Source organism: Bordetella holmesii, assembly GCF_020735985.1.
Classification (GTDB): Bacteria; Pseudomonadota; Gammaproteobacteria; order Burkholderiales; family Burkholderiaceae_B; genus Bordetella; species Bordetella holmesii.
On record NZ_CP085973.1, the window covers coordinates 1,877,191 to 2,102,541 of the forward strand.

Consider the following 225,351-nt stretch of genomic DNA (forward strand, 5'->3'; position numbering starts at 1 on the left):
GATTGGGTCGCACGAAAGTTGGACACTCGCGCGGGGCAGTCGCGCACCACGAGACCGGAAGCGTAGACACGGTTGGCCTCGACGTCTTCAACGTTGACGCCCGTATTGCCAATGTGGGGATAGGTCAGGGTCACAATCTGACCGCTGTAGCTCGGATCGGTGAGGATTTCCTGGTAGCCCGTCATGGAGGTGTTGAACACCATCTCGGCTACGGTGTGACCCGGCGCGCCTATCGATACGCCCCGAAAAATGGTACCGTCCGCCAAAGCCAGAATTGCAGGAGGGAAACGGTTGATCCCCTCGGGAAAAAGTTGCGGCAGCACAGTGAACCCCAGTTTTCAGAATCGATAATCAAAATTTCAGATTATACCTCGAACGGGCAATATCCGGCTATTTTCGGTGAAATACCGCGCCAATCGAAGCGAATATCATCATTCCGACTTCTTTGCCTTCCGAGTCACGGTGCGCGGGACCCGGATCGAGACGCACCGCGTCAGACGCCAGTGCTACCCTAGGGCTGACATCAACCTCTCATCTGCGATGCCCATGCCCTCTCAGCTTCAAGCCCTGCGCCGCCACACCACCGTTGTCGCCGACACTGGCGATTTCGAGACCATGCGCGCGCTGCGCCCGACCGACGCCACAACAAACCCGTCACTTATTTTGAAAGCGGTGCAGAAGGATGCGTACCGCCCCTTGCTCGAGCAGGTCGCCCGCGATCACCGCGGCGCGACTCCCGGCGAGATCACCGATCGTCTGCTGGTGGCCTTCGGACGGCAGATTCTGGATATCGTCCCCGGCCGCGTGTCCACCGAAGTGGACGCCCGCCTGTCCTTCGATACGCGCGCCAGCGTCGAACGCGCCCGCGGCATCATCGCTCTTTACGAAGCCGCGGGCGTCTCGCGTGAACGGGTGCTGATCAAGATTGCTTCCACCTGGGAGGGGATACAGGCGGCAAAGCTGCTGCAGGAAGAAGACATCAACTGCAATCTGACCCTGCTCTTTTCGCTGGTGCAGGCAGCCGCCTGCGCTCGAGCCGGCGTACAACTGATTTCTCCTTTTGTGGGCCGCATCTACGATTGGCACAAGAAAGCTGCCGGCGCCCAATGGGATGAGACTGCCCGCAGCGGCGCCAACGACCCGGGCGTGCAGTCAGTGGCGCGGATTTTCGAGTATTACAAGGCGCATGGCATCACGACCGAAGTCATGGGCGCGAGCTTCCGCAACGCCGGTCAGATCCTGGCGCTGGCCGGCTGCGATCTGCTGACCATCAGCCCCGAGTTGCTGGCTCAGCTGGACGCGAGCGAAGGCGAGGTGCCGGTGCAACTCACCCTGCCCGCCGCAGGCAGCCCCGCCCCGGCCGAGGTGCCGTGCGGCGAGATTGCCTTTCGCAGCCTGCTCAACGACGATGCGATGGCCACCGAAAAGCTGGCCGAGGGCATACGGTTTTTCGTGGCGGACGCACGCAAACTGGATCAACTTATCGAACAGGCCTGCGCCTGATCAGGGAGGGAGGCGGGCGGCAATGCCGCCGCCTGCCCCATCCGGGTGCAGACCCGGATAGCTTTAGAGTTTTTCCGTTTCGCCTGAACGCCGCTGCCATTTCATCAGCCGCTTCTCTCCCAGACCGACGATGCCGTCGAGGATGAGTGCGAAGGCGGTCAGCACAACGATGCCGGCAAACACCGTGTTGACATCAAACGTGCCTTCGGCCTGCAGGATGAGATACCCCACGCCGCTGGCCGAACCGAGATATTCCCCCACCACCACCCCGACGAATGCCAGGCCCACCGAGGTGTGCAGACTGGAGAAGACCCAACTCGTGGCCGAGGGCAGATAGACGTGGCGCAGTAACTGACGGCGCCGGGCTCCCAGCATACGAGCGTTATCCAGCAGGGTCGGGCTGACCTCGCGTACGCCCTGGTACACATTGAAGAACACGATGAAAAACACCAGCGTGACCGCCAGCGCGACCTTGGACCAGATTCCCAGCCCAAACCACATGCCGAAGATAGGCGCCAGAATGACGCGAGGCATGGAGTTGGTGGCCTTGATGTAGGGATCGAGAATGGCGCTGGCAACCGGCGACAGGCCCAGCCACAAACCGCTCCCCAAACCGGCGACGGTGCCGATGACAAAGGCCAGCACCGTTTCCGATAGTGTCACCCATAGATGCTTGTAGATATCGGCATCGGTGATGAACCAGGTCCAGATGCGCTCGGCCACCTTCAGGGGCTGCCCAAAAAAGAATGCCACCTTGCTGTCGAGCGAGGCGAAATGCCAGACGAGCAGGATAACGACCAGAAGCAATAACTGCCAGAAACGCAGGCTCGCCGAGCCGGGTTTGATCAACTTAGCCATGGTTCTCAAGCCCGCTTCTGCTGGGCATAGCCTTTGAGGACTTCTTCGCGCAACACGCCCCAGATGGCCGAGTGCAATTCGACGAAGCGCGGATGCATGCGCACCTCCGCCACGTCCCGGGGACGCGGCAGGTCGATGACGAACTCACCGATGGGATGGGTTCCCGGCCCTGCCGAGAGCACCACCACCCGGTCGCTCATCGCGATTGCCTCATCCAGATCGTGGGTGATGAACAGGACCGCCTTGCGCCGGGCCATCCACAACTCGAGCACCTCATTTTCCATGAGCTGCCGGGTCTGAATGTCCAGCGCCGAGAACGGCTCGTCCATCAGAATGATGTCCGGATCGCGGATCAGCGTCTGGGCCAGCATGACGCGTTTGCGCATGCCGCCCGACATCTGATGCGGATACCGATGCTCGAATCCGCCCAAACCCACGCGGCGCATCCACTCCCGCGCCTGCGTCTCGGCCTGCTCGCGGGGCGTGCCCGCGAACTCGAGGCCCGCCATCACGTTGTCCAGTGCATTGCGCCACGGCAGCAGCGCCTCACCCTGGAACATGTAGCCGGCGCGGGCGTTGATACCGGAGAGGACTTGCCCGAACACCTTGACCTGGCCCGACGACGGCGAGAGCAAGCCCGCGCCGACGTTAAGCAAGGTGGACTTGCCGCAGCCTGTCGGACCCACCACGGAGACGAATTCGCCAGGAGCGATCGCCAGCGTGGTGTCGGCCACGGCGGTATAGCGTTGCTTGCTGTCATCACGCGACGCAAAGGTACAGGTGATGCCTTCAAGCGAAAGTGCAGCTTCAACCATTGGGATACTTCTCGTTGGCGCGACGGGTGAACTCATTGGTCCAGACTTTGGACGTATCTATCTTGGCCAGATCGATGTCGCCGGCATAGGCGGCCAGCGCCTTGGCTGCCGTGGCGGCGCCGTCCTCGGGGATGACCCCGTCGGGCGACAGACCTTCCAGGCTGGCTTTGACCGCTGCCTTGTAGACCTCGGGATCGCCCAACAGATAGTTGGTCGGCACCGTCTTGGCGATCTGATCCACACCCGCTTTTTGAATCCACTTGTCGGCGCGCACGATGGCATTGGTCAATGCCTGCACCGTATTGGGATTGGCATCGATGAAGGCCTGTGGCGCATAAAGGCTGCCAGCAGGCATGTTGCCACCGAAGATCTCCAACGTGTCTTTCAGGGTTCGGGTATCGACGATGATTTCCATATCGCCGCCCAGGGTCAACATGGACACCACGGGATCGGTGTTGGACATGGCGTCGACCTGACCACCGCGCAAAGCGGTCACCGCGCCAGCGCCGGCACCCACGCCGATGAAGGAAACATCGCTGGCCTTCAGGCCATGCTTGGCGAGAAAGAAACTCACGACCATGTTGGTCGACGAACCCGGCGCGGTCACGCCGATCTTCTTGCCCTTGAGATCGGCAGCACCCTTGTAGTTGGGCAAGGCCTTCTTCGAGACGCCCACGCCGATCATGGGCGCGCGCCCCTGCAGCACGAACGCACGATAAGCCTGGCCTTTGGACTGCATGGCGATGGTGTGCTCGAACGCCCCCGAGACCACATCGGCGCTGCCGCCCACGACAGCCTGCAAGGCTTTGGAGCCGCCCGCGAAGTCCGCGATACTGACATCCAGCCCTTCGTCCTTGAAGTAGCCGTTGATCTCAGCGATGGTCAGCGGGAGATAGTAGATCAGGGGCTTGCCGCCCACTGCGATCTGCACTTTGGTTTTTTCGAGTTTCTGCGCACGAACGATGGCCGGAGCCATGCTCATGGCGCCGGCTGCGCCGGCGAGCTTGAGCAGATCACGACGAGTGACTGACATCGGTTGTCTCCTGTGTGCCGCCAGAAAGCGGCGAAAAGACAGACGGCCGGCATGACCGTCTGCTTCGGGGCTGGTGCACTTGCCAGCGCCTCAGGTACTGATTGCGCCGGTCTTTGCCAGCTCTTGAATCGCCGCTGCATCATACCCCAGCGACTTCAGCACGGCCTCGGTATGTTCCCCTAAACGCGGTCCCAACCAGCGCGTGCTGCCCGGTGTGAGCGACATCTTGGGCACGACAGCCGGCAGTTTGACGGGGCTACCATCCGGAAACCGATGTTGTTCGATCATTCCGCGGGCGAGAAACTGGGGGTCGCTGAACATATCCGCCACGCTGTAGATTTTGCTCACGGGCACATCCGCACGTCGCAGTTGGCTCAGCGCCTCATCGATGGTCTGTCTATCGCACCAGGCCTGGATGGCGCCATCGATTTCGGCCGCCCTTCGCGCGCGGCCATCGTTGTGCACCAGGTCCGGATCGCGCGCAAGATCCTCGCGTCCGATGGCAAGCATCAGGCGATGAAAGATCGCGTCACCGTTACCGGCAATCACAATATTCTGCCCATCGGCGGTGGTATAGGTGTTCGACGGCACGATGCCTGGCAAGGCCCCGCCTGTACGTTCGCGGATCACGCCGGCCACGTCATACTCCGGGACGAGGCTTTCCATGACGTTGAAGACGGACTCATAGAGGGCCACATCGATCATCTGGCCTTGTCCTGACTGACACTCTTCGCCCGTCTTGCCATTCCAGCGCCCGCCCGTGGCATCACGGTGCCGCAACGCCATCAGGGCGCCTATTACGCCATGCAGCGCAGCCAGGGAGTCACCGATGGAAATCCCCACGCGCAAGGGCGCACGGTCAGGATGGCCGGATACGTAGCGCAGCCCGTCCATGGACTCTCCTATCGCGCCGAAGCCAGGTTGGTCGCGCATCGGCCCCGTTTGCCCATAGCCGGATAAACGCACCATGATGGTCGCCGGGTTGATGGAACACAGATCCTCATAACCCAAGCCCCATTTCTCGAGGACGCCGGGACGATAGTTCTCGATAATGATATCGGCCTCTAAGGCCAATTGACGCGCAATCTCGCGGCCCCGAGCATCTTTCAGGTTCACAGGCTGATCGATTGTTTGTTGCGGGCCTGTACCGTCCACCAGAGCGAGTTGCCCTCGTGCAGATGACGCCAGCTACGTATCGGATCGCCACCTCCCTGCCCGTGCTGGTCTGGCGGCGTTTCGACTTTGATGACGTCGGCGCCGAATTCGCCAAACATGCGCGCGGCAAAAGGGCCTGCAATGAGCGTGCCCAATTCGAGCACCTTCATGCCTTTCAAGGCTGACATTTGTCTCTTCCACCCGACTGTTTATTGCTATGGGCCACGATCGCCCAGCAGGCCAGCGATCACGGTCAGGCAGAACGAAAAACCCGGGCGCAACGCCTCAGGTCGAGCGGCGCTCCATCAGTGCCCAGGCGATGGTACCGGCATCCACGTACTCAAGCTCGCTGCCCGCGGGAACGCCACGCGCCAAGCGGGTGACTCTCAACCCCCGATCGGCCAGCGCCTCGCCCAGAAAATGGGCGGTCGTCTCGCCTTCGGCGGTGAAGTTGGTCGCCAGGATGACCTCCTGGACCGTCCCGTCGGAGGCCCGGTCCAGCACGCGCTGAAAATCCAGCGCCCGCGGCCCCACACCCTCGAGCGGCGCAAGCCGCCCCATTAATACATAGTACAGGCCACGATAGCCATGGCTGGACTCGATGACATTCTGGTCGGCAGGCGTTTCGACGATGCACAACTGTGTCGCATCACGCTTGGGGTTGGCGCAGATAAGACAGATTTCGTCTTCAGTGAAGCTGTTGCAACGCGAGCAATGGCGCAGGTTCTGCACGGCGCCGGCCAGAGCCCGTCCGAGCAGATCCGCCCCCTGCAGATCATGCTGCAGGAGGTGATACGCCATGCGTCGGGCCGAGCGCGCGCCCACACCAGGCAGGCGCCGCAAGGCCTCGATCAACGCCCGTAGCGGCTCGGCTTCCGGAAGCGAATTGTCCATCAGGACGGCTCGCCTCAGAACGGCAGCTTCATGCCCGGAGGCAGGGGCAGGCCAGCGGTCAGGGAGGACATCTTTTCTTGCGAGGTTGCCTCGGCTTTGCGCAACGCGTCGTTCAACGCGGCGGCAACCAAGTCCTCGAGCATGTCTTTGTCATCGGCCAGCAGGCTGGGGTCGATGGCCACGCGTTTGACGTCGTTGCGGCAGGTCATGGTCACCTTGACCAGGCCACCGCCGGCGGCACCTTCGACCAGGATATCGGCCAGGGCTTCCTGGGCCTTTTTCATGTTTTCCTGCATTTGCTGGGCTTGGCGCATGAGGCCGGCCAGTTGTCCTTTCATCATGGTGAGTTTTTCCTTGGGGAATAGGGGAAACGCCGGCCTCAAGCGGCCGGCGGCTCGACGGCGCGCACCGAATTCGGCACGACGTGTCCGCCAAAATCATTAACCAGTGCCTGCACGAAGGGATCGACGGCGACGGCCTCTTCGGCAGCCTGCTGACGCGCCGCGCGCTCGATGCGCGCGACGGCGTGCGCCGTGCCATCGCCCGTGTGGCCGACCTCGATCTCCAGCCGCAAGCCCTGGCCGAAATGTTCGCACAATACCGTTTGCAACCGTACCCGGCTCTCGCTCTCGGCCAGCGTGCGCACGGCAACGCGCAACATCACCGCGTCGCCCTGGACGCCGGCCCATTCGCTCTGGCGCGCCAACTCGGCTGCCAGCCCGGTGACAGGCAAGCGCGCGGCCAGTTCGGGCCAGGTCTGCGGCGACATGTCACTCAGTCGTGAGCGAGGCTGGCGCGGCGTGCGCGCCGGCCTGGCTGCTGCGGCGGCTCGCGCAGCGGCAGCCGGCGCCGGCGCCGGTTCGCTTGCCAGGGTCTCGAAATCGTCATCCGGATCGAGGGTGTAGGCCTGGGCTGGCGCATACCCGCCTTCGGCATCATCCGGGATGGACTCGTCCACCCAGGACGGCGGCCCCTCTTGGTCAAGATCTGGCGCGGCCTCGGGTGATGCTGCAACCTGGGGTTGGTTCTGGCCGGCCACGGCCGTGACGACGGCCGCTTCCTGTGCGGGGTTATCTTCCCAGGGCGGCACCGGCGTTGCCGCAGAGGGCGCGCTGTGCGCCAGCGCCACCGACGACGGCCGGGGCTCGGCGGCAACGGCAGGTTCGGCATCGGGTGCGATGGGGTCAGCAGGGGTAACCGACGATGCGGTTACGGCAGGCACCGCCGCCTGCACGGCTGCAACGGCAGGCGTCTCAACCGGCGCGGCGTCTGCCGCCACCGTAGCAGGCGCCGCCGCAGCCACGTCGTGGGTCAACGCTGGCTGGGGTGCGGTACGTGGTGCTTCGCGCTGCGTCGCCGGCCCCGCCTCGCCATTGAGGGCAAGCATGCGCAGACAGGCCATGACGAACCCGGCGTACTCGTCCGGCGCCAGGCTGAGTTCGCTGCGGCTATGCACGGCAACGGAATAGAAAAGCTGGACCGCATCGGGATGCAGGCTTGCCGCCAGGCGCGCGATATCCTGCCCGAGGGGGTCGTCGGCCGGGGTGACGCCGCTGACACGTTGCTCGATCGCGATGCGCGAGAGCAGCACGGCGAAATCCGCCAGCGCGCCAGCATAGGACAAACCACGGGTAGCAAGCTCATCGGCCACGGCCAGCACGCCGCGGGCGTCCCCCGTGGCCAGGGCATCCAACAGGCGCACCAAATGGCGCTGATCAATGGTGCCCAGCATGCCGCGCACCGCGTCTTCGGTCAGATTGCCTGCGCTGTAGGCAATCGCCTGATCCGTCAGGGACAGGGCGTCGCGCATGGAACCCGAAGCAGCTTGCCCGATCAGGCGCAGGGCGGGCACCTCGAAGCCGATCTGCTCTTGACCGAGCACCGCCTGCAAATGGCCCACGATGGACTCGGGCGGCATCTGCTTGAGATTGAATTGCAGGCAGCGCGACAGTACGGTGACCGGGATTTTCTGTGGATCCGTCGTGGCCAGGATGAACTTGACGTGCGGCGGCGGCTCTTCGAGGGTCTTGAGCATGGCGTTGAACGCATGCCCGGTGAGCATGTGGACTTCGTCGATCATGTAGACCTTGAAACGCCCCGCTCCCGGTGCATACACCGCCTGCTCGAGCAGTTGCGTCATCTCCTCGACGCCTCGGTTGGAAGCCGCGTCAAGTTCGAGGTAGTCGACGAAACGGCCAGCATCGATCTCCGTGCACGCACGGCACACGCCACACGGCTTGGAGGTAATGCCGGTTTCGCAGTTGAGGGATTTGGCGAGGATACGCGACAGCGTGGTCTTGCCCACGCCACGTGTACCGGTAAAAAGCCAGGCGTGGTGCAAACGCTGGGTGTCCAGGGCATGCGTCAATGCGCGCACGACGTGATCCTGGCCAACCAGGGTATCGAAGGATCGCGGACGCCACTTGCGGGCCAGAACCAGATAAGTCATGCGGGGATTGTAGAGCCTGATGAGCCAGCCGGCGTCAGAACACGACGATAACGACCATGGGTCGGAAACAAAAAGGGCGCCGCGCAGAGAACCAGTCCAATGACCGACATTCCGTACGCGGCGCCCCTTTTGGGAAAACCGGGAGGCGAGCCTTACTCCGGCACTGGCCCTAAACGACTATGGCTGCTTCGTTCCCGACCTGACCAGGTTCACCGTCGAACCATGCGAAGGGGCCCGCCAGCCCGCATTCTATCAGAGCCGATGAAAGCCTGCTTTGGGAGGCGCCGGGGTGAGCAAACACCCACTGCGCCGCCTGCCATCGCCTTGCGCGCCCGCCGGACACAGCGACCTTCGCCACGGCGGCTGGGCCCACCCGGGCACGGGTCAGGCTCACAGCTCTATCCAGGCCTGGGCCCGGGGAAAGTAGAGCGCCGCACGGGCGGGCCGCCCATCCAGAGCGGTGACCTGAGCACAATAGCGTTTGAGCTGCTCGGCGTGGCGCAACCGCATGCGTTGGGAAAAATGGGCGGCCGTCTCACCGGCCAAGGCCTGGCCGGTTTTGTAATCCACGATGAGCCAGCCATCCTCGATGCTCAAGGCCAAGTCGATGACGGACACCCGGCCTGCGGCATCGATGAGCGGCCACTCGCGCCGCGCGCGAGACTGGCGCAATAGCCACAGCCCCTTTTCGTGCGTCAATGTAGCTTGCAGGGTCTGCAGTACGGCCTCGGCAGCGCTATCGGCCTGGCTATCGGGGATACCGGCACGGGTCAACTGCCGCCGCATGGCCGGCAGATGCTCGCGCAGGCGCCGCGCATCCCAGAACTCGCCACCCTCCTCTCCCATCCGCGCAAGCCATGCATGCGCCAGCGTCCCGACGGCAGCCTCGTAGCCCGCTTCCAACTGCCAGGCCGGATGCTCCGCATCGGCGGCCAGGCCCGCCACCTGCGCGTTGCGCCGGGGTGTGGCGGCCAGCTCGGCCACACTCGCGTCGTCCAGACGCATCAAGGCCCCCCCCTGCCAGGCCGGTATACCGCCAGCGTCAGGTTGGGGATCGGCCTGTGGTGACGGCGCTTGCCCTGCATCGACGTAGGGCCAAAGCCTTGCAAGCAGGCTGGAGGCGGCCGGCACCCGCAGCCCCTTTTCTTCGTCGATCGCGACGCTGCCGATCAGGTGCAGGCGTTTGCGGGCGCGCGTGGCGGCTACATAAAGCAGACGATCGGTTTCATAGGCGGCGCGGCGCGCTTCGCGCGCGCCCAGGTAGCGCGAGATCGGGTCGGCCTCGATATCGGCGCGCGCCTTGATCGGCCCCATGAGCACCCGCCCATTGTGGTGTTCGAACCGCACGAGCGGCGCCTGATCGCCACGCGGCACCCGATGCAGGCCATAAAGAATGACGCTGTCGAACTGCAGCCCCTTGGACTTGTGCATGGTCATGATCTCGACCGCTCCCTGCTCGCCTTGCACGTCGGGCGCGGCAAAAAGGCGCGCGACAGCGGTATCGAAAGCCGCGGTATCCAAGCCTCCATGAGGGGCGAGCCGCTCGACCAATTGGAACAGGCTTTCGGCATCGGCCGCCGCCCCCACGCCGGTATACAGACCTGCGCCTCCCAGCGCTTGCCAAGTACTCTGCAGCCAGGCAGCCAGCGGCCAGGTGCCGGAATCATTGCCCCGATCGAGCAAGATGGCCGCCACGCGCGACAGCCGCGCATATTCTTCGGGTGCCAGGCAACGCCGAGCCACCGCACTGCCAGACTCTGACGGCGCATCGAACAAGCCGGCCTGAGGGGAGGCGGCCACCGGTTCGGCCAGGGCCTGGCGCAAGACATCCGGCACCGGCGCGCGGTGATCCTGACCAAACAGGCGTTGCAGGCTCTCGAGGGTCAGCCCGCACCAAGGCGCGCGCAGCACGGACAGCCAGGCCATGCGATCCGCCGGATGCGTGAGCGCGCGCAACAATTGCACCAGATCGGCCACCACCGGACGCAGGCGCAAGGGCACGAGTTCAACCGCTCGGCTCGGGATGTCCTCCTGAGCAAGCCGGCGCGACAGACTGCCCAGATGCGAGCGCGCCCGGACCAGAATGGCCACCGGATGCGCACTGCCGGCATGTTCGAGCAGGGCGGCGCGAGCCAATGCCACGGCAATGTCTTCGGCAGCGGCTTCGCCTGACGCCCGATCTGCGGTGCCCCAGGCCGGATGGAAACTCACTGCCGCGCCATCGAGCGGGGGGTGAAACGCGGCCGAAGGGCTGTAACGGATGGCGCCGGCCACCGCGTCGTTGTCACGCGGCAGCAGATCGCCGAATGCCCGGTTGACCCAATCGACGACACCTCCCTGCGAACGGAAGTTATCGGTCAACCGGAGAAATTCCAGCGGCAACTCGCCTACGCCGTGTTCCGTCGCGCCGAGGAAAAGACCCACTTCCGCCTTGCGAAAGCGGTAGATGGACTGCATGGGGTCGCCCACCAGAAACAGCGTATGACCATCGCCCGGCTGCCATCCGGAGGTGAGCGTGGTCAGCAAATCGATCTGCGTCTGACTGGTGTCCTGGAACTCGTCGACCAACAGATGGCTGATGGACGCGTCGAGCTTGAGCAGCAACTCACCGGGATCATCGGCATCGCCCAATGCGCGTTGGGCCCGCTGGGCGATTTCGATGAAATCGACCTCGCCCGCATCAGCGAAGACTTTCTGCAACTGCCCGACCGCCAGAGCCAGCGTCACCAGTTGCGAGCTGAGCACTTCCCATTGCCCGTCACTGAAGTGCGCCTCGGGCATATCGACGACTGAGGCCAGACGCGCGATCCAGGGCTCATCGCCGCTGAACCCCGAGAGCCATTGCACAAACGCGTCCTTGTGCGCGCATTTGGCCGGGAATCCCAAGGTTTTGTTGACGCCTTTGGGACTGCGCAAGGAGCCCGCTCCCGTGAGCAACAGATGGCATAGCGCCCGCCAGCGCGGCAGGGCGTCGGCGTCGGCCGGCAATGGGCCCTGCCAGTCCAGCAAGGGATCCAGGCGCCTGTCCTGGCTTGCCGCGAGTTCGGCGGCGGCCTGCCGCGCCAGGCTGCACAGGTCAGCGTCGAATCCGCGCGGCATGAGGCTGCACACGGTCGCCAACTCGCTGGACAGCGTCTGGGCAAGGTGGGATTGCAGCCGCTCCCGGTCCAGACCATGGGCCAGCAACGGCAGCCATTGATCACGTTGACCCAGCATATCGGCAATAGCCTGCTCGGCGGCTGCGACATCGACGTCCAGATGGGCCAGCAGATTGACGATGGACTCATGCTCGCCGGCCAGCGCCAAGGTCGCGCGGGCGGCGGCTTCGTAAAGGGCACGCGCGTCATCGGCGATTTCAGGCATGCCGCCCAGCCCTGACAGCCAAGGCATGCCCCGCACCAGTCCGGCGCAGAACGAATCAATGGTGCGAATGGCCAGGCGGGCCGGATGCCGCAAGACCTGCCAGTCCATTTCGGCATCGCGCTCAAGGGCGGCACGCGCCAGTTGCCAACTGCGGCGCTCATGTTCGGCCTGCGGCTCGGGGCCTTTGCCTCGGGCGAGTTTTTCCAGGACTCGCGCATGCATCTCGGAGGCGGCTTTGCGCGTGAACGTGATGGCAACGATCTCCTCGGGCTTTCTGACCGTGGACAGCAGGGCCAGAATGCGGTCTGTCAGCAGCTCGGTCTTGCCCGAGCCAGCAGGCGCCTGGACGATGAAGGAGGTTTGCGGGTCCAGCGCGCGCAAACGCGCGGCGTGGTCTTGGGGTTGGCGATCGCTCATGGTTCAGGCCTCATCCACATCCAGATCCAGGCGCAGAAACGGCATGGCATCACAGTATTTAAGATCGTCGCGCCCCCAGGCCACATTGGGCGCGTGGCCACGCGCGTACTCATTGGCCAGGTTCTCGATGGCGGCGCGCCAGCCGGCCAGAATCTCCGCCCAATTGCGCCCGGCAAACGCCTCGCTGTCGGCCGCCAGGTGCACCCCCTCCATACCGAGGTCTTCCTCGGCCAGCCCCTGTGCTCCCACGTTGCGCGCATGAATCTGCCCAAGCAGCAGTCCCACCACGTGCGTATCCGGCGCATCGCCGGCCAGCACCGCGGCATAAAACGGCAACTGCAGATTGATGGGCCGGGCCCGCGCCCAATCCGACTCGGGACGAGCCTGCCCCGATCCCGTCTTGTAGTCGAGAATCACCGCGCGGCCGTCGGCGAGCCTGTCCATGCGGTCCAGGCGTAGCTTGAGCGACAAGGGGCCGTGCCGCCAGCGATGGTCGGCCTCCAGCCCGGCCACGACAAAGGGCAGTCGCCGGGCCTCCAGCGCCATCCAGCGCGCCAGCACTGACTCGGCCCGCGTGCATTCAAGAGCGCGCAAGGCAGGCGCATAAGCAACCAACGTTTCGTCGGCAGCCTGCTCCACGGCCTCGTGCAAAAGTGGCGCCAGACGCGCCTGGCTCATGGCCAGGTGCAAGGCCTCCTGGTCGGGCAGCAGGCGCCAGGCCAGCTCCAACGCCCGATGCAGGAACTGCCCGCGCACATTCTGGGCTGCGGCCTGCGCATAGGGCGCAAGCTCCCGGGCACCCAGACGATGTCGGACAAACGCCCACAGCGGATTGCGCGCCTGCGTATCGAGGACATCGATCCCCCCGGTGCTGTCGCCCGCACTGTCCAACGGCGGCCCCGACTCATCGATCAGGCTCTGCTGGAGCCAGACATGCTCGAGACCGTCGCCGCCCATATCGGCAACGCGCAAGGGCGCCTCGGCGATCAGCGGTGATGGGCGCAGCTCACGCTCGCCTTCATGCTCGGCGCAGCTGACGACCAGTTCAGGTGCGCAAGCGCGTAAGGCTTCGTAGATGTTTTCGGCCCATTCGCGTTCGCGCTCGGGCGTGGCGCGCGGCGCACCGGCCTGGCGCAGCACACTCAATGGCAAGAACGGATTGGGCTTGGGCGAGGCGGGCAGCACCTCATCGGTCAGTCCCAATATCCAGACACCATCCCAACTGCCCCCCTCGGCTTCCAGCAACCCGAGAACGTCAAGCCTGGCGCGTGGATCACGCTGAGGCTGAAAACTGCCTGCACGCGCCGCGCTGATCAACAACCGGACGGCGCCACGGCCGTTGAGCGGACCTGCCGCCGGGGCCAACGCGGCGAAATCGCCCAAAAGCTCGCCCAAGGCACCCAGCACCTGGTAGCCCACACTGTCGACCGCCTGCTCACCCGGAAACCCCAGCGCCTTGAGGGCTTCGCGCATGCGAGGCGCCCACACATCGCAGGAGGCGCGTGTGGGTCCGTCGCGCCAGATTTTCATCGCGGCCTCCCAAGCCTGCGCCAGACGGGGGCTGTACTGCAGGTCGCTGCGCCAGGAGGCTTCGGTCACGTCGATACGGCCGAGGCGGCGCCAACGTGCATCCAGCGCGGCGTGCCGCTCGCCGCGGTCACCCGCGCAGTGCCCGGCCAGCATGGCCGCCCCCAATACGGGCACGGCCACTTTGCCTGCGCTGCCCATTTCCGCTACGGCCTGCAGCCAGGCCAGTGCGGCACGCAAGGCCGGCCACTCGATCAAGGAGCGGCCGACGGCCACGTTAAACGGCAGTTCGGCCTGGCCAGGCTCACCTTGCAAGGCCTGCATCAATACACGACGGGCGAAAGGCGCCTCGCTTTCGAGCTGCGACGAGACGATGGCGTAGCGGCCTGCGGGGTTCTCGCGCAAGCGGCACGCCGCCCAGGCTGCTGCAGCGCGCCATTCGGCGCCGTGATCAGCCACCAGAACGCGCTCGGGATGTGCTCGTTCACGCTGGCCCTCGCGCCAGACGAGCAAGACCGCCCCTCCTTCCTCCAGGGCAGCCAACAGGCGGGCAAAGCGCGGCGAAATCTCACCAAAACCGGCCAGCACGACGCGCTCGGGCGGCATCAGCTCGCCCGCTCGCAGCGCTCGCAGCACCCGCTCGTAGCCCTGATTGGCATCATCGGCATCGAGGTCGGCCAACAGACTGCGGTAGCGCTCACGCCAGCGCGCAAAACCCCGATATTCGTCCGTCATAGCAGACTCGGGCACATCGAGACGCCACTCATTGCACAGCATGTCGGCATCCATGGCCAACCGGGCAGCCTGATCGATGTCGAGCAACTCGCGCTCGGCCTCCTCGCGCTGAATGGCTTCACGCCATACCAGTTGCGCGGCAAAGCCGCCCAGTCGGTAAGCGGGCAGCTCGGCATGCACGGTGAAGGACAACTCATCGGCGGCGCTGGCCAACCAGGCTGACAGCGGCAGAATACGGGGCAGCTCGCTGACCTGACGATCGGCCCGCAGCCGCGCGGCCAGCTCAAGCGTCAGGCGACGCGACAAGCGATTATTGACAGTCAGCACCAGCGTGCCGGTGCAAGGCAGATCACCGAGTTGCGACGTGTCGCAGGCGGGCAATTGGGCGAGAGAGGTCATGCGCGGCGGACCGACGGATTCGATTACCCGAAGGATAGCCTGCCTGCTGCCGCATCAGAAGCCGCACAGCGCCGTGACATTCTCCCAACTCAACCGCATCTGCGGCGAAAGATAACCGGCAAAGCCCAGCGCCAGCACGGCGACCAGGGCCAGGCCGCCCACCCAGCGCGGCCAGCGCGCCTTCATGCCGCAGCACCGATGACGCGTTCGCGTACCGGCAGGCAGAGCACCATGGCCAGAAGCGCCAGCGCCAGCCCCATCCACCAGACGCCGTTATAGCTGCCGGTATGCGCGTACACATAACCGCCCAGCCAGACACCGGTGAAACTGCCGATCTGGTGAAAGAGAAACGCGATACCCGACAACGTCGCGGCGAACCGCAGCCCGTAGATCTCGCCGATGAGGCCCTGCGTCAGCGGCACGGTGCCCAGCCAGAAAAGCCCCATCCATGCCGCGAAGACATAGAGAACCAGCGGGGTGAGCGGCAGCGCCAGCACCAGCACAATGCCTATGGCCCGCAAGCCGTAGAGTGCCGCCAACAACCATTTCTTGCTGTAGCGCCCACCTAACTTGCCGGCATAAAACGAGCCGAAGACATTGAACAGACCGATCAGGGCAAGGGTGGTCGCGCCATAGCTGGCGTTGAGCCCCGCATCGGATACGAAAGCCGGCAGATGCAGCGTGATGAAAGCCGTGTGGAAACCGCAGACGAAATAGCTCCACGACAAAAAGTGAAACGAGGGATGCGTCAGCGCCTGGCGCACGGCAAAACCCAGCGTCTGCGTCCCCGTGTGCGCCTGCGGTTTGCCCCGCAGAAACCAGGCCAGGGGCAGCGCCGCGGCTACCAGCAACGACAGCAGCCACAATGCGCCCGTCCAATTGAGGTGCGTGATGGCGAATTGGCCACCCGGCACCACCAGAAACTGGCCGAGCGAACCACCCGCGCTGGCAATCCCCATGGCAGTGCTGCGGTAGGCGGGCGGGACCGCGCGGGCAATGACGGGCAGAATCACCGGAAATGTCATGCCAGCCTGGCCCAGACCGACCACGACACCACTCATGAAGCACAGGGTGAACGGATCGGCCGCATAGCGGGTGCCCAGCATGCCGCAAAAGTACAGCAGTGCGCCCAGGACCACCGTACGACCGGAACCATAACGGTCCGCCATGATCCCCATGAAAATACAGGACACGCCCCACACCAGGTTCTGCAAGGCGAAGGCGAAGGAAAAGAGCTCCCGCCCCCAGCCATGCGCCAGCCCCATGGGCTGCATGAACAGCCCAAACGTGGCGCGCACGCCCATGGCCAACAGCACCACCACCGTGCCAGCCACGATCGTGCGCACGGATACTGCTTCTGATGTATTCGACATGGCAGTCGGATTGTCTCGAGTAAACACCTGGCGTCGTTGCGCCATGTTATGAAAGTCCGCCATGCCTGGCATCGCGGTAACGCCGCTGTCGGCGCCAGAGACGAATAATAGACCTCGCCTCGTGAAGCGAAAAGCCGCTGCAGCAATGCTAGAATGCCGGTCTTTCCTCTCGTGCCACCATCGAAAACCAAGGCTTTTCAAGCACTTGAGTTTTCTGGCTGGCTGCTCGAGCAAGTACTCGCCGTAGTTAAATGGATATAACCGGCCCCTCCTAAGGGTCAATTGGTGGTTCGATTCCACCCGGCGAGGCCAACTACCGTCCTCGTGCTGCCGAGGCTCCGCGTACCGCCTGCGTCGACTCGCTCCGATTCCCCCACGCTATTGCGCCTGTTGCAGGACAAATTGGTATACGCTCGCGCAACGGGGGCGCCACGCCAATGCGTCCCCGGTTTTTTATGGCAAATAACCGCAATGCCCTCTTGCGCGCAAGTTCAAATTGCTGTTTAAATTTGGCCCGTAAACCCATAATTCACTTGGTTTTTTTCTAGTCTTATCCTAGATGTGACCGGGTTGTACTTTCATACAGACAGATAAGGCCTGTAATCATGGCATTTCCCTGGATACGCGCGCTCGCATCGGCATTCGCCCCCCTGGCGCTGGCCGTCGCGACCCTGCACTCGGCCAACGCCCTGGCGGCCAAGCCGGCGGATCCCTGCAAGACCAACGCCAAGTCCGCCGAGTGCAAGGCGGCCAAGAAAAAAGCGGCCAGCGCCAGCAAAAGCGCCAGCACCAAAAAGACAACCAGCAAGGTCAGTAGCAAGACGGCTTCCAAGACCTCCGCCAAGACGACCTCTCAAGCAAAAAAGAGCAGCGCGGCAAAAACCGCCTCGAGCAAGAAGACGACGACTCGGGCCAAGACCCGCGCCGTCAGCAGTGCAGCGCTGCCGGCAGCGGCAGCCTCCCCGGCCGCGGAAGCGCGCGCCCTGCGTTCGTCCACCGCCTATGTCCAGGATCTCGAGACCTCGACGGTGCTGTTTGCCAAGAACGAAAACGTTGTGCGCCCGATCGCCTCCATCTCCAAACTGATGACCGCGTTGGTGGTAGTGGATGCCAACCAGCCGATGAACGAGATCATCGAGGTCACCGACGAAGACGTCGATACGCTCAAGCACACGACCTCGCGCCTGCGCGTCGGTACCCGCCTGTCGCGAGGCGACATGCTGCATCTGGCCCTCATGTCCTCCGAAAACCGCGCCGCCCACGCACTGGGCCGCAATTATCCGGGCGGGCTGAGCGCCTTTGTGCAGGCCATGAATGCCAAAGCCCGTTCGCTGGGCATGATCAACACGCACTTCATCGAGCCCACGGGTCTGTCGAGCGAGAATGTCTCGTCACCCCATGATCTGGCCCGGCTGCTGCGCGCGGCCGCGCAACGCCCGTTGATCCATCGCTACTCCACCGACACCGAATACGATGTGGAGATCAACAAGCGCACCCAGACCTTCCGCAATACCAACCTGCTGGTGCGCAAGCCCGATTGGGATATCAAGGTGTCCAAAACGGGGTTCATCAACGAAGCGGGCGAGTGCCTGGTCATGCTGGCACGCATCAATGGCCGCGACATGGCCATCGTGCTGCTGGACTCCCAAGGTAAGTTTTCGCGTATCGGTGATGCGGTGCGCATTCGCCGCATCCTGCAAAGCGATGTGGCGATGCTCTGATCCGCATCCCGTCAACGGCCGCCGAAAGCGGCCTTTTTTTGGTTGCGACAGAGTGGACCAAGAGGCGCGCTCCTCAGCCGTGCGCTAAGGCGTCGTCGCTAGGATCAGTGTCCTTTACTCCAAGCCGACGCTGACGGTCTTGGCATCCAGCAATGCGACGAGCACCTGCGGGGCGATACCCACGAGATAGCCGCGCCGCCCGCCGTTGATATAGACCTCGGGATAAGCCAGGATGCTTTCTTCGACATAGACCGGCATCCGCTTGCGCGTGCCGAACGGCGAGGTGCCACCGACCTGATAACCGGAGTGCCGCTGCGCGACGTCGGGCTGACAGGGGCTGACTTTCTTCAAACCGGCCTGACGCGCAAGGTTCTTGGTCGAGACCTCGCGGTCGCCATGCATGATGACCACCAGGGGCCGAGCGGCCTCGTCTTCCATGACGAGGGTTTTGACCACCGCGTGCGGATCCAAACCCAGTTGCCGGGCCGCCTCACCCGCGCCGCCATGATCGACGTAGTCATAGGTATGCTCGGTGAATGCCACGTTGTGCTGCTTGAGCAATTGGGTGGCGGGGGTCTCGGAAACGTGTCGGGATTTGCTCATGAGATAAGGGCGCCTAGGCGCGCGGATGGTGGACGGCGTGCAGCGACTTCAGCCGCTCTCGCGCCACATGGGTATAGATCTGGGTGGTGGAAATATCAGCGTGCCCCAACAGTAACTGCACCACCCGCAGGTCTGCGCCGTGGTTGAGTAAATGGGTAGCAAAGGCATGCCGGAGAGTATGCGGCGACAGCGGCGCCTGCACATCGGCCAGCCGGGCATACTTTTTGACAAGCTGCCAGAACGCCTGGCGCGACATGGCTTCGGCTCTGCTGGTGACAAAAAGCGCATCCGCCACGCGCGCGCCCGCCAGTTCAGCGCGTGCCTGACTCAGATAGCGTTGCAGCCAATGCGCAGCCTCGGCGCCCAGCGGCACCAGCCTGTCCTTGCCGCCCTTACCCTGCACCACGCGCACCACGGCATCGCTCAAACTGACATCCAGAGTCTTCAAGCCGACCAGCTCGGACACGCGCAAGCCCGTGGCATACAGCGTTTCGAGCATGGCGCGATCGCGCAGACCCCGCGCGGTGTCCAGGTCGGGAGCCGCCAACAAGGCTTCGACTTGCGCCTCCGACAGAGTCTGGGGCACGCGCAGCGGCTGTTTGGCGGCCTCCAGTGTCAGGCAGGGGTCGGCGGCCGCGCGCTTCTCGCGCAACGCCCAGGCATAGAAGCGGCGCAACGTCGCCAACCTGCGGTTGGCCGTGGTGGGGCGGCTGTCTTCATGACGCTGCGCAAACCAGGCTTCAATGTCTGCGCCGCCTGCCGCGCACAGATCGCCCCCGGTCGACAGCCCCGATGCGGGCGACTGCAACCACCGAGCAAACGCGCTGAGGTCGCGCCGGTAAGCCGCCAGCGTATTGGCGGCCAGGCCATCTTCGAGCCAGATGGCATCGATGAAAGCGTCGATATCGGGCTGAGCAACGAGAACAGGGGTTTCCGGCATGTCAGGCAAGTGAGGGTGGACGAGAGGCTAAGGGTTACGCGCGGCCTCGTGCGCGGCGGTCGCCTTGAGCCAGACTTCGAAGGCCTTGAGCGCGCCCGACCGTTCGCTGTGCTGAGGGTAGCCGAAGTAATAGCCCTGGCTGACCTGTAAAGCCTGCGGCGCCGGCATGACCAGCGTGCCGGCATCCAGTGCCGGCTGTGCAAGAAAACGCGGCATCAGGCCCACCCCGAGACCCGCCTGGACGGCGGCCATCACCATGGTGAAGAGTTCATACCGCGGCCCATAGACGTGTCCATTGGCGCCATACCACTGGCGCCAGGCATCTGGCCGCGAAGCCAGATGCAGATGCGTCATACCCGCCAACGCCGCGGCATCTTGCTCGCCTACCCCCTCAAGCAGTCCCGGCGCGCATACCGTCACCAGCTCGCGCTCGGGAAACAGCAGCACGCCCTTGGTGCCTGGCCAGACGCCATCGCCATGGTAGAGCGCACCATCGAAGGGGTGGTCCTTGAATTGGAACGGCAGCGTGCGCACCGAGAGACTGACGGAAATATCGGCATGGGCCTGCTGAAAATCCGCCAACCGCGGGATCAACCAGGTGGTGGCCAGGGTGGGCACCACCGCGATGTGGATGCTGCGGCCCATGCCGGTGCGGCTGACCAATCCAAAAGTGTCCTTCTCGATCTGATCCAGGTGATGGCGGATGCGCCCGGCATACTCGGCTCCCTGATCGGTCAGAACGATGCGCCGCCGCACGCGGGTAAACAGTTGCACGCCCAACCGGGACTCCAGGCTGGCGACCTGGCGATAGACCGCGCTGTGCGTCAGGGAAAGCTCCTCGGCTGCCCGTGAGAAGCTGCCCAGACGCGCCGAGGCCTCGAAAGCCTGCAAGGCGCTCAGATTGGGAATGCCGTTTCTCATATTTGCTCATCCATCCTGCATGTCACTTCGGGCAGACCCGGCTAGGCGCGGCACGCGCCGGCCTATAGGCTTACCTCCGGCTCTGGCCTGCCTGGCCGATGTTGCGGCGCAGCAGGGCAAGCTAGTGCCGGCAGCTCACTATCATGTGCAATTTTATCAATTGCCTTGTGCAAGTCTGGAACATTATTCTGGCGCGATATTCCTGCTAAACCCAATTATGAACACCCAATCCTCCGCGTCGTCCTCCGCCTCTGTCAAAGGCTCCCGCATGGGCGGCCACATTCTGGTCGATCAGTTGTTCGCCCACGGTGTCAAGCACGTCTTCTGTGTGCCTGGCGAGAGCTACCTGGCCGTGCTGGACGGACTGCATGATGCCAGCATAGAAGTCACTGTCTGCCGTCAGGAAGGCGGCGCAGCCATGATGGCCGACGCCCACGGCAAGCTCACGGGCGAGCCGGGCATCTGCATGGTTACCCGCGGTCCGGGCGCGGCCAATGCGCTGGCTGGCATCCACATCGCCAAGCAGGACTCCTCCCCGCTGATTCTTTTCGTCGGGCAGATCGAACGCGGCATGCGCGAGCGCGAAGCCTTCCAAGAGATGGATTACCGCGCCGTCTTCGGCACCCAGGCCAAGTGGGTCACGGAGATCGATCAAGTCGAACGCATTCCAGAATTGATCTCGCGCGCTTTCCATGTTGCCACCTCGGGGCGCCCCGGCCCGGTCGTCATCGCCCTGCCCGAAGACATGCTGGTCGAAATGGCGGATGTGCCCGATGCACCGCATTACGAAGTCATCGACGCCGCGCCCGCGTCCGACCAGATGGACACGCTCACGCAGATGCTGGCCAGCGCCCGCAAGCCGGTCGCCATTCTGGGCGGCACCCGGTGGGATGCCCAAGCCGTCGCGCAGTTTGCTGATTTCGCCCGCGCCCACGCTCTGCCGGTGGGCGTGTCCTTCCGGCGCCAGATGCTATTTCCGGCCGACCACCCCTGCTACGTCGGCGACGTGGGGCTGGGCATCAATCCGGCGCTTCTGGCGCGTGTCCGCGAAGCCGACCTGATTCTTCTGGTGGGTGGCCGCATGTCGGAGAACCCCAGCCAGGCTTACACCCTGCTCGACATCCCGGTGCCGCGCCAGAAGTTGGTGCATGTGCATCCGGACAGCGCCGAGCTGGCCCGCGTCTACCGCCCCAATCTGGCCGTCAATGTGTCGCCGACGGCCTTCTGCGCGGCGCTGGCCAGTATCCCCGCGCCCGAGGCTGCCCCGTCCTGGGCGGCGGATACCGAACGCATGCGCCAGAACTACCTGGCCTGGAGCGACCCGTCCCAAATCAAGACTCCCGGCTCGCTGCAAATGGGCGAGGTCATGGCCTACCTGGAAGACGCGTTGCCTCCCGACGCCATCATGACCAACGGCGCCGGCAACTACGCCAGCTGGCTGCATCGTTTCCATCGCCATACCCGTTATGCAACGCAGTTGGCCCCGACCTCCGGCTCCATGGGCTACGGCCTGCCCGCCGCCGTCGGCGCCAAACGCATCTGGCCCGACAAGACCGTGATCTGCTTTGCCGGCGACGGATGCTTTCTCATGCACGGCCAGGAATTCGCCACGGCAGTGCAATACGACCTGCCCATCATCGTGGTGCTGGTGGACAACGGCATGTACGGCACCATCCGCATGCACCAGGAGAAGCACTACCCTGGCCGGGTGTCCGCCACACAACTGAAAAATCCCGATTTCGCCGACTACGCCCGCGCGTTTGGCGGCCATGGCGAACGCGTGGAGACGAGCGCCGAGTTCGGCCCTGCCTTCGAACGCGCGCGAGCCAGCGGCAAACCCGCCATCCTGCATTGCCTGATCGACCCCGAAACCATCTCGCCGTCGACCACCCTGGAAAAGATTCGCGCCGCTGCGCTTGAGGCCAAGGCCTGAGCGTTGCCGCCAATTTATATTTAAACTTAAATCATCCATACACTGGAGTACTGCATGTCCGCTACGCCCTCGTTTAACTGGGAAGATCCGCTGTTGCTGGATCAGCAACTGACCGAAGAAGAGCGCATGGTGCGCGATGCCGCGCAGGCTTACGCGCAGGACAAGCTCGCCACGCGCGTGCTCGAAGCCTTCCGCCATGAGAAAACCGATCCGGCCATCTTTGCCGAAATGGGCGAACTGGGACTGCTGGGCGCGACCATTCCCGCCGAGTACGGTGGTGCTGGCCTGAACTACGTCAGCTACGGCCTGATCGCCCGTGAAGTCGAGCGTGTCGATTCCGGCTATCGCTCGATGATGAGCGTGCAGTCCTCGCTGGTCATGGTGCCGATCAACGAGTTCGGCAGCGAAGAGCAAAAGCGTAAGTACCTGCCCAAACTGTCCGCAGGCGAGTGGATCGGCTGCTTCGGCCTGACCGAGCCCAACCACGGTTCTGACCCTGCAGGCATGGAAACCCGTGCCGTGAAGATCGACGGTGGCTACAAAGTCAGCGGCGCGAAGATGTGGATCACCAACTCGCCCATCGCCGATGTGTTCGTGGTGTGGGCCAAGTGCGTGGGCGGCGAGTTTGACGGCAAGATCCGTGGCTTCATCCTCGAAAAGGGCATGAAGGGCCTGTCGGCACCTGCCATCCATGGCAAGGTCGGCCTGCGCGCCTCGATCACCGGTGAAATCGTCATGGATGAAGTCGAGATCAGCGACGCTCAAATGATGCCCGGCGTCTCCGGCTTGCGTGGCCCCTTCACCTGCCTGAATTCGGCCCGCTTCGGTATCGCCTGGGGCGCGTTGGGCGCGGCCGAGGCCTGCTGGCACACCGCGCGTCAGTACACGATGGATCGCAAGCAATTCGGCCGCCCGTTGGCCGCCAACCAGCTGATCCAGAAAAAACTGGCCGACATGCAGACCGAAATCACGCTGGCCCTGCAAGGCTGCCTGCGTCTGGGCCGCATGAAGGACGAAGGCACTGCCGCCGTCGAAATTACGTCCATCATGAAGCGCAACTCCTGCGGCAAGGCTTTGGATGTCGCCCGTCTGGCGCGCGACATGCTTGGCGGCAACGGCATTTCCGACGAGTTCGGTGTGGCCCGCCATCTGGTAAACCTGGAAGTGGTCAACACCTACGAAGGCACGCACGACGTGCATGCACTCATCCTGGGCCGTGCGCAGACCGGCATTCAGTCTTTCTTCTAAGGCTGTCGGTTACTGGCACGACGCAACCCCAGGCCTGAGTGCCTGGGGTTTTGCATTGGCTTTGGCGCTCGTAAAGCCCGTGTTTCCGCATTATTAATAGCCGCGCCCGTCGTCTCTGTATACCGTGTAGTTTGGTCCCGCAGAGGACTCTACTCGAACAATCGGAGACACTATGCAGCTTTTTCGCCGTCTGGCCGCCCTCGCGGCTTGCTCGGTCGTTGCCAGCATCGCGACGGCCACCGCTCATGCCGCAGACGCCGGCGCCGACTGGCCTCAGCGCCCCGTTACGCTATACCTCGGCTTTCCGCCAGGGACCTCCACCGACATGGTGGCTCGCTTGTTGGGCGAACAATTCAGCAAACGCTGGGGGCAGCCTGTCATCGTCGAAAACAAACCGGGTGTCGGCGGCAGCTTGGGGGCGGCCACGGCGGCGCGCATGCCAGCCGATGGCTACACGCTGTTGCTGAGCGCCTCCGGCCCCATGAGCATCAATCCGCATGTCTACAAGAACGTGGGCTACGACAGCGCCACCAGTTTCGCGCCCATCACCCAGACCACCTGGCTGCCTTATGCGCTGGTCGTGCGCCCGGATTTCCAAGCCAAAAGCCTGCAGGAGCTCATCGCACTGGCTCGCAGCCAGCCTGGCAAGCTCACCTACGCAAGCACGGGCGTGGGCACCAATAGCCATCTCATCATGGCCATGCTTCAGGCCAAGACCGGCATGACATTGACGCACGTCCCGTACAAAGGCAGTTCGCAAAGCCAGGCTGATGTGCTGGGCGGCAACGTGGACATGACCTTTGACACCTTGGCCTCCGAGCTGCCCATGATCCAGAGCAAGCGCTTGATGCCGCTGGCCGTCAGCAAAGGCCAGCGCACCGATCTGGCGCCTGACGTCCCTACCGTGGCCGAGCAGGGTTTCCCCAATTTCGAGGTGGGCGCGTGGCTGGGACTGTTTGCACCGGCCGGCACTCCGGATGCCGTGGTGCGCAAGGTGTTCGACACCACCCAGCAGGTGATGAATGACCCAGCCGTCAGGCAGAAGATGATTACGCTCGGTTCCGAGGTGCGGCTCAGCCAAAGCCCCGAGGCGTTTGCTGCAATGATGCGGGATGACTATGCCATGTGGGGCAAAGTCGTAGAAGAAACAGGAGCAAAATCGCAATGAAACAGATGCAGAACGCCCTGGCGCAACGTGCGCCGGGGATATCCGATGTCGAGTGGAATACGCGCGTGGACCTGGCGGCCTGCTATCGCCTGATCGCTCTGTTTGGCATGAGCGATCTCATCTACAACCACATCACGGCACGGATTCCTGGCACTCGCGATGAGCTGCTGATCAACCCGTACGGTTTGATGTATGAAGAGATCACGGCCTCGAGCCTGGTGCGCATCGATATCGAAGGCAATGTGCTGCACAACGCAGACACGGAACTGGGCATCAACCAGGCCGGTTATGTGATCCATAGCGCCGTGCATGGCGCGCGCCATGACGTGGGCTGCGTCATCCACACCCATACGCGTGCCGGCATGGCGGTGTCGGCCATGCAATGTGGCCTGCTCCCCCTGACACAGACCTCGATGCGTTTTGCCGACATTGCCTACCATGACTATGAGAGCGTAGCGATCGATCTGGACGAACGCGCCCGTCTGGTGGCGGACCTGGGCCAGAAAGAAGCAATGATCCTGCGCAACCACGGTTTGCTGGTGGCAAGCGCCTCGATCGCCCAAGCGTTCAATAGCATGTACTGGCTGGAAATGGCCTGCAAAGCGCAGATCGATGCCATGCACAGTGGCGTGGCCCTGCACACGCCGTCACAAGCCGTGATCGACCGCACCTGCCATCTTTACAAACCGACCACCCGGCGCCCCTTCGGCGAGATGGAGTGGCCGGCCATGCTGCGCCTGCTGGATCGTCGCGATCCGGGTTTTCGCGGTTGATCTGCCGGCAGGCTCAGCCCTGCCCGCTCAGGTCGAACAGGCTGGTGGCTTCGAGTTCCAGCACGATTTCGTCGTGCTGGTTATAGACGAGCCACGTCCAATTGATGATGCCCAGATCCTCCCGCGAGGCTGAGGTGCGGGCACCAAGCACGCGGGCGTGCAGGGTAAGGGTATCGCCCGGACGTACCGGAACCCGCCACCGCACCTCACCGAGCCCGGGTGAGCCGAAAGACTCCGAGTCATGCAACACGGCGTCGACTGCCATGCGCATCGCCAGCGCACACGTATGCCAGCCGCTGGCGATCAACCCACCCCAGCGGCCTTGCTCGGCGCGCGTTTCATCGACGTGAAACCACTGCGGATCAAACTTGCTTGCAAATGCAAGCACCTCTTCGCGCGAGACCTTGACGGGCCCGCCCTTGATCTCCATCCCCTGGCGTAGTTCGGCAAACTTCATGGCTTGTCCTGTAGAAAGCAGGCCTAGAAGCGGCCTGTCCTACAGCATATCGCGCCCTGGCGAGCGGGTGCGAGCCCGGAGTTGCTATCAGATCTGCGCCGCGATGACGAAGGGCCCCTTGTGATTGAGGCCGGCCAGCAACGCCTGCGTGAATCCCTCGATGGTGTCGACGCGTACCGCATCCACGCCCATGCCTCGGGCCAGACTGACCCAGTCCAGGCTCGGGTCGACCAGATCCAGCATGCGCTGCGCATTGCGGCCCGGTTCCTGCACGCCAACGTTACGCATTTCGCCATGCAGCGTCTGATAACTGTTGTTGGCGTAAATGATGGTCAGGCAGTCCAGGCGCTCGCGCGCCTGCGTCCAAAGCGCCTGGAGCGTGTACATACCGCTGCCATCGGCCTGCATCGTGACCACCTTGCGATCCGGGCAGGCGATGGCGGCACCGGTGGCCATGGGCAACCCAATGCCGATGGCACCGCCGGTAAGCTGCAACCAGTCATGCGGTGCCGAATTGACGTTGTGCACGCCGATCTCCCGGCCTTGTGTGATGGACTCATCCACCAGGATGGTGTTGTCCGGCAGATGATGCATGGTGATCAGGTTGATGGCCGCGCTCGTGAGCGCGCCCGAGGCAGGCAACGGTTCATGCCATCCTGGCGCGGCCAGGCGCGGGGCGTCCGGCTTGATACCCAGCTCTTCGGCCAGCCATTCCAGCGCCTGCTCCAGATCCTGCTCTTGGGTGGCCAGTGCCACCACATTGCACTCCGAGGGCGCCAAAAGGCTGGGTTTGCCGGGATAGGCAAAAAAAGCAACCGGCGCGCGCGCCAACCAGCACCAGATTGCGCACATCTTTCAGAAAGGCCAGAGCCATGTCCACCGGGTAGGGCAGGCGCGCGACGGGCACACGCCCCAGGCCGCGTTCGATGCGGCGGTTGGAGGTCTCACTGGCCAGACGCACGCCGGTGGCCTGGGCGATGCGGCCCGCAGCGGCCAGGGCGCGGCCACGCAAGGCCGCCCCGCCCAACATGAGCATCGTCTTCTCGCCCGAACGAATGGCGGCCGCGGCAGCCCGGACAGCGTCTCCGTCCGGACGTAAAGGCGCCTGGATGTCGACCGGTGCAGGCGCCGGTGTACCGTCGGGGAGATCGGTCCATGCGGCATCGGCAGGCAGAAAAAGCGTGGCCACATTGCCCGGGGCCTGTCGCGCCACCTCGATGGCCTCGCTGGTGCGAGCAGCGACCGCTGCCGCGTTGTCGATGCGGCCCACCCAATGCGACATGGGGCGGGCCACGGCCTCGCCATCGCTGGTCAGCGGAGCGTCGCACTGCACGTGGTAGCTGGCATGATCGCCAACGACGTTGACCATGGGCGTGCGCGCGCGACGCGCATTATGCAAATTGGCCAGGCCATTGCCCAGGCCAGGGCCCAGATGCAGCAGCGTTGCCGCGGGCTTGTCCGCCATGCGCGCATAACCGTCGGCGGCCCCCGTCACCACGCCCTCGAACAGTCCCAATACGCAACGCATCCGTGGTTTGCGGTCCAGCGCCGCTACAAAATGCATTTCCGACGTGCCGGGGTTGGCAAAACAGACATCGATGTCATTGGCAAGCAGGGTATCGCAGAGGCTGTCAGCGCCGTTCATGGTGGTGTGATCTCGTAGGAAAGATGGGCGAGCCACGGCCGCGTGCCGCCCTTGCGCTGAACATGATAGGGACAGCGGCCGGATGCGCCTAGGTCCATTTCAGGACCCGGCTATGGAACCACTCGACGGCGCCGCACGAAAAACCGGGATGGCCCCGCAGAAACGCCCGCCCTGCTCGATCTCATGAGGTTTGAGCCCAGCTACTGGGTGCCACGCCCTTGGCCTGGCGGAACATCTTGCTGAAGTGGCTCAGTCTGGAAAAACCGATGGCCAGAGCGGTCTCGGTAACGCTGTGGCCACCGGCCAGCAGGGCCGCTGCAGCGTCGAGCCGGACCTGCAGCAGATAGGCATGCACCGAACGGCCGGCCACTGACCGAAAGCCCGCTTTCAGGCGCTTTTCGCTCAAACCCACGGTCTGCGCCAACCGCCGCACGCTCCAGTCCTCGTCATAGCGCTCTTCGATCAGGCGCCGGGCGCGCGCCAACAGTTGGCGCTCACGCGGATCTGCTGGCAGACTACCCGAGCGATTGACCATGTCGAGCACCACAGCCAGCGCCTCCAACCCTTTGGCGCGCAGATAGAGACGCCGCGTGTGCGGCTCGGCGTAAGGGCAATCCACCACATCGGCAGCCAAATGCAACAACGAAGACGGCGCCCGGAAGCCAGCCATCAGCGAGCCTGCTGCACTGCAATCCTGCAGAAAGTCGCCCTGCAGGGCCACCAATGGCCGGCCGCCGGCGCGCAGCAGGCCGGTCGGCGTATAGCGGATGTCGATCAGGCGCACCCGCTGCCCGCCTGGCATGCGAAAGCGCCCCCGCACGCATTGCTCACCCGTCTGAATGACCGCCATCCCCGGGGTAGCATGCAAGGGCGGGCCGCCATCGATACTCATGTCGGCCTCTCCGTCCAGAAAAACGGCGATACACAGCATCGGCGGGCCTTCGGCCTGCACGTCCAGCGCCTGTACCGGCATGCCATGCCAGGCGGTGATGGTCAGTTCATCATCGAGACCATCGATGCGCGACATGCCTGCCCAATCCGTGGGCAGCCTCACGTCAGGCAGCAGTGGATGCACGTCGTGGCAGGTTGCCGGCAGGGATAAGGACATGGTGACCTCGAAAACGACAACGGCGGCCCCGAAAGTGGTAGCAGCCATCGCAACGAATGACAATAATTCTCATTAATCATTCTAACGAAAATTCCGAGGCTCTCATGAAACACCCGCAAGTCACGCGTCTGGCCGCGCTGGCCTTGGCGGCGCTGCCCGTCCCGGCGGCGCTGGCCGACACGCCAGCCCAGCTCGATGCCGTCACCGTGACGGCATCGAAGCGAGACCAGAAACTCGACAGCATCAATGGTGCGGCTTATGTGCGCTCCTCCGACGCCCTGGCCGCCAACCAGGTCGAAAACACGCTGCAGCTCGGCGGCGTGACTTCCGCCCAGGACTTCTATAACCCCGCGCTCACCATCTACGTCGACGGCGTGCCCCAGTTGCCTGTTGCGGCTTCACAGCAATTGCTCGACGTCGACCAAGTGGAGTTGCTCAAAGGCCCTCAGTCCACGCTGTATGGCAGAAGTGCGTTGGGAGGCGTACTGAACATCGTCACACGCCAGCCGGACAACGAAACCCATGTCCGCGCATCGGCTGGCGTGGCCAGCCGTGACGGCTACCTCTTCAAGGCCGGTGCCAGCGCGGCACTGGTCGAGGATATGTTGTATGGCTCGGTCAGCCTGGCGACGTCCGATGCGCCCGGCAGACTGTCCAACCCCATCACCGGCAGCGATGGCGTGGGAGGCAGCAGCACCAACGCAGGGGCAGCAAAGTTGCGGTTAGCCCCTGCCGGCAGCCCGTGGGAAATCGGCCTCGCGGTCAGCGGCGAATGCACCCGCGCCCGTCAGGACGCGTATGTGCCCTTCGATGATCCAGGCGCAGGCCAGGCCTATGTGATGCCGGGGTTTCCGGCCGGCCAGGCCGATTTCAAGCAGCGTCGCTGCGGCGGAAGTCAGGCCATCAACGCACAGTATGACTTCGAGGGGTGGCGCCTGACTGCACTGGCAGCCTGGCAACGCCTGCATTACCGCCGCGAATACCCCATCGGCCCCTACTTCACGCAACAACCTGAGCATTGGCGCCAGCAAGTCCAGGAGCTCCGCCTGGCATCCACCGGTCAGCGCACCGTCGACAGCGTATTCGGGCTGTACCGGCAGCGGGTGACGCAGTCACGCGACTACATCAACGATCTGGTTGCGCCCGTCGCCATCCGCGCGTTGGATACCCACTCGACCAACACCAGCGAGTCGTTGGCTGCCTACGCCGACCTGACGTGGCATGCCACCGAAGCCCTGGATCTCTCGGCTGGGCTGCACTGGTCGCACGACAAGGCCAGCATCGATTACAGCGGCCAATCGCTCAACTACAGTACCTTCGGTCAGGATCCTTTTGGTGGCCAGGACACCACGCGCGGCAATACCGCGCTGGGGCGCGTGTCGGCGGGCTACCGGCTCGACGACGCTTGGCGGGTATACGCCAACGCCTCGCAAGGCTACAAGCCTGGCGGATTCAACTTGGCACCCTCATCGGCCGCCGATGCCCAGCCCTATGGGAGAGAGAAGGCCGTCAGCTATGAGTTGGGCGCACGCTATCAAGGCGAGTCCCTGCGTGGCGGGGTGGCGCTCTATCGCATCGATGTGCGCGACGCGCAACTGTACGTCAGCAATCAGATCGGCTATCAGCACCTCGAGAACGTGGGTAGAACCCGTTCCAGTGGAGTGGAGTTCGACGCCGCCTGGGATGTCACTGAGCAGTGGACGGTGGGACTGCAGGGTAATTGGACACGGGCGCGCTTCCGCGCTCTGACGCCAGCCGCTAGCGGGGCCTGCGACGACAATCGGGTGCCCTTCTCGCCGGCCTATATGGTGGCGGCCAGCGCCCAGGCGGCTTTCTCGACGTCAGCGGGCATGCTGCGGCCGCGCGTGGAGGTCCGTCGTGTCGGATCGCAGTACTTCGACGTCGGCAATACGCTGCGGCAGGATGCCTATACCCTGATGAACGCCAGCCTCTCCTGGCAGCCGCGCAGCAGCCTGACACTGACCGCCTACATCAACAATTTGACGGACAAGCGCTACCGGACCTATGCCTTCGCAGGAGGCGCCCTAGGTAATTTCGCACTCGTCGATCCGGGCCGCACGGTAGGCGTGAATGTCGCGTACGAGTACTAAGAGCCCGATCTACTTGCCGGGCGCAGCCTGCACGCTGGCGGGCTGCCTATTCATTGCGCGCCTGGTCGCGCGCACCTCACCAGGAGAAGGCGTTTGACGAATCCCCCCCCTTTGGCGGTCATCGCCGGCGCTGGCGTGGCCGGCCTGTCCAATGCGTGGTGGCTGACGCAGGCCGGTTGGCGTGTCGTCGTGGTTGAACGCGCCGCCGACTTGCGCGATGGCGGCTACATGATGGGGCTGTCCGGTCCCGGACTGCACACCGCGCGCAACATGGGCCTGGTGCCTGCGCTGCGTGCCGTCGAGCACGATATCCGCGAGAACATCTATCGCGACCGTCACGGCCGCGAGATCATGCGTATTCGCTACCGAGACTTGCTCGAGCAACTGGACTGGATCACCCTCAGGCGCAGCGACCTCGTACGCGTGCTGCACGAGGCGGTCCGTGACCGCTGCGAACTGCGGCTGCCGTGCACGGTGCAACAGTGGCAAGACAATGGCGAGAAGGTGCAGGTCAGCCTTTCGGATGGCAGCCACTGGCAGGCGGACCTGCTCATCGGCGCAGACGGCGTGCATTCCACCCTTCGCAGCCGCGCGTTCGCGTCGCGTTACGAGGCTCTTGGCTATCGCTATGCGGCCTATGACTTAGCCGATACGCTGGGCCTGGCCCCCGACTTCGTCTCCTATGCAGCAGTCGGGCAGCAAGTGGAGTACCACGGTCTGGGCGAGCAGCGTATGGCGGTTCTGCATGTGTGGCGCAGCGACGCCAGCGGGCTGGTGCCCCCCCCCCCGCAACGTCGCGCGCTGCTGCAGGCGTTGGCAGCCCGTAGCCATCCTCAAGTCGGCCAACTGCTCGATAGTTTGCCGGAGGATGCGCCCATCGTCATGGACGATCTGGCCATGATAGCGATGCCAAGCTGGCATCGAGGCCGACTCTTGCTGGCCGGAGATGCCGCCCACAGCTTGTCGCTCATCTCAGGGCAAGGGGCAGGTATGGCGATGGCCTCGGCCGCCGTACTGGCTCAGGAATTGCAGCGCCAGCCCGTGGCCGACGCCTTGCGGGCGCATGATGCGCGATTGCGGCCCATCATCGAGCAACTGCAGGCCCGAAGCCGCAAGCTGGCGCCGATGTACGTGCCCAGCGCTGGCTGGAGTTTCCGTCTGCGCAACACTGCCATGCGCTATCTTCCCCAGCTGCTGCTCAAGCGCTATTTTCTAAGCGGCCTGAAGTCGGAAGCCGATGCCGCGCGCGCCCTGGCTTGAACCCGCTGGCCAGCGAGCGCATTGCAGAACGGGCGGTGATGTCCGCCATGCGCTCAAGCGCCGTGCAGCCCGGCAGTCTCCAGCATAAAGGCCGCCGCTGCGCGACCGATCCGATCGTTGACGGCATCCCAAGCCGGATCCGCAGGAGGCATCTGCACCCAGATGCGCGCATAGCCTTGCACATCCAGCTCGCGCAACATGGCGTAAAGGGCTTGCGCGTAACGCGTGGGATCGGCAGGCACCATGTGCCACTCCAGGCCGTCACCCGCTTCGCCGCGCCAGCCGTAGGCCACCATGGCGATACGCCCGGCGGGCCGGTCGCCGGCACGCAAACGCGCCCAATTGGCCTCGTCGATGAGCTCCAGCTGGGTGTGGGGTGCGTAATGGGCTTTGAGTGTGCCGGATGCCCGTGGTGCTGCGGCATCGGGACGGCTGACGGGCTCGCCCAGCACCCGGGAAATCTGCAAGGCGCTGATATGTCCGGGGCGCAACAGCACGGGACCCACGCCTTGGTCCAGACGCGACAGATCGATAATGGTGGACTCGATGCCCACTTCGGAAGCACCACCATCGAGCACCGGCATGCCGGCGGCGACTTCACGCGGAAACTCGGCACGAACATGATCGGCCCGCGTGGGCGAGACGTGCCCGAATGTATTGGCCGAGGGAGCCGCTACCCCTGCCTTTCCGCCGGGCTTGAGCGCAGCGAACGCACACAAGAGCTTTTGCGCCACCGGATGCGAGGGACAGCGCAGACCAATACTGTCCTGCCCTCCACTGACGGCCTCGGCCACGCCCGGGCGGCGTTTGAGAATCAGTGTGAGCGGGCCGGGCCAAAAGGCTTCGATCAACCGTTGCGCCTGCGCAGGCACGTCAATCGCCCAGTGCCCCAGATCCGCACCCGGCGCCACGTGCACGATGACCGGATGATTGGCCGGCCGGCCCTTGGCGAGGTAGATTCCCGCGACAGCCTCGGCGCTTTCGGCGTCGGCACCCAGGCCATAGACCGTCTCGGTCGGAAACGCCACCAGGCCACCTTCGGCCAAGCGCTGCGCAGCCGCGGCGATCGCGGCCTCAATCATGACCGACATCCGGCAGGCCCAGCGCCCGCGCTACACGCGACGCATCATGATTGGCCTGTTCGAGCGTCTCGCCCAATATGGTCACGTGACCCATCTTGCGGCCAAAGCGTGCGTCATGCTTGCCATAAAGATGCAGTTTGGCGCTGTCAACGGCAAGTGCCTCGTCCCAGGCAGGTTCGCGCGAGATTGACCCTTCATACCAGATGTCGCCCAACAAATTGAGCATGACAGCGGGCCTGAGCAGCGCGGTGCTGCCCAACGGCAGGCCGGCCATGACCCGCGCCTGTTGCTCGAACTGGCTGGTGATGCAGGCGTCCATGCTGTAGTGGCCGCTGTTGTGCGGCCGCGGGGCGATCTCGTTGACGACCAGATCGCCGTTTTGCAGGACGAAGAATTCCACACACAGCACGCCGTGATAATCCAGGCCCTGGGCAATGGTCTGCGCGGCCTCGCGCGCCTGCTGCTGCACCTCGCCGCTCTCCAGGCCGCCCACGGACGACACCGCCAGGATGCCATCGCGATGGACATTGCGCGCAATGGGAAACACCACACTGGTACCATCGAAGCCGCGCGCGATCACGACCGAAATTTCATGGTCCAACGGCAGCAGGGCCTCGAGCACACAGCTCACACCGCCAAATTCGGCGTAAGCCGACAAGGCTTCGGCGCGGTTCGATACCCTCGCCTGGCCTTTGCCGTCATAACCCAGACGGGCCACCTTGAGAATGCCCGGAAAGAGTGCATCGCTGGCCGAGAGCAGATCATCCTTGCTGCCGATGGCAGCGTGAGGGGCGACCGGAATGCCCTGAGCAGCGATGAATGTTTTTTCGGCAATGCGGTCCTGAACCACCGCCACGGCCTCCCCGGACGGGCTGACGCGGCAGCGCGCCGCCAGCATGCGCAGACTGTCGGCCGGCACGTTTTCGAACTCGGTGGTCACGACGGAGCAACGGTCGGCCAACGCCTTCAGACCCTGGGCGTCGTCATAGGCGGCGCGGATATGCATATCGGCCACCATGCCGGCCGGACATTCGTCGGCAGGATCCAGCACGGCCACGCGATAGCCCAGGCTTTGCGCAGCATGGCAGAACATCCGGCCGAGTTGACCGCCGCCAAGCAGACCCAGCCAGGCACCAGGAGCGAGAAAAGTTTTGGATCGAGATTGCGACATGGTCAGGCCCGCAGCTGGCGGGAAAAACTGGGCGCCAGGCGCCCCGGTCAAATAAACGCCGGCGCCTGAAGGCCACCGGCACGGCATTCAAACTGGCAGGCTCATAGCGCGCGCGGCCTCGGTCTGCGCCGCGCGAAAAGCCACCAACTTGGCGTGCAAGTCATCGTCAGTGGTGGCAATGTTGGCAATGGCATGCAAGGCAGCATTGGCCGCGCCTGCCTCGCCAATGGCGAACGTGGCCACCGGCACGCCCTTGGGCATCTGCACGATGGACAGCAAAGAATCCTCGCCGCGCAAATACTTCGAAGGCACGGGTACACCGAAAACCGGCACCTCGGTCAAGGCCGCCATCATGCCGGGCAGATGGGCCGCACCGCCGGCACCGGCGATAATGGCCCGCAGGCCACACGACCGCGCCACAGCGCCGTACTCGGCCATGTCCTGCGGCATGCGATGCGCGGAAATCACCCGCGCCTCGAATGGCACGCCGAAAGATTCGAGTATCGCCACGGCGTTTTTCATGACTTCCCAATCGCTGGAAGAGCCCATGATGACGCCCACCAAAGGCGCGGCGGTGGAGGTGTTCGTAACCGAGGTTTGTGAAGTCATGACCCGCTCAGCGCGCCACCAGGGCGCAGGAGAATAAAGCCAGGCCGGACACGGCCGGCCGCGAAGCCCGCTATTTTACCTGCCCTGCACGGCATGCATGGCGCGGCCGCCTTTTGACAGCCAGCCAGCCCTGGGCCCGGACCCGGCCAGGCAAAGAAAAACGGCGCTGCCGCGCCGTTTGCAGAAAGGGCCGGATCAGGCAATCAGGCGGTCCAGAGCCTCACGGTATTTGGCCGCGGTCTTGGTCAGCACATCGGCCGGCAGGCGCGGAGCGGGAGGCGTCTTGTCCCAGGTCTGGGTTTCCAGCCAATCGCGCACGAACTGCTTGTCGAACGACGGCGGGCTGATGCCTTCGCGATACCCTTCGGCAGGCCAGAAGCGCGACGAGTCGGGCGTGAGCACCTCGTCCATCAGGTGCAACGTGCCCTGGTCATCCAGGCCGAACTCGAACTTCGTATCGGCGATGATGATGCCCTTGGTGGCCGCGAATTTGGCCGCCTCGTCATACAGACGCAAGGTGATGGTGCGGATACGCTCGGCCATCTCCTGGCCAACTTCCTTTACCACGTGCGCGAAATCGACGTTCTCGTCGTGCATTCCGAACTCGGCCTTGGCCGCCGGCGTAAAGATCGGTTCGGGCAGCTTGCTGGCCTGTTGCAGGCCAGCTGGCAGCTTGATTCCGCAGACCGCACCGCTGGCCTGGTAATCCTTCCAGCCCGAGCCAATCAGGTAGCCGCGCGCCACGGCCTCGACGAGGATGGGCTTGAGGCGCTTGACCACGACCGCGCGGCCTTTGACCTGTTCGATCTCGTCGGCAGCGACCACGTCTTCCGGTTTTACGCCGGTGGAGTGGTTGGGCAGAATGTGCGCCAGCTTGTTGAGCCAGAACTCGGTCAGCTCGGTCAGCACCTGGCCTTTGCCCGGAATCGGGTCGTCCAGAATGACGTCGAAGGCGGAAATGCGGTCGGTCGCCACGATCAGCAACTTGTCGTCGCCGACCGCGTACATATCACGCACCTTGCCACGCCCCAGAAGAGGCAGGGACTTGATGCTGGATTCATGCAAAGCGGAAGTCACGGAAATGGGCCTATGGCAGTAAAGATCCCCGTCGGCGGCTGACGGGAGAGGCCGGCTGTTCAGAGCGCGGCCGGCAGGGGCTATAGATTACTGCAAAAGCCCCCATGACCGCTTCCCTGTGCCGGAAAGCGAGAAAGCCCCGCAAGGGGCTTTCCGGTACCTTCAGACTGCCCGCAAGAGGCAGCCCAAGGCCCTTATTGCACAACCTGAGACAGCTTGCCCGACGCGTAGAGCTGAGCCACATCGGCCAGCGACGTGGGCTTGATCTTGCTGCCGTTGCCGGCCGCGCCAAACTCGGTGTAGCGCGCCACGCAGATCGCCTTGGCCGCGGCGCGAGCCGGTTTGAGGTATTCGCGCGGGTCGAATTTCGCGGGATTTTCTGCGAAGAAGCGACGGATCGCGCCGGTCATGGCCAGGCGGATGTCGGTATCGATATTGATCTTGCGCACGCCATACTTGATGGCTTCCTGGATTTCCTCGACGGGCACGCCGTAGGTTTCCTTCATGTCGCCGCCGAACTCGCGAATCTCGGCCAGCAGTTCCTGCGGCACGCTGGAGCTGCCATGCATCACCAGATGGGTGTTGGGCAGGCGAGCGTGGATTTCCTTGATGCGCTGAATCGACAGGATGTCGCCGGTGGGCTTGCGCGTGAACTTGTAGGCGCCGTGGCTGGTGCCGATGGCGATGGCCAGGGCATCGAGCTGCGTCTTGCGCACGAAGTCGGCGGCCTGCTCCGGGTCGGTCAGCAGTTGGTCCATGGTCAATTTGCCATCGGCGCCATGACCGTCTTCCTTGTCACCTTCCATGGTTTCCAGCGAGCCCAGGCAGCCCAGTTCGCCTTCGACCGTCACGCCCAGCTTGTGGGCCATGTCCACGACCTTGCGCGTGACGTCGACGTTGTAGTCGTAGTCAGCGATGGTCTTGCCGTCTTCCTTGAGCGAGCCGTCCATCATGACGCTGGAAAATCCCAGGTTGATGGCGCCCTGACAGATCGCGGGCGATTGACCGTGATCCTGGTGCATGACTACCGGGATGTGCGGATAGGATTCGACAGCAGCCTGGATCAGGTGCTTGAGAAACGTCTCGCCGGCATACTTGCGGGCGCCAGCCGAAGCCTGCATGATCACAGGGCTGTCGGTTTCCGCGGCGGCTTCCATGATGGCCTGGACCTGCTCCAGATTGTTGACGTTGAACGCGGGGATGCCATAACCATGCTCGGCCGCGTGGTCGAGCAATTGGCGCATGGAAACGAGGGCCATAACAAGGACTCCTGAATTCTCGTATTGGTGGATAGATGAAATCCGGCTGAATCGCATGATTTTAGCCGGGGTTTGACTGCCGGTCTTGTCCGAGGCCGACAAGCGGTAACTTGTTGGCACCAGGCGTGCTTGCCGGCTGGCCTCTGCTAGACGAAACTGACAACTTCCTGTCAGGCATAAACGACTATTATCTGTGCTGTTTTATGTCCACCTGCCGGACGCCCTTCCCCCCGGCCGGCCGCGCGTGGGCGCCCGGCCTTCCTCTGTAGTGATCATGGATACAAAAAAACTGACACGCTATATCGGCATCGCAATGGTGCTCGGTGTCGTGGTGGGTTACGTCTGCAACCGCTATGCGCAGGATGCGCAACATGCCAAGGAGATCGCCTCCTATTTCAGCATGGTGACGGATATTTTCCTGCGCCTGATCAAAATGATCATCGCCCCGCTGGTGTTTGCTACCCTGGTATCGGGTCTTGCCAGCATGAGTGACGGCGCCGCCGTAGGGCGCATCGGTTTTCGTGCCATGGTCTGGTTCGTGGCGGCCTCGGCCGCGTCGTTGCTGCTCGGCCTTCTGCTGGTCAACATCTTTCAGCCCGGTGCCAACCTGAATCTGGCCCTGCCTGATGCCACGGCGACCACCGCGCTCAAGACGGGTGACTTCACCCTCAAGGCGTTCATCACGCACGTCTTTCCGCGCAGCGTGGTCGAAGCCATGGCCAACAACGAGATCCTGCAGATCCTGGTGTTCTCGCTGTTTTTCGGCGCCGCGCTGGTATTCGTTCGACGAGGCGGCCATACGACCATCGTCAACATGATCGACGAGCTGGCCCGGGTGATGTTCCGCGTGACCGACTACGTCATGCGCCTCGCTCCGGTGGGCGTGTTCGCTGCCATGGCAGCGGCCATCACCACCGAGGGGCTCGGTGTGCTGGTGAGCTATGGCAAGCTGATCGGTGAGTTCTATCTCGGCCTGGCACTGCTTTGGGCCCTGCTCTTTGGCGTCGGTTACCTCTTTCTGCGCCGCGACGTCTTGCGCCTGGGCGGGCTGATCAAGGAACCCACGCTGCTGGCTTTCTCGACGGCCAGCAGTGAATCGGCCTACCCCAAAACGATTGAAGCGCTCACCCGCTTCGGTGTGCCGCCGCGTATCTCCGGCTTCGTGCTGCCACTGGGCTACTCCTTCAACCTCGACGGTTCGATGATGTACCAGTCTTTCGCGGTGTTGTTCATCGCGCAGGCCTACGACATCCCCATGACCTTCACGCAGCAACTGATGCTCTTGCTGGTCCTCATGGTGACCAGCAAAGGAATGGCAGGTGTCGCGCGGGCCTCGCTGGTGGTCGTGGCGGCGACCTTGCCGATGTTCAATCTGCCGGAAGCCGGCCTGCTGCTCATCATGGGTATCGACCAGTTCTTCGACATGGGCCGCACCGCCACCAACGTGGTCGGCAACAGCCTGGCTACGGCAGTGATCTCCAAACTGGAGGGGGGCCGGGCCACGACTGAAGAAGTGGCCTCGGCCAGCAACGACGACGCCTGATCAGCGCAGCGCCTGGTCGCCGGCATCCGGGATCAGGCGCTTGCCCAGGCTGATGACGTCATCCGGCGTAAAGCCCAGGGCGTGATAGAAATGCTGTACCGCGGCATTGTCGCTCCGCACCAGAAGATTGATCTTGGGGCAGCCGGCCGCGAGCAAGCGCGCCTGCACCGCCTCCATCAAGGCCCGCCCGTAGCCACGCTTCTGGAACAACGGGTCTACCGCCAGATAGTTGACCCAGCCCCGGTGTCCGTCATAGCCCGCCATGACGGTCGCCACCACGCGCTCCTGCGCCTGCCCCTCCAGAAACCACTCCGGCTGCACCGTCAGCTTGCGTTGCACATCTTTGTGCGGGTCATTCCATGGACGCGTCAGCCCGCAATCGCGCCATAGACCGATGACGGCTTGCTCGTCCTGCGGCGCGAAGGGGCGGATGTTCAACGGTGGAAAACTCATGCTTGCACTCCTTAGGGTTGGCTGAAGATCAACGGACCCGACCTTCCCCGTGCTCGCACAAAAAAATGGGCCACGAGGCAATGTCGTGGCCTGGTTCCATCACGGCGCCGGGCGCATGCCGGCGCGCAAGCGCAGCCACTCAACGTCGTTGAGTGGGTCGTCGCAATGCGGCGAAAAAAGACTGTGCTTGGTGATCCATGAGCGCAAGGCTACCCGGGATGGCAGACGCCGGCAAGCCTGGCAACGCGGCGGCCGCCCCCTGCCCACGCGCTGCCTCGACGATGGAAAAAACGGCGCTCTTTCCGCGACCGAGCAACTGACATATTTCTGAACAAAATTCCCTAAAACCCCTTGTTTCAAGGGGTCATCTGACATGGTCCTGAACATCGAAAAGGGCATGTGGTTTTGGCGCACTAGGTACTTACGCGTAGTTAAACCCTTTCCGATAAACCTGAAAGCGGACTGACAGCCCCTCTCTCTAGTATCGCGCCCAGCACCTCCGGCACCACGTCCGGACGAGGTGTGTCAAACAACGAAAGTAGAGGGAGGCCATCCATCATGGCTGAGAGTAAATGCAGCGTCTTTCTTGCGGGAGAACGCACATCATGAACCTGACCAATCGCAGTTTTGTTCGCGGCCTGTTCATCATGCTGATCGCGCTGGTGTTCGGAGGCGCAGCCTTGCGCTACCCGCTTGGCACGTTTAGCCGTTCAGGCCCCGGCCTGTTCCCGCTGATGATCAGCATCATGTTGTTTCTGGTCGGCCTGGCCACGGTGATCCGCGCGCGTTTCGCCGCCCCCGAGCCGCTTAACTACAACTTCAAGAACATCCTCATCATTCTGGTCGCTCTCTGCGGCTTCGTGGTGGTGTCGCACTTTCTCAGCATGCTGCTGGGCATTGCGTTCCTGGTCTTCGTCTCGACGCTGGCTGGCACCTCCTACTCGGTAGTGCGCAACCTGAAGATCTCGGCAGGCCTGATCGCCGTGGCCTTCGGCTTCAAATACCTCCTCGGTCTGAATCTGCCCCTGCTATGACTGAAATCCTGAACAATCTCGCGTTCGGCTTCGAACATGCGCTGACGCTGCAGAACCTGATGTACTGCGCGATCGGCTGCGTCGTGGGCACCCTGATCGGTCTACTGCCGGGCCTCGGTCCGCTGTCGACCATCAGCCTGCTGCTGCCCCTGACATACTCCATCCCCACCGGCGGAGCGCTGATCATGCTCGCCGGCATTTACTACGGCGCGCAGTATGGCGACAGCGTCAGCGCCATCACGATGAAGATCCCACACGCCAGCAGTATCGTGGCGTGTATCGATGGCTATGCCATGAACCTCAAGGGCAAAACCGGTCTGGCCTTGTTCACCGCAGGGGTGTCGAGCTTCATCGGCGGAACCGTGGCCATCATCGTGCTTGCAACCATGGCCCCTGCTCTGGGTGAAGTTGGCCTGCTTTTCGGCCCGGCCGACTATTGCGCGCTGATGCTGTTGGGCTTTTTCTGCGTGAGTTTCGTCAGCGCAGGCAATCTGCTCAACGGCCTGGCCATGGCCATGATCGGCGTTCTGCTGGGGGTGGTCGGCACCGACGTCAACAGCGGCATGCCGCGCTATACCTTGGACCTGGTCTTCCTGCAGGATGGCATCGGCCTGATCAGTATCGCCCTGGGCTGCTTCGGCATCGCGGAAATCGTCAAAAACCTCGACAACCGCAACACGCTCACGCCCTTTAACGGCAAGATCAAGCTCATGCCGACCTGGCCCGAGTTCAAGCGCATCATCCCCAGCGCCCTGCGTGGCAGCGTGATCGGTTCGATACTGGGCATCCTGCCCGGCGGCGGCCCGACCATCGCCCAGTTCGCTGCCTATGCGGCAGACAAGCGCTTCAGCAAGTACCGCCACGAGATCGGCACCGGCGCCATCGAGGGTGTGGCCGGACAGGCCGCGGCCGACGAATCCGCCGCACGCACCTGACCTGCTCCCCGTGATTAGTACGAAATCGATGTAGAGTCCGTTCCCAAAGGAATGGCAATGAAGAAACGATTTACGGAAGAGCAAATCATCGGCGTGCTCAAGGAAGCCGATGCAGGTGCCAAGCCCGCAGAGTTGTGCCGCAAGCACGGAATCTCCGAGGCAACGTACTACAACTGGAAGGCGAAGTTCGGTGGCATGACGGTGTCGGACGCTCAGAGGCTCAAGGAGCTGGAGCAGGAGAACAACAAGCTCAAGAAGCTGTTGGCCGAGTCGATGCTGGACAAGGCGGCGCTTCAGGATCTGCTAAGCCGAAAGTAGTCAGCCCGCAGGCCAAACGCGAGGCGGTCAGGACATTAATGACCGAGCGCAGCATGGGTGTTACCCGGGCCTGTGGGCTGGTAGGAATTTCGCGGTCGCTGTTTGCCTACGAGAGCACACGCTCAGGCGATGCTGCGCTGACCGAGCGCATGAAAGAGATGGCAGTGGCGAAACGACGCTACGGCTATCGGAGGATCCATGTGCTCTTACGTCGCGAAGGCTGGCAAGCAAATCACAAGCGAATCTGGCGGCTGTACAGTCTGGCAGGGTTAAGCGTGCGAAAACGAAAGCGTAAGCGAATCGCGGCGACCGAGCGCGTGGTTCGCCCAGCGGCAATCGCGCCGAATCAGAGTTGGTCAATGGACTTTGTGGCCGACGGCCTAGCCTATGGCCGCCGATTCCGCTGTTTGACTATCGTCGATGACTACACTCGCGAATGCCTGGCCATCGAGGTCGATACGTCGTTGCCGGGACTGCGTGTTGCCATGGTGCTGCAACGGCTGGCGGAGATGCGTGGCCTGCCGCGATCTATTACCGTGGACAACGGGCCAGAGTTCGCCGGAAGAGCCTTGGACGCCTGGGGGCCTACCAAGCAGGCGTAAAGCTGTCGTTTATTCGGCCGGGTAAGCCGGTGGAGAACGCTTATATCGAAAGTTTCAACGGCAAGTTCCGCGACGAATGCCTTAACGAGCACTGGTTCTTGTCCCTGCGACAGGCTAAAAGCTTGATCGAAAACTGGCGAGTCGAGTACAACACCGATCGGCCTCACAGCGCGCTCGGATATTTAACGCCGGCGCAATTCGTGCAGGCTCATCAGAAAGAAGGTCTTTTACCCCTGGGCTCTATGTCGGTGCCGTACTAAATCTGGGGGCAGGTCACACCAGCTTCATTCCCCTCATGGCCATCGGCATTCCCGAAAACGCCGTGATGGCCCTGATGCTGGCAGCCTTCATCGTCAAGGGAATTCAACCCGGCCCCAACATGATTGCCACCCATCCTGATCTGTTCTGGGGTCTGGTAGCCAGCATGTGGGTGGGCAATTGCTTCCTGCTCCTGCTCAACGTGCCGCTGGTGCGTTACTGGTTGTCGGTATTCAAGATCCCGTACACGGTGCTGTTCCCGTCCATTCTGTTTTTCTGCTGCATCGGCACCTACAGCATCAACAACAGCCTGGACGATATCTTCATCACCGCCTTCTTTGGCGCCATCGGCTACATCTTCATGCGTCTGGGCATGGAGCCTGCGCCGCTGATGCTGGAATTCATTCTGGGCCCCATGCTGGAGGAAAACTTCCGTCGCGCCATGTTGCTCAGCCGCGGCGACTTCGGCATTTTCGTGACCCGCCCCATCAGCGGCACGCTGCTAGGCGTCATCGCGTTGATCATCCTGTTCCAGTTCCGCGGCTTTCTGCGCAAACGAAAACAGACGGAGCCACTGCCGAGTCATGCCGACCAGGCCTGATGGCACCTCGCCTGAAGATTCGCCCGGCCTCATGCGCCGGGCGTTTTTTTGCGCGATCGGAAGGGCCCGGATCTCAACCATCGCGGCCGCGACTCGCTGACGATGATACCCAACACAATCAACGCACCGCCCATCAGCGCCAGTGGCGGCAGCCGCTCGCCTGCCAGCCGGCCAAAGGCCGCGGCCCATATGGGCTCGCCGGCATAAATAATGGCCGCGCGCGAGGGCTCCACGGTCTTCTGCGCCCAATTCATGGTGGCCTGGATGGCGGCACTGGCCAATCCCATGCCGGCCGCCAAACCCAGCAGCGGCCAGGAAAACGGCGGTATGGTGGTTTCACCAGCCACAGGCATGAGCATAAAAGCAAACAGCGCAGCAAATGCCAGTTGTGCCACAGTGACCCGGCGCAGATTCACGCGCGGGGCAAAGTGGCTGATCAACACAATTTCGACGGCAATGGCCAATGCGCCAGCCAGCGTCAGCAATTGGCCATAAGAAAACGACAGGCTGAACCCGGTGCCGGCAAAGCACGACAACCCGGCAAATGCACATACCGCACCCGCCAGGCACATCAGATGCGGGCGGCGCCGCCAGAATACCCATTGCAACAAGGGGACCAGGGGCACGTACAACCCTGTCAACAGGCCGGATTCGGAGCTTGGTATGTGGCGCAGGCCCATGGTCTGCAGCCCATAACCCAGCGCGATCATGGATCCAATGCCCGCGCCGGCGATCAGATCCTGCCGGGTCATCCCCGGCAGAATGCGCCATGACAGCACGCCAACGGCCACTGCCGCCGCGGCAAAACGGCAGCCGACGAAAAACAGCGCTCCGCTGTATTGCATCGCCAACTGCACCAAAAGAAAAGTACCGCCCCAGACCATGGTGATGACCACCATGGCAAATTCAGGCAAACGGGAAGATGGTGAGGGCTGAGGTGTACGCATGATGGAGCGCAGTATAGAGAGACGGCAGCCGGCGGTGGCCAGACGATGGTCGCCTTCAGAAGCCTTCGGCCCCGGGATAATCCACCACGGTTTTACCGCCTTGGCGTTCCTGAACGAAAAACACCATGCTGCCGGCAGGCAACCGCCCCTGCGCATGGCGCCACTCGGGTAGCGCATCGGATCCGGCCTGCTGGTACTGGTTATAACAACCAAGACGAACCCGCTCTCGATCCTGCTCCTTGAGTTCGAGCACAAAATCCCCCGTATTTTTCTTGCCGGCCGACAATACTTCCACGGGCGAATACCGGGTATGCGAAAAATGCTCGCGCACGACATCCTTGAAGTAGCTTCGTACCGCCTTCTCGACACGGGCGCGCACAACCGGCGCGTGCGAGGGGGGGTGCCCAACCAGTCGGCGCACAATGCCCTCGGCCTCGCGGCAGACGCGTTGTACGCGGGTCTCCAGATCCTGGCGCAGCCCTCCCATCAGGTGCTCGCGTCGATATTCACCCAGCGCGAGCGCCCCCACGGACAGCATGAGCACCCCCAGGGCGAGGCGCCAGACCCAACCTGCCGGGGCAGCTCCCATCCGGCTGCCGGCCCAAAGGACCAGCAGGACGTGCAGTGCCGCGGCCAGCAAAGCAAACGCCGCAACCCCGAGCGCGCAGGAAACCGGCGAAGAGTTCAGTTTGAGCATCATGATGCCGGGCACGATACGACGCCTGCATGACAGCCCGTGCATGCCGGACGGGCCCCGAACCGACGAACTGATGCGTTTTGACATCAAACCGGGCCGAAACGACGGGGCGCTCAGACAGGCTTAGGGGTTTGTGCTAGGCACATCGTGGTATCCGCGCTACAATTAAAACAGTCCTATCCACTGGGTCTGGTCGGGTTCATCAATAGAGCGTCTTCGCGTTCTCCCCCAGGCCTCGCGGGTTGCGGTTTACCGCCACCCGCTGCGTCTTCCGGCAAGTCCGACTTGCCGCGACCAAGCCGCGCCTGACCGCGCACATTGCCCTCGCGGCGTGAGTACCCGCCTTATCCAGGCCCTTTCGGGGCCGGCCCGTACCCGTGCCAGTTGCGTTGCCTCTGCACCGCACTGCTCTATTGCGCTGGGCGTTTGGCGTATGCCACCGGCATGCGCGCACTGATAAAGGAGTCTATACATGGCGAAAGAAGAACTCATCGAGCTGCAAGGCATCGTCGACGAAGTGCTGCCCGACAGCCGCTACCGCGTCACCCTGGACAACGGCGTTGAAGTCGGCGCTTACGCCTCTGGCCGTATGCGCAAGCACCGCATCCGCATCCTGGCTGGCGACCGCGTCACCCTGGAAATATCGCCGTATGATCTGACCAAAGGGCGCATCAACTTCCGTCACAAAGACGAACGCCCCTCTTCCAGCCCGTCGCGTCCGATGGTGCGCCGCTGATCGTTCGGCACCCGTTGCGCTGAAACGGGAACAGCGCCGCTTCACGGCCTGTTCTGGCGCAATCGCCGTTGCCGCCGGCGTGGGAAAATCGCGGCATGAGTACCCTCAGCCCCCAACCCGCTGAAACGCTGCGCCAGGCCGCCGATCGCCTGGCCCAGGCTCGCCGCGCGCACGAGCATGGCGAGCGCGGCATCGCGCTGCTGATGCAATCGCGCGAGAACTTCATCAACAGCCTGCGGCACACCGGCCTGGACTACGCGCAGGCCAGGATCAAGTTCGACATCTGCCTCGAGCAGCAGTATGAGCTTCACAAGCGCATCGAACGCGAGCTGGAATACGCGCAACGCGTCTATGAGACCTGCGTCAATGGCGAGCGTGTGGCCAGCAACGCCTAGCGTTTATTGGATAAAAATTGCCGGATCGACGCGCGCATCGTTGAGGCTGACATTCCAGTGCAGATGCGGTCCGGTCGCCCGCCCCGTGGCACCCACCTTGCCCACCAAGGCACCGCGCGCGACCTCCTCACCCAGTTCGACGTCGATGGCCGACAAATGGGCAAACATGCTGATCGGCCCTTGTCCGTGATCGATGAACAGCGTCTTGCCATTGAAAAAATAATCCCCTACCAGCACCACCTTGCCCGCTGCCGGTGCCCTGATGGGCGTGCCGGCCGGCACTGCAAAGTCCAGCCCCGAATGAGGGTTGCGCTCCTGGCCGTTGAAAAACCGCCTCAACCCGAATGGGCTGGACAGACGGCCGCCCCGCACAGGACGATCCAGGATGACATTGCTGGGCGTGACATCGGCACGGAACGCGGCATACGCGGCATTCTGCGCGGCCAACTCCCGCTCGATGCGTTTGAGGTCCTGCGGATCGGGGTTGACCTGACGCCGGTTCTTGAGCGTGATGTGCTGCGCGGCATACTCTTTGCCGCGCACGGCAAAGGCCAGTTCACGCGCGGCGCCGTTTTGGGTGACCGACAGCTTCTGCTGCCCCACGGGCACTTTCAAGCTCAGGCCAACCACGGCCACCCAGCGCGTGTCACTGTCACGCACCACCAGCACCGGGCGAGCCTGAAAGGTAGCCGCCGGGGCCTTGCCCGCGACACCCAGGTCGACGACGGCCACGCCACCCGGCACAGGCTGGTTGAGACTGCGGGCAATATAACCCCGCGTCTGGGCAAGCACGGCAGCCATCGGCCATGCCGAAACGGCCAAGCCTGCAAGCAAGAGCGCGCGCCGTCTCACAGGCAAAGATTGGCCGATTCGACCAAGGGCTGCGAACGCTGCGGCAGACGCGAAGCCAGCTTCACGTCCGTCTTGCCACGATAGGTGCTGGCGCTGAGCACCGCCTCAACACCCAGCGAGCCATCGACCACTAGCTCCAGCCCGTCGCGCAGTGGTTGCTGGGTGAAATTGACCCCCATCCCTTTCCAGGCCGCACTCACACACTCGGTATATTGCTGGGCACTGCGTTGGGTGGAGCCATAGAACAACGGATCGAGCGACCGGATATTCTGGGCGGTCACGCAGGCGGCCAAGGGTGCGGCCAGCGCGACGATGAAGGCGATACGAAGGGTCATTAGCGATTCCAGACAGCGAGAAACTGCGCCCAACTATACCGCAGGGCCCGGATTCAACCTCGGGCGGGTCGCAACGCGGACTTGGGCCGAAACGCTTTGACGATGGCCTCGCGCGTCTCGATATACGGCCCGCCTATGAGGTCTATACAATAAGGCACCGCCGCAAATATGCCCGGCACCCGGGCCGAACCATCGTCGTTGCGCAAGCCTTCCAGTGTCTCGCGGATAGCCTTGGGCTGACCCGGCAGGTTCAGGATCAAGGCCGCATGACCGGCGCTCTCGCGCAACACGCCCACTTGCCTCGACAGAATGGCCGTGGGTACGAACTGCAGGCTGATCTGGCGCATTTGCTCCCCGAAACCGGGCATCTGGCGCGTCGCCACGTCCAGCGTGGCTTCGGGCGTGACATCGCGCCGCGACGGCCCCGTGCCGCCGGTGGTGAGAACCAGGTCGCAACCGGCCTGATCCACCAGCGCAACCAGCGCCGAGGCAATGGCCTCGCGCTCGTCCGGCACCAGTTGCTCGACCGCCTGCCAGGGCGAGACCAGCGCCTGACCCAGCCAGTCGCGCAGCGCGGGCAGACCTTGATCGGCATACACCCCGGCGCTTGCCCGATCGGAGACCGAAACCAGTCCAACAATCAGCTCGTCGGGGTGATTACGGCGAATGGGGGACATAGTTACGGACATCATGGATGGCGGCTCCAACGTAGGCGTGAGGGCTTGGCCCAAAAACAAAATGCTACCGCAAGGCTCACCGGCTCAGGGACGAGTCACAAATCTGCAATAATCTCGGGACTCCACATCGGCTCGCACCCATGCTCGATCTCTTCTCCGGCCTGGACCTCTGGGTAGGTCTCAGCCTAGTCCTGGCCCTCGCTTTCGTTCTCGCTTTCGAATTCATCAACGGTTTTCACGATACGGCCAACGCGGTGGCCACCGTCATCTACACCAAGGCCATGCCGCCGCATCTGGCCGTCGTACTTTCCGGTTCCTTCAACTTTCTGGGCGTGCTGCTCGGTGGCGTAGGGGTGGCGTATGCCATCGTGTACCTATTGCCGGTCGAGCTGCTCATCAACGTCGACACCGGCCGCGGCCTGGTCATGGTGTACGCAATGCTGGCTGCCGCCATCGCCTGGAACCTCGGCACCTGGTATTTCGGCATTCCTGCCTCCAGTTCGCATACCCTGATCGGGTCCATCCTTGGCGTGGGATTGGCCAATGCGCTACTGACCGACCTGCCGCTGAGTGCAGGAGTGAACTGGGGCAAAGCCATCGACATCGGGTTGTCGCTGTTGGTTTCGCCTATCGCCGGCTTTGTCATCGCCGGTGGCGTCCTGTTGCTGCTCAAACGGTTTTTCCCGTTATCGAAAATGCACAAGACGCCGGAACAACGTCGCGCCCTCGACGCCAAGAAACACCCCCCTTTCTGGAACCGGCTGGTGTTGGTGCTTTCGGCCATGGGCGTGAGCTTCGTGCATGGCTCCAATGATGGGCAGAAAGGCATCGGATTGATCATGCTGGTGCTCATCGGCATCGTGCCGGCGAAGTTCGTGCTGGACGTCAACGCCACCACCTACCAGATCGACCGCACCCGCGATGCCGCCTCCCACTTGTCGGCCTTCTATGAGCGCAACGCCCCCACGTTGGGCGACTATCTTGCCTTGTCGCGAGGCGGCAAGGGCAGCGACCTGCCGGCCAACTTCCGCTGTGACCCTCAACTGACCACGGCCACCATAGACGCGCTGCAGACCCGCCTCCAAGGCGTGCACAACTACAACGAACTGGCTCCAGACAGCCGCGTAGCCGTTCGCCGCTATCTGCTCTGTCTGGACGACACCGCCAAGAAAGTGCTTGCGCAGCAAAATCTCGATACGCGCGAACGCACCGATTTGCAGCGCCTACGCGCCGATCTCACCGCCACGACCGAGTACGCCCCATTGTGGGTGATCGTGGCCGTCGCCCTGGCGCTGGGGATAGGCACCATGGTGGGATGGCGGCGTGTGGTGCATACCGTCGGTGAAAAAATCGGCAAGCAAGGTATGACCTACGCTCAGGGGATGTCAGCGCAACTTACCGCGGTGGGTGCCATCGGGCTGGCCAATGTCTTCAGCCTGCCCGTGTCGACCACGCATGTGTTGTCTTCCGACGTGGCCGGGACCATGGTCGCCAACCGCAGCGGCCTGCATGGCAGCACGGTGCGCAACATTCTGTTGGCCTGGGTGTTGACTCTGCCGACCTCGATGCTGCTGGCAGCCGGACTGTATTGGCTGGACCTGAAGATCATCGGCTGACGCGCACGAGCGCCACGGGCCAGCCAACGCGGCTGGGGCCCGCTGCGGCGCCACCGAAAGGCGGTCAGCCGAGCCCCGCCAGCACGCCGCCGTAGACAAGCAGCCCGGCAATAACGGCCACGCCGCTGTTGCCGGCCAGCCGGGCGGTCAAGGCTGTCGCTGCCAGACCCGCCATATAGGGAGCCAGATCGGCGACGCGCTGTTCCCCCCAGAGGTCCGGCACGATCACGGCGGCGGCTATCGCGGCCAATAACGCCGGGCCCAGGGCAGACAATCTTGACCCCTCTTCGGTGAGTTTACGCAGCAGCCGGTTGCGCGCCGACAGCATGAACGGCAGCCCGCGCGTCAAATAGGTGATGACGGCCATCGCCAGCACCGCCACCCAGAATTGCAACCCACCGCTCATGCTTTTTCCTTGCGAAAGCACAGGCAACCGGCCAGTGCGCCAAGCAAAATACCCAGGGTGCCAAAGCCCCCCGCCGTCAAGAGCGCGCTGACGCCGAAACCGGCCAACAGCGGCCGCAGCAGGCCGCGCTTGGCGGTTTGACATACGAGAGCAAGAAAGAGCGCCGGCAGGGCAAAACGCATGACTCGCGACAGCACCGGATAGTGCTGCTCCAGGCCGTCGCCGGCATACACGCCGACGGCCGTACCCGCGATCCATGTCAACCAGGCTGCCAGCCCCAGCGCCGCCATCCAGCGCCCGCGCTGCGCGGGCGAAACCTCTGCGAGCTGATGCAGTGCCGTGGCGAAGACTTCGTCGGTCAACAGAAACGCCAACCGCAGCCGCGTACGCAGTGACGGCGGCAACAGCCGGGCCAGGATGGGACCATAGAGCAAATGCCGTGCGTTGAGCACCGAGCACAGGGCCACCACCCATATCCAGGGCGTGCCCGCCTTGATGGACGCCAGCAGCAGAAACTGGCTTGCGCCGGCATACACCAGCGTCGATATCAGGATGACTTGGTAAGGTGCCAGACCGACCCCGGACGCCGCAATACCAAAGGCCACCGCCACAGGAAAGTAGCCGATCATCACAGGCACGCAGGCTCGCAGACCTGCCTGCGTGCCTGCGGGCACGGCTAAGACATCGCGTTTCATGGGTTCACAGCTTGTGTAAACCCCTTATTGTAAAGAGTGGCCGAACCTGTCGGACCCTTATCGGCTCAGGCCAAGCGCGCGCATTTGCCCTTTGAGACGGCGGATTTCCTGCTCCATGTCCAGAATGAGCGCTGCCGCGTCGAGTCCCGCGCCAAAGTCGCGCTCCAGACGCCGCGCGCCCAGGGCACGGCTCAGATCGGCGCTCTCGAAACGCCAGGCCGCGGGGTGACTGCCGTGCGCGGCAACGATCCCCACTTCGACCAGGCGGACGACCCAATCGATCTCCGCCTGGCAGGCGCGAGCCAACTCCTCGGCGGTCAGCGGATCAGTAGGGCAGATGACGGTGGTGTGCGTGATGGTGACGGATTTCATCTTCAAACCCCCAGATGGCGACGCGGATTGAACGGCAGTTGTTCAGCCAGCGTTTTATAGGCCTGGCGTGCCGCCTCCGTGTCGGCAGGCGGCAGCGCCAGCTCAAGCACCAGATAGAGATCGCCCGGCGGATTGCCTGGGATTCCGCGGCCGCGCAGCCGCAACTTGCGGCCACTTTTCGAACCGGCGGGCACAGACACTTCCAACTGGCCACCCGGCGTAGGGATCTGGATGGAAGCGCCCAGCGCGGCTTCCCAGGGGGTGATAGGCAGCTCCATGTACAGATCGCGACCCTCGGCGCGATACCGATCGTGGGCCCGAAAGCGGATTTCCAGATAAAGATCGCCCGCTTCGCCCCCGCCATAGCCGGGCATGCCCTGCCCGGTCAAGCGTATGAACTGTCCTTCCCGAACCCCGGCAGGGATATTCACGCTGAGCGTGCGGGTATGAATCTGCGGCTGGCCCTGGGCGTCGGCCTGCATGGAACGCAGGCTGATCTCACGCGTGGCGCCGCCCAGCGCATCGTCGATGTCGACCTCGATGGCAGCGTGCTGGTCCTGCCCGCGCGCGCGGAAATTCTCCTGGCGGGCGCGGTTGCGTTGCTGGCCGCCGAACAGTGCCGAGAAGAAGCCGCTGAACCGACCGTCGCCGTCGCCTTCGCCGGGCTGGTAATGAAACTCGAACCCCTGGTCCCAGCCTGGCGGCGGCTCAAACCCGCCATCGGGCGACACGCCTGCGGCCAGGTTGTCGTAGGCTTGTCGCTTCTCCTTGTCGCGCAGAACGTCGTAGGCTTCGTTGACCTCGCGCATGCGGGTCTCGGTGTCCGCTTCTTTGCTGACGTCGGGATGATACTTGCGTGCGAGCTTGCGATAGGCGCGGCGAATGTCGTCTTCGGAGGCGGAGCTCTCCACGCCGAGAATCTTGTAGTAGTCCTTGAACTCCATATTCCGGCTCTCTTCCATGAGTGAGTGCCACAGGGCCATGCCCGGTGGGGATCAACAGCCGGCACCGGCCAGCCGCGCTTGGCGCGGGCGTCGGCACGCAAGCCGTGCAATTTCTACAAGATAGGGGTTATGCCGTGAATTTTCAATCGCCACGGAGGCTGCGGCGGCGCACGGCATAATCACGGATCGTCATCAACACCGAGTCAGAGACTGCCGTGACCGTCATCACCCAAGCCAATTTACAGGACCCCAGCCATGCGCAGGCTGTGCTGGACTTGCTGGATGAATACGCCCGTGACCCCATGGGGGGCTCGCAACCGCTACCTGCGTATACCCGGTCAAACCTCATTGGCGCGTTGGCGCGCCGCCCAGGCACGCACGTGCTCCTGGCCTGGTCACAAGAGCAGCCCGCGGGGCTGGCTATCACCTTCGAAGGCTTTTCGACCTTTGCCTGCCGCCCTCTGCTGAATCTGCACGACTTCATGGTCTCGGCCCGCTTCAGAGGCCAGGGCGTCGGCCGCAAACTACTGTCTGCGCTGGACGACCTGGCGCGCGAGCTGGGGTGCTGCAAGATTACGCTGGAAGTGCTGCAAGGCAACGAACCCGCCCGCGCGCTCTATAGCCAGGCCGGCTACGAAGGCTACACCCTGGACGAAACCACCGGCCAGGCTCAGTTCTGGCAAAAGAAACTGGCCTGAACCCACCGCAGATCTGGAGCTCAATCATGAAGCTGCAAGACATCCCTTTTGGCGTGACCGACTGGAGCGAGGTGCCTGTCACCGAACACCCGGGCGACACTGGCAAGGCGCTTTGGCGCACGTGTCAGTTCGGCGACATCCGGGTCCGCATGGTGGAGTACACGCCCGGTTACCTGGCCGATCACTGGTGTCACAAAGGCCATATCCTGTTCTGCCTCGAGGGCGAGCTGCACACCGAACTGGAAGATGGTCGGCGCTTCATCCTGACTCCCGGCACAAGCTATCAGGTAGCCGACCAGGCCGAAGCCCATCGCTCATCCACCCCAGTCGGGGCCCGCCTTTTCATTGTTGATTGAGGCCACCACGCCACAGGCCCGGTGACCCGGCGTAGCGCTTGCGCTACGCTTGGAGAGCAGACGCACTGCGCTGTCGGAGATCTCTGTTGAACCCTGCACTGACCCTTTACCTCGATTCCAATTTTCTCAGTCCCTATGCCATGTCGGCGCACGTGGGCCTGCAGGAAAAAGGCCTGCCCTTCGAAGTCCGTCTGGTCGACCTGGACGCCCGTGAACAATTCATGGCGCCCTATACCCAACGGGCACCTACCTGCCGCGTCCCGGCCCTGTCGCACGACGGCTTTCATCTGACCGAGTCCAGCGCCATCCTCGAATACCTCGAAGAGTGCTTCCCGGCGCCGGAATATGTGGCGCTCTACCCGGCCGATGTACGCCTGCGCGCCCGCGCGCGGCAGTTGCAGGCCTGGCTGCGCAGCGACCTGATGGCATTGCGGCAAGAGCGCAGCACGATTGCGGTCTTCCACAGCGAAGCCGATGCGTCCCTGAGCGATGCCGCCATGCCCGCCATGGCCAAGCTGCTGCGGGTGGCTGAGTTGCTGCTCAAACCGGGACAGACTAATTTGTTCGACACCTGGTCTATTGCGGACACCGAATTGGCGGTGATGCTCAAGCGCCTGCGGCGAGCTGAACTGCCTGATTGGCTTGCCGCCTACGCCGACCTCCAATGGCAAAGGCCAGCCGTGCAACGCTGGCTGCGGCACAATCAGGAGGCGCGCAGTTAGGCGGCCTTGGGCCAGGCGACAGCCTGTCCGCACTGGCCACCCCGGCCGTGGGGCGCAGCCGGCCGAGGCGGTCAGCCTGATCCGGTTTGCCCGGTATTCGGCGCCAGCCAAACCCCATTGTTGCAGCGCAGCATGAGTTTGGGGTGTAATGGAGTTATCCACCCCCTTTGGGGGAGCCGGCCAAAAGCCGATCAAGCAGGAGACCGCCATGGCAGTTAAGGGCAACGCCCCCCAGTCCCCCCCACCGGCACGCCCGCAGGCCAGGGTGATCCTTACACGGCACTACTTTCTTCCTGGTTCAAGCCGGCCCTGCCAGGCCTGTCTGCCGACACGCTGCAGGCGTTACCCGGCCCGGCCCTGTGGCAAGCCGCCTATGCCTATGGCGTCGATGCCTGGCAACGTAGCGTGCTCTACACGGACGTCATGCGCCAACGGGGCAACCAGTACTTGGTGCACATGGCCAAGCACGAGCCTAATGTGCTGGCCATGGACTCCGAAGTGCTGCTCGATGCACGAGAGTTCCAGCGTCCCGTCAATTACATGCTCTTGCGCATCGTGCCGCCGGCCGAGACGCCCGCTGACCCCGAAAAACGACCCTTCCTGGTGGTCGACCCGCGCGCCGGACACGGCCCCGGCATAGGCGGCTTCAAGCCCGAAAGCGAAATCGGCGTCGCGGTCCGCGCGGGCCACCCCTGCTACTTCGCGTCGTTCTTGCCCCAACCCACCGCGACCCAGACGGTCGAGGACGTCATGCGCGCCGAAGCGCGCTTTCTCGAAGAAATCATCGCCCGACATCCCGACGCCGAGGGCAAGCCGGTAGTCGTGGGCAATTGCCAGGCCGGCTGGCAGATCATGATGACCGCCGCCATGCGGCCTGAGCTGTTCGGACCCATCATCGTCGCCGGTGCCCCGCTTTCCTACTGGGCAGGCTGGCGCCACAAGAATCCCATGCGTTACTCGGGCGGCCTGCTGGGCGGTTCCTGGCTGACCGAGATGACCAGCGATATGGGCAACGGCAAGTTCGATGGCGCCTGGCTGGTGCAGAACTTCGAGAACCTCAACCCGGCCAATACGTTGTGGAGCAAGCAGTACAACCTGTACTCCAAAGTCGATACCGAAGCGCCGCGTTACCTCGAATTCGAAAAATAGTGGGGCGGCCATGTCTTTTTGAATGCCCCTGAAATCCAGTACATCGTCGACAACCTGTTCATCGGCAACCGGTTGGCCACAGCCGGCCTGGTGACCTCCGATGGCATCCGTATCGATCTGCGCAATATCCGATCACCCATCATCGTGTTCTGCTCCAAGGGTGACAACATCACGCCGCCGCCTCAGGCGCTGGGCTGGATTACCGATCTCTATCAGGATGACAAAGAGGTCATCGCCCATGGGCAGACCATCGTGTATGCCGTGCACGAAAGCGTCGGCCATCTGGGCATCTTCGTGTCCGGCAGTGTGGCACGCAAAGAGCATCAGGAGTTCACCAGCAATATCGACATGATCGATGTTCTGCCACCGGGTATTTACCAGACCGAGATCGCCGATAAAACGCCGCAGACTGCCAACGCCGACCTGGCCCAGGGCAACTACGTGCTGTCGTTCGCCCGCCGGAACCTGGATGACGTGCGCGAGATCGTGCAACGGCTGGAGGAAGACGACCGCCGCTTTGCCGCCGTCGCCCGCATCTCGGACATCAATCTGGGGATGTACCGCAGCTTCGTGCAGCCGTGGGTGAAAGCTGCCGTCACGCCGCAAACGGCCGAGTGGGCACAACGCCTGCATCCGCTGCGCCTGCCTTACGAACTGATCTCCGATCGCAATCCTGCCATTGCGCCCATCGCCCAGGTCGCCGAGCAGGTGCGTGAACACCGCGAACCCATCGCTGCCGACAACCCCTTTCTCGTGGCCCAGCAGATGGTCTCACAGGCCATTGTGGCCGGATTGGAGATCTTCACCGAGTTGCGGGATGCGGCCGTCGAACGCAGTTTCATGAATATCTACGGCTCGCTGCCGGCGCAGAATCTGGCCGGTTTGGGCGCACGCCCCGGTGCGCCACGTAAACATCCAGGAGTCTCGCCCGAGCACCTGGACTTCATGCGCACGCGCCACGCAGAGTTGCGTGCGCGCATGAACCAGGGCGGCGCACGCGAAGCCGCCATCCGCATGGTGCTGGCCGTCTCGGGGGCCGGCGGCGGCCTGGATGAACGCAGTTACGCCATGATCCGCCGGCTGCGCGCCGACTCCGAGACCAGCATCTCCTTGCAAGGTTTCAAAGACGCCGTGCGCGACCAGGCGCTGCTCATGCTGATGGACGGGCCGGCTGCGGTGCGAGCCATCCCCAAGCTGCTTGAGAATGTCTCGGCCGATGGTATCCGCCTGATACTGGCCACGATGCGCCACATCGTCGAAGCCACGCAGCCGCTGACACCGCGCGCTCAGGAAGTGCTCCAGGAGATGGAGCGCCTGTTCGAGACAGCCGAGCGGCGGGCACGACGCCGTGAAGGCGGCCAGCCCCAGGACCTCTCGCAACTGCCGTTGATCGACGCGTTCGGGGCCACGGAGGTTGGCCGCGCCGCCTTGCAAGCCTCGGGGCTGGAGCTGCCGGACAAACGCCGCGCCAGCCGCCTGACGGACAAGCCCGCTGCCGGCCGAGCCGCCAAAACGGCCACCAAGACCGCTGCCACCAAGGTCGCGACGAAAACTCCTGGCAAAACGGCAACCCGCAAGGCTGCCCCCAAGAAGTCCACAACCGCCGCCAGGACGGCCGCTGCGAAAACGGCAGACAAGCCGGCGCGCAAGAGCGCCGATGTCATCCCGCTGAAGCAGCCGCGCACTCGCAAACGCGGCTAAGTATTGGAGACTGATCCATGCCAGAATCCCGTGCCCCCCACTACGAACGCCTGATCGAACGCGCGCGCGAGTTGCCTGCCGCCACTTGCGCGATCGCCCACCCTTGCGACGAGGCGTCCCTGAGTTCGGCCATCGAGGCGGCCCGGCTGGGCCTGCTGGTGCCGATTCTCGTCGGTCCGCAACGCAAAATCCGCGAAGTGGCCGAGCAGTGCGGCCTGGACCTGACGTCGGTGGAAATCGTCGATACTCCGCACAGCCATGCTTCGGCGGCTGCCGCGGTCGAACGTGTGCGCTGCGGGCAAGCATCGCTGCTCATGAAAGGCAGTCTGCACACTGACGAACTCATGCATGACGTGGTGGCACGCGACACGGGTCTACGCACCGGGCGGCGGATCAGCCATGTTTTCGTCATGGACGTGCCCAGTTACGTCGAGCCGCTGTTCATCACGGACGCGGCCATCAACATCTTCCCTGATCTGGATACCAAGGCCGACATCATCCGCAATGTGATCGAACTACACCTGGGCTTGGGGCTGGGTGCGCCTCGCGTCGCCATCCTGTCGGCGGTCGAACAGGTCACACGAACCATTCCCAGCACGCTGGAGGCAGCTGCGCTTTGCAAAATGGCCGATCGCGGCCAGATCGTGGGCGGCCTGCTCGACGGTCCATTGGCGCTGGACAATGCCATCAGCCTCGAAGCGGCCAAGGTCAAGGGCATCGTATCGCCCGTAGCTGGCCGCGCCCAGGTCCTGGTCGTCCCCGATCTGGAAGCCGGCAATATGCTGGCCAAGAACCTCACCTTTCTGGCCGGCGCCGATGCTGCCGGCATCGTGCTGGGCGCACGCGTGCCCATCATCCTGACCAGTCGGGCCGACAGCGCACGCTCACGACTGGCCTCGTGCGCAGTAGCCATGATCTACGCCAACCATCTGGCCCGCAACGCTCCGATTCAATGAGGCCGTCGATGAACAGCCAGAACACCATCCTCGTCATCAACGCGGGCAGTTCCAGCATCAAGTTCTATCTGTATGGCATCAGCGAGGCGCGCGAGCTCAGCCCCATCCTGGGCGGACAACTCGAAGGCATAGGCACGCAGCATTCACGCCTGGTGGTGCGCGATGCCCACGGCCAGACCATGACCGATCGACAAATCGCGCCGCGCCACGCCGCGGATGTGCGCGATGCCCAGGAAGTCGTCGGCACCTGGCTCAGTGGCCACCTGAGCGGCTCGCCGCTGGCCGTAGGGCACCGCGTCGTGCATGGTGGTCCCGACTTGCACACTCCGGTGCTGGTCGATGACGCCATCATTGACAAACTCAAAAGCTACACCTCGCTGGCGCCTTTGCATCAACCCAACAATCTGGCTCCCATACAAGTCATCCGCGAGCGGCTGCCCGCGTTGCCTCAAGTGGCCTGCTTCGATACCGCCTTTCATCGCACTCACTCGGCCGTGGCCGATCGATACGCCGTACCCGAGACGATGTATCAGGAAGGTGTGCACCGCTACGGTTTTCATGGCTTGTCATACGAGTACGTGGCGCAGCGTCTCCAGCGCGCCCTGCCCGACCTCAAGGGGGGCAAGATCGTTGCGGCTCATCTCGGGTCGGGCGTCTCGGCCTGCGCCATGCTCGACGGCAAGAGCATGGACAGCACCATGGGCTTTACCGCACTTGAAGGCTTGCCCATGGGCACCCGCCCCGGCCGTCTGGACCCCGGCATCGGGCTCTGGCTCATGGAACGTGGCATGAGCCACGACGAGATCCAGCATTTTCTCTACCACGAGTGCGGGCTCAAGGGCCTGTCCGGCATCGGCAATGACATGCGCGAACTCGAAGCCAGCGATGCGCCGGCCGCACGCCTGGCGCTGGATTATTTTGCCTGGCGGGTGGCCGAGGGCATGGTCGGGTTGGGTTGTGCCATGAACGGCATCGATGCCTTCATTTTCACCGCCGGCATCGGCGAGAACTCCGCGAGCATGCGGGCGCGCATTGCGCGCCACTGGGAATGGTTGGGCGTACACATCGACGACGAGCGCAATAAGGGCCATGGGCCGCGCATCAGCACTGAAGACAGCAAGATAGGCGTGTACGTCGTGCGCACCAATGAAGAACTCATCATTGCGCAGCACACGCTGGATCTGGTTTCGGCACGATGAAAGCGCTTGCTGGAAAACGCGGTCTGATCACCGGTATCGCCAACGGCAACTCCATCGCCTGGGGTTGTGCCAAAGCCTTCCGCGCCATGGGAGCCGAACTGGCCATCACCTATCTGAATGACAAGGCCCTCCCCCATGTCGAGCCGCTGGCCCGCCAACTCGATACGACGCTGCTCATGCCGCTGGACCTGAATCAATCAGGCCAGCTCGAAGCCGTTTTCTAACGTCTCGCCGCCGAATGGGGCGAACTGGACTTCGTGCTGCACGCCATCGCCTATGCACCTCGAGACGACCTCCAGGGCCGCGTGACGGATTGCTCGCGCGCGGGTTTTCTGACCGCCATGGACATCTCCTGCTGGTCCTTCATCCGCATGGCGCATCTGGCCGAGCCGCTCATGCCTCGCGGCGGCACCCTCTTTTGCATGAGCTATTACGGTTCCGAAATGGTCGTCGAGCACTACAACATGATGGGCCCGGTGAAGGCGGCACTGGAGTCCGCCACGTGCTATCTGGCGGCCGAGCTCGGCCCGCAAGGCATACGTGTCCATGCCATTTCACCCGGTCCCTTGAAGACCCGGGCCGCCAGCGGCATCAGCGGTTTTGACGACTTGCTCTATAAAGCCCAGGAAAAGGCGCCGATACGCAGCCTGGTCGACATCGACGACGTAGGCGAAGCCACGGCCTGGCTGGCCACAGACGCCGCACGTCGCATGACGGGCCAGACCATCTACATAGACGGCGGCTATCACATCGTCGATTGATGGCGCCTGCGCCCGCTCGTTCGCCAGTGCCGGCGGCGCAGCCATGTCGACAGCAAGGCGCGCGTCGTTCAGACCGGCACGCTATGCCGCTCGATGGCTGCGACAGCCTGTTCGACGCTGACGAATACGCGCTCCGCGCCCACGGCTTCGATCAGGCCACTGCGCTCCATGGCGGTACGAAACAGGCCGTGGCCTCCGGCAATCATCATGACCGTATCACGCGCCTGCAGCTCCCGCTTGAGCGTGAACAAAGCGTCTACCGCATCCGCATCGGCATGCGTCATGGCTTCAGCGTCAAGAATGAACCATCGGGCATTGCCTGCCAGCGACACCACGTCACGGGCTCGCCGGCGAAAAGCGTCCGCATTGAAGAACCAGATCGACGATTCGAACAACCAGATGACGGTCTCCGGCACCGGCTCGGCCGTGGGATTCAGATGCAGTTTGCACAGCGCGCGATCTCCGGGTAGGCGCCCCAGCAAAGCGTCGCGCGGATTGGCCGTGACATACATGACATACATCAGCGTAGCCGTGACGGCCGTGATGACACCACCCAACACGCCGAAGATCACCACGCCCACCGCAGCCAGCATCGCAAAGCCCAACTCTGCGCGGGAAATGCGTGCCAATTGCACGAACGCTCCCCATTGAAACAGGTGCATGGCAGCAAAGAGCAGAATCACGGCCAGGGTGGCTTGCGGCAACCAGTAGAGCAGCCCCGTGGCCACGCTGAGAACCACCGCCAATGTCAGTGCGGCCACGACACTGGCCAGGGGCGAGCTCGCTCCCGCGGCCAGGCTGACCGCAGTGCGCGAATCCGCGCCTGTTACGACGAACCCCTGGAAAAGTCCGGAAGCCAGATTGGATGCCCCCAGCCCAACCAGTTCGCGGTTGGCTTCGACCTCTTCGCCACTGACCGTGGCAAAACTGCGTGCCGTGACGATACCGCTGGAAAAACTCACTAGCAAAACACCCGCTGCCCCCAACAAAAACCCGGGAACATTGCGGAAATCTTCCGGCAGCGTAAAAGCGGGTAAGCCCGCAGGCACATCGCCCACTACGGCCACGCCCAGTTTGGGAAAGTCCAGCAACCAGGACAGCAGGCAGGTCACGGCGACCAGAATGATGGCGCCTGGCCAGCGCGGCCGCCACACCCGTTGCGCGGCCAGGGCCGTGCAGCAAAGCAGCCCCAGGATCAGCGTGGCGGGTTGCGCTCGGGTGATGAGCCGCGTGACGGCCTCGAACGGCCGCAACAGATCGTCGGGTCGCGGCCCGGCTCCGGTCAGCGTGCCCAATTGGGAGCACGCCAGTGTGATGGCCACGCCTGCCATATACCCCACCAACACGGGTCGCGACAGCAGGTTGGCCAGCACGCCCAGGCGAAACATGCGCGCCAGCAAGCAGCCCAACCCCACCACGACGGCCATGCCGGCTGCCGCTGCCAGACGCGCTTGCGGGTCCACGATGGACAGCCCGGTCAGGGTGGCGGCAATGAGTGTGCAGGTCGCGGTGTCAGGACCGACGACGAGGGTGCGCGACGCGCCGAACACGGCATAACCCAGCATGCCGGCAATGGCGGCCCACAAACCGCTGGCGGCAGGCAGGCCCATCATGCTGGCATAGGCCAGGCCAACCGGCAGCGCCACGGCTGCCACACTCAAACCGGCCATCGCATCCTGACGTGCGGAGCGGGCAGTCATGCCGCGCCACTTTGTGAGGCTGGGTCCGAGCAGGGATTTGACGTTCATCGGCAACTAAAAATGGATTACATGCACAAGCAACCGGGGCCTGGCCACACAAATGGCCAGGACCCGATCTTACGCCTGCCAAGGCCGTCTTATGCGGATCAGACCGCACGCTCCTGCAGTACGGCGACCGCCGGCAGTGACTTACCTTCCAGGAACTCCAGGAAGGCGCCGCCGCCAGTCGAGATATAGCCGACCTTGTCGCCGATGTGGTATTTGGCGATGGCCGCCAGCGTGTCGCCTCCGCCGGCAATCGAAAAGCCCTCGGAGTCGGCAATCGCCTGGGCCACCACTTTGGTCCCATTGGCGAACTGATCGAACTCGAACACGCCGACCGGGCCATTCCAGACGATGGTGCCCGCCTTCTCGAGGATCTCCGCCAGCGTCTGGGCTGTCTGCGGACCGATATCCAGGATCATGTCATCGTCGGCGACATCGCTCGCGGCCTTGGTGCTGGCCTGGGCCTCGGCGCCAAACGATTTGGCGCACACGACGTCGGTGTGAATCGGCACCGCCGCGCCGCGCTCGGCCATGATGTCGATCACGGCGCGCGCCTGGGCGATCTGGTCTGGTTCAGCCAGCGATTTACCAATAGGCAATCCCGCCGCCAACATGAAGGTATTGGCAATGCCACCGCCCACCACCAGTTGATCCACTTTGCCAGCCAAGGCCTGCAGAATGGACAGCTTGGTCGACACTTTGGAGCCGCCGACAATGGCCACCAAGGGGCGTTTGGGGTCATGCAACGCACGGCCCAGCGCATCGAGTTCGGCTTCAAGCAAGGGCCCGGCGCAGGCAATGGGCGCGAAGCGGGCGATGCCATGCGTTGTTGCTTCGGCGCGATGCGCCGTACCAAAGGCATCATTGACATAGACGTCGCATAGCGCGGACATCTTGCGCGACAAATCTTCGTCGTCTTTCTTTTCGCCCACGTTGACGCGGCAATTCTCCAGCAGGACCACTCGGCCGGGCTCGACCTGCACACCGTCGACCCAGTTCTGCTGCAAAGGCACGGGCATGCCCAGCACTTCCGACAGGCGCTGCGCGACACGGGCGAGCGAGTCTGCTTCGGTGAGCACGCCTTCCTTGGGGCGCCCCAGGTGCGATGTCACCATCACCGCCGCACCGGCATCCAGCGCCAGGCGAATGCCAGGCACCGACGCGCGGATGCGGGTGTCTTCGCTGATGCGCCCGGAGTCATCGAACGGCACGTTCAGGTCGGCGCGAATAAAAACGCGCTTGCCGGCCAGCTTGCCTTCCTTGGCCAGGGCGGACAGAGTGTTCACTTTGGACATGTTGTCTTCCTTCTTTTATGAGCGTGCCTGGACGATAAAAAGGCCGGCACCTGGGGTCCGGCCCGTTGTCCATGCCGGAGCCACCCGAAGGAAGCTCCGCACTTATGGCAACTTACTTGGCGTTCATCAGCGCGACAGTGGTGTCGAGCATGCGGTTGGAGAAACCCCACTCGTTGTCGTACCAGGACGACACTTTCACCAGCTTGCCCGAGACCTTGGTCAGGGTGGCATCGAAGTTGCTCGACGCCGGGTTGTGGTTGAAGTCCACCGACACCAGCGGCTCGGTGTTGTAGTTCAGGATACCCTTGAGTTCGCCTTCGGCGGCCGTCTTGAGGATGCTGTTGACTTCTTCGACCGTGGTGTCGCGCTTGGCGATGAAGGTCAGGTCGACGATGGACACGTTGATGGTCGGAACGCGGATGGCGTAACCGTCCAGCTTGCCGTTGAGTTCGGGCAGCACCAGGCCGACTGCCGCAGCAGCGCCGGTCTTGGTCGGGATCATGCTCATGGTGGCCGAACGGGCACGGCGCAGATCTTCGTGGTAGACGTCGGTCAGAACCTGGTCATTGGTATAGGCATGGACCGTGGTCATCAAGCCGGTTTCAACGCCCAGCGTGTCGTTCAACGGCTTGACCAGCGGAGCCAGGCAGTTGGTGGTGCACGATGCATTGGAGATGACGGTGTGCTCGGCACGCAGCACGCCTTGATTCACGCCGAACACGACGGTGGCGTCCACATCCTTGCCGCCGGGCGCGGAGATGATGACTTTCTTGGAGCCGCCCTTGAGGTGCGCGCCAGCTTTTTCCTTGGTGGTGAAAAAGCCCGTGCATTCGAGCACGACGTCAACCTTGAGTTCGCCCCACGGCAACTCGGCCGGATTGCGATTGGCCAGCACGCGGATTTTGTCGCCATTGACGACCATGTACTCGCCTTCGACTTCGACAGTGCCCGGAAACTTGCCGTGAGCCGTGTCAAAGCGCGTCAGGTGCGCGTTGGTCTTGGGGTCGCCAAGGTCATTGATGGCAACGATTTCGATATCGTGCTTCTTGCCGTTTTCGTAGTGGGCACGCAGGATGTTGCGGCCAATGCGGCCGTAGCCGTTGATAGCGACGCGAATGGTCATGACGAAAGCTCCTTTTACAAAACCTGCTTGACAGCCTCGGCCACCTTCTCGGTGGTCAGGCCGAAGAACTTGAACAGGGCACCGGCCGGGGCCGATTCGCCGTAACGGTCGATCCCGACCACGGCGCCATCCAGGCCCACATACTTGTGCCAGAAAGCCGTCACGCCAGCCTCGACGGCCACGCGGGGCATGCCCGCGGGCAGCACGGCGCGCTTCCAGGCGGCATCCTGCCGGTCGAAGACATCGGTGCTGGGCATGGAGACCACGCGCACGGCAATACCTTCCTTGGCCAGTGCTTCCTGGGCTGCCAAGGCGATGGCGACTTCGGAGCCCGTTGCGATGATAGCGGCGCGAGCCTGCGGCGCATCACGCAAGACGTAACCCCCTTTTGCAACCGCCTTCAGGGTGGCTTCGTCGCGCGCCACAAAGGGCAGGTTCTGGCGCGAAAGCAGCAGCGCCGTCGGGCCGCCATCGTGCACGTCCATGCCGATGCTGGCCGGACGCATCACGGCGTAATCCCAAGCCACCGAGGTTTCGACGGTATCGCAAGGACGCCAGACCGACAGATTGGGGATCAGGCGCAAGCTGGAGGCATGCTCGATGGACTGGTGAGTCGGGCCGTCTTCTCCGAGGCCGATCGAGTCGTGCGTGAACACGTGCACCACGCGCTGCTTCATCAACGCCGCCATGCGGATGGCATTGCGCGAGTAATCGGAGAACGTCAGGAAAGTGCCGCCAAAAGGCAGGTAGCCGCCATGCAGGGCAATGCCATTCATGATGGCAGCCATGCCGAATTCGCGCACGCCGTAGTTGATATGGCGGCCAAAATGCACGCCGCCCTGCTCGGCAGCGCGAACCGCACCCACACCCTTCCAGTCGGTGAAATTCGAGCCCGTCAAATCGGCCGAGCCGCCCAGCAATTCGGGCAGCAGACCCGCCAACTCCGTAATCGCAAATTGTGACGCCTTGCGCGTGGCGACCGTCTCTCCCTTGGCTGCGGTGGCGGCGATGAGCGCCTGGCTCTTGGCCGCAAACCCTTCAGGCAGTTCGCCCTTCATGCGACGCGAGAACTCGGCAGCCTCGGTCGGGAACGCCTCGGCGTAGCCCGCAAAAACGGCTTGCCAGGCGTCCTGCGCGGCGGCGCCGGCGGCGCGGCAATCCCAAGCCTGACGGACATCCTGCGGCACGTCGAACGCCGTGGCACTCCAGCCCATGGCGGTGCGCGCGGCGGCGATCTCGTCATTGCCCAGGGGCGCGCCGTGCACATTGTGCGTCCCGGCCATGGTGGGCGCGCCCTTGCCGATGACGGTACGGCAGAGAATGAGCGTGGGCTTTTCGGATTGGGCGCGTGCGGCTTTGATGGCCGCGTCCACGGCGGCCACGTCATGGCCATCCACACCACGGATCACATTCCAGCCATACGCTTCGAAACGCTTGGCCGTATCGTCGCCAAACCAGTGCTCGACGTGGCCGTCGATGGAAATACCGTTGTCGTCGTACAGGCCGATGAGTTTGGACAGCTTGAGCGTGCCAGCCAGCGAGCAGGCTTCGTGCGAGATGCCCTCCATCAGGCAGCCATCACCCATGAACACATAGGTGTGGTGATCGACGATGGTGTGGCCTGGACGATTGAACTCCGCGGCCAGCAGCGCCTCGGCCAGCGCCATGCCCACCGCGTTGGCCAAGCCCTGGCCCAGCGGGCCGGTGGTGGTCTCGACACCGGCGGTAATGCCTACCTCGGGGTGGCCTGGCGTTTTGGAGTGCAGTTGGCGGAAGTTCTTCACCTCATCCAGGCTCAGGGCGTAGCCGGTCAGGTGCAGCAATGCGTAGATCAGCATCGACCCATGGCCGTTGGACAGCACGAAGCGGTCGCGGTTGGCCCAGGCCGGATCGGCCGGATTGTGGCGCAGGTTGCCCAGCCATAGAGCCTGGGCGATTTCCGCCATGCCCATGGGAGCGCCGGGGTGCCCCGAATTTGCTTTCTGGACGGCGTCCATCGCGAGTACGCGGATGGCATCCGCCAAGGCTAGTTTGGGGACAATCGGAGTGCTCATGCGGAAGGCTCTTTGGCATTGGCGCCTCGCATCCAAGGCGCCAGAGATAGGGGGTGGAAAGCACAACATTTTACCACCTGGGGGTAAGCTCATCCGAGGCGCAGGCAAACCGTACCCAAAGCTGGCGTCCGAAGCCGGCTTCGAGCCAAAATACGGCATTCCTTCCTCGTTTTTGCCGTTCGCGCATGAGTCTGCCTCGTTTCTACTGTGACCCCCCCCTGGCCGCCGGCCAGCGCATTTGTCTGCCACTGGCCCTTGCACACCACGCCATCCGGGTACTGCGTCTGCGCGACGGGGACGATATCGTGCTGTTTGACGGCCAAGGCGGCGAATATCCTGCCCGATTGCAGATCGAAGGCAAAGCGGGTCATGCTCAGTTGGGCGAGCATCTGCCGCGCGAAGCCGAACTGCCTGGGCGCATAGTCCTCGCGCAGGGGCTGCCCTCCGGCGACAAAATGGATTGGATCGTGGAAAAAGCCGTGGAACTGGGCGCCGCGGCCGTGCAGCCCATCGCTGCGCAACGCAGCGTCCTGCAACTAAGCGGGCCCAGGCTGGAAAAACGCCTGACTCACTGGGAGCGGGTGGCCCAAGCGGCCGCCGAGCAATGCGGACGCAACCGTCTGACGCAAATTGCCGCACCGCTGACGCTGCGCGAGTGGCTCGCCCAGCCGGCTCAGGGGCCGCGTCTCATGTGCCACCCGCAGGCGGGTGACGATCTGAGCGGCTGGCTGCGCCAGCAGCCTGCCCCCCAGGCGCTGACCCTCATGATCGGCCCCGAAGGCGGATGGTCGGCAGAAGAGATCGCCACCGCCAAGACCGCTGGCGTCGTCTCGGTCAGGTTCGGCCCCAGAGTCTTGCGAACCGAGACAGCCGCCCTTGCGCTCATCGCCTCGATCAGCGCCCTGCTCGGCTGGAGTTGACCGTCCGGGCTCAGACCTCGCCGTAAGGCGCTGCCGCCACCCCTGGCTCGGGATCCGGATGACGGCCTGCATGCTCGACCACGTAGCAGAACACTCGGCCATTTTCGGTGGCAAAATCGGCCGCATCGGCGCACACGGTCTCGATGGCCGTGGCGTCTTCCTCGAGTGCGGGGTCACCGGAGTGCAGACGATATAGCCAGAGCACCACGCCGGTCTTGTGATCCAGCACGGTGTCGCACAAACAATCGTAGAGTGCGTCCAGATTGCTGCCGAAGAACTCCGGAAAGTCCACGGCCTTGACAATGGCGCGCAGGACCGCGGAGCGGCTGCGTGCCCGGTCACAATCGGCCACGAGCAGGGACATGCCCAACTCATGAGTCGCGTTGACCATGGACTCTTTGTCCGTATCGTCGAGCGCGATTGCGCCGCTGCGGCGCAGTTGTCGTAACAGCGTAGTCTGGCCGTTGCGCGTCATGCCTGGGCCTCCTCGAAAAACTTCACCACTTCTTCGCTACGCCGCATCGTATCGGCATAACCCAGTTCTATCAATCGTTCCGTATAAGCGCCTTCGAAGAGCAGGTAGGACATCAGCGATCCGCCGCCCGACCTCCCCGGAACGGAAGATACACCGAGTACGCGAAAAAGGGTGCGCACTTCTGCCGGCATGGCGTCCAGGTGCTCCAGTGCCAACTGGTCCAGCGACTGGCTGGGCGTAATGGCCAGTACGTCAACCGGGCGCATGCCCGGCACCACCCCGGGAGGACTATGCGCCAAAAGCCGGTTGATGCCGCTCAGGCGCTCCAGATCCGTGGAGAGCCCGTCAAGAAAGATACTGGACAAGGCATGCCCGCCCACCTGCGCCAAAGACGGATAGGGCGGCGTCTGGGAGCGTTTTTCCGGGTGGGTCTCGTCCTGAAAATTGGTGCCGATCACCAACACACGGTCAGCGCCCAGGTGGATGGCCGGGCTGATGGGTGCCAACTGGCGCATCGACCCGTCCCCGCACCATTCAGTCTGACCCTGGACATTCACGGCCCGAGCCGGGAAGACGAAAGGAATGGCCGCTGAGGCCATGACGTGATCCACGTCGATGGCCGAGGGAACAGCGCGGCGCAACGAGCGGTGCCAGGGCTCGATAGGACGATCTGACTGATAGAACGTCAGGTGCTCGCCACTGGTGTAACCCGATGCCGTAATGGCCAGCGCCGAAAGATGACCGTGCGCCAGGTTGTAACGCATACGCCGGAAATTCAGCAGGCGCTCGAGCAGATCGGCCAATGGCTGGCTGTCCAGCGGCGACTGGGGCCGCTTGCGCATCACGCCCGCATACATCCAACCCAGCGAAAGCAGCCCAAGCCAACGGACGCCGGTTCGGATCAGGCTGGGAGTATCGGCGCGGTACACCATGCTAGTGTCCAGCGAGGACCATAGCCGGCGCATGCGCCGCAGCGCCAGATGGGGCCGATCCGCACGGCAGGCCAGGGCCGCGGCGTTTACCGCGCCGGCCGAAGTGCCACAGATGATCTGGAAAGGGTTGGGGAACCCGGGGCGGCAATGTGGATCGAGCACCTGCAAAACCGCTGCCAACACCCCGACCTGGTAAGCCGCTCGTGCGCCACCGCCGGTCAGCACCAGGCCGGTGGCGCGTGAGCGGACCGTCGCGTCAACGCGCAACGTTGGCATCTACCACGGTCATGGCCGTCATGTTGACGATACGACGAACGGTCGAGCTGGAGGTCAGGATAGTGACCGGCGCGTTGGCACCCAGCAGGAAGGGGCCGACTGCCACATTGCCGCCGGCAGCCGTCTTGAGCAGGTTGTAGGCGATATTGCCCGAATCCACGATGGGGCAGACCAGCAGATTGGCCTCGCCCTTGAGCGTGGAGGACGGCAGAATCCGCAGGCGCAGAGCCTCGTCCAAGGCGCAATCGCCATGCATCTCGCCATCGACTTCGAGCTCAGGCGACTGGGCATGCAGTATTTCCAACGCCTCACGCATCTTGGCGCCGGACGCCGAGCTGCCGGAGCCGAAGTTGGAGCGCGACAGCAGGGCTGCTTTGGGTGCCAGGTTCAGGCGGCGCATCTCGTCGGCCGCCGCCTGCGTGATCTCGGCAATCTGCTCGGCGCTCGGATTGTCATTGACATGCGTATCGGCCAGGGCCACGGTGCGCTCGTTAAGCAGCAGGATGTTCATGGCCGCGTAGATATTGGCCCCTGGTTTCTTACCGATGACCTCATCGACGAAGCGCAGGTGGTCATGATAGGCGCCCACCGCCCCGCAGATCATGCCGTCGGCGTCGCCCAGGCGCACCATCACCGCCCCAATCAACGTCGAGCGCCGGCGCATTTCCACGCGGGCCATCTCTTTGGTGATGCCGCGGCGGCACATCAGCTCCCAGTAGGTCGTCCAGTACTGATGAAAGCGCTCGTCGTATTCAGGATTGGTCACTTCGACGTCCTGCCCCAGGCGCAGGCGCAGGCCGAATTTTTCGATACGCGCCGACAGCACCGAAGGCCGCCCCACCAGAATGGGTATGGCCAAGCCCTCGTCGACGACCACCTGTACGGCACTCAAGACACGTTCGTCTTCGCCTTCGGTAAAGACGATGCGCGCACGCCCGCCCTCTCGCACGAAGCGTTTGGCCGACGCGAACAGGGGCTTCATGAACGCGCCCGAGTGATAGACGAATTGCTGCAGCTGCTCGACATAGGCGTCGAGGTCGGCGATGGGGCGCGTGGCCACGCCATCTTCCATGGCCGCACGTGCCACGGCCGGTGCGATGCGTACGATCAGGCGCGGGTCGAACGGCTTGGGGATGAGGTAATCCGGGCCGAAGGACAGGTCATAGGTGCCATAGGCGGCAGCCACGACCTCGCTTTGCTCTTCTTGGGCCAGGCCGGCGATGGCATAGACGGCCGCCCGCTCCATGGCGGGCGTGATGGTGGTGGCGCCGACGCCCAACGCGCCGCGAAAAATATACGGAAAGCACAGGACGTTGTTGACCTGGTTGGAGTAGTCCGAGCGGCCGGTGGCCATGACGATGTCATCGCGTACGGCGTGTGCCTCTTCAGGCAGGATTTCGGGCGTCGGATTGGCCAGCGCCAGAATCAGCGGGCGCGCCGCCATGGTGGCCACCATCTCGGGCTTGAGCACGCCCCCGGCCGACAGGCCCAGAAACACGTCGGCGTCGGCGATGACCTCGGCCAGCTTGCGGGCATCGGTCTTTTGCGCAAAACGCGCTTTGTCCGGATCCATCAGCGCGGTGCGGCCTTCGTAGACCACGCCTTCGATATCGGTAACCCAGACGTTTTCGATAGGCAGGCCCAGATCGACCATGAGACTCAGGCAAGCCAGGGCCGCCGCGCCCGCGCCCGAACTGACGACCTTGACCTTGGCGATGTCCTTGCCCACGACCCTCAAGCCGTTGATGAAGGCCGCGCTCACGGTGATCGCCGTGCCATGCTGGTCGTCATGGAAGACGGGGATCTTCATGCGCTCGCGCAGCTTGCGCTCGACGGTGAAACACTCCGGCGCCTTGATGTCCTCGAGATTGATCCCACCAAAGGTGGGCTCCAGGCCCGCAATGATGTCGACCAGTTTGTCCGGGTCGGTCTCGTTGATTTCGATGTCAAACACATCCAGGCCGGCAAACTTCTTAAAGAGCACGGCCTTGCCTTCCATCACGGGCTTGGAGGCCAGCGCACCGATGTTGCCCAGACCCAGCACTGCCGTGCCGTTGGATATCACGCCCACCAGATTGCCGCGAGCGGTATAGCGAAAGGCGTTGACCGGGTCGTCGACGATTTCTTCACAGGCCGCGGCCACGCCAGGCGAGTAGGCCAGCGCCAGATCGCGCTGATTGGTCAGTTGCTTGGTCGGCGTGACCGAGATTTTGCCGGGACGGCCGTGCTCGTGATATTCCAGCGCGGCTTTGCGAAAATTGGCATCCATGGTGGGCGATCGGAAGTAATAAACGTCGTTAATGAAACAGGGTATCGCTGCGGCCCAGGGCCGGCGAAAGTGCTGCTATCTTACTCTCGCCCTCCCGGGTAGCGGATTTCGGGGAAACGCCCATGCGGATCGAACAACGCCTTCATGCGCATCTCCAGCCGCCAACCCGCCAGACTGGACTCGCACGGGCTGGCGCCGGCCTGGCCCGATGTCCAGCAGCTGTCCTGGACCCAGGCCAGCGAACCGCCATGTCCGAGCAGCACCTGCGCCAGATTGGCCGGCTCGAGCATGGCATCGAGCCGGAAACATGCGCTCCAGCCTGCTGCCGTCTGGCAGGCCTGGGCATCGGCACTGCCGGCCAGTTGAAAAAGTGCCGGCACCAGATTCTGCAGGGTGGCAGAGCGCAAGGGCTGGGTGTCGGTCGCGCCGAATCCGCCCACCCGCTCGACGGTGCCGTCGGAAAACATCACGGTCGCCGCACGCAGGCCGCTGTCAGCAGGCGTTGAAAAACCTCTGGCGGTGGCCAGCCAGGCGGCGATTGTCTGCTGCGGATCGGCCTGCGCGAACTGCGCGCAGCCCTGCGCGGCCAGCACACCGACCGCACAACCGGGCTCGGCCACGATCAGCCCCTCCTCGTGGCGCCAGCCGTTCAAGGCGGCGGGGTCCAGCCACAGACAGTTCGCTTCCTCGCGCCACGTGGGCACCCCCCAAAGCGCCAGCGTGATGCCGCAAGCATCGGCAAGCTCGCGCGCGCGCCAGACATCCTGAGCATGCCCGAGCACCAGACGCGGCCGCTCCTGCTGCTGGAGTTCACCCACCGCTGCGGCGGAAATCCGCTCGCAAAACGCATCCCAGGGCGAGCGCGGCGGTCTGCGCCCGGTCAGAAAGGCGCGACGAGACGGTTGCATGGCTAAAATCCCTTTTTCGCTGTGAGATTCATCATGCCGCGCCTTGCCCGCCGTACCAACGATTTTCTGACATTTCAGGTTGTAGAACTTTTCAAAGAAGCCCAGGCCTTGAGCGCTGCCGGCCGGGACATCATCAGTCTGGGCATAGGCGAACCCGACTTCACCGCCCCGCCCCAGGTTATCGAAGCCCTGGAGCGCGCCAGCCGTGCCGGGCTGAGCGGCTACTGCGCGCCGGGGGGGCTGATGCCATTGCGCGAGGCCATCGCCCAGTTCTACGCCGATGAATTCGGCGCGCCGATCCACCCGGAACGTGTCATCGTTACGGCGGGCGCCTCGGGCGCGCTCGCGCTGGCCAGCGCCGCACTGGTCAACCCGGGTGCAGAAGTTCTCATGCCCGACCCCTCCTATCCGGCCAACAGCAATTTCGTCCTGGCCGCAGGCGGCGTGCCGCGACTGGTGCCCAGCAATGCCGCCAAGCGTTTTCAACTCAGCGCCGCAGACGTGCGCGAGAACTGGACCACGGCCACCGAGGGCGTCCTGATCGCCTCGCCCAGTAACCCCACGGGCACCAGCATCGCCTCTGACGAACTCGCCGCGCTGCTGGCCGAAGTGCGCCAACGCGGCGGTTACACCATCATGGACGAAATCTACCTGGGTCTGACCTATGGGCAGACGCCGCGCTCAGCGCTGACGCTGGACGATGACATCATCGTCATCAACAGCTTCTCCAAGTATTTCCATATGACCGGCTGGCGTCTGGGATGGATGATCGTGCCCCAGGCCATGGTCAGCACCATAGAAAAAATGTCTGCCAGCCTGCAGATATGCGCGCCCACCCTGGCTCAGCACGCCGCCCTGGCCTGCTTCAAACCCGATGCCCTGAAAATCTACGCTCAACGACGTGACGCTTTCCGCCAGCGCCGCGACTACCTGTTGCCCGAGTTCGAGCGCCTGGGCATTCCGGTACCGGTCAAACCGGATGGAGCGTTCTATATCTATGCCGACATCCGTCATTTGGGCATGGACAGCATGGCTTTCTCGCAGCGCCTGCTGCACGAAGCCGGCGTGGCGGCCGTGCCGGGCGTGGATTTCGGCCCCGCCCATGGCCTGTCCACGATGCGGTTCTCCTATGCGACTGGGCTGGACCGCCTGCAGGAAGCCATCGGCCGTATCGAACGACTGCTTTGATACCGCTTTGCCCGGCAGGGACTGGTCCGCACCGGGCACCGTCGAGCGCCACGCTCTCGCGGCAGATGATCCGCCGGGATGCAAAAAACCCCTCGCACCTGCCGGCCCGAGGGGTCAGCGCCGGCCAAAAGCTTAGTCGCGCGCCAGCGCGATGCCTGAAGCCAACGCCAGGCGCCGCCGCTCGGCCTGCACCTTGGCGCCATAGCCGCCATCGTCCGGACCGGTAGCGCCGACATAGCAGGCCAACCCGCCATTGACGGATCCACGCCGCTCGATGCAATCCTTCAGGATGGTGGCGCCCACATGGATGTTGGCCACCGGGTCCAGCGCGCCTGCCCTGCCCGGGGCAATGGCATCGAACTTGTCCTGATGAATGCGCGTCATCACCTGCATCAGTCCCTGCGCACCCACAGCGCTTTCGGCGAAAGGGTTGTAGCGGGACTCGATGGCAATGACCGCTAACAGCAGCAAGGGATCGACTTGCTTGTCGCGCCCCACACGATAGACGGTGTTCACGAGTACACCCGTGGCGTCATACGCCACTTTATATTTGCGCGAGATATAGTTGCGCAACGCCTCCACCTGCCCGTTGCTGGTTCCGGCAACCGATTTACGTTGCGGCGGAAGCGGTTCCGAGCGTAGGGGTCCCAAAAAACCGGTAGCATTGCTGGCCGGTGCATTAGGCACGGCCATCACGACAGCGGCGGAACCTTCGGATTCCGGCCCAGCTTCGGGTCCAGCGGACAGAGACGTTGGCGCGAGGGCGGTCAACAGGGCCTTGTGCACCTGCAACGCCTGGTCGCGCAAACCAGGCAAGGCAAACCCCATACTGACGGTCACGATGACCGCGATACCCAGGTAGACCGAGCACAGGCGCAGTCCTTCGGCGAGGTTGTGATGCACTCCCTGGGCCAGCTGTCGAAACACGCCGGCCATTGACGCATCGGGCATAAAGACCTCCTGCGTTGGGAAAGTAAGGGGTGGATGTTAACCTGTAAATGCATCAAAAATGTAACCAACCTGCCGGGATCTGTAGTGAAGTACCGCGACCTCCGAGATTTCCTCAAGCAGCTCGAACTCAAGGGCGAGCTCAAGCGCATCAACGCCGCCGTCTCCACAACGCTGGAAATGACCGAGATCGCCGACCGCGTACTGCGCGCCGGCGGGCCTGCTTTGCTGTTCGAACAACCCATGCACGCAGGCAGGCCGGCCGAGATGCCGGTGCTGGCCAATCTATTCGGCACGCCCGGGCGCGTGGCCTGGGGCATGGGTGCCGAAGACGTGGCTGCCCTGCGCGATGTCGGCGAGTTGCTGGCCTCGTTGCGCGAACCCGAACCGCCGCGTGGCTTTCGTGATGCCTTGGCCAAAGTGTCCATGCTCAAGGCTGCGCTGTGGGACATGAGCCCCAAGACCGTGCGCGGCGCGCCGAGCCAGGAGGTGGTCTGGGAAGGCAATGACGTCGACCTGGCACGCCTGCCCATCCAGACCTGCTGGCCGGGCGACGTTGCACCTCTGCTCACGAGGGGCCTGGTCATCACGCGCGGACCCAATGCCCGCCGGCAAAACCTGGGCATCTACCGGCAACAGGTCATAGGCCGCAACAAACTCATCATGCGCTGGTTATCGCATCGCGGCGGCGCGCTGGACTTCCGCGATCACCGGCTGGCCAACCCTGGCCAGCCCTTCCCCATTGCCGTGGCGCTGGGCGCGGACCCAGCCACCACGCTGGGCGCCGTCACCCCCGTGCCCGACAGCCTGTCCGAATATCAGTTCGCCGGCCTTTTGCGCGGCTCACGCACCGAAGTCACACAGGCACTAGGCAGTACGCTATCGGTGCCCGCGACCGCCGAAATCGTGCTCGAAGGGCACTTGCTGCCGGCCAGCGATCCCCGCGCCCTGGCGCCGCAAGTGCCCGAAGGCGCCCCGGCCCCGCCCGATCTCGGCTACGAAATGGCCCTGGAAGGCCCCTACGGCGATCACACGGGTTATTACAACGAGCAAGATTGGTTTCCGGTTTTCACGGTCGAGCGCATCACCATGCGCAAAAATCCCATTTATCACACGACCTACACCGGCAAGCCGCCAGACGAACCGGCAGTCTTGGGCGTCGCGCTGAATGAGGTGTTCGTCCCCCTGCTGCGCCGGCAATTGCCCGAGATCGTGGATTTCTACCTCCCACCGGAAGGATGCAGCTATCGGCTGGCAGTGGTATCCATCCGCAAGCAGTACGCCGGTCACGCCAAACGGGTGATGTTTGGTGTCTGGAGCATTCTGCGTCAGTTCATGTATACCAAGTTCATCGTCGTGGTGGACGAGGACGTCAATACCCGCGACTGGGCGGAGGTGATCTGGGCCATGACCACCCGGATGGACCCCGTGCGCGATACCCTGCTGGTCGAAAATACGCCCATCGACTATCTGGATTTCGCCTCGCCGGTTTCGGGGCTCGGCGGGAAAATGGGCATGGACGCCACCAACAAATGGCCGGGCGAAACACAGCGCGAATGGGGCGTACCGATCAAGATGGACGATGCGGTCAAGGCTCGCGTGGACGCCATGTGGCAAGAGCTTGGGTTGTAACCACGGCCAGTTAGTCAAAAAAAGGTTCATCGCGGAATAGCGTGGAGCCGTGCTTGATTGCCGTTACGCTTGATCCTTGATTTTTCAAGGATCAAGGCCGGGATCATGCTGGACCGCAAGACGATCGAGAGGTTGGGTGGGTGGGAAGGTTATCGGGTGGAGCGGGTCGTGTGGCCTGAAGGTGAGAGCCGGACGGTCACGATTTACCTGAAGCCTTCAGCGCGAACGATGCACTGCGAGCACTGCGGCAACCGATGTCGGCAGGTGCATGAGACGACCACGCGCCGGGTGCGGGATCTGCCGCTAATGGCGCTGCGAGTGACGCTGGTAGTGCCGCGTCGGCGGGTCTGGTGCGAGCAGTGCGGTGGACCGCATCTGGAGAGGCTGAGCTGGCTGGGCCGTTACCAGCGAGTGACCGACCGGCTGGCCGAGGCGGTCAGCCAGTTGCTTGAGTCCAGCAACATTCTGGCCGTGGCGCGCTTCTTCCAACTGGGTTGGCACACGGTCAAGGCGCTGGACAAGGCCCTGCTGCGACGGGCGATCCAAGAGCCGGACTGGAGCCAGATCCACTACCTAGCGATGGACGAGTTCGCTCTACACAAGGGCCATCGTTATGCCACGGTCGTTGTCGATCCGATCCGCCGTCAGGTGCTATGGATCGGTGATGGCCGCTCGCGCGAGACGGCCAGAGCCTTCTTCGAACAACTGCCAACAGGAGTTGCCCAGCAGATCCGGGCCGTAGCGATCGACATGACGACGGCCTATGAGCTGGAGATCCAGGCCAACTGCCCCAACGCCGAGATCGTCTACGACCTGTTCCACGTCGTGGCCAAGTACGGCCGTGAAGTGATAGACCGGGTGCGTGTAGACCAAGCGAACCAGTTGCGGCACGACAAGCCGGCCCGCCGGGTGATCAAGTCCAGTCGCTGGCTACTGCTGCGCAATCGCAAAAACCTCGATCCGTGCCAATCGGTAAAGTTGGACGAGTTGCTCCAGGCCAACCAGCCCTTGCTCACCGCTTATCTGATGCGCGATGAGCTCAAACAGCTGTGGTTCTACCAACACCCCGGCTACGCCCGCCAGGCATGGGATCACTGGCTGCAACAGGCTCAGGGCAGCGGCATCGCCGCCTTGGCTCACTTCGCGCTCAAGCTAAAAGCCTATCTGCACGGGATTCTGTCTCGCTGTCGCCACCGGCTCAACACCAGCATCGTCGAGGGCATCAACAACACCATCAAAGTCATCAAGCGCCGCGCCTACGGCTACCGCGATCAGGAGTACTTCTTCCTCAAGATCCGGTCTGCATTCCCCGGTATTCCTCGATGAACCAAAAAAAAAGCAGCCCGGAGGCTGCGTTTTTTTTGCTGCAGAGGCATCAGCCGTGATCGCGCTTATCGGACTTGAGCCAAGTGCGCGCGAGCTGCCAGCCCGCCAGACCAATACCCGCCCAGCGCAGCAAACCCAGACGTTTACCGCCTCCCATGAACAGGGCCGAGGCGGCCGAACTGACGATGGGATAGCGGCGCGCCAGGTTATACGCCTGCAACACCCACTGCGAGGTGTTGCCTCTGGTCAGCTTGGGCAGTAACCCGCGCACCAGATTGGCCGGCTCCAGCGCCTGACCGGTCTCGGCAATGCTTTGGGCCAGACTCTCGCGCTCGATGGCCGCGCGGGCACGCAACAGTTCGATGCGCACCTGTCTTTCCACAGCGGGAGATTGACGTTGTGCCATCAGCGCCCTCCACCAGAAGTGTCGGCCTCACGGCGCTCGAGGTCGACCTGAGCATCGCGAACCCGCTCGAGCAGCTCGGCATCACGCCCCAGCTCCTCGAGCGTGGCCGAAAACGGCAACGGACCGTCGACCAGTTCGCGGCGCACCAGCAGCAGCAGCGCCACACCGATGACACCATAGATGGCGGCCAACCATCCCAATGCAACATAGCGGTGTTCGGTTGGCCAGAACGCCACCGCGATGGTGACGGTGAACACCAAGACAGCCAGGGTCAAAAACAGCAGGGCAGCAAACGACATCCCCAGCGTTTTGAGCAGGCGGAGTTTCTCGTGACCTGCTTCCTGGCCCAGGAGTTCGAGACGTGTGCGCAGCAGCCCGACCAGGCTGGCCGCCACACCGAATACCGAGGTACGTAGACTCATGCAGATTGACGGGCCTGCGCCATCAGCGAAGGCCCTGCCCTATCAGCGGCGGCTGATCAGCAAGCCGAGCAGCAGGCCGGTCACGCCTGCGATACCGATGGCTTGCCAAGGATTGTCATGAACGTAGTCGTCGGTAGCACGGGCGGCGCGGCGGCCGCGCTCGAGCATGGCATCCTGGGCGTCATACAGCGCTTCACGGGTGCGCTTGAGCGAGCTGAGCGCACGCTCACGCAGCTCGGAAGCCTTTTCGCCGGACGAGGCAGCCGCCTCGCGCAGCAACGTCTCGGCATCGTTGAGACTGCTTTTGACACTGTCAATCAGTTTGTCTTTGGCGATATCTTCAGATCGTTTCGCGGGCATAGAGCACTCCTTTTGATGTGTCGTTGGTAAATCCATCATACCAGCGCGCCCGCTCAGGGCAAGGGGCTGGCGCGCCGGATACTTTCTGCTACTTGATTTCCGTAATTTCGACTTGCGATTTGCTGCCCGCCATGTCGATCTCTTGCTTCATGACGAGATTGACCGCAGGACAATACCAATCAGTCACCGTCGTGTTCATGCCGGGAATGGGCAAGGTCAAACCTTTGAAGGTCGCCATCGTGGGATCACTGTTGCGTGTGTAAGTGATAGGCCAGTACGACTGTTCACCCAGCGCTGTGGCAATGCTGCGCCTGGCCCCAACGGTTTTTTCGCCGATGCGCACGGTGGTGCTGGGCTGGCCACCCACGGGCGCCTCCTTGCCGATATTGATGCGATAGCTGGAACCGGCGAATTTCTGCCCCTGCCCGGTGACCTTGTCGTAGGCAAACAAACCCAGGATACGCAGATCGAACTGACCATCCCTGGCCGGCGCTTCGCCCGCCTGCTCATAGCGCGCAAAACTGGCCTGTCCGCCTTTGACCGTCATCAGATAGTCCAGCTTGGATTTACCAGATGGCAGGCCGGCATAGGCAAAACTAGCCACCCCCTGCACACGGGCGCGGCAGTTGTCGCCGTTGCTGCGGCTGACGTCGCTGAAAGCCAGGTCGGCGCCAAGGTTGATGTTGCCCGACCCGGAAAATTGCAGTTGTCCGCCGTCGTGCATGAATTTGGCGTCGCAGACGCCAGCGTGGGTGATAGGGGCAATGCTGGCCAGAACCAGCGCAGATATCCAACGAGCCACCGAGTACTCCTGTAGAGTTGCGCCGCTTCCGGCGTCTTGCGCCTGCTACTACACCCTTGCACGAAGGCGGTCCGGCCGCTGGTCACACTGGGTCCCGTCCATGCAGAAAAGGCGTTTCGCGCGACCACCTGCGGTCGCGCGAAACGCCCCTCTTGCTGTGCTTTCCCCTTGAACCATCGCTGAGACGGCATTGAACGTCCGTCGCCGGCCGTCTGCCTTAAACCAAGCAAGCTTCATGCCAGCGTTCTCGCCGCCAGAAAATCACCTGCAACACATTGATTTATATGGACAAGCAAAAACCCTCACGGTCTTTTGCGAATCCATGCTGCGGCATAACGGTGCCTGCAGCACCAAAACCGTGCGAACCCGCCCCGGAACAGAACTTCAAATCACTTCTGGCTATATGGATGGAAGCAATCAAAAGTTGTGGAGATGAGTCCCCCTCCCTATGATCCTCGGACGATTACTGGGTTTGGCACAGAGGTTCATGAAGCTTTTTCCGATTTTTTCCGATCTCCAGGACCGGCATGTTCTGGTCGTGGGCGGCGGCACGGTTGCCACGCGCAAGACGCAGGCACTGCTGCAGGCCGGTGCGCGGGTCACCGTAGGCGCTCCTGCCCTCACACCCGAACTCAGCCGTCTGGCCGACCGGCAAACCATCACGCATATTGCCGGCGAGTTCGAGCCGGCCTGGCTCGACGGGACGTGGCTGGTGATTGCCGCCACGGATGATCGCGCCACCAATGCGCGTGTCTACGAGGTTTCCTGTAGCCAGCAGCGCTTCTGCAATGTCGTCGACGACCCCGGGCTGTCAAGCTTCCAGGTCCCGTCCATCGTGGATCGCTCACCGCTGATCGTGGCGATTTCCTCCTCCGGTGTGGCCCCCGTACTGGCCCGCCGTCTGCGCGAACGGCTGGAATCCCTGTTTGACCACAGCCTGGGCGCACTGGGCGAACTGGCCGCACGCTACCGCTCGCGTATCCGTGCCGCCCGCCAAGACCTCGGGCAGCGCCGTCGCTTCTATGATTGGCTGCTCGATGGCCCGGTCGCGGCCGCCTTGCGGGGGGCCAACCCCCATCAGGCCGAGGCCCTGCTGCAGGAGGCTCTGGCCACAAGCGCTGCGCCCGTGGCGGGACGTGTCGTACTGGTCGGCGCCGGCCCTGGCGACCCCGGGCTGCTGACGCTAAAGGCCCTGCGCGCCTTGAACGAAGCCGATGTCATCCTGCACGACCGGTTGGTCAGCCCCGATGTGCTCGCGCTGGCGCGACGCGACGCCGAGTGCATCCCGGTGGGCAAACGCCTGGGTGAGGATCACAACGCCACGCAATCCCGTATTCATGCCTTGCTGGTCGAGCATGCCCGCGCTGGACGCCGCGTGGTCCGCCTCAAAGGCGGCGACGCGTTCATCTTCGGGCGTGGCGGCGAGGAACTGGAGCATCTGCGTGCGCAAGGCGTGGATTACGAAGTCGTCCCGGGCATTACCGCGGCACTGGCCTGCGCAGCCTATGCCGGCATCCCACTGACGCATCGGGACCACGCTCAGTCGCTGCGGTTGGTTACCGCGCATTGCCGGGGCGACGAAGACTCACTGGACTGGGATGGGTTGGCGCGGGATCACCAGACCCTGGCCTTCTACATGGGCGTGGGACAGTTGGACAACCTGTCGGCGCGCCTGATTGCGCATGGCCGCGCTCCCGATACGCCTTTCGCACTGATCGAAAACGGCAGCCGCCCGCAACAGCGGGTGGTTACCGGTTCGCTTTCTCAACTGGCCCGCATCGCCCGCGAACAGGCCATTGCCGCACCGGCACTGCTTATCGTCGGCGAAGTCGCCGCGTTGGCCGACAAGCTGGCCTGGTTTGGCGCGTCGGCCCGCTAGGCCTACTCGACCTTCTGCTTGGTACCGAAAATGCGGTCACCCGCGTCACCCAGACCCGGCATGATGTAACCGAGCTCATTCAGGCCGTTGTCGATGGATGCGGTATAGATATGCACGTCAGGGTGCTTGTCCATGACAGCCTTGATGCCCTCGGGCGCCGCGACCAGCGTCAGCGCGCGAATCTCGCGAGCACCGGCGCGCTTGAGCATATCGATCGTGGCCACCATGGAACCACCGGTAGCCAGCATGGGATCGACGATCAGGGCCAGACGCTGATCCAACTCTCCGACCAGCCGCTCCAGATAGGTATGTGCCTGCAGGGTTTCCTCGTTGCGGGCCAGGCCCACGACGCTGACCTTGGCACCCGGAATGAGGCTCAATACCCCGTCAAGCATACCGATGCCGGCGCGCAGGATAGGCACCACGGTGACTTTCTTGCCGGCGATCTTCTCGACCTCGACCGTGCCACACCAGCCCTCCACCGTGGCCGGTGCCAGCGCCATGTCCTTGGAGGCCTCGTAAGTCAACAGAGCAGCGACCTCCTGCGATAACTCGCGAAAGCTCTTGGTGCTCAGGTCGACGCGCCGCATGATGCCTAGTTTGTGCCGCACCAGCGGATGACGGATTTCATGCACGGGCATGTCCGGATTCTCCAAAAAAAACTACTCAATACCCGCGCCTGCGGGCGAAAAATTTACTGTTCGGCCAACCAGGCGATGAGCGCATCATCGAACTTGCGCACCGCATCGGCGTTTTCATGGTTGACCATGCTCACGACCACGTAGCGCTTGCCGCTGCTGCCCAGCACATAGCCCGCCAGAGAGCGCACGTCGCGCAGCGAACCGGTTTTCAGGTGAGCCATGCCCAGCGTGCCATTGCCCTTCATGCGCCGACGGACCGTGCCATCCACGCCTGCGATGGCCATCGACGCCAGATACTCTGGCATGACAGGCGAGCGCCAGGCCAAGGTCAACATGGAGGCCAGGCTATCGGCCGATACGCGCGCCAGGCGCGACAGACCTGCACCATTATCGATAACAAGCTCGGGCATGTTCAGCCCCTGGTCAGACAGCAGCGTCTTGGCCACCGCCTCGCTGCTGGCGACCGTGGCCGGACGGCGCCCTCGTTCGGCCCCGAGGGTGAGCAGCAAGGCGCGCGCCATGACGTTGTTGCTGCGCTTGTTGATGACACGGATCGCCTCGCCCAACGTGGGTGACTCGTGGGAGGCCAGCACCACGGCATCGGCCGGAACCATGCCGGGGCGCATCTTACCCTTGAAATTGCCTCCCAGCTCGCGCCAGAGCAATCGGAACACCGCATCGGTGTAATCCTGCTGGGACAAGGCCAACCGGTAGAGGCTGAATTCACCGCAAGCCCCCGGCACGGATCCGGCCAGCCGCAGCGTAATGCCTTGATCGGTCACCACCGGTTGGGTGGTGACGTCCGTTCCGCTTTTGCAGCGGCCATCCGCCCACTGGATAGCCCCTTCCAGCCGCAGACCGGGCAGCGGAGGATCGACAGTGGCCACCCATTTACGCGCGGCCGCGTCGGGTGTGAGCAGAAGACGCAAGGCGCCAAACCCCACCATGAGGGCGTCCGGGCTGGCGTTGTAGGCGCGATCCGGGGCACCATCGAAAGCGCCCGGATCCGTGGCTACCTGCCCGAAAATGCTCCGATCGACCACCAGGTCGCTGATTTCCTTGACGCCGCGCAGGCGCAGTTCGCGCAGCAGCGTCCAGAGGTCCTGCAGGAGAAACTGCGGATCGCCGCCGCCGCGCCAATAGAGCGGACCCGTCAGCACCCCGTGCGCGTCGGGCCGCGCGCCGGGCTCGGTTAGGAAGTCCGTGCGCCAGACATAGTTGGGGCCCAGTTCGGATAAGGCCGTCCAGGTGGTGACCAACTTCATGACGGAGGCCGGGTTGCGCGGCGCCTTGGCATTGATGGCAACCAGGCGCGGCCCGTTGACCTCCTGCACGACCAGCGATAGCGCCTCATCGGGCAACTTGCTTGCCTTCCAGGCCTGAGCCAGCTCTGCCGGCAAGCCCAGCGCCCCTCCCGCGGCACCCTGCGCGCATGCGACCCCGGGCAGCAAGGTCGTCAGCGTCAATCCCAGCGCCGCCAGGGCGCGCCTCACAGCCAGATATCCCATGGCCTGTAACACCATCTTATGCACAAAGATGAAAGCATACATAAGGAGCGCCGGTCGCGGCGGGCGGTTACAGACGAGGGTGGGCAACCACGGGCGTCTACAATAAACGGTTGCGCACCGCGTATCTGCACTGCGCCGATCCTTTTTTTCCGGTCCTGTCAGGCCGGGATGACACCGTGTCCACCTTTACTGTTTCCGACTTTGATTACAACCTGCCTGCCGAACTGATCGCGCAGACGCCCGCCGCCGAACGTGGCGGCAGTCGCCTGCTTCATCTGGATGGCCAGGGGCGGCTGCATGACCGCCAGTTCTGCGACCTGCTCTCGTTGCTGCGCCCCCACGATCTGCTCATTTTCAACGATACCCGCGTCATCAAGGCCCGCTTAGCCGGCCAGAAGGCCACCGGCGGCAAGGTCGAAGTGTTGGTCGAACGCATCACCGAACCGACCCGCGCCCTGGCCCATGTCCGCGCCAGCAAGTCGCCCGGGCCCGGCATGCGCCTGGAGCTGGCTGGCGGCGCCATCACCGCCGACGTCCTGGGCCGCGCCGGCGAGCTGTTCGATCTGCGTTTCGCCGCGCCGGTGCTCGACCTGCTGGAAGCCCATGGCGCCACGCCCCTGCCGCCCTACATCACCCACGCGGCCGAGCAGGAAGACGACGCTCGCTACCAGACCGTCTATGCGCGCGAACCGGGCGCGGTAGCTGCTCCGACAGCAGGCCTGCACTTCGATCAAGCCATGCTGCAGCGGCTGGCCGACCAGGACGTGCAACGCGCCTTCGTCACCCTGCACGTCGGCGCGGGCACGTTTCAGCCCGTGCGTGTCCAGAAGCTGGAAGACCACATCATGCATTCAGAGTGGTACACCGTGCCCGAGGCCACCGTTGCGGCCGTTGCGCGTGCGCGCCAGGCCGGGGGCCGCGTGATCGCGGTGGGCACCACCAGCGTGCGCGCGCTGGAGTCGGCGGCGGCGCAGTCTGCCGACGGCGAACTGCGCGCAGCCCAAGGCGACACGCGTCTTTTCATTACCCCGGGCTCCCGTTTTCGCGTGGTCGACGCCCTGGTCACCAACTTCCACCTGCCCCAGTCGACATTGCTGATGCTGGTCTCGGCCCTGGCCGGGATCGAGCCCATCCGGCGCGCCTATGCCCATGCCGTGGCCGGCCGCTACCGCTTCTTCAGCTATGGCGACGCCATGTTCATCGAATCTGCCCAGCCATGACCGGACTCTCCTTCGAACTGCTCGCCACCGACGGCGGCGCGCGCCGCGGGCGCATGACACTGAACCACGGCGTGGTCGAGACACCGATCTTCATGCCCGTGGGCACTTACGGCAGCGTCAAGGCCATGCTGCCCCACGAACTCAAGGAGATCGGCTCTCAAATTGTCCTGGGCAACACCTTTCATCTCTGGCTGCGCCCGGGCACGGCCATCATGGAAAAGCATGGCGGCCTGCACGGCTTCATGCAGTGGGACAAGCCCATACTGACCGACTCCGGCGGCTTTCAGGTGTTCAGCCTGCAAGGCATGCGGAAAATCACCGAGGAGGGGGTCAAGTTTGCCTCGCCCATCGATGGCTCGCGGCTGTTTTTGACGCCGGAAGAATCCATGCGCATCCAGCGCTCGCTGAACTCAGACATCGTCATGGTGTTCGATGAGTGCACCCCTTACGAAATCGACGGCCGTCCGGCCACCCAGGAAGAGGCGGCGCGCTCGATGCGCATGTCGCTGCGCTGGGCGCGCCGCTCACGAGACGAGTTCGACCGCTTGGAAAACCCCAATGCGCTGTTTGGCATCGTCCAAGGCGGCATGTACGAGAACCTGCGGGACGAATCCTTGGCCGGGCTGACCGACGTCGGGTTTCATGGCTACGCCATCGGCGGCCTGTCGGTCGGCGAACCCAAAGAGGACATGATGCGCATCCTGGGCCATGTGGCCCCGCGCCTGCCGCAACATGCCCCGCGCTACCTGATGGGGGTGGGCACACCCGAAGATCTCGTCGAGGGCGTCTCGCGCGGCGTGGATATGTTCGACTGCGTCATGCCCACCCGCAACGCGCGCAACGGCTGGTTGTTCACGCGGTTCGGCGACGTCAAGATCCGCAACGCCAAATACCGCGACGACACCCGCCCGCTGGATCCGAGCTGCGCCTGCCACACCTGCCAGACGTTCTCGCGTGCCTATCTGCATCATTTGCAGCGCGCCAACGAGATCACCGGCGCGCGCCTGAACACGCTGCACAATCTGCATTTCTACCTGACCATCATGGGCGAAATGCGCGAAGCCATCGCCGCCGGACGCTTTCAGACCTGGCGGGCTCAGTTCGCCGCGGACCGCGCACGCGGGGTCGATTAGGCCGCGTGCGGTGCGCAAAGCCCAGGCGGGCCGCAACATCGCTACAATAGCCGGCTACCTGTCCAAGGCTCGCGCGGGGGACGGGGACACAACAAAGCTTTAGCCGACAGCAAAACGCAAAAACTCAACCAGGAGTACTTTCCATGTCCGTGATTGATACCGCCGGCCTCATCCTGGCCCAGGCCGCCCCCGAGGGCAATATGTTGGGCGGTATTCTGCCCATCGTTCTGATGTTCGTGATCCTCTATTTCCTGATGATCCGCCCGCAGATGAAGCGCCAGAAAGAACACCGCAACCTGATTGCCGCATTGGCCAAGGGCGACGAAGTCGTCACCGCCGGTGGCATCCTGGGCAAGGTCTCCAAGGTGACCGACAGCTACATCAGCATCGAAGTGGCCGATCTGGCCGAAAAACCTGTGGAAGTCACGCTGACCAAGGGTTCCGTGACCTCGGTACTGCCCAAGGGAACCATCAAGGCCCTGTAACAGTCGCATAGGGCCCCGCAAGGGGCCCTTGTCCGTTCCACCCCTTGATACCCCTGCCGGCATGAACCGCTATCCCCTCTGGAAGTACATCACGGTATTGGTTGCGGTCGTCATTGGCCTGCTCTATACCCTGCCCAATTTCTACGGCGAATCCCCCGCCGTACAGATATCCAGCGCCAAGGCCACCATCAAGGTAGAGCCGGCGCTGATGGCGCGCGTCGAACAACTGCTGGCCGACGCAAAATTGCCAGCCACCAGCGTTTACTATGAACAGAACGGCACGCTGGGCACGATTCGTGCGCGCTTCAGTTCCACCGACATCCAGTTGCAGGCCCGCGATCTGCTGGACCGCAGCCTGAACACCGTGGCGGCAGACCCGCACTACACGGTGGCCCTGAACCTGCTGCCGGCATCGCCGCCCTGGATGCGCACGCTGGGCTGGTTCGAGCCGAAACCCATGTATCTGGGCCTTGACCTGCGTGGCGGCGTTCACTTCCTGCTGCAAGTCGATATGCAAGGCGCCCTGACGGCTCGTTACGACTCCCTGGCCACAGACGTGCGCACCATCCTGCGCGACCAGAAGGTCGAAGTCGGAACCGTCGAGCGTGCCGGGCAAGCCATATTGGCCAGTTTCGCCAATGCTGACGCCCGTGACCGCGGCCGCGACGTCCTACGCAGCCGCATGGCTGACCTGCAATTCAACGAGCGCGACGAAGGTGGCCGTTTCCTGCTTGAAGGCGCATTGAGCGCCCAGGCCGTCACCCGTGTCCAGGAAAGCGCACTCAAGCAAAATATCAACACCCTGCACAACCGGATCAACGAACTTGGCGTGGCCGAACCCGTGATCCAACAGCAAGGCACCGACCGCATCATCGTGCAGTTGCCCGGCGTGCAGGATGTGGCCAAAGCCAAGGAATTGCTCGGCCGCACCGCCACGCTCGAGCTGCGTATGGTCGACGACACCCCGGCCTCGCAATCGGCCCTGGCCAATGGCACCGTCCCCTTTGGTCTGGAGCGCTACGCCGACCGCGACGCACGCCCCATTCTGGTTCGCCGCCAGGTGATCCTGACCGGCGAAAACCTTCAAGATGCCCAGCCTGGCCGCGATCATCAAACGCAGCAGCCGTCGGTGAACCTGACGCTGGACTCCAAGGGCGCACGCATCTTCCGCGACGTCACGCGGGACAACGTCGGTAAGCGTATCGCCATCCTGCTGTTTGAAAACGGCAAGGGCGAGGTCGTCACCGCTCCGGTCATCCGCAGCGAAATCGCCGGCGGGCAGGTGCAGATCTCGGGCAGCATGAGCGCCGAGGAAGCCGCCGACACGGCGCTGCTGTTGCGCGCCGGATCGCTCGCCGCACCGATGTCCATCATCGAAGAGCGCACCATCGGCCCGAGCCTTGGCGCCGACAATATCGCCAAGGGTTTTTACTCAACACTCTATGGCTTTATCGCGATCGCGATCTTCATCATCGTTTACTACCATTTGTTCGGTGTGTTCTCGACGATCGGCCTGGTTTTCAACGTGCTCTTGCTGCTGGCGTTGCTGTCCATGCTGCAGGCCACGCTGACCCTGCCAGGTATCGCGGCCATTGCGCTGGCGCTGGGCATGGCCATCGACTCGAACGTGCTGATCAACGAACGTATCCGCGAGGAGCTTCGCGCCGGAGCCACACCGCAACAAGCCATCTATCATGGCTTCGAGCGCGCGTGGGGCACCATCCTGGACTCCAACCTGACCACGCTCATCGTTGGCCTGGCGCTGCTGGCCTTCGGTTCCGGCCCCATCCGAGGTTTCGCGGTCGTGCACTGCCTGGGCATTCTGACCTCGATGTTCTCGTCTGTGGTGGGCGTTCGCGCACTGGCCAACCTCTGGTATGGCCGCCGCAAGAAGCTTGGCAGCATCTCCATCGGCACGGTCTGGAAACCGGGCACCAAGTGATCGCGTCAGGGCGGTGCAGCGCACCGCCCTGCCCCTGAAAAGACTGCAAGGCGAAACATGGAATTTTTCCGGATTCAACGCACCATCCCGTTCATGCGCCACGCGTTGGTACTGAACATCATCAGCCTGCTGACCTTCATCGCGGCGGTGTTTTTCATCATCACGCGCGGCTTTCATCTGTCGATCGAATTCACGGGCGGCACGGTCATGGAAGTCAGCTACGCGCAGACCGCCCAGCTCGACCAGGTTCGCGGGGTGGTCGGCAAACTGGGCTACAGCGACTTCCAGGTGCAGAATTTCGGCACCTCGCGCGACGTCATGATCCGCCTGCCGGTCGCGCACGGCCAGACTTCGGCCACGCAGAGCGAAACCGTCATGGGCGCGCTCAAAGCGGCCGATCCGTCCGTCGAACTACGCCGGGTGGAGTTTGTCGGCCCTCAGGTTGGCCAGGAGCTTCTGCACAACGGGCTGATGGCCCTGCTGGTCGTGGTGCTGGGCATCATGGTCTACCTGGGTTTCCGCTTCGAATGGAAGTTCGCCCTGGCCGGCGTGATCGCCAACTTGCATGACGTGGTGATCATCCTGGGCTTTTTCGCCTTCTTCCAGTGGGAGTTCTCCCTGTCGGTGCTCGCTGGGGTGCTGGCCGTGCTGGGCTACTCGGTCAACGAGTCCGTGGTCATCATGGACCGTATTCGTGAAAACTTCCGCAAGTACCGCAAGGCGGACGTGCAGGAAGTCATCAACAGCGCCATTACGCAGACCATCTCGCGAACCATCATCACCCACGGATCGACCCAGATGATGGTGCTGGCCATGCTGTTTTTCGGCGGCCCCACCCTGCACTACTTCGCATTGGCACTGACCATCGGTATTTGGTTCGGGATCTACTCGTCGGTATTCGTGGCTGCGGCTCTGGCGATGTGGCTGGGCGTCAAGCGCGAAGACCTGGTCAAGCCGGCCAAGAAAGCCGAGGACGGCGTCGAAACACCCTGACGCATCGGCTGCCTGCGCGCCGGATAGCAATCCGGCAGGATGGAACCGCACCCCAGAAGTTGGACACCCATCCGACCTCTGGGGTGTTTTTCATGGCGAAAAATGATCAACCATTGAAGCCCACCGTAGCGCAAAACTACGCAGCGGCCAAGCAAGGCTGAAGACGGCGCAGCTGCCACCAGGCGAGGGCCCGACGAAGCTGGCAATACCGCCCAGCGGCCACGTGTTGCAAATACGCGGCGAGCTCGCACGACACGTGCGCATGAAGATCGGGCGCGCAAAGCAAAAGCCGCAAGGTCGAAGACCCTGCGGCTTTTGGAATTTTTGGCGGAGCGGACGGGGCTCGAACCCGCGACCCCCGGCGTGACAGGCCGGTATTCTAACCAACTGAACTACCGCTCCGCAGCGGTTGACACCTTTCGGTATCGTGCCAGAAAGACTGGCGTCCCCTAGGGGATTCGAACCCCTGTACTCACCGTGAAAGGGTGATGTCCTAGGCCTCTAGACGAAGGGGACTTGGACTAACCGTACTACTGAAAACTTGGTGGAGGTAAGCGGGATCGAACCGCTGACCTCTTGCATGCCATGCAAGCGCTCTCCCAGCTGAGCTATACCCCCATGGTTTTCAGTCCTTCGAAAAAGCCACTTTCGTGCCAACTGCGAAGAAACGAGATTATGCACGAGTTCTTTGCATCGTGCAAGTCAGCGCAAAAAAATTTTGGAAGACAGCATGGTAGAGTGAATCATCACTGGACCGAGAAGGAAAGCACGATGAGTCAGACCTCCTTTGCGACGCGCACACTTGGCACGACGGGCATGGAACTGTCGCGGGTGGGCTTGGGCACCTCTGCCATGGGCGGTGCAGCGTGGGCCTACGGTTGGGGTGAGCAGGATGACAGCGACTCGGTTCGCGCCATCCGTCATGCCGTCGACCGAGGCATCAACTGGATAGACACCGCCGCCAGTTACGGCCAGGGTCATGCCGAAGCCATGGTCGGCCGCGCCCTGGCGCAGATGCCTGCGTCGGCCCGGCCTTATATCTTCACCAAGGGCGGGCTCATCATGCGCGACGGGCAACCGTATGGCATCGCCCAGCCAGACAGCCTGCGACGCGAGCTCGAGTCTTCCCTGCAGCGCCTGGGCGTGGATTGCATCGACCTCTACCAGATGCATTGGCCGGCGGGCGACGGTACCCCTCTGGAAGTCTATTGGCAGACCCTGCTGGACTTTCAGCGCGAAGGCAAAGTCCGCGCTGTCGGCCTGTCCAACCACGGGCTGCCGCAAGTGCAGACGGCCGAAGCCATCGGGCACGTTGACGTCCTGCAACCGCCTTTCTCGCTCATCCGACGCGAGGCCGCCGCTGACCTGCTGCCCTGGTGCGAGTCAACGCGGACCGGGGTCATTGCCTATAGCCCCATGCAGTCCGGTTTGTTGTCCGGAGCTTTCACGGCCTCGCGCCAACTGGCTGCCAATGACTGGCGCTCGCGTGACTCGGAGTTCCGAGTCCCCCGCCTGGAGCGTAATCTGGCGCTGGCCGACGCACTGCGCCCGCTGGCAGAACGCCACGGCACCACGCTGGCCACCATCGCCATTGCCTGGACCTTGGCCTGGCCCGGCGTCACAGGCGCCATCGTAGGTGCGCGCAACCCGGCTCAGATCGATGGCTGGCTGGGCGCGGCCGCACTGGAACTCGATGAAGAAGCGTTGCGCCTGATCGCCGACGCGTTGGCCCTGACGGGCGCAGGCAGTGGTCCCCTGGAGCCCCCTGCTTTCGACAGTCTGCCAACACCGGCTGACTTTCTTCGTTAACGGCGCCTGCGAACCCGGGCCGCGGCGGCGACCAGTACGACACCGACAATGAGCAGCACCAACTTGTCGCCAAACCGTGCGTAAGGCGTCAGGCCAGTCATGCCCTGTACGGTGACCGGCAGGATGCCCGTTTTGTGCGTGGCCAATTCCGCGACCACTCGCCCACGTGCGTCGATAGCCGCCGTAATGCCAGTGTTGGTGGCCGTGACCATGGGACGGGCCGTTTCGATGCTGCGCAGCCGGCCGATCTGCATATGCTGCCGCAAGGCCCAGGTATTGCCGAACCAGCCCAGATTGCTCACGTTGGCCATGATGGTGGCTCCGCCCAGCCCGGAGGCATCGGGATAGAGCGCCGGCAACAGCTCGGGGCCAAAGAGATCCTCATAGCAGATGTTGAAGGCGACGCGTTGGTCGCCCACTACGAACGGCCTCTGGTAGGCTGCTCCACGGTCAAAATCGCCCAGAGGGATCTCCAACATATCCACAAACCAGCGAAATCCCGGGGGAACGAATTCACCCCAGGGCACCAGATGCTGTTTGTCGTACCGCATGGAGGTACGTCCGGCGGTCAGATCTGCCAGAGGTGTCGTGGCATCCAAGCCCAGAACGCTATTGGTGTAGCGGGTGCGGCCATCAGGGTCTGGCAGCCTCAGCGGCACGCCCATCGCTATGGTGGCCGATTGGCGCGCCGCGACGGCTTTCCAGGCCTCCCAGACCTGGGGTGCCAATTGATCCTGAAAAACCGGCAAGACCGTCTCAGGCAGGATGATGAGTTCGGGGCTAGGCGAGCCTGCGGCCGGCGGCATGGCTGCCAACTCCAGATGGCGCCGCAGCCCCTGCTCCATCAGCGCAAGATCGAACTTTTGCGATTGCTCGACGTTACCCTGCACCAGACGCATCGCGAGCGGCTCGCCGTGCGGACGCGACCATGGCAGCAGGCTGAGCACCCAACCGGCCAGCACCAGCACCACGGCGACTGCCGCGGCCAAGGCCTGCCGGGCATTACCGGTCGCCTTCAGGCTGGCCACTGCGGCAGCGGCAAACGCCGTCACGAACGCCATACCGTGCACACCCAGGACCGGCCCCCACCCAGCGATCGGGCTGTCGACCACTCCATAACCGATGTTCAGCCACGGGAAGCCCGTCATCACGGTCGCGCGCAGCCACTCGAAGAGTGTCCAGCTGGCGGCCCAGACCAGCGCCACCCAGCACGCACGCCATGGACTGGCCGGGACGTGGGGCGGGCAGATGCTGCGCGCCAGCCAGCCGGCAGTGGCGGGAAAAATCGCCAGAAAGACTGACAGCGCGACGACGCCGGCCGCGGCAAGCGGCGCGGCCATGGCACCGTAGTCGTGCATGCTGACGTAGAGCCAATAAAGCCCGACCGTGAAACTGACGCTGGCGAATCCCCAGCCCCGCAACCAGGCGCGGCGGCGGGTCGGTGCCTGCAGCACGGCGTGGGCCAGCACGGCCAGCATCAGGATCTGCACCCAGACCAACGACCACGCGGGCAAAGGCCCTGGGGCAAAACTCAGCGCATGCGCAGCGCCCGCTGCGGCCAGCAGGCCCGCGCCACCGAACCCTCGCTTCATGCGTTGGTTTCCGGGCGCAGCGACTGCGGCGCGCGCCTGACGCGCAGCCACAAGGCACGCCGGGGATCGGCCCGGATGACCTCGAACTGCAATCCGGCAAACTCAGCCGTATCTCCGCGGCGCGGGATGCGCCCGAGTTTGCCGCCCAGCCAGCCGCCGACGCTGTCGTACTCGTCATCGGGCATCTGAGTGGAGAAAGTCTCGTTGAAATAGCTGATGTCGGTGGCGGCCAGCATGCGCCACTGGTTATCGCCCTCAGGGAAGATGGACTCTTCCTCGTCCTCGTCAAACTCGTCTTCGATGTCGCCGACGATCTGCTCGAGCACGTCTTCCATGGTGACCAATCCGGAAATGCCGCCATGCTCGTCGATCACGATGGCAATGTGATTGCGCGCAGAGCGGAACTCGCGCAGCAGGACATTCAGCCGCTTGGCCTCGGGGATGAAGATCGCCGGACGGATCAAGGAGCGCAGCTCGATGGAGGGATCCTGCATGTAGCGCAGTAAATCCTTGGCGAGCAATACGCCGAGGATGTTGTCGCGGTCATCTTCGTAGACCGGGAAGCGCGAATGCGCTGTCTCGATGATGGCGGCCAGCAGTTGCGGCACTGGCAACGAGACATCGAGCAGGTCCATGCGCGATCGCGGCACCATGATATCGGCGACGGTACGCTCGGAGACAGCCAGCGCCCCCTTGATCATTGTGTAGGACTCGGCGTCGATCAAGGCCCTGTCGTGGGCGGCATCCACGAAAGCTTTGATGCCTTCTCGATCTTCTGGCTCGCGCCGGACCAGCGACATGACGCGGTCCAGCAGGGATTTGGAGGGTTTGTGCGGGGAGGCCGAAGAATCGGCAGCGGGATAAGGGTCAGACATTGTCCAAATGGACTCGTAATGAAAGAGTCAGCATAACCGATACCCCCCCCCGACAGGCAAGCCGCGCCTGCAATATGGCGACAACATGCCGCCATATCCGGGTTTTTCCTGCCAAATCCAGCAAGTGCGGATCCCGCTCAGGCCAGATAGGGATCCGCAATGCCCATACGTGCCAGTGTGGCGGTCTCCAGGGCCTCCATGCGTTTGGCCTGGCGCGCCTGGATATGGTCGTAACCCAGAGCATGCAGCACGCCATGGATACAGAGATGAGCCGCGTGATCGACGAAGGTCTTTTTTTGCTCGCGCGCCTCACGCACAAGCACGGGCACACAAATCACGATGTCCCCGCGCGCCGTGCCCAGCGGATCGACACCATACTCAAAAGTCAGAACGTTGGTGGCGTAGTCCCGCCCCCGGAACTGCGCATTGAGCTGGCGCCCCTCGGCTTGCCCCACCAGGCGGACATTGAGTTCTGCCGCCGTAAACGCGATCAGTCCGTCGGCCGCGGCCCCGGCCAGCGCATAGCCCGCCCAGCGGCGCAAGCGCCAGCGCGGCAGACGCGCCTCACTCACGGCATACTGCACCGCCAGGGCCAGGTTTGGATCAGGCCGTGCCATTCTGCTCTGCCAGATCGTAGGCGTCGACGATGCGGGCGACCAGGGGATGACGAACCACATCACGGCTGGTAAAGCGCGTCGTGGCGATGCCCTGGACATCCGCAAGCACGTCCACGGCGTGAGCCAGTCCGCTTTGCTGGCCGCGCGGCAGATCGACCTGCGATGGATCGCCGGTGATCACCGCCTTGCTGCCAAAGCCGATACGAGTCAGGAACATCTTCATCTGCTCGGGCGTGGTGTTCTGCGCTTCGTCCAGGATCACGAAAGCATGATTGAGCGTGCGCCCGCGCATGTACGCCAGCGGAGCGATTTCGATGGTCTGTTTCTCGAACAGGCGCTGCACGCGCTCGAACCCCATCAGGTCATACAACGCGTCGTACAGAGGACGCAGGTACGGATCGACCTTCTGGGCCAGATCGCCGGGCAGAAATCCCAGGCGCTCGCCCGCTTCGACCGCCGGGCGCGTGAGCACGAGTCGTTGCACCGTATCGCGCTCCATCGCATCGATGGCGCATGCCACGGCCAGCCAGGTCTTGCCCGTGCCAGCCGGCCCGACGCCGAAGGTGATGTCGTGCTTGAGAATGTTGTTGAGGTATTCGCGCTGCCGCGGCGTACGCGGGCGCAGGTCCGTGCGCCGGGTGCGCAGAGCGATACCGTCGCTTTCGTCATCGACCGCAGGCAACCCGGGATCGCTATCGCGCGGCGCTTCCTCTGCTTCGACGCGGCGGCCGACGCCGATTTCGACCAGACCGAGCTGGATGTCATCGACCGACAAGGCGCGATGCGTGGCCTGCTCGTAGAAGCGACGCAGTGCACGACCGGTCAGTTCGGCCTGCTCGCCTTCGATGGTGACGCGGCTGCCGCGCCGCGCCAGCGTCACGCCCATGCCATCGGCCAACTGCCGGAGGTTCTCGTCGAGCGGACCACAAAGATTGGATAGATGAATATTGTCGCCGTCCAGATTGACGACGACGGGCATGCTGCGGCGTCGGCTGCGCGAAGTGCTCATAGTGTTCCTTGATCGCTATCTTGCGTGCCGGCCACTCGGCCGCGCAGCGAGTTGGTGAAGGCATGGGTGATGATCACATCCACCATGTTGCCGACCAGGCGTGCAGGCCCCGGGAAGTTAACGATGCGGTTGTTTTCCGTTCGGCCCATGAGCTCGTTGGGGTCGCGCCGCGAAGGCCCCTCGACCAGCAGGCGCTGGCGCGTTCCGACCATGCTTTGGGCAATGGCGGCGGCCTGCTCGTTGATCAATGCCTGCAGTTGTTGCAAGCGCTTGAGTTTGACGTCTTGCGGCGTATCGTCGCTCAGATCGGCTGCCGGCGTCCCCGGGCGGCGCGAGTACACAAAGGAAAACGACGTGTCGAAACCCACGTCGGCGATAAGCTTCATCGTCTTCTGGAAGTCTTCCTCGGTTTCGCCGGGAAAGCCCACGATAAAGTCGGAAGACAGGGTCAGATTGGGCCGCGCGGCACGCAGCTTGCGGACCACCGACTTGAACTCCAGCGCCGTGTAGCCGCGCTTCATGGCTGACAACACCCGGTCGCTACCCGCCTGCACGGGCAGATGCAGAAACGACACCAGCTTGGGCAGGCGGGCATAGGCCTCGACCATGCGCTGCGTCATTTCCTTCGGGTGCGAGGTGGTATAGCGGATGCGCTCGATGCCGGGGATTTCGTGCACATACTCGAGCAGCATGGCGAAATCAGCGATTTCATCGCTGCCTTCCATCCGGCCACGGTAGGCGTTGACGTTCTGACCCAGCAGCGTGACTTCGCGCACGCCCTGATCGGCCAGATCGGCAACCTCGGTCAGTACGTCTTCGAAAGGGCGTGACACCTCTTCGCCGCGCGTATACGGCACCACGCAGAAACTGCAGTACTTGCTGCAACCTTCCATGATCGATACGAAAGCCGTGGCGCCTTCAATGCGAGCCGGCGGCATGTTGTCGAATTTCTCGATCTCGGGAAAGCTGATGTCGACCTGCGAAACACCCTCATCGCGACGCCGGCGGATCAGCTCGGGCAGCCGATGCAAGGTCTGTGGCCCGAACACCACGTCAACGTAAGGCGCACGCTTGACGATGGCCTCGCCTTCCTGACTGGCGACGCAGCCACCGACGCCTATCACCAGATGCGGATTGAGTTTCTTCAGGTGCTGTACGCGGCCCAAATCGGAGAAGACTTTTTCCTGCGCCTTCTCGCGCACCGAACAGGTATTAAATAAAATGACGTCGGCTTCCTCGGGGTTGTCGGTCACTTCCAACCCCTGGTCTTCGCGCAAAACATCCACCATTTTGTCCGAGTCATACTCGTTCATCTGGCAGCCGAAGGTCCGAATATAAATTTTTCCGCTTGCCGTGGGGGCGGGCGACGACGCAGCGGGAGCGCCTTCGCGCTTGAGTGTGGTTTCGTGCATGGGCGTACGCCGTGACGGGTGTAGATCCCGGGGGCGCTATCTCAATGGTTAGGGAAGCCGCCGATTTTACCGTTTTAGACCGTAAATCGTCTTTCTTGCGTAAGCCCGGCCCATTACTATGTCCACCGCCGCGGCTTCGAAAGTGAGCCTGCCCCCCTTTTCCCCAAGGTTTTCCCGACAGCAATGACGACAGGTGTTCCGCTCTCCCCCCCCATGCGCCCCCTCTCTGGCAAAACGGCGTTGCTGGCACTGCTGGCCCTGTTGGCGGCGGGCGCCATCTGGGTGGATCGCCCCCTGGCGATCTGGCTCAACGGCAATGTCCCCGAAGACGTCAACATCGCCTTCGACACCATCGGCAATCTGGGCGACGCGGGTATCTATGTCGTGCTGGCACTGGGTTTGTACATCTGGTCGCTCAACGGCATGGCCCGGGGCTGGCACTGCTACTTCAAGGCGGGGTTCGAGAACATCGCTCGCGCGTCTGTTCTGCTGCTCGCGACGATGGCCGTCGGCGGCGGAGTCACCTGGCTGCTCAAGCGTGTGGTTGCGCGCGCCCGACCCGAGGAGCTCTTCGATCATGGCATTTACGGCCTGGGCGGGCTCTTCGCCGGCAAACCTTTCGACTCTTTTCCGTCCAGCCACACCCAGGCCGCGTTCGCCGTGGCCGGTGTCATTGCCATCGTCTCACCGCGTTGGCGCTGGCTTGCACTGACGCTGGCCACAATGGTGGGCGTCAGCCGCGTCATCAATCGCGACCACTTTTTCACGGACGTTGTCGCGGGCGCAGCGGTGGCGCTGAGTTGCGCCGTCCTGTTGGCCCCCGTCATCCTGAGCAAAGATCGACAATGGCCCTTGCGCGCACCGTGGCGCTGGCGCAAGGCCTGATTACCCCTGCGATGCACGTTTCAAAAAAATGGTGCATAATTCGGCCCCGTTCACTGAACGGCGCAACACAGAGGCAACAACCTTCGGGTCTGCCAAGTATTGTGGGCTTGGGGGTATAGCTCAGCTGGGAGAGCGCTTGCATGGCATGCAAGAGGTCAGCGGTTCGATCCCGCTTACCTCCACCAAGTTTTCAGTAGTACGGTTAGTCCAAGTCCCCTTCGTCTAGAGGCCTAGGACATCACCCTTTCACGGTGAGTACAGGGGTTCGAATCCCCTAGGGGACGCCAGTCTTTCTGGCACGATACCGAAAGGTGTCAACCGCTGCGGAGCGGTAGTTCAGTTGGTTAGAATACCGGCCTGTCACGCCGGGGGGCGCGGGTTCGAGCCCCGTCCGCTCCGCCAAAAATTCCAAAAGCCGCAGGGTCTTCGACCTTGCGGCTTTTTCGCTTTCTGCGCTGGCCAAAAATAAAAAAGGCGGCTCGACCCCCGCACGCACCTGAGCCGCCGCACGGCAAGCCTGCCTGAATGGCAGCAGATAATTTACTTTTAGATACAATATTTTTGCGTCGACGGCTGGCTGCAAGATGACGGCAACTTGTCTGCGCCCGACACACATTCACCCGCCAACACCGCGCTAGTGCCGGCTATTTGCGGCGAAAAAGCCTTTTTTTGCCTCCATTGCCAGACGTCGCCGGGCTTTCTACGATCCGCGGTTCGGAATTAGTGGAGTCCCGCATGCAAACCATCAACCTGGCCATCCGCCCTGCCCCCGGGCCTTGGCGCGTCTCCGACGTACTGGCTTTGTACGACCAGCCCTTCCCCGACCTGCTCTACCGGGCGCAAACGGTGCACCGCGAAAACTTCGATCCCCGGGAAATCCAACTCTCCAGCCTGCTGTCGATCAAGACCGGCGGCTGCCCTGAGGACTGCGGCTATTGCTCCCAATCCGCACGTCATGACACCGGGCTGGAAGCCGAAAAACTGATGCCTCTGGATGGGGTACTGAATGCGGCGCGAGCAGCCAAGGCAGCGGGCGCACAACGTTTTTGCATGGGAGCGGCCTGGCGTAGCCCAAAAGACCATCAACTCGAGGCGGTCGCGGAGATGGTGCGTGAGGTCAAGGCGCTGGGCCTGCAGACCTGTGTCACCCTGGGCATGCTCAGGCAGGGCCAGGCCGAACGCCTCAAGCATGCCGGACTCGATTACTACAACCATAATCTCGATACCTCGCCCGAATACTATGGCAGCGTCATCACCACGCGCGGTTATCAGGATCGCCTGGATACGTTGGAACAGGTCCGTGACGCGGGCATCCATGTTTGCTGCGGCGGCATCATAGGTATGGGTGAAACCCGCCGAGACCGAGCCAGCCTCATTGCACAACTGGCCAGCATGGATCCCTATCCAGAGTCCGTGCCCATCAACCACCTGGTGCCCATCGCGGGAACCCCGTTGGCCGACAGCGAGCCGCTCGACGTTTTCGAGTTCATCCGCACCATCGCCGTCGCGCGCATCACGATGCCGCGCGCCAAAGTCCGTCTGTCAGCCGGGCGCCAGTCCATGAATGAAGCAGAACAGGCGCTGTGTTTCATGGCCGGGGCCAACTCGATGTTCTACGGCGATGCGCTCCTGACCACCGGCAATCCGCAAGTACAGGCCGACCGCGCACTGATGGACAAACTGGACATGAGGGCCGAAGCGTGAATCCTGGTCTGCTTTATCTGCCCGCCAGCGTCGTGTGCAGCGTGACGCTGGCTGTCCTGCTCAAACTGGCGCGCCGCCACGGCGTGGACGTGCGCCAGGCCATCCTGACCAATTACGCCGTAGCCTGCGTTCTGTGCCTGACGCTGCTGCGCCCGGACTTGAACCAGCTTCTCCACCTGCCCATGCTGCCGGTACTGGCCGCGCTGGGCCTGTTGCTGCCCAGTATCTTCGTGGCGCTGGCCCAGTCCGTGCGCCACGCCGGGATCGTCAAGACAGACGCCGCCCAACGCCTGTCATTGTTCATTGCCCTGGGCGCGGCTTTCGTGTTGTTCGGCGAGCCCGTCACCGCGCGCAAGGCCGGCGCGATCGCATTGGCGTGCGCGGCGCTGTTCTGCCTGCTGCGCAAGCCGGCGCAACGAGACGACGATGGCGGCGCTACCTGGATCTGGCCCCTAGTGGTCTGGGTTGGCTATGGCGTGATCGACATTCTTTTCAAGATCGTCGCGCGCGCAGGGGCCGCTTTTTCCGCCACGTTGCTGGGCGCTTTTGCTCTGGCCGGCATTCTCATGCTGCTGTGGCTGCTGTGGCGCCGCGCCGCCTGGCGTGGCCGCGACCTGGCTGCAGGGTTGCTGCTGGGGATGGTGAATTTCGGCAATATCTACACCTACATCCGCGCCCATCAAAGTTTGCCGGACCAACCTGCCCTGGTATTCGCATCCATGAATATGGGCGTGATTGCATTAGGAACGGCGGCTGGCGCGTGGCTTTTCTCTGAAAAGCTCTCTGCAACCAATATCACCGGCCTGGTATTGGCGCTCGGCGCCATTGCCGTGATGCTGCCCTGAGCGGCAGTCAACGCCGCGCCCCCGTCAGTTGCTGGCGCGCGACGTCGGGTGCGGGCGGCAAGGGCTCTGCGTCGGGCACCTGCAACACCAGATTGGACTCGGCATAAGCCACGCAGGGCAAGATCCAACCGTCGGCTTGCTCATCACTGGCCACCCCAGGCCACTCGATGCGGTAAGTCACCTGGCCGGATTCCATTTTGCACATACAGGCCCGGCAACTGCCGTTGCGGCAAGAGCTGGGCAAGCGTATCCCGGCCGCTTTAGCGGCCCGCAGCACAGGCGTGTTCGCATCCACGCGGAAGCGCCAACCCGATGGCATCAGAAGAACGTCGTACGTCGTGCTCACGCGTCCTGCCAATCGAGCTTCCAGTCTCCCGAGATCACATTCTGCAGCCAGAGCATGCAGGTTAAGGTCTTGGCATCTGTCACGTCTGCGCGCTGACACGCGGCAAGCAGCGCCGGCAACGTCTCGCTATGCACATCCAGAAACTCGTCCTGGTCCAGGCGACGCTCGCCGGCGACCAGGCCGCGTGCGAAGTAGATATGGATGATCTCCGTCGAATACGCGATGGCCAGATGCAGCGCGCCTGCGCGTGCCCATTGGGAGGCGGTATAACCGGTCTCCTCCAGGAGTTCGCGCTTGGCGCAAGCCAAAGGATCCTCGCCCGGATCCAGCTTGCCAGCAGGAAACTCCGTCATGACGCGCTCGACCGGATATCGGAACTGCCGCTCCAGCAACACGCGCCCATCATCGAGCAAAGGAATGACCACCACCGCACCGGGATGGACAACGTATTCGCGCGAGACGACGTGATCGTTCGGCAGACGCACCATATCGCGGCGCACTTTGAGGAAGCTGCCGTCATAGACCAGCTCGCTGCTTTGCCGGGTTTCGGCCAGGTGTTGCTCTTGAGGATCGATGGACATGGTGTTCACAAGGGCGGCGCGCCGAACCGGAGCGCCCTGCGTCAATTTACCATTGACCCGCGCCTCAGGACTTGAGCAAAAGGTTCACACCGAGCAAAGCCAGCGCAACGAAAAAACCGCGCTTGAAAGCCTTTTCGCTTATGCGCTCGCGCAGTTTCTGCCCTCCCCACATGCCCAGCATCGCTGGCACCAATGCCACGGCCGAGCCCCCCAGCTCGGCAGGGCCTAACGCCCCGGCATAGACCAGCCCGCCTGCCATGGCCAGCGTGGAGACCACGAAAGAAATCCCCATGGCCTGCACCAGCAGGTTGCGACCCATCCCCAGGGCCTGAAGATACGGTACCGCAGGCAATACAAACACGCCGGTGACAGCCGTGATCAGCCCCGTGACCGCGCCGCACAACGCGCCCAACCACCCTTCGTGCCGCGGCGGCACGCGCAACGCCAGCGGGGACAGCCCGACGGCGGCATAGCACAGCAGCGCAGCGCCCAGCAGACTGGACGCGCCGGTCTCGCTGACGTTACGAAACAACCACACGCCCAGCGCCGTGCCCAGACAGATGGTGATCAACAACGGCGCCAACTGCCGCAACAGCACCCGAAAGTGCCCACCCGAGGCCATTTGCCAGACATTGGTGATGACGGCAGGCACCACAAGCAAGGCGGCTGCCTGCGTCGCAGGCATAGTCATGCTGAGCAGCCCGACGGCGACTGTGGGCATGCCCAGCCCGATGCACCCTTTGACGAAGCCCGCCAGCAGAAAAACCGCCAGGACCGCCACGGCGACAGAGCCGCCCATTTGAACGTAGAAGTCAGTGAAGATATGCATGATTGAAGCATCATGCGCCGGCGGGCAGGCTTTGAAAATGCGTAATACACTGACCAAGCCTACGCCGTTGACAGAGCCTGCCATGCACTTCGACCTGACCGACCTGCACTTGTTTCTCAATATCTGCGAAGCAGGCAGCATCACGGCGGGCGCAAAGGCCAGCCACCTTGCCCTGCCCTCCGCGAGCGCCCGGCTGCGAGGCATGGAGGCCTCATTGGGCACCGCCCTGTTTGAACGTCAGCGTCGTGGCGTCTCGGCCACCCCTGCCGGCCAGGCTCTGGCGCACCATGCCCGCGTACTGCTGCAGCAAGTGGCGCATCTGCAGGAGGATCTGGGCGAATACGCGCTGGGATTCAAAGGCCGCGTCCGGCTGCTGTGCAATACGGCGACTCTCTCCGAATTCTTGCCTGATCCACTGGGGAAGTTTCTGAAAGCGCATCCCAATGTCGACGTCGACGTCAGCGAGCAAGCCAGCTACCGGATCGTTCCGGCGTTGCTCCAGGGCACGGCCGATGTGGGCATCGTCTCCGATGCGGTGGATCTCAGCGGACTGGATGCGCTGGCCTTTCGCCGCGACAGACTGGAGCTGATCACGCCTGCCGATCATCCCTTGGCAAGCCGCCGTGCACTGCGCTATGCCGACACGCTGGATTACGACTTTGTCGCCCTGGAGGCTGGCAGCGCGCTGTCGGTGCATCTGGACGATCAGGCTGCCCGCGCCGGCCGGCAGATGCGAGCCCGGGTTCGCATGAGATCTTTTTCCGCCCTGGCCCGAATGGTGCAGCGCGGCGTGGGCGTGGCCATCATCCCTGAGTCGGCCAGCCGGCGTCTGAGGCTGGGTGCCGGCCTTCGTCGGCTGTCGCTGACTGACGAGTGGGCCGATCGCCGGCTGCTCGTTTGCGTGCGGGCGCTCGACAGCGCGCCCGCCTATGTCCAGGCACTGGTGCAGGCGTTGCGCGCCTAGGGCTTTTTCGCGCGCAATGGGTCGAGCAGCGGCCGCAGGCCGTTGTGGTCCAACTCATGCATCACCGCCAGCAAGCGGCCAATCTCGCCTTTCGGAAAGCCGTTGCGCGCGAACCATGTCAAATAATGGCCCGGAAGGTCAGCGATGAGGCGCCCCTGGTATTTGCCAAACGGCATTTCACGGCGGACCAACTCATTGAGCAATTCGGGATCCATGCCCTGACAACCTCGAGAAAACCGCTACGGTCGCGCCATACAGGGCTGGCGTCGTTGACCCGACACGTGGACAGCGGTCCGGCCGCGGCCCACGGCCCACCTCAATGCTGGCGGCGTTCTTGCAAAGCCTTCAGGCAAGCGGCCACACCCGCGGTGCGCTGCTCATTGCTGACTGCAGCACGATCCGAGACGGTGCGGCACCGCTGATACTCGGCCACGCTTTCCGGCGTATCGTGAATAGGCGCGGGGGCCGGCGTGCCGGCGGGCTCCACCGTCATTGTCAGCGTAGCGGGTGGCGACCAGTTGGGCGAGCTCTTGGGTTGAGTGCCCGGAAACTGCATTTCCTGCGTGCCAGATTGCGCGTGAGCAGCGCCGGCCAGGCACAGCGTGGCCAGTAGTGCAAGCCATGTACGGGTAGGCGTCATGAGAACTCCGTAATTAATGCGCCGCGAGTCGGCGCGCTCTGTATGGTAGCCCTCCCCACGCTTGCAAGTGGCAACAATCGCAACAGAGCGATAACCGGGCACCGAAGGCGCAAGCGCGCCAACAAGCATGCGCCGTCCCAGCAGACGATGGCGATGGGCGCCGCGCCGGGCCGCCCCTTTGCCTGCCGTGATTGCCTAGGAATCCGTCTGCCATGGCGGCAGAGCTGCCCCTGTCTGCCCCGGCAGACAGGGGCAGCGTACTGACACATCGTGTTACCGCATGCCGACAAACTCGCCGGCATTTAACCGCTACCTTTTCATTTCAATCGTTGTTGGAGAGAAGTGTCATGTTCAAGTACCTCAGCCCCCTGGCCGTGTCGGTCCTGCTGGCTGCCTGCACCGCCCCCGCAGAAAAACCGCTGACCTCCCCGGATGCTCACACGTCGCGCACGGCCGTGGACTGGCAAGGCAGCTATGCAGGTGTATTGCCATGCGCGGACTGCCCCGGCATCGAAATGAAGCTGACCTTGAACACGGATGGCCGCTATACGCTCAGCCGCCTCTATCAGGACCGGCAATCCAAGCCCGAACTGGTAAGCGGTCGTTTCCATTGGCTGCCGGGCGACGGCGCGATCGCACTCGAAGGCGATGACAGCCGTTGGCAGCTTGGCGAAAACCAATTGTCCATGCTCGACACGGAAGGCAAGGTCATTACCGGCCCCTTGGCCCACCATTACATCCTGCGTCGTACGGCCCACTGAGGGCAGATCAGCCGCCGTTTTCCGGGTGGCGCTGCAGCCAGGCCTTAAGCGCCTCCCGGTAATCGGACATGGCCTCGTCATAGAAGTCATAGACACAGGGAATGCAGCCGCTCTGGCAGCATTCATTGGAGCCCGGCGCCTCGGGCGGCTGCGGGCGCGGGTCATCGAGTTCGGTGGCCTGTGACATCTGCAAATCCTGGTTAATACGACACTATTAATGCATTGTCCTGCAAAAGGTATGCTTTGACATAACGGATCGCCGGACCGCCAGGTCCGCCGTGGGACACTCTATGAGGGCGTTTTCAGGCGATGACTGATTCCAGGCAGAGTCTTCAGGCTCAAGGTGTACGTTTCAAAGTGTTGGCACATGTTTTTCCTGTGCTACGCCACGATGTCATCGGCCCTATTTCCAATGCGGGACTGGCGTTGGCAATGCTGCATCAACCCGGCGAGGGCGAACATGGCGCGCGCCGTGAGCGACTTGCCGACGAAGTGCAAAGTCTGCTTGACGAGGGCGTGACCCAGTTGCGCGGCCTTGATGACTGGCTCATCGATCGCGAGCGGTGCGGTGACGCTGGGGTATTGTTCGAAGATTGCAGCCGCATCGTGTCGGCGCGACTGCTGGTCACCGGCAAGCGAGTCGCCTTGCCGGCCTTCAGTGTCGTGCCTGAATTGAGTCTGTTTTCTTCGCGCTATATCGTCCTGGCCTGGTTGCTGTGCCTGCTCGATACGCTTCCCGAAGGCCAGACACTCGATGTTCAAGGGCCTTCGGCCCATGTATGGACAGCTACGCCTGGCACCCTCTCGGCCCCTGCGCCCTGGCCTGGGCAACCCGAACCCATCACGCGTGAAGATCTGGAAGTTCTGGCCGCCGCCAGCGGCTGGCAAACCAATTGCTCCGACCACCTCTGGACCTTGAGTTGCCCGGCCTTGCCGCGGCTCTGAATGCCTGGCCGTCTGCGGCCAAAACTCGCCGGGAAAAACTGCGCCCGAACGTTTGACGCCCCCACCCCGGCCGCTATACTGGATCCATATCAAGGACACCGGTCGTCTTTCTTAACGCGCTCTTGCGGGTCGCGAGCCGGCATGAGCGTGGCGTCTTCACCACGGAGGTCCCCTCATGTTCCCTGAGTTTCGCGATCAGATTTCCCGTCTCAAAACCGAGAACCCGCACTTTGCCAAGCTGTTCGACAAGCACAACCAGCTTGATCAGCAGATCCAGAACATGGAAGCGGGCAGAGAAACGGCCACACCCTTGGAAATCGAAAAACTAAAAAAAGAAAAGCTGCACATCAAAGATCAGCTCTACGTCTTACTTAAAGACGCCTGAGGGCGCGGCTGCGCCCGTATCGGGCTCATCCCGTCAGGCGGCGTGGCGTCATCCACGACCCGGAAGGGGCCGCGCCCCTTCCCGCGGCCGGGCCCGCCCCTGCACTGACGGCGCACCACTCAGAGCTGTGGTTCCCGGCCCGCATCCAGGGCACGATGCGTCTGGCGCGCCGAGCGCAGCGCCAGGGTCGCGCTCAAGCCCAACGCCACCAGTAGAAATGCCCCCGTGAGTTCTGCTACCCCCGCCCAGCCGGCCAAGGCCCAGCTCTTGCCGCCGACGGACCCGAGTACGCTCGACCCCAGGTAATACACCAGCAGATACAGCGAGGCAGCCTGGGCCTTATAGCCCCGGGCCATCTGTCCCACCCAGCCACTGGCCACGGCGTGAGAGGCAAAAAACCCGAACGTGAAAACGACGATGCCAATCACCAACACGGCCAGATTGTTCGAAAGCGTCAGCAAAAGGCCGCTGAGTGTGAGCACCGTCCCCATCACCAACATGATACCCCGGCCGTGCCTGTCCGCCAGGCGGCCAAAGAAGGTCGACGCAAAGATACCCACCAGATAGACCACAAAAATACTGCCGATGAAAGCCTGGCTGAGGGAAAACGGTGGTTGCAGCAGCCGGAAGCCCACGTAGTTGTAAACAGTCACGAAAGACCCCATCAACAGACCGCCCAGCAAAAACAGGCTGACCAGGGGACCGTTGCGCAAATGGGCAGCCAGACCCCTGCGCGCCTCACGCCAGCCGTTGCCGCGGGTGGCGACAAAGCGCCGCGAAGCGGGCAACAGCCAGGTGAACAACACCGCTGCGAGCAGCGCCAGAAGCCCAAGCGTACCCAGGGCTGCACGCCAGCCAAAGAAGTCCGAAACCAACCCCGTGATGACCCGGCCTGTCAAACCGCCAAAGGCGCTGCCGCTGATGTATAGCCCCATGGCGAAACCCAGCGTCCCAGGCTCGACTTCCTCGGCCAGATAAGCCATGGCTACCGCCGGCACGCCGCCCATGGCGACGCCCTGTAAGGCGCGTAGTACCAAGAGACTGTTCCAGTCCGGTGCGAACGCCGCCAGCGTGCCCAATATCGCCGACGCGATCAGCGAGACCGCCATCAGGCCCAATATCGCCGACGCGATCAGCGAGGCCGCCATCAGGCCTTTGCGCGGCAACGCCTGCGACCACAGCCCCACGGCGAAAATGGCCAACGCCAGCATGCCCGTCGACAAGGACAGTGACAGGCTGCTTTGCACCGGCGAGATCTGAAAATTATGGGTGAACAGCGGCATCAAGGGCTGAACACAATACAGCAGGGAAAAGGTAGCAAAGCCGGCGGCAAACAAGGCCAGCTGGGCCCGATGCAGAGCCGGGGTACCCCGGCACAGATATCCCTGCCCCTCGTCCGCGGCAGGCACGGGCGTCGATGAATCGGGTAAGTGAGGGGCTGACATGGTGACAATCTCTAAACAGCGACCTTATTGGTCTTGTCTTCACAGTAGACTTCCACCCTGCATTTGTCCAATATATGAAACTGACTATCATCATATTTAAAAAATGGAATTGAGACATCTGCGATATTTCGTCGCCGTGGCGGAGGCCCTGCACTTCACCCGGGCGGCCCAGCGGCTAGGCATCGGGCAACCCCCTTTGAGCCTGCAAACTCAGCAGCTCGAGCGCGAGATTGGCACGCCATTGCTGCTGCGTCTGCCGCGCGGCGTGGAACTGACTGAAGCCGGCGCACAATTGCTCGTAGACGCCCGCAGCATCCTGGCCGCGGCCGACCGTGCCATCGACACTGCCCGGCGGCTGGGGCGCGGAGAGCGAGGAGCGGTCAGCGTCGGGTTTACCGCTTCCGCGGTATTCCACCCCTACCTGCCACGAGCGATCCGCGCCTACCGCGACCGCTATCCGGGCGTGCATATATCCCTGTCGGAGAGCACATCGGCCGCACTGCTTCAGGCGTTGCGTCTGGAGGAGGTGGACGTGGCATTCGTACGCCCGCCCTATGCACTGGAGCCGGAGTGCGCCACAGAACGGGTGCTGGACGAACCCATGCTGGTGGCGTTGCCGCCAGGACATCCCTTGGACCGCAAGCGCAGCGTACCCATGACGGACTTGGCCGAAGAAGCATTCGTGCTCTATCCACGGCCCATCGGCGCTGGCCTGTACGACGCCATTCTTTCGGCCTGTCTGCGCGCGGGCTTCACACCTCGCGTGATCCAGGAGGCGCCCCAGATGGCCTCTATCATCAGCCTGGTGGCAGCCGGTGTGGGTATCGCCATCGTGCCGGCGGCCATGCGGCATATGGGTGCCGAAGGCATCGAATACCGCCCCATTCGCGGCGACGCACCGCGCGCCCTGCTGGATATGGCCTACCGTCGGCATGAACGCTCGACGGCCGCGCGCAATGCCATCGCGTTGCTTCGCGAACTCGCCCCAACGCCAGGCTAAAGCCCACGTGGCCCGGCTATCTAGTATCCTTGCCCCGCTTGCCCATTCGTCCTATTGAGATCAGCCATGTCAGTCCTTCACGTTGGAGTCGCCGGGTTCGGCGCCATCGGCCAAGCCGTCGCCCAAGCCCTGGACCAGGGACTGCCCGGCCTGCGGCTTGCTGCCATCGCGGTGCGTAATCCGGCTCGCTATGAAAACCGGCGATGGCAATCGGACAAACCCGCCTTCACCGATCTGCCCGGCCTCGCCGAGCGCTGCGATGTGGTGGTCGAGGCAGCTCCGGCAGCCGTTTTCCGCGAATTGGCCGAACCCGTCCTGCGCGCGGGCAAGAAATTGCTGGTGCTGAGCTCCGGGGCGTTGTTGCGCAATGAGGATATGATCGATCTGGCCCGGCAGCACGGCGGCCAGATCATCATCCCCTCCGGCGCCATTCTCGGGCTGGATGCTCTGACTGCCGCCGCCGAGGGCCAGATCCACTCCGTCACCATGATCACCCGTAAGCCGCCGCTGGGTCTGGCCGGCGCCCCCTATCTGCAGACCCATGGCATCGACCTGAGCGAAATCACCGAACCTACGCTTGTCTTCCGCGGTTCGCCGCGCGAGGCGGCCATCGGCTTTCCTGCCAACCTCAATGTCGCCGTGAGTGTGTCACTGGCCGGCATCGGCGCAGACCGCAGCACACTCGAAATCTGGGCCGACCCGACCGTCACCCGCAATGTACATCGCGTGGAAGTCGACTCCGATTCGGCCAGCTTCTCGATGGAGATCCAGAATATCCCGTCGGAAAATCCAAAAACCGGAAAGATAACCGCGCAAAGCGTGGTGGCTGCGCTACGCAAACTGACGGCGCCTTTGCGCGTCGGCACATGACTTTCATATTGTCGACAATCCAGTAACTGCAAAAATCGGATACGCTTTCGCGCTCGCGGATCCGACACCGGATTCCTGCATTCCGGACGTCTCTTTTTTTCAATATGTCGCACCTGCCTGACCTGCCTCGCGGAGGCTTTTAATGCTTGTCGGAAATTACGACCCCACTCTGGTGCTGATATCGCTTGGGGTCGCCATTCTGGCCTCCTACACAGCGCTAGGCATGGCTAGTTGTGAACTGTCAATAGGTTGTATTCGTCCAGGTTGAGTCTGGAGATGGGTACAGCGCGCCCGATGCCTTGGTGGGGTCGATGCCAGTTGTAGTGGTGTAGCCAGGATTTCATGGCATCGGCTCGGTGTTGGGAGTTCTGGTAGGTGTGAGCGTAAGCCCACTCACGCAAGGCCGACTGGATGAAGCGTTCGGCCTTGCCATTGGTCTGTGGGCGGTAAGGTCGGGTAAAGCGGTGCTTGATGCCCAGCTCATGGCACAGCGCGGCGAAGGCGCGGCTGCGAAAGGCCGAGCCATTGTCGGTGAGCAAGCGCTGGATGGTCACGCCCAGGCGCTGGTAGTAGGCCACTGCGTCCTTGAGGAACTGGACGGCGCTGGGGAAGCGCTCGTCGGGGTGGATGTCGGTGAAGGCCACGCGGGCGTGGTCATCGATGGCCACGAAGACGAAGTCCCAGCCGGCCCCCTCAACGGTATCGCGTCGGTTGCCCGTGACCCGGTGGCCAGGGCGCTGGATACGTCCCAGCTTCTTGATGTCGATGTGCAGCAGATCGCCGGGGGCCTGATGCTCGTAGCGCACCACCGGCTCGGCCGGCTCCAGGTCGGCCAGGTGCGACAGACCGGCGCGGGCCAGGACGCGGCTGACGGTGCTGGCTGACACGCCCAGCGCCTGGGCGATGCGCGCTTGGGTCAGCCGCTTGCGGCGCAGCTCCACGATAGCCAGCGCCTTGGCCGGCGCAATCGCTCGGGGCGAGACCGTCGGGCGCGAGGACGCATCGGCCAAGCCCGCCTGGCCCTGAGCCAGGAAGCGGCCCAGCCATTTGCGCACAGTCGGCGCGGTGACCCCATAGGCGCGGGCCGCTTCAGGCACACAAACTTGATGGGCGATCAATTGCTGGACCATTTCGAGTCGACGTAGGAAGGTCAATCGGGCATGCTTATGGGTGTTCATCCGGCCGGGCTCCTTGAGTGAACTGGGGGGTTGGCGATTTCCAGTTTCTCAAATCCGGTTCGGATGAACCATGCATACAACCTATTGAATCTTCACAGCTAGTCGAGTCAGCTCGACCCAAGGTATTGCCGCGCGTTTCTGGTTGATAGGCGGCGCCTGCGCCATGGGCCTGGGCATATGGTCGATGCACTTCGTCGGGATGTTGGCCTTCAGCCTGCCCATCTCCCTGGGCTATGACCTCGCCCTCACCGGGCTGTCGCTAGTCATTGCCATCTGCAGCTCCGCTTTTGCACTGTGGGTCGTCACGCGCAGTTCGCTGCCACGCCTGCGCCTGGTGGGCGCCGCCTTGCTCATGGGATGCGGTATCGCAGCCATGCACTACGTGGGCATGGAGGCCATGCGCATGTATCCGGCCATCGAATATTCGCCGGGGCTGTTCTTCCTCTCTGTCGTCGTGGCCATCGTGGCTTCGGGCGCCGCCCTCTGGATCACACACAACCTGCGCCTGACCCGACCGGGAGCGCCAGCCTATCGCGTCTTCGCAGCCGTCGTCATGGGCTTGGCCATCGTCGGCATGCACTACACCGGCATGGCGGCAGCGCGGTTTTCAGAGAACAGCATCTGCATGGCCGTGCTGCACGGCATCAGCGCCGGCTGGCTGGCCGCCAGCGTCACGGCCGTCACGCTCAGCGTCCTGGGGATCGCCCTCGTGGTGGCCGTGCTCGACACGCGTCTTGAAGCGCGCACCTCGGCGCTGGCCAGCTCGCTGGCCCTGGCGAACGAGGAGCTGCTGCATCTGGCCTTGCATGACGCCCTGACTCAACTGCCCAACCGTGCCTTGCTCGACGAGCGCCTGATCCAGGCCATCGCCCGCGCGAAGGCCGCCCGAGGACACCTGGCTGTACTTTTTATTGATCTGGATGGATTCAAAGCGGTCAACGACGCCTATGGCCATCAAAGCGGCGACAGCCTGTTGCGTCAATTGGCGCGCCGCATCGAAAATGAAGCCCTGCGTCCCGGCGATCTGGTGGCGCGGCTCGGGGGGGATGAGTTCATCGTCGTCGCCGATATGATCGCCCCTACCGATGCCGCGAACCTGGCCGAAAAGCTGATCGAGACACTCTCGCGCGAAGCGGAGGTCGATGGCAATACGCTCTCGGTAACGGCCAGCGTCGGCATCTCTATCTATCCGGACGATGGCGAAGACGGCCGCACTCTGCTCACGCACGCCGATGCGGCCATGTATCACGCCAAACGGCTGGGCCGTGATCCGCGATACAGCTATTTCGAGCCGGCGATGAACGAAAACGCCCGCGAACAACTTCAGCTGCTGCAGGACCTGCGACAAGCACAAGCACGTGGCGAACTGGTGCTGTATTACCAACCCAAGTTCGTCGCTCCGTCGGGGCCGGTCGTCGGCGCCGAGGCCTTGTTGCGCTGGAACCATCCCAAGCGCGGCTTGATTTCGCCAGGTGAATTCATTCCCATCGCTGAACGTACCGGGCTGATTTTCTCCATTGGCGAATGGGTGCTGGATGAAGCCTGCCGCCAGATGCGCATCTGGCGCGATCTGGGTCACAGCAACTGGACGGTGGCCGTCAACTTGTCGGCGATGCAATTCTCTCAGGCCGGCCTGGTCGAAACCATCCGCGACACGCTTGCACGCCACCTTCTGCCGGCGAGCTGCCTGGCCATCGAAATCACCGAGACCACCGCCATGCACGATGCCGAGGCCAGCCTGGCTGTGCTGCGCGAGCTGGCGGACCTGGGAATTTCGATTTCGATCGACGATTTCGGCACCGGCTATTCCAGCCTGCTCTACCTGAAGCGGCTGCCGGCCAGCGAGTTGAAGATCGACCGGGGTTTTATCAGTCAGCTCGAGCACGACCAGGAAGATGCCGCCATCGTCTCGGCCATCATCGCGCTGGGGCAGCGGCTGAATCTGCGGATCGTCGCCGAAGGCGTGGAGACCCAGGCCCAGCAGCAATTTCTCACCGAGCTGGGTTGCGACTCGCTGCAAGGCTTTCTGCTTGGCAAACCACTGCCGCCTCAGGATTTCCTGAAAGCGGATTTCGCTCGCAGCCAGGATTGAACTCGCAGCGGCTTGCCAGGCAAGCCGCCATCCGCTACAAACAGTGCGCTGGCTCCGGGTCCAACGCCACTTCTTGCTCCCGGCCCTCAGAGACTGAGTCATGCGCCTTCGTCCGAATGTCGATTTTCAACAAGTGCTCTCGCGTAGCCTGCTTGACCTCTTCATCCGGATCAGCCTCATCGGCGGCCTGGTCTATTGGTGCTACCGGGTCGCCGAACCGTTCATCGGGCTGCTGCTGTGGTCCATCATCCTGGCCGTCACCCTGGCGCCCATCCACCATCGCGTCACTCATTGGCTGCGTGGGCGCAAAAAAACGGCGGCCGTGCTGCTGGTCATCGTCACCTTGCTGGCCTTCATTGTGCCTGGGGCGCTGTTGGCCGGCTCGCTGGCCGAGAGTTTGCCCCGGCTTTTCCATCACGAGGAAGGTCAGCCCACGCTGCGCATCCCGGAGCCGCCCGACTTTGTCTCCAACCTTCCCCTCATCGGTCACCGCGTGCACGACGCTTGGTCGCAAGCCACCGACAATGTCGAGTCCGCGCTCAAGCCCCTGCAACCAGCGCTGACCGCGACGGCAAAGTGGCTGCTCAACAGCGTGACGACCGCTGGCATGGAGTTTCTGATTTTTCTGGCGGCCGTGGCGATCGCGGGCCTGGTCCTGATTTACAGCACGCCAAGCAAACGGCTGGCCGATGAAATCGCCGGCCGCATCGCCGGGCCGCAGCGTGGCCATGAGTTGATTCTGCTGACGGCATCCACGATACGTGCCGTGGCGCAGGGCGTGATCGGTGTGGCGCTGATCCAATCCGCCCTGGGTGGCTTGGGGATGCTCGTCGCGGGCGTGCCCGGCGCCGGTATCTGGGCCATCGTGGCCTTGGCCGTCTGCATCGTGCAGTTGCCGATTCTCGTCGTATTGCTGCCTGCCGCTATTTACGTGTTCATGTACAGCAGCACGCCCATGGCCGTCGGATTTGCCATCTGGAGCGTGCTGGTCGGCTTGCTGGACAACGTTCTCAAGCCCTTCATGCTGGCTCGCGGCATCAGCATCCCGCTGCCCATCATTCTGATCGGCGCGCTCGGCGGCGTGGTCGCCGCCGGTATCGTCGGGCTGTTTCTGGGCCCGGTGGGATTCGCGCTGGGTTATGTGCTTTTCATGCAGTGGGTGCGAGAGCCTATCGTCGGTGCCGAACTCACGTCTTCAGACGATAGCCCGTCTTGAAGATCCAGCGTACCGTCAGCACACAAACCGCGAGAAAGAGCAGCGTCATGCCTATGCTCAGTTCCAGGCTGACGTCCGCCGATCCGAAGAAACTCCAGCGAAAACCACTGACGAGATAAACGACGGGATTAAAGAGCGTCACGGTCTGCCAGAAGGGCGGCAGCATTTTGATCGAATAGAACGTGCCGCCCAAGAAGGTCAGCGGCGTGATGATCATCAACGGGATGATCTGCAGTTTCTCAAAGCCATCCGCCCACACCCCGATGATGAAACGAACAAGCTGAAGGTCACGGCCGTGAACACGAGAAACACGACCATCCAGACCGGATGCTCGACCTCGTACGCCACGAATAGCCGCGCCGTGGCCAGCATGATCAACCCCAGCAGAACAGACTTGCTGGCGGCCGCGCCGACATATCCCATCACGATCTCGACATACGAAATAGGCGCAGAGAGGATTTCGTAAATCGTTCCTGAAAAACGCGGCATATAGATGCCAAACGACGCGTTGGCGACACTCTGCGTCAACAGCGACAGCATGATCATGCCAGGCACGATGAACGCGCCATAACTCACGCCGCCTATCTCGACCATATGCGAGCCGATCGCCGAACCGAAAACCACAAAGTACAGAGACGTCGATATGACCGGCGAGGCAACGCTTTGCATGAGCGTGCGCCAGGCGCGCGCCATTTCGAACAGATAGATGGCTCGAACTGCGTACCAATTCATGATTGTGCACTCACCAGACTGACAAAGATTTCCTCCAGCGTGCTTTCGGAGGACTGCAGATCGTTGAATCCGATACTCAGCGCATCGAGTTCCCGCAGCAAAGGCTGCACGGGATTAATTTCACCCTGAGTGTCGTAGGTGTAGGTCAGCACACGGCCGCCCTCGCTCAGGCTCAGGTCATAGCGGGCCAGCGTGGGGGGCACGGCAACCAGCGGCGCGGTCAACGCGAACACCAGTTGTTTCTTCCCCAGCTTGCGCATGAGCGCATGCGTCTGTTCCACGAGGATGATCTCGCCTTTGCGGATCACGCCCACCCGGTCGGCCATCTCCTGGGCCTCCTCGATGTAATGCGTGGTCAGGATGATGGTCACCCCTTGCTCGCGCAGACGCCGCACCATATCCCACATGCCACGCCGTAACTCCACGTCCACGCCGGCGGTCGGCTCGTCGAGAAACAGAATGCGCGGCTCGTGCGACAACGCCTTGGCGATCATCACCCGGCGCTTCATGCCCCCGGACAGCGCCATGATGCGGCTGTCTTTCTTATCCCATAACGACAGATCGCGCAGGATGCGCTCGACCAGTGCCGCATTGGCGGGCTTGCCAAAGAGCCCACGGCTGAAGCTCACCGTGTTCCATACCGTCTCGAAGGCGTCGGTGGTCAACTCCTGCGGCACCAGGCCGATGGCCTGCCGTGCCGCACGATAATCACGGACATTGTCGTGTCCGTCGGCCAGAACGCGGCCGCTGCTGGCATTGACGATGCCGCAGATAATGCTGATGAGGGTGGTTTTACCCGCGCCATTTGGGCCGAGCAGTGCAAAAATTTCGCCCCGCCGGATCTCGAGATTGATATTTTTCAGGGCCTGATGCCCCGAGGCATAAACCTTCGAGAGGTTCTGTACTGCAATCACACTATCGCCAGACACGGCAACCTCGCTTGTTATCCTGGCCATTGACGAGCCACGCACAACGATAACCCACCGGCCGGCACCGCCCCGGATGCACGCCCCCAAAGACTGAAGTCGATTTCATCGGCCAATTGGAGCATCGGCCAGGTACAGGCTGGCACCGGTGGCCAGCCCCTCAGGCCAATGTCAGCGTCACGTCGATGTTGCCGCGAGTGGCGTTGGAATACGGGCACACGATGTGTGCGTTGTCGATCAACTGTCGGGCGGCATCACGATCCATGCCGGGCAGGGAAATCGTCAGTTCGACCTCGATGCCAAAGCCATGAGGCAAAGGACCGATGCTCACGGCCCCTTGCACTGACAGTTCGGCGGGAAGTGACATGCGTTCTCGAGCAGCGACGAACTTCATCGCACCGATAAAGCAGGCCGCGTAACCGGCTGCGAACAACTGCTCAGGATTGCTGCCCTGGCCGCCCGCGCCGCCCAACTCCTTCGGTGTGCTCAGTTGGACATCCAGATGTTTATCGGAGGATACCGCCCGGCCATCGCGGCCGCCGGTGACCTGGGCATGGGCACGGTAGAGAATTTTTTCGAGAGACATGATGCTTTCCTTGCAACAAGAGCGCGCCGCAGCGCGGGTTGATGGATGGCCGCCGTGGCGACTACGTAGCCGAGCACGACAGAGTGCGTGTCTCCCTCGCGATGCAACGTCCTCGTGGCGCTGCATCCGGAGGGCCCATCCTAGGTCAGTTGGGCTCGTAGGCACTCCAGCCGGGTCTTCAAGGCCTGCGCTTGCTCTGCCGAACAGTGAAGAGCCTCGGCAATGCCGGTCGGCACGGCGGCGGCCTTGGCCTTCAATGCCTGGCCCGGCGCGGTCAAGCTGACGATGATCTGCCGCTCGTCTGCGACGCCGCGATCGCGCCGCAGCAAGCCAGCGGCTTCCAGGCGCTTGAGCAGCGGCGTCAACGTGGCGGAATCCAGAAACAATCGCTTGCCAATATCCGACAGCGTAAGGCCGTCCTGTTCCCACAACACCATCATCACCAAATACTGGGAATAGGTCAGCCCCAGCTCGCCCAGCAGCTTGCGATAGATTTTGTTCATCGCCAACGCGGTCGAATGCAGGGCGAAACAGAGCTGGTCATCCAGCAATAAGGAGGGCGCCAACGCGCGGGCCGGGGTTGTCATGAAGACCTGATATTAAATCGTGCGCTATTTAATAGCAAACTATATTTATATGCCTCGACAGTTTCTCCTTCCGTGGTGCCACGCCCTCCACGAGCTGGCGGCCGCTGTCCGACAAAAAAAGAGGGGACCCCTCGGTCCCCTAAACACTCCACCCTACAACAGGTACTGCTTAATGCTGGTCACCGCCTTCAGGCGGCTTGTGCCTCGCCATGCTCGAACTGCGCCTCCTCCGTCGAACCGGTCAGCGCGGTGGTCGAGGAACGGCCGCCTTCGATGGTCTGCGTCACGGCGTCGAAGTACCCCGTACCCACTTCGCGCTGATGCTTTACCGCAGTAAAGCCCAGTTCTGCGGCGGCAAACTCCTTTTGCTGCAGCTCGACAAAGGCGCTCATCTGGCGGCGTGCATAGCCATGCGCCAGCTCGAACATCCCGTAGTTCAGCGAATGGAAGCCGGCCAACGTAATGAACTGGAACTTGTAGCCCATGGCACCCAGCTCACGCTGGAATTTGGCGATCGTGGCATCGTCGATATTTTTCTTCCAGTTAAACGACGGCGAGCAGTTGTACGCCAGCAGCTTGCCCGGATATTTGCGGTGAATGGCCTCGGCAAACTTGCGGGCATATTCAAGATTGGGCGTGGACGTTTCGCACCAGATCAAATCGGCGTAAGCCGCATAGGCCAGGCCACGCGAAATGGCCTGATCAATGCCGGCACGGGTGCGGAAAAAGCCTTCCACCGTGCGTTCGCCCGTGATGAACGGACGATCGTTTTCGTCGACATCGCTGGTGACCAGATCGGCAGCGTCGGCATCCGTGCGGGCCAACAGCAAAGTGGGCGTACCCATCACGTCGGCAGCCAGGCGGGCGGCAACGAGCTTGGCCACGGCCTCGCGGGTCGGCACCAGCACCTTTCCGCCCATGTGGCCGCATTTCTTGACCGAGGCGAGTTGGTCTTCGAAGTGCACGCCGGCTGCGCCGGCTTCGATCATGCCCTTCATCAACTCAAACGCATTGAGCACGCCGCCGAAACCGGCTTCGGCATCGGCGACGATAGGTGCGAAGTAATCCACATACCCTTCGTCACCCGGATTTTTACCTTCCATCCATTGGATCTGATCGCAACGTGCCAGGGAGTTGTTGATCCGGCGCACTACCTGGAGCACAGAATTCGCCGGGTAGAGCGACTGATCGGGGTACATTTCGCCAGCCAGGTTAGCGTCGCCCGCCACCTGCCAGCCGGAAAGATAGATAGCCTTGAGCCCGGCCTTGACCTGCTGCATGGCCTGGTTGCCGGTCAAGGCGCCCAGCGAATTGACGAATGGCTCACTATGCAGCGACTGCCACAGACGGGTGGCACCACGCCGCGCCAGTGTGTGCTCGACCTGCGTCGAGCCGCGCAGGCGGATGACTTCTTCGGCCTTGTAGGCGCGCGCGATGCCCTTCCAGCGCGGATTCTCGGCCCAATCTTGTTCCAGTTTGCGGATATCAGTGTCGCGTTGGCTCATGGTGTCTCTCCGGTAGTGGTTTGCGAAACAGGGGATTCAGGGTCTGTCTGTTTGCCGCGAATCCATGCAACACAGTCTACGGATATGCTGCGCAGCAGCGCAGCATCGGCGCCGTGATTAATCGAACTTTTTTATTATTAAAAATTATCAACTTGCAATTATAATTTTGCAATATGAAATGCCATTGAGCGCCATGAAATCCGGATTCGCTGCTGCGCAGCATGTCCTTTCACATGCCGTGAAACGGTTTTCACCATATAAAATTTACACGGCATCCAGGGCCTACAATGCAGGCATCTTCCGTACCGCTTTGATCTCATGCCGCTTACCGACGCGCCCCTGGGCCACAACGTGGCCTATCCGTCCGAATACGATGCTTCGCTGCTCTTTCCCATCCCACGGTCGGACAACCGTGCCGCGCTTGGATTGGACCGCATGCAGGCTCTACCAGGCAGCGCCCTGCCCTTTCATGGCACCGACATCTGGAACGCCTATGAGCTCTCCTGGCTCGATGCCAAGGGCAAACCGCGCATCGCCATGGCCAGCTTCCGGCTGCCCGCCAACAGCCCGAACATCATTGAGTCGAAGTCTTTCAAGCTCTACCTGAATTCCTTCAACCAGACGCGGCTCAGTAACGCCCAGGCCCTGCGCGAGCGTCTCGAGACTGATCTGTCAGCAGCGGCCGGCAGCCCCATCGAAATGGACTTCATCCTGCCGCAGCGTTTCGATGAGCTACGCATTGCCGAGCTCGGCGGCACCAACCTGGACAAGCAGGACGTCGAGATCGAGCACTATGAGCCGCGCCCCGAGCTGCTGCGCTGCAGCGTGGGCGACGTCGTCCAGGAAACCCTGGTCTCACGCCTGCTAAAGTCCAACTGCCCGGTGACGGGCCAACCGGACTGGGGTTCGGTGCAGATCACTTACCGCGGCAGGCCGATGGATCATGCTGCCCTGCTCAAGTACATCGTCTCGTTTCGCCAGCATGCCGAGTTTCATGAGCATTGCGCCGAACGCATCTTCTGCGACCTGATGCGGGCTTGCGAACCCGAGGAACTAACGGTTTATGCCCGTTACACTCGCCGAGGCGGCCTGGACATCAACCCTTGGCGCAGTAATATCCCCGGTGGCGCACCGGTCGATACCCGCACAGCGCGCCAATGAATAAAGGTCCCGTGGGGCCTTTATTGCAAAAAAACCCTGCCGGTCAGCCGGCCTTGCGCGCCTGGATGGCAATCCACTGCGCCAGAATGGCTCCGATCGCGAACGCCAGCCCTGCCCCTATCCACGGACCTTGCGCCAGTCCCGCATCAAGCAGCAGCCCGAATCCCAGGGGGCCGAGTGCAGAACCCACATCCATGCCCGAATACACCAGGCCGTACACCGAGCCGGTAGCCCCCTTGGGCGTGACGCGGCGAATGAGCATATCGCGCGACGGGGCGGCCACCCCTGCGCAAAAACCGGCCAAGCCCACCACCAGGGCCGCCATCGACGCGGGGACCCAGCCCATGGCCAGCACGACCAGCGTCAACCCGGCCATGAGCAGGGCTGCCGTGACGGTGCGCTCAGTGCGCGGTGGCGCCGAGACCAGAAATCCTCCCGCTGCCATGCCCAGCGCCGAAGCCAGCATGTAGCCGGACAGCGCGGAGCTGGCCGTCACCCGCGACAAGTCATACAACTGCCCCAATAGCGGAATGGTGTAGTTCTGCACCGAAGACAACGCAATGGACGTGAAAGCAAAAAACAGAAACGCCCCCCAGAGCGCAGGCCGCGCCGCCAATGCGGTCAGCGTCTGCCATACGCTGGCTTGCGCAGACGAAGCCGGACCTGCCTCGCGCGCGGGTTCGGGCGCACCCAATAAATCGCGGCCCAGCACCGTGAGCAGCAAGACCAGCGCAATCAGCCCGGCCGCAGAAAAGGCCGCCACACGCCAATTCGACAGCAAGGTAATGGTGGTGATGAACACCGGCGTCAGCGCCCAGCCCAGATTGCCCGTCAGGCCGTGAATCGAAAAAGCATGGCCCAGCCGTGCCGGGCTCACACGATGATTGATGATCGAGTAGTCGGCCGGATGAAAAATCGAATTACCCACCCCGCCTATCGCCGCAGCCAGCATCAGCATGGCGTAACCGTTGGCCGCGCCGATCAGGACAGCCGCGAGCACAAAACAGGACAGCCCAAACCACAGCACCGGGCGCGCGCCCACCCGGTCAACGACAAAACCGGAAGAAGCCTGGCCCAGACCCGAGACGACGTAAAACACCGAAACCAGCAGGCCGAGCCGGGCAAAGTCCAAACCGAACTCATTGCCCAGGGATACATACAGGGATGGAAGAACCAGTTGGAAAAAATGCGAGCTCGAATGCGCCACACCGATCAGCAAAATGATCTGCCAGTCGCGACGGCGCAAGTCTGGGGAATCGGATACTGCGGTAGCGGTATTCATGCGTCAGCAGAGCCCGCGAAGGCCCCTCGAAAAGTCTGCGGTTCGTGGCGGCCGCGCCGCCACGCTCATCGGGCCGCTTGAAGCCGCCTCTGTAATGGAGATGGGCGGCGCGAGCGCGCCACCCATCTCGGCACAACGCGATTCAGCCCGCCTTCTCGCGAATCGCCGGCCAGGCACGTTGCAGGTAATAGAGCATCGACCACACCGTCAGCACGGCAGCGACTACGATCAGCCAGGCGCCCACATAGCGCATGTCCACTCCCCAAAGCGTTTGGTTGTAGAGCAGGCAGGGGATGGCGACCATCTGGGCGGCAGTTTTGAATTTACCCAGGCGGTGCACGGCCACGCTGGCACTTGCCCCGATCTTGGCCATCCACTCACGCAGTGCCGAAATCGTGATTTCACGACCGATGATGATCAGCGATACGAAGGCATCGACACGGCTCAGATCCAACAGCACGATGAGCGCGGCGCACACCATCAACTTATCGGCAACCGGATCCAGAAAGGCCCCGAAAGCCGAGGTCTGATTCCAGCGGCGAGCCAGCCAGCCATCGAACCAATCGGTCAGAGCCGCCACGATGAAGGCGACGGCGGCCAACGTATCGCGCACACTTACCGATATCCAAGTGTCGGGCAAATAGAACAGCCCGACCACCAGCGGAATCATGGCGATGCGCAGCCACGTCAGAAAAATGGGAACGTTTATCGGCATAGTGCCCGTATGCTACATCAGCCGCGCAAGGCACGCCCGTCATCCATGCAAAGCGTCGTAGATACGCTGGGCCAATTCCTCAGAAATCCCCTCCACCGAGGCCAGATCCTCGACGCTGGCCGAGGTCACGCCCGACAATCCGCCAAACCGGGCCAGCAACCGCTGCCGCCGTTTGGCGCCAATCCCTTCGATTTCCTCCAGCCTGGAGATATTGCGCGCCTTGGCTCGTTTGGCGCGCATACCGGTGATGGCAAACCGGTGAGCTTCGTCACGCACCTGAGCGATCAGCATGAGTGCTGCCGACTCTTTACCCAAAGCGATGGGCGCGCGGCTATCGGCGAACACCAGTGTCTCCAGACCGACTTTACGTCCCTCTCCCTTGGCCACCCCCACCAGCGCGGCAATATCCAGCCCCAATTCTGCGAATACCTGGCGCGCCACCTCCACCTGCCCCTTGCCGCCGTCGATCAGCACCAGACCGGGCATGGGGGCCTCGCCATCGGCCACCTTGCCGAAGCGGCGCGTCAACACCTGCCGCATGGCCGCATAGTCATCCCCCGGCGTGATGCCGACGATGTTGTAGCGCCGGTACAGCGAGGGCTGCATATCGTGGTGCAGAAAGACCACACAGGACCCCTGAGTGGCCTCGCCCGCGGTATGGCTGATGTCGAAACACTCAATCCGCAAGGCATCCAAGGCGGCCTCATCGGTGTCCATGTTCAGGGTCTCGGCCAACATCAGCGTACGCGCGGCACGCGCGCCGGATTCGGTCAGCGCCCTGGCCAGGGCCAGTTCGGCGTTTTTCTGCGCTTGCTCCAGCCAGGAGCGGCGCACGCCCTGCGGACGCGTCAAAAGACGACAGCGCGTGCCTGCCTGTTCAGCCAGCAGGCCGATCAGGTCGGGGTCAGGCAAGGCGTGCGAACACACCAGCACTGGCGGCAACGGACGGTCGGCATAATGCTGCGCGACAAAGGCTTCCACGACTTGCGGCCCCGCCTCGCCATCGGCGTGCGTCGGGAAGAACGGTTTGTCGCCCAGATGGCGGCCACCGCGCACCATGGCCAGATTGACGCAGACTTTGCCGCCGGCGGCGGCCACCGCGATCACGTCGGTGTCTTCGCCGCCGACGTTCTCCATGGTCTGCTGATGCAGCACCTTGGACAGCGACCCCATCTGATCGCGCAAAGCGGCAGCCTCCTCAAAGCGCAACTCGGAAGACGCCTGCAACATGCGCGTCTCTATCTCGTCCATGACCTCACGGGCTTCGCCGTTGAGGAAACGGGCCGCGCGCTGCACGTCGCGCGCATAGTCGGCCGCCTCGATGGCCTGCACGCAGGGCGCTGAGCAACGGCCGATCTGATGCAGCAGACAGGGGCGTGAGCGGTTGGCGAAAACGGTGTCTTCGCAGGTACGCAGCCGAAACACCTTCTGCAGGATCTGTATGGTCTCGCGCACCGCCCAGGCATTCGGGTAAGGGCCGAAGTACTGTCCGCGCTTGTTGGTCGCGCCACGATAGTAAGCAATGCGTGGCCAGGCGTGGCCGGTGATGAGCAAGTACGGATAGGACTTGTCGTCCCGGAACAGAATGTTGTAGCGCGGGTGCAGACTCTTGATGAGGTTGTTTTCAAGAATCAGCGCCTCGGCCTCCGAGCGCGTGACCGTCACCTCAACGCGCGCGACTTTGCCCACCATCTGCGCAATACGCGGGCTGGCCAGGTTCTTCTGGAAGTACGACGACACGCGCCTCTTTAAATCGCGCGCCTTACCGACATACAGCACCTCCCCGGCGGCATCCAGATGCCGATAGACGCCAGGCAGGTGCGGCAGATCAGCCAGAAATGATTTGAGATTGAAGTCGTCGGGCATGCTGATAGCGAGAATCGGCCTGCAGGCCATCCCAGTCCGGGCTGGCAAAAGCAGGCATCAGCCGGCGAATGCGCGCCACCGATTCGGCAGCGAGCTGCACGTCCAGGCGGCCCAGCAACTCGTCGGCAAGATCAGGACGGTTGCAGACCAGCACCATGTCGCACCCTGCGCCCAGCGCGGCCTGAGCCCTGGCCAGAATGTCGCCCGCCACGGAAGCCCCCTCCATGGTGAGGTCATCGGAAAACACCACGCCATCGTAGGCCAGCTTGCCGCGCAGGATCTCGGTGACCCACCGGCGGGAAAAACCGGCAGGCTGACTGTCCACCTTGGGATAGATGACGTGGGCTGGCATGACAGACGACAGCACACCATCGCCCAACCAGCCATAAGGTGCGGCATCTTCGCGCAGGATCTCGGTCAGCGAGCGTTTGTCGACCGGGATCTCGTGATGCGAGTCGGCCTCGACGAAACCGTGCCCGGGGAAATGCTTGCCGCATGCGGCCATCCCCGCCAGCGCCAGCCCCTGGATCAAGGCCCGAGCCAGCATGGCCACCACGCGTGGATCGCGGTGCAAGGCGCGATTGCCGATCACTTTGCTCACGCCATAGTCGAGATCCAGCACCGGCGTAAAGCTCATGTCCACGCCGCATGCCCGCAGCTCGGCGGCCAATACATAGCCCGCTTCGGTTGCCAGGCGCATGGCTAGCAAGGGATCACGATCCCATACTTGCCCCAATGCACTCATCGCCGGCAACGCCGTGAAGCCGTCCTCACGAAAGCGCTGTACGCGGCCGCCCTCATGATCGACCGCAATGAGCAGCGGTTCGCCGCGGGCCTCATGAATCTTGCGGGTAAGTGTGGTCAGCTGCGCACGGTTCTCGAAGTTGCGTGCAAATAAGATGACTCCGCCGACCAACGGATGCCGCAGGCGTTGTTTCTCTTGCTTGGTGAGCCGGGTCCCGGACACATCGACCATGACCGGCCCCGGAGCCAATTTCTGGTGCTTCTTGGATTTCGACATCAAACCATCCTCAGGTGTTGCTGGCCCCGAGCCGGGACTCCACGATGACATAGGCCGCCGCCATATCGGACTCATCAGTGATCGAGACATGCGCCGCGCCGAAACGCTGCTCAAACCAGGGCAGCAATGCGGGATCGATGACCAGGACAGGCCTTCCCCCGGGGGCGTTGAGGGTCTGCACACGATTCCACGTCATGGGCATGCGCATGCCCAATCCGATCGCTTTGGAAAACGCCTCTTTGGCCGCGAAGCGCGTGGCCAGAAAACGAATGCCGCACGCAGGATCACGCGTTCGACGTGCACGAAACTTGGCCATTTCCTCGATGCCGAGTATTTTTTCGGCAAAGCGATCACCATGGCGCTCCAGCGCTCGGGAGATACGATCGACGCGGATCAGGTCCATGCCTATGCCGGCGATGGCGCCGCTGGGGGGACTGAGAGAGACCATGACTCAACCGGAAAACGCGGCGCGAAACAGCGCTGCAATAGCGAAATCATACGCGAGCCCGGCCTGCTCGACATTCATGTAAAAACCCCCGGAGGTTGGATCTCCATCCAACTTCCCGGGGGTCTGTCCATCGACCTGCGGCCTCGCCAACGAAAATGGGAATCTATCGGCCCCGCGCCTGAATCATGAGCGCCTTCATATCGCGTATTGCCTTCTCCCAACCGTCGAAGACGGCCTGGGCCACGATGGCATGTCCGATATTGAGTTCGGAAACCCCATCGATGGCCGCGACGGGCTGCACGTTGCCGTAATGCAGGCCGTGGCCCGCGTTGACCCGAAGCCCGTGGCGCAAGCCCTCCTGGACCGCGGCCTGAATACGCAGCAACTCCCGCCCGGCGACCTCGCCCTCGGCCTCGGCATAGGCGCCCGTATGAAGCTCTATCACCGTAGCTTTGGCGCGCGCGGCCGCTTCGATCTGGCCATTGTCCGGATCGATGAACAGCGACACCCGAATACCTGCCTCGGTGAGCAGCGCCACGGCGTCGGCCACGGCGTCGAACTGCCCCACCACGTCCAGGCCACCCTCGGTCGTGAGTTCGGCACGTTTTTCCGGCACCAGGCAGACATCGTCAGGTTTGACCGCGCAGGCGATTTCCAGCATTTCCGGAGTCAATGCGCACTCGAGATTCATGCGGGTGCGCAATCGCGGGCGAATGGCGTAGACATCCGCATCCTGGATGTGCCGCCGATCTTCGCGCAGATGCAAGGTAACCACATCCGCCCCGGCATCCTCGGCGCGCACGGCCGCCTCCACCGGATCGGGGTAGGTAGTGTGGCGCTGCTGACGCAGCGTGGCCACATGATCGATATTGACGCCAAGTTCAATCATTGCTGTTGCGAAGTCCTGGGTTGAGTCTCGGGCATGGCAGTGTTCTCCAACCAGCCACCGCCCAGCGCTTTGTAGAGTTCGACGCGATTGATGAGCGACGCCAGCCCTGTCTGCACCAAGGCCAACTGCGCATCGAAAAGATCCACCTGCGCCGTCTGCACCTGCAGATAACTATCTATGCCGCTGGTATAGCGCATGTTCGACAGCTCGAGCGACCGCGCCGATGAGGCTTGCAGACCGCGCTGCGCATCCAACTGCGCACTGTAGGTGGCCTCACCGGCCAGCGCATCGGCGACCTCGCGGAACGCCTGCTGAATGGTTTGCTCATACTGCGCCACGGCGATATTGTCGCGCGCCTTGGCCAGATTCAGCCCTTCGATGATGCTGCCACCGGCAAACAACGGGGTGGTGATCTGAGGCGAAAAGCTCCAATAGCCCTGACCGCCCTTGAAAAGCGTATCCAGCGAGGGGCTGGCCACGCCGAGCAAGCCGGTCAGCGATATCGTCGGGAAAAAGGCTGCCCGCGCCGCGCCGATATTTGCCTTGGCGGCACGCAGCTGGTTCTCGGCAGCCAGAATATCCGGGCGGCGCTCGAGCATGTCCGACGGCAGGCCGGCCGGTACCGTGGCCAGAATCTGGTCACGCCCGAACTCGGCCGCAGGCGGCAGATCAGCCGGCAGGCTGGGCACCCCGAGCAGCACCATCAGCGCATTGGCCGCCTGGGCATGCGTGCGCGCCAATTGCGCCAGATTCGAAGACGCCGAATCCAGCAAAGAGCGCGACTGGTTCAGGTCGAGTTCGGACGACACACCGCCGTCGAAGCGGGTCTTGACGAGGTTATAGGACTCCTGCCGCGACTGCAGCGTTCTGCGCGTGAGATCGAGTTGCACCTCGGCGGCACGCAGATTGAAATACGCCTCAGCAACCGCACCAATCAACGTAATGTGCACCGAGCGTTGTGCCTGCTCGGTCGACAAATACTGTTGATAGGCGGCTTCCGACAGATTACGCAGGCGCCCGAACAGATCGATCTCGAAGGAGGTCAATCCGAGACCGGCTTGGTACTGGCTGCTGATCGACGACGAATTGGGGCCGGCAGCGCGCATATTCTTCGGCAAATGCTGCCGAGTCCCTTGCGCGCCCGCGCCTATCGCCGGCCATTGCGCGCCGCGCTGCACGCCGTATTGCGCGCGCGCGACCTCGACGTTCTGGACGGCCACACGCAGGTCTCGGTTGTTGGTCAGCGCCAGCTCTATCAAAGCCTGCAGGCACGGATCCTGGAAGAAGCTGCGCCACCCTATGTCGGCCGCTGACGTGCCGGCGGGAGGCGCCACGGCCACGGCCGGCTGCGAACCCAGCTGGGTGGGCCGCTCATAACCGCCGTAACTGACCTTGGGTTGATCCGGCCAATTCGCGCGCACCGGCGCCTCGGGGCGATGGTAGTCGGGCGCCAGCGAGCAACCGGCCAACCCGGCCGCCAACAGCACCACTACGCCACGCTTATACATCAGGGCCGTCATTCTTTATTCTCCTGACCGCCTTGGTTCGAAGTATCCCCGGGCAGCTTGCCGTCCTGCTCCTTCTTGGCGACCTGCTCGGCCTGGAAGGCACGAAGCTCGGCGCCCAGCAGGCGCGGACGGGTTTTCACCAATTTCATGACGACCACGAAGAAAGTGGGCACGAAAATCACGGCAAAAGGCGTGGCGGCAAGCATGCCCCCCAGCACGCCGATACCGACGGCACGCTGGCTGGCCGCGCTGGCTCCCGTTGCCAAGGCCAAAGGAACGACCCCGAGAATGAAGGCCAGCGAGGTCATCAGAATCGGGCGAAAACGCAACCGCGCCGCCTCCACCGCCGACGCATACAGACCATTGCCACGCGCGTACTGGTCTTTGGCAAACTCGATGATCAGAATGGCGTTCTTGGCCGCCAGACCGATCACGGTCACCATCCCGACCTGGAAGTACACGTCGTTAGACATGCCCATCAAGCTGACCAGGCCCACTGCACCCAGCATCCCCAGCGGCACCACCAGCATCACCGACAGCGGGATGGCCCAGCTTTCGTACAGGGCAGCCAGCACCATGAAGACCACCAGCAGTGCCAGGCCCATCAGAATGACCGCCTGATTACCGGCAAGCCGCTCCTGATAGGACAGGCCATTCCACTCGTAGCCAAAGCCCGCGGGCAACTGCCCGACCAGACGCTCCATCTCCGCCATGGCTTCGCCGGTCGAATAACCGGGCGCGGCATCGCCGCCGATGCGCACCGCTTCGTAACTGTTGTAGCGCACCACCTGCGTCGGACCCTGCGACCACTTGGCCGTCACAAAGGCCGACAGCGGCACCATACCGCCATCTTTGTTACGGGCGTTGAGCGCGAGCACCTGATCCATGTGCATACGGTAGTTCTGGTCCGCCTGCACCCAGATGTTCTGCATGCGCCCCAAATTGGGGAACTTGCTCAGATACGCCGAGCCGATGGCCGTCGAGATAAGCGTGGAGGCTTCGGAGAAGTCCACGCCCAGCGCAGCGGCCTTGTCGCGGTCGATGTTCAGCGACAACTGCGCACCTGGTCCCAGACCTGTAATACGCACCTGGGACAACACCGGGCTTTGCATCGCCAGACCCATCAACTGTCCGGTCGCCGCGGCGAGCGCCTCGCTGCCGGAAGCACTGCGGTCCTGCAGGCGGAAATCGAAACCAGCCGCGTTGCCCAAAGAGGAAATGGCCGGCGGCACCACGGTAAATACCATGGCGTCCTTGATGCCCATGAACAAGTGCTGGAACGCCCCACCGGCGATCGCTTGCGCCGAGTCCTGTGCGCTCTTGCGGTCAGCGAAGTCCTTGAGCGTAGTGAACACGAGCGCCGCATTCAAACCGTTGCCGTTAAAGGAAAAGCCCTGCACGGCCACGATGTTCTGTGTCGTGGGCAGCCCTTTGAAATAGTGCTCTACCTGCTCGATCACCTCGATCGTGCGGTTGGCAGAAGCCCCGGCGGGCAACTCGATATTGCTGATCACATAGCCCTGATCTTCTTCAGGCAGGAATGCCGAGGGCAATCGCAGGTAGAGCCAGCCGAGCACCACGACCAGCAAGCCGAAGACCAGCATCATGCGCCCGCCCTTGTGCAGCACGCGCGAGATCCAGTCCTGGTAATGGTGAGTGGTGGCCTCGAATTTGCGATTGAACCAGCCGAAAAAGCCTTTTTTCTCGTTCAGGTGACCCTTGGGAATAGGCTTGAGCAAGGTCGAGCACAAGGCCGGCGTGAAGCTCAACGCCAGGAACGCCGAGAAGAAAATGGACACCGCCATGGCCACGGCAAACTGGCGGTAGATCACACCGACCGAGCCGCCCATGAACGCCAGTGGCAGGAACACGGCAACCAGCACCAGCGTGATACCCACGATGGCGCCGGTGATCTGCGGCATGGCTTTGGCGGTCGCCTCCTTGGGCGGCAGCCCCTCGGTGGCCATGATGCGCTCGACGTTCTCCACCACCACGATCGCGTCATCGACCAGAATGCCGATGGCCAACACCATGGCGAACATGGTCAGCACGTTGATCGACAGCCCCAGCGCCAGCATCACGGCAAACGCACCCATCATGGCAACCGGCACTACCAGCGCCGGGATCAGGGTGTAACGCACATTCTGCAGGAACAGGAACATCACGAGAAACACCAGCACCATGGCTTCGATCAGGGTGTGGATCACTTTCTCGATGGACACCTTCACATAGGGGGCGGTGTCGTAAGGAATTTCATACTTGATGTTGTCGGGAAAATACTGCGACAACGTGGCCATCTGCTTGCGCACGCCCTCGGCGGTCTCCAACGCATTGGCGTCAGGCGACAGCACGATGGCAAATGCCGCCGTAGGCTGGCCGTTGAGGCGGGCGCCGAACTGGTAGTTGTCCGATCCGACCTCGATGCGCGCGACGTCGCGCAACATAACCCGCGAGCCATCCGTATTGGCGCGCAGCACGATCTTGCCAAAGCCTTCGACGGTGCTCAACTGGCCGTTGGCCGTGACCGTGGCGGTCACACGCACGTCCTTGGGATTGGGAGGTGCACCAATCGAGCCGCCCGAAATCAGAACGTTCTGTGCCGCGATGGCCTGATTGACCTCCTGCATGCTCATATTGAAGCCGACCAGCTTCTGCGGGTCGACCCAGATACGCATGGCGCGCGGCGCGGCAAACAATTGAAACTGCCCCACGCCCGGCACACGCGAAATCGGGTTCTTGATGTTGCGGGTGATGTAATCGGCCAGCGCGGCCTGATCCAGGCTACCGTCAGTAGACGACAGAGTCACAAACAGCAGAAAGCCCGCGCTGGTCTGCTCATATTGCAGACCTTGCTGGGTCACCGCCGACGGCAACTGAGCCGTGACGTTGGAAATCCGGTTCTGCACGTCCACCTGCGCCAGATCCGGGTCGGTGCCCGGCCGGAACGTGGCCGTGATCTGCGACTGGCCATTCGAATCGCTGACGGACTCGTAATACAGCAGGCCTTTGGCGCCGTTGAGCTCATCCTCGATGATACTGGTCACCGTCTCGGCCACTTCCTGGGCCGACGCGCCAGGATAGGTCGCGGTGATGGAAATGGATGGCGGCGCTACGTCGGGATACTGCGACACGGGCATATTGGGGATAGCCAATATGCCTGCCATGAGAATGAATAGCGCAACAACCCAGGCGAAGATGGGTCTATCGATGAAAAATTGCGGCATGTGGGCTGACTCTGAAAGCGATGCTCACGAAGGAGGAACGCGGCTCGCGCCGCGCGCCGCTCAGGAGTTGGGTTCCTTTTTGGCCGGAGCCTGCCCGTCTGCGGGCGTGGCACCAGGCTGGCCGGCAGCGCCCGCCGCCTTGCCATTCGGGTTCCAGGGCGAGGTCTGCACAGGTGCACCGGGCCGTATCTTCTGAAAGCCCTCAACGACCACCACATCGCCGGCCGAAAGACCGCTGCTGATGATCCACTGATTGTTCAGGGAAGAACTGGTGCTTACCGCCACCTGCTGAACTTTGCCGTCCTTGACGACCATCAGGCTTTGCAGGCCGTCAGCCGTGCGCTGCAGCGCCTGCTACGGCACCAGCAGGGCCTTGTCGTCCACGCCTTCGTCCAATCGGACGCGCACATACATGCCCGGCAACAGGATTTGATCGGGGTTCGGCACTTCGGCGCGCAAATTCACATTGCCCGTGGAGGGGTCGACAGTGATGCCCGTAAACAGCAACTTGCCCGGCGACTTATAGACCGAGCCGTTCTCCAGAATGATGGACACCCGTGCGGCATTCGGACCCAGCTTTTGCAACTGGCCCGAGGCAAACGCCTCGCGCAAGCGCGCCAGCTCGGAGGTCGATTGGGTAAAGTCCACATACACCGGGTCGAGCTGTTGCACCACAGCCATTTGCGTGGCCGACGTCGCTTCAACCAACGCACCTTCGGTGATCAAGGGCTTGCCGATCCGGCCGGTAATTGGCGAGGTCACCTCCGTGTAGCCGAGATTGATCTTGGCCGAGGTCTGCGCGGCACGGGCAGCTGCCACGACCGCATCGGCCTGGCGAAAGCTCGCAACGGCGTTGTCGTACTCCTGCTTGCTCACGGCATTGGCCTTGACCAGCGGTGCGTAACGGTCAGCCAGCAGCTTGGCGCTATACAGATCAGCCTGAGCCTGCTTGAGTTGCGCGGTCGCCTGATCGTAGGATGCCTGATACGACGCAGGATCGATCTTGAACAGAACCTGGTTTTCTTTGACGTCGCCACCTTGCTCGAACAGGATTTTCTGCACGATGCCCGTGACGCGGGCGCGGATCTGCGCATCGCGCACCGCATCGACACGGCCTGGCAAGTCGGAAACAATCGATGCCTTCTGGGGCTGCACCGTCACAACCGCGACTTGCGGCAAACTTTGGCTTTGCTGCGGCTTGTCGCCGCAACCGACCAACATCCAGCCAAGTGCGACAACGATGCCCAGACCCGAGACACGCTGAGGTGAAAAACGCATGGATCCCTCACGGAGTGAAAACACGCCCCCCACACTTGCGCGCTAACGCTTGTTGTGTTCATAAGGGAGGGGTCGCGGACCCACGTAATGTAGCCTACTTTTTGAGGGCAAACCCTCATTTTTGGCGGAATATGCTGTGCAGAATCGCCGTGTCGGTGTATCGGCGTGCCGCGGGCCCTGCCCGGTCTTCAGCAGGGCTGAACCTGGAGCTGCCCGAGAAACACATAACCCATGCCATGCACCGTGTGCAAAGGCAGTTCGGCGCCGGCCTCGCTGACCTTCTTGCGCAGCCGGCTGATCGCCACATTAAGGGTGCGCAGATTGGACCCTGGCAGGATCTTGCTCAGGACGACACGCGACAGCTCCCTGCCCGGAGACTCGGCAATTGCCTGAAAACACACACGCTCGAGCGCGGTGAGGCTGATGCGTATGCCCCGCGGCGTACCTAGCACCCAGCCGCGATAGAGCAGATACCAAGTCTCACCGGAGTCTGCCGGTATGACCTTGGAAGAGAATGCGACCTCGGTCGACGGGCCAGAAGCATGGGAAGGTTGGGCCATGGCAGTATTAGGAAGGGAGGCAGCAAAGACGCAGATCGCGCAGTAGCTTTCTTAAAGGCACGTCAGGCTACGACAGATTGCATAAGCCTCCGGCTTCCTTCCATATAAAGCAGACCTATCTGAACCGATCCACGACCCGGCCCGGATCAATGGCCAGGGCGGTGTACGTCATGCGCGACGAACGGATCCTGCTCGGATGGACGGTCCAGCACCCCGGGCTGCTCCAGAGTACGGCGAATATCCGCCAGGCCGGACTGCCAGTGTTCCCGCATCGCCTCGGTGCTGAACTCATAATCCTTAGAATGCCGCTCGTAGTGCTTGGCTTCGTAGATGAGGTTCACGATATTGACCACGGGCGTGCAGGCCTCGGCACGCAACTCGGCGAGCTCGGGACTGTTGCGCTCGGTTTCGGGCAAGCGTTCCAGGAGCTGTTGCAACCCGCGACGCAAGCGCAGGACATGAGCGAAGTTATCCGTGACGGTACGGGTACGGCTGGAGTACTGGATGTCTTTCTGGCGCTCGGCCACTTCATCCATCGTGGTGGGCAACGGCCCGCGCGCAGGCCACAGGTCCACCTGAAAGGCCAGCGTATCGCGCAAAGGCGAGTCCGAAAGCACTTTGGCCAGCGGTGTGTTGGATACCATTCCCCCATCCCAGTAGTGCCTGCCATCGACCTCGATGGCAGGAAATCCGGGAGGCAGGGCGCCCGAGGCCATGACATGCTCAGGACCCAGTACGCGGTCGCGACTGTCGAAATAGTTGAAATTACCGCTGCGCACATTGACCGCGCCAAAACTGGCGCGCACGCCGCTGCGGTTGAGCAAGTCGAAATCGACGAAACGGCGCAAGGTGTCGGCCAGGGGCGCTGTGTCGTAAAAACTGGTCGAAGCCTGCCCGGCGTTGCTCAGCAGATAAGGTGAGGGATAACGGGGCGTGAAAAACCCGGGCTGCCCATGCCAGACCGCATTCAGCGCCGCCAGATGGCCATTGACCTGCGGCGAACCAAAACCGAAAGGCAAGCCCTGGAACATCGGCGCCCAGACGTCGCCCCACGGCAGCCCGGAAAACCCCGTTGGACGGCAGATGGCCTCCCAGAATCCCCGCAGCCGTTCGACCCGTTCATCCTCGGGCGAGCCGGCGATGATGGCCGCGTTGATCGATCCGATGGAAATCCCGGAGATCCAGTTCGGCCGGATGCCCGCTTCGTGCAACCCTTCATAAACGCCGGCCTGATAGGCGCCCAGCGCGCCGCCTCCCTGCAGCACCAGGGCCACCGTATCAAACTCCCGCGACGCGCGCCGGCTCTTGGTGTGCGCCGCAGCTTGCGGGGAACGTTGCTTGGCCATGGCCAGATCTCGCCGCCGGGTTATTTGGCGGCCGGCGAAGCCGCACCGGCGATAAAGGGGTACTTCTGAAAGATCAGCGCCACGGCAGCATCGACACGCTGCTGGCTCTCGGCCCAATTCGGCTCCGAGACTTCGCCGGTCACCACGCCCTCCCAAACCAGCTGTTTGCGCCGGCGGTCCACCAGATCCACATTCAATGTGCCCTGCGTGTACTGATAGACGTCGTCGCCCCATCCATATCCGGGCCAACCGCCATAGAACCCACCGCGGTAAGCGTAATACGGCATGGGCGGTGCGGCAGCCTGAACAATCTGCACCTTGTTTTCCAGCTTGGCGCTGAAATTAACCTGCAAATCGGGCTGATTTTCATTGTAAACATAGCCACGGCGCGCCATTTCCTGGCGCACGGCGTCTTTGAGGCGTTCGGTCAACAGGCTGCTATAGCCCGCTTTGTCCGTACCCAGGGGCGACATGAAACCATAGCTGTGATACTGAGCAAAATCGACCTTGTGATCGTAATCGCTGCGCACCACCGGTTGCGACGCGCAGGCAACCAGCGTTGCCACCAAACTCACCACACACAACATCCTGGGAACTGCCTGCATCCTCTTCTCCGTGCCATACGCAAATCGGGCCGAATCGATCTTGCCCGGAATACGAACAACTTGCAATAAACTCCCAGACTACTCCTTTGTCGGAAGTCAACGCATGCCCTCCTCCCCCGACCTGCAACTCGACGGCTCGATCTGGTTGCGTAGCGGCGACCAGACCTGGGGCGGAGCTCAGCGCATCGCGCTACTGGCCCAGATCGGCGCCACCGGATCCATCGCGGCGGCCGCGCGCGCAGTCGGAATGAGCTATAAGGGGGCATGGGACGCCATCGACGCGATGAACAATCTGGCGGGCGTTTCTCTGGTCGAACGCGCAACCGGCGGCAAAGGGGGCGGCAGCAGCCGCCTGACGGAACCGGCGCGGACCCTGATTGCCCGGTTCGAGCAACTGCAGCATGAGCATCAGCGCTTCATGCAGCACCTGGCCAGCCAGGGCTTGGCGGGCGATCTCAACCTCATGAGGCGCTTCATGCTTAAAACCAGTGCGCGCAACCGATTGCTCGGCAACGTTGCCGACGTGCGAGCCGGCGCGGTCAATGACGAAATCCGTGTCGCGCTGCCCGGTGGGCACATTCTGCGCGCGACCATCACCCGGGAAAGCACGGCGGAGCTCGGTTTGCAACCGGGCCGCGAAGTCATCGCCCTGATCAAAGCCTCCGCCGTGCTGGTCGGGCTGCCAGGCACGGGCATGCGTCTGTCGGCAGACAACCAATTGCCCGGGAAGGTGGCTCAGTTGCGCAAAGGTGCCGTCAATGATGAGGTCGTCATCGATCTTGACGGCGGCGGCACGCTGGTGGCCATCATCACTGACGACAGCGCGCAGGCTCTGGCCCTGGCCGAGGGCAACACGGTCCACGCCATTTTCAGCGCGGCCAGTGTCATCCTCGGCGTGATGGACTGATCAGACAGCCGAAGCGGGCCGCTTATGGCCGGCGATGCGGCCGTCGCGTACCTCGAATACGGCATCGCCCAGCGCGTCGATGTCGGCCGGGTCGTGCGTAATAAGCATCATGGGCACGGGCAAGCCATCGAGCAGTTGACGCAGTTCCCACCGCATCTTGCCGCGCAGTTGCGCATCCAGCGCAGAAAATGGCTCATCCAGCAGGATGAGATCCGGCTCGGCCGCCAGTGCCCGCGCCAGCGCCGTACGCTGCTTCTGGCCGCCTGAAATCTGCCCAGGGTAACTGTTGGCGATCGCACCCAGTTCAAAGGCGTCGATCCAACGTTGCGCCTGTTGGGGCACGCCGCGCCGGGGGGGGCTCAGCCAGCCCGCGCGCAAGCCGAAAGCCACGTTTTGCCCTACCGTCAGGTGAGGAAACAAGGCGTAATCCTGGAACAGATAGGCCACGCGCCGCTGCTGCGGCGGCAGGAACACATCCCGTTGGCCATCGTAGAAAACCCGGCCATTGACGGCGATATGGCCGGAGTCCGGACGCAACAGACCGGCTACGGCGCGAAGCGTCAGGCTCTTGCCCGCACCCGACGGCCCGAACAGCACGACCCGCCGTGATTCCGTGCGCAACCGTACATCGAGCTCGAAGCGCCGGTCGTCCGCCTGCATGACCTTGCGCAGGGCGATATCGATCATGCCATCCCCCTGCGGCGAGGCATCAGACGGCTGGCCAGCAATAAGGCCGCCACACAGGTCACCGAGGTAATCAGCACCAGCAAATTGGCCGTGCCGTCATCGCCTGCCTGCACCGCTTCATAGATGGCGATGGAGAGTGTCTGAGTGCGCCCGGGGAGATTGCCGGCCACCATCAGCGTGGCGCCGAACTCGCCCAATGCCCGCGCGAACGCCAGGAGAACTCCTGCCATGATCCCGCGCATGGCCAGTGGCAGGCTCACGCGAAAAAACACCGACGACTCCCGCAGACCCAGCACGCGAGCGGCGGCCTCCAACTGCGGATCCACCTGCTCGAACGCCGTCCGAGCCCCTTTGAGTACCAGAGGAAACGCCACCACGGCAGCCGCAATGACCGCCCCCTGCCAGGTAAACACCAGCTCTATGCCCCACTCCGCCAAGGTCTGACCCAGGACGCCACGGCGTCCGAGCAGCACCAGCAAGTAATAGCCGAGCACGGTGGGCGGCAGCACCATGGGCAAGGTCAACACAGAGTCGACGAGTTCACGCGCCGGCGAGCGCCAACGCGCGAGCCAGAAACCCACGGCCGTGCCAGTTACCGCGCTGATCAAGGTGGCCCAGCCGGCGACCTTGAGCGACAGCAGCAGAGGGACCCATACCGGGTCGGTCATGCCCGAACCTTCAAGGTTTCTTGAAGCCGTAACGCGCCAGGATGGCCTGCCCCTCAGGCGAACGGGCATAATCAATGAACGACTGGGCTGCAGCCGTGTTGGCGTCGCGTGTGGTCAGAGCAATGGGGTAGGTGATCGACTGCGGCGTGGGCACAACCTCGACGACCTTGACCTTGTCGGGCATGACGGCGGCGTCGGTGGCGAACACGAAGCCGGCGTCGACCTCGCCGCGGGCCACATAATCCAGGCTTTGACGCACGTTCTGCGCGGGCACGCCCTTGGCCGAAACGGCATCCCACAAGCCCTGTTTTTCCAGTGCAGCCTGAGTGTAACGGCCAACCGGCACCGAGGCCGGGTTGCCGTAGGCCACGCGTTTGACCTTGTCGGCCTTCAGATCCGCCGTGCTTTTGACGGCAGAATCACCCGTGGCCGGTACGATCAAGACCAGCGCGTTGGCAGCGAAATTGACGCGCGTGTCTGGACGTACGGCCTTGCTCTGGACGGCGCGGTCCATCGCGGTCTGGTCGGCCGACGCAAAGACGTCCGTGGGCGCCCCCTGCTCGATCTGACGCAACAACACGTCCGACGCGGCAAAGTTCATCGCGACCTTGTTGCCCGGATGCTTGGCCTCATAAGCCTGGCCCAGCTCTTTGAAGGCATTGGTCAGGCTGGATGCGGCGGAAACCGTCAGGTCGGCGGCTTGCGCGCTGGCGGCGACAAACACGGCGGCCAACGCCGAGAAAATCAACTGGTTGCGGATCTGCATGGTCTACCCCTGGTAGCGGGCGCGAGAGCGCCGTGGTTGCGAAATATACCGAGCTATATAACGGCAGTCAAAAATAGGGCCGCGCCCACGGCGGCCCCTCTGATTAACCCAGCAGCAAAGCGTCATCGGCGAGCTTTTCGCCACGCACGCGCTCAAACATTGCCAGGAGGTCCGGAACGTCCATGCCTTTGCGGGCATCGCCACTGACATCGAGCACCACCTGCCCCTGGTGCAGCATGACCGTGCGTTGGCCGACATCCAGGGCCTGACGCATGCTGTGGGTCACCATCATGGTCGTCAGGTTATTCTCGGCGACGATGCGTGCGGTCAGCTGGAGTACAAAATCCGCCGTACGCGGGTCGAGCGCCGCGGTATGCTCATCCAGCAACAGGATACGCGATGGCTGCAAGGCGGCCATCAGGAGGCTGACCGCTTGCCGTTGGCCGCCGGACAGCAGGCCAATGCGATCGCCCAAACGATTCTCCAGGCCCAGCCCCAAGGTGGCCAGCCGCTCGCGGAAGTGCTCCCGCATGGATGCCTTGACCGCGCGGCTCAGGCCCCGCCGCTTGCCCCGGCACTGCGCCAGCACCATATTTTCTTCGATGGTGAGGTCTTCACAGGTGCCTGCCATAGGATCCTGAAAGACCCGCGCGACCTGTGTCGCCCGCGCCCACACCGGCTGGCGAGTCACATCGACATCGTTGATCAGGATGTTGCCCGAGTCGATGGGCAGGTCACCCGATACGGCATTCAGAAACGTCGACTTGCCCGCGCCATTGGAACCGATCACGGTGACGAACTGCCCCGTGGGAATGTCCAGCGACATGCCCCGCAAGGCCCTCGTCTCGATAGGCGTGCCGGCGTTGAACGTGATGAAAAGATCTTTTGCGCGCAACATGTCAGCGCCCCTTCTTGCCGAGCAGGCGGCGCTTCAACATGGGAATGACCAATGCAATGGTCACCAGCAATGCCGTGACCAGATTCAGATCCTGCGCCTTCAGACCGATGAAATCACTGTTGAGTGCCAAGGCGATGAAGAAGCGATAGACGATAGCGCCAATGATGACGGCCAGCGTGGCCAGGACCAGGCGGCGCGACGGCAGAATGCTTTCTCCGACGATCACGGTAGCCAGGCCAATCACGATGGTGCCTATGCCCATGGAGATGTCTGCGCCACCCTGGGTTTGGGCAAACAGGGCGCCAGCCAGGCCGACCAGTGCATTGGACAGCGCCATCCCGCCCAGAATCATGCCGCCCGTATTCACCCCCTGAGCGCGCGCCATGCGGCCGTTGGAGCCCGTCGCACGCATAGCCAGACCGCTTTGTGTGGAGAGGTACCAGTCCAGCAACCACTTGACCAGCACCACCACGACCAACAGAAGGAGGGGACGCGCCACATAGTCACTGAGCCAATCCGGTTGCAGCACCGTAAAAACGGTGGCTTCGGTAATCAGCGGCACATTGGGTTTGCCCATGATACGCAGATTGATCGAATACAGCGCGATCATCATCAGAATGCTGGCAAGCAAGTCCATGATGCGCAGGCGCACGTTCAGCCAGCCGGTGATCAGGCCGGCAACGGCGCCTGCTGCGGTGGCCGCCAGCGTGGCCATGAAAGGATCCAGGCCCATGGAAATGAGCGTTGCCGCCACGGCGCCGCCCAACGGAAAGCTTCCATCGACCGTCAGATCGGGAAAGCGCAGCAAACGAAAGGAAATGAACACACCCAGCGCGACCAGGCTGAAGATCAGGCCGATTTCCAGTGCACCGAGTAAAGAGAACAGGGACATGAGACGTTTGGCTGGCGGACCCATGCGGACCGCAGCAGCGTATGAACAGAGGATTCAGGGCCACCCATCAGGGCGGCCCCATAAGCGACGCTTACTTGACGACCTGCGCGGCGGACTTCACCAGCGCCTCGGGCAGGGTCACGCCCTGCTTGGCCGCCGCGCCCGGATTGACGTAGAGCTCCAGCTTATTGCTGGTCTCGGAAGGAATGGCCCCGGGTTTTTCGCCCTTGAGAATACGCACCACAATCTTGCCGGTCTGCAAACCAAGGTTGTGATAATTGATGCCTAATGCCGCGATAGCGCCGCGCTTGACGCTGTCGGTGTCCGACGCGATGAGCGGGATTTTGGCGTCGTTGCCGACCTTGACCAGCGCCTCGTAGGCCGAGACCACGTTGTTGTCGGTGTTCGTGTAGATCACGTCCACTTTGCCAATCAAGCTACGGGCGGCAGAGGCGACATCGACGGTGCGGGGTGCGGCAGCCTCGACGAGAGTCATTCCGGCCTTGGGCAGAAGCTCTTGCAGTTGCTTGACGACCACAACGGAGTTGGCCTCACCCGGGTTGTAGACCATCCCTACCCGCTTGGCATCTGGCACCACTTTCTTGATCAATTCAATCTGTTTATCCAGCGCCAGCAAATCCGACACGCCGGTCACATTGGTGCCCGAAGCCGCCATGCTGGGCACCAATTGCGCGGCTACCGGATCGGTCACCGCCGAGTAGACCACCGGGACTTCCTTGGTGGCAGCGACGACAGCCTGTGCCGACGGCGTGGCAATGGCCACGATGGCATCCGGCTTGTCGCCGACGAACTTACGCGCGATCTGCGCAGCGGTGCCGGTATTGCCCTGAGCGCTCTGGTACTGCCACTTGAGCGTCTTATTGGCGTCATAACCTGCCTGCTTAAGGGCCTCCTTGACGCCATCACGTACCGAATCCAGCGCCGGATGTTCGACGATGGCTGTCACGGCCACCGATTTTTGCTGGGCCATCGCGGAACCGGCCGCCATGGCCAGCGCCAGGGCTCCCACGGTCAGAAAATGTTTTTTCCCGATCAGCATAGGAATGCTCCTTCCACCAGATTGATATGTTTGATTACGGTTGTTTCCCGGTATCGCGCAATGGGCTTCTGACCCTGTTTACAAAACCAGGAAACCCCGTAGTCTAACGTGCGGCCTACCGGTTGTGGCGCCGTGCAGAGCGCGGGATATCCCTGAAGCCGGCCCTTGGCCAGGACGGGACCGATATACTCAAACGCTCCCGCGCCACTCTTGCAAGGAAGCTCCATGCAGACCAGACCCCTGGGCCGCTCCGGCCTCGCCGTTCCTCCCATCGTCTTCGGCGGCAATGTCTTTGGCTGGACCGTCGATGAAGCAGGCACCTTTTCCTTACTCGACACCATGGTCGATGCGGGCCTGAATTTCATCGACACCGCCGATGTGTACTCTCGCTGGGCCAGCGGCAACCAAGGCGGCGAGTCGGAAACCCTCATCGGCAACTGGCTCAAGAAAACAGGCAAGCGCGACAAGATCGTATTGGCCACCAAGGTGGGCATGGAAATGGGGCCCGACCGCAAGGGATTGGCTGCCGCCTATATCCGCCAAGCCGTCGAGGACTCGCTGGCACGGCTGCAGACCGACCACATCGATCTCTATCAGGCACACAGTGATGACCCAGATACCCCGCTGGCCGATACGCTGGAAGCGTTTGCGGACCTCATCCAGGCCGGAAAGATTCGGGTCATCGGGGCGTCGAACTACAGCTGCACGCGGCTGGCCGAAGCCCTGATCACCAGCGAGCGGCTTGGGCTGCCACGCTTTGAAAGCGTACAACCCGAATACAACCTCTACACGCGCCAACCGTTTGAGTCCGGGCTGCAGGCCCTGGTGCAAGCGCAGCAAGTCGGGGTCATCAACTACTATGCGCTGGCCAGCGGGTTCCTGACGGGCAAGTATCGCCAGCCCAGCGATGCCGCCAAAAGCGTGCGCGGCGCCAAGATCGTGGAGTCGTATCTCGATGAGAGGGGCCGGCGTATCCTGCAGGCCTTGGATGAGGTGGCCGACCAGACGGGCGCCACACTGGCGGAAGTGGCGCTGGCCTGGCAAATCGCCCAGCCCGGCATCACCGCGCCGATCGCCAGCGCCACCACCCTGGAGCAACTGAGCGAATTGATCGGGGCGGCGCGCCTGCAGCTAAGCCCCGAGCAACGCGACCGTCTGAGCCAGGCCAGCGCCTGGCAATAATCTTGTAAACAAAGGCCTGCGACGAGGCCTTTGTTTACTTGACGACGCCGCAGATGATGCGCGCGCCCCCACCGCCCAACGGCATGGGGTGATCGCTGTGGTTGTCGCCACCGGCGTGGATCATGAGCGCATGGCCCTTGAACTCGCTGGCCTTCAAGCGTGGCGCCAATACGGGATAGTTGGCTTTGCCGTCAGGCATCACGTAGATGGCAGGCAGGTCGCCCTTATGGCCGCTGTCGTCGTAGGGGCCTTTGTGCGAATTGCTCTTATCCGGATCCCAATGCCCTCCCGCAGCACCCGCCGCAACGGGTTTGCCGTCAGCGGTGGTGGCGTCGCACGACGCCTTGTCGTGCAGGTGAAAGCCGTGCACCCCTGGCGGCAGCCCTTCCAGAACCGGCGTCAGCAAGGCGCCGTATTTAGTCTGCTCGATCTTGATGGTGCCCACTTTTTGTTCCGGCCCTTTGGGCCCGGCGGCATACATATCGACGGTCTGCGCCGCCACGCTGCCTGCTGCAGCCAGCAAAGCGAAGCAGAGGGTTGATTGCACAAGAGATTTCATGGGCTAGCCTCCGGAAAGGAAAGTCATGGCCGTGGCTTACGGCTCAAACCAGTGTATCTGTGAGCCTGCCTGCCGGGCAATGTGCAGACCTTATCCGGACCCATTCGCTTTCCAAACCTAATCCAGAGTTACACCCGAATCCTTGACCACTTTGGCCCAACGCCCGATTTCGCTATCGACATAGGCTCCGAATTGCGCTCCGGTCAAAGTAGGCGTGGCCGAACCATTGGCCAGCCAGATTTCCTTGATCTTGGGCTGGTTCAAGGCTTTGGTCACCTCAGCCGTCATCTTCTCGATCGCTTCCGGGGGCGTGCCAGCCGGCGCCCACAGCGCGTACCAGGTCGATACCTCGTAGTCGGGCACCCCTGCCTGGTTGGCAGTAGGCACTCCCGGAAATGCCGGGGAACGCTCGGTCGAGGCTACAGCCAAGGGCACGATGCTGCCGGCACGAATATGGTTGGCCGAGGATCCCAGGCCGTCGAACGCCATATCCACCTGCCCGCCGATCAGCGCCGAGAGCATCGGACCGGCGCCTTGATAGGGCACATCGACCAATTTCAGACCATTTTGCAGCGCGAACAACTCGCCGGCCAGGTGATGGGTGCTGCCTTTACCGGCGGTGCCGAAATTGATTTCTCCGGGATGTTGCTTGGCGTAGGCGATGAGTTCTCCCAGGGTTTTGACAGGCAGCTTCTCTTTGTTGACGACGACGACCTGAGGCGGCTGGGCCAATAGCGCGACGGGAACGAAATCCTTCTGTATGTTGTAGCTCAGGCTTTTGTACAGCGACGGCGCCAAGGCGTGATGGGCGCCGCCCATGAAAAACGTGTAGCCATCCGGCCGGGCCTTGGCCGCGACGCCCGCGCCAACAGTCCCGCCTGCGCCGCCTTTGTTGTCGATGACCACGCTCTGGCCCATCTGCATGCCCAGTTGTTGGGCCAGCGGCCTGGCAAAGGTGTCGGTGCCGCCCCCGGCGGGAAACGGCACGATGATGGTCACCGGACGTTCGGGCCACTGCGCCTGCGCAGCGGGTGTAGCCACGGCGGCCAGCGCGGCACAAGCCGCGACGATGATGCGATGCTTCATGGGGTCTCCTCCTCGGGATTCGTCTCGCGGCTGACCGCGTCTGTTATGTCCGCTGGCCGATAAGCGCAGCGTCTGTCCACCACCACGAACTGCAATAACACGTTCGGATCTATGCCTCTTGCACCTCTCAGGAAAAACCGGAAAACCGGGAGAAGCCCTCCCGGCCCACACTTCACGGGTTTTGATATGACTCGCGAAGAACGTTCTTCTGCACCTTGCCCATGGTGTTGCGGGGTAACTGCTCGACAAGGTAAATCCGTTTGGGCACCTTGAAGTTGGCAATGCGCGCCTTCAGTTCCTGCTGCATGGCGTCGGCGTCCAGCGTGGCTTGCGGTTTGGGCACGACGACGGCCACGACGGCTTCGCCAAAATCCGGGTGCGGCACGCCGATGACGGCCGACTCGGCCACGCCCGGCATATCATCGATGACGCTTTCGATCTCCTTGGGGTAGACGTTGAAGCCGCCCGATATGATCAGATCCTTGCTGCGCCCGACAATGGACAGGTAATCCGCTGGCACATCGCCCGAGGCGGCCTGACCGCCCCAACGACCGACGTCGCCCGTTCTGAACCAGCCATCGGCAGTGAACTCTTCCCGGGTTTTCTCAGGCATGCGCCAATAACCGGAAAACACATTGGGTCCGCGCACCTGAATATTGCCGATCTCGCCGGCCGGCACTGGCTGGCCATGGTCATCGACCACGCGCACCTGCACCCCCGGCAACGTGCGGCCGACCGTGCCCCCGAGGCGTTCGCCGCTGCCCTGCGCATAGGGGTTGGAGGTCAACATGACGGTTTCGCTCATGCCATAACGCTCCAGGATGGTGTAGCCACTGCGCTGACGAAAGTCGTTGAAGGTCTCGGTCAGCAATGGCGCGGACCCGGAAATGAACACGCGCATGTTGGCGCAGGTGTCGCGCGTGAACCGTGGGTCGCTGAGCAGGCGGACGTAATACGTGGGCACTCCCATCATCATCGTGCTCTGGGGCAGATAGTGCAGCGCCTGCTCCACATCCAGTTTGGGCAGCCATATCATGCGCGCACCCGCGAGCAACGCTCCTCCGTGCGAGGCCACGAACAGACCGTGCACGTGGAAGATCGGCAACATATGAAGCAATACATCATCCTGCCGCCAGCCCCAGTACTCGTTGAGCACCTGCGCGTTATGCGCCAGATTGCCATGCGACAGCATGGCCCCCTTGCTGCGCCCGGTCGTGCCGGATGTGTACAGGATAGCGGCCAGATCATCCGGCTTGCGTGTAACCGTGCGGAATGTGCGGGGCATGCCGGCAGCGGCCGCCAATATCGTGCCGCTACGGTCATCATCGAGCGTAAAAACGTGTTGGGTGCCCGTTGCCAAGGCAACCCGTTCGACCCATTCCAGATTCTTGCTGGCACACACGACGACGGACGGCTCGGCGTTCTCGAGGAAATATTGCACCTCCGCTTCACGGTACGCCGTATTGAGCGGCAGATAAACGTAACCCGCGCGCAGGGTGGCCAGATACAGCAGCAACGCCTCGGGCGATTTTTCGACCTGCACCGCTACGCGCGCGCCCTTGGGCAGGTGCAACGAGGCAAGCAGATTGGCCAGGCAGGCGCTAGCTTGGTCGATATCGTCCCATGTGTATTCCAACTCGGGGGTTTCCAGCGCGATCTTGCTGCGATCCTGGGGAAAGCCCGACGCCAGCACGGCGTACAGATTGGCATTGGTCACCGTTTTCAATCTCCATTGAATATTGGTTGTTCGCCAGCCAGAAAGGCACGCACGCCCTCTCGATGGTCATGGCTGTCGGCATATGAAAAAAAATCGAGATACTCGGCTTCACTCAGCGGTGTGCCCTGCTGCAGGCGACGCACCAGCCTCTTGTTGCGCCTCGCCGCGTCGGGAGCACCAGCCAGGATATGGTCAACCGAAGCTTGCACCGTGCTGTTCAGGCAGCCCGGCGCGGCCACGCGCGTGAGCAGGCCCAAACGCAGCGCTTCGGCCGCATCGAACACGCGGCCTTCAAGCAGCACGGCCAGCGTGTTGGCGGGTCCAAGCAGGGCCAACAGTCCTTTCATTTCGTCGGGCGCCATGGGAAAACCGAGACGATTTATGGGTGCACCAAAGCGCGCATCGCAACAGGCGATGCGTATATCGCACTGCGCGGCAATCTCCAGGCCCCCACCCACGCATACGCCCTCTATCTGGGCCACGACCGGCTGCGGGCATTGCGCGATAGCGGCCAGTGCAGGTGCCAGCATGCCGCGGTGATAGTTCATGACCGATGGAAGATCATTGCGCTGGTGCGCAAACTCCCGGATATCCGCACCTGCGGCGAAGTTGCCGTCTGCCCCGCGCAGAATCACACAATGAATCTGCGGATCCGCAGCGATCTGCACGAAGACGTCACGCAAACCCTGCCACATGGCCACGGTGATCGCGTTGAGCCTGCCCGGATGCGCCAGCTCAACCCTGGCCACCCGCCCCTCACGGCACCACGCGACGGAGCCGCCCATCGTCACGCCACCCGCCCGAAACCACGACTGACGGTGATCTTGCCGTCTTGCAGGCGCGCCAGATTGGCGTCCAGGTCGTCCAATACATAGAGATAGTTGACCATCATCCCGCAAGACTGCTCCAGGCCGTTGTCGGAGACGTCGGCCGCCCAGTTCAGGCGTTCGAGCCGCGCACCGTTGCCCAGATGAAAGCGCGCCACCGGATCTGCGGGCCGATCATTTCTCAACGACTGCAGATAGTGCGAGGCGAGCTTTACGCCAGCCCGGCGCAGGGCTTCCGAAGGCTTTCCGCGCGCCGCACGCCTCAGGCGCGCCACCCACTGCTGCCCATCCGGCGAGCGTTTGCCACCACCCTTTTCACCGCGCACGATCTGCTCGACTTCCGGCCCCTTCAAGCGTGCCAGCCAGGCATTGAAACCTGGCATGGGTGACAGCGTCGCGAAGGACTTGAGTTGGGGCAGTTCCTGCAATAACCGTTCGATGACACGCTTGAGCAGGAAATTGCCGAAGCTGATGCCACGCAATCCTTCCTGCGTATTGGAGATGGAGTAGAAAATCGCCCAGCGTGCGCGAGTCAGATCCTGAGCCGGGGCCTGAGTATCGAGCAGCGACTGCACACTATCGGACATGCTGGCATCGAAAGCAATTTCGACAAAGATGAGCGGAACATCCGGCATCTGGGGATGAAAGTAAGCATAGCAACGGCGGTCTTGGGCCACCCGATGGCGCAGATCATCCCAGGATTGGATGGCGTGAACGGCCTCGTACTGGATCAGCTTTTCCAGGAGCGAAGCAGGGCTGTCCCACGTCAAGGGCCGCAGTTCCAGCAAGCCCACGTCAAACCATGACGACAGCAATTCTTCCAGCACCGGCTCCAACGCCTGCAGACCGGCAACCTGCTTGCGCCAGCGCAGCATATCGGCGCGCAGGCTCACCAGAAAACGCAGCCCTTCGGGCTGGGCATTGAAGCGCTTGAAAAGCCGAGCGGTTTCGGCCTGGGCGGAATCCAGGCGGGCATACGCGCGCGTCAGGCCCGCCAACAGACTGCGGCGGCGTGCCCCATCGCCCTGCATATAGGCGGCGCACCAGCCGGCGGCCAGTTTGTTGGCCCGCACATCAGTGGCGCGCGCCTGGAACAACGCCAGAATTTCGGTGTCGGCGAGCCGCTCACGCTCGAGCAGCCGGCCGAGGCGGGCCATCAGGCCGCCGCCTGCGGCATTGCCCTCAACCTGCTCGCGAGCTGGCACGTCGCGCGCGGGCACGGGTCTGTCCAGAGATGACATGGTCTTGATCCTCCGAATCGGGCAGCCGCTGCGCAGGCGGCTGATGCGCCAGCCGGCGCAGGGCTTCCATTTGCCGCAATAGATGTTTGCGCGTCAGGGCTTCAGCCCCCTCGGGATCGCGCGCCTGCAACGCCGCGTAAATCGCCAGATGTTCAGCGCAGGACTCTTGCAAGCGGCCTGGCAGCGCCAGACTTTTGTGGCGAAACAGGCCGACGACTTTGCGCAATTTATCGACCATATCGGACAGCCAGCGGTTGTCCGCCAGAGACTGCACCTGCACATGGATGCGGTAGTTGGTGTCGTAATACTCGTCCATCTGGCCTGCTGCAGCCTGCTCGCGCAAACGGTCATGCAATGGCCCGAGCGCCAGCAAATCGGCGGCAGTGGCCTTTTGAGCGGCTTCGTAGGCGCAACGCCCCTCCAACATGGCCATGAGCGGAAAGATCTGCTCCAGATCGTCCACAGCAAGCTCGTTGACGAAGCTGCCGCGGCACGGCTCCAGCCGTACCAAGCCCTCGTTGGCCAAGACCTTCAGCGCCTCGCGCAGCGGTGTGCGCGAAATCCCCAACTGCTCTGTCAGGCGCACCTCGTCTATCCCCTGGCCGCAAGCCAGGGCGTGGGCGCGAATCATGTCACGCAGGCGATCTGCGACCTCTAGATACAGCGCCTGGCGGACGATGGGAGCAGCCATGAATTATCCATAATTCATAATTACAGCCATGGTAAACGCGCCCGGCGCTGCTGTCTGCCCCAGGATAAACCCTTAATCAGAGATGCAGAATCCCATCGACGGCATGGCCGGCCAGCGTGCGCGCCCACCGGCGCGCAGGCAGGCCGTATCGAGACTCGACCACCTCGGCGCGGGCCAGTAACTCGGCTGGTGTGACCGCCAACGGCAGCCCGGAGAAGGCCAGAACGATCTGATTGCCCGCATCGATTTCGGGCAGGAGGATGATACGGTCGTCAAACGCTTTGGACAGATTATCGATGTTGCGCCCGAAACTCTCGTGGCGGCCAAACAGGTTGACAGCCAGCACACCGACCTCGCCCAACACGCGGCGGCAATCGCGGTAAAACCCCACACTATCGCGCACCGGCCCCTCGGCCTTGGCGTCGTAAAGATCCACCATGAGCACCTGGCTGCGTCCCACGTTGAGTGGGTCGGCCACCCAGACGGCGGCGTCCTCATGGTGTACGTCCAGCCGGGCCGGCGTGGACAACTTGAAAAACATCTGGCAGACGGCCGTGACCTGAGGATTCCATTCGACCACATCGATGTGGCTGCGGGTGTGCTTGAGGCAGAAACGGGCCAGCGAACCCGCTCCCAGACCCAGCAAACCGATGGACTGCTCGCGCGGCGGCTCCAGAAAGAGCAGCCAGGCCATCATTTGCGACGTGTATTCCAGTACGAGTTCGGCAGGATTCTTGATGCGCATGGTACCCTGGATCCATTCACTGCCGAAATGCAGATAGCGCACGCCATCGGCGTCCGAAAGCGAGGGCTGATCCAGTGCTGAGGGTTGATTGCGTCGTGACATCACGGCATTGTAGCGATAGCCTCGAGGAGACCCACGTGCACGACAACTTTTCAAGCACTCAGATCACTCGCAAGACCGTACTGCAAAGCGCTGACGGCATCGTCGCCTCCCAGCATCGCAAAGCCGCACAGGCTGGCGCGGCAATCCTGGCTGCGGGCGGGGACGCCGTGGATGCCGCCGTGGCAACATCTTTTGCCGCCGGCGTGGTCGAGCCCTGGATGAGCGGACCCATGGGCGGCGGTGCCATGGTCATCTATCGTGCCGACACCCGACGCGCCCAGGTCGTGCATTTCGAGATGCGATCGCCCGCCGCGCTGGATCCCAAGACTTACCCGCTTGCCGGCGACGGCAGCCTATCGGCCGATCTGTTCCCCTGGCCAGCCGTGCTCGACGATCGCAATTGTCGTGGAGCCACCGCCGTGGCTGTCCCCGGAACCGTGGCCGGTATGGCCGCGGCGCACCAGGCCTATGGAAAACTGCCGTGGCGCGACAATCTCCAAGGCGCTATCGCGTTGGCCGAAGAGGGTCCATTACTCGACTGGTACGCTACCCTCATGATCGCCGGTTCGGCCCGCTGGCTGGCCCGCGATCCGGCAGCCGCGGCCATGTTCCTGGACGATGGGCTTTGGCCCAAATCCAGCGGCTGGACAGCCACGGCCGCCAAGCACCTGGACTTCCACCGGGCTGCCCAGACCTTGCGCCAGTTGGCCGAAGAAGGAGCGCAGGCGCTCTACGGCGGCGACATCGGCCGCGCACTGGCGGCTGATGTTCAGGCCCAGGGTGGCAGCCTGGCACTGGCCGATCTGCAAAACTATGAAGCGCAATGGCTGGACGCGCTGGCCATTCCTTATCGGTCAGGCACTGTCTACGCCACCCCGCAGATGACATCGGGTCCCAATCTGGCACGGTGCCTGGGCCGCCTGGAGAGCCTGCTTCACCCCCAGGGCCGTCCGGCATCGGCTGCCTTCGAGTCCTATGCACAGGTGCTGCTCGACGAGTATCAATGGCGCTTCCAGCACATGGGCGACAACGAAGACCCACGCACTCCTGGCTGCACCACCCACTTCAGTGTCGTCGATCGGCAGGGCAATATGTGCGCGGTGACGCAAACGTTGCTGTCCGCCTTTGGCTCGCATGTCGTCGCACTATCGGCTGGCATGCTGCTTAACAACGGCATCATGTGGTTCGATCCCGAGCCGGGCAAGCCTAATTCCCTTGCGCCGAACAAGCGCTGCCTGATGAACATCTGCCCTGTCATCGGCCAGCAAGCCGACCGCGTATTCGCATTAGGCGCCTCCGGGGGCCGCAAAATCTTGCCGGCCGTCCTTCAACTGACGTCCTTCCTGATGGATTACGGCATGTCGCTGGAAGAGGCCTTTCATCATCCACGCATCGATGCCAGCACGGACACGCTTATCATCGACCCCGCATTGGGGGAGCTGACCGTGGCCGCGCTGGGCGGGCGCTTCCCGCACGCGTTGGCGCGCCGTGGCGTCTACCCGTTTGCCTTCGCCTGCCCAAGCGGTGTCCTGCGCGACACGCAAGGCAATGAGGGTTGCACCGAAATCATGGCGCCCTGGGGCGATGCCGCGTTGGCAGAGAACCACGGCCGCCGCCCCTGATCTGACGGCGTGCGCCCATGAAAAACGCCTGAACCGGCAATACCGGTTCAGGCGTTTCTATCTGGCAGCGGCCGACGCGATTCCGCCGGCTGCGCGATGACTTAGGCGTTGTCGCGCGAAGCACGGCGACGCTCGTGCTCTTGCAGGTAACGCTTGCGCAGGCGAATGAACTTGGGTGTGATTTCGACCAGCTCATCATCATCGATGAACTCCACCGCGTATTCCAGCGTGAGCTGGATAGGCGGCACCAGACGCACCGCCTCGTCCGTGCCGGAGGCACGCACGTTGGTCAACTGCTTACCCTTGATCGGGTTGACGACCAGGTCATTGTCACGGCTATGGATGCCGATGATCATGCCTTCATAAAGCGGCTCGCCGGGGCTGACGAACATCCGGCCGCGATCCTGCAGCTTCCAGAGGGCGTAGGCGACAGCGTCACCATTGTCCTGGCTGATGAGCACGCCGTTGCGGCGCTCGCCGATCGACCCTTCGCGCACCGGCGCGTATTCGTGGAACGTATGGCTCATCAAACCGGTGCCACGGGTCAGCGTCAGAAACTCGTTCTGAAAACCGATCAGGCCGCGCGCCGGAATGATGTATTCCAAACGCGTGCGACCGCGACCATCGGGTTGCATATCCTGCAGGTCACCGCGACGACGGCCCAGCTCTTCCATGACACCACCCTGGTGCCCGTCCTCGACGTCCGCCGTCAAGGCTTCATAGGGTTCGCACTTGACACCGTTGACCTCTTTGAACACCACGCGAGGACGCGACACCGCCAACTCGTAGCCTTCGCGGCGCATGGTTTCCAGCAGAATGGTCAGATGCAGTTCACCGCGGCCGGAGACCTCGAAAACCGTATCATCACCCGTGTCGCGCACACGCAAGGCCACATTGGATTTCAGTTCGCGATCGAGACGGTCGCGCAGTTGGCGGCTGGTGACGAACTTGCCTTCACGGCCGGCCAACGGCGAGGTGTTGACCATGAAATTCATGGTCAGCGTAGGCTCGTCGATACGCAATACCGGCAGAGCCTCTGGGGTGGAGGTATCGGTTACCGTCGTGCCGATGTTCAGATCTTCGATCCCGTTGATCAGCACGATGTCGCCGGCTTCCGCTTCCTCGACGACTTCGCGCTCCAGACCGCTGAACTTCAGCACCTGATTGATACGGCCGCGCTGCACCTGGCCTTCGGGACCGAACCGGAACGCCACATCCATGCCGGGACGCATACGGCCACGGTTGACGCGGCCCACGCCGATCTTGCCGACATAGCTGTTGTAATCCAGCGAGATGATCTGCATCTGCAACGGGCCGTTGGGATCATCTTCACGTTGCGGCACGTGCTTCAATACCGCCTCAAACAGCGGACGCATATCGCCGCTGCGTACGTCCTCGGTCAGGCCGGCATAACCGGAGAGCCCGGAAGCGTAAATCACCGGGAAATCGAGCTGCTCTTCTGTAGCGCCGAGCTTATCGAACAATTCGAAGGTAGCGTTGATGACGAAGTCCGGACGCGCGCCGGGACGGTCGATCTTGTTGACCACGACGATGGGCTTGAGGCCCAGAGCCAGTGCCTTGCGGGTCACGAAAATGGTCTGCGGCATCGGGCCTTCAACAGCATCGACCAGCAACAGTACGCCGTCGACCATGGACAGTACGCGCTCGACCTCGCCGCCGAAGTCAGCGTGCCCCGGGGTATCGACGATGTTGATGTGGGTGCCTTCGTATTCAACGGCACAGTTCTTGGCCAGAATCGTAATGCCGCGTTCTTTTTCCAGGTCGTTCGAGTCCATGACCCGTTCAGCAACCGCCTGGTTTTCGCGGAAAGTGCCGGATTGGCGCAGCAATTGGTCGACCAGGGTCGTCTTGCCGTGGTCCACGTGGGCGATGATGGCGACGTTGCGCAATGCGCGGGTCATAGCAGGTCCTTTAAGTTCAGGGGGCGGGCAGCAAACCCGCCGGCAATTCATTGAGCGCAAGCAAGGCCGCCTTGGGGTCGGGCATCGCTTGCAGGGCATCCAGGGTTACTGCGCGGTCCAGGGAGAAAGGCCCAACCTCGGTACGGCGCAAGGCGGCCAGGTGGGCATAACACCCCAACGCGCGCCCGATGTCCTGGGCCAGCGTACGGATGTAAGTCCCTTTACTGCACGCCACATCGATCTGGGCCTGGTGCCCGGTAAACGACAGCAGTTCGATGCGATAAATCGTGACCCGCCGAGGCGGGCGTTCCAACTCGATACCCGCGCGGGCATACTCGTATAACGGTTTGCCGTCGCGCTTGAGTGCCGAATACATTGGCGGAATCTGCTCGATGCTGCCTTGAAATCGTGACAGCACTTCGCGCAGCGCCACCTCATCTGGCACCTCGTGACCCGGATCGGCCCGCGCCACGATGTTGCCAGTCAGATCGCCACTATCGGTTTCTTCACCGAACTGCAACGTCGCGCAGTAAGTCTTGTCTGCGTTGAGCATCGCGCCGGATATCTTGGTCGCGCGGCCCATGCAGCACAGCAACAGGCCTGTGGCAAAAGGGTCCAGCGTGCCGGTGTGTCCGGCCTTGGCCGCGTCCAGCGTCCGTTTGGCGCGCTGCAAAGCGTGATTACTAGACAAGCCTACCGGTTTGTCCAGCAACAACACACCGTCGAGCGGCTGCCCGCGTCGTTTAGCCATCGTCGGAATCCGAAACAGAGAAAAAAAGCGACGACAGCCCGATCAGGACTGGTCTTCAGGCTCGTCGGGGACGCCCGATTGCGGACCGCGGTTGGCGCGGTCGATCAGCATCGACATTTCGATGCCGCGCTCGAGTTGCGGATCATGAAAGAAACGCAGCGTCGGCACCGTGTGGATCTGCAGAAGTTTGTAGAGCTGCGAATGCAGCCAGCCGGCCTTTTCGTTCAGCAAGGCGGCAGCGGTCTCGGGCTCAGCGCCCAGGACCGTGAAAAACACCTTGGCATGCGCGTAATCGGCCGACAGTTCCACCCCGGAGATCGTAATCAGCCCCGCGCGAGTCATATCGATCTCGCGCTGAATGATCCCGGCCAGATCCTTCTGGATCTGTTCGGCCAGTCGCAGATTACGACCGGGGATGGATTTGGACTTGTGTCGGCTCATGTAGCAACAACCCGCGTGGCCCTGTTCTTACAGGGTACGCGCAATTTCCTTGATTTCAAAGACTTCCAGTTGGTCGCCGATTTGCAGGTCGTTGCTGCCGCGCAAGGTCAGGCCGCAATCGAAGCCGGATTTGACTTCCTTGACGTCGTCCTTGAAGCGGCGCAGCGAGTCGAGCTGACCCGTCCACACCACCACGTTGTTGCGCAGCAGGCGAACCTGCGAGTCGCGGCGCACCAGGCCATCGAGCACCATGCAACCGGCAACCGTGCCGATGCGGGAAATCGTATAGACCTCGCGCACTTCGACCTGGCCGATGATCTCTTCTTTCTTCTCGGGCGCCAACATGCCCGACATAGCTGCCTTCACTTCATCTACGGCGTCATAGATGATGTTGTAGTAGCGCAGATCGATGCCGTTGTTCTCGGCGAGCTTCTTGGCGCTCTGGTCGGCACGGACGTTAAAGCCAATGACCACGGCATTCGAGGCGATCGCCAGGTTGACGTCGCTTTCGGAGATGCCGCCCACGGCGGCGTGTACCACCTGCACGCGGACTTCGTCCGTCGACAGCTTGGTCAAGGCATTGACCAGAGCTTCCTGCGAACCTTGGACATCGGTCTTGACGATGAGCGGCAGCGTCTGCTTGCCTTCACCCATGTTGTCGAACATGGATTCCAGCTTGGCAGCTTGCTGACGAGCCAGCTTGACGTCGCGGAACTTGCCTTGCCGGAACAGGGCGATTTCACGCGCCTTGCGCTCATCGCTCAGCGAGATCAGTTCGTCACCGGCAGCAGGCACTTCCGTCAGGCCTTGAATCTCGACCGGAATGGACGGGCCAGCAGCCTGAATCGGCTTGCCGTTCTCGTCGAGCATGGCACGCACGCGGCCGAAGCTCGCGCCAGCCAACACGACATCGCCACGCTTGAGCGTGCCGCTTTGCACCAGGATAGTGGCAACCGGGCCACGGCCCTTGTCCAGACGCGCTTCGATGACCAGACCCTTGGCCGGGGCTTCGACCGGTGCGGTCAGTTCCAGAATTTCGGCTTGCAGCAACACGTTCTCGAGCAACTCGTCGATACCGGCACCGGTCTTGGCCGACACGGATACAAACGGCACGTCGCCGCCGTACTCTTCCGGCACGACCTGTTCGGCAACCAGCTCCTGCTTGACGCGCTCCGGGTTGGCGTCCGGCTTGTCCACCTTGTTGACCGCCACGACCAGGGGCACGCCGGCCGCCTTGGCATGGTGGATGGCTTCACGCGTCTGCGGCATGACGCCGTCATCGGCGGCGACAACCAGAATCACGATGTCGGTGGCCTTGGCGCCACGTGCACGCATGGCCGTAAAGGCTTCGTGGCCCGGGGTGTCGAGGAAGGTCACGCTGCCACGATCGGTCTGGACGTGGTAGGCGCCAATGTGCTGCGTAATACCGCCGGCTTCGCCCGCGGCAACCTTGGCGCGGCGGATGTAGTCCAGCAGCGAGGTCTTGCCGTGGTCGACGTGGCCCATGACGGTAACCACCGGAGCACGCGGAGACACCTCCGCTTCGGTCGCTGCGGGGGTTTCGTCCAGGAAGGCTTCCGGGTCGTCCAGCTTGGCGGCGATCGCCACGTGGCCCAGTTCCTCGACGACGATCATCGCGGTTTCCTGATCCAGCACCTGGTTGATGGTGACCATCTGGCCCAGCTTCATCAGTTGCTTGATGACCTCTGCGGCCTTGACGGACATCTTGTGCGCCAGATCGGCCACCGAAATGGTTTCAGGCACGTGAATTTCACGGGCGATGAATTCCTGGGCAGCGGGCTCATTGCGGCGATCGTTCTGCTGATTGCGGCCATGGTTGCGCGACCCCTTGCCACCACCGCCGCCCTTGCCGCCGGCACGCCAGCCGTCACGGGTAGCGGGGGTGGTAGCGGCCTTGTCAGTCGGCTTCTTGCGCGAAGCATCATCGCTCCAGGTCGAGGAAACCTCGGCCGTCTTGATGGTCTTCTTGCCGCCTGCTCCGGCTGCGGGCTTGTTGGCCCCGCCTTCCTTCTTGGGCGCGGCAGCGGCATCTTTCTTGCCTGCAGGCTTGTGCAATGTGCCAGACAACGCGGGCGTGCTGGGCGCGGCGGGCTCCGGTTCGGGAGCGCGCAGCACCTTGCGCGGGCGATTGAGCATCTCACGCAAGGCGGCGGCTTCTGCCTCCGCCTTACGGCGTGCGTCTTCGCGAGCGCCGGGAGCCGTCGAGGCAGCGGCCGCACGGCGCGCCGCATCAGCGGAGACCTGCGGACGTGCCAGCTCAGCCTTGGACAGCGTCTGGGTGGATTCGGATTTGGCCGCTTGGGCTGGGGATTTGGAGTTTATTTCGTTTTGAGCTTGCACAACGGATTCGGGCCCGGCTTCTTGAGTCGTGGGCGCTGCGACAGATTCTTTCTTGGCTTCGGGCTCGACCGGCTGTGCCGTGGATTGCTCGCGGGAAGCCGCGGGTTGGGCGGACTGGGGCTCTGCTTCAGCCTTGACCGCGGGAGCAGGCGCCGACGTTTCCGTCGGTGCCGGGGTTTCGGTGGCGGCTTCATCCGCCTGGGACTTGATGGGTTCAGCAACTTGCTCAGGCTCAGGCGATGCAGCTACCTGGGCTTGGGGTGCCGGTTCGATAGCGGCGGCTTCGGGCTGGGTGTCAGCCTTCGGTGCATCGTCGGCCGGAGCCGGTTCGGTCTTGGTGTCTTGCGCTTGAACACCGGCGTCGGCCGCGGCCGGTTGCGGCTCCTGGACCTGGGACGCGATCTCGACAGCGTCGAACGCCTCGGCGGAGACATCTGCGGCAGCCTGCTCGGCAGCGGCTTGGGCGTCGGCAGCCGCTTCGGCAGCCAGTTCGGCCGGATCGCGCTTGACGAAGACGCGTTTTTTACGCACCTCGACCTGAATCGTACGCGAACGACCCGTGGCATCCGCTTGGCGGATTTCAGAAGTCTGCCGACGTGTCAGCGTGATCTTCTTGCCGTCGGTCGCGCCATGCGCGCGGCGCAGCGAGTCGAGCAATTTCGCCTTGTCGCTGTCGGTGACGGTATCGTCGACCGATTTGAGGTCAACGCCGGCCGAACGCAGCTGATCCAGCAGCACGTTGGCAGGCATTTTCAGCTCGGTAGCGAACTGGGCGACAGTATTACTCGACATTAGGCTCTCTTCCCTATCTGCAGCTATTTACAATTTTCAACGCGGGGCGGTCCAGCAACGCCAGGCAGCGGCGCGATCATTCCTCGTCGAACCAGTGCGCACGCGCACGCATGATCAAGTCGCTGGCCTGCTGCTCGTCCATGCCGGCGATCTCCGCCAGCTCATCGGTCGCCAGTTCGGCCAGATCGTCACGCGTATGTACGCCACGCTCAGCCAGTTTGGCAGCCAGGTCAGGTGTTATGCCATCGAGTTCGAGCAGATCCTGCGCGGTTTCCAGGCGTTCTTCCTGGGCAATCGCCTCGGTAAGCAAGGCATTGCGGGCGCGGGCACGCAGTTCATTGATGGTGTCTTCATCGAAAGCCTCGATCTCCAGCAGTTCCTGCATGGGGACATAGGCGATCTCTTCCAGACCGGTAAAGCCTTCATCGATCAGGATATCGGCGACTTCTTCGTCCACATCCAGCTTGTCCATGAAAGCGGCGCGCAGCGTGGCACGCTCATTTTCCTGGCGATTGAGGCTTTCCTCCGGCGTCATGATATTGATCTGCCAGCCGGTCAACTCGGAGGCCAGACGCACGTTCTGCCCCCTGGCGCCAATGGCTTTGGGCAGGTTCTCTTCATCGACCACGACATCCATGGCGTGCTTGTCTTCATCGACCACGATGGATTCGACGTTGGCGGGCGCCAGCGCGCCGATGACGAACTGAGCGGGATCTTCCGACCACAGGACGATGTCGACCTGCTCGCCACCCAACTCGTTGCGCACGGCGGTCACGCGCGATCCGCGCATGCCCACGCAAGTGCCGATGGGATCGATACGCTTGTCGTAAGCCACCACGGCAATCTTGGCACGCACACCCGGGTCGCGGGCAGCCGCCTTAATCTCGAGCAGACCCTGCTCGATTTCGGGGACTTCATTTTCAAACAATTGGCGGATGAATTCCGGCGAGGTCCGCGACAGAATCACCTGCTGGCCACGAGCGGCGTGATCGACACGCAGCACAAAGGCGCGGACACGGTCGCCGACACGTAGGTTTTCCTTGGGGATCATTTCAGTGCGCGGCAGGCGGGCTTCGATCTTGCCTGTCTCGACGATGCAATCGCCCTTATCCATGCGCTTGATCGTGCCCGAGATGATGGTCTCGCCACGATCCAGAAAATCATTGAGCACTTGCTCGCGCTCGGCGTCGCGGATCTTCTGCAGGATGGCCTGCTTGGCCGCCTGCGCGCCGATACGCCCGAACTCGACCGGCTCGAGCGGCTCTTCGATGTAATCGCCTTCTTGCAGGTCCGGCGCGATTTCGCGCGCATCGGACAGCATTTCTTGCTTATCTGGTTCTTGCAGGCCCGCCTCGTCCGGCACCACGAGCCAGCGACGGAAGCCCTCATGGTTGCCCGTTTCGCGATCGATAGAGACGCGGATATCGGCGTCTTCCTTGAAACGCTTTTTCATGGCCGAGGCCAGCGCGCTTTCCAGCGCCCCGAATACGACTTCACGCGTCACGTTCTTTTCACGCGCCAGAGCGTCAACCAACAGAAGAATTTCGCGACTCATCGCTTTTTGCCCTTGAAATCCAGAACGGGATCCAGCTTGGCGCGCTCGATGTCATCGAGCGTGAAGCTCAGCACCTGAATATCGTCCTTCTTTGCCTCAAATTCGAGACCGAACACCGTTTTGCCGTCGGCAGAGGGATCCGCCGGCCGCAGGATGCCGGTAAACACTTTGCGCCCATCGACCGCCTCGCGCAGCTTGATCTCGACGCGCTCGTCCGCAAACCGGCGAAACTCCGCTTCGGTACGCAAAGGACGATCAACGCCGGGCGAGCCCACTTCGAGACGCTTGTAATCGATGTTTTCGACCTCAAACACGCGCGACAACTGCCGGGACACCTGCTCGCAATCTTCAATGCGAACGCCGCCCTCGCGGTCTATGGTCACGCGCAACAAGCCCAAGGCAGCACGCTCGACATCGACCAACTCGATGCCCATGCCCGCCAACGCTTCTTCGGTCAATGCGAATAAATCAGCCATACGCTCAAAAAAAATGGGCTGTATGCCCAGCCCATCGTGTTGCCCGACCTGCCGCCCGTGCTTGCATACTTGCAAACACCTGCCGCAACTCGGACGCTCTGCGACTTTTGTCGCCGTTGCCCGCGGCCACTTGCCGCCGACCCAAACGCCCGGCCAAAGCCACACGCAGTCGCGCAGCCCGCCTTCCTCACCCGCAAGAGCTATTACTCAAGCCCCGCAAGCGCCAGCTGCCCCGACCCCGCTCGGCATCCTCAAAGGGCAAGCGGGTTAAGGGCAAACATGGATCAACTGCGAAAAGACGCGCCAGGACACAAATGATTTTACCAGATAACGGACAAATTTTCCTGATTCATCCAGGGTTTACGCGATAAAGGGACGCGACACACCCGGAATGGTGGTTCGCGCCCCACACCCGATCAACGATCGCCGCGTCCACCCCGGCCACCCATTACGCCCAGACGGGACTCGTGCGCCGCCGCGCCTTTGGGCTGCCAATCATCGCCTCGCCCCTCGCCGCTGCGGCGCGGACGGGATTTATTGCCACCCGCCGGTTTGGGCGCTGCACTCTTGGGACGTCCTGCCCCCTTACCGGCAGGCTTGGGACCCGCAGCAGACTTACCCGCCGCAGAACGATTGCCGGCAGGCTTGGCCCCTACGGGCTTGCCGCCAGCCGGCCGGCCTGCGGCCGCGGCGCCGGCCGCCGCATTGGCGCCCGGTTTGCCACGCCCGCCAGCAGGCCTCTTTGCGCCCCGCGAGCCGGCCGGCTTGGCCGCCCCACCTGCTGCCGCGGCAGCAGACGATCCACCCGCTGCTGCGGCCGGCTTGCGGCCGCGCCCCTTGGCCGCACCGGCAGGTTTACCTTTGCCGCCTGCATCATTGCCCAGCGGATGCCCATTGGCATAGCCACCGGTAAACATCAGGCCCGTACCAAACGGATCCGACGGACACGGCGCCGAGGCACCGACCCTGCCGCCCTGCAACTTACCCCGGTGACCAATGCGCGCGCCGTTCATGCCATTGTGTTCCATCGTGCCAAAGCCCGGCGGCAATGCACTGTCATGCGACTGCGGCTGCCGCGACTTGCCGCGCCGCCCGCCCGATTCGTCATCCTCGCGCAACAGACCCAATTGCACCATCAGCGCCGATACCAGCGAAGCGTCCAGCTCTTCCCAACGGCCACGACGCAACGAGCGAGGCAACACCAGGTCGCCGAAACGCGTGCGTATGAGGCGACTGACGGTCACGCCCACAGCCTCGAACATCCGACGAACCTCGCGGTTGCGCCCCTCCTGCAACGTGACGCGGTACCAGCGGTTGCTGCCATCGCCGCCCAGATACTCGAAGGAACCGAACGCAGCCTTGCCATCATCCAGATCGATTCCTTCGACCAGGGAATTGCGCTGCGCCTCATCCATCTCGCCCAGTACGCGCACGGCATACTCACGCTCGGTGCCGTAGCGGGGATGCATGATGCGATTGGCCATATCGCCGGACGTCGTGAAGATCAGCAGACCTTCGGTGTTCAGATCCAGCCGCCCCACCGAGAGCCACTTTCCAGTGCGCAGCTTGGGCAGACGGGCAAATACGTTGGCACGCCCGCCCGGATCGTCATGACTGACGATCTCGCCGGCCGGTTTGTGATACAGAATCACGCGCGGGGGCTTCTTGGCATTGGGCCGGGAAATCGGCTTGCCATTGACGCGCACCTGATCGTTTGCCGCCACGCGCTGACCGATATGAGCGGGCTCGCCGTTGACTGACACACGGCCCGCCACGATGAGCTCCTCCATCTCGCGCCGCGACCCGACCCCAGCGTCGGCCAGCACCTTGTGCAGCTTAGGCATGATGGCTTCGCTGTTGAGGTACTTGCCCAGCCGTTGCTCGCTGCGGGCTGCCTTGTCCAGATACGACAACGCCTCATCCGCCTCGCGCTCGGCCTGGCGGGCATTGTCACCGCCCCGCGGCGCCTCAGCCGGCGCCGATTCGGCCACAGGGGTCGCATCTTTATTCTCTTCACTTGCAGCATCGGCACGGCGACGGCGAAACGGCGTGCGCAACTTGCGGCCGCGGCTGCGGCCGCCGCCCTCACCCTCAGGCGTAGCCGCGGTGGCCTGCTCGGCCGAGGGCGCCTGATCAACGGTGGAATTGTCGTCCTGCATCGTTGTCGTTGTATTGGTTGTCACTGGGACAGCTCCGGATTTCAAACTGGCTCGGGCTTGCCTGGCGCAAGCCCATTGTCATCTTGGTCTTGGGAACGCTGCGGCACTTCCGGCACCTCGGGGGTAGCGGGCTGCGGCGGCGCGATTTCGGGTTCTGGCTGAACCGGCTCCACTTCGGGAACCGACGGCGGGGCCGTCTCATCAGGTTCGGCGGGAGGTTGAATCCGGTCGTGTTCCGGCACGGGGACCTCCACAGGCACCTCAGGTGTCGCGGGGTGCCCGGCGTCCGGATCGGCGAAGGTATCCACCGGCTCCGGCAAAGACGCTTCTGGCGCGGCAAACTCGGCCGCAGACTCGGAAGCGATATGAGATTCTACGCCATCCCGGACAGTTACGTCAGCGTTCATTGTTTCATCCCCTAGTTGTAGCGTGCCAGGCACAGGCCCACTTGTCACTGCGACGATCTCTTCGAGCTGGATTTCCGTACCTCCGAGATCCAGGCCTGCCAACGCTGCGGCCGCTTGGGACGACTCCAGGGGCGGCAGCTCATCCAGGGCGCGCAACCCCAGATCATCCAGAAACTGGCGCGTCGTGCCGAACAGGGCAGGACGCCCGGGAGCATCGCGATGACCGATAACCTCGATCCAACCGCGATCCTCCAACGCCTTGACGATCTGCGACGAGACGGTAACGCCCCGGATATCTTCGATGTCACCACGAGTGACCGGCTGGCGCCAGGCGACGATGGCCAGGGTTTCAAGCACCGCGCGCGAATACTTCGGTGGCCGCTCGGGATTGAGACGCTCGAGGTAACGCTGCATGGAGGGACGGCTCTGAAACCGCCACCCGCTGGCCAGATGGGCCAACTCCATACCCCGCTCCTGCCATTGCTCCTGCAATGTCTCCAACCACCCTCGCAACATGGCGTTGGTCATCTCTGGATCTTCGCCAAAAAGCCTGTGCATCTCGGTCAATTGCATAGGCTGGCTGGCGCACAAAAGCGCCGTTTCCAACACGAGAATTGCCTCGCTATCGTTCATCGATACCCAATGTTAAAAGCCGGCGCGACTTGCGCCGTGATTAATTTCAGTGTAAAGTTCTTCTTCTCAGACGCGGGGTGGAGCAGTCTGGCAGCTCGTCGGGCTCATAACCCGAAGGTCGTAGGTTCAAATCCTGCCCCCGCAACCAAATTCGCAAAGGCCTGGCATCTGCCAGGCCTTTGTCATTGGCGTTCGCACCAAGCCTAAACGCCGCAAAAAAATTACCCGAAAACAAATTACGCGAAAACGTCCCGGCGAAACCGCAACGGGAATTGGCGCTGACCGCCTCGACACCGGCATGGCACGGAGGCGAGCCGCGCATCGCAACAGCCCTGGCGGCCGGGCGCAGCAATACCGATGCCGCCGCAGCACGGCGCGTCCGCTTCCCACCATGGTAATGACGCACGCAGCCGCAGCCCTCCTGGCCTTCTGCCAGCGGGTCAGCGAATGTCGATGCGCTTGCCTGCACGTTCATCATCCTCATTCTGCCCTGAGGGCTGACGGGCTTGACCCGCATGCATGCGTGCGCGCCCTCGCCAGCTCAATGACAATAGAAACCTGAATAGAAACCTGGCAGGCGCGCGTCTCAGGGAGCGCGAGACCGATGCCAGACAGCGTGCCGCCAGTTGCGCACTTGACCACACAACAGGAGCGCGACGCACGCCAATCAAGATGCATGTGAACATCGCCGCCATCGACGCGACAGCGTGATGACACAACCCGGGCGGCACCGCCGCAGACCGAAACCAGTCCACCGGGGAAGCACGCCGGCTGCAGACTACGGCTGCAACGCGCACCTCAATGACAATGTACGGCTATTATAGCCCCTACATTTTCTGGCCGGCCAATAGCGTATCCCACGGCTCATGCCCGAGACGCTCAACCAGAAAATCCAGCATGGTGCGCAGCACCAAAGGCATTTGGCGTCGCGAGGCATAGACCCCGTACACCCCCAGAACCTGGGGCTCACTGTCACCAAGAATGCTGCGAAGGCGGCCAGACACGATTTCGGGCACGGCCAAATAGGTGGGCAACAACGCGATGCCCGCGCCATGCAACGCGGCGCCCATCAACACCTGCGCCTCATTGGCCGTGATGCTGCCGTTGACAGACACGTCGACCGTTTCACCCTCCCGCAAGAACCGCCATAGTCCATGACCATGGTACGAATGGGTCAGGCAATTGTGAAATGCCAGATCCTCCACCCGCGACGGGACCCCTCGATGTTCGAAATAAGTATCACTGCCGCAGACGACCGACCGACAATCCGCCAGACGGCGGGCAATGAGATTCGGATCCACCTCATTCGTGATGCGCACGGCCAGATCCACCCGCTCCTCCACCAAGTCGACCAATCGATCCACCAACAGGAGGTCCACCGCCGTACCGGGATAGCGCCTGACAAAATCGGCCACCACCGGCACCAACTGGCTATTGCCGAACGACGGCGAGGCGCTCATGCGCAGCATGCCCCTGGGCATTGCTTCGGGAGTCGCCACGGCATCCCGCATATCGCCCACCATGTCGAGCATGCGCCGGCAACGCGGCAGCGTCTCCGCCCCAGCAGGGGTCAAGCTCAGACGCCGGGTCGTCCGATGCAATAACCGCACCCCGACCCACTCCTCCAGCTCCGCCAGATAACGCGACACCATGGCGCGCGACATATCCAGCTGGGTTGCCGCTGCCGACAGACTGCCACGATCAGCGACCTCAACAAAGACCTGCATAGCTTTGAGCCTGTCCATGTTTGTCTCGATTTATGCATCAGACAAGACAGTTTTATAACCGATTGTGTCGCCATTCACTTGGAAAGCGGGCGGTGGGCTTGACGTTGACCCAGCGCCTGGCTCGCGAAATCAGCGACCTCATCAGGATCGAGGCCACGCACAATGAACACCAGACGCGAGTTGCGGCATTCGTCAGGCCATTGCGCCAGAGGTTCGAGCGGGTATAACTGGCGGTGTACGCCGTGCACCACGCAAGGCGCGGCCTCGCCCACAAAACAGACCAGACCTTTGATACGCAACAAACCCCGATCGTAACGCGCCTGGATATCGTGCATTGCGGCAGAGAATTGCCCTCTGCTCGGCGGCATCACCAGCTCGAGGACAAACGGGGAAACGCCCGCATGGCGCCCCAAACGGCGATGCGCACCGTAGGCAGACAGCCAGCGCCCCACAGATGCCGCCTCGCTGCGTTCGGCCTGCAGTGCGATATCGGTCAACTCAGCCGGAACCGCCCCCTGCCGCGCCAAGGCAACCGTCCTGACCCCCGGATGCACCGCGGCGACCGCTTCCCGCACGGCCTCGAGTTGCGGCGCGCCCACCAGATCTGCCTTGCTGACGGCCACAACATCGGCCAGCGCCAATTGCGAGGCCGCCTCCGGCTGTGCGGCACTGGGCGCCGCCACTGCCAACTGCTCGAGCAGATGCTGTGCGTCGACCACGGCAATGGCGCCACGGTAAACATAACGGGCAGCCAAAAAAGGTCGTTGCGCAGAGTAAAAAGTATCGGAGCTGGCGAAGCCATGCCGGTCGTTTCGATGACTACGCGTTGAAAGCGTGGGACACGTCTCTGCAACGCGAGCATGAACATTTCGCACAAGGTGTTGACCAGCCCCCCCGCCACCGTGCAGCAGATACAACCGCCTTCGAGCAACACGACTCGATCGTCGACCGAGCGCACCAGCACATGATCGACACCGATCTCACCCAACTCATTGACGATGACCAACGCATCGGCGTAGCCTGGGTCGCTCAAGAGACGGTTCAACAGCGTCGTCTTGCCGCTGCCGAGAAAACCGGTCAGAACGGTCACCCCGATACGAGTGTCTGTCCGGCTAGCGTTTAGCGTTTCCATGTGCGCGCCCAGGTCCCTGCGGCCGGTGCCGCAATCCACTCTCGCGCCGACTGGCGCGTGCCGAATAGTAGTCCAACGATAGAAGCCATATCGGAGATCGACATGTCTTTGCACCATGCTAGCCCTGGCGAGCTGATCAATCTCAAGCCTTTGGGCGCGGCGCTGCGCGACACTGCCTCGCAGGCCTTGGTGCGCTCCAACCAGATTGAAGTGCTCAGGTTGATACTGAAAGCTGGACACAGCCAACCCAGTCATGACATCGCCGCCAGCGCGATCACCCTGCACTGCCTCGAAGGTGAGGTGAGCCTGACAGCCTATGGGGTCAGTCAGCCGCTAAGCGCAGGCACGCTGGTTTTGCTGGCAGCAGGTGTGCCCCATCACTTGACAGCCATTACCGATTGCGCCGTTTTGGTCACGCTTTGCCTCAATCGCGCGCCCCAATAGCAGGATGAGCGCAGCCTGCCGGCAAAAACCAAAAGGGCCATCCACGTAAGTGGATGGCCCTGAATTCTTTGGCTCCCCGAGCTGGGCTCGAACCAGCGACCTGCGGATTAACAGTCCGTCGCTCTACCGACTGAGCTATCGGGGAACTGCTAAGAAACGAGATTATGAAGCATTTTTTTAAAGGACGCAAGCCAACGCGTTTGGCGCCGCGCCAATGCAAAAAGGGCAGCCCGTCGAGAGCTGCCCTTTCAATTTTGGTGCCGGCAAGAGGAGTCGAACCCCCGACCTTCGCATTACGAATGCGCTGCTCTACCAACTGAGCTATGCCGGCAATATTCTTGCAACTCACAGATCTGACTACCTGCAAGCCTTCTTTCCGTTTTAGGCCAAGCGCGAGTCTCTGGACTTACGTTGCCTGGCAGCCCAAAAAAGCTGCCAAAGAAAGAAGACCGCGATAATAGCAGAAAAATTTTTAACTGCGCAAGTGCGCTCGGCTAATCCGCGCTTATTCAGCGTCAGGTTGATTCTCTGGCGCCGCTTTCTGGAAGGCCGGCAACGTATTGCAGGCTTCATCGATGCGCAGAATCGTCGGCATGGCACTCAGATCACAACCAAACCGGCGGGCGTTGAACACTTGAGGGACCAGGCAGATGTCAGCCAGCGTGGGCGTATCGCCATGGCAGAAGCGTCCCGTCTCGGCGGATTGCGACAGCATACTCTCCAAGGCGGTCAAGCCGGTATCCACCCAATGTCGATACCAGGCATTCTTGGCCTCTTCCTCGACCTTCAGATCATGCTTGAGGTATTTCAGCACTCGCAGGTTGTTCAGCGGATGAATGTCGCACGCGATATTCAAAGCAATCGCCCGCACACGCGCCCGCGCCGCTGGCGTGGCCGGCAAAAGGGCCGGCTGGGGATGCGTTTCATCCAGATACTCGATGATGGCCAGCGACTGCCCGATGGCCTGATCGCCGTCGACCAGCGTGGGCACCAGCGCGCTCGGGTTCAGGGCAAGATAATCCTCGGAGAGTTGTTGACCGTCCTCTTTGAGCAGATGCACAGGGGAGTATGCATACGACAGCCCTTTGATATTGAGGGCGATGCGCACGCGATAAGCGGCCGAGCTGCGAAAGTAGCTGTACAACTGCATGATGTCTCCTGCAGGCGGTCCAGCCGCCTGATAGGTTGGTTTTATAAGAATAATCAGTCGAGGTTTTCGACCTGCGCGATTTTTCGGGACAGGCCCTTGGGCAGCGGGAAGGCGACGTTTTCTTCCAGCCCAGGCATGGTGCGCACCGACACGGCGCCCAGCTCGCGGACCCTGTCGATGACCTGCCGCACCAGCACCTCAGGCGCCGAGGCGCCGGCGGTGATGCCCACACGGTGCCGGCCAATCAACCAGGCCGGATCGATGGCGCCAGCACCGTCGACCAGATGCGCCTGAACCCCGATGCGTTCTGCGACTTCACGTAGCCGGTTGGAGTTCGAACTGTTGGGGCTGCCCACCACGAGTACGAGATCGCACTCGGGTGCGAGCACCTTGACGGCATCCTGGCGGTTCTGCGTGGCGTAACAAATGTCGCTTTTCTTGGGCTCGACTATGGTTGGAAAACGGGATTTGAGCGCGCGTGAAACGGCCGTCGCATCGTCCACGGAGAGGGTCGTCTGCGTGACGTAAGCCAGGTTATCCGGATCGGTGACCTGCAGCGCATCAACGTCTTCGACCGTCTCGACCAGATACATGCCGCCCTGGGCCTGACCCAATGTGCCTTCGACTTCGGGATGCCCCTTGTGACCAATCATGATGATTTCGCGGCCGGCCGCGCGCATGCGGGCCACCTCGATATGCACCTTGGTGACCAACGGGCAGGTCGCATCAAACACTCGCAACCCGCGTTCTTCGGCTTCCGCACGCACGGCTTTGGAGACCCCGTGCGCCGAGAAGACCACGATGGCTCCTTCAGGGGCCTGATCGAGTTCATAGATGAAGATGGCACCTTTGGCGCGCAGGTCCTCGACCACGTAGCGGTTATGGACAATTTCGTGGCGCACATAAATGGGCGCGCCGTGCAGCTCGAGGGCACGCTCGACAATTTCGATGGCACGATCGACACCGGCACAGAAACCGCGCGGCTGGGCCAGCAAAACTTCGGCGTCGGCCGCCGTCACGGGCTTGACGAGCTCGCTCATCAGAGAACTCCGAGAATGTGGACATCGACCCGCAGACGAATCCCAGCCAGCGGATGGTTGAAATCGAACATCGCCCAATCGTCGTTGATTTCTTTCAGCACGCCCGAGTAGCGCCCGCCATTGGGAGCGGCAAACTCGACCAGATCGCCCGGGCTGAAACTCGTGTCGGCACCGGCGTGCTCGGCCAGCATGCGGCGCGTGACTTTCTGGATGAGTTCGGGATTGCGGTCGCCATAAGCCTCGGCCGGCTCAAGCGTAAAGCTGAAACGCTCATCCTCCTGGTGGCCCAGCAATCCGGCCTCCATGCCGGGCGCCCACTGGCCGCCGCCCATTTGCAGCGTAGCCGGACGGCCGTCAAAGGTGTCGGTGAACACAGATCCTTCGGCCGGACCCGAGGCCAGGACAACACGATAGTGCAGAGTCAGGTAGGAGTCCGGATGGATGGAAACAGTCATAGTGGGGGGAATTGGACGCAGTAAGGCGCCATCATTTCAGCAACCGAGAATCCGACATTTTAGAGCCTCCCGCATGAACCTGCCTGATTCCCTGCTTCCCTGCCAGCGCCCCCGGGAGCGCCTGCTGCGCCTTGGGACCACTCCATTGAACGACGCCGAGCTTCTGGCGCTGGCCTTGCGCACCGGCCAGCGCGGGTGCAATGCGCTCGAACTGGCGCAAAAACTGCTGGTGCGCCACGGCGGCTTGCGTGGAGTATTTGCCACCACCGCGCAAGAGCTTTGCGATCATCCTGGCCTGGGCTCGGCCAAGGCCTGCGCGCTATCCGTGATTCCGGAGCTGTCACGGCGCGCCATCGAAGAAACGCTGCGCGGCCGCCGGGCCATGAACCACCCCGAAGAGGTCAAACGATACTGCCGCACTGCGCTGAGCCACCGCCCCATCGAGCATTGCATCGCCCTTTATCTGGATCAGCAATTGCAACTGCTGGCCTGCGGCGAATTAGCCCAGGGCACACTGGCGCGAGCATCGGTTTTCCCCCGCGAGGTCGTCAAGGAGGCACTGCGCCACCATGCCGCAGCCCTCATCCTGGCCCACAACCATCCTTCCGTCAGCACACGTCCCAGTAGCTCGGACTGCCTGTTCACACGCCAACTGCGCCAGGCACTGGCCCTGGTCGACATTCAACTCGTCGACCATCTGATCGTGGCTCGCGATCAGGTCTATTCCATGGCCGAGCACGGCCAGCTCTAGGCTGGCGCCGCGCGCTTCGTTAGACTAGACGGCCATTCTTCGTCAGGTTGTCATGAAGCGCATCTGGGACATTTCGCCGCCGATATCGGCCCAGTCTCCCGTTTTCCCGGGTGACACGCCCTATAGCCAGCACTGGAAGTGGCAGATTTCGCCCCAGTGCCCGGTCAATGTGAGCGAAATCGCCATGTCGCCGCACATCGGCGCCCATGCCGATGCACCGTTGCACTATGCCGACGGCGCAGCCGCCATCGGCAGCCTGCCGCTGGAGCCATTTCTGGGCCCCTGCCGCGTCATCCATGCGCTGGACTGCGGGCCGCTCATCCTGCCTGAACACTTGGCCCACGCCGCCGATGACCTGCCAGCCCGGGTGCTAGTGCGCACGGCGCAGCATGCCGCCGTGCATTGGTGGACCGACGATTTTTCGGCCTATGCGCCCCAGACCATCGAATGGCTGGCCGGCCGCGGGGTGACGCTGATCGGCATCGATACGCCCAGCATCGACCCCGCCAGCAGCAAGACCCTGGGTAGCCACCATACCATCCTGCGCCGCGATATCCGCGCGCTGGAGAATCTGGTGCTGGACGCGGTCGCGCCGGGCGATTACGAACTGATCGCTCTGCCGCTCGCGTTGGTCCAGGCTGACGCCAGCCCGGTGCGTGCGATCCTGCGCGAGCTGGGCTGATACGCCGCTTTCGAGTGGCGCTTTACGATCCCGAAGGCGGCAGGCTGCAAAGGCGGCCCGCCGCCCGATCATGAGGCTCGGCCATGAGCAACCCCGAAGATATTGTCCGCACCGAAAACGCCCAGCTCGATTTCCGCACGGACATGACCTATGGCGACTATCTCTGTCTGGACGCGCTCTTGAGCGCCCAGCACCCCCTGTCGCCCGAACACAATGAAATGCTGTTCATCATTCAGCACCAGAGCAGCGAACTCTGGATGAAGTTGATGCTGCATGAACTGCGCGCCGCGCTAGGGCAGATACGCAGCGACAACCTGCCGCCCGCGTTCAAAATGCTGGCGCGCGTGAGCAAAATCATGGAGCAACTCGTCCACGCCTGGGACGTATTGGCCACCATGACGCCACCCGAGTACTCGGCGCTGCGTCCCTGCCTGGCGCGCTCAAGCGGATTTCAGAGTTATCAGTACCGAGAAATCGAGTTCATGCTGGGCAACAAGAACGCGGCCATGCTGCGTCCTCATGCCCATCGCCCGGAGCTGCTGGCGCAGGTGCAGGCGGCCTATGAGGCCCCATCGCTCTACGACGAAAGCCTGCGTTTGCTGGCACGCCACGGGTTGCCGGTGCCACAGGACTATCTGCAACGGGACTGGACGCAGCCCTACCAGGCCAGCCCCGAGGTCGAGGCCGCCTGGTTGACGGTCTACCGCAACCCGCAGCACTACTGGAATCTCTATCAGCTCGGAGAGAAACTGACGGACCTGGAGGACGCCTTCCGACTTTGGCGTTTTCGCCACGTCACAACGGTCGAGCGCGTGATTGGCTTCAAAAAGGGTACCGGCGGCACTTCCGGGGTGGGTTATCTGCGCAAGATGCTTGACGTGGTGCTTTTTCCCGAAATCTGGACGCTCCGCACGGATCTCTAGCCCCACCGGCTGCATCTATCCACACCCTTGTTGGTATGCTAGAATGTGTGGTTACTTTTTGGATACGTGGCAAGAACTTGGGTTTGGGCCTTATGGCTGCGACCGTAATCTTGTTGGCGACCCGCAAACCAGGGAACTCATCATGAAAGAAGGCATTCACCCCGAATACCGCGAAGTGGTGTTCATGGACGTTCAGACGGGCAATAAATTCGTGACCCGTTCGACCATCAACACCCGCGAAACCGTCGAACTCGACGGCAAGACCTACCCGCTCTTTAAATGCGACGTGACTTCCGAGTCGCATCCGTTTTACACCGGCGCCCAGACCCGTATCGTTGAAACTGGCCGTGTGGAGAAGTTCCGCGCCCGTTTTGCCCGTACCGCTGGCACGGTCAAGGCTTCCTGATCGGACGCCTTTTGCGCCACCCCAGGTCGCGCGACAAAAAGCAGCCTGCGGGCTGCTTTTTTTTCCTCTATTCGCAAAGTCGACCAGCCATGCGGCGTCGCTTGCGGTGAATCCTCAGCTTCAGCCCCCGGTATCGCGCCGGTCGGTTACATTACGTCCGTGTCCCCAGTAACGCGCTCCACTCCCGCTCGGCTGACCATCTCAGCCACATCCAAGCTGCCCCGCCTGGTGCTGCTTGGCTTGTCGCTCGCCTATATCGTGGCCGGGCTGTTCATGCGCGACCCCTGGAAAACGGACGACGCCGTCGGCATGGCGACCATGGTCACCGCCTTGCGCGAAGGCGGCATGACCTGGCTGCTGCCGCAGGTGGGCCAGTTGGCCCATGCCGAAGAAGCCCCGATGATCACCTGGGTCGGGGCCATCTGCATCTGGATTTTCGGCCCCCTGTTTGGCGACATCACGGCGGCACGCCTGCCTAATCTGCTCTGGTTTGCCATGGCTGCCATCAGCGTCTGGTACGGCACCTATCTGGTGGGCCGCCGTCCTGAAGCGCAGCCGCTGGCGCTGCCTTTTGGCGGCGAACCGCCGCCGCGCGATTATGGCCGCATGCTGGCCGACGCGGCCCTGCTGTTGCTGGTGGCGACCGTCGGTATTTTGCAACGTGTGCATGAGACCTCCGTCGTGCCTGCCATCCTGGCCTGGCAGGCGTTGACGTTCTACGCTATGGCGCGCACGCTGGATCGCCCCCTGCTGGGCACCAGCACGCTGGGCCTGGCCCTGGCCGGCGCTTTTCTGACGCGCGGCTGGATGGGGGGCGCGCCCATCATGCTGGCCGCGCTGCTTGCCTTCGTTCCCCGCAGCGCGCTGTGGCAAAGGGTGCGCTGGCTGCCCTGGGCCGCACTCTTGGCCGCCGCACTGATTCTGGCGTGGTGGATCCCCGCCTCGCAGGGAAGCGACTACTGGATACGCAACTGGAAGGTCTGGAACATCTCCTCCTTTTCGATGCCGGATCTGCGGCTGTCCGCACGCACGCTGCGTGACCTGCCCTGGTATCTCTGGCCGACCTGGCCGCTGGCCTTGCTGGCGATCTGGCGCTGGCGCAATTGGCTATTCGCACCGCACATCTGGCTGGCCCTGATGCTGCTGGCGACGTCATGCCTGATGCTCTTCTTCCTCGAAGATCCGAACGACGCGGAGTACGTCCTGCTGGCGGTGCCCTGCGCGGTACTGGGCGCGTTCTCGCTTCCCACGCTGCGTCGCGGCGTGGTCAATACCTTGGACTGGTTTGCGGTGATGTGTTTTTCGCTCACCGTGGCCACGGCATGGCTGGGATGGGTGGCGCTGCATTTCGGCTGGCCCGCTCAGATCGCCCGCAATATTGCTCGGCAAACCACGGGCTATGAGCCCGTCATCTCGTGGTTCGCCTTCGGGCTGGCCGTCCTGGTCACGGCAGCCTGGGCCTTACTGGTCATCTGGCGCCTGCGTGTCAAACCTGCCGCTCTTTGGCGCGGCACCGTTTTATCGGCCGGCGGCCTGATCGCAACCTGGCTACTGCTGGTGCTGCTGTGGCAACCCGCTGTGGACTATGCACGCAGCTATCGCACTGTTTCGGGCGAGCTGGCTGCGGCCATCAAGGCCAACAGCCGGCCCGGCGAGTGCGTGCGCGGCCTGAGCCTGGGCAGCGGCCAGCGTGCCTCTTTCCTCATCTTCGACAACCTCACCTTCAGCTACGACTCGCGCTGCACGCTGATGCTGCAGCAAACGTCGGTCAGCAGCCTGCGCGATGGCACCGCAGCGTACAGCGAAGGCGCCGATGAACTCTGGCATGGTGGGCGCCGTGCCGACCGGCATGAGGTCTTCCGCCTGCTGCGCGTGACTCCACCCCGATGACCGCGTTGGCCCCTGCCGGCCTGGGCGCGACGATGCGAAGCATCGTGCGCCAGGCCTGGCCCGTTCTGGTCAGCCAATGGGCTGGCATCGCCTTCGGTGTGCTCGACACGACCATGACCGGCCACGCCAGTCCGCGCGACCTGGCCGCCATGTCGCTGTCGGCGTCCGTATTCATTACAGTTTTCGTCGGTTTGATGGGCGTGATTCACGCCCTGATCCCGATTGCTGCCCAGCAGTATGGCGCGGGACGCCCTCAGGAGGTCGGCCACGTCTGGGGACAAGGTGTCTGGCTGGCGCTGGGGCTGTCGGTCGTGGGCGGTGTGCTCATGTGCTTTCCGGACATGTGGCTGGCTTTTTCCGGTGATGTGGATCCGCAGGTGCGTGAAGGCATTGCCTGGTATTTACGCGCCCTCGTTCTGGCGCTGCCCAGCGCGTTGGTGTTTCGTACTATTTATGCGCTGGGCACGGCAGTGTCGCGGCCCAAAGTGGTGATGGCCATCAACTTGACCGCCATCGCGTTCAAGGCACTGTTTAACTGGCTGCTCATTTACGGCAAGTTTGGCCTGCCTGCGCTAGGCGCGGCCGGGGCGGGCCTGGCCACCGCCCTGGTGTCGTGGCTAAGCCTGGCCGCCGGATGGTGGGTGATCCGCCATGACCCGTATTTTCAACAGTTTCAATTACGCATCGGCCGCCCTGATCCCAAGGTGCTCAAGGAATTGCTGCGCCTGGGTCTACCCATGGGTGGCTCCTATCTGGTCGAAGTGTCGGCATTCACCTTCATGGCCTTGCTGGTGGCCCGCGAAGGCACTCTGGTGTCAGGCGGCCATCAAATCATGTCTAACCTGGCCGCTCTGTGCTACATGATGCCCATGGCACTGGGCGTGGCCAGCGCCGCCATGACGGCGCAAGCGATAGGCGGCGGGCACCATGCACTGGCGCAACGCGTGGGCGCCGCCGGTCTGGTGCTCGGCCTGCTGGGGGCCTTACTGACATCGGCCATCCTGCTGGTGGGCCGCCCGGCCATCATTGCAGCCTACACGGATGACGCCGGCGTGGCGGGGGTGGCGGGTACGCTGCTGGCCATGATCCCGCTCTTCCATCTGTGCGACTCCATGCAGTGCATCAACTCCTATTTGCTACGCGCCTATAAGGTTGCGCTAGTTCCGTTAATCCTACAGACGGTAGCGCTCGGCGGGGTGGGACTGATCGGCGGCTGGTGGCTGGGTTTCGGGCCCGGCCGCGGAAGCCTCGATGCCTTGCGTGAATGGATACTGCCCGGATCTCCACAGGGTGCAGGAACGATGTGGCTGATGGCCATGCTGGGGCTCGGGCTGTCCGCTCTGCTGCTGCACTTCTGGTATCGCCGCATCTTGCGCCGGTACGCGCTCTGAAATAGCAAGGCGCGCCGGGCCGAGATCCGCCGCGCCTTGGTAACTGCCCTGAAAGCAGCTTACTTGGCTGGTGCAGTGCCTGGCATTTCAGCCTTGGCCTTGTGATGCGCCTTGTTTTTGGCGTGCTTCTGGTGTGCGGTCTTGCCGTGACCGCTCTTGGCCGAACCGGATGCCGCGGTGGCGGCAGCCGCGCCGTCAGTGGGCGCCGCAAAGGCTGGGGCGGCGGCCAGACCTAGGCACAGGGCGGAGGTCGACAGGAAGGCTGCGATACGGGTATGGGTCGTCATGTGCGTACTCCTCTGGAGGCAGATGCTCCAATCAAGACTCGGCAAAAGGCCGGAATTCTTGTACCGAGTTGGAGGCATTGCTCGCGCGAAGGTTCATGGCAGCAGCGAATTTTTTCCTGTGTAAAACATCGACATACCGGCGACAGAGCATTGACAGGTCACACCTCGAAAACCAAGAGCGCCACCGTGACCAGCAACATGGCTGCAAACGCTGCACGCAGCCGCTTCTCGGGCAGCCGGTAGGCCAGCCTCACGCCTACCGGCACAAAGAGCAGACTGCCTGCCGCCAGCGGTACACCTACCCACCAATCCGCCTTACCCGCCCAACTATAGGTGATCAGGGCAATGGTGGAGCCGGGGATGACCATGGACAAGGCCAGTGCCTGCGCCGAGGTCTGCGGCAGACGAAACACCGACGTCAGAATGGGCACGGCCAGCACGGCGCCGCCGACGCCGAAAAAACCGCCCAGGGTGCCGCAGACCACGCCCAGCACCACGGCTCGCGTCTGTGTGAAAGCTGGCGGGGCGCTGCGAGCACCATCGGCCGCCGGCCTGGGCTGGCGCAGCGTTTGGTAGAGATAAAAAAGCGCAATCCCAAACAAAAAAACGGCAAAGGTCAGTCGCAGAGTACTCGACGCAATACCCAGCGCCAGGCGTGCCCCCACCCAGGTGAACACGACCGCTCCAGCCGCGCCAGCCACCGCGGTACGCACGTCCAACCTGGCGTGCTGGTTGTACTTGCGCACCGCCATGACGATCGTGGGCAAGACCATGATGAGCGCGGTGCCCTGTGCCAGTTGCTGCGACATGCCCATCAGCAGCACAAGGGCGGGGATGGCGATCAACCCTCCGCCAATTCCCAGCACGCCACCCATGAAACCGATCAACGCTCCGCTGGCCAGACAGGCCACCACCACCAGACCACTCACGACCGCTCTCCCCCGCCCTGTTGTAGATCTTCAACCGCTGGCGCCACCGCCCGCCCGGCCCGCGCGTACGTTAGCGCAATTTGTCCAACGCTTCCTGCAGGCGATCGACGGCCCAGATTTCCAGCCCCTCGACGGGTTGCCGAGGTGCATTGGCTTTGGGGATGAGCGCAATGGAAAAGCCCAGCTTGGCCGCCTCGCGCAGGCGCTCCTGGCCGCGCGGGGCCGGACGAATCTCGCCGGCCAGCCCGATTTCACCAAAGGCGAACAGCCCTTTGGGTAGGGGCCGGTCCCGCAACGATGACATGATGGCCAGCAGAACGGGCAAATCGGCCGCGGGTTCGGTAATGCGCACGCCTCCCACGGCATTGACGAAGACATCCTGGTCATGCGTGGTCACGCCGGCATGGCGGTGCATGACAGCCAGCAACATGGCCAGACGATTGCTTTCCAGCCCCACCGTCAAGCGTTTCGGATTGGGAGCGTGGGAGCTATCGACCAAGGCTTGAATTTCCACCAGCATGGGGCGTGTGCCTTCCTGGGTCGCCATGACGCAGGAGCCCGCCACCTGCTCCTGATGCTGGGACAGAAACAAGGCCGACGGATTCGCCACGCCGCGCAGCCCGCGATCTGTCATGGCAAATACGCCCAATTCGTTGACCGCGCCGAAGCGGTTCTTGAATGCCCGTACCAGCCGGAACGAAGAGTGGGTATCTCCTTCGAAATAGAGCACCGTGTCGACAATGTGCTCCAGCACGCGGGGACCGGCCAAGGCGCCGTCCTTGGTGACATGGCCGATCATGACGATGGCGATACCGGTCTGCTTGGCTAGCAGCGTCAGTTGCGCGGCGCATTCGCGCACCTGAGAAACCGAGCCCGGCGCGGCGGTCAGTTCGCCGCTATAGAGTGTCTGGATAGAGTCGATGACCGCCACGGCGGGCTTTTGTTGAGACACGGCTGCCTGGATCGCCTCGAGCCGTATCTCGGCCAACAAGTTGACCTGCCCTGTCTGCAAGCCCAGGCGACGCGCGCGCAGGGCGACCTGCTCAGCGGACTCTTCGCCCGTGACATACAGCACGGCGACGCTGGCCGATAAGGCGGCCAAGGCCTGCAACAGCAGCGTGGATTTACCGATGCCCGGATCGCCACCGATGAGGACCACCGCGCCCTCGACCAACCCGCCGCCCAGCACCCGATCGAACTCATCGAGGCCGGTCGGCTGGCGCGGCGTCTCACGCGCTTCGATATCGGCCAGACTGCGCACGGGACTGGCCGACGCCAGCGGCGCGTAGCGGTGATTGGCTGCCGGGGTGGCAGACTCGACGGTTTCTTCGAGAGTATTCCAGGCCGAGCAATGCGGACACTTGCCCTGCCATTTGAGCGTGGTGCCGCCGCACTCGGCGCATACATAGACGGTTCGCGTTTTGGCCATGCGGCAAGTGTAGCGGCAACGCGGGCCGGGCCATGAGACGAGCCGGGCCTTCATTTACAATTATTTCAACGGGCAATAAACCCTGGCGCTCAGACAGCCGGGAAGGCTATTCTTTGCAATGATGCGTTGCCGCACGCCTTTCATTGCCCGGCCCGCCAGGAGTCTGTTGCATGTGCCCTCATATGTCGCCTGATGACGACGCCGAAGACCTGGATCTGCGCGCGCACTACCGCAGTCCCCCTCCCCTTTCCCCGCAGTTTGCCGCGGCAGGTGCCGCCGTGCGCCGCCCGCACGGAACCTGGCACCCAGGTTGGGGGATCGCCGGTTCGGTGGTCGTGGTGTTTGGCCTGCTGGTATTTACCGACTACAGCAATCTGGATAACTCGGCCACGATGGACGAGGAAGATGTCGTCGCGCAAAGCGAGGCACCCGACGACAGTCTGAGCCAGCCGCCAGTGCTAGGCAGCCACGCGGCCGCCCCGCCGCCTGCCCTGCCTGCCTCGCTGACCACCCCGCAAAACGGCAGCCCCATACGGCTTCGGGCAGTGCCTCCTCCGGCTGGCCCGGACGGCACCTCCCGCATCGAATACATTCGTAATCTGTTGCGTGGCAACCAGCGCGAAGCGGCACTGGTGCAACTGGCTGCGCTGCACCGCGATGAAGACGATCTGGAACTACCACCCGATTTGCAGGCGCTGCTGGCCGAGGCCGAAACACTACCCGAGCCGGATCATACCGAGGCTGGCGTCACGGCAAGCAAACCCGCCCACTGAGCATTCTGTTCAACGCCCGCCCAGGCTGCCGCCGCCATCCACCCCCAACACTTGGCCGGTAATGTAGGCAGCATCATCCGACAGCAAAAAGGCAATGGCCGCGGCGAAAGAGTTCGGTTTCGATCGGACCCGGCGCAACGGCATTGACCGTGACACCATATTCAGCCAGCTCCAGCGCCCACGTGTTGGTCAGGCCGACCAGCGCGCTCTTGGCCGCCGAGTACGCCGTACGATCGTAGGAGCCGTGAATCGCGCGGCTGGCTACGTTGACGATGCGTCCGGCCCGCCGCGCCTTCATGGACTCGACAAAGGTCTGCGTCACCTGCACGGCAACTCGCACGTTCAGATCCAGCACGCGGTACAGGGTGGCCAGATCAATCTCGCCCAAAGGCTGCGGAGCCACGACGCCCACGTTATTGACCACGGCATCGACCGGAAATTTCTCGCGGATCTCACGCAGCACTTCTTCGGTACGGCCCGCGTCAGCGAGGTCGCAGGCATAGAGATAGCCGGGGAAATCCACGTCCGTGGTATTGCGCGCAATACCGACCACGTGACAGCCCAGGTCGGTCAGACGCTGTGTAAGAGCCCAGCCTATACCCTTGGTGGCGCCCGTCACGAGCACGCATTTGTCCTTCATGGATGTCAACCTCGCAATGTCTATCAGTCTGCCGCAACGGCAACAGGCGTCTTGTAACTTGGTTGGCGCGTCTTGGCTAGACCCGCAGCCGGCCGAAACGTGAACCGCGTTTCAGGAGATTTCGGTCACGGGTACCCGCTGAGCAAGTGCCGTGAGCAATTCGTAGCCTATGGTGCCTCCGGATGTGGCCACCTCGTCTACGCTCGGGCCGCCCTCGCCCCAGAGCACCACGGGACTGCCCACCTGCGCGGCGGCAACCGGCCCCAGATCGACCGCCAGCATGTCCATGGACACGCGGCCCAGCACGCGGGTCGCCACGCCTGCCACCGTGATCGGTGTTCCCGTACCACAATGCCGCGGATAGCCATCCGCATAGCCGCAGGCCACCACTCCGATACGCATAGGCTCTGGCGCCGTAAAGCTGGCACCGTAGCCAACGGTCTGCCCCGCCCGCAGTTGCTGCACGCCGATGATCTCGGATGTCAGTGTCATGGCCGGCAACAAGCCCAGCGCAGCCGCGTTTTCATCGTCAAAGGGCGAGGCGCCGTACAGACAGATCCCTGGCCGGACCCAGTGCGTATCGGATCCAGCGTGGCCGACCGCCAACTGAGGATAGCGCAATGTTCCTGCAGAGTTGCACACGCTGACCGGCCCCGGCAGTCCTTGCGTGGCTGCCTGGAACACCTCCCATTGCCAATACGGACCTTGCGCGCTGTCCGCCGTGGCGAAGTGCGTCATCTTGCCCACGCTGCCCAACACGCCGCGCGCTTGCAATTGGCGCGCTGCCTCATAGGCCTGGCCATAGTTCTGGGGGGCGAAGCCGAGACGGTTCATTCCGCTGTTGAGCTTGACCATGGCGTTGATGCGACGCAGGGGGCGTATGTGCGTCAACATGTCCAATTGTTCCTGGCAGTGTATGGCCGTGCTCAGGTGATAGCGATCGAGCCAGTCCAGGTCGCTGACGTCAAAAAACCCCTCCAGAAGCATGATCGGGCCGCCCCACCCGGCCTCACGGCAGCGGACGGCCTCGTCCAGATCCAGCATCGCCAGGCCCTGCGCCTGCGAGAACGCGCCAACAGCGCGCTCGATGCCGTGCCCGTACGCGTTGGCCTTGATGACGGCCCAGATGGAGGGCGGCACGCCCCCCTCGAGCTCGGCCCGGTGATCCAGATGCCGGCGCACAACGGAAAGGTTATGACGCAAAGCCGAGGGCGAAATCAAGGCGGAGATGGGACGTGGCATGGTAGCTTTCTTCCTGAGTCGGATAGTCTAACGTATCCAGACATGGCGGCCCCACGGGCCGCGGCCGTCGTCCAGCCGCTCTGCGGCACGTCTTTCCCATGTCATCATGGCTGTTGATCACTACGAAAATTTCCCTGTCGCCTCCATTTTGCTGCCGCGTCCCCTGCGCCAGGCCGTGCGCGACATCTATCGCTATGCGCGCGCCGCCGATGACATCGCCGACGAAGGCGATGCCGACGACTCGCAACGCCTTAGCAGCCTGGAGCGCTTTCGCCATGAGCTGCACCGCATCGGCAGCGGCCCGAACCAGCCGGGCCCGCCTGACCTGGCGTCCATCTTCGACCCCCTGGCCTCCACCATCCGGCGTCATCAGTTGCCGATCACACCGTTTTTTGACCTCTTATCCGCCTTCGAGCAGGACGTCGGCACCCGGCGCTACGCGGACTTCGCAAGCCTGCGCGACTACTGTTCGCGCTCGGCCGACCCGGTCGGACGACTGATGCTGCATCTGTACGGCGCCGCTTCGGACGAGAACCTGCGCGACGCGGATGCCATTTGCACCGGCCTGCAATTGACCAACTTCTGGCAGGATGTACGGGTGGACTGGCGCAAAGGCCGCGTCTACCTCCCTCAGGAGGATCTGCAGGCGCATGGCGTGAGCGAGGACGACCTGGCCGCCTGCCGGCTTACTCCCGCCTGGAGCGCGTTGATGGCTTTCGAAATCGAACGCACGCGCGCACTGCTACACTCTGGCGCTGCGCTACCGCGCCGCCTTCCCGGCCGCATCGGTTTCGAATTGAAGCTGGTGGTCCAGGGCGGTTTACGCATCCTGCAACGCATCGAGCAGGCCAACTACGATGTTTTCATGAATCGCCCGCAACTAGGTGCCCGCGACTGGGCGCTCATGGCGTGGCGCGCCCTAATTTGACATGACCCCTGACGAATACTGCCAGGAGAAAGCCGCCAAAAGCGGCTCCAGCTTCTACTACGCCTTTCTGTTTCTGCCTCCTGAGCGGCGGCGCGCCATCACGGCCCTGTACGCCTTCTGCCGAGAGGTGGACGACGTCGTGGATGAAAGCACCGACGCTCAATTGGCCCGCGTGAAGCTGGGCTGGTGGCGCACACAGATTGACGCCATGTTCGCGGGCAACCCCGAGCACCCCGTCACACGTGCGCTGCAACCGCACCTCCAGCCCCATGGCCTGAGCCGGCAACGCCTGCTGGCTGTCATCGACGGTATGGAAATGGACCTGGACCAAACCCGCTATCTCGATTGGCCGGGTCTGCGCAAGTATTGCTGGCATGTGGCTGGCGTGGTGGGCGAGATGTCCGCGGCGATCTTCGGTTATTCCGATGACGCCACGCTGGAGTACGCCGCCAAACTGGGGCTGGCGTTCCAGCTCACCAACATCATCCGTGATGTGGGCGATGATGCCCGTCGTGGGCGCATTTATCTGCCCATCAATGAATTGCAGCAGTTCGAGGTCAAGGCCAGCGATATTCTCAATGGCACTTATTCCGACAATTTCTCGGCCTTGATGGCCTTCGAGACGGCGCGGGCCCGCGAACTCTACCGCGAAGCCATGCAGGCGCTGCCCGCAGCCGACATTCGCGCCCAGCGGCCCGGCCTCATGATGGCCGCCATCTACTACGCACTGCTGGAAGAAATCGAACGCGACAACTGGCAAGTGCTTCATCAGCGTATTTCGCTCACGCCGCTGCGCAAACTGTGGCTGGCCTGGAAGACCTGGGTGGGTGGAGGTCGCGGCGTCGTGCGCAGGTTGGGGCGATGAAGGTCGCTGTCATCGGGGCCGGCTGGGCAGGGCTGGCAGCTGCAGCCGCCTTGCGTGAAGCCGACGCCAAGGTCACGGTCTTTGAAGCCGGCCGCACGCCCGGCGGGCGGGCGCGCCGCGTGGTGCACCCGGCCTTTGGCGCGGATTTGGACAACGGCCAGCACGTCATGCTGGGCGCCTATTCGGAAACACTGGCGCTTATGCGCCGCCTTGGCCGCAACCCCGACGCGCTTCTGATGCGCCGTCCCCTGCGGCTGACCAGCCTGGACCGCCAGTTTCTACTCTCGGCGCCCCCGCTGCCGGCTCCGCTGCACGCGGCAGCCGGCCTATTGCTGGCACGCGGCCTGAGCCTGGGCGAGAAATTCGCCGCGCTACGCTTGGTCCGCGCTTTGCAACACTGCCATTGGCAGCCACCTCGGGACTGGACCGTCGCCAGTCTGCTGGATTATCACGCACAACCCGAAGCGGTCGTGCGCAATGTCTGGGCGCCACTGTGCCTGGCGGCACTGAATACCCCGCTGGTGCAGGCCAGCGCTTCGTTGTTTGCCACGGTGTTGCTCGACACACTCGACGGCCACCGCCGCAACAGCGACGTGCTACTGCCCTGCGTCGATCTGTCGGCACTGTGGCCAGACGTGGTCGCGCTGCAAGTCAAGATGCGTTATGGCGATACCGTCCGACGACTCCAGCCCTCGGCCGGCGCGGTCGATGTCAATGACGAGAGTTTCGATGCTGCCGTGGTGGCGGTGCCACCTGCCATTGCGGCGCGGCTGTTGGGCAATGCCTTGCGGGGCTCGCAATCTCCCGGACTGCTGCGCGCGTTGCAGGCGTTCGAGTATCAACCGATCGCCACGTTGAACCTGCGCCTGGCCGCACCCTGGTCGCTGCCCGAGCCCATGATGATGCTGCGCGAGAACCCGGAGCGGGGTCAGGTGGGGCAATGGCTGTTCGACCGCGCCCGCTTGACCGGCAAGTCCAAGACCGGCGAGCTGGCATTGGTCAGCAGCGCCGCGGCCACTGTCGCCAATATGGAGCGGCAGAACGCCATCGATGCCTTGGTAGGACAAATCCAAGAGCAGGCGGCCAAAGCGGGCCTGCCTCCTCTGCCCGCCGTTGAGGTAGCAGAGCTTTTCATCGAAAAGCGGGCCACCTTCGCGTCGGTGCCAAAACTCACCCGGCCCTTGAACAGCACACCGTGGCCGAATCTGGCGCTGGCGGGCGACTGGACTGACACCGGCTACCCGGGCGTGCTCGAAGGCGCGGTGCGCAGCGGTCTGGCCGCCGCCCGAGTGCTGTTGTCGGCCCGGGCGGACTGAGGCGAAGATCAGCGGCCCAGATAATGGGCCGTCGCCAACCCCAACGCCGTCAGGCAAAGCGAGCCGGCCAAGCTGACGGCGGCGTAACCCGCCGCCGGCCCGATCTGCCCGCGCTCCAGGTATTGCACGACCTCGGCCGAGAAGGTCGAGAATGTCGTCACCCCCCCTAGAAAACCGGTCACGAGAGCCAGCCTCACCCAAGGCGGCCATTCCGGGTGCAGGGCTACCAGACCCAGCACCAAGCCGATCAGGTAACCGCCCCCGAGATTGGCGACCAACGTCCCCCATGGCCAATGGCCATCATTGAATCTCAGACCGAGCAACCACCGCAGCCAGGCGCCAATCGCCGCGCCCACGCCTATGACCAGAAAATGGAAGGGAATCAGCATCGGAGCCGGACCGTTTGAACTAACCGGCGTGCCGCTTCATGCGCACGGCCAGCGCCAGCAGCAGGATGCCGAAGAAGACTGCGTACACGCCGATGACCCACACCAGCGCCAGCGCACCGGCGCCAGGCTGCATCACCAGCATCAGGCCGAAGACGAGCGAAATCAGGCCGGACAGTCCGTGCAGCCATTCATTGCGCATCGCCTTGCGAAAGCGGATGGCCGCGATGATCTGGAACACGCCTGAAACCATGGCCCAGAAAGCAATGACGTAGAGCAGCATCAGGGCCGTGATGCCCGGCCACAGAAAGGTCACGATGCCGGCAGCCAGGCCGGTGATCCCCACCAGAACCAGTGGCCACAGGGGCTTGTGCTGATCGCGGATGCGCCAGCCGGCGATCAACGCGAACACGCCGTCGACCAACACGTAGGCTCCCCAGACCATGACCAAAATCGCCAGTGTCAGTCCGGGCAGAAACATCGCCAGAAAGCCGAACAACACAGCCACCACGCCGCGCAAAGCGACCCAGCTCCATTGTTTTCCTACATTTTGCGCAACGTCGATCACGGTTATCTCCAAGGAAGATCAGCCCAGGGGGGCGGGTTGAGTACATCTTATCGCCCGATCCGTCCCCGCGCCACAACGCCGCCACGAAACACCCTGAAATAACCGCAGAACCAGCCCATTTAAGAGTGATTCTCATTAAATGTTAGAATTCGGCACCCTTGCGGCACTGCACAATGAAAGAGAGACACGCCAGCCAGCGACGCTCCTACTGGCTAAAAACACTACACACTTGGCATTGGATCAGCTCGGCAATCTGCCTGCTGGGCATGCTGCTGTTCGCCTTCACGGGCCTGACCCTCAACAACGCCTCGCACATCGAAAGCAAGGCCCGTGTCGAAACTCGCCACACCCGGCTGCCATACGCGGAGCTCGCGGCGGTCAAAGAGGCCGCCACGCGACGCGCGGCACGGCTGCCGCAGAGTGCTGGCGCGTGGCTGGAACGCGAGTTCGGCATTGACGCTTTGCGGGTCAAACCCGAGTGGTCTTCCGAGGAAGCGTATTTATCGTTGCCGCGAGCGGGCGGCGATGCTTGGCTGTCCATCGACATCCAGAGCGGCGAAGTCGAATACGAGCGCACCGACAGAGGCTGGATTTCCTACCTCAATGACCTGCACAAGGGCCGCCACACCGGCCTGGCCTGGAGCTGGTTTCTGGATCTGTTCGCCCTGGCCTGTCTGGTCTTCTCCCTGACCGGGCTGGTGCTGTTGAAAATGCACGCCGGGCATCGCGCCGCTACCTGGCCCATGGTCGGTCTGGGCGTGGTGATTCCTGTCGTGCTGGCACTGCTTTTCATTCATTGATCGCTCTCGCGGAAATCGTTATGCGCAAACTGTTGCTCTCCCTCGTCCTGGCCGGTGCCATCGCGCGCACGGCCCAAGCGGCGGACCTGAATGTCACCGTGGACATCCCCCGGCTGGATGTCGCCGAGTACCACCGCCCTTATGTCGCCATCTGGATCGAACGCGACGACCAGAGCGTGGCGGGTGATTTGGCCGTCTGGTATGACGTCGCCAAGAAAAACAACGAGGGTACCGAGTGGCTCAAGGACATGCGCCAATGGTGGCGCCGCAGCGGCCGCAATCAGCAATTCCCGGTCGATGGCGTCAGCGCAGCGACACGGCCGGCGGGCCGGCATGAGCTGGCGTTCACGGACAAATCAAAGCCGTTGGCCGATCTCAAACCGGGCCGTTACGCGGTCGTGGTCGAAGCCGCTCGCGAAGTCGGCGGCCGTGAGCTGCTGCGCCTGCCCTTTGTCTGGCCTCCCCAGTCTGCGGCCAGACAGACCGCCAAAGGCGAACACGAGCTGGGCGACATTGCTGTGCAGATCAAACCCTAACCTCACCTCTTTCGGAGTCCTGAATATGACGCTCTTGGCCAAACTGAGTCTTGCCGCCGCCCTCACACTGCCGCTGGCCGCACAGGCACACGACATGTGGTTGCTGCCTTCCTCGACCGTCCTGTCCGGCGCCAACAGCTGGGTGACGATTGACGGCGCGGTCAGCAACGATAAGTTCTACGCCAATCACGCTCCCTTGCGCCTGGACAATCTGGTCATCCTCGCCCCGGACGGCAGCCAGATTCAGGCTGAGAACGAACATCGCGGCAAGCTGCGCAGCACCTTCGATCTGCAACTGGCGCAAACCGGCACCTACCGGCTGGCCGTCGTCAACGACGGCGTGTTCGCGCGGTGGAAAGAGGATGGCAAGCCCAAACGTTATTTCGGCAAGGCCGACAGCCTGGCGCAGGCCGTCCCCGCCAAGGCCCAGGACCTCGAAATCACCCAGTCTCTGGGGCGCGTCGAGACCTTCGTGACCTCGGGCAAGCCGACGGCCCTCAAGCCCATCGGCCGCGGGCTCGAACTGGTCGCCATCAGCCATCCTAATGATCTGTATTCCGATGAGGCAGCAACCTTCCAGATGATGGTCGACGGCAAACCGGCCGCCGGCCTGGAGGTCACCATCGTGCCCGATGGCAGCCGCTACCGCGACCAGGTCGGTGAAATCGCCCTCAAGACGGATGCACAGGGCAAGTTCCAGGTCAAATGGCCGCATCCCGGCATGTACTGGGTCGAAGCCCGGCACGAAGACCACGCGGTGAACGTGCCCCAGGCCACGATGCGCCGCCTCACCTATGCCGGCACCCTGGAAGTGCTGCGTCCGTAAACGCTCATGCAGCACACTATCCTGCCGGTCCGGCACTACGGCGCGGCGCTATACCGTGCCGTTGCGCTGACCGGCGCCACCATGGGTACGACCTGGTCGGCGCGCCTATCGGCCTCGCTCTGTCTGTCAGACGCGCCTATCCGCGCGGCAGTGCAGACGGCGTTGGACGAGGTCGTGTCACAAATGAGCCATTGGGACCCGGACTCGGATCTGGCGCGTTTCAACCGTGCGCCAGCCGGCTGGCATGCGCTGCCACCTGCGTTACTGCACGTGCTGGCCTATGCGCTGGCCTTGGCCGGTGAAACGAGTGGCGCCTGCGATCCTACCCTGGGCGAATGGGTAGACATGTGGGGGTTCGGGCCACGTCGCGATGTCTCCGAACCGCCGTCCGCCGCGCTGCTCGCTCAGGCGGGCGCACGGTGTGGCTGGCAGCGTCTGGCACTGGACCTGCCTCGCGGTCTGGCTTTGCAGCCCGGCGGTCTGCGGCTGGATCTGTCAGCCATCGCCAAAGGCTATGGAGTCGACGCCGCTGCGCGGGCCTTGGATGCACTGGGTCTGCAGCACTATCTGATCGAGGTCGGCGGCGAGTTACGTGCGCGTGGCGTACGCCCCGACGGGCAACCGTGGCGCGTTGCCATCGAGGTGCCTGACGGCAGCGGATCGCACGCCCTGAGCGTGCCCCTGAAAGACCTGGCGATTGCCACCTCGGGCGACTACCGCCGCTACGGTGAGCACGAGGGACGCCGCTACGCGCATACCCTGGATCCGCGTAGCGGTCGGCCCCTGGACAACGACGTGGCCTCGGTCACGGTAGTGCATACCGGTTGCATGCAAGCCGACGCGCTAGCCACGGCCCTGACGGTCATGGGGCAAGCCGACGGAATGGACTATGCCCGGCGCCACGATCTGGCGGCACTGTTCATCGCGCGGGACCGTGACGGCTTGCGGCTGGCACCCACCCCGGCCTTCCTGGCGCTCGACGTAGTCCGCCTATGACAGCCCGTGTGGCAACGGCCCTCGTGCTTGTCATCGCCTGGCTGCTGCTGAGCTGGCGGGCCTGGCGCCGCAGCAGGCCAACGCCTGTGCCCCTTGCACAGGCCGAAGCCTGGCTGGTCGCCCACGCCAGTCAGACCGGACTTGCTCAGGAACTCGCCGAGCGCAGCGCCGAGGCGCTGCGTGCGGCCGGACAGGTCGCGGTGGTCGTGCCGTTGAATCAGGTCGACGCGCCGTGCCTGGCCCGCTGCACGCGCGCTCTCCTTGTGGTGAGTACCTATGGCGAGGGCGACGCGCCAGATGGCGCAGCGCGTTTTGCCCAACAGGTGATGCGCCCTGTCATGCACGGCAGCCTGCCCCAATTGCGTTATGCACTGCTGGCGCTGGGCGACAGCAGCTACGCCCGCTTTTGCGGATTTGGCCGCGAGCTGGACCAGTGGCTGGCTGCCCAAAAGGCACAACGGCTCTTTGACCGCGTCGAGGTAGACCGGGCCGATCCGGCGGCGCTGCGCCATTGGCAACGCGAACTGGCGGCCATCTGCGGCGCGGCCGACCCGCAGGTATGGCAGGCTCCCGACTACCAAACCTGGCGCCTGACAGCGCGCCAGCATCTGAATCCGGGAAGCTCAGCAGGCCCCTGCTATCTGGTGAGCCTGACCTGCCAGACGGAGGTCTTCTGGCAGGCGGGAGATATCGCCGAAGTCGGCCCGCGCACCGCGCCCCAGACTCCACTACAAAACCCGCGCGAGTACTCGATTGCCTCGCTGCCCGCTGACGGCTGCCTGCAATTGCTGGTCAGGCAACAACGCCATGCCGACGGCACCTTGGGCCTGGGAAGCGGTTGGCTGACACAGCGATGCCCTATCGGCGGGGAGGTGGCGCTGCGTGTACGCAGCAACCCGGGCTTTCATCTGCCACCTGGGCCCATGCCCCTCGTGCTCATCGGCAATGGCACCGGGCTGGCAGGTCTACGAGCCTGGCTCAAGGCACGCGTGGCGGCGGGCCACGGTCGCAACTGGCTCGTGTATGGTGAACGGCACCCGGCATACGACGCCCTGCTCGAGGACGAACTGCGGGCGTGGAAGGCAACCGGGATGCTGGCGCAACTCGATCTGGTCTACTCGCGTCAGGGCCAGGGCTATGTGCAGGATAGGTTGCGCGAACGCGCCGACGCCCTTCGAAGTTGGGTCGACAACGGAGCGACGATAGCCATTTGCGGAAGCCTGCACGGCATGGCCCAAGGTGTAGATGACGCGCTGAGCGACATCCTCGGCGTACCGCTTTTACTCGCGTTGCGCGCCGACGGCCGCCTGCGCCGAGACGTCTATTGAGGCGGCTCTGCACATAGCAGCAAATAACATGTTATTGTCATTCAGTGAGGTCCGCTGATCCTTGGCTTGGTTGCAGTACCTATGTATCAGCCCCGCATCGGTAGGGGTCAAGCTGCAGGTCAATGACAACCTCGCAGCGCGCCTTGCGATGAAACAACAGCAAATCCACCCGATACCAATTCTTGTCGATGCGTGGACGGCGTTGCCGCTCAACGATTCAGGCAACGTCCCCCACCGCGGAGTCAAGCCAGTTTCGCGTAGGGGAACATCCTCTGCATCAGACTCCGTTCGACGAGTGGGTACGGCCAGGCAGGCATGGCCGGCGCCTTTCTGGGCATACGGCTCACCCGCGCGAAGGGCGGTGCCGCTGAATCGTATAGAACACGATGCCACCGTTAGACCGGTCCTGCACAGGCGAGAGATACCGCCTGTCGCTTCGAATACCGAACTCGGTCACATCCGTGACGCATCGTTGGTTTGTTCACGGACCGCTGGACTTGCTCATCGTAGTCGCCATGAAAAACACCCCAAGGGCCGGATGGGTGTCCAACTCTTGGGGTGCCGCTCATCGCGCCCGGCCTTAGCCTTGGAGTGCCTTTACTGCAGCGTGCGCGTAAAGACGAACTTGCCGTCGCGATAGTCGACCGGCACGACATCGCGCGGCCCGAACACCCCTTGCAAAATAAGCTTGGCCACAGGGTTTTCGATCTGCTGCTGAATGGCGCGCTTGAGTGGCCGCGCGCCGAACACCGGGTCGAAACCCACGCGGGCGATTTCCGACAACGCCGTGTCGGTGACCTCCAACTGCATCTCCTGCTTCTCCAGGCGCTCGGCCAGACGCCTGATCTGAATGCGCGCGATGGACTCGATGTGTTGCGCGTCCAAGGCGTGGAAAACCACCACTTCGTCGATGCGGTTGAGGAACTCGGGCCGCAACGTCTGCTTGAGTTCTTCCATCACTACGTCCTTGATCACCTCATAGGGCTTGCCCGTCATGCTCTGGATCTGCTGCGAACCCAGATTGGAGGTCATCACGATGACGGTATTGCGAAAGTCCACCGTACGACCCTGCCCATCGGTCAGACGCCCATCATCGAGCACCTGCAGAAGGACGTTGAACACATCCGGATGCGTTTTTTCTACTTCATCGAGCAAGACCACGCTGTAGGGTTTGCGGCGCACGGCTTCCGTGAGATAGCCGCCTTCTTCGTAACCCACATAGCCCGGGGGCGCGCCAATGAGGCGAGCCACCGAGTGCTTCTCCATGAACTCGCTCATGTCGATGCGGATCATGTGCTCTTCGGAGTCGAACAAGAAATCGGCCAGCGCTCGAGTCAGTTCGGTCTTGCCTACGCCGGTCGGCCCCAGAAACAGGAAAGAGCCATACGGTTTGGAGGGGTCGGCCAGCCCTGCCCGCGATCGACGGATGGCGTCGGCCACGAGGCTGCAAGCCTCCTCCTGCCCCACCACGCGCTGATGCAGCGCATCTTCCATGTGCAGCAGCTTGTCGCGCTCGCCTTCCATCATCTTGGACACCGGAATGCCCGTGGCACGCGAGACGACCTCGGCGATCTCTTCCGCACCGACCTGCGTGCGCAGCAGGCGCGGCTTACCGCCGGCGACCTCCGCGCGCTCGACGTCCTCTTCGGCCATATCGGCCGCCTTCAGGCGCGCTTCGAGCTCAGGCAGCTTGCCATACTGCAACTCGGCCAGCTTGTCGAACTGCCCTTTGCGTTGCAGCTCGGCCATGTCGGCGCGTACGCGGTCGATTTCTTCCTTGATGGACTGCGTGCACTGCACCGCAGCCTTCTCGGCCTTCCAGATTTCTTCGTAGTCGTTGTACTCGCGCTGCAGGCGCTCGAGTTCCTCTTCGATGACAGCCAGACGGCGCTTGGACGCATCATCGGTTTCTTTCTTGACGGCCTCGCGCTCGATTTTGAGCTGAATGATGCGACGATCCAGCTTGTCCATCACTTCGGGCTTGGAGTCGATTTCCATGCGGATGCGCGACGCGGCCTCGTCGATCAGATCGATAGCCTTGTCGGGCAGGAAGCGATCCGTGATGTACCGGTGCGACAACTCGGCCGCCGCGACAATGGCCGGATCGGTGATCTCCACGCCGTGGTGGATTTCGTAGCGCTCTTGCAAGCCGCGCAGAATGGCGATGGTCGACTCCACGTCGGGTTCGCCCACGAGCACTTTCTGGAAGCGGCGCTCCAGCGCGGCATCCTTCTCGATGTACTTGCGGTACTCATCCAGCGTGGTCGCGCCGATGCAGTGCAGTTCGCCGCGCGCCAGCGCCGGCTTGAGCATATTGCCCGCGTCCATGGCGCCCTCGGCCTTGCCGGCGCCGACCATGGTGTGCAACTCATCGATAAAGACGATGTTTTGCCCATCGTCCTGTGAAAGCTCTTTGAGGACGGCCTTCAGACGTTCTTCGAATTCGCCGCGGAACTTCGCGCCTGCCAGCAAGGCCGCCAGATCCAACGACAGCACGCGCTTGCCACGCAGCGTCTCGGGCACCTCATCGTTGACGATGCGCTGGGTCAGCCCTTCGACGATGGCGGTCTTGCCTACGCCCGGCTCGCCGATGAGTACGGGATTGTTCTTGGTGCGGCGCTGCAAAATCTGAATGGTGCGCCGAATTTCGTCGTCACGACCAATGACCGGGTCCAGCTTGCCCTCTCGGGCCCGCTCGGTGAGATCCATGGTGTACTTGGACAAGGCCTCGCGGTTGGACTCCCCCTCGGCCTCGGAGATTTTTTCACCGCCCCGCACAGCATCGATGGCGGTCTCCAGCGCTTTTTTCTGCAGGCCGGCTTCACGCAGGATGCGCCCGGCTTCGCCCTTGTCATCGGCCAATGCCAGCAGGAACAACTCGCTGGCGATGAAGGTGTCGCCCCGGCGCGCGGCCTCTTTGTCGGTGCGCGTCAACACGGCCTGAAGGTCGCGACTGATCTGCACGTTGTCGTCACCGGCGACCTGGGGTAGCGCCCGCATGGCGGTTTCCAGTGCGGGCTGCAGCCGGTTGACGGCCACGCCGGCGCGCGCCAGCAGGCTACCCGCACCGCTGTCGGCGTCAGCGAGCAACGCGGCCAGCACATGGACGGGTTCGATATAGGGATTGTCATTGCGGGCCGCGAGGCTTTGCGCGTCCGCCAGGGCTTGCTGGAACTTGGTGGTAACTTTGTCGAATCGCATAGTAGTCGGTTGGCAGTGATGAGAGCCATGCCATAACCCTCAGCCGGCTCGATGACCTAAATGTGCGGCCAAACAGGGGCTTTTCAAGGCCTGCCCGGCGCACGCTGAAAATCGACTTACAGTGACTTACACTACCGCCTACAACCACAGGCGGTTCTGATGAGCATAAACGTTTTTGTCTACGGCACGCTACGCAGCGGCGAAATCAATGATCTGAATCACGTTGCCGCCCGCCACGGCTTGCCCCAGCCTCGCGCGCTGGGACAGGGGCGCGTGCCAGGTTACCTGGTTGATTTTGGTGACTGGCCCGGCCTGGTGCCCGTCGCAGACGGCCGCTGGGTGATGGGTGACATATATCAAATCGATCCGCAATTGCTGCCCCTGCTCGACCATATCGAAGATGTCGGCGCGCCAGGCGGCTCCTGCTTCATGCGCACCGAGATCGCGGTCCAAACCACGCAAGGTCCGATACGCTGTCAATACTACCCCGTGGACCCGGCCCATCTTCAGGACGCCCCGGGCATCACCGATGACGACTGGGTTTCCTATCGCGCTGCACGCCAAGCCGCCGCTGTCGATGCGCTCGAAACACCGGCGTTGCTGCTGGACATCGACCGGCTGCACGCCAACACGGCCATGATGCGCGCGCGCGCCGCCGCGTTGGGTGTGACCCTGCGGCCTCACGTCAAGACGGCCAAATGCATCGAAGTGGCGCTGGCGGCCGGCGACGGACGAACCGGTCCGATCACCGTATCTACACTGAAGGAAGCGGACCAATTTTTTGCGGCAGGTTTTACGGACATTCTGTATGCCGTGGGCATCACCCCCAACAAGCTTGATCATGTTGGCCGCCTGCGCCGCGCCGGCTGCGACCTGAAGATCATCCTCGACAACCGCATCGCGGCCGAGGCCGTGTGCGAGGCGCGCAGCCGCCTCGGCCTTGATCTGCCCTGCCTGCTGGAGATCGATTGCGACGGCCATCGCAGCGGCCTCAAGCCTGACGATCCCGAACTGCTGATCATCGCAGACATCCTGCGCGTGGGCGGCGTAACCCTGGCCGGCGTGCTTACCCACGCGGGGGAATCCTATAACTGCCGCAGCCGCGAAGCCATCGTGGCGCTGGCCGAGCAAGAACGGGCCGCCTGCGTGCACGCGGCACAACGCTTGCGCGCCCAGGGCCATGCCTGCCCCATCGTCAGCGTGGGCTCCACCCCCACGGCCCGGTATGCGCACAAGCTCGATGGCGTCACCGAGCTACGCGCCGGGGTGTATATGTTCTTTGATCTGGTCATGGCCGGGATCGGCGCCTGCACCATCGACGAGATCGCGCTGTCGGTTCTGGTAACGGTGCTGGGCCACCAACCGGACCGGGGCTGGATCATCACCGACGGCGGCTGGATGGCCATGAGCCGCGACCGAGGCACCGCCCGCCAGCCAGTGGACCAGGGCTATGGCCTGGTTTGCGACCGTCTGGGCCGCCCTATCTCCGGGCTGCGCATGAGCGACGCCAATCAAGAGCACGGGGTGCTCAGCATCGAGCAGGGGGCCGTCGCCGACCTCGTCGCCGCCTACCCCGTGGGCACATTGCTGCGCATCCTGTCCAACCATGCGTGCGCCACCGGCGCCCAGCACCCGCGCTATCACCTGGTGCGCCAGGGAGGCGATCGCATCGAGGGTATCTGGGCAAGGTTTGCAGGTTGGTGATGCCTTGCGACTCTTTGGCCGTTAGAGGCATAAATCGGCGAAATTCTGCAAAGAAGACTACAATCTAACGAAAATAAACCGTGCCAGTGCTTCCGCAAGCCGGTGTGTCAAGACGACGAGGTCACGAATGCTCAAGCGGGTTCCTATCACGCCCGACGCCGCACATTGTTCCAGCTGCATGCTCGGCCATGTCTGCATTCCTATCGGCATGGCCGCGGCCGAGGTCGAAAAGCTCGACGATCTGATCAAAGAGCGCGTGCGCATCGAGAAAGGCCACACCCTTTACGAACTGGACGCGGCGCTGGATGCCGTCTATGGCGTGCGCTATGGGTCACTGAAGACTCAGCTCGAAGACGCCAGCGGTCAACTTCAGATCACGGGATTTCATCTGCCTGGCGAAATCGTCGGGCTCGATGGCATGCTGGAGTCGCGCCATGTCTCCAACGCCGTGGCGTTGGAGGACTCGGAAGTCTGCGTCATCCGCCTGTCTGAAATCGATCGCGTCGCCCACCACTTGCCCAGCTTGCAGCAACAGTTTCGCCGCCTCATGAGCCGCGAAATCACCCGCTCGCACCAGATGCTGGCCACTCTCGGATCGATGCGCTCCGAGCAGCGTCTGGCCGCCTTTTTGCTGAACCTGTCGCAACGTTATGCCGCGCTGGGCTATTCCTCGACCCAATTCGTTCTGCGCATGAGCCGCGAAGAAATCGGCAACTACCTGGGCCTGACGCTGGAGACGGTCAGCCGGCTGTTCTCGCGCTTTGCCCGCGAAGGCCTGATCCGCATCAACCAGCGCGAAGTCGAACTCCTCGATCTGCCCGGTCTGCGCCAACTGCTTGGCCACGAGCACTGCTGACGCGCCCCATGACGCCTAGCCAAGGGTGGTCCCGCCTGATTCTGGCCGCGGCCTGCTCGGGCATGCCTGTGGCCGCCGCGCTTGCACAGACCCTGCTGCCCGCCACCGAAGAGCGGGATCCCTACGAGGAACCGGTCGCCGCGCAACAGCAGCCTACGCCGCCTTGGCGCGCACTTGAGCTGGGCCGCCCCGAACAGCGCTACCCCTTCCCGGTCTATGCCAGCAAGAACCTCAAACGCGATGATTTGCGCGGCGTACGGCGGCTGGTCATCGTCGTGCACGGGATCAAGCGGGACGCCACACGCTCCTATGAGGCGGTATCTGCACTCATGGGCAACAATCCGGAGCGTCTGGATGACACGCTGATCATCGCCCCCAAGTTTTCCAGTGCGATAGACACCGGCTTCGGCCATATGCCGGCCTGGCGGCGTGCCAGTTGGGAGGACGGCGAACTCAGTATGCAGGTCAAAGGACGCCCTGCGCCGGTCAGTTCCATGCAGGTGCTCGATGACCTGTTGCACGAACTGGCCAGTGCCGAACGGCTGCCGGCCTTACGCACCGTGGTGCTTCCCGGGCACTCCGCCGGCGCGCAACTCATCCAGCGGTATGCGGTCTTGAACAACGTGGATGACGACCTGCGAAACAAAGGCCTGGACGTCCGCTATGTGGTGGCCAACCCCTCCTCCTATCTGTACCTCACGGCCGAACGCCCGCGTGCCGATGGGCGGGGGTTCGCGCCCTATGAACGTGGCATCTGCCCCACCTACAATCAATACAAGTACGGTCTGGATCAGCTCCCAGGCTACTTGCGCACCGGCGATCCGGCGCGCCTGGCGCCGCGCTATGCCGCTCGCAACGTCACCTATCTGCTGGGCAGCGCCGACAACAATCCCGAACATCAGTTTCTGGACAAAACCTGCGGCGCCGAAGCGCAGGGTGCCACGCGCTGGGCGCGAGGGCTGGGCCACTGGCGCTATGAAGTTGCCATCGCGCAACGTCACGCCGAATGGCCGGCACTGGCGCATCAGGCCCAGGAGGTGGTGGGCACTGGCCACAACGTGGCGGCCATGTTTGGCTCGACCTGCGGCGCGCGCGCGCTGCTGGGCGAAACCAGTGCGCCGCTGACCCAGGGCGCTGCCTGCCTGCCCATCACGCGCTGATCGCCTGCTTCAGCCTCCCGCGGCCTTGGATCCCTCAGACGGCACCGCACCGTCGGCAGGCAGCACCGTGGCGGCCTCGCCAGGTTCGGCCACGACATTGTCGAAGGCGGCAGTACCCGCCGGTGGCTCGGCAGCAGGCGCAGGCGGCTGCACGACGTCAGCCTCAGGCGTAAGCATTTCCATCGCAGGGTCCACCTCGACATCCACACGGGGATCGAGTGTGACCATGGCCGGCGACGACTGCAGCGTATCGGGCATCGGCACGAAATGCACCGGCGCCTCGTCGACCTGATGCAAGCCCGTGACGGCGCTCGGGCGTACCCGCCAGACCAGAATGAGGGCGCACACTGGCACGAACACGTAGTACATGGCGTGCCCCCCCAACGACATCAGAACGCCCGCCACCAGGGGTCCCAGGCAAGCCCCTACCCCATAGACCATCAACAGCACGGCGCTCAGGCTCACGCGGCGCTCGGCTTCGACGTGGTCGTTGGCCAGCGCCGCGCCCAGCGGGTAAAGCGTGAACTGCAGCACGCCCAACAGCGCCGACAAGCAAAGCAGCAGCCAGAAGGGTAAATCCAGCCAACCCCACATGAAAACCGGCACCAGCACCAGAACCGCGGCGTTGAACCGGATCAAGCCAGCGCGATTGATCCGGTCAGACAGCCATCCTATGGGCCACTGCGACAGCAGCCCGGCTGTTACCGAGACAGCCACGAACAACGCAACCTGGGAGGTGGCCAGGCCGTGCTTGGCCGCGTACACCGGTGCCAGGCCATAGAATGCGCCACTCAAGTTGCCGGCCACGAACAGCACGGTCATGGCCAGCGGCACCCGCTTGACGAAGAAAAAGAAATCCAGTGGCGCAGGCCGTGGGGTCGGGGGGTGGGAGCGCGCGGTAACGGCAATCGGTACCAGGCACAGGACCAGGCACATCGCCACGAGTACGAGCGGCCCGTCATCCAGCACGGCATAAAACGTGAGCGCCAACTGCCCCAGCACCGTCCCCAGGCCGGAGACCACCATATAGACCGAAAACACGCGGCCACGCTGGTGGTTCTCCGTCTGTTCATTGAGCCAGCTTTCGATGACCATGAACTCGGTGACCATCATGACGCCCGAGATCAGACGCAGCAGCAGCCACACCGGCAGGCTGTCTATCTGGGCCTGCAGCAGAATCATGCTGGTGGCCACCGCCGCACACGCCACGAAAGCACGAATATGCCCGACGCGAATGATGAGCTTATGCCCCAGCCGTGCGCCGCAGACCAGACCCAGGTAATACCCCGCGATCATGGAGCCGATCCAGACTTCGTTGACGGATCGTGCCGTCAATGTCAGTCCCATATAGGTATTGAACAGACCTGTGCCGACCAGCATCAGCAGGGTGGCGACGTAAAGCGAGGAAAACGAGGATATGGTCGATAGCATGGGCAGGCGGGCAGCAGAGGATACGCAGGGGCTGCACGGGAGACCGGACCGCCGGCCCCCTGAAAACCGTTAAATCTGGGACAGCAAGGTGTCGGCATCGCTGACCTCGAACTTGCCCGGGCCTTCGATATTCAGTTTCGTGACCACGCCGTCTTCGATCAGGGCCGAGTAACGCTGCGAGCGCACACCCATGCCACGGGCAATGAGATCCAGCTCCAGGCCAAGCTCACGCGTCCACAAGGCCGACCCATCCGCCAGCATGCGCACCTTGCCCGTGGCCTGCTGCTCACGGCCCCAGGCGCCCATGACGAAAGCGTCATTGACGGCCACGCACCAGATTTCGTCCACGCCCTTGTCGGCAAAAGCCTTGGCCTGGGCGATATAACCCGGCAGATGCTTGGCCGAGCAAGTCGGGGTGAACGCCCCCGGCAGCGCGAACAACGCGATCTTCTTGCCACGCGTCAGATCGGCGACCTGGAAGGGGTTGGGGCCGAGCTGGCAGCCCGCCGTTTCGGTTTCGATGAACTCGGTGAGCGTGCCGTCCGGTACGCGGTCGCCAACGGAAATAGTCATGAATTTCTCCAACAGGAACGATTATCTATTTGATTGGAAGCGTGCCGCTGTCGCGGCTCGACCTCCATCATAGATCGTGTCCGCGTGGGCGGGGATGACAGCGCTCGGGAAAAGCCTGTGCACATACTGAAACGTCTGCAAACCGGGCTGCAACCCCTGATCTGCCCACGGATGGTCATAATGAAACGTTGCGAACACGCGACGGAGGATCCCAACATGCGAGCCCTATGGATTGCAGTGGCCGCCCTGACGTCATCGGCCCAGGCGCAAACCCTGGCTGCTCCTGACGGACAGACAACCTTCGAACAAGTCGTCGCGGCCGCCGGGGCCACCAATGGCGCGGCCCGCCTGTGTGGCGCGTCCCAACCCGATCTGCTGCAGCACGAATCCAACTGGCAAGTGAACCTGAAACGCTACGCCCAGGAATACCGTTACGACACTGCGGCCTTGAAGGCGCGATTTACCCAGGGCCAGGAAACGGGTCGGCAGATGATGGAACAGATGCGCCAGGCCAGCGTGGATGGCTGCGCCGGCGTGCTGGGCAGCTTCCAGCGCGAGCGGGCCATCGGTTATGGCGAAATGAAGCAGGCCATCGCTGAAGTCACCGATGGCCTGCCGCAGGCGCCGGCACGCTGAGCTCAGAGCCCGTTCTGCTTGAACCAGTCCAGCATGCGTCGCCAAGCCTGCTCGGCCTCGGCTTTGCGAAAGCTGGGCCGATAATCCGCATGAAACGCGTGCGGGGCATCGGGATAAACATCGATGCGCGACTTCTGAGCGGCTGGGGGGCCCTTGGCTAGCGCGACCTTCATTTTGTCCACATCGGCCAGCGCAATACCTGCGTCCTTGCCACCGTAGGCGCCCAGCACGGGAGCCTGGAGCGCGGGTACAACGTCCAGTGCCGCCCGCGGCTTCAGCCCGGTGCTTGCGCCACCCAACTGACCATACCAGGCCGCCCCTGCCAACAAGCCTGGGCGGTGCGCGGCATAGAGCCAGACAATGCGCCCGCCCCAGCAGAACCCCAGGATGCCCAGCCTGGAGGCGTTTGCGCCATGTGCGGCAGCCCAGGTGGCCGTGGCATCCAGATCGGCCATCACCTGTGCGTCAGCCACCTTGTCGATGATCTCGGCGCGCAAAGACGCCATATCGGCATGCTTGGACGGATCGCCTTGACGGGCAAAGAGCTTCGGCGCGATCGCCAGATATCCCTGGTGCGCCAGGCGGCGGCAGACGTCCTGGATGTATTCGTGTACGCCGAAAATCTCCGAGACCACCAATAGCGTGGGAAGATCGCTCTTGCCTTGCGGCGCAGCGCGATAGGCAGGCATTGTGCCGTCGGTCGTGGGGATGTCGACCGGCCCGGCCACCAAGCCCTTGCTGTCGGTAGTAATGGCCGTCTGAGCCACGGCCGGCCCGGCGGCCAACGAAAAGCCGGCGGCCAGGCCGGTGGCGAGAAAGCCGCGCCGGCCAAGCCTCAGGGGCGGCAAAAGACTGTCGAACTCTGCGTCCTTCAAAACCATGAAACAACCTCCCGATGGAACCACTTCCGTGAGAAATCGACCCGTGGAGGTTTGCCATCCCAGATGCCCTCAGCATCCCGCACGAGTGCGACGTTGACTATCCGGCCATCCCGACCTTGGCTGCACCGGTTTTCGAACGCAACCTGCCCCTGTGCGCGCCCGTTGGCGCGGAACATCCTGTGAAACACAGGCGCCACCGCCAAGTTTGCCGGGGATTATCGCGTCCTAGACTGGGCTCGTCTATCATAAGGCTGCGCGCCAGCCGGCGCGGCTTCGAGCCATCCCTTATTCTGATCTTCCGTTTTTGAGATGCCTGACACCTTACCCACTCTGAGCCACCTGGACGAAAGCGGCCAGGTTCGCATGGTCGATGTCGGCGACAAGACCGAATCCGATCGTGTCGCCATCGCGCAAGGCGCGGTGCGCATGAGTCCCCAGGCCTACGGGCTGCTGACCCAACCTGGCCAGGGCAAAGGTGAGGTGCTCAACACCGCCCGTGTGGCCGCGGTGCTGGCGGCCAAACGCTGCGCCGAATTGATCCCCTTGTGTCATAGCTTGCCGCTGTCCTTCGTGGGCATCGAGTTCTCGCTGGACGACCAGGCGCACCGGATCGACATCCGGGCCACCTGCCGCACCCGTTACAAGACCGGCGTCGAAATGGAGGCCATGACGGCCTGCAGCGTCGCCGCGCTTACCATCTACGACATGTGCAAGGCGGCAGACAAGGGCATCGTGATCGAACAGGTTCGCCTGGCGTACAAGGCGGGAGGAAAAAGCGGTGAATGGCGCAACGATTGATATGTTGTACTTCGCTCGCGTGGCGGAGCTGCTGGGCAAGCGCGCCGAGCGCCTGCCTCTGCCGCAGCCGGCGAATACCGTCCAGTTGGTCGAAGATCTGGCTGTGCGCTATCCGCAGTTGTCCGAAGCGAACCGCTTAAGGCTCGCTGTCAATCAGACGCATGTCAAAGGGCCGGTGGCGCTGGCCGCAGACGACGAGGTGGCGGTCTTCGAACCCGTCACTGGAGGCTGAGACTATGATCCTCGTCCAGGAGGCCGATTTCGACACGGCCGCCCTTACCGCCGGTCTACGTGCCAAAGCCGGCTCCCAGGCAGGCGCACTGGTGACCTTCACGGGTTATGTGCGCGATTACGCCCCCGGACAGGCCACGGAAACGCTCTACCTCGAACACTATCCCGGAATGTGCGAGCGCGAGCTCGAAGCGATTGCCCGCCGCGCGCGCGAGCGCTGGCAGCTGGCCGGCACCGTCATCGCCCATCGGATCGGCGCCCTGCCCCGCGAAGACCAGATTGTTTTCGTCGCGGCAGCCAGCGCCCACCGGGGAGATGCCTTCCAGGCCTGCGAGTTCATGATCGATGCGCTCAAGACGCGCGCCCCTTTCTGGAAACGCGAAACGCTGGCCGATGGCAATCGGTTCTGGGTCCAGCAGCGCGTCGAGGACGACACCCGCACCCACGCCTGGGAAGAGAACAAGGACAAACCATGACTACCGAAAACACTGTTTCGCTGGCTTGCGCCGTGCTCACCGTCAGTGACACGCGCAGCGCCGGAGACGACACCTCAGGCAATCTTCTGGCCCACAATCTCGCCCACGCCGGCCACATGTGCGTGCGCCGCGAAATCGTGCGTGACGATGTCTACCTGATCCGCCGCGTCATGAGCGACTGGATCGCCGATCCGCAGGTACAGGTGATTCTGACCACGGGCGGCACCGGGTTTTCGCACCGAGATTCCGTGCCCGAGGCCGTGCGTCCGTTGTTCGACAAAGAGATCGACGGCTTTGGCGAGCTGTTTCGCCAGGTGTCCTATGAAGAGATCGGCTCGTCGACCATCCAGTCGCGAGCGCTGGCCGGATACGCCAACAATACCGTGATCTTCTGCATGCCAGGCTCCAACGGTGCCTGCCAGACGGCCTGGAGCCGCATCATCGCCGAACAACTGGACAGCCGACACAAACCTTGCAACTTTGCCACGCACCTCGCGCGCAGGGAAGCATCATGATGGAGTTCGACGAGGCCCAGGCACAATTGGCCAAGGCCGCCGACGCCATCACACGGCGCGAAATCCTGCCCCTGGCCAGTCTCGCTGGCCGGGTGCTGGCACAAGACATTCAGGCTGGCCTGGACCTGCCCCCGGCCGACAACAGCGCCATGGACGGCTACGCACTGCGTTACGCCGACTACGAAGCCGGCCGCGCATTGCCCGTGAGCCAGCGTATCTTCGCCGGTGATATGCCCGCCGTCCTGCCGCCGGGCCAGGCCGCACGGCTGTTTACGGGCAGCCTCATGCCGCCGGGCGCCGACACCGTCGTCATGCAAGAGGACACGCGCGAAACCGACGGAAAGGTCGAGATCCTGCAGCCTCCCAGAGCCGGACAGCATGTACGTAAACGTGGCGAAGACACGACCGCCGGGCAGGCGTTGCTGGCTGCCGGCACAGTGCTGCAGGCCTCGCATATCGCGTTGCTGGCGTCGCAAGGGCTGGCGCAAGCCGAGGTTTACGGGCGCTTGCGGGTAGGCATCCTCACCACCGGCGATGAGCTGGTCTTTCCAGGTTCGCCCCGGCAGGACCAGCAAATCTACAACTCCAATGGCGCCATGCTGGCGGCATTGGCAGAAGGCATGGGCGCTGAAGCCACCCATGTCCTGCACGCCCGCGATGAGCAGGCCAGTCTGAATGCCGCCTTTGCTCGCCTGCTGCAGGACTGCGACCTCGTCCTCAGTGTGGGTGGGGTATCGGTTGGCGAGCGCGATCTGGTCAAACCGGTACTGGAGGCCATGGGCGCGACGCTGGTGCTCTGGAAAGTCCGTATGAAACCTGGCAAACCGGTCGCATTGGCTCATATCCAGGGCAAGCCCCTGGTTTGCCTGCCTGGCAATCCGGTATCGGCCTATGCCGTCTTTACGGTATTGGTCTCGCCGCTGGTGCGCCGCATGCAGGGCCGCAGCACCACCCATCCGCGCGTGGACTGGATACCCCTGCGCACCGAGCACACGCGCCGCGATGGCCGCGAAGAGTTTCTACGAGTGCAGTACGACGCCGGCCAGGCCCCGCAACTGCATCCGTACGCCAAGCAGGGATCAGGGGTGATGAGTTCGCTACCCTGGGCCAGCGGCCTGGCACGCCTGCCTTACGATACCGACATCAGCGACGGCACCGCGGTCCGGTATTACGACTTTCGCTACTGGCAATCCTAGCCCTGCGCGAAAGCGAAATCCTCGGCAGTATTCAGGTTGAGAAAGGCGGCGGGCGCATCATCGAAGGCGACTTCGACGGCGCCCGCCCTGTCCTGCCACCATGCCACCTTGCGATCGCCACCGGCCAAATAGGCGCGCAGATCCGGCAATAGGGCCGGCCGCAACGCCATGCACACGGCATGGCGCCGCCCCTGGCAACTTGCCACGGCCAAAGGGGCCTGGGCCGCAATGGCCGCGCCGGTCAGGCGTGCCGCCAGGTCGTGGGGGATCAACGGTGTATCGCAAGGCACGCAGACCAGCCATGGGTGGCGGCACACGGCCAGCCCCGCCGCCAGCCCGGCCAGCGGCCCTTGCCATGCACCAAACTGCTTATCATCGCTGACCACCTGGCCGAATGCGGCATAGGTCGCGATATGGCGATTGGCGCTGACGATGAGCTGGCTGACCTGCGGAGCCAGGCGCTGGGCCACATGCGCCACCAGTGGCTTGCCCCGCCATAGCAGCAAGCCTTTATCGGCCTCGTTGACACGTCGGCCCTGCCCTCCGGCCAGAATCAGACCCGCGATCGAGTTATCAGCCACCGATATAGCTCATTTCGATTTTTTCGCGTTGCGTAGTGGCCAGACCACGCCGTTCCGAATAGTTATCGTCCCGCACCGACCAGACCCCGGCCAGAGCGGCGGCGACGTCCTCATCGCGGGTAAGGCCGCGCAACAGGCCACGCACGTCATGACCGCGCGAGGCAAACAGGCAAAGAAACAACTGCCCCTCCGGCGACAGACGCGCTCGCGTACAGCCGCCGCAAAAAGCATGGGTCACGCTGGAGATGACGCCAATCTCTCCGGCGCCATCGGCATAGCGCCAGCGCTCGGCCACTCTGCCCATGGGCGCATCATCGATGGGCTGCAACTCGAACTGCTCGCCCAGCCTGGCCAGCAGTTCGTCGCTGGGCAACACCTCGGCGACGTTCCAGCCATTGCTGTTGCCCACATCCATGTATTCGATAAAGCGCAACACGTGGCCGCTATGACGAAAGCGCCGTGCCATCGGCAGGATTTCGTCGTCATTGAGGCCGCGGCGCACCACCATATTGACCTTGACCGGCAACCCCGCACGAGCCGCGGCATCAATACCGTGCAACACGTCATCGGGGGTGTAGGTGGAGTCGGCAAGGCGCGCAAACCGAGCCGGGTCCAGAGCGTCCAGACTGACCGTGACGCGCGACAGCCCGGCGGCCTTGAGCGCCTCGGCCTTGCGCGCCAACAGGCTGGCGTTGGTGGTCAGTGTCAGATCCAGAGGCTGCCCCTGCGGCGTGCGCAACTGCGCCAGCATGGCGATCAGTTTATCGACGTCCTTGCGCAGCAAGGGCTCGCCGCCGGTGAGGCGGATTTTTTCCACGCCCAAGCGCACGAAAATCCGAGCGGCGCGGGTGATTTCTTCGAACGACAGCAATGCCGAATGCGGCATAAAGCGATAGTTCGCATCAAAGATCTCGCGCGGCATGCAATAGGTGCAGCGAAAGTTGCAGCGATCCGTGACCGAGATACGCAAATCGCGCAATGGGCGCGCACGGCGGTCGCGCACCGGCTCACCCTCACGCGGCGGCGTAATGGCGGCGGGTCGCTCATCGGCAAGATAGATCACGGAAGCCATTAGAAGATCATAGCCCTTGCGGCGCGGTCAGGGAAACGCCTCGGCCAGCGTCAGAAGCCGGCCGCAGTCCGCGGCGTCGTAGCCGGGCAAAGCGCCGATGTCGTTCAGATAGGCGGGACTACGCAAGGCCGTCACGAAATCCTGCATCGCGGGCTGCTCCAGATCCGCCCGCCGTAAAGCGAAGAAATACCGCTCCTGCACCAGCGGGATGAAATCCAGGCCGAAGCGGCGTGCCGCCGTTTCGACCCCCATGCCGACATCGGCCATCCCGCTGGCGATATGCGCGGCGATCGCCATGTGCGTGAACTCATTGGTCTGAAAGCCCTGCACGCGGGCAATGTCGATCCCGTGACGTTGCAACAGCAGGTGGGCGAGGTAACGGGTACTCGACCCCATCTGACGATTGACGAAACGCACGTCGGCGCGCGCCAGGTCCTCCACCCCACCGATACCCTTGGGATTGCCGGCCATGACGAAAAAACCCGTGTTGCGCACGGCCAGGATGTTTAATATGTTTATATTTGCATATTAAGCGGATGACTGCCAGCAAGCAAACGGTTCTAGCGTCGGCACGGTGCCGCAACGCTGTCAGGAGACTCCATGTCCACGGCCTGTACCCCCGCGCAGACTTCTGCGCCCGATGTCATCGCCCTCGTTCGCGATCTGGCGGCCAGCCATGCCGATCAACCCGGCGCGTTGCTGCCTCTGTTGCATGCCGTGCAGCATGCGCTGGGCTACATCCCGCCCCAGGCCGTCGCCACCCTGGCCGAGGCGCTGTCCCTGTCGCGCGCCGAGGTCCATGGCGTGATCACCTTTTATCCGGACTTCCGCAGCGAACCGGGCGGCCGCCACCGGCTGCAGATCTGCCGCGCCGAAGCCTGCCAGGCCATGGGCGGCGAGGCCCTGGCCGCCCATGCCCGCTCCCGCCTGGGCTGTGATTTCCACGGCAAAAGCGCCGATGGCGCCTACAGCCTGGACCCCGCCTATTGTCTGGGCCTGTGTGCGCAATCGCCGGCCCTGATGCTCGATGGCCGTCCCTATGCGCGCATGAGCGTCGACGGGTTGGACCGACTGATCGATGCGTCGAGGCAAGCATGACGGGCCCTGTAAGGATTTATGTTCCCCGGGATGCGGCCGCGCTGGCGGTAGGCGCTGACGCCGTGGCCCAGGCCATCATGGCCGAAGCGGCCCGCCTGGAGCAGTCCGTTGAGCTGGTGCGCAATGGCTCACGTGGTTTGTTGTGGCTGGAGCCTTTGGTCGAAATCCAGACGCCGCAAGGTCGCGTGGCTTACGGCCCGGTAACGACCGGCGAGGTCAGTGCGTTATTTGCCGCGGGCTGGCTCGGCGGTCAGACCGCGCATCCGCTGTGCCAGGGATTCACCGAAGACATCCCCTATCTGCGCCGCCAGGAAAGGCTGACGTTCGCGCGGGTAGGCATCACGGACCCGTTATCCATCCTGGACTACGCGGCACATGGCGGCCTGGCCGGGCTGGAGCGCGCCCTCACGATGACGGCCGCGCAGATCGTCGAGGCCGTCACGGCGTCCGGCCTGCGCGGGCGCGGCGGCGCGGCCTTTCCCACCGGCGTGAAGTGGAACACGGTACTGAACGCATCCTCGCCCACCAAATACATCGTTTGCAATGCCGACGAGGGCGATTCCGGCACGTTTGCGGACCGTCTGCTCATGGAAGGCGATCCGTACGCGCTCATAGAGGGCATGACCATTGCCGGACTGGCTGTGGGCGCCGAATATGGCTACATCTATGTGCGCTCCGAGTACCCTCATGCGATCGCCACATTGCGCACGGCGATACAGCGCGCACGCGAGGTGGGATGGTTGGGCGACGACATCCATGGCAGCGGTCGGCGCTTCGATCTCGACGTCCGCCAGGGGGCAGGCGCGTATATCTGCGGCGAAGAGACTTCCCTGCTCGAAAGCCTGGAGGGCAAGCGTGGTGTGGTGCGCGCCAAACCGCCGCTGCCCGCGATACGCGGGCTGTTCGGTCAGCCCACTGTCATCAACAACGTGATTTCGCTGGCAACCGTGCCCACCATCCTGGCGCGCGGCGCGGCCTACTACCGCGACTATGGCGTCGGGCGGTCACATGGCACCCTACCCTTCCAACTGGCCGGCAACATCCGGCACGGCGGCCTGGTCGAAAAGGCGTTTGGCCTGAGTCTGCGCGAACTTCTCTACGACTTCGGGGGTGGCAGCGCCAGCGGCCGGCCATTGCGCGCTGCCCAGGTAGGGGGCCCTTTGGGCGCTTACCTGCCGCAAGACCAATGGGATGTGCCATTGGGCTACGAGGCCTATGCCGCCATCTCGGCCATGGTGGGCCACGGCGGCGTGGTCGCCTTCGACGACAGCGTGGATATGGCACGCATGGCGCGCTACGCCATGGAATTCTGCGCCGCCGAGTCATGCGGCAAATGTACGCCTTGCCGCATCGGCTCGACGCGTGGCGTCGAGACGCTGGACCGCATCATCGCGGGCGGCCCGGCACGCCAGGCGCAAGTCCATCTCTTGCGCGACCTCTGCGACACCATGCTCGGTGGCTCATTGTGCGCGCTGGGCGGCATGGCCCCATACCCCGTGCTGTCGGCCCTGAATCACTTCCCCGAAGACTTCGGGCACACCCCTCTGGCCGCGTGAAGGAGCCGTCATGCTGGAAACCGTCCTCAAACGCGACCGTGATCTGGGCACCCCTGCCCGCACGGCCCAACGCCTGGTCAGCCTGACCATAGACGGCCAGGCGATCTCGGTGCCTGAAGGCACGTCGGTCATGCGCGCTGCCGCTGAAGCGGGCATCAACATCCCCAAGCTGTGCGCCACCGACAGCCTGGAAGCGTTCGGCTCCTGCCGGCTCTGCCTGGTGCAGATCGAGGGCCGGCGCGGCTATCCCGCGTCGTGCACGACCCCCGTCGAAGACGGCATGGTGGTCGTGACCGAAACGGCCAAACTCCATGAACTGCGCCGAGGCGTGATGGAGCTCTACATCTCCGACCATCCTCTGGACTGCCTGACCTGTGCGGCCAATGGCGACTGCGAGCTGCAGGATATGGCTGGTGTGGTGGGCCTGCGCAACGTGCGCTACGGCCATGATGGCGCCAATCACCTGCAGTCTGCCAAGGATGAATCCAATCCGTATTTCAGCTATGACCCGTCCAAGTGCATCGTGTGCAGCCGTTGCGTGCGCGCCTGCGAGGAAACGCAGGGCACCTTTGCCCTGACCCTATCTGGAAAGGGATTCGAGGCGCGCGTGTCGGCAGGACAGGATCAACCCTTCATGGACAGCGAGTGCGTGTCCTGCGGAGCCTGTGTGCAGGCATGCCCGACCGCCACCCTGCAGGAGAAGACCGTCATCATGATGGGCCAAGCCGAGCACGCCGTCATTACCACCTGTGCGTATTGTGGCGTCGGCTGCGGCTTCAAAGCGGAAATGAAGGGCCAGGAAGTGGTGCGCATGGTGCCTTGGAAGGACGGCCAAGCCAACCGCGGGCACTCTTGCGTCAAAGGCCGCTTTGCCTGGGGCTACACCACACACCGCGAGCGCGTGCTCAAGCCCATGATCCGGGAACGCATCAGCGATCCCTGGCAGGAGATCTCGTGGGACGAAGCCATTCAATACGCCGCGGCGCAGTTCCGCCGCATCCAGGCCGAGCATGGACGTGACGCCGTGGGCGGCATCACGTCGTCGCGCTGCACCAATGAAGAAACCTGGCTGGTGTAAAAGCTGATCCGCGCCGCCTTCAATACCAATAACGTCGACACGTGCGCGCGGGTATGTCACTCGCCCACCGGATATGGGCTCAAGCAGACGTTGGGGGGAATCTGCCGGCACGCAGACGTTCGACTCGGTCATGCACAGCGACGTGGTGATTGTGATGGGTGCCAACCCAAGCAGCGGCCATCCTGTGTTTGCGTCACGCCTGAAAAAGCGGCTGCGCCAGGGTGCCAAGCTCATCGTCATCGACCCGCGTCGCATTGAACTGGTCGACTCGCCGCACATCAAGGCCGACTACCACCTGCAAGTTCGACCCGGAACCAATGTCGCGCTGCTGACTGCCCTGGCCCATGTCATCGTCACCGAAGGGCTGGTCGCCGAGTCGTTCGTGGCCGAGCGCTGCGAGACGGCTGCGTTCGAACAATGGAAAACCTTCGTCAGTCGCCCCGAGCATGCGCCAGAAGCCACCCAAGAGATCACCGGTGTACCGGCCCAGATCGTGCGCGGCGCGGCGAGGCTGTACGCCAGGGGCGGCAACGCCGCCATCTACTACGGGTTGGGCGTGACCGAACACAGCCAGGGCTCGACCACGGTGATGGCCATCGCCAACCTGGCCATGGCCACCGGCAACATCGGGCGCGACGGGGTGGGCGTCAATCCGCTGCGCGGGCAGAACAATGTGCAGGGCTCTTGCGACATGGGGTCTTTTCCGCATGAGCTTCCCGGCTACCGCCATATCTCGGATGAGGACGCCCGACAGCTCTTCGAGAACGATTGGGGCGTGACGCTGCAACCCGAACCGGGTCTGCGTATCCCCAATATGTTCGAGGCTGCGCTCGCGGGCAGTTTTTTGGGCCTGTACTGCCAGGGCGAAGATATCGTCCAGTCCGACCCGAATACTCAACACGTGGCTGCCGCGCTGTCGGCCATGGAGTGTATCGTCGTGCAGGATCTATTCCTGAACGAAACGGCCAAATACGCCCATGTCTTTCTGCCAGGCTCGTCCTTCCTGGAAAAGGACGGCACCTTCACCAATGCAGAGCGTCGTATCTCGCGCGTGCGCAAAGTCATGGAGCCGCGCAACGGTCTGGCCGATTGGGAAATCACCATGGCACTATCCAACGCCTTGGGCTACCCCATGCATTACGGTCACCCCCGCGAGATCATGGCTGAAATCGCACGTCTGACGCCATCCTTTGCCGGGGTGAGCTACGAAAAACTCGATCAGGCAGGCAGCTTGCAATGGCCCTGCAACGCGGACAGCCCGCTCGGCACCCCCATCATGCACGTCGATGTTTTTGTGCGGGGCAAGGGCCGTTTCATGATCACGCGCTATGTCGCCACGGACGAGCGCAGCACACGCCGCTTTCCGTTGCTGCTCACGACGGGCCGGATCCTGTCGCAATACAACGTGGGCGCGCAAACCCGCCGCACGGAGAATGTGCGCTGGCATGCGCAAGACCTGCTGGAAATCCATCCGCAGGACGCGGAAGACCGCGGAGTGCGCGAAGGCGACTGGGTGGGAATACAAAGTCGCGCAGGCGAGACCGTGCTGCGCGCCACGCTGACAGACCGCGTCCAACCCGGCGTGGTATATACGACCTTCCACTTCCCGGAATCCGGCGCCAACGTGGTGACCACCGACAACTCGGACTGGGCCACCAACTTCCCCGAGTACAAAGTGACAGCAGTGCAGGTCACCCGAGTCTCGCAGCCGTCGGAATGGCAACGGCAATGGACGCGATTTACCGAGACGCAACAACGCCTGCTGAGCGATCGCGACACCGCCGTTCTGGCCGGGAAATAACGGCACGGAGATATCCCGACATGACCGCCCCCGAGACCATCATCTGGCCCGACCATCGCGAGGTAGCGGTGTTGCGCGTGCGCGATGAACGCAGGCAACCACATTGCGAAACGGACAGACTGGCCGAGGAAACGCCGGTGGCACTGGAATTCAATGGCATCAGCCATGCCACGATGCTGGCCACACCAACCGATCTGGAAGACTTCGCATTGGGTTTTGCCTTGAGCGAAGGCATCGTCGATGTCGCCAGTGACGTGCGCGGCATCGATCTGGATGCTCGCTGCGACGGAATCGTGGTGCAGCTGGAAATCGCCACGGCATGCGAAGTCCGGCTCAAGCAACGGCGCCGCGCCATGGCCGGACGTACCGGTTGCGGCCTGTGCGGCGTCGAAACCCTGCCCGAAGTACTGCGACAGGTCACTCCCTTGCCTGCGATGCCTGCGCTACCGTTGGCCGGGTTGCTGGCGGCCATGCGCGCCCTGCGCGCCCGACAAGTGCTGCACGAAGCCACTGGCGCGACTCATGCCGCCGGCTGGGCCGACGCCACGGGTGTGCTGCACGTGGTGCGGGAGGACGTGGGACGCCACAATGCCCTGGACAAACTCGTCGGCGCCCTCGCGCGCGCTGGCCTGCCAGGCGCGCAGGGCATGGTTGTCGTCTCCAGCCGCGCCAGCTTCGAAATGGTGCAAAAGACCGCCAGCGCCGGCATCGGTGTGCTAGCCGCCGTGTCCGCCCCCACGGCGCTGGCCCAACGGTTGGCGGAGCAGACGGGGCTGACCCTGGTGGGTTTCGTCCGCGGTGAAAACGCCACGCTCTACTCCCATCCTGGCCGACTTGTCTAAACCCCGGCCGCACTGAACCGAATCCTCATGGACGCCAATAACCTCATTCGCATGGCCAACCGTATCGGCGATTTCTTCGAGGCCTACCCCGATCCGGACGAAGCGCTCGAAGGCATCGCCAATCACATCGAAAAGTTCTGGGAGCCCCGCATGCGTTGGCAGTTGCTGGACTTTCTGGTGGCTCACCCCGATGGCCTAGCGCCCGGCGTCAGCCTGCACCCCCTGCTGCGCCAGTCGGTCATCCGGAATACGGCCCGCTTGACGCCACGCCAGCCTCGCCGCCGCTGAGCGGGCCCCGGCCCCGGCAAGGCTGAAAACCGGCTACATTGCCAGCCTATGTCTTCCCTCCCCACCCCCTTGGTCCGTTGGACCGACGCCGATGGCGCCGAGCGCCAGGCGCGCTGGCAATCGGAAAGCGGGGCTGCCGTGCTCACGCGCATCGACGTCATCGACGACCGCCTCCCCGCGGACGTGGCTTACCGCAAGGCCTGCGAAGGCACGGCGCTGCTGTGGCGCGGCGACTTTCAGAATGCCCGACAGTTACTGCAAGCCATGACCCGACGCATGGACAAACGGCCGCCCAAACTGGCCGAAACGCCGCGCGAACGTTTCAATCAGCACCGCATGTGGCAGGGGCAACGGGCACGCACACTCGGTAAACTGCTGATCGAAATCGGCACCGGCCACACACTGGATTTGCGGCGCGCGCCGCAGATCGCACCGGCCTGCGAAGCGGCCGGCGTCCACGCCCCCTGCCTGATGTCATTGCGTGAGCTGCAAGGCCTGCTCGGCGCGCACGAATGGCATAAAAAGGGAGTGCCCGTGGCCGCGCTTGGAGGCCAAACCATCCATCCTTGCTATGGGGTCTACTCGCCGGTACGCGGCGAATATATCGATCTGGTGGCACAGGCCCCTCTGCCGCAAGGGCCCATCTTCGACATCGGCACCGGTACAGGCGTGTTGGCGGCCGTACTGGCGCGCCGAAGCCCGCACCCGGTCGTCGCCACGGATGTGGATCCCCGCGCCCTGAAGTGCGCGCGCGACAACCTGCAACGGCTGGGCTTGACCGGGCGGGTACGCCTGGAGCAAACCGACCTGTTCCCCTCTGACCGCGCGGCGCTTGTCGTATGCAACCCGCCCTGACTTCCCGCCAAACCCAGCTCGCCCATCGAGCACGCCGTCTACGACCCAGACAGCCGCATGCTGCGCGCATTTCTGCAGGGGCTGCCTGCTCATTTGCTGCCTGGCGGCGAAGGCTGGCTCATCCTCTCCGATCTGGCCGAACATCTTGGCTTGCGCGGGCCGGACGATCTGCAGAACTGGATTGCGCAGGCGGGTCTGCGCGTGCTGCAGCGCCATACTGCACGGCCCGCCCATCCGCGCGCCTTGGACGCCAGCGACCCCTTGCACATGGCTCGCTCGCGCGAATTGACCTCACTCTGGCGCCTGGGCTGCGCCTGAAACCCGACGGCGGCCTCAACCGCCCAGCAGCAGACCTGTCAACGCCCCTGCTGCCAACAGCCACAAGGGATGCACGCGAGTAAGCGTGGCCGACAGCGCCGCGCCCGCCGCGATGGCCGCCGTGACCCAATCATGTACCGAAGCGTAGGTGATCAGGGCCGCGCTAGCAGCCATCAGGCCTGCGGTCATGGGGAATATCCCCGCCTGCACCACGGCCCGCCAGGGCTTTTCTTTGAAGCGCTCCCACAGGCCCAGCGCCAGCACCACGATCACCGAAGACGGCCCGAACTTGGCTATCGTCGTGACCAGCACCCCCATCCAGCCCGCCACATGCCACCCCACCAGGGTGACGACCATGAGATTGGGGCCCGGCGCGGCTTGCCCCAGCGCAAACAGCGCGCCGAAGTCGGCAGCCGACATCCAATGATGCACGTCGACCACCTGACGCTGCATCTCAGGCAGGATGGTATTGCCGCCACCGAAAGCCAGCAGCGATAACTGAGTAAAAATGAGGGCCAGCGATATCAGTACCGACATCATCGCCGCCTCCGCCAAGTCAGGAAAATACTCAATGGAGTAAGCAGCATCATGGAGGGCAGCAGGGGCAATCGCAGAACCGCGATCGCGGCAAAGCAGGCCAGCGCGATCGCGATTCCCGGCCAGTTGCCCCGCAAAGGCCGGGCTATCTTGACGGCCATGGATATCAGCAGCCCTGCGGCGGCGGCAGCCAGGCCGGCGAACATATGCTGAATATGAGGGTCGCCCTCATAGCGCTGATAGACGCTTCCCAGCATGATCACGATGATCGACGGAGCCAGTATCAAACCCATCAGCGCCGCCAACGCGCCGCGCGGACCATGAAAGCGGGCGCCCACCGCAACCGACAGATTGATGATGTTGCCGCCGGGCAGAAACTGGCACAGCCCCAGAAGGTCTGTGAACTCGTTTTCCGTAAGCCAGCGCTCTTTTTTCACCAGCATGCGCCGTGCCAGCGGCAACGCGCCGCCAAATGCGGAAATGCCCAGGCGGAAAAACCCATAGAAAAGCTGACCGCAGGTCGGCCGCTGGCGGCCGCTATCGACCTCGGAAGTCATGGCTGTCATGGGTGGCGCGCGGGTCTCGAGCAAGGGGATTCAAGTGGGGCGGCTAGCCTACTCCTGGCTCGCGTCAGGAGCAAATCCTGCACCATGAGCACGGCAGGCGCGCTTTGCCATTGTGATTTACAGTGTAAGCAGATGCGCCTGTCTGGCGCCTGTCACGGAGGAAAATCATGAAACCGGTCGTCGTCCCTGTCGATGGTTCGGACCATGCTTTGCGGGCCCTGGCCGCGGCACTGGATTCCAGGCTCTACCCCCATTTAGGCGAGGTGCACCTGGTCACCGTTCAGCCGCCCTTATTGCGCCAGGGGCTGCATCTGGGCCTGCGCCAGGAAGACATCGACGCCTATCAGGCCGAAGAAAGCGCCACCGCCCTGAAAGCCGCCCGGGACATGCTGGACAAGGCTGGCATGCCTTATTCCGTACATAACGAAATCGGAGCGGTCGCGGAGTGCATCGTCAACGTGGCACAGGGCTGCCAGGCCAGCGAGATCGTCATGGGTACCCGTGGCCTGGGCTCGATTGCAAGTGTGCTGCTGGGATCCGTGGCAACAAAGGTGGTCCGCCTGGCTGATCGCCCGGTCACGCTGGTGCAATGAGCGGCCCGCCCGCCTGAGAGAGAGGTGCCGTAGAATCGCGGGCTGATCACGACTGTCACTCCATGACCCGCTCTCCGCTTTACCCCGTCGTTCTACTGCTCATCGCCATGGCCTCGCTGCAAGGCGGCGCTGCCCTGGCCAAGACGCTGTTTCCCGCCGTCGGTGCCCAGGGTACGGCCGCATTGCGCCTGTTTTTCTCGGCGCTGATGCTGCTGCCCGTGCTCCGACCCTGGCGCCTGAAGCTAGACGCCAAAGGATGGCGAGATGTCGTCCTCTACGGTCTGACGCTGGGCGGCATGAACCTGATGTTCTACATGTCACTGCGCACTGTGCCGCTGGGCGTGGCCGTGGCACTGGAGTTCACCGGCCCTTTCGCCGTAGCGGTGTTGACATCGCGCCGCCTGCGCGACTTTGCCTGGATCGCACTGGCCGCCGCGGGCCTGCTGGCGCTCATGCCCCACGGTGACGACCTGAGCAGCCTGGATCCGGAGGGCGTGGGCTACGCGTTGGGTGCAGGGCTGTGCTGGGCGCTTTACATCGTGTTCGGTCAGCGGGCGGGACTGCGTTATGGTTCGCGCACCGTGGCCCTGGCTGCCGGCATCGCCGCGCTCGGGGTAATGCCATTCGGGCTGGCCCACGCCGGTGCGGCAGCCCTGTTCGCCCCCGACCTGCTGCCCTGGGCCATCGCCGTTGCGCTGCTCTCGAGCGCCCTGCCCTATGCACTGGAAATGCAAGTCCTGCAACGCTTGCCCGCGCGCACCTTTGGCACCTTGCTCAGCCTCGAGCCGGTGTTTGGCGCCATCTCCGGCCTGTTTTTCCTTGGCGAGACCCTGAGCATGACCCAATGGCTGGTGGTGGCGGCCATTGTCATCGCGTCGGGCGGAATCACCGCCAGCAGCCGCCGCGGCTGATCTCGCCGTCGCGGCAGCGTTTGCACAGGGCGCGCGCCCCTGATCAAATAGGGCACCCAGTTTTCGCACATACGGAGCAACCATGAGCCAGCAGAAAGTCGCCATTCTCACCGCCGCCGGCAGCGGCATGGGTGCGGCAGCCGCCCGCAAACTCGCTGCGGACGGCTTTCAAGTCGCCATTCTGTCGTCGTCCGGCAAGGGCGAGGCACTGGCCAAGGAGTTGGGAGGGTTGGGCATGACGGGCTCGAACCTGTCGCCGGACGACATCGCCCGCCTCGTCGAGGCCACCATGCAACGCTGGGGCCGCATCGACGCCGTGGTAAACAGTGCCGGCCATGGCCCAAAGGGCAAATTGCTGGAGATCAGCGATGCCGACTGGACCCGGGGCATGGAGTTCTATCTGCTCAACGTCGTGCGCATTACCCGTCTGGTCACCCCCATCATGCAGGCCCAGCGCAGCGGCTCGATCGTCAATATCTCGACTTACGCTACCTTTGAGCCTGAGGCGGCGTTTCCAACCTCGGGGGTATTCCGTGCCGGCCTGGCCGCCTTCACCAAGCTATTTACCGATGAGTACTCGGCGTCCAACGTGCGTATGAACAACGTGCTGCCAGGCTTTATCGACAGCCTGCCGGAAAAAGAAGACCGGCGCGACCGCATCCCCATGGGCCGCTATGGCCGGGCCGAAGAAGTGGCCGATCTCATCGCTTTTCTGGCATCCGAACAATCCAGCTACATCACCGGACAGAACATCCGTATCGATGGCGGCATCACCCGTTCGGTATAGACGGCGCCTTCAGGCCGTTGGCGCCCGCCTCAGCCGGGCCGGGCGCCAGTTGCCGATAGACCTCGTGCGCCAGCCGCTGCAGCTCTTCGCGCGAGACTGCGCCCGACAGGGCATAACCGAGGCTGCCCTCAACCCAATAGAAAACACGTACAGGCCCGTCCTGCATGTAGCGAAAGGCCGCCGTTTCACCCCGGGCCTCATGGGTGACATAAAGCGTCAGCCTCTGACCTGCCTGGGAGCTGTACATAAGCTGAGCCACCGCGCCACGCCCTCCGGGTAACACACGCCCGCCCACCAGCTCATAGCCGGCCTGCGCCAGTAAAGGAGCATGGACCTGGGCTCCCAGCCTGCGCGTGAGCCAAGTCACCATGGCCTGTTCCTGATCCGCGCCCACCTCGACCGGCCGCCGCATGTCGGCCGCGAACACGGCATGTGCGACTGCCGCACGCTGGGCAAAGCCGCCGCTGTCGGCAGCCTGCGCCAGTTGGCTGCGCTGCGCGTGGGCGTCCATGCCCCCACGAATCATCCAGGCCGCGCTACCGCTGACTGCAGCGATCAATACCCCCGCGGCCAGCGCCCAGCCCCAGTTGCGGGCAGGTGCGGCTCGCAGCGGCAGGCGCAAGGGCAAGGGCTCGTCCATGACCCCATCGAGGTGCTTATGCAACAGAGCCTTCTGTCGCGACCAGCCTTCGACTTGGCGCTGGGCAGCCTCGTTGCCCGCCAGGTAGGCCAGCACCTGCTGCCTTCTGGCAGGAGTCAACTGTCCATCGACCAGGGCATGAAGGTCGGCCTCGGCAATCGGAGCGCCACCGGCAAGAGAATCGTCTTTCATGGTTTGATGCGGTGCAAAGTGGCCGCAACCCGCGTGGGCGGTGCCTCGGCCAGCAAAGCGGCAAGCCGCTCACGGGCTCGCGACAGGCGCGACATGACGGTGCCTATCGGCACGTCCAGAACACGGGCCGCTTCCTCATAGCTGAACTCCTCCACCGAGATCAGCAAAATAATGGCGCGTTGGTCGGCCGACAGTCGGGCCAAAGAGCGGTCGAGATCGCGCACGGCCAGACCGTCATCCTGCGTGGGGCGCGCAGGCAAGTCCTGCAGAGCCGTCTCGCCGGCGAGCTCGGGCTGGCGCTTTTGCGCGCGCAGCCCGTCGATGAAATGGTTGTGCATGATGCCGAACATCCAGGCCCGCAGCTCGCCACGGCGCTGCCAGCGCGAATAGCGGCGCCAGGCCCGCTCCAGCGTGTCCTGCACCAGATCATCGGCCCGATCACGATCGCCCGTCAGCCCCCGCGCATAGCGCCGCAGGCTGGGAATGCAGGCCACGATCAGGGCTTCGATATCGCCGGACATGAGAATCCCTTATCAGGGCTTCACAATGTGCCACACGTCCTTGACGTTGTCGCCCGCTTTCTCGCCGGCCTTGCTGTCTTTGGCAAAGAGGTACAGCGGTTTGCCTTTATAGGCCCACTGTTTGCTGCCATCGTCGCGTGTGACGATGCTCCAGTCTCCCTGTGCGTTGGCGCCGGCCGGCGCGACCAATGGCGGCCACGCCTTGGCGCACGCATCGTTGCATACGCTCTTGCCGCTACCGGCACTGTCCTTGTCAAAGGTGTATAGCGTCATGCCCTTGGCATCGACCAGCATGCCGGCTTCGGCCTTGGCCGGCGCCTGCGCTTGAGCACCGCCGGCGATCAGGCTCAGGCCCACCAGGGCCAGGTAAGCGTAATGTCGTTTCATCGTCTCGCTCCTAGAGTGGAAGTCAGGTGTTGCGAAACCATAGACGTCGGCTCGGGGGCCGATATTCCCTGACACCCCGAAAAAATCTCTGTGCCCGCCGCACGACCTCACCCAGGATCGCGATAGGCATCGTCTCGACCATGATGCTGCGCCTCTGAGTCAGCGCTGAGCGTCGGCGACAAAAGCGCGCCACCCCCCATAAGCGGTGATGTCGCGCGCGCCCTGCAGTCCGTAAGGCTCGCAGATAAAGCCTTTGACCTGGCGGCCGTCGGCCAGCTCCAGCGTGCCTATGCCCAACGGCGCGGAGATCAACGCCACGAATGACCCGAAATGCACACTGGGCACGTCCCAAAGCTCCACGTCGATACTCGCCCCCTCGTGCTCCCCGCGCACCAGGCCCGGCTTTGGCGGCGTCGTATTGGCCAGCGCATAAAGGCGATAGCGGGCGGCCGTTCGCGTCTGCTCCGCCAACGTCGCCTGCCGTGAGATCAACTGATGATTGAGCGGCATGCCACTCAGATGCGCACCGACCACGGCTACGCGGACGGTATCGACCGAGATCGGCAGCACGTCGGCAGGCGGCAATGGCCTGCCAGTAGCACCCATGGGTAGATCCAACGCACGCTGCCAGCGTTGACCAAACGCGGCCAATCCGTGGTCCTGCCAGGTCAGACCAATAAACGTGATACCCGCAGGCAAGCCGTCGTCGCGCATGCCCGCTGGTACGGCTAGCGCCGACAGGTCGGCCAAGTTGGCAAAGTTGGTGTAGAAACCCAACCGTGAATTGAGCGTCACCGGATCGGCCTGCAACTGCTCTATGCGATAAATGGAAGGCGATGTCGGCACGACCAGCGCATCGAAGCCTGCCAGTGTGTCCTGAATTCGTCGGGCCAGCGCGGCGCGGCGATACTCGGCAACGAAGGCATCGGTGGCGCTGAAGTTTTGGGCCTGCTCCACAATGCCGCGCACCACCGGATCCATCGCCTCGGGCTGGTCACGCCAGACCGACTGGACGGCGGCAAAGCGCTCGGCGACCCAGGGACCCTGATACAGCAACGTGGCCAATTCTTCGAAAGGCGTGAAGTCGATCGCCTCGATATGCACGCCCATCTGACGCAAGCGCTCCAGGGCTTCCTCATGCACGCGGCGAGCCGCCTCATCGCCAAAAAATTCGCATTGCGCCGGCACCGCCACGCGCGCTGGCGCCTGCCAGGAGATGCGCGCGCCCAATGGCTCGGCGCGCGAGTAAGGGTCCGCACCGTCGAAGCCACCCGCAATGTCCGCCACCGCGAGGGCGTCCTCGACGGTCAGCGCAAAAACCGAGACGCAATCCAGCGTCCGGCAGGCCGGCACGACGCCTGCCGTGCTGAGCCACCCTCGGGTAGGCTTTAAGCCCACAATGTTGTTGAACCCGGCGGGTACGCGCCCGGAGCCGGCGGTATCCGTGCCCAACGAGAACGGCACCAAACCGCGCGCGACCACCGAGGCCGAGCCCGAGCTCGAGCCGCCGCTGATGTAGTCTGCATCGAACGTATTGCGCACGGGTCCATGTGGAGAGCGCGTACCCACCAGACCGGTAGCAAACTGATCAAGGTTGGTCTTGCCCACCAGGATGGCACCGGCCGAGCGCAATCTGCTCACCACGGTGGCATCCGTATCCGGCACATAAGAAAACGTCGGGCAGGCCGCCGTCGTGGGCCAGCCCTGCGCGTCGATATTATCCTTGACCGCAAAGGGCACGCCATATAGCGGCAAACGCTCCCTATCTCCGCCGGCGCGATGCAGCAGCCGTGCCAGACCTGACAATTGATCCGCCAGCCCGGCCGCGCTCAGGCCGGCAATCCAGGCGTTGTCATGACCGCTGTCCGCCGTAAAAGCAGCGAGTAGCGCTTCGGGCGTAGCACCCTCACGGTACGCCTGGCGCCATTGCGCCAAGGTCCATCCCAGGATTGGTGCGGCGTATGTATTCATGCTGGAATCCTTTCTTGTGTACAAGTCTGGATACGCAAGCAAGCGCCATGCCACCTCTGCATGCCACTGCCAAACAGGCGTGTTCGCCGAAGCGATTTTTCCAATGGCCCCCCCGGCCTAGGCCGGCGGCTGAGGCCACGCGGCCCCACCTGGCCCGGCCTGTGCCGTGCACCTGGCCAGGCACGGCAGGCGGGCGGATCGCGCACTGTTGTTGTGCTGCACGCACCATACCGGCCCTGCCGCCATCGCCCAGGGGCTCCTGCGATGCGGGCGGCCGGGCCGTGCGGCAGGCCCGATCAGCCAGCCGCGCCATCCAGCTGCTATCTAGTCGCGAAAGTTGTCGAACTGCAGCGGCAGGTCGACATCCGTCTTGCGCAGCAACTGCATGACGGCTTGCAGATCGTCGCGCTTCTTGCCCGTGATGCGCAGCTTGTCGCCGTTGATCTGGCTTTCGACTTTGACTTTGCTCGCCTTGATGGCGGCGACCAGCTTCTTGGCCGTGGCCTGCTCGATGCCCTGCTTGACGGTGACCTTCTGGCGCGCTCCCCCCAGGTTCTCGAGCGGGGCATCCTCCTCCAGGCAACGCACGTCAATATTGCGAGCCGACAGGCGGCCGCGCAAGATATCGAGCATCTGCTTGAGTTGAAAGGTGCTGGAGGCTATCTGATTGACGACATAGCCCTCCAGCTCAAACTTGGCATTGGCGCCCTTGAAATCGAAACGGGTGGACAACTCCCGGTTGGCCTGGTCCACCGCATTGGTCAGCTCGTGCTTGTCGACCTCGGAAACCACGTCAAAACTCGACATGAAACAAATCCTGAAGAAAGCTCTGAAACGGCCGGGCAGCCTGCCCGGCCTCCTGAACGCCAGTTTAAGACGAATTCATGAGCCTTGCCCCCCGCGCCAGTATGATGAAGACTTTCGTCTCTTCCAAGGCAAGGCCATGGTCTACAACGTGGTGAAACTGCTGCATGTGCTGGCCGTCATTTTCTGGCTCGGCGGCATGGCCTATACCTTGTTTTTCGTGCGGCCGGCGCTGGCCTGTCTGCCGCCGCCCCTACGGCTGCAGACGTTGCGCGGCCTGCTGGCGCGGTTTCTGGGCGCGGTACTGGCAGCCATCCTGATTGCCCTGGCAAGCGGGGCGTGGATGCTGGCGGATGTCGCCTCTCAGGTACGAGCCACCGGCGGCAGTCTGAACATCCCGCCTGCCTGGCACCTCATGGCCGGGCTGGGCGTGGTCATGGCCGCGATCTATTTTTATGTCCGCTACGCCCTCTTTGCACGGTTGAATGCCGCCGTCGAGCGTGCCGACTGGCCCGCCGGCGCTCAGGTTGCCGCGACGCTGCGGACCTGGGTGGGCGTCAATCTGGTGCTGGGCGTGCTCATCGTCGCCGCCGTGCTGCTTTGAGCGTCAGCGTGTGGGCAGCACGCCAGTCGGGTCGACGGGCTTGCCATCGCGCCGCAGTTCAAAGTAGAGCTGATTCGAACTGGCGTCGCTATTGCCCATCTCGGCTATTTGCTGGCCCTGCTTGACGCTTTGCCCCTGCTTGACCAGCAATTTGCGGTTATGGGCGTAGATGGTGATGAAGGTCGACCCGTGACGCACAATGACCAGATTGCCATACCCTCGCAAACCGTTGCTGGCGTAGGCCACCGTGCCAGCGGCGGCGGCTTTCACCGGCGAGCCGGACACATTGGCGATGACCAGCCCATTGGAAGAGGATCCGTTATAGCCGCGGGTAAGCTTGCCCTCGGCCGGCCAGATCAAGCTTATGCCCCGCACGGGAGCGCCCCGCGGCGCGGCCTTGGCCGCCGCGGCTCGGGGGGAAGAAGCGCCCGACGACGCCTTGGCGCTGCCGCCGGGCGCGACGACGCGCAACACCTGCCCCTTATCGATCTGGTTCGCGCTGGAGAGCTTGTTCCAGCGCACCAGATCCGCCACGCTCTGGTCATAACGCCGCGCAATGCTCGTGAGCGTCTCGCCCGCCTCGACCCGGTGAAAACCCGCACCGGCGGCCCCGCCTCCGGATGAGGATGCACACGCAGCAAGCACGGCAATCAGGCTCAACGCCAGAATCAGGCGCAAGCGGGGGAGCAGGGACAGCGGGTTTCTGGACAAAACGTTATCAGCGGCGAAGTGGTTAGCCTGGCTAGCGTACCAAGAAATACGCCGGGCCACCTGCCTCGCCGCCGCTCAGAACCCTGTTTTACCGGATATTGAGCGGCGTTTGGCCAATTTTAGGCCTCAGTGAGTGACCAACGCGGGCCGTGCGGCATCGATGCGCAACGCGCGAGGTTCCGTCAGCGCCAGCCTGGCCACAGGCGCCTGCCGCCCGCCGGCGCTGGCCTGTGTCAGATCCTCCGTCACGTCTCCCAGCCTGCCAGATTGCTCCAGGGACTCCTGCACCACCTCTGCCATGATTTCCGTCACGCGGCGCGAGGACGCTACGATGTCGGTCATGGTGCTGCCCGCCGATTGGACCAGACTTGCGCCACGTTCGATCTGCTGGACCGAACTGCGAATGAGGTCTTTGATTTCCTTGGCTGCCGCGGCGCTGTTTTGCGCCAGGCTGCGAACCTCGGCGGCCACGACGGCAAAGCCCTTTCCGTGGTTGCCTGCTCGCGCGGCCTCTACGGCAGCGTTGAGCGCCAGAATATTGGTCTGAAACGCAATGCCACCCATCACGCCTATGATCTCGGAGATCTTGCGCGAACTGGCCGTGATGGCATTCATGGTGCTGATGACGTTATGAACGGTCTGGCCGCCCTGCTCGGCCACGAGGCAAGCCTCCTGCGCCAGGTCATTGGCCTGCGATGCTCGTTCGGCATTCTCGCTCAGGCTCTGCACCGCCACGCGCAGGGTCTGCGCCGCAGTGAAGCGCCGCGTGATGTCCGTGGCGTACTTCACCACTTTGAAAGGACGGCCGTCGGCATCGAAGATGGGGTTGTAACTGGCTTCGATCCACACATTGCGGCCACCCTTGCCGATACGCAGAAACTGGCCGGTCTGATGCTCTCCCGAACTGAGGCGTCGCCAGAAGTCCCCATAGGCGGCGCTGCGACGCTCCTCGGACTGGACAAACATGCTGTGGTGCTGGTCCACGACCTCATCCAGGCGATAACCCAGGGCACCGAGAAATAAATCATTGGCATGCAGGATATAGCCCTGCAAATCAAACTCGATAACAGCCTGGACTTTGCCGATGGCTTCGAGCTGCCCCTCGGCATCGGCGCGCCGCAGTTGCTCCGCAGTTATGTCGGTTGCGTACTTGACGACTTTGACGGGATGACCCTGCGCATCGCAAATCGGGTTATAGCTGGCTTGCAGCCAGATATCGCGGCCGTCCTTGGCCACCCGACGGTAACGCCCCGAATCGGGCATACCCAACGCAAGCTTTTCCCAGAAGCGCTGATAAGCGCCCGTATCTCTTTCCTCAGCATCGATGAATATGCGGTGATGCTGACCCAGAATCTCCGGCAAGGTATAGCCGAAGGTTTCCAGGAAAATATCATTGGCCGCCAGCACCTGCCCATCCAGGTCGAACTCGATCACCGCCTGCACTTTATCCAATGCCGCCAGCCTGGCGCCCTGCTCGGCTGCGTGCCGTCCGAGCCATCTTCCCCATGAGAAGTGCTGCATCCCCACCTCCGGCCAATTTCAGTAATAACAAGACCCGGGAAACGGACCCGCACCCGGCTGATTATTCGTAACAGGCAAAAACACTTCTTGAAACAGTCTTTCGTGGCACGAGCGGTCTTCGTCTATCGGGCAAAAACCGTCGCAGATCTTTGAATTTCAACGTGTTAAAACAAATCTACACCAGAAAATTGGCCCATATCACAGAGTAAACACCAATGAAACATACAAAACATTTATTCATTTCTTGAAATTACCAGGAAACGAAATATTGGATTTATTCTCTAACCGCAAAAAAATTACATTTATTTCATACTAAAAACAGAGGGGCGGCTGCGCACCTGCGCATGCGCAAATCAGGCATTCGCCCCTATGGCGCTCGCGGCACGGAAAGTAAGTTGTGTACTTTTTCCGTTCGAGCCCATTCATGACCCGCGACCTCCGAAACCTCAGCCATGGCCAACACCGTTCGCGCACGGATCTCGAAGCCCGTCTGGCCGAGCTGGGCGACCTTCCCGGCTGGCCCGTCAGCCGGCAGGTCGCTCTGCTGCGCGACGTGGCAAATTGCCAGCTCGGTGAGTTTCTGCTGACTCACGGCGGGCTGGACGCTCACTGGACCGACGTGGTGGTTGGCCGCCAGCCCGGCACCGGGGAGGCTACCGAACGCATGCTCCTGCAACGCCTGCCCGCGGCCGCCGCCACACGTGCGCGTTTCGAAATTTTCACGCGACAACTTCAGCACGCATTGCGCCCAGGCATGGCACTGGTCAGTCTGCCCTGCGGCACGTTGACCGACCTCTTGAGCCTGGACTTCAGTCAAGCGCGCCCAGCTCGTCTGATCGGCATCGACATCGATGACGCCGCGTTGGCCACGGCGGCGCGACGCGCCGCCGAACTGGGCATGGACGTCGAGTTGCGGCAAGAGGATGCCTGGAGATGTCGCCTGGATGTGGCCGCCGATATTGTCGTCAGTCACGGCTTGTCCATCTATGAGCCCGACGACGACCGGGTGCGAGAGCTCTACCGGCGTTGCGCCGCCATGCTCAAACCAACGGGGCTTCTGGTGACCAGCTTCATGACGCCACCGCCCAGCCTAAGCCCCGATTCGCCCTGGCGGATGGACATCCTGAATCCGGACGACCTGATGTTGCAGCAGGTGCTGTTCACCCGGCTGCTGCAACCAGCCTGGACGGGGCTGCGCAGCCACGCCAGGACCCGTGCATTGCTGCAGGATGCAGGGCTGGACGAGATCGTTTTTCACGACGATCCCGCCGCCCTCTTTCCGACCGTTACCGCGCGACGCTGCGGATGAAGCGTCCGCTCTCGAAGTCCTGAAACGCCTGCACGATTTCCTCGCGGCTGTTCATGACGAAAGGGCCATGCCCGACGATGGGTTCGTCGATGGGCTCACCGCTGAGGATGAGCACGAGCGCGTCATTATTGGCCTCGAGGTCCACGATCTCGCCGTATGCTGCCAGTACGGCCAACTGCGCATCGCGCAGCACTTCGTCCTCATTGAGCAGCACCGTGCCTCGCAGCACGACGACGATTGCCTGATGACCGTCGGGCACGCCAAGACTCAGCGAGCCGCCAGGCGAAAGACGCAGGTCCCACACATTCATCGGTGTGTGCGTGCGCGCCGGCCCGCGGGTGCCCCCGAACTCACCCGCGATGACGCGTAGCGTGGCCAGGGGCAGATCCACCTGTGGGATCTGTTGCGCACCGATGGCCTGATAGCCCGGCTCGGCCATCTTGTGCGCCGCGGGTAGATTGACCCACAACTGGACCATCTCCAGCTCGCCGCCTTTGGCACTGAAGTCCGGCGAATGAAACTCCTCGTGCAAGATGCCGCCTGCGGCGGTCATCCATTGCACGTCGCCGGGTCCGATCACCCCTCCCTGCCCGGTCGAATCCCGATGACCTGCCCCCAGATTTAGTACGGCACCGACATAGAGCCCAGGGGTAAAAGACCTTCTTTCTGATGAGCCTGCACGAATTGCGCCGGCGTTAAATATCCGAGCGCGCTGTGAGGCCGATCGGTGTTGTACTCGACTCGCCAGTTTTCGATCAAGCTTTTAGCCTGTCGCAGGGACAAGAACCAGTGCTCGTTAAGGCATTCGTCGCGGAACTTGCCGTTGAAACTTTCGATATAAGCGTTCTCCACCGGCTTACCCGGCCGAATAAACGACAGCTTTACGCCTGCTTGGTAGGCCCCCAGGCGTCCAAGGCTCTTCCGGCGAACTCTGGCCCGTTGTCCACGGTAATAGATCGCGGCAGGCCACGCATCTCCGCCAGCCGTTGCAGCACCATGGCAACACGCAGTCCCGGCAACGACGTATCGACCTCGATGGCCAGGCATTCGCGAGTGTAGTCATCGACGATAGTCAAACAGCGGAATCGGCGGCCATAGGCTAGGCCGTCGGCCACAAAGTCCATTGACCAACTCTGATTCGGCGCGATTGCCGCTGGGCGAACCACGCGCTCGGTCGCCGCGATTCGCTTACGCTTTCGTTTTCGCACGCTTAACCCTGCCAGACTGTACAGCCGCCAGATTCGCTTGTGATTTGCTTGCCAGCCTTCGCGACGTAAGAGCACATGGATCCTCCGATAGCCGTAGCGTCGTTTCGCCACTGCCATCTCTTTCATGCGCTCGGTCAGCGCAGCATCGCCTGAGCGTGTGCTCTCGTAGGCAAACAGCGACCGCGAAATTCCTACCAGCCCACAGGCCCGGGTAACACCCATGCTGCGCTCGGTCATTAATGTCCTGACCGCCTCGCGTTTGGCCTGCGGGCTGACTACTTTCGGCTTAGCAGATCCTGAAGCGCCGCCTTGTCCAGCATCGACTCGGCCAACAGCTTCTTGAGCTTGTTGTTCTCCTGCTCCAGCTCCTTGAGCCTCTGAGCGTCCGACACCGTCATGCCACCGAACTTCGCCTTCCAGTTGTAGTACGTTGCCTCGGAGATTCCGTGCTTGCGGCACAACTCTGCGGGCTTGGCACCTGCATCGGCTTCCTTGAGCACGCCGATGATTTGCTCTTCCGTAAATCGTTTCTTCATTGCCATTCCTTTGGGAACGGACTCTACATCGATTTCGTACTAATCACGGGGAGCAGGTCACCGATGCGCCACCTCGCCTGCGTAGACAATAGTCACTGTCTCGAAGCCGCGATGCGGATGTTCGCCCACCCCGCGCCTGACACCGTCGCCCGCAAAGGTCGCCGGCCCGGCGTAGTCCAGCAGCAAAAACGGGCTGAGCCGGCGACCGAGCGAGGGATAGGAAAACAACGAGCGCACCGGGAATCCGTTGCCCACCCAGTGCGGCGAAGGCGCCGAGAGGCGCTCGAGCACAGCCTTGCGATTCATTGATCGACTCCTGTTGGTCCGAGACAGATAGCGTTCGGACGCGATGCCCAAGCATAGATCCACCAACTGCCGCCGCATAGGCGCGGCAAGTAGCCGCAGTGTCCTGCCAGCGGAACAATCTGACGGCGATCCCATGCAAAACGGCGCCCTCACCGGGCGCCGTTTTGCATGCTGCTCAAGCCCAGAAGGCTCAGGGCATGGGGTGCAACATGTTGGCGTTCATGTTGTGCAGCACCCAGATCGATCCCCCCACGATGATGGCAATCACCATGACCGTGAAGATGAAGGCGGCCAGATTGTCACGCTGGCTCTTGGATGCGCCCATGTGCATGAAGAAGACCAGCTGAACCAGCAACTGGGCCACGCACAGTACCAGCACGCCGATCAAGATGAGCTGGCGCGAGAAACCGCCGTTCATGACCAGCCAGAAAGCGAGCAGGGTCAGAACGATGGAGAGAATAAAACCGATGATGTAGGACTTCAGGCTGCCGTGATCGGCATGGTCGGCGTGGGCGACGTCGTGATGAGCGGACATCAGATGGCTCCCATGAGGTAGACAAAGGTGAAGACGCAGATCCAGACGATGTCCAGGAAGTGCCAGAACAGGCTCAGGCACGACAGACGACGCTTGTTGACGCTATCCAGGCCGTGGCGACGCACCATGTCGATCATGATGATGATCCACAGCAAACCGGCGGTGACGTGCAGACCGTGGGTGCCGACCAGGAAGAAAAAGGCCGACATGTAGGCACTGCGGTCCGGGCCCGCGCCTTCATGGATGAGGTGCTGGAACTCATAGAGCTCCATGGCGATAAAGCCGGCGCCCAGCAAGAAGGTGATGACCAGCCAGGCGATCACCTTGTTGGCCTTGCCCGCATGCAGATTGAGCATGGCCACGCCAAAGGTGAAGCTGGAGATCAGCAGCAGCATCGTTTCGACCAGAACGAAGTTCAGGTCGAACAATTCGCTGCCGTGCGGGCCGCCCGCCGTCGCATTCGACAGCACGGCAAAGGTCGCAAACAGCACCGAGAAAATGAGCAAGTCGCTCATCAGATAGACCCAGAAACCGAAAACGGTCTTGGATCCATCGTCGTGGTGCTCATGCCCGTGATGGGCATCGTGAGAGGGGTTGGCTACAGCGTGAGTCATAGTGGATCAGGCCGCCTTTTGCAAATTGGCGTAGTGTTCGTTCTCGATGCGCTCGACTTCGGCAGCGGGGACGTAGTAATCCACGTCGCGGTCGTAGACCCGGGCAATGAAGCATCCGATCATGCCGACCAGGCCGACGGCCGCCAGCCACCAGATGTGCCAGATCAGGGCAAAACCCATCACCAGACCAAACGCGCTGATGTAGATACCGGCACCGGTGTTACGCGGCATGTGGATATCTTCGTACTTCTTGGGCTGCACGTAAGCAATGCCGCGCTCTTTGTCTTCCCAGTGCTGGTCGAGGGCATCGACGTGGGGCACGTGGGCAAAGTTGTAGAACGGCGGAGGCGACGACGTGGCCCATTCCAGGGTGCGGCCATTCCAGGGATCACCGGTCAGGTCCAGATTCTGCTTGCGGTCACGGATCGAGACCACGACTTGCTGCAGCAGGAACCAGATACCCAGCGCGATGAAGAAGGCGCCGACCAGGGCAACGATGAGATAAGGCTGCCACTCCGGATTGTCGTAGTGGTTCAGACGGCGCGTCATGCCCTTGAAGCCCAGAATGTACAGGGGCATGAAGGCCAGGTAGAAACCGATGAACCAGCACCAGAAGGAGTAGCGACCCAGGCGTTCGTTCAGCTTGAAGCCGAAGGCCTTGGGGAACCAGTAGGTCATTGCCGCGATACAACCGAACACCACGCCGCCGATGATGACGTTATGGAAGTGGGCGATCAGGAACAGGCTGTTGTGCAGCACGAAGGACACCGCCGGGATGGCCATCAGCACGCCGGTCATGCCGCCGATCACGAAGGTGACCATGAAGCCGATGGTCCAGAGCACCGGAGTGGTCATCTGCACGCGGCCCTTGTACATCGTGAACAGCCAATTGAACACCTTCGCCCCTGTCGGGATGGAGATGATCATTGTCGCGATGCCGAAGAAGGCGTTGACGTTGGCCCCCGCCCCCATGGTGAAGAAGTGATGCAGCCAGACCAGGAAGGACAGCACGCCGATGGCCGCCGTCGCGTAGACCATGGAGTTGTAGCCGAACAGGGGCTTGCGCGAGTAGGTCGCGATGATTTCAGAGAACGCACCAAAGCACGGCAAGATCAGGATGTAGACCTCAGGATGGCCCCAGATCCAGATCAGGTTGACGTACATCATGACGTTGCCGCCACCGTCATTGGTAAAGAAGTGCGTACCGAGATAACGATCGGCCGTCAACAGCGCCAGCGTGGCCGTCAGCACAGGGAAGGCCGCCACGATCAGGATGTT

Annotated in this window: 203 protein-coding genes, 10 tRNA genes, 1 other RNA gene and 18 pseudogenes (2 of these 232 cut by a window edge); 92 read left to right on the forward strand and 140 right to left on the reverse strand. The window is 63.0% G+C overall.

The features are described from left to right. Positions 1–323, reverse strand: the 5' end (the start) of a protein-coding gene (carA, locus tag LK440_RS08965) for a glutamine-hydrolyzing carbamoyl-phosphate synthase small subunit (RefSeq protein ID WP_005013512.1). The gene continues 832 nt to the left of window position 1, outside the view; the window shows 323 of its 1,155 coding nt (coding positions 1–323); its start codon is at positions 321–323; its stop codon lies off the left edge, out of view. A gap of 223 nt (positions 324–546) precedes the next feature. Between carA and tal the strand changes: the two genes are divergently transcribed. Next, positions 547–1,503, forward strand: coding sequence for a transaldolase (gene tal, locus LK440_RS08970; protein ID WP_005013511.1), 957 nt, complete (start codon positions 547–549; stop codon positions 1,501–1,503). 63 nt (positions 1,504–1,566) lie between these two features. Here the strand turns inward: tal and LK440_RS08975 are convergent, their stop codons facing one another. The 12 genes and pseudogenes from LK440_RS08975 to LK440_RS09025 form a co-directional block, all read right to left on the reverse strand. Next, complete coding sequence (locus tag LK440_RS08975; protein WP_005013510.1) at positions 1,567–2,361, reverse strand: ABC transporter permease; 795 nt, start codon at positions 2,359–2,361, stop codon at positions 1,567–1,569. A 5-nt stretch (positions 2,362–2,366) separates the two neighbouring features. Next, complete coding sequence (locus LK440_RS08980; protein WP_005013506.1) at positions 2,367–3,176, reverse strand: ABC transporter ATP-binding protein; 810 nt, start codon at positions 3,174–3,176, stop codon at positions 2,367–2,369. Beyond that, complete coding sequence (locus LK440_RS08985; RefSeq protein ID WP_005013503.1) at positions 3,169–4,209, reverse strand: ABC transporter substrate-binding protein; 1,041 nt, start codon at positions 4,207–4,209, stop codon at positions 3,169–3,171. Before LK440_RS08985 ends, LK440_RS08980 begins: the two co-directional genes overlap by 8 nt. Positions 4,210–4,299: 90 nt before the next feature. Next, positions 4,300–5,552, reverse strand: a pseudogene (locus LK440_RS08990) (CaiB/BaiF CoA transferase family protein). Between the two features lie 97 nt (positions 5,553–5,649). After that, positions 5,650–6,258 (reverse strand): recombination mediator RecR, encoded by a 609-nt coding sequence (recR, locus tag LK440_RS08995; protein ID WP_005013501.1) that lies wholly within the window; start codon positions 6,256–6,258, stop codon positions 5,650–5,652. Positions 6,259–6,272: 14 nt separating this feature from the next. Then, complete coding sequence (locus LK440_RS09000; protein WP_005013498.1) at positions 6,273–6,599, reverse strand: YbaB/EbfC family nucleoid-associated protein; 327 nt, start codon at positions 6,597–6,599, stop codon at positions 6,273–6,275. Between the two features lie 38 nt (positions 6,600–6,637). Then, the gene (locus LK440_RS09005; RefSeq protein ID WP_005013497.1) at positions 6,638–8,707 is read right to left on the reverse strand and encodes a DNA polymerase III subunit gamma/tau; all 2,070 of its coding nucleotides are present in this window, start codon (positions 8,705–8,707) and stop codon (positions 6,638–6,640) included. 141 nt (positions 8,708–8,848) lie between these two features. Further along, an RNA gene (ffs, locus tag LK440_RS09010) (signal recognition particle sRNA small type) lies at positions 8,849–8,946 on the reverse strand. Positions 8,947–9,097: 151 nt separating this feature from the next. After that, positions 9,098–12,487 (reverse strand): UvrD-helicase domain-containing protein, encoded by a 3,390-nt coding sequence (locus LK440_RS09015; RefSeq protein WP_005013496.1) that lies wholly within the window; start codon positions 12,485–12,487, stop codon positions 9,098–9,100. 3 nt (positions 12,488–12,490) lie between these two features. Then, a complete protein-coding gene (locus LK440_RS09020; protein ID WP_005013495.1) occupies positions 12,491–15,148 on the reverse strand; it encodes a PD-(D/E)XK nuclease family protein in 2,658 nt (885 codons plus the stop codon). A gap of 54 nt (positions 15,149–15,202) precedes the next feature. Beyond that, positions 15,203–15,334 (reverse strand): hypothetical protein, encoded by a 132-nt coding sequence (locus LK440_RS17880; protein WP_005013494.1) that lies wholly within the window; start codon positions 15,332–15,334, stop codon positions 15,203–15,205. Then, positions 15,331–16,521: an MFS transporter gene (locus LK440_RS09025; protein ID WP_025341417.1), complete on the reverse strand. Its 1,191-nt coding sequence runs from the start codon at positions 16,519–16,521 to the stop codon at positions 15,331–15,333. Before LK440_RS09025 ends, LK440_RS17880 begins: the two co-directional genes overlap by 4 nt. Positions 16,522–16,758: 237 nt before the next feature. On the opposite strand from LK440_RS09025, the gene LK440_RS09030 reads away from it, so the two are divergent. Next, positions 16,759–16,833, forward strand: a tRNA-Arg gene (locus LK440_RS09030). A 293-nt stretch (positions 16,834–17,126) separates the two neighbouring features. Then, positions 17,127–18,242, forward strand: a complete 1,116-nt coding sequence (gene pbpG, locus LK440_RS09035; protein ID WP_005013490.1) for a D-alanyl-D-alanine endopeptidase — start codon at positions 17,127–17,129, stop codon at positions 18,240–18,242. Positions 18,243–18,356: 114 nt separating this feature from the next. On the opposite strand, the gene ybaK is transcribed toward pbpG, so the two are convergent. The 3 genes from ybaK to LK440_RS09050 are packed head-to-tail and all read right to left on the reverse strand — an operon-like array spanning position 18,357 to position 20,706. Further along, positions 18,357–18,845, reverse strand: coding sequence for a Cys-tRNA(Pro) deacylase (ybaK, locus tag LK440_RS09040; RefSeq protein ID WP_005013488.1), 489 nt, complete (start codon positions 18,843–18,845; stop codon positions 18,357–18,359). Positions 18,846–18,858: 13 nt separating this feature from the next. Further along, positions 18,859–19,785: a site-specific tyrosine recombinase XerD gene (xerD, locus tag LK440_RS09045; protein ID WP_005013486.1), complete on the reverse strand. Its 927-nt coding sequence runs from the start codon at positions 19,783–19,785 to the stop codon at positions 18,859–18,861. 27 nt (positions 19,786–19,812) lie between these two features. Next, on the reverse strand, positions 19,813–20,706 hold the full coding sequence (locus LK440_RS09050) for a LysR substrate-binding domain-containing protein (RefSeq protein ID WP_005013483.1): 894 nt from the start codon (positions 20,704–20,706) through the stop codon (positions 19,813–19,815). A gap of 217 nt (positions 20,707–20,923) precedes the next feature. On the opposite strand from LK440_RS09050, the gene LK440_RS09055 reads away from it, so the two are divergent. From LK440_RS09055 to LK440_RS09070, 4 genes are all read left to right on the forward strand, one after another. Next, positions 20,924–22,639 (forward strand): thiamine pyrophosphate-binding protein, encoded by a 1,716-nt coding sequence (locus LK440_RS09055; protein WP_026087862.1) that lies wholly within the window; start codon positions 20,924–20,926, stop codon positions 22,637–22,639. Between the two features lie 54 nt (positions 22,640–22,693). Beyond that, positions 22,694–23,887 (forward strand): acyl-CoA dehydrogenase, encoded by a 1,194-nt coding sequence (locus LK440_RS09060; protein WP_005013477.1) that lies wholly within the window; start codon positions 22,694–22,696, stop codon positions 23,885–23,887. Between the two features lie 172 nt (positions 23,888–24,059). After that, positions 24,060–25,055: a Bug family tripartite tricarboxylate transporter substrate binding protein gene (locus LK440_RS09065; RefSeq protein WP_005019293.1), complete on the forward strand. Its 996-nt coding sequence runs from the start codon at positions 24,060–24,062 to the stop codon at positions 25,053–25,055. Next, entirely contained in the window at positions 25,052–25,828 is a 777-nt protein-coding gene (locus LK440_RS09070; RefSeq protein WP_005013473.1) for a class II aldolase/adducin family protein, read from the forward strand. Before LK440_RS09065 ends, LK440_RS09070 begins: the two co-directional genes overlap by 4 nt. Positions 25,829–25,841: 13 nt before the next feature. Here the strand turns inward: LK440_RS09070 and LK440_RS09075 are convergent, their stop codons facing one another. The 3 genes and pseudogenes from LK440_RS09075 to LK440_RS09085 all read right to left on the reverse strand — a co-directional run bounded on the left by LK440_RS09075 (position 25,842) and on the right by LK440_RS09085 (position 29,038). Continuing rightward, positions 25,842–26,285 (reverse strand): MaoC family dehydratase, encoded by a 444-nt coding sequence (locus LK440_RS09075; protein ID WP_005013472.1) that lies wholly within the window; start codon positions 26,283–26,285, stop codon positions 25,842–25,844. An 87-nt stretch (positions 26,286–26,372) separates the two neighbouring features. After that, positions 26,373–27,930, reverse strand: a pseudogene (locus LK440_RS09080) (acetolactate synthase large subunit). 181 nt (positions 27,931–28,111) lie between these two features. Continuing rightward, positions 28,112–29,038, reverse strand: a complete 927-nt coding sequence (locus LK440_RS09085; RefSeq protein ID WP_227944722.1) for a helix-turn-helix transcriptional regulator — start codon at positions 29,036–29,038, stop codon at positions 28,112–28,114. A gap of 104 nt (positions 29,039–29,142) precedes the next feature. Between LK440_RS09085 and LK440_RS09090 the strand changes: the two genes are divergently transcribed. Further along, the gene (locus LK440_RS09090) at positions 29,143–31,149 is read left to right on the forward strand and encodes a TonB-dependent receptor (protein WP_005013466.1); all 2,007 of its coding nucleotides are present in this window, start codon (positions 29,143–29,145) and stop codon (positions 31,147–31,149) included. Between the two features lie 93 nt (positions 31,150–31,242). Next, complete coding sequence (locus tag LK440_RS09095; protein ID WP_032826426.1) at positions 31,243–32,409, forward strand: FAD-dependent oxidoreductase; 1,167 nt, start codon at positions 31,243–31,245, stop codon at positions 32,407–32,409. A gap of 53 nt (positions 32,410–32,462) precedes the next feature. Here LK440_RS09095 and LK440_RS09100 read toward each other — a convergent pair whose 3' ends face one another. The 5 genes from LK440_RS09100 to fba all read right to left on the reverse strand — a co-directional run bounded on the left by LK440_RS09100 (position 32,463) and on the right by fba (position 37,607). After that, positions 32,463–33,491, reverse strand: coding sequence for an L-threonylcarbamoyladenylate synthase (locus tag LK440_RS09100; RefSeq protein ID WP_005013463.1), 1,029 nt, complete (start codon positions 33,489–33,491; stop codon positions 32,463–32,465). Then, on the reverse strand, positions 33,484–34,662 hold the full coding sequence (locus LK440_RS09105; RefSeq protein ID WP_025341415.1) for a 5-(carboxyamino)imidazole ribonucleotide synthase: 1,179 nt from the start codon (positions 34,660–34,662) through the stop codon (positions 33,484–33,486). Before LK440_RS09105 ends, LK440_RS09100 begins: the two co-directional genes overlap by 8 nt. Positions 34,663–34,749: 87 nt before the next feature. Next, positions 34,750–35,271, reverse strand: a complete 522-nt coding sequence (gene purE / locus LK440_RS09110) for a 5-(carboxyamino)imidazole ribonucleotide mutase (protein ID WP_005013461.1) — start codon at positions 35,269–35,271, stop codon at positions 34,750–34,752. 195 nt (positions 35,272–35,466) lie between these two features. Continuing rightward, entirely contained in the window at positions 35,467–36,348 is an 882-nt protein-coding gene (locus tag LK440_RS09115) for a phosphoribosylaminoimidazolesuccinocarboxamide synthase (RefSeq protein WP_005013460.1), read from the reverse strand. A 194-nt stretch (positions 36,349–36,542) separates the two neighbouring features. Beyond that, positions 36,543–37,607, reverse strand: a complete 1,065-nt coding sequence (fba, locus tag LK440_RS09120; protein ID WP_005013459.1) for a class II fructose-bisphosphate aldolase — start codon at positions 37,605–37,607, stop codon at positions 36,543–36,545. A gap of 274 nt (positions 37,608–37,881) precedes the next feature. Here fba and LK440_RS09125 point away from each other — a divergent pair, with 274 nt between their 5' ends. Further along, positions 37,882–39,150 (forward strand): dicarboxylate/amino acid:cation symporter, encoded by a 1,269-nt coding sequence (locus LK440_RS09125; RefSeq protein ID WP_005013455.1) that lies wholly within the window; start codon positions 37,882–37,884, stop codon positions 39,148–39,150. Here the strand turns inward: LK440_RS09125 and LK440_RS09130 are convergent, their stop codons facing one another. Further along, complete coding sequence (locus tag LK440_RS09130) at positions 39,151–39,603, reverse strand: GNAT family acetyltransferase (RefSeq protein ID WP_005013453.1); 453 nt, start codon at positions 39,601–39,603, stop codon at positions 39,151–39,153. It lies immediately after the preceding gene. A gap of 605 nt (positions 39,604–40,208) precedes the next feature. Between LK440_RS09130 and LK440_RS09135 the strand changes: the two genes are divergently transcribed. The 4 genes and pseudogenes from LK440_RS09135 to LK440_RS09150 form a co-directional block, all read left to right on the forward strand. Then, a complete protein-coding gene (locus tag LK440_RS09135; protein WP_005013452.1) occupies positions 40,209–40,637 on the forward strand; it encodes a tripartite tricarboxylate transporter TctB family protein in 429 nt (142 codons plus the stop codon). Then, positions 40,634–41,569: pseudogene (locus LK440_RS09140) on the forward strand (tripartite tricarboxylate transporter permease); the annotation flags it as partial. The gene LK440_RS09135 and the pseudogene LK440_RS09140, both read left to right, overlap by 4 nt. A gap of 60 nt (positions 41,570–41,629) precedes the next feature. Next, positions 41,630–42,752: pseudogene (locus LK440_RS09145) on the forward strand (IS3 family transposase). Positions 42,753–42,760: 8 nt separating this feature from the next. Beyond that, a pseudogene (locus tag LK440_RS09150) lies at positions 42,761–43,351 on the forward strand (tripartite tricarboxylate transporter permease); the annotation flags it as partial. Positions 43,352–43,380: 29 nt separating this feature from the next. On the opposite strand, the gene LK440_RS09155 reads toward LK440_RS09150, so the two are convergent. Further along, positions 43,381–44,250 (reverse strand): DMT family transporter, encoded by an 870-nt coding sequence (locus tag LK440_RS09155; protein ID WP_005013445.1) that lies wholly within the window; start codon positions 44,248–44,250, stop codon positions 43,381–43,383. 103 nt (positions 44,251–44,353) lie between these two features. Continuing rightward, positions 44,354–45,082: a hypothetical protein gene (locus LK440_RS09160; protein ID WP_131285597.1), complete on the reverse strand. Its 729-nt coding sequence runs from the start codon at positions 45,080–45,082 to the stop codon at positions 44,354–44,356. Positions 45,083–45,467: 385 nt separating this feature from the next. Here LK440_RS09160 and infA point away from each other — a divergent pair, with 385 nt between their 5' ends. Together infA and LK440_RS09170 are read left to right on the forward strand one after the other, a co-directional pair. Next, a complete protein-coding gene (gene infA / locus LK440_RS09165; protein WP_005013441.1) occupies positions 45,468–45,731 on the forward strand; it encodes a translation initiation factor IF-1 in 264 nt (87 codons plus the stop codon). 95 nt (positions 45,732–45,826) lie between these two features. Next, complete coding sequence (locus LK440_RS09170) at positions 45,827–46,126, forward strand: hypothetical protein (protein ID WP_005013440.1); 300 nt, start codon at positions 45,827–45,829, stop codon at positions 46,124–46,126. Between the two features lie 3 nt (positions 46,127–46,129). On the opposite strand, the gene LK440_RS09175 is transcribed toward LK440_RS09170, so the two are convergent. Genes LK440_RS09175 through mog form a run of 3 tightly spaced genes read right to left on the reverse strand, consistent with a single transcriptional unit; the run spans position 46,130 to position 48,005 of the window. Next, positions 46,130–46,978 carry a peptidoglycan DD-metalloendopeptidase family protein gene (locus LK440_RS09175; RefSeq protein WP_025341408.1) on the reverse strand — a complete coding sequence of 283 codons (849 nt, stop codon included), beginning with the start codon at positions 46,976–46,978 and terminating at the stop codon, positions 46,130–46,132. Further along, entirely contained in the window at positions 46,975–47,313 is a 339-nt protein-coding gene (locus tag LK440_RS09180; protein WP_005013435.1) for a hypothetical protein, read from the reverse strand. Before LK440_RS09180 ends, LK440_RS09175 begins: the two co-directional genes overlap by 4 nt. Positions 47,314–47,366: 53 nt before the next feature. Then, positions 47,367–48,005: a molybdopterin adenylyltransferase gene (gene mog / locus LK440_RS09185; RefSeq protein WP_370510752.1), complete on the reverse strand. Its 639-nt coding sequence runs from the start codon at positions 48,003–48,005 to the stop codon at positions 47,367–47,369. Between the two features lie 125 nt (positions 48,006–48,130). On the opposite strand from mog, the gene LK440_RS09190 reads away from it, so the two are divergent. After that, positions 48,131–49,606 (forward strand): inorganic phosphate transporter, encoded by a 1,476-nt coding sequence (locus tag LK440_RS09190; RefSeq protein WP_005013431.1) that lies wholly within the window; start codon positions 48,131–48,133, stop codon positions 49,604–49,606. Positions 49,607–49,670: 64 nt separating this feature from the next. Here the strand turns inward: LK440_RS09190 and LK440_RS09195 are convergent, their stop codons facing one another. From LK440_RS09195 to LK440_RS09210, 4 genes are read right to left on the reverse strand one after another with little or no spacing between them, the layout of a single operon-like run. Continuing rightward, entirely contained in the window at positions 49,671–50,012 is a 342-nt protein-coding gene (locus LK440_RS09195) for an AzlD domain-containing protein (protein WP_005013429.1), read from the reverse strand. Continuing rightward, positions 50,009–50,707: an AzlC family ABC transporter permease gene (locus LK440_RS09200; RefSeq protein ID WP_005013426.1), complete on the reverse strand. Its 699-nt coding sequence runs from the start codon at positions 50,705–50,707 to the stop codon at positions 50,009–50,011. The genes LK440_RS09195 and LK440_RS09200 overlap by 4 nt, the downstream gene beginning before the upstream one ends. A gap of 57 nt (positions 50,708–50,764) precedes the next feature. Beyond that, entirely contained in the window at positions 50,765–51,079 is a 315-nt protein-coding gene (locus LK440_RS09205; protein WP_005013425.1) for a chaperone modulator CbpM, read from the reverse strand. 2 nt (positions 51,080–51,081) lie between these two features. Next, entirely contained in the window at positions 51,082–52,023 is a 942-nt protein-coding gene (locus LK440_RS09210) for a DnaJ C-terminal domain-containing protein (protein WP_005013423.1), read from the reverse strand. A 215-nt stretch (positions 52,024–52,238) separates the two neighbouring features. Here LK440_RS09210 and LK440_RS09215 point away from each other — a divergent pair, with 215 nt between their 5' ends. The 7 genes and pseudogenes from LK440_RS09215 (at position 52,239) to fabI (ending at position 59,565) form a co-directional block, all read left to right on the forward strand. After that, the gene (locus tag LK440_RS09215; protein ID WP_005013421.1) at positions 52,239–52,721 is read left to right on the forward strand and encodes a GNAT family N-acetyltransferase; all 483 of its coding nucleotides are present in this window, start codon (positions 52,239–52,241) and stop codon (positions 52,719–52,721) included. Between the two features lie 26 nt (positions 52,722–52,747). Continuing rightward, positions 52,748–53,077 carry a DHCW motif cupin fold protein gene (locus LK440_RS09220; protein WP_005013420.1) on the forward strand — a complete coding sequence of 110 codons (330 nt, stop codon included), beginning with the start codon at positions 52,748–52,750 and terminating at the stop codon, positions 53,075–53,077. An 86-nt stretch (positions 53,078–53,163) separates the two neighbouring features. Then, positions 53,164–53,799 carry a glutathione transferase gene (gene yfcF / locus LK440_RS09225; RefSeq protein ID WP_005013412.1) on the forward strand — a complete coding sequence of 212 codons (636 nt, stop codon included), beginning with the start codon at positions 53,164–53,166 and terminating at the stop codon, positions 53,797–53,799. Between the two features lie 309 nt (positions 53,800–54,108). Beyond that, positions 54,109–56,663 (forward strand): annotated as a pseudogene (locus LK440_RS09230) (DUF3141 domain-containing protein). A 3-nt stretch (positions 56,664–56,666) separates the two neighbouring features. Next, positions 56,667–57,605, forward strand: a complete 939-nt coding sequence (locus LK440_RS09235; protein WP_005013409.1) for a phosphate acetyltransferase — start codon at positions 56,667–56,669, stop codon at positions 57,603–57,605. 8 nt (positions 57,606–57,613) lie between these two features. Continuing rightward, positions 57,614–58,804, forward strand: a complete 1,191-nt coding sequence (locus tag LK440_RS09240) for an acetate/propionate family kinase (RefSeq protein ID WP_005013406.1) — start codon at positions 57,614–57,616, stop codon at positions 58,802–58,804. Continuing rightward, positions 58,801–59,565 (forward strand): annotated as a pseudogene (gene fabI / locus LK440_RS09245) (enoyl-ACP reductase FabI). Before LK440_RS09240 ends, fabI begins: the two are co-directional and overlap by 4 nt. 68 nt (positions 59,566–59,633) lie before the next feature. Here the strand turns inward: fabI and LK440_RS09250 are convergent. The 4 genes from LK440_RS09250 to tkt all read right to left on the reverse strand — a co-directional run bounded on the left by LK440_RS09250 (position 59,634) and on the right by tkt (position 65,782). Next, a complete protein-coding gene (locus LK440_RS09250; RefSeq protein WP_370510751.1) occupies positions 59,634–61,265 on the reverse strand; it encodes a SulP family inorganic anion transporter in 1,632 nt (543 codons plus the stop codon). A gap of 146 nt (positions 61,266–61,411) precedes the next feature. Further along, positions 61,412–62,605 carry a phosphoglycerate kinase gene (locus tag LK440_RS09255; protein ID WP_005013399.1) on the reverse strand — a complete coding sequence of 398 codons (1,194 nt, stop codon included), beginning with the start codon at positions 62,603–62,605 and terminating at the stop codon, positions 61,412–61,414. 112 nt (positions 62,606–62,717) lie between these two features. Further along, the gene (gene gap / locus LK440_RS09260) at positions 62,718–63,728 is read right to left on the reverse strand and encodes a type I glyceraldehyde-3-phosphate dehydrogenase (protein ID WP_005013398.1); all 1,011 of its coding nucleotides are present in this window, start codon (positions 63,726–63,728) and stop codon (positions 62,718–62,720) included. Positions 63,729–63,742: 14 nt separating this feature from the next. Next, the gene (tkt, locus tag LK440_RS09265; RefSeq protein ID WP_005013397.1) at positions 63,743–65,782 is read right to left on the reverse strand and encodes a transketolase; all 2,040 of its coding nucleotides are present in this window, start codon (positions 65,780–65,782) and stop codon (positions 63,743–63,745) included. Between the two features lie 185 nt (positions 65,783–65,967). On the opposite strand from tkt, the gene LK440_RS09270 reads away from it, so the two are divergent. Beyond that, a complete protein-coding gene (locus LK440_RS09270; RefSeq protein WP_005019277.1) occupies positions 65,968–66,702 on the forward strand; it encodes a 16S rRNA (uracil(1498)-N(3))-methyltransferase in 735 nt (244 codons plus the stop codon). 10 nt (positions 66,703–66,712) lie between these two features. Here LK440_RS09270 and LK440_RS09275 read toward each other — a convergent pair whose 3' ends face one another. From LK440_RS09275 to LK440_RS09290, 4 genes are all read right to left on the reverse strand, one after another. Beyond that, a complete protein-coding gene (locus LK440_RS09275; RefSeq protein ID WP_005013393.1) occupies positions 66,713–67,177 on the reverse strand; it encodes a barstar family protein in 465 nt (154 codons plus the stop codon). Then, a complete protein-coding gene (locus LK440_RS09280; protein ID WP_005013392.1) occupies positions 67,174–68,385 on the reverse strand; it encodes a patatin-like phospholipase family protein in 1,212 nt (403 codons plus the stop codon). The genes LK440_RS09275 and LK440_RS09280 overlap by 4 nt, the downstream gene beginning before the upstream one ends. Continuing rightward, a complete protein-coding gene (locus LK440_RS09285; RefSeq protein ID WP_005013390.1) occupies positions 68,366–70,654 on the reverse strand; it encodes an NADP-dependent malic enzyme in 2,289 nt (762 codons plus the stop codon). Before LK440_RS09285 ends, LK440_RS09280 begins: the two co-directional genes overlap by 20 nt. An 80-nt stretch (positions 70,655–70,734) precedes the next feature. Next, positions 70,735–71,562, reverse strand: coding sequence for a hypothetical protein (locus LK440_RS09290; protein ID WP_005013388.1), 828 nt, complete (start codon positions 71,560–71,562; stop codon positions 70,735–70,737). Positions 71,563–71,595: 33 nt separating this feature from the next. On the opposite strand from LK440_RS09290, the gene LK440_RS09295 reads away from it, so the two are divergent. Next, positions 71,596–72,750, forward strand: a complete 1,155-nt coding sequence (locus tag LK440_RS09295) for a pyridoxal phosphate-dependent aminotransferase (protein ID WP_005013387.1) — start codon at positions 71,596–71,598, stop codon at positions 72,748–72,750. A 132-nt stretch (positions 72,751–72,882) separates the two neighbouring features. Here LK440_RS09295 and LK440_RS09300 read toward each other — a convergent pair whose 3' ends face one another. Then, on the reverse strand, positions 72,883–73,701 hold the full coding sequence (locus LK440_RS09300; protein ID WP_005013386.1) for a lytic transglycosylase domain-containing protein: 819 nt from the start codon (positions 73,699–73,701) through the stop codon (positions 72,883–72,885). 84 nt (positions 73,702–73,785) lie between these two features. Between LK440_RS09300 and LK440_RS09305 the strand changes: the two genes are divergently transcribed. Next, positions 73,786–75,330, forward strand: a complete 1,545-nt coding sequence (locus tag LK440_RS09305; protein WP_005013385.1) for a UbiD family decarboxylase — start codon at positions 73,786–73,788, stop codon at positions 75,328–75,330. Between the two features lie 105 nt (positions 75,331–75,435). Beyond that, positions 75,436–76,656, forward strand: a complete 1,221-nt coding sequence (locus LK440_RS09310; protein ID WP_005011985.1) for an ISL3 family transposase — start codon at positions 75,436–75,438, stop codon at positions 76,654–76,656. Positions 76,657–76,705: 49 nt separating this feature from the next. On the opposite strand, the gene LK440_RS09315 is transcribed toward LK440_RS09310, so the two are convergent. The 4 genes from LK440_RS09315 to LK440_RS09330 form a co-directional block, all read right to left on the reverse strand. Further along, on the reverse strand, positions 76,706–77,062 hold the full coding sequence (locus LK440_RS09315) for a hypothetical protein (RefSeq protein ID WP_005013384.1): 357 nt from the start codon (positions 77,060–77,062) through the stop codon (positions 76,706–76,708). After that, positions 77,062–77,484 carry a phage holin family protein gene (locus LK440_RS09320; RefSeq protein WP_005013383.1) on the reverse strand — a complete coding sequence of 141 codons (423 nt, stop codon included), beginning with the start codon at positions 77,482–77,484 and terminating at the stop codon, positions 77,062–77,064. Before LK440_RS09320 ends, LK440_RS09315 begins: the two co-directional genes overlap by 1 nt. Before the next feature lie 42 nt (positions 77,485–77,526). Next, entirely contained in the window at positions 77,527–77,844 is a 318-nt protein-coding gene (locus tag LK440_RS09325; RefSeq protein ID WP_005013382.1) for a DUF883 family protein, read from the reverse strand. 88 nt (positions 77,845–77,932) lie between these two features. Continuing rightward, positions 77,933–78,646, reverse strand: a complete 714-nt coding sequence (locus LK440_RS09330; protein WP_005013381.1) for a hypothetical protein — start codon at positions 78,644–78,646, stop codon at positions 77,933–77,935. 487 nt (positions 78,647–79,133) lie between these two features. Between LK440_RS09330 and cysG the strand changes: the two genes are divergently transcribed. Then, positions 79,134–80,525 (forward strand): siroheme synthase CysG, encoded by a 1,392-nt coding sequence (gene cysG, locus LK440_RS09335; protein WP_005019257.1) that lies wholly within the window; start codon positions 79,134–79,136, stop codon positions 80,523–80,525. A 2-nt stretch (positions 80,526–80,527) separates the two neighbouring features. On the opposite strand, the gene upp is transcribed toward cysG, so the two are convergent. Next, positions 80,528–81,166 carry a uracil phosphoribosyltransferase gene (gene upp / locus LK440_RS09340; RefSeq protein ID WP_005013379.1) on the reverse strand — a complete coding sequence of 213 codons (639 nt, stop codon included), beginning with the start codon at positions 81,164–81,166 and terminating at the stop codon, positions 80,528–80,530. A 53-nt stretch (positions 81,167–81,219) separates the two neighbouring features. Next, on the reverse strand, positions 81,220–82,674 hold the full coding sequence (dacB, locus tag LK440_RS09345; protein ID WP_025341404.1) for a D-alanyl-D-alanine carboxypeptidase/D-alanyl-D-alanine endopeptidase: 1,455 nt from the start codon (positions 82,672–82,674) through the stop codon (positions 81,220–81,222). Between the two features lie 155 nt (positions 82,675–82,829). Between dacB and queA the strand changes: the two genes are divergently transcribed. The 5 genes from queA (at position 82,830) to secF (ending at position 88,447) form a co-directional block, all read left to right on the forward strand. Further along, the gene (gene queA / locus LK440_RS09350; protein ID WP_026087926.1) at positions 82,830–83,894 is read left to right on the forward strand and encodes a tRNA preQ1(34) S-adenosylmethionine ribosyltransferase-isomerase QueA; all 1,065 of its coding nucleotides are present in this window, start codon (positions 82,830–82,832) and stop codon (positions 83,892–83,894) included. After that, positions 83,891–85,027, forward strand: coding sequence for a tRNA guanosine(34) transglycosylase Tgt (tgt, locus tag LK440_RS09355; protein WP_005013374.1), 1,137 nt, complete (start codon positions 83,891–83,893; stop codon positions 85,025–85,027). The genes queA and tgt overlap by 4 nt, the downstream gene beginning before the upstream one ends. Positions 85,028–85,170: 143 nt before the next feature. Then, on the forward strand, positions 85,171–85,512 hold the full coding sequence (yajC, locus tag LK440_RS09360) for a preprotein translocase subunit YajC (protein ID WP_005013371.1): 342 nt from the start codon (positions 85,171–85,173) through the stop codon (positions 85,510–85,512). A gap of 61 nt (positions 85,513–85,573) precedes the next feature. Further along, complete coding sequence (secD, locus tag LK440_RS09365) at positions 85,574–87,454, forward strand: protein translocase subunit SecD (RefSeq protein WP_005013368.1); 1,881 nt, start codon at positions 85,574–85,576, stop codon at positions 87,452–87,454. 57 nt (positions 87,455–87,511) lie between these two features. Next, positions 87,512–88,447, forward strand: a complete 936-nt coding sequence (gene secF, locus LK440_RS09370) for a protein translocase subunit SecF (protein ID WP_005013366.1) — start codon at positions 87,512–87,514, stop codon at positions 88,445–88,447. 325 nt (positions 88,448–88,772) lie between these two features. On the opposite strand, the gene LK440_RS09375 is transcribed toward secF, so the two are convergent. The 3 genes from LK440_RS09375 to LK440_RS09385 all read right to left on the reverse strand — a co-directional run bounded on the left by LK440_RS09375 (position 88,773) and on the right by LK440_RS09385 (position 89,065). After that, positions 88,773–88,849 (reverse strand) — tRNA-Asp (locus LK440_RS09375). 38 nt (positions 88,850–88,887) lie between these two features. Continuing rightward, positions 88,888–88,963 (reverse strand) — tRNA-Glu (locus LK440_RS09380). Between the two features lie 26 nt (positions 88,964–88,989). Next, positions 88,990–89,065 (reverse strand) — tRNA-Ala (locus LK440_RS09385). A 153-nt stretch (positions 89,066–89,218) separates the two neighbouring features. On the opposite strand from LK440_RS09385, the gene LK440_RS09390 reads away from it, so the two are divergent. Then, positions 89,219–90,256 (forward strand): aldo/keto reductase, encoded by a 1,038-nt coding sequence (locus LK440_RS09390; protein WP_005013363.1) that lies wholly within the window; start codon positions 89,219–89,221, stop codon positions 90,254–90,256. Here the strand turns inward: LK440_RS09390 and lnt are convergent. The 5 genes from lnt to miaB all read right to left on the reverse strand — a co-directional run bounded on the left by lnt (position 90,253) and on the right by miaB (position 95,761). After that, positions 90,253–91,848, reverse strand: a complete 1,596-nt coding sequence (gene lnt, locus LK440_RS09395; protein ID WP_005013362.1) for an apolipoprotein N-acyltransferase — start codon at positions 91,846–91,848, stop codon at positions 90,253–90,255. The genes LK440_RS09390 and lnt overlap by 4 nt on opposite strands. Then, the gene (locus LK440_RS09400) at positions 91,845–92,723 is read right to left on the reverse strand and encodes an HlyC/CorC family transporter (RefSeq protein ID WP_005013360.1); all 879 of its coding nucleotides are present in this window, start codon (positions 92,721–92,723) and stop codon (positions 91,845–91,847) included. Before LK440_RS09400 ends, lnt begins: the two co-directional genes overlap by 4 nt. Positions 92,724–92,860: 137 nt before the next feature. Then, entirely contained in the window at positions 92,861–93,340 is a 480-nt protein-coding gene (ybeY, locus tag LK440_RS09405; protein WP_005013358.1) for an rRNA maturation RNase YbeY, read from the reverse strand. After that, a complete protein-coding gene (locus tag LK440_RS09410) occupies positions 93,327–94,349 on the reverse strand; it encodes a PhoH family protein (RefSeq protein ID WP_005013355.1) in 1,023 nt (340 codons plus the stop codon). The genes ybeY and LK440_RS09410 overlap by 14 nt, the downstream gene beginning before the upstream one ends. Next, complete coding sequence (gene miaB, locus LK440_RS09415) at positions 94,346–95,761, reverse strand: tRNA (N6-isopentenyl adenosine(37)-C2)-methylthiotransferase MiaB (RefSeq protein ID WP_005013353.1); 1,416 nt, start codon at positions 95,759–95,761, stop codon at positions 94,346–94,348. The genes LK440_RS09410 and miaB overlap by 4 nt, the downstream gene beginning before the upstream one ends. Before the next feature lie 213 nt (positions 95,762–95,974). Between miaB and LK440_RS09420 the strand changes: the two genes are divergently transcribed. The 6 genes from LK440_RS09420 to LK440_RS09445 all read left to right on the forward strand — a co-directional run bounded on the left by LK440_RS09420 (position 95,975) and on the right by LK440_RS09445 (position 99,195). After that, positions 95,975–96,646, forward strand: a complete 672-nt coding sequence (locus tag LK440_RS09420; RefSeq protein ID WP_005013352.1) for a phosphatase PAP2 family protein — start codon at positions 95,975–95,977, stop codon at positions 96,644–96,646. A gap of 109 nt (positions 96,647–96,755) precedes the next feature. Next, positions 96,756–96,831 (forward strand) — tRNA-Ala (locus LK440_RS09425). A gap of 26 nt (positions 96,832–96,857) precedes the next feature. Beyond that, a tRNA-Glu gene (locus tag LK440_RS09430) sits at positions 96,858–96,933 on the forward strand. A 38-nt stretch (positions 96,934–96,971) separates the two neighbouring features. Next, a tRNA-Asp gene (locus LK440_RS09435) sits at positions 96,972–97,048 on the forward strand. A 333-nt stretch (positions 97,049–97,381) separates the two neighbouring features. Further along, positions 97,382–98,350 carry a biotin synthase BioB gene (gene bioB / locus LK440_RS09440; protein WP_005013351.1) on the forward strand — a complete coding sequence of 323 codons (969 nt, stop codon included), beginning with the start codon at positions 97,382–97,384 and terminating at the stop codon, positions 98,348–98,350. Beyond that, complete coding sequence (locus tag LK440_RS09445; protein WP_005013350.1) at positions 98,347–99,195, forward strand: DMT family transporter; 849 nt, start codon at positions 98,347–98,349, stop codon at positions 99,193–99,195. The genes bioB and LK440_RS09445 overlap by 4 nt, the downstream gene beginning before the upstream one ends. 7 nt (positions 99,196–99,202) lie before the next feature. Here the strand turns inward: LK440_RS09445 and LK440_RS09450 are convergent, their stop codons facing one another. From LK440_RS09450 to LK440_RS09460, 3 genes are all read right to left on the reverse strand, one after another. Further along, complete coding sequence (locus LK440_RS09450) at positions 99,203–99,514, reverse strand: 2Fe-2S iron-sulfur cluster-binding protein (protein WP_076879521.1); 312 nt, start codon at positions 99,512–99,514, stop codon at positions 99,203–99,205. Between the two features lie 23 nt (positions 99,515–99,537). Beyond that, positions 99,538–100,122, reverse strand: coding sequence for an NUDIX domain-containing protein (locus tag LK440_RS09455; protein ID WP_017685893.1), 585 nt, complete (start codon positions 100,120–100,122; stop codon positions 99,538–99,540). Between the two features lie 64 nt (positions 100,123–100,186). Next, entirely contained in the window at positions 100,187–101,035 is an 849-nt protein-coding gene (locus LK440_RS09460) for a sulfite exporter TauE/SafE family protein (RefSeq protein WP_005019248.1), read from the reverse strand. On the opposite strand from LK440_RS09460, the gene LK440_RS09465 reads away from it, so the two are divergent. Then, on the forward strand, positions 101,034–101,915 hold the full coding sequence (locus tag LK440_RS09465; RefSeq protein WP_005013346.1) for a LysR family transcriptional regulator: 882 nt from the start codon (positions 101,034–101,036) through the stop codon (positions 101,913–101,915). The genes LK440_RS09460 and LK440_RS09465 overlap by 2 nt on opposite strands. Here the strand turns inward: LK440_RS09465 and LK440_RS09470 are convergent. Then, positions 101,912–102,130, reverse strand: coding sequence for a DUF3820 family protein (locus LK440_RS09470; RefSeq protein WP_005013345.1), 219 nt, complete (start codon positions 102,128–102,130; stop codon positions 101,912–101,914). The two genes, LK440_RS09465 and LK440_RS09470, sit on opposite strands and share 4 nt — an antisense overlap. A 101-nt stretch (positions 102,131–102,231) precedes the next feature. After that, positions 102,232–102,555 carry a hypothetical protein gene (locus LK440_RS09475; RefSeq protein WP_005013344.1) on the reverse strand — a complete coding sequence of 108 codons (324 nt, stop codon included), beginning with the start codon at positions 102,553–102,555 and terminating at the stop codon, positions 102,232–102,234. A gap of 347 nt (positions 102,556–102,902) precedes the next feature. Here LK440_RS09475 and LK440_RS09480 point away from each other — a divergent pair, with 347 nt between their 5' ends. Next, on the forward strand, positions 102,903–103,316 hold the full coding sequence (locus LK440_RS09480) for a copper resistance protein NlpE (protein WP_005013342.1): 414 nt from the start codon (positions 102,903–102,905) through the stop codon (positions 103,314–103,316). Positions 103,317–103,323: 7 nt separating this feature from the next. Here the strand turns inward: LK440_RS09480 and LK440_RS09485 are convergent, their stop codons facing one another. After that, a complete protein-coding gene (locus LK440_RS09485) occupies positions 103,324–103,503 on the reverse strand; it encodes an oxidoreductase-like domain-containing protein (RefSeq protein ID WP_005013340.1) in 180 nt (59 codons plus the stop codon). Positions 103,504–103,748: 245 nt separating this feature from the next. Between LK440_RS09485 and LK440_RS09490 the strand changes: the two genes are divergently transcribed. Next, entirely contained in the window at positions 103,749–104,261 is a 513-nt protein-coding gene (locus tag LK440_RS09490; protein WP_227944723.1) for a hypothetical protein, read from the forward strand. Between the two features lie 175 nt (positions 104,262–104,436). Further along, the gene (locus LK440_RS09495; RefSeq protein ID WP_005013335.1) at positions 104,437–104,646 is read left to right on the forward strand and encodes a YdcH family protein; all 210 of its coding nucleotides are present in this window, start codon (positions 104,437–104,439) and stop codon (positions 104,644–104,646) included. Between the two features lie 119 nt (positions 104,647–104,765). On the opposite strand, the gene LK440_RS09500 is transcribed toward LK440_RS09495, so the two are convergent. Continuing rightward, positions 104,766–106,091: an MFS transporter gene (locus tag LK440_RS09500; RefSeq protein ID WP_025341402.1), complete on the reverse strand. Its 1,326-nt coding sequence runs from the start codon at positions 106,089–106,091 to the stop codon at positions 104,766–104,768. A gap of 103 nt (positions 106,092–106,194) precedes the next feature. Between LK440_RS09500 and LK440_RS09505 the strand changes: the two genes are divergently transcribed. The 3 genes and pseudogenes from LK440_RS09505 to LK440_RS18100 form a co-directional block, all read left to right on the forward strand. Next, positions 106,195–107,091 carry a LysR family transcriptional regulator gene (locus tag LK440_RS09505; RefSeq protein WP_005013332.1) on the forward strand — a complete coding sequence of 299 codons (897 nt, stop codon included), beginning with the start codon at positions 106,195–106,197 and terminating at the stop codon, positions 107,089–107,091. Positions 107,092–107,157: 66 nt separating this feature from the next. Further along, positions 107,158–107,961: an aspartate dehydrogenase gene (locus LK440_RS09510; protein WP_005013330.1), complete on the forward strand. Its 804-nt coding sequence runs from the start codon at positions 107,158–107,160 to the stop codon at positions 107,959–107,961. A gap of 142 nt (positions 107,962–108,103) precedes the next feature. Further along, a pseudogene (locus LK440_RS18100) lies at positions 108,104–108,190 on the forward strand (MHYT domain-containing protein); the annotation flags it as partial. Here LK440_RS18100 and LK440_RS09515 read toward each other — a convergent pair. Further along, entirely contained in the window at positions 108,189–109,139 is a 951-nt protein-coding gene (locus LK440_RS09515; protein ID WP_005012808.1) for an IS481-like element IS481 family transposase, read from the reverse strand. The pseudogene LK440_RS18100 and the gene LK440_RS09515 sit on opposite strands and share 2 nt — an antisense overlap. Positions 109,140–109,302: 163 nt before the next feature. On the opposite strand from LK440_RS09515, the gene LK440_RS09520 reads away from it, so the two are divergent. Both LK440_RS09520 and LK440_RS09525 read left to right on the forward strand, forming a co-directional pair. Next, positions 109,303–111,231 carry a putative bifunctional diguanylate cyclase/phosphodiesterase gene (locus tag LK440_RS09520; RefSeq protein WP_017685457.1) on the forward strand — a complete coding sequence of 643 codons (1,929 nt, stop codon included), beginning with the start codon at positions 109,303–109,305 and terminating at the stop codon, positions 111,229–111,231. A 100-nt stretch (positions 111,232–111,331) separates the two neighbouring features. Continuing rightward, positions 111,332–112,447 carry an AI-2E family transporter gene (locus LK440_RS09525; RefSeq protein WP_005013329.1) on the forward strand — a complete coding sequence of 372 codons (1,116 nt, stop codon included), beginning with the start codon at positions 111,332–111,334 and terminating at the stop codon, positions 112,445–112,447. On the opposite strand, the pseudogene LK440_RS09530 reads toward LK440_RS09525, so the two are convergent. From LK440_RS09530 to aceA, 5 genes and pseudogenes are all read right to left on the reverse strand, one after another. Further along, positions 112,419–113,179: pseudogene (locus LK440_RS09530) on the reverse strand (ABC transporter permease). The gene LK440_RS09525 and the pseudogene LK440_RS09530 overlap by 29 nt on opposite strands. Next, positions 113,176–114,135, reverse strand: coding sequence for an ABC transporter ATP-binding protein (locus LK440_RS09535; RefSeq protein ID WP_050427710.1), 960 nt, complete (start codon positions 114,133–114,135; stop codon positions 113,176–113,178). Before LK440_RS09535 ends, LK440_RS09530 begins: the two are co-directional and overlap by 4 nt. A gap of 130 nt (positions 114,136–114,265) precedes the next feature. Continuing rightward, positions 114,266–114,691 carry an organic hydroperoxide resistance protein gene (locus LK440_RS09540; protein WP_005013326.1) on the reverse strand — a complete coding sequence of 142 codons (426 nt, stop codon included), beginning with the start codon at positions 114,689–114,691 and terminating at the stop codon, positions 114,266–114,268. Between the two features lie 140 nt (positions 114,692–114,831). Further along, positions 114,832–115,278: a MarR family winged helix-turn-helix transcriptional regulator gene (locus LK440_RS09545; protein ID WP_005013323.1), complete on the reverse strand. Its 447-nt coding sequence runs from the start codon at positions 115,276–115,278 to the stop codon at positions 114,832–114,834. A 188-nt stretch (positions 115,279–115,466) separates the two neighbouring features. Then, the gene (gene aceA, locus LK440_RS09550; RefSeq protein WP_005013321.1) at positions 115,467–116,783 is read right to left on the reverse strand and encodes an isocitrate lyase; all 1,317 of its coding nucleotides are present in this window, start codon (positions 116,781–116,783) and stop codon (positions 115,467–115,469) included. A gap of 318 nt (positions 116,784–117,101) precedes the next feature. On the opposite strand from aceA, the gene queF reads away from it, so the two are divergent. Continuing rightward, the gene (gene queF / locus LK440_RS09555; protein WP_005013320.1) at positions 117,102–117,944 is read left to right on the forward strand and encodes an NADPH-dependent 7-cyano-7-deazaguanine reductase QueF; all 843 of its coding nucleotides are present in this window, start codon (positions 117,102–117,104) and stop codon (positions 117,942–117,944) included. 43 nt (positions 117,945–117,987) lie between these two features. Here queF and LK440_RS09560 read toward each other — a convergent pair whose 3' ends face one another. From LK440_RS09560 to LK440_RS09615, 12 genes and pseudogenes are all read right to left on the reverse strand, one after another. Further along, positions 117,988–119,226, reverse strand: coding sequence for an MFS transporter (locus LK440_RS09560; RefSeq protein ID WP_005013319.1), 1,239 nt, complete (start codon positions 119,224–119,226; stop codon positions 117,988–117,990). Positions 119,227–119,368: 142 nt separating this feature from the next. Next, on the reverse strand, positions 119,369–119,941 hold the full coding sequence (gene pgsA, locus LK440_RS09565; protein ID WP_005013315.1) for a CDP-diacylglycerol--glycerol-3-phosphate 3-phosphatidyltransferase: 573 nt from the start codon (positions 119,939–119,941) through the stop codon (positions 119,369–119,371). 39 nt (positions 119,942–119,980) lie between these two features. After that, positions 119,981–121,807, reverse strand: coding sequence for an excinuclease ABC subunit UvrC (gene uvrC / locus LK440_RS09570; RefSeq protein ID WP_005013308.1), 1,827 nt, complete (start codon positions 121,805–121,807; stop codon positions 119,981–119,983). Further along, the gene (nagZ, locus tag LK440_RS09575) at positions 121,770–122,828 is read right to left on the reverse strand and encodes a beta-N-acetylhexosaminidase (RefSeq protein ID WP_005013306.1); all 1,059 of its coding nucleotides are present in this window, start codon (positions 122,826–122,828) and stop codon (positions 121,770–121,772) included. The genes uvrC and nagZ overlap by 38 nt, the downstream gene beginning before the upstream one ends. Positions 122,829–122,838: 10 nt before the next feature. Beyond that, positions 122,839–123,276 carry a holo-ACP synthase gene (gene acpS / locus LK440_RS09580; protein WP_005013304.1) on the reverse strand — a complete coding sequence of 146 codons (438 nt, stop codon included), beginning with the start codon at positions 123,274–123,276 and terminating at the stop codon, positions 122,839–122,841. A 163-nt stretch (positions 123,277–123,439) separates the two neighbouring features. After that, the gene (locus LK440_RS09585) at positions 123,440–124,165 is read right to left on the reverse strand and encodes a pyridoxine 5'-phosphate synthase (protein ID WP_005013301.1); all 726 of its coding nucleotides are present in this window, start codon (positions 124,163–124,165) and stop codon (positions 123,440–123,442) included. After that, positions 124,162–125,685: an efflux transporter outer membrane subunit gene (locus LK440_RS09590; RefSeq protein WP_005013299.1), complete on the reverse strand. Its 1,524-nt coding sequence runs from the start codon at positions 125,683–125,685 to the stop codon at positions 124,162–124,164. The genes LK440_RS09585 and LK440_RS09590 overlap by 4 nt, the downstream gene beginning before the upstream one ends. Beyond that, the gene (locus tag LK440_RS09595; protein ID WP_005013296.1) at positions 125,682–128,897 is read right to left on the reverse strand and encodes an efflux RND transporter permease subunit; all 3,216 of its coding nucleotides are present in this window, start codon (positions 128,895–128,897) and stop codon (positions 125,682–125,684) included. Before LK440_RS09595 ends, LK440_RS09590 begins: the two co-directional genes overlap by 4 nt. 60 nt (positions 128,898–128,957) lie before the next feature. Next, positions 128,958–130,175, reverse strand: a pseudogene (locus LK440_RS09600) (efflux RND transporter periplasmic adaptor subunit). A 188-nt stretch (positions 130,176–130,363) separates the two neighbouring features. Beyond that, a complete protein-coding gene (locus LK440_RS09605; protein WP_005013288.1) occupies positions 130,364–130,735 on the reverse strand; it encodes a helix-turn-helix domain-containing protein in 372 nt (123 codons plus the stop codon). 146 nt (positions 130,736–130,881) lie between these two features. Further along, positions 130,882–132,081 carry a DUF3734 domain-containing protein gene (locus tag LK440_RS09610; RefSeq protein WP_005013287.1) on the reverse strand — a complete coding sequence of 400 codons (1,200 nt, stop codon included), beginning with the start codon at positions 132,079–132,081 and terminating at the stop codon, positions 130,882–130,884. A gap of 20 nt (positions 132,082–132,101) precedes the next feature. Then, positions 132,102–132,668, reverse strand: coding sequence for a DUF4136 domain-containing protein (locus LK440_RS09615; protein WP_005019217.1), 567 nt, complete (start codon positions 132,666–132,668; stop codon positions 132,102–132,104). Between the two features lie 121 nt (positions 132,669–132,789). Between LK440_RS09615 and LK440_RS09620 the strand changes: the two genes are divergently transcribed. Next, a complete protein-coding gene (locus LK440_RS09620) occupies positions 132,790–133,593 on the forward strand; it encodes a TOBE domain-containing protein (protein ID WP_005013283.1) in 804 nt (267 codons plus the stop codon). On the opposite strand, the gene LK440_RS09625 is transcribed toward LK440_RS09620, so the two are convergent. From LK440_RS09625 to LK440_RS09650, 6 genes are all read right to left on the reverse strand, one after another. After that, complete coding sequence (locus tag LK440_RS09625; RefSeq protein WP_017685452.1) at positions 133,594–134,280, reverse strand: ATP-binding cassette domain-containing protein; 687 nt, start codon at positions 134,278–134,280, stop codon at positions 133,594–133,596. It abuts the gene before it with no gap. After that, positions 134,277–134,948 (reverse strand): molybdate ABC transporter permease subunit, encoded by a 672-nt coding sequence (gene modB, locus LK440_RS09630; protein WP_005013281.1) that lies wholly within the window; start codon positions 134,946–134,948, stop codon positions 134,277–134,279. Before modB ends, LK440_RS09625 begins: the two co-directional genes overlap by 4 nt. 10 nt (positions 134,949–134,958) lie before the next feature. Continuing rightward, a complete protein-coding gene (gene modA, locus LK440_RS09635) occupies positions 134,959–135,714 on the reverse strand; it encodes a molybdate ABC transporter substrate-binding protein (RefSeq protein WP_005013280.1) in 756 nt (251 codons plus the stop codon). Between the two features lie 103 nt (positions 135,715–135,817). Further along, complete coding sequence (locus LK440_RS09640) at positions 135,818–136,612, reverse strand: ABC transporter ATP-binding protein (RefSeq protein ID WP_005013279.1); 795 nt, start codon at positions 136,610–136,612, stop codon at positions 135,818–135,820. Between the two features lies 1 nt (position 136,613). Then, positions 136,614–137,504, reverse strand: a complete 891-nt coding sequence (locus tag LK440_RS09645; protein WP_005013278.1) for an ABC transporter permease — start codon at positions 137,502–137,504, stop codon at positions 136,614–136,616. Positions 137,505–137,595: 91 nt separating this feature from the next. After that, the gene (locus LK440_RS09650; RefSeq protein WP_005013275.1) at positions 137,596–138,564 is read right to left on the reverse strand and encodes an ABC transporter substrate-binding protein; all 969 of its coding nucleotides are present in this window, start codon (positions 138,562–138,564) and stop codon (positions 137,596–137,598) included. A gap of 225 nt (positions 138,565–138,789) precedes the next feature. Between LK440_RS09650 and LK440_RS09655 the strand changes: the two genes are divergently transcribed. After that, the gene (locus LK440_RS09655) at positions 138,790–139,746 is read left to right on the forward strand and encodes an aldo/keto reductase (protein ID WP_005013272.1); all 957 of its coding nucleotides are present in this window, start codon (positions 138,790–138,792) and stop codon (positions 139,744–139,746) included. 34 nt (positions 139,747–139,780) lie between these two features. Here LK440_RS09655 and sodC read toward each other — a convergent pair whose 3' ends face one another. The 7 genes from sodC to LK440_RS09690 form a co-directional block, all read right to left on the reverse strand. Then, complete coding sequence (gene sodC / locus LK440_RS09660) at positions 139,781–140,305, reverse strand: superoxide dismutase family protein (RefSeq protein ID WP_005013271.1); 525 nt, start codon at positions 140,303–140,305, stop codon at positions 139,781–139,783. A 117-nt stretch (positions 140,306–140,422) separates the two neighbouring features. Further along, complete coding sequence (locus LK440_RS09665) at positions 140,423–141,391, reverse strand: Bug family tripartite tricarboxylate transporter substrate binding protein (RefSeq protein ID WP_005019205.1); 969 nt, start codon at positions 141,389–141,391, stop codon at positions 140,423–140,425. Positions 141,392–141,563: 172 nt separating this feature from the next. Beyond that, positions 141,564–143,108, reverse strand: a complete 1,545-nt coding sequence (locus LK440_RS09670) for a malonate--CoA ligase (RefSeq protein ID WP_005013267.1) — start codon at positions 143,106–143,108, stop codon at positions 141,564–141,566. A gap of 5 nt (positions 143,109–143,113) precedes the next feature. Then, positions 143,114–143,893, reverse strand: coding sequence for an enoyl-CoA hydratase/isomerase family protein (locus LK440_RS09675; RefSeq protein ID WP_050427709.1), 780 nt, complete (start codon positions 143,891–143,893; stop codon positions 143,114–143,116). Positions 143,894–143,895: 2 nt separating this feature from the next. Beyond that, positions 143,896–145,176 carry a malonyl-CoA decarboxylase domain-containing protein gene (locus LK440_RS09680; RefSeq protein ID WP_025341395.1) on the reverse strand — a complete coding sequence of 427 codons (1,281 nt, stop codon included), beginning with the start codon at positions 145,174–145,176 and terminating at the stop codon, positions 143,896–143,898. Beyond that, a complete protein-coding gene (locus tag LK440_RS09685) occupies positions 145,118–145,867 on the reverse strand; it encodes a GntR family transcriptional regulator (protein ID WP_005013262.1) in 750 nt (249 codons plus the stop codon). The genes LK440_RS09680 and LK440_RS09685 overlap by 59 nt, the downstream gene beginning before the upstream one ends. A gap of 76 nt (positions 145,868–145,943) precedes the next feature. Beyond that, positions 145,944–146,714: a class I SAM-dependent methyltransferase gene (locus LK440_RS09690; protein WP_005013259.1), complete on the reverse strand. Its 771-nt coding sequence runs from the start codon at positions 146,712–146,714 to the stop codon at positions 145,944–145,946. Between the two features lie 35 nt (positions 146,715–146,749). Here LK440_RS09690 and LK440_RS09695 point away from each other — a divergent pair, with 35 nt between their 5' ends. Then, positions 146,750–148,336 (forward strand): gamma-glutamyltransferase, encoded by a 1,587-nt coding sequence (locus tag LK440_RS09695; RefSeq protein WP_005013258.1) that lies wholly within the window; start codon positions 146,750–146,752, stop codon positions 148,334–148,336. 101 nt (positions 148,337–148,437) lie between these two features. Here LK440_RS09695 and typA read toward each other — a convergent pair whose 3' ends face one another. The 8 genes from typA to scpB form a co-directional block, all read right to left on the reverse strand. Beyond that, complete coding sequence (gene typA, locus LK440_RS09700) at positions 148,438–150,258, reverse strand: translational GTPase TypA (protein ID WP_005013255.1); 1,821 nt, start codon at positions 150,256–150,258, stop codon at positions 148,438–148,440. 16 nt (positions 150,259–150,274) lie between these two features. Beyond that, entirely contained in the window at positions 150,275–151,009 is a 735-nt protein-coding gene (truB, locus tag LK440_RS09705) for a tRNA pseudouridine(55) synthase TruB (protein WP_005013254.1), read from the reverse strand. A 42-nt stretch (positions 151,010–151,051) separates the two neighbouring features. Next, on the reverse strand, positions 151,052–151,450 hold the full coding sequence (rbfA, locus tag LK440_RS09710; RefSeq protein ID WP_005013251.1) for a 30S ribosome-binding factor RbfA: 399 nt from the start codon (positions 151,448–151,450) through the stop codon (positions 151,052–151,054). A 27-nt stretch (positions 151,451–151,477) separates the two neighbouring features. Further along, positions 151,478–154,603 carry a translation initiation factor IF-2 gene (gene infB / locus LK440_RS09715; RefSeq protein WP_005013249.1) on the reverse strand — a complete coding sequence of 1,042 codons (3,126 nt, stop codon included), beginning with the start codon at positions 154,601–154,603 and terminating at the stop codon, positions 151,478–151,480. Between the two features lie 76 nt (positions 154,604–154,679). Next, on the reverse strand, positions 154,680–156,158 hold the full coding sequence (gene nusA, locus LK440_RS09720) for a transcription termination factor NusA (RefSeq protein ID WP_005013248.1): 1,479 nt from the start codon (positions 156,156–156,158) through the stop codon (positions 154,680–154,682). After that, the gene (gene rimP / locus LK440_RS09725) at positions 156,155–156,634 is read right to left on the reverse strand and encodes a ribosome maturation factor RimP (RefSeq protein WP_005013246.1); all 480 of its coding nucleotides are present in this window, start codon (positions 156,632–156,634) and stop codon (positions 156,155–156,157) included. Before rimP ends, nusA begins: the two co-directional genes overlap by 4 nt. A gap of 416 nt (positions 156,635–157,050) precedes the next feature. Continuing rightward, entirely contained in the window at positions 157,051–158,793 is a 1,743-nt protein-coding gene (rluB, locus tag LK440_RS09730) for a 23S rRNA pseudouridine(2605) synthase RluB (RefSeq protein ID WP_005013245.1), read from the reverse strand. A gap of 41 nt (positions 158,794–158,834) precedes the next feature. Further along, a complete protein-coding gene (gene scpB, locus LK440_RS09735; protein ID WP_005013244.1) occupies positions 158,835–159,833 on the reverse strand; it encodes an SMC-Scp complex subunit ScpB in 999 nt (332 codons plus the stop codon). Between the two features lie 71 nt (positions 159,834–159,904). Here scpB and LK440_RS09740 point away from each other — a divergent pair. Then, a tRNA-Met gene (locus LK440_RS09740) sits at positions 159,905–159,981 on the forward strand. Positions 159,982–160,660: 679 nt separating this feature from the next. Here the strand turns inward: LK440_RS09740 and LK440_RS09745 are convergent. The 3 genes and pseudogenes from LK440_RS09745 to LK440_RS17955 form a co-directional block, all read right to left on the reverse strand. After that, positions 160,661–161,578 (reverse strand): LysR family transcriptional regulator, encoded by a 918-nt coding sequence (locus LK440_RS09745; protein ID WP_025341393.1) that lies wholly within the window; start codon positions 161,576–161,578, stop codon positions 160,661–160,663. 56 nt (positions 161,579–161,634) lie between these two features. Beyond that, complete coding sequence (locus LK440_RS17950) at positions 161,635–162,315, reverse strand: CobW family GTP-binding protein (RefSeq protein WP_005019194.1); 681 nt, start codon at positions 162,313–162,315, stop codon at positions 161,635–161,637. Between the two features lie 77 nt (positions 162,316–162,392). Further along, positions 162,393–162,593, reverse strand: a pseudogene (locus LK440_RS17955) (GTP-binding protein); the annotation flags it as partial. Here LK440_RS17955 and LK440_RS17960 point away from each other — a divergent pair. Together LK440_RS17960 and LK440_RS09755 are read left to right on the forward strand one after the other, a co-directional pair. After that, on the forward strand, positions 162,525–162,683 hold the full coding sequence (locus LK440_RS17960) for a hypothetical protein (RefSeq protein WP_165570214.1): 159 nt from the start codon (positions 162,525–162,527) through the stop codon (positions 162,681–162,683). The pseudogene LK440_RS17955 and the gene LK440_RS17960 overlap by 69 nt on opposite strands. A gap of 111 nt (positions 162,684–162,794) precedes the next feature. Continuing rightward, entirely contained in the window at positions 162,795–163,136 is a 342-nt protein-coding gene (locus tag LK440_RS09755; protein ID WP_005013240.1) for a cupin domain-containing protein, read from the forward strand. Positions 163,137–163,205: 69 nt separating this feature from the next. Here LK440_RS09755 and LK440_RS09760 read toward each other — a convergent pair. The 5 genes from LK440_RS09760 to LK440_RS09780 all read right to left on the reverse strand — a co-directional run bounded on the left by LK440_RS09760 (position 163,206) and on the right by LK440_RS09780 (position 165,781). Further along, a tRNA-Asn gene (locus LK440_RS09760) sits at positions 163,206–163,281 on the reverse strand. A gap of 110 nt (positions 163,282–163,391) precedes the next feature. Beyond that, positions 163,392–163,467 (reverse strand) — tRNA-Thr (locus tag LK440_RS09765). Between the two features lie 174 nt (positions 163,468–163,641). Continuing rightward, positions 163,642–164,286: a maleylacetoacetate isomerase gene (maiA, locus tag LK440_RS09770; protein ID WP_005013238.1), complete on the reverse strand. Its 645-nt coding sequence runs from the start codon at positions 164,284–164,286 to the stop codon at positions 163,642–163,644. Positions 164,287–164,339: 53 nt separating this feature from the next. Continuing rightward, on the reverse strand, positions 164,340–165,326 hold the full coding sequence (ispH, locus tag LK440_RS09775; RefSeq protein WP_005013230.1) for a 4-hydroxy-3-methylbut-2-enyl diphosphate reductase: 987 nt from the start codon (positions 165,324–165,326) through the stop codon (positions 164,340–164,342). Then, a complete protein-coding gene (locus LK440_RS09780) occupies positions 165,326–165,781 on the reverse strand; it encodes an FKBP-type peptidyl-prolyl cis-trans isomerase (protein ID WP_005019191.1) in 456 nt (151 codons plus the stop codon). Before LK440_RS09780 ends, ispH begins: the two co-directional genes overlap by 1 nt. Before the next feature lie 73 nt (positions 165,782–165,854). Here LK440_RS09780 and radC point away from each other — a divergent pair, with 73 nt between their 5' ends. The 6 genes from radC to LK440_RS09810 all read left to right on the forward strand — a co-directional run bounded on the left by radC (position 165,855) and on the right by LK440_RS09810 (position 171,824). Then, complete coding sequence (gene radC / locus LK440_RS09785) at positions 165,855–166,532, forward strand: RadC family protein (RefSeq protein WP_005013226.1); 678 nt, start codon at positions 165,855–165,857, stop codon at positions 166,530–166,532. 52 nt (positions 166,533–166,584) lie between these two features. Further along, positions 166,585–167,214, forward strand: a complete 630-nt coding sequence (kynB, locus tag LK440_RS09790) for an arylformamidase (protein ID WP_005013223.1) — start codon at positions 166,585–166,587, stop codon at positions 167,212–167,214. Between the two features lie 83 nt (positions 167,215–167,297). Further along, the gene (gene kynA, locus LK440_RS09795; RefSeq protein WP_005013220.1) at positions 167,298–168,137 is read left to right on the forward strand and encodes a tryptophan 2,3-dioxygenase; all 840 of its coding nucleotides are present in this window, start codon (positions 167,298–167,300) and stop codon (positions 168,135–168,137) included. 142 nt (positions 168,138–168,279) lie between these two features. Continuing rightward, positions 168,280–168,543 carry a type B 50S ribosomal protein L31 gene (locus LK440_RS09800; RefSeq protein ID WP_005013217.1) on the forward strand — a complete coding sequence of 88 codons (264 nt, stop codon included), beginning with the start codon at positions 168,280–168,282 and terminating at the stop codon, positions 168,541–168,543. 159 nt (positions 168,544–168,702) lie between these two features. Next, positions 168,703–170,433, forward strand: coding sequence for an ArnT family glycosyltransferase (locus LK440_RS09805; RefSeq protein ID WP_005013215.1), 1,731 nt, complete (start codon positions 168,703–168,705; stop codon positions 170,431–170,433). Then, positions 170,430–171,824, forward strand: a complete 1,395-nt coding sequence (locus LK440_RS09810; RefSeq protein WP_005013213.1) for an MATE family efflux transporter — start codon at positions 170,430–170,432, stop codon at positions 171,822–171,824. The genes LK440_RS09805 and LK440_RS09810 overlap by 4 nt, the downstream gene beginning before the upstream one ends. 59 nt (positions 171,825–171,883) lie before the next feature. On the opposite strand, the gene LK440_RS09815 is transcribed toward LK440_RS09810, so the two are convergent. From LK440_RS09815 to radA, 3 genes are all read right to left on the reverse strand, one after another. Beyond that, positions 171,884–172,111 carry a hypothetical protein gene (locus LK440_RS09815; protein WP_005013210.1) on the reverse strand — a complete coding sequence of 76 codons (228 nt, stop codon included), beginning with the start codon at positions 172,109–172,111 and terminating at the stop codon, positions 171,884–171,886. Between the two features lie 158 nt (positions 172,112–172,269). After that, positions 172,270–173,040: a sulfite exporter TauE/SafE family protein gene (locus LK440_RS09820; protein ID WP_005013207.1), complete on the reverse strand. Its 771-nt coding sequence runs from the start codon at positions 173,038–173,040 to the stop codon at positions 172,270–172,272. 70 nt (positions 173,041–173,110) lie between these two features. Further along, entirely contained in the window at positions 173,111–174,469 is a 1,359-nt protein-coding gene (gene radA / locus LK440_RS09825; RefSeq protein WP_005013204.1) for a DNA repair protein RadA, read from the reverse strand. 182 nt (positions 174,470–174,651) lie between these two features. On the opposite strand from radA, the gene LK440_RS09830 reads away from it, so the two are divergent. After that, complete coding sequence (locus tag LK440_RS09830; protein WP_005013203.1) at positions 174,652–175,242, forward strand: hypothetical protein; 591 nt, start codon at positions 174,652–174,654, stop codon at positions 175,240–175,242. 9 nt (positions 175,243–175,251) lie between these two features. Here the strand turns inward: LK440_RS09830 and LK440_RS09835 are convergent. Both LK440_RS09835 and alr read right to left on the reverse strand, forming a co-directional pair. Further along, positions 175,252–175,882 (reverse strand): annotated as a pseudogene (locus LK440_RS09835) (SDR family oxidoreductase). Between the two features lie 111 nt (positions 175,883–175,993). After that, positions 175,994–177,124: an alanine racemase gene (gene alr, locus LK440_RS09840; protein ID WP_005013199.1), complete on the reverse strand. Its 1,131-nt coding sequence runs from the start codon at positions 177,122–177,124 to the stop codon at positions 175,994–175,996. A gap of 106 nt (positions 177,125–177,230) precedes the next feature. Between alr and hpnC the strand changes: the two genes are divergently transcribed. The 3 genes from hpnC to hpnE are packed head-to-tail and all read left to right on the forward strand — an operon-like array spanning position 177,231 to position 180,233. After that, positions 177,231–178,052, forward strand: a complete 822-nt coding sequence (gene hpnC / locus LK440_RS09845) for a squalene synthase HpnC (RefSeq protein WP_005013197.1) — start codon at positions 177,231–177,233, stop codon at positions 178,050–178,052. A gap of 1 nt (position 178,053) precedes the next feature. Beyond that, positions 178,054–178,917, forward strand: a complete 864-nt coding sequence (gene hpnD, locus LK440_RS09850; RefSeq protein ID WP_005013195.1) for a presqualene diphosphate synthase HpnD — start codon at positions 178,054–178,056, stop codon at positions 178,915–178,917. After that, positions 178,914–180,233 (forward strand): hydroxysqualene dehydroxylase HpnE, encoded by a 1,320-nt coding sequence (hpnE, locus tag LK440_RS09855; protein ID WP_005013194.1) that lies wholly within the window; start codon positions 178,914–178,916, stop codon positions 180,231–180,233. Before hpnD ends, hpnE begins: the two co-directional genes overlap by 4 nt. 8 nt (positions 180,234–180,241) lie before the next feature. On the opposite strand, the gene crcB is transcribed toward hpnE, so the two are convergent. After that, positions 180,242–180,622, reverse strand: a complete 381-nt coding sequence (crcB, locus tag LK440_RS09860) for a fluoride efflux transporter CrcB (protein WP_005013192.1) — start codon at positions 180,620–180,622, stop codon at positions 180,242–180,244. Positions 180,623–180,641: 19 nt separating this feature from the next. Next, positions 180,642–181,100, reverse strand: coding sequence for an HdeD family acid-resistance protein (locus tag LK440_RS09865; protein WP_407651383.1), 459 nt, complete (start codon positions 181,098–181,100; stop codon positions 180,642–180,644). Between the two features lie 260 nt (positions 181,101–181,360). Here LK440_RS09865 and LK440_RS09870 point away from each other — a divergent pair, with 260 nt between their 5' ends. The 5 genes from LK440_RS09870 to LK440_RS09890 are packed head-to-tail and all read left to right on the forward strand — an operon-like array spanning position 181,361 to position 185,673. Then, the gene (locus LK440_RS09870) at positions 181,361–181,987 is read left to right on the forward strand and encodes a PepSY-associated TM helix domain-containing protein (RefSeq protein ID WP_025341391.1); all 627 of its coding nucleotides are present in this window, start codon (positions 181,361–181,363) and stop codon (positions 181,985–181,987) included. Positions 181,988–182,007: 20 nt separating this feature from the next. Continuing rightward, on the forward strand, positions 182,008–182,523 hold the full coding sequence (locus tag LK440_RS09875; protein WP_005013162.1) for a DUF2271 domain-containing protein: 516 nt from the start codon (positions 182,008–182,010) through the stop codon (positions 182,521–182,523). A 25-nt stretch (positions 182,524–182,548) separates the two neighbouring features. Continuing rightward, a complete protein-coding gene (locus LK440_RS09880; protein WP_005013160.1) occupies positions 182,549–183,349 on the forward strand; it encodes a DUF4198 domain-containing protein in 801 nt (266 codons plus the stop codon). A gap of 6 nt (positions 183,350–183,355) precedes the next feature. Then, positions 183,356–184,345 carry an FAD:protein FMN transferase gene (locus LK440_RS09885; RefSeq protein ID WP_005013159.1) on the forward strand — a complete coding sequence of 330 codons (990 nt, stop codon included), beginning with the start codon at positions 183,356–183,358 and terminating at the stop codon, positions 184,343–184,345. Further along, positions 184,342–185,673 carry a sulfite reductase subunit alpha gene (locus tag LK440_RS09890; RefSeq protein ID WP_005013157.1) on the forward strand — a complete coding sequence of 444 codons (1,332 nt, stop codon included), beginning with the start codon at positions 184,342–184,344 and terminating at the stop codon, positions 185,671–185,673. Before LK440_RS09885 ends, LK440_RS09890 begins: the two co-directional genes overlap by 4 nt. Positions 185,674–186,270: 597 nt before the next feature. On the opposite strand, the gene clpB is transcribed toward LK440_RS09890, so the two are convergent. Beyond that, complete coding sequence (gene clpB / locus LK440_RS09900) at positions 186,271–188,874, reverse strand: ATP-dependent chaperone ClpB (RefSeq protein ID WP_005013156.1); 2,604 nt, start codon at positions 188,872–188,874, stop codon at positions 186,271–186,273. Between the two features lie 159 nt (positions 188,875–189,033). On the opposite strand from clpB, the gene LK440_RS09910 reads away from it, so the two are divergent. The 3 genes from LK440_RS09910 (at position 189,034) to LK440_RS09920 (ending at position 192,594) form a co-directional block, all read left to right on the forward strand. Continuing rightward, positions 189,034–190,578 carry an alanine racemase gene (locus LK440_RS09910; RefSeq protein WP_005013155.1) on the forward strand — a complete coding sequence of 515 codons (1,545 nt, stop codon included), beginning with the start codon at positions 189,034–189,036 and terminating at the stop codon, positions 190,576–190,578. Between the two features lie 127 nt (positions 190,579–190,705). Next, entirely contained in the window at positions 190,706–191,434 is a 729-nt protein-coding gene (locus LK440_RS09915; protein WP_005013154.1) for a helix-turn-helix domain-containing protein, read from the forward strand. Positions 191,435–191,442: 8 nt separating this feature from the next. Continuing rightward, entirely contained in the window at positions 191,443–192,594 is a 1,152-nt protein-coding gene (locus tag LK440_RS09920) for a hypothetical protein (RefSeq protein ID WP_005013153.1), read from the forward strand. Positions 192,595–192,603: 9 nt separating this feature from the next. On the opposite strand, the gene LK440_RS09925 is transcribed toward LK440_RS09920, so the two are convergent. Then, on the reverse strand, positions 192,604–194,025 hold the full coding sequence (locus LK440_RS09925) for an MFS transporter (RefSeq protein ID WP_005019178.1): 1,422 nt from the start codon (positions 194,023–194,025) through the stop codon (positions 192,604–192,606). Positions 194,026–194,094: 69 nt separating this feature from the next. Continuing rightward, a complete protein-coding gene (locus tag LK440_RS09930; RefSeq protein ID WP_005013152.1) occupies positions 194,095–194,598 on the reverse strand; it encodes a peroxiredoxin in 504 nt (167 codons plus the stop codon). Between the two features lie 180 nt (positions 194,599–194,778). On the opposite strand from LK440_RS09930, the gene LK440_RS09935 reads away from it, so the two are divergent. Then, positions 194,779–195,234 (forward strand): hypothetical protein, encoded by a 456-nt coding sequence (locus LK440_RS09935; RefSeq protein WP_005013151.1) that lies wholly within the window; start codon positions 194,779–194,781, stop codon positions 195,232–195,234. A gap of 2 nt (positions 195,235–195,236) precedes the next feature. On the opposite strand, the gene LK440_RS09940 is transcribed toward LK440_RS09935, so the two are convergent. Beyond that, positions 195,237–196,115 carry a dienelactone hydrolase family protein gene (locus LK440_RS09940; RefSeq protein WP_005013150.1) on the reverse strand — a complete coding sequence of 293 codons (879 nt, stop codon included), beginning with the start codon at positions 196,113–196,115 and terminating at the stop codon, positions 195,237–195,239. A 309-nt stretch (positions 196,116–196,424) separates the two neighbouring features. On the opposite strand from LK440_RS09940, the gene moaC reads away from it, so the two are divergent. Genes moaC through LK440_RS09965 form a run of 5 tightly spaced genes read left to right on the forward strand, consistent with a single transcriptional unit; the run spans position 196,425 to position 199,331 of the window. Continuing rightward, complete coding sequence (gene moaC, locus LK440_RS09945; RefSeq protein ID WP_017685444.1) at positions 196,425–196,913, forward strand: cyclic pyranopterin monophosphate synthase MoaC; 489 nt, start codon at positions 196,425–196,427, stop codon at positions 196,911–196,913. Beyond that, positions 196,894–197,145 (forward strand): MoaD/ThiS family protein, encoded by a 252-nt coding sequence (locus LK440_RS09950; RefSeq protein ID WP_025341388.1) that lies wholly within the window; start codon positions 196,894–196,896, stop codon positions 197,143–197,145. Before moaC ends, LK440_RS09950 begins: the two co-directional genes overlap by 20 nt. 4 nt (positions 197,146–197,149) lie before the next feature. Further along, positions 197,150–197,620 carry a molybdenum cofactor biosynthesis protein MoaE gene (locus tag LK440_RS09955; RefSeq protein WP_005013145.1) on the forward strand — a complete coding sequence of 157 codons (471 nt, stop codon included), beginning with the start codon at positions 197,150–197,152 and terminating at the stop codon, positions 197,618–197,620. Beyond that, positions 197,617–198,135, forward strand: a complete 519-nt coding sequence (gene moaB / locus LK440_RS09960; protein WP_005013142.1) for a molybdenum cofactor biosynthesis protein B — start codon at positions 197,617–197,619, stop codon at positions 198,133–198,135. The genes LK440_RS09955 and moaB overlap by 4 nt, the downstream gene beginning before the upstream one ends. Next, a complete protein-coding gene (locus LK440_RS09965) occupies positions 198,132–199,331 on the forward strand; it encodes a molybdopterin molybdotransferase MoeA (RefSeq protein ID WP_005013141.1) in 1,200 nt (399 codons plus the stop codon). Before moaB ends, LK440_RS09965 begins: the two co-directional genes overlap by 4 nt. Here the strand turns inward: LK440_RS09965 and mobA are convergent. From mobA to LK440_RS09980, 3 genes and pseudogenes are all read right to left on the reverse strand, one after another. After that, positions 199,328–199,912, reverse strand: a complete 585-nt coding sequence (gene mobA, locus LK440_RS09970) for a molybdenum cofactor guanylyltransferase MobA (RefSeq protein ID WP_005013140.1) — start codon at positions 199,910–199,912, stop codon at positions 199,328–199,330. The genes LK440_RS09965 and mobA overlap by 4 nt on opposite strands. Then, a complete protein-coding gene (gene moaA, locus LK440_RS09975) occupies positions 199,905–200,984 on the reverse strand; it encodes a GTP 3',8-cyclase MoaA (RefSeq protein WP_005013139.1) in 1,080 nt (359 codons plus the stop codon). Before moaA ends, mobA begins: the two co-directional genes overlap by 8 nt. A gap of 27 nt (positions 200,985–201,011) precedes the next feature. Beyond that, a pseudogene (locus tag LK440_RS09980) lies at positions 201,012–201,500 on the reverse strand (substrate-binding domain-containing protein); the annotation flags it as partial. A gap of 84 nt (positions 201,501–201,584) precedes the next feature. Here LK440_RS09980 and LK440_RS09985 point away from each other — a divergent pair. From LK440_RS09985 to LK440_RS10010, 6 genes and pseudogenes are all read left to right on the forward strand, one after another. Beyond that, entirely contained in the window at positions 201,585–202,082 is a 498-nt protein-coding gene (locus LK440_RS09985) for a formate dehydrogenase subunit gamma (protein WP_005013137.1), read from the forward strand. Next, a complete protein-coding gene (locus LK440_RS09990; RefSeq protein ID WP_005013128.1) occupies positions 202,079–203,638 on the forward strand; it encodes a formate dehydrogenase beta subunit in 1,560 nt (519 codons plus the stop codon). The genes LK440_RS09985 and LK440_RS09990 overlap by 4 nt, the downstream gene beginning before the upstream one ends. Positions 203,639–203,648: 10 nt before the next feature. Next, a pseudogene (gene fdhF / locus LK440_RS09995) lies at positions 203,649–206,517 on the forward strand (formate dehydrogenase subunit alpha). 20 nt (positions 206,518–206,537) lie between these two features. Continuing rightward, positions 206,538–207,359, forward strand: coding sequence for a formate dehydrogenase accessory sulfurtransferase FdhD (gene fdhD, locus LK440_RS10000; protein WP_005013125.1), 822 nt, complete (start codon positions 206,538–206,540; stop codon positions 207,357–207,359). A gap of 27 nt (positions 207,360–207,386) precedes the next feature. Then, positions 207,387–207,647 carry a formate dehydrogenase subunit delta gene (locus LK440_RS10005; RefSeq protein WP_005013122.1) on the forward strand — a complete coding sequence of 87 codons (261 nt, stop codon included), beginning with the start codon at positions 207,387–207,389 and terminating at the stop codon, positions 207,645–207,647. Positions 207,648–207,695: 48 nt separating this feature from the next. Then, positions 207,696–208,820, forward strand: a pseudogene (locus LK440_RS10010) (methyltransferase). A gap of 15 nt (positions 208,821–208,835) precedes the next feature. On the opposite strand, the gene LK440_RS10015 reads toward LK440_RS10010, so the two are convergent. Beyond that, a complete protein-coding gene (locus LK440_RS10015; RefSeq protein WP_005013113.1) occupies positions 208,836–209,360 on the reverse strand; it encodes a chromate transporter in 525 nt (174 codons plus the stop codon). Next, positions 209,357–209,923, reverse strand: coding sequence for a chromate transporter (locus LK440_RS10020; protein WP_005013111.1), 567 nt, complete (start codon positions 209,921–209,923; stop codon positions 209,357–209,359). The genes LK440_RS10015 and LK440_RS10020 overlap by 4 nt, the downstream gene beginning before the upstream one ends. A 167-nt stretch (positions 209,924–210,090) precedes the next feature. Here LK440_RS10020 and LK440_RS10025 point away from each other — a divergent pair, with 167 nt between their 5' ends. From LK440_RS10025 to LK440_RS10035, 3 genes are all read left to right on the forward strand, one after another. Then, positions 210,091–210,516 (forward strand): universal stress protein, encoded by a 426-nt coding sequence (locus LK440_RS10025; protein WP_005013109.1) that lies wholly within the window; start codon positions 210,091–210,093, stop codon positions 210,514–210,516. A gap of 107 nt (positions 210,517–210,623) precedes the next feature. Next, positions 210,624–211,427 (forward strand): EamA family transporter, encoded by an 804-nt coding sequence (locus LK440_RS10030; protein ID WP_017685446.1) that lies wholly within the window; start codon positions 210,624–210,626, stop codon positions 211,425–211,427. 82 nt (positions 211,428–211,509) lie between these two features. After that, positions 211,510–212,214 (forward strand): SDR family oxidoreductase, encoded by a 705-nt coding sequence (locus tag LK440_RS10035; protein ID WP_005013105.1) that lies wholly within the window; start codon positions 211,510–211,512, stop codon positions 212,212–212,214. Here the strand turns inward: LK440_RS10035 and LK440_RS10040 are convergent. The 5 genes from LK440_RS10040 to LK440_RS10060 all read right to left on the reverse strand — a co-directional run bounded on the left by LK440_RS10040 (position 212,198) and on the right by LK440_RS10060 (position 216,732). After that, complete coding sequence (locus LK440_RS10040; protein ID WP_005013101.1) at positions 212,198–213,046, reverse strand: anti-sigma factor family protein; 849 nt, start codon at positions 213,044–213,046, stop codon at positions 212,198–212,200. The genes LK440_RS10035 and LK440_RS10040 overlap by 17 nt on opposite strands. After that, positions 213,043–213,567 carry an RNA polymerase sigma factor gene (locus LK440_RS10045; protein ID WP_005013100.1) on the reverse strand — a complete coding sequence of 175 codons (525 nt, stop codon included), beginning with the start codon at positions 213,565–213,567 and terminating at the stop codon, positions 213,043–213,045. The genes LK440_RS10040 and LK440_RS10045 overlap by 4 nt, the downstream gene beginning before the upstream one ends. A 12-nt stretch (positions 213,568–213,579) precedes the next feature. Further along, the gene (locus tag LK440_RS10050; RefSeq protein ID WP_005013098.1) at positions 213,580–213,954 is read right to left on the reverse strand and encodes a COG4315 family predicted lipoprotein; all 375 of its coding nucleotides are present in this window, start codon (positions 213,952–213,954) and stop codon (positions 213,580–213,582) included. Positions 213,955–214,113: 159 nt separating this feature from the next. Then, positions 214,114–215,925 carry an allophanate hydrolase gene (gene atzF / locus LK440_RS10055; protein ID WP_005013094.1) on the reverse strand — a complete coding sequence of 604 codons (1,812 nt, stop codon included), beginning with the start codon at positions 215,923–215,925 and terminating at the stop codon, positions 214,114–214,116. Between the two features lie 324 nt (positions 215,926–216,249). Next, entirely contained in the window at positions 216,250–216,732 is a 483-nt protein-coding gene (locus tag LK440_RS10060) for a YajQ family cyclic di-GMP-binding protein (protein ID WP_005013092.1), read from the reverse strand. Between LK440_RS10060 and LK440_RS10065 the strand changes: the two genes are divergently transcribed. Further along, positions 216,731–217,333, forward strand: coding sequence for a CopD family protein (locus LK440_RS10065; RefSeq protein WP_005013088.1), 603 nt, complete (start codon positions 216,731–216,733; stop codon positions 217,331–217,333). The two genes, LK440_RS10060 and LK440_RS10065, sit on opposite strands and share 2 nt — an antisense overlap. Before the next feature lie 3 nt (positions 217,334–217,336). On the opposite strand, the gene LK440_RS10070 is transcribed toward LK440_RS10065, so the two are convergent. Next, a complete protein-coding gene (locus LK440_RS10070) occupies positions 217,337–218,011 on the reverse strand; it encodes a M23 family metallopeptidase (protein WP_005019165.1) in 675 nt (224 codons plus the stop codon). 159 nt (positions 218,012–218,170) lie between these two features. After that, positions 218,171–219,565, reverse strand: coding sequence for a methyl-accepting chemotaxis protein (locus LK440_RS10075; RefSeq protein ID WP_005013086.1), 1,395 nt, complete (start codon positions 219,563–219,565; stop codon positions 218,171–218,173). Between the two features lie 424 nt (positions 219,566–219,989). Between LK440_RS10075 and LK440_RS10080 the strand changes: the two genes are divergently transcribed. Then, positions 219,990–220,874, forward strand: a complete 885-nt coding sequence (locus LK440_RS10080) for an SAM-dependent methyltransferase (protein ID WP_227944724.1) — start codon at positions 219,990–219,992, stop codon at positions 220,872–220,874. Here LK440_RS10080 and LK440_RS10085 read toward each other — a convergent pair. The 6 genes and pseudogenes from LK440_RS10085 to cyoB form a co-directional block, all read right to left on the reverse strand. After that, a pseudogene (locus LK440_RS10085) lies at positions 220,852–221,481 on the reverse strand (pirin family protein); the annotation flags it as partial. The gene LK440_RS10080 and the pseudogene LK440_RS10085 sit on opposite strands and share 23 nt — an antisense overlap. Positions 221,482–221,495: 14 nt before the next feature. Continuing rightward, positions 221,496–222,618 (reverse strand): annotated as a pseudogene (locus LK440_RS10090) (IS3 family transposase). 60 nt (positions 222,619–222,678) lie between these two features. Further along, positions 222,679–222,924, reverse strand: a pseudogene (locus LK440_RS10095) (pirin family protein); the annotation flags it as partial. 190 nt (positions 222,925–223,114) lie between these two features. Then, entirely contained in the window at positions 223,115–223,459 is a 345-nt protein-coding gene (cyoD, locus tag LK440_RS10100) for a cytochrome o ubiquinol oxidase subunit IV (RefSeq protein WP_005013070.1), read from the reverse strand. Continuing rightward, the gene (cyoC, locus tag LK440_RS10105) at positions 223,459–224,073 is read right to left on the reverse strand and encodes a cytochrome o ubiquinol oxidase subunit III (RefSeq protein WP_005013069.1); all 615 of its coding nucleotides are present in this window, start codon (positions 224,071–224,073) and stop codon (positions 223,459–223,461) included. The genes cyoD and cyoC overlap by 1 nt, the downstream gene beginning before the upstream one ends. A 6-nt stretch (positions 224,074–224,079) precedes the next feature. After that, positions 224,080–225,351: the 3' portion of a cytochrome o ubiquinol oxidase subunit I gene (gene cyoB / locus LK440_RS10110; RefSeq protein WP_005013059.1), read on the reverse strand. It continues 705 nt past the right edge of the window; only the last 1,272 of its 1,977 coding nucleotides appear in the window; its start codon lies off the right edge, out of view; the stop codon is at positions 224,080–224,082.

Excerpts from the sequence above, each read along its gene's own strand:
- tal (WP_005013511.1), top strand. The coding sequence starts at position 547 with ATGCCCTCTCAGCTTCAAGCCCTGCGCCGCCACACCACCGTTGTCGCC.
- LK440_RS08975 (WP_005013510.1), bottom strand. The coding sequence starts at position 2,361 with ATGGCTAAGTTGATCAAACCCGGCTCGGCGAGCCTGCGTTTCTGGCAG.
- LK440_RS08980 (WP_005013506.1), bottom strand. The coding sequence starts at position 3,176 with ATGGTTGAAGCTGCACTTTCGCTTGAAGGCATCACCTGTACCTTTGCG.
- LK440_RS08985 (WP_005013503.1), bottom strand. The coding sequence starts at position 4,209 with ATGTCAGTCACTCGTCGTGATCTGCTCAAGCTCGCCGGCGCAGCCGGC.
- recR (WP_005013501.1), bottom strand. The coding sequence starts at position 6,258 with ATGGACAATTCGCTTCCGGAAGCCGAGCCGCTACGGGCGTTGATCGAG.
- LK440_RS09000 (WP_005013498.1), bottom strand. The coding sequence starts at position 6,599 with ATGATGAAAGGACAACTGGCCGGCCTCATGCGCCAAGCCCAGCAAATG.
- LK440_RS09005 (WP_005013497.1), bottom strand. The coding sequence starts at position 8,707 with ATGACTTATCTGGTTCTGGCCCGCAAGTGGCGTCCGCGATCCTTCGAT.
- LK440_RS09015 (WP_005013496.1), bottom strand. The coding sequence starts at position 12,487 with ATGAGCGATCGCCAACCCCAAGACCACGCCGCGCGTTTGCGCGCGCTG.
- LK440_RS09020 (WP_005013495.1), bottom strand. The coding sequence starts at position 15,148 with ATGACCTCTCTCGCCCAATTGCCCGCCTGCGACACGTCGCAACTCGGT.
- LK440_RS17880 (WP_005013494.1), bottom strand. The coding sequence starts at position 15,334 with ATGAAGGCGCGCTGGCCGCGCTGGGTGGGCGGCCTGGCCCTGGTCGCC.
- LK440_RS09025 (WP_025341417.1), bottom strand. The coding sequence starts at position 16,521 with ATGTCGAATACATCAGAAGCAGTATCCGTGCGCACGATCGTGGCTGGC.
- pbpG (WP_005013490.1), top strand. The coding sequence starts at position 17,127 with ATGGCATTTCCCTGGATACGCGCGCTCGCATCGGCATTCGCCCCCCTG.
- ybaK (WP_005013488.1), bottom strand. The coding sequence starts at position 18,845 with ATGAGCAAATCCCGACACGTTTCCGAGACCCCCGCCACCCAATTGCTC.
- xerD (WP_005013486.1), bottom strand. The coding sequence starts at position 19,785 with ATGCCGGAAACCCCTGTTCTCGTTGCTCAGCCCGATATCGACGCTTTC.
- LK440_RS09050 (WP_005013483.1), bottom strand. The coding sequence starts at position 20,706 with ATGAGAAACGGCATTCCCAATCTGAGCGCCTTGCAGGCTTTCGAGGCC.
- LK440_RS09055 (WP_026087862.1), top strand. The coding sequence starts at position 20,924 with ATGAACACCCAATCCTCCGCGTCGTCCTCCGCCTCTGTCAAAGGCTCC.
- LK440_RS09060 (WP_005013477.1), top strand. The coding sequence starts at position 22,694 with ATGTCCGCTACGCCCTCGTTTAACTGGGAAGATCCGCTGTTGCTGGAT.
- LK440_RS09065 (WP_005019293.1), top strand. The coding sequence starts at position 24,060 with ATGCAGCTTTTTCGCCGTCTGGCCGCCCTCGCGGCTTGCTCGGTCGTT.
- LK440_RS09070 (WP_005013473.1), top strand. The coding sequence starts at position 25,052 with ATGAAACAGATGCAGAACGCCCTGGCGCAACGTGCGCCGGGGATATCC.
- LK440_RS09075 (WP_005013472.1), bottom strand. The coding sequence starts at position 26,285 with ATGAAGTTTGCCGAACTACGCCAGGGGATGGAGATCAAGGGCGGGCCC.
- LK440_RS09085 (WP_227944722.1), bottom strand. The coding sequence starts at position 29,038 with ATGTCCTTATCCCTGCCGGCAACCTGCCACGACGTGCATCCACTGCTG.
- LK440_RS09090 (WP_005013466.1), top strand. The coding sequence starts at position 29,143 with ATGAAACACCCGCAAGTCACGCGTCTGGCCGCGCTGGCCTTGGCGGCG.
- LK440_RS09100 (WP_005013463.1), bottom strand. The coding sequence starts at position 33,491 with ATGATTGAGGCCGCGATCGCCGCGGCTGCGCAGCGCTTGGCCGAAGGT.
- LK440_RS09105 (WP_025341415.1), bottom strand. The coding sequence starts at position 34,662 with ATGTCGCAATCTCGATCCAAAACTTTTCTCGCTCCTGGTGCCTGGCTG.
- purE (WP_005013461.1), bottom strand. The coding sequence starts at position 35,271 with ATGACTTCACAAACCTCGGTTACGAACACCTCCACCGCCGCGCCTTTG.
- fba (WP_005013459.1), bottom strand. The coding sequence starts at position 37,607 with ATGGCCCTCGTTTCCATGCGCCAATTGCTCGACCACGCGGCCGAGCAT.
- LK440_RS09125 (WP_005013455.1), top strand. The coding sequence starts at position 37,882 with ATGGATACAAAAAAACTGACACGCTATATCGGCATCGCAATGGTGCTC.
- LK440_RS09130 (WP_005013453.1), bottom strand. The coding sequence starts at position 39,603 with ATGAGTTTTCCACCGTTGAACATCCGCCCCTTCGCGCCGCAGGACGAG.
- LK440_RS09135 (WP_005013452.1), top strand. The coding sequence starts at position 40,209 with ATGAACCTGACCAATCGCAGTTTTGTTCGCGGCCTGTTCATCATGCTG.
- LK440_RS09155 (WP_005013445.1), bottom strand. The coding sequence starts at position 44,250 with ATGGTGGTCATCACCATGGTCTGGGGCGGTACTTTTCTTTTGGTGCAG.
- LK440_RS09160 (WP_131285597.1), bottom strand. The coding sequence starts at position 45,082 with ATGTCAAAACGCATCAGTTCGTCGGTTCGGGGCCCGTCCGGCATGCAC.
- infA (WP_005013441.1), top strand. The coding sequence starts at position 45,468 with ATGGCGAAAGAAGAACTCATCGAGCTGCAAGGCATCGTCGACGAAGTG.
- LK440_RS09170 (WP_005013440.1), top strand. The coding sequence starts at position 45,827 with ATGAGTACCCTCAGCCCCCAACCCGCTGAAACGCTGCGCCAGGCCGCC.
- LK440_RS09180 (WP_005013435.1), bottom strand. The coding sequence starts at position 47,313 with ATGACCCTTCGTATCGCCTTCATCGTCGCGCTGGCCGCACCCTTGGCC.
- mog (WP_370510752.1), bottom strand. The coding sequence starts at position 48,005 with ATGATGTCCGTAACTATGTCCCCCATTCGCCGTAATCACCCCGACGAG.
- LK440_RS09190 (WP_005013431.1), top strand. The coding sequence starts at position 48,131 with ATGCTCGATCTCTTCTCCGGCCTGGACCTCTGGGTAGGTCTCAGCCTA.
- LK440_RS09195 (WP_005013429.1), bottom strand. The coding sequence starts at position 50,012 with ATGAGCGGTGGGTTGCAATTCTGGGTGGCGGTGCTGGCGATGGCCGTC.
- LK440_RS09200 (WP_005013426.1), bottom strand. The coding sequence starts at position 50,707 with ATGAAACGCGATGTCTTAGCCGTGCCCGCAGGCACGCAGGCAGGTCTG.
- LK440_RS09205 (WP_005013425.1), bottom strand. The coding sequence starts at position 51,079 with ATGAAATCCGTCACCATCACGCACACCACCGTCATCTGCCCTACTGAT.
- LK440_RS09210 (WP_005013423.1), bottom strand. The coding sequence starts at position 52,023 with ATGGAGTTCAAGGACTACTACAAGATTCTCGGCGTGGAGAGCTCCGCC.
- LK440_RS09220 (WP_005013420.1), top strand. The coding sequence starts at position 52,748 with ATGAAGCTGCAAGACATCCCTTTTGGCGTGACCGACTGGAGCGAGGTG.
- LK440_RS09235 (WP_005013409.1), top strand. The coding sequence starts at position 56,667 with ATGCCAGAATCCCGTGCCCCCCACTACGAACGCCTGATCGAACGCGCG.
- LK440_RS09240 (WP_005013406.1), top strand. The coding sequence starts at position 57,614 with ATGAACAGCCAGAACACCATCCTCGTCATCAACGCGGGCAGTTCCAGC.
- LK440_RS09250 (WP_370510751.1), bottom strand. The coding sequence starts at position 61,265 with ATGACTGCCCGCTCCGCACGTCAGGATGCGATGGCCGGTTTGAGTGTG.
- LK440_RS09255 (WP_005013399.1), bottom strand. The coding sequence starts at position 62,605 with ATGTCCAAAGTGAACACTCTGTCCGCCCTGGCCAAGGAAGGCAAGCTG.
- gap (WP_005013398.1), bottom strand. The coding sequence starts at position 63,728 with ATGACCATTCGCGTCGCTATCAACGGCTACGGCCGCATTGGCCGCAAC.
- tkt (WP_005013397.1), bottom strand. The coding sequence starts at position 65,782 with ATGAGCACTCCGATTGTCCCCAAACTAGCCTTGGCGGATGCCATCCGC.
- LK440_RS09270 (WP_005019277.1), top strand. The coding sequence starts at position 65,968 with ATGAGTCTGCCTCGTTTCTACTGTGACCCCCCCCTGGCCGCCGGCCAG.
- LK440_RS09275 (WP_005013393.1), bottom strand. The coding sequence starts at position 67,177 with ATGACGCGCAACGGCCAGACTACGCTGTTACGACAACTGCGCCGCAGC.
- LK440_RS09280 (WP_005013392.1), bottom strand. The coding sequence starts at position 68,385 with ATGCCAACGTTGCGCGTTGACGCGACGGTCCGCTCACGCGCCACCGGC.
- LK440_RS09285 (WP_005013390.1), bottom strand. The coding sequence starts at position 70,654 with ATGGATGCCAATTTTCGCAAAGCCGCGCTGGAATATCACGAGCACGGC.
- LK440_RS09290 (WP_005013388.1), bottom strand. The coding sequence starts at position 71,562 with ATGCAACCGTCTCGTCGCGCCTTTCTGACCGGGCGCAGACCGCCGCGC.
- LK440_RS09295 (WP_005013387.1), top strand. The coding sequence starts at position 71,596 with ATGCCGCGCCTTGCCCGCCGTACCAACGATTTTCTGACATTTCAGGTT.
- LK440_RS09300 (WP_005013386.1), bottom strand. The coding sequence starts at position 73,701 with ATGCCCGATGCGTCAATGGCCGGCGTGTTTCGACAGCTGGCCCAGGGA.
- LK440_RS09310 (WP_005011985.1), top strand. The coding sequence starts at position 75,436 with ATGCTGGACCGCAAGACGATCGAGAGGTTGGGTGGGTGGGAAGGTTAT.
- LK440_RS09315 (WP_005013384.1), bottom strand. The coding sequence starts at position 77,062 with ATGGCACAACGTCAATCTCCCGCTGTGGAAAGACAGGTGCGCATCGAA.
- LK440_RS09320 (WP_005013383.1), bottom strand. The coding sequence starts at position 77,484 with ATGAGTCTACGTACCTCGGTATTCGGTGTGGCGGCCAGCCTGGTCGGG.
- LK440_RS09325 (WP_005013382.1), bottom strand. The coding sequence starts at position 77,844 with ATGCCCGCGAAACGATCTGAAGATATCGCCAAAGACAAACTGATTGAC.
- cysG (WP_005019257.1), top strand. The coding sequence starts at position 79,134 with ATGAAGCTTTTTCCGATTTTTTCCGATCTCCAGGACCGGCATGTTCTG.
- upp (WP_005013379.1), bottom strand. The coding sequence starts at position 81,166 with ATGCCCGTGCATGAAATCCGTCATCCGCTGGTGCGGCACAAACTAGGC.
- dacB (WP_025341404.1), bottom strand. The coding sequence starts at position 82,674 with ATGGGATATCTGGCTGTGAGGCGCGCCCTGGCGGCGCTGGGATTGACG.
- tgt (WP_005013374.1), top strand. The coding sequence starts at position 83,891 with ATGACCGGACTCTCCTTCGAACTGCTCGCCACCGACGGCGGCGCGCGC.
- yajC (WP_005013371.1), top strand. The coding sequence starts at position 85,171 with ATGTCCGTGATTGATACCGCCGGCCTCATCCTGGCCCAGGCCGCCCCC.
- secD (WP_005013368.1), top strand. The coding sequence starts at position 85,574 with ATGAACCGCTATCCCCTCTGGAAGTACATCACGGTATTGGTTGCGGTC.
- secF (WP_005013366.1), top strand. The coding sequence starts at position 87,512 with ATGGAATTTTTCCGGATTCAACGCACCATCCCGTTCATGCGCCACGCG.
- LK440_RS09390 (WP_005013363.1), top strand. The coding sequence starts at position 89,219 with ATGAGTCAGACCTCCTTTGCGACGCGCACACTTGGCACGACGGGCATG.
- lnt (WP_005013362.1), bottom strand. The coding sequence starts at position 91,848 with ATGAAGCGAGGGTTCGGTGGCGCGGGCCTGCTGGCCGCAGCGGGCGCT.
- LK440_RS09400 (WP_005013360.1), bottom strand. The coding sequence starts at position 92,723 with ATGTCTGACCCTTATCCCGCTGCCGATTCTTCGGCCTCCCCGCACAAA.
- ybeY (WP_005013358.1), bottom strand. The coding sequence starts at position 93,340 with ATGGCACGGCCTGATCCAAACCTGGCCCTGGCGGTGCAGTATGCCGTG.
- LK440_RS09410 (WP_005013355.1), bottom strand. The coding sequence starts at position 94,349 with ATGAGCACTTCGCGCAGCCGACGCCGCAGCATGCCCGTCGTCGTCAAT.
- miaB (WP_005013353.1), bottom strand. The coding sequence starts at position 95,761 with ATGCACGAAACCACACTCAAGCGCGAAGGCGCTCCCGCTGCGTCGTCG.
- LK440_RS09420 (WP_005013352.1), top strand. The coding sequence starts at position 95,975 with ATGCGCCCCCTCTCTGGCAAAACGGCGTTGCTGGCACTGCTGGCCCTG.
- bioB (WP_005013351.1), top strand. The coding sequence starts at position 97,382 with ATGCAAACCATCAACCTGGCCATCCGCCCTGCCCCCGGGCCTTGGCGC.
- LK440_RS09450 (WP_076879521.1), bottom strand. The coding sequence starts at position 99,514 with ATGCCATCGGGTTGGCGCTTCCGCGTGGATGCGAACACGCCTGTGCTG.
- LK440_RS09455 (WP_017685893.1), bottom strand. The coding sequence starts at position 100,122 with ATGTCCATCGATCCTCAAGAGCAACACCTGGCCGAAACCCGGCAAAGC.
- LK440_RS09465 (WP_005013346.1), top strand. The coding sequence starts at position 101,034 with ATGCACTTCGACCTGACCGACCTGCACTTGTTTCTCAATATCTGCGAA.
- LK440_RS09460 (WP_005019248.1), bottom strand. The coding sequence starts at position 101,035 with ATGGCAGGCTCTGTCAACGGCGTAGGCTTGGTCAGTGTATTACGCATT.
- LK440_RS09470 (WP_005013345.1), bottom strand. The coding sequence starts at position 102,130 with ATGGATCCCGAATTGCTCAATGAGTTGGTCCGCCGTGAAATGCCGTTT.
- LK440_RS09475 (WP_005013344.1), bottom strand. The coding sequence starts at position 102,555 with ATGACGCCTACCCGTACATGGCTTGCACTACTGGCCACGCTGTGCCTG.
- LK440_RS09480 (WP_005013342.1), top strand. The coding sequence starts at position 102,903 with ATGTTCAAGTACCTCAGCCCCCTGGCCGTGTCGGTCCTGCTGGCTGCC.
- LK440_RS09485 (WP_005013340.1), bottom strand. The coding sequence starts at position 103,503 with ATGTCACAGGCCACCGAACTCGATGACCCGCGCCCGCAGCCGCCCGAG.
- LK440_RS09490 (WP_227944723.1), top strand. The coding sequence starts at position 103,749 with ATGCTGCATCAACCCGGCGAGGGCGAACATGGCGCGCGCCGTGAGCGA.
- LK440_RS09495 (WP_005013335.1), top strand. The coding sequence starts at position 104,437 with ATGTTCCCTGAGTTTCGCGATCAGATTTCCCGTCTCAAAACCGAGAAC.
- LK440_RS09500 (WP_025341402.1), bottom strand. The coding sequence starts at position 106,091 with ATGTCAGCCCCTCACTTACCCGATTCATCGACGCCCGTGCCTGCCGCG.
- LK440_RS09505 (WP_005013332.1), top strand. The coding sequence starts at position 106,195 with ATGGAATTGAGACATCTGCGATATTTCGTCGCCGTGGCGGAGGCCCTG.
- LK440_RS09510 (WP_005013330.1), top strand. The coding sequence starts at position 107,158 with ATGTCAGTCCTTCACGTTGGAGTCGCCGGGTTCGGCGCCATCGGCCAA.
- LK440_RS09515 (WP_005012808.1), bottom strand. The coding sequence starts at position 109,139 with ATGAACACCCATAAGCATGCCCGATTGACCTTCCTACGTCGACTCGAA.
- LK440_RS09520 (WP_017685457.1), top strand. The coding sequence starts at position 109,303 with ATGGGCCTGGGCATATGGTCGATGCACTTCGTCGGGATGTTGGCCTTC.
- LK440_RS09525 (WP_005013329.1), top strand. The coding sequence starts at position 111,332 with ATGCGCCTTCGTCCGAATGTCGATTTTCAACAAGTGCTCTCGCGTAGC.
- LK440_RS09535 (WP_050427710.1), bottom strand. The coding sequence starts at position 114,135 with ATGGCCAGGATAACAAGCGAGGTTGCCGTGTCTGGCGATAGTGTGATT.
- LK440_RS09540 (WP_005013326.1), bottom strand. The coding sequence starts at position 114,691 with ATGTCTCTCGAAAAAATTCTCTACCGTGCCCATGCCCAGGTCACCGGC.
- LK440_RS09545 (WP_005013323.1), bottom strand. The coding sequence starts at position 115,278 with ATGACAACCCCGGCCCGCGCGTTGGCGCCCTCCTTATTGCTGGATGAC.
- aceA (WP_005013321.1), bottom strand. The coding sequence starts at position 116,783 with ATGAGCCAACGCGACACTGATATCCGCAAACTGGAACAAGATTGGGCC.
- queF (WP_005013320.1), top strand. The coding sequence starts at position 117,102 with ATGCCGCTTACCGACGCGCCCCTGGGCCACAACGTGGCCTATCCGTCC.
- LK440_RS09560 (WP_005013319.1), bottom strand. The coding sequence starts at position 119,226 with ATGAATACCGCTACCGCAGTATCCGATTCCCCAGACTTGCGCCGTCGC.
- pgsA (WP_005013315.1), bottom strand. The coding sequence starts at position 119,941 with ATGCCGATAAACGTTCCCATTTTTCTGACGTGGCTGCGCATCGCCATG.
- uvrC (WP_005013308.1), bottom strand. The coding sequence starts at position 121,807 with ATGCCCGACGACTTCAATCTCAAATCATTTCTGGCTGATCTGCCGCAC.
- nagZ (WP_005013306.1), bottom strand. The coding sequence starts at position 122,828 with ATGTCGAAATCCAAGAAGCACCAGAAATTGGCTCCGGGGCCGGTCATG.
- acpS (WP_005013304.1), bottom strand. The coding sequence starts at position 123,276 with ATGGTCTCTCTCAGTCCCCCCAGCGGCGCCATCGCCGGCATAGGCATG.
- LK440_RS09585 (WP_005013301.1), bottom strand. The coding sequence starts at position 124,165 with ATGATTGAACTTGGCGTCAATATCGATCATGTGGCCACGCTGCGTCAG.
- LK440_RS09590 (WP_005013299.1), bottom strand. The coding sequence starts at position 125,685 with ATGACGGCCCTGATGTATAAGCGTGGCGTAGTGGTGCTGTTGGCGGCC.
- LK440_RS09595 (WP_005013296.1), bottom strand. The coding sequence starts at position 128,897 with ATGCCGCAATTTTTCATCGATAGACCCATCTTCGCCTGGGTTGTTGCG.
- LK440_RS09605 (WP_005013288.1), bottom strand. The coding sequence starts at position 130,735 with ATGGCCCAACCTTCCCATGCTTCTGGCCCGTCGACCGAGGTCGCATTC.
- LK440_RS09610 (WP_005013287.1), bottom strand. The coding sequence starts at position 132,081 with ATGGCCAAGCAACGTTCCCCGCAAGCTGCGGCGCACACCAAGAGCCGG.
- LK440_RS09615 (WP_005019217.1), bottom strand. The coding sequence starts at position 132,668 with ATGTTGTGTGTGGTGAGTTTGGTGGCAACGCTGGTTGCCTGCGCGTCG.
- LK440_RS09620 (WP_005013283.1), top strand. The coding sequence starts at position 132,790 with ATGCCCTCCTCCCCCGACCTGCAACTCGACGGCTCGATCTGGTTGCGT.
- LK440_RS09625 (WP_017685452.1), bottom strand. The coding sequence starts at position 134,280 with ATGATCGATATCGCCCTGCGCAAGGTCATGCAGGCGGACGACCGGCGC.
- modB (WP_005013281.1), bottom strand. The coding sequence starts at position 134,948 with ATGACCGACCCGGTATGGGTCCCTCTGCTGCTGTCGCTCAAGGTCGCC.
- modA (WP_005013280.1), bottom strand. The coding sequence starts at position 135,714 with ATGCAGATCCGCAACCAGTTGATTTTCTCGGCGTTGGCCGCCGTGTTT.
- LK440_RS09640 (WP_005013279.1), bottom strand. The coding sequence starts at position 136,612 with ATGTTGCGCGCAAAAGATCTTTTCATCACGTTCAACGCCGGCACGCCT.
- LK440_RS09645 (WP_005013278.1), bottom strand. The coding sequence starts at position 137,504 with ATGTCCCTGTTCTCTTTACTCGGTGCACTGGAAATCGGCCTGATCTTC.
- LK440_RS09650 (WP_005013275.1), bottom strand. The coding sequence starts at position 138,564 with ATGCTGATCGGGAAAAAACATTTTCTGACCGTGGGAGCCCTGGCGCTG.
- LK440_RS09655 (WP_005013272.1), top strand. The coding sequence starts at position 138,790 with ATGCAGACCAGACCCCTGGGCCGCTCCGGCCTCGCCGTTCCTCCCATC.
- sodC (WP_005013271.1), bottom strand. The coding sequence starts at position 140,305 with ATGAAATCTCTTGTGCAATCAACCCTCTGCTTCGCTTTGCTGGCTGCA.
- LK440_RS09665 (WP_005019205.1), bottom strand. The coding sequence starts at position 141,391 with ATGAAGCATCGCATCATCGTCGCGGCTTGTGCCGCGCTGGCCGCCGTG.
- LK440_RS09675 (WP_050427709.1), bottom strand. The coding sequence starts at position 143,893 with ATGGGCGGCTCCGTCGCGTGGTGCCGTGAGGGGCGGGTGGCCAGGGTT.
- LK440_RS09680 (WP_025341395.1), bottom strand. The coding sequence starts at position 145,176 with ATGTCATCTCTGGACAGACCCGTGCCCGCGCGCGACGTGCCAGCTCGC.
- LK440_RS09685 (WP_005013262.1), bottom strand. The coding sequence starts at position 145,867 with ATGGCTGCTCCCATCGTCCGCCAGGCGCTGTATCTAGAGGTCGCAGAT.
- LK440_RS09690 (WP_005013259.1), bottom strand. The coding sequence starts at position 146,714 with ATGTCACGACGCAATCAACCCTCAGCACTGGATCAGCCCTCGCTTTCG.
- typA (WP_005013255.1), bottom strand. The coding sequence starts at position 150,258 with ATGACCCGCGCATTGCGCAACGTCGCCATCATCGCCCACGTGGACCAC.
- truB (WP_005013254.1), bottom strand. The coding sequence starts at position 151,009 with ATGGCTAAACGACGCGGGCAGCCGCTCGACGGTGTGTTGTTGCTGGAC.
- rbfA (WP_005013251.1), bottom strand. The coding sequence starts at position 151,450 with ATGAGCCGACACAAGTCCAAATCCATCCCCGGTCGTAATCTGCGACTG.
- infB (WP_005013249.1), bottom strand. The coding sequence starts at position 154,603 with ATGTCGAGTAATACTGTCGCCCAGTTCGCTACCGAGCTGAAAATGCCT.
- nusA (WP_005013248.1), bottom strand. The coding sequence starts at position 156,158 with ATGAGTCGCGAAATTCTTCTGTTGGTTGACGCTCTGGCGCGTGAAAAG.
- rimP (WP_005013246.1), bottom strand. The coding sequence starts at position 156,634 with ATGGCTGATTTATTCGCATTGACCGAAGAAGCGTTGGCGGGCATGGGC.
- rluB (WP_005013245.1), bottom strand. The coding sequence starts at position 158,793 with ATGCAGGACGACAATTCCACCGTTGATCAGGCGCCCTCGGCCGAGCAG.
- scpB (WP_005013244.1), bottom strand. The coding sequence starts at position 159,833 with ATGAACGATAGCGAGGCAATTCTCGTGTTGGAAACGGCGCTTTTGTGC.
- LK440_RS09745 (WP_025341393.1), bottom strand. The coding sequence starts at position 161,578 with ATGGACAGGCTCAAAGCTATGCAGGTCTTTGTTGAGGTCGCTGATCGT.
- LK440_RS17960 (WP_165570214.1), top strand. The coding sequence starts at position 162,525 with ATGATCGACACCGATCTCACCCAACTCATTGACGATGACCAACGCATC.
- LK440_RS09755 (WP_005013240.1), top strand. The coding sequence starts at position 162,795 with ATGTCTTTGCACCATGCTAGCCCTGGCGAGCTGATCAATCTCAAGCCT.
- maiA (WP_005013238.1), bottom strand. The coding sequence starts at position 164,286 with ATGCAGTTGTACAGCTACTTTCGCAGCTCGGCCGCTTATCGCGTGCGC.
- ispH (WP_005013230.1), bottom strand. The coding sequence starts at position 165,326 with ATGAGCGAGCTCGTCAAGCCCGTGACGGCGGCCGACGCCGAAGTTTTG.
- LK440_RS09780 (WP_005019191.1), bottom strand. The coding sequence starts at position 165,781 with ATGACTGTTTCCATCCATCCGGACTCCTACCTGACTCTGCACTATCGT.
- radC (WP_005013226.1), top strand. The coding sequence starts at position 165,855 with ATGAACCTGCCTGATTCCCTGCTTCCCTGCCAGCGCCCCCGGGAGCGC.
- kynB (WP_005013223.1), top strand. The coding sequence starts at position 166,585 with ATGAAGCGCATCTGGGACATTTCGCCGCCGATATCGGCCCAGTCTCCC.
- kynA (WP_005013220.1), top strand. The coding sequence starts at position 167,298 with ATGAGCAACCCCGAAGATATTGTCCGCACCGAAAACGCCCAGCTCGAT.
- LK440_RS09800 (WP_005013217.1), top strand. The coding sequence starts at position 168,280 with ATGAAAGAAGGCATTCACCCCGAATACCGCGAAGTGGTGTTCATGGAC.
- LK440_RS09810 (WP_005013213.1), top strand. The coding sequence starts at position 170,430 with ATGACCGCGTTGGCCCCTGCCGGCCTGGGCGCGACGATGCGAAGCATC.
- LK440_RS09815 (WP_005013210.1), bottom strand. The coding sequence starts at position 172,111 with ATGACGACCCATACCCGTATCGCAGCCTTCCTGTCGACCTCCGCCCTG.
- radA (WP_005013204.1), bottom strand. The coding sequence starts at position 174,469 with ATGGCCAAAACGCGAACCGTCTATGTATGCGCCGAGTGCGGCGGCACC.
- LK440_RS09830 (WP_005013203.1), top strand. The coding sequence starts at position 174,652 with ATGTCGCCTGATGACGACGCCGAAGACCTGGATCTGCGCGCGCACTAC.
- alr (WP_005013199.1), bottom strand. The coding sequence starts at position 177,124 with ATGCCACGTCCCATCTCCGCCTTGATTTCGCCCTCGGCTTTGCGTCAT.
- hpnC (WP_005013197.1), top strand. The coding sequence starts at position 177,231 with ATGGCTGTTGATCACTACGAAAATTTCCCTGTCGCCTCCATTTTGCTG.
- hpnD (WP_005013195.1), top strand. The coding sequence starts at position 178,054 with ATGACCCCTGACGAATACTGCCAGGAGAAAGCCGCCAAAAGCGGCTCC.
- hpnE (WP_005013194.1), top strand. The coding sequence starts at position 178,914 with ATGAAGGTCGCTGTCATCGGGGCCGGCTGGGCAGGGCTGGCAGCTGCA.
- crcB (WP_005013192.1), bottom strand. The coding sequence starts at position 180,622 with ATGCTGATTCCCTTCCATTTTCTGGTCATAGGCGTGGGCGCGGCGATT.
- LK440_RS09865 (WP_407651383.1), bottom strand. The coding sequence starts at position 181,100 with ATGTTTCTGCCCGGACTGACACTGGCGATTTTGGTCATGGTCTGGGGA.
- LK440_RS09870 (WP_025341391.1), top strand. The coding sequence starts at position 181,361 with ATGAAAGAGAGACACGCCAGCCAGCGACGCTCCTACTGGCTAAAAACA.
- LK440_RS09875 (WP_005013162.1), top strand. The coding sequence starts at position 182,008 with ATGCGCAAACTGTTGCTCTCCCTCGTCCTGGCCGGTGCCATCGCGCGC.
- LK440_RS09880 (WP_005013160.1), top strand. The coding sequence starts at position 182,549 with ATGACGCTCTTGGCCAAACTGAGTCTTGCCGCCGCCCTCACACTGCCG.
- LK440_RS09885 (WP_005013159.1), top strand. The coding sequence starts at position 183,356 with ATGCAGCACACTATCCTGCCGGTCCGGCACTACGGCGCGGCGCTATAC.
- LK440_RS09890 (WP_005013157.1), top strand. The coding sequence starts at position 184,342 with ATGACAGCCCGTGTGGCAACGGCCCTCGTGCTTGTCATCGCCTGGCTG.
- clpB (WP_005013156.1), bottom strand. The coding sequence starts at position 188,874 with ATGCGATTCGACAAAGTTACCACCAAGTTCCAGCAAGCCCTGGCGGAC.
- LK440_RS09910 (WP_005013155.1), top strand. The coding sequence starts at position 189,034 with ATGAGCATAAACGTTTTTGTCTACGGCACGCTACGCAGCGGCGAAATC.
- LK440_RS09915 (WP_005013154.1), top strand. The coding sequence starts at position 190,706 with ATGCTCAAGCGGGTTCCTATCACGCCCGACGCCGCACATTGTTCCAGC.
- LK440_RS09920 (WP_005013153.1), top strand. The coding sequence starts at position 191,443 with ATGACGCCTAGCCAAGGGTGGTCCCGCCTGATTCTGGCCGCGGCCTGC.
- LK440_RS09925 (WP_005019178.1), bottom strand. The coding sequence starts at position 194,025 with ATGCTATCGACCATATCCTCGTTTTCCTCGCTTTACGTCGCCACCCTG.
- LK440_RS09930 (WP_005013152.1), bottom strand. The coding sequence starts at position 194,598 with ATGACTATTTCCGTTGGCGACCGCGTACCGGACGGCACGCTCACCGAG.
- LK440_RS09935 (WP_005013151.1), top strand. The coding sequence starts at position 194,779 with ATGAAACGTTGCGAACACGCGACGGAGGATCCCAACATGCGAGCCCTA.
- LK440_RS09940 (WP_005013150.1), bottom strand. The coding sequence starts at position 196,115 with ATGGTTTTGAAGGACGCAGAGTTCGACAGTCTTTTGCCGCCCCTGAGG.
- moaC (WP_017685444.1), top strand. The coding sequence starts at position 196,425 with ATGCCTGACACCTTACCCACTCTGAGCCACCTGGACGAAAGCGGCCAG.
- LK440_RS09955 (WP_005013145.1), top strand. The coding sequence starts at position 197,150 with ATGATCCTCGTCCAGGAGGCCGATTTCGACACGGCCGCCCTTACCGCC.
- moaB (WP_005013142.1), top strand. The coding sequence starts at position 197,617 with ATGACTACCGAAAACACTGTTTCGCTGGCTTGCGCCGTGCTCACCGTC.
- LK440_RS09965 (WP_005013141.1), top strand. The coding sequence starts at position 198,132 with ATGATGGAGTTCGACGAGGCCCAGGCACAATTGGCCAAGGCCGCCGAC.
- moaA (WP_005013139.1), bottom strand. The coding sequence starts at position 200,984 with ATGGCTTCCGTGATCTATCTTGCCGATGAGCGACCCGCCGCCATTACG.
- LK440_RS09985 (WP_005013137.1), top strand. The coding sequence starts at position 201,585 with ATGTCCACGGCCTGTACCCCCGCGCAGACTTCTGCGCCCGATGTCATC.
- LK440_RS09990 (WP_005013128.1), top strand. The coding sequence starts at position 202,079 with ATGACGGGCCCTGTAAGGATTTATGTTCCCCGGGATGCGGCCGCGCTG.
- fdhD (WP_005013125.1), top strand. The coding sequence starts at position 206,538 with ATGACCGCCCCCGAGACCATCATCTGGCCCGACCATCGCGAGGTAGCG.
- LK440_RS10005 (WP_005013122.1), top strand. The coding sequence starts at position 207,387 with ATGGACGCCAATAACCTCATTCGCATGGCCAACCGTATCGGCGATTTC.
- LK440_RS10015 (WP_005013113.1), bottom strand. The coding sequence starts at position 209,360 with ATGATGTCGGTACTGATATCGCTGGCCCTCATTTTTACTCAGTTATCG.
- LK440_RS10020 (WP_005013111.1), bottom strand. The coding sequence starts at position 209,923 with ATGACAGCCATGACTTCCGAGGTCGATAGCGGCCGCCAGCGGCCGACC.
- LK440_RS10025 (WP_005013109.1), top strand. The coding sequence starts at position 210,091 with ATGAAACCGGTCGTCGTCCCTGTCGATGGTTCGGACCATGCTTTGCGG.
- LK440_RS10030 (WP_017685446.1), top strand. The coding sequence starts at position 210,624 with ATGGCCTCGCTGCAAGGCGGCGCTGCCCTGGCCAAGACGCTGTTTCCC.
- LK440_RS10035 (WP_005013105.1), top strand. The coding sequence starts at position 211,510 with ATGAGCCAGCAGAAAGTCGCCATTCTCACCGCCGCCGGCAGCGGCATG.
- LK440_RS10040 (WP_005013101.1), bottom strand. The coding sequence starts at position 213,046 with ATGAAAGACGATTCTCTTGCCGGTGGCGCTCCGATTGCCGAGGCCGAC.
- LK440_RS10045 (WP_005013100.1), bottom strand. The coding sequence starts at position 213,567 with ATGTCCGGCGATATCGAAGCCCTGATCGTGGCCTGCATTCCCAGCCTG.
- LK440_RS10050 (WP_005013098.1), bottom strand. The coding sequence starts at position 213,954 with ATGAAACGACATTACGCTTACCTGGCCCTGGTGGGCCTGAGCCTGATC.
- atzF (WP_005013094.1), bottom strand. The coding sequence starts at position 215,925 with ATGAATACATACGCCGCACCAATCCTGGGATGGACCTTGGCGCAATGG.
- LK440_RS10065 (WP_005013088.1), top strand. The coding sequence starts at position 216,731 with ATGAAACAAATCCTGAAGAAAGCTCTGAAACGGCCGGGCAGCCTGCCC.
- LK440_RS10060 (WP_005013092.1), bottom strand. The coding sequence starts at position 216,732 with ATGTCGAGTTTTGACGTGGTTTCCGAGGTCGACAAGCACGAGCTGACC.
- LK440_RS10075 (WP_005013086.1), bottom strand. The coding sequence starts at position 219,565 with ATGCAGCACTTCTCATGGGGAAGATGGCTCGGACGGCACGCAGCCGAG.
- LK440_RS10080 (WP_227944724.1), top strand. The coding sequence starts at position 219,990 with ATGACCCGCGACCTCCGAAACCTCAGCCATGGCCAACACCGTTCGCGC.
- cyoD (WP_005013070.1), bottom strand. The coding sequence starts at position 223,459 with ATGTCCGCTCATCACGACGTCGCCCACGCCGACCATGCCGATCACGGC.
- cyoC (WP_005013069.1), bottom strand. The coding sequence starts at position 224,073 with ATGACTCACGCTGTAGCCAACCCCTCTCACGATGCCCATCACGGGCAT.